Source organism: Streptomyces vinaceus, from assembly GCF_008704935.1.
GTDB lineage: Bacteria > Actinomycetota > Actinomycetes > Streptomycetales > Streptomycetaceae > Streptomyces > Streptomyces vinaceus.
Genome location: NZ_CP023692.1, coordinates 1 through 227,654 on the forward strand (window position 1 = coordinate 1; position 227,654 = coordinate 227,654).

General features: G+C 71.1%; 203 protein-coding genes, 1 tRNA gene and 15 pseudogenes (1 of these 219 running past the window's edge). 99 read left to right on the plus strand and 120 right to left on the minus strand.

What is annotated here, in order from left to right; translation table 11 throughout:
- Positions 1–108: 108 nt before the first annotated feature.
- The gene (locus CP980_RS00005; protein WP_229907506.1) at positions 109–426 is read right to left on the minus strand and encodes a hypothetical protein; all 318 of its coding nucleotides are present in this window, start codon (positions 424–426) and stop codon (positions 109–111) included.
- 533 nt (positions 427–959) lie between these two features.
- On the opposite strand from CP980_RS00005, the gene CP980_RS00010 reads away from it, so the two are divergent.
- The 5 genes from CP980_RS00010 to CP980_RS00030 all read left to right on the plus strand — a co-directional run bounded on the left by CP980_RS00010 (position 960) and on the right by CP980_RS00030 (position 8,173).
- The gene (locus CP980_RS00010) at positions 960–2,813 is read left to right on the plus strand and encodes an IPT/TIG domain-containing protein (protein WP_150492177.1); all 1,854 of its coding nucleotides are present in this window, start codon (positions 960–962) and stop codon (positions 2,811–2,813) included.
- Positions 2,814–3,426: 613 nt separating this feature from the next.
- On the plus strand, positions 3,427–4,980 hold the full coding sequence (locus CP980_RS00015; protein ID WP_167535750.1) for an RICIN domain-containing protein: 1,554 nt from the start codon (positions 3,427–3,429) through the stop codon (positions 4,978–4,980).
- A complete protein-coding gene (locus tag CP980_RS00020; RefSeq protein ID WP_150492179.1) occupies positions 4,935–5,381 on the plus strand; it encodes a hypothetical protein in 447 nt (148 codons plus the stop codon). Before CP980_RS00015 ends, CP980_RS00020 begins: the two co-directional genes overlap by 46 nt.
- 1,009 nt (positions 5,382–6,390) lie before the next feature.
- Positions 6,391–6,768 (plus strand): DUF6233 domain-containing protein, encoded by a 378-nt coding sequence (locus CP980_RS00025; RefSeq protein ID WP_150492180.1) that lies wholly within the window; start codon positions 6,391–6,393, stop codon positions 6,766–6,768.
- A 232-nt stretch (positions 6,769–7,000) separates the two neighbouring features.
- On the plus strand, positions 7,001–8,173 hold the full coding sequence (locus CP980_RS00030) for a UDP-N-acetylglucosamine--N-acetylmuramyl-(pentapeptide) pyrophosphoryl-undecaprenol N-acetylglucosamine transferase (RefSeq protein ID WP_150492181.1): 1,173 nt from the start codon (positions 7,001–7,003) through the stop codon (positions 8,171–8,173).
- A 1-nt stretch (position 8,174) separates the two neighbouring features.
- Here CP980_RS00030 and CP980_RS36630 read toward each other — a convergent pair.
- The 3 genes and pseudogenes from CP980_RS36630 to CP980_RS00045 all read right to left on the minus strand — a co-directional run.
- Positions 8,175–8,613: pseudogene (locus tag CP980_RS36630) on the minus strand (arsenate reductase/protein-tyrosine-phosphatase family protein).
- Positions 8,613–9,002 carry a DegT/DnrJ/EryC1/StrS family aminotransferase gene (locus tag CP980_RS00040; protein ID WP_150492182.1) on the minus strand — a complete coding sequence of 130 codons (390 nt, stop codon included), beginning with the start codon at positions 9,000–9,002 and terminating at the stop codon, positions 8,613–8,615. Before CP980_RS00040 ends, CP980_RS36630 begins: the two are co-directional and overlap by 1 nt.
- Positions 8,997–9,498: pseudogene (locus tag CP980_RS00045) on the minus strand (transposase family protein); the annotation flags it as partial. The pseudogene CP980_RS00045 and the gene CP980_RS00040, both read right to left, overlap by 6 nt.
- Positions 9,499–9,567: 69 nt before the next feature.
- Between CP980_RS00045 and CP980_RS00050 the strand changes: the two are divergent.
- The gene (locus tag CP980_RS00050; RefSeq protein WP_150492183.1) at positions 9,568–9,879 is read left to right on the plus strand and encodes a DUF6221 family protein; all 312 of its coding nucleotides are present in this window, start codon (positions 9,568–9,570) and stop codon (positions 9,877–9,879) included.
- Between the two features lie 135 nt (positions 9,880–10,014).
- Positions 10,015–10,785 carry a transposase family protein gene (locus CP980_RS00055; RefSeq protein ID WP_150492184.1) on the plus strand — a complete coding sequence of 257 codons (771 nt, stop codon included), beginning with the start codon at positions 10,015–10,017 and terminating at the stop codon, positions 10,783–10,785.
- Positions 10,786–11,183: 398 nt separating this feature from the next.
- Here CP980_RS00055 and htpG read toward each other — a convergent pair whose 3' ends face one another.
- Both htpG and CP980_RS00065 read right to left on the minus strand, forming a co-directional pair.
- On the minus strand, positions 11,184–13,103 hold the full coding sequence (htpG, locus tag CP980_RS00060) for a molecular chaperone HtpG (RefSeq protein ID WP_150492185.1): 1,920 nt from the start codon (positions 13,101–13,103) through the stop codon (positions 11,184–11,186).
- A gap of 114 nt (positions 13,104–13,217) precedes the next feature.
- A pseudogene (locus tag CP980_RS00065) lies at positions 13,218–13,861 on the minus strand (type III effector protein).
- Between the two features lie 220 nt (positions 13,862–14,081).
- On the opposite strand from CP980_RS00065, the gene CP980_RS00070 reads away from it, so the two are divergent.
- Together CP980_RS00070 and CP980_RS00075 are read left to right on the plus strand one after the other, a co-directional pair.
- Positions 14,082–14,315, plus strand: coding sequence for an RICIN domain-containing protein (locus tag CP980_RS00070; protein WP_268257487.1), 234 nt, complete (start codon positions 14,082–14,084; stop codon positions 14,313–14,315).
- Positions 14,316–14,791: 476 nt separating this feature from the next.
- Positions 14,792–15,802, plus strand: a complete 1,011-nt coding sequence (locus CP980_RS00075; RefSeq protein ID WP_229907505.1) for a S1 family peptidase — start codon at positions 14,792–14,794, stop codon at positions 15,800–15,802.
- Here CP980_RS00075 and CP980_RS00080 read toward each other — a convergent pair.
- Positions 15,799–16,287 carry a methyltransferase domain-containing protein gene (locus CP980_RS00080; RefSeq protein WP_341874179.1) on the minus strand — a complete coding sequence of 163 codons (489 nt, stop codon included), beginning with the start codon at positions 16,285–16,287 and terminating at the stop codon, positions 15,799–15,801. The genes CP980_RS00075 and CP980_RS00080 overlap by 4 nt on opposite strands.
- 499 nt (positions 16,288–16,786) lie before the next feature.
- Here CP980_RS00080 and CP980_RS00085 point away from each other — a divergent pair, with 499 nt between their 5' ends.
- From CP980_RS00085 to CP980_RS00095, 3 genes are all read left to right on the plus strand, one after another.
- Positions 16,787–17,719 (plus strand): DNRLRE domain-containing protein, encoded by a 933-nt coding sequence (locus CP980_RS00085; protein ID WP_150492187.1) that lies wholly within the window; start codon positions 16,787–16,789, stop codon positions 17,717–17,719.
- Positions 17,653–18,642 (plus strand): hypothetical protein, encoded by a 990-nt coding sequence (locus CP980_RS00090; protein ID WP_150492188.1) that lies wholly within the window; start codon positions 17,653–17,655, stop codon positions 18,640–18,642. Before CP980_RS00085 ends, CP980_RS00090 begins: the two co-directional genes overlap by 67 nt.
- 94 nt (positions 18,643–18,736) lie before the next feature.
- Complete coding sequence (locus CP980_RS00095) at positions 18,737–19,321, plus strand: hypothetical protein (RefSeq protein WP_150492189.1); 585 nt, start codon at positions 18,737–18,739, stop codon at positions 19,319–19,321.
- Between the two features lie 163 nt (positions 19,322–19,484).
- Here the strand turns inward: CP980_RS00095 and CP980_RS00100 are convergent, their stop codons facing one another.
- Positions 19,485–20,294, minus strand: a complete 810-nt coding sequence (locus CP980_RS00100) for a protein kinase family protein (RefSeq protein WP_150492190.1) — start codon at positions 20,292–20,294, stop codon at positions 19,485–19,487.
- Between the two features lie 323 nt (positions 20,295–20,617).
- On the opposite strand from CP980_RS00100, the gene CP980_RS00105 reads away from it, so the two are divergent.
- Positions 20,618–21,070, plus strand: coding sequence for an Imm7 family immunity protein (locus CP980_RS00105; RefSeq protein ID WP_150492191.1), 453 nt, complete (start codon positions 20,618–20,620; stop codon positions 21,068–21,070).
- Here CP980_RS00105 and CP980_RS00110 read toward each other — a convergent pair.
- Both CP980_RS00110 and CP980_RS36635 read right to left on the minus strand, forming a co-directional pair.
- Positions 21,003–21,897: pseudogene (locus CP980_RS00110) on the minus strand (IS5 family transposase). The gene CP980_RS00105 and the pseudogene CP980_RS00110 sit on opposite strands and share 68 nt — an antisense overlap.
- Before the next feature lie 79 nt (positions 21,898–21,976).
- Positions 21,977–22,261 (minus strand): annotated as a pseudogene (locus CP980_RS36635) (erythromycin esterase family protein); the annotation flags it as partial.
- A gap of 716 nt (positions 22,262–22,977) precedes the next feature.
- Between CP980_RS36635 and CP980_RS00120 the strand changes: the two are divergent.
- Complete coding sequence (locus CP980_RS00120) at positions 22,978–23,526, plus strand: putative immunity protein (RefSeq protein ID WP_132752834.1); 549 nt, start codon at positions 22,978–22,980, stop codon at positions 23,524–23,526.
- Positions 23,527–24,243: 717 nt separating this feature from the next.
- Here the strand turns inward: CP980_RS00120 and CP980_RS00135 are convergent.
- Positions 24,244–25,131: an AraC family transcriptional regulator gene (locus tag CP980_RS00135; RefSeq protein ID WP_150492192.1), complete on the minus strand. Its 888-nt coding sequence runs from the start codon at positions 25,129–25,131 to the stop codon at positions 24,244–24,246.
- Positions 25,132–25,205: 74 nt separating this feature from the next.
- Between CP980_RS00135 and CP980_RS00140 the strand changes: the two genes are divergently transcribed.
- The 3 genes from CP980_RS00140 to CP980_RS00150 all read left to right on the plus strand — a co-directional run bounded on the left by CP980_RS00140 (position 25,206) and on the right by CP980_RS00150 (position 27,923).
- A complete protein-coding gene (locus CP980_RS00140; protein ID WP_150492193.1) occupies positions 25,206–26,063 on the plus strand; it encodes an alpha/beta fold hydrolase in 858 nt (285 codons plus the stop codon).
- A 19-nt stretch (positions 26,064–26,082) separates the two neighbouring features.
- Entirely contained in the window at positions 26,083–27,315 is a 1,233-nt protein-coding gene (locus CP980_RS00145; RefSeq protein WP_150492194.1) for an FAD-dependent monooxygenase, read from the plus strand.
- 353 nt (positions 27,316–27,668) lie between these two features.
- Positions 27,669–27,923 (plus strand): hypothetical protein, encoded by a 255-nt coding sequence (locus CP980_RS00150; protein WP_189999301.1) that lies wholly within the window; start codon positions 27,669–27,671, stop codon positions 27,921–27,923.
- Here CP980_RS00150 and CP980_RS00155 read toward each other — a convergent pair.
- Together CP980_RS00155 and CP980_RS00160 are read right to left on the minus strand one after the other, a co-directional pair.
- Positions 27,920–28,180: a hypothetical protein gene (locus CP980_RS00155; RefSeq protein WP_150492195.1), complete on the minus strand. Its 261-nt coding sequence runs from the start codon at positions 28,178–28,180 to the stop codon at positions 27,920–27,922. The two genes, CP980_RS00150 and CP980_RS00155, sit on opposite strands and share 4 nt — an antisense overlap.
- Positions 28,180–28,410, minus strand: a complete 231-nt coding sequence (locus CP980_RS00160; protein ID WP_150492196.1) for a hypothetical protein — start codon at positions 28,408–28,410, stop codon at positions 28,180–28,182. Before CP980_RS00160 ends, CP980_RS00155 begins: the two co-directional genes overlap by 1 nt.
- Before the next feature lie 519 nt (positions 28,411–28,929).
- Between CP980_RS00160 and CP980_RS34930 the strand changes: the two genes are divergently transcribed.
- Complete coding sequence (locus CP980_RS34930; protein ID WP_167535752.1) at positions 28,930–29,088, plus strand: RICIN domain-containing protein; 159 nt, start codon at positions 28,930–28,932, stop codon at positions 29,086–29,088.
- 15 nt (positions 29,089–29,103) lie between these two features.
- Here the strand turns inward: CP980_RS34930 and CP980_RS00165 are convergent, their stop codons facing one another.
- From CP980_RS00165 to CP980_RS00185, 5 genes and pseudogenes are all read right to left on the minus strand, one after another.
- Entirely contained in the window at positions 29,104–29,637 is a 534-nt protein-coding gene (locus CP980_RS00165) for a hypothetical protein (RefSeq protein WP_150492197.1), read from the minus strand.
- Positions 29,638–29,671: 34 nt separating this feature from the next.
- Positions 29,672–30,550: pseudogene (locus tag CP980_RS00170) on the minus strand (IS5 family transposase).
- A 246-nt stretch (positions 30,551–30,796) separates the two neighbouring features.
- The gene (locus tag CP980_RS35645; protein WP_244328221.1) at positions 30,797–31,201 is read right to left on the minus strand and encodes an alpha/beta hydrolase; all 405 of its coding nucleotides are present in this window, start codon (positions 31,199–31,201) and stop codon (positions 30,797–30,799) included.
- A 724-nt stretch (positions 31,202–31,925) separates the two neighbouring features.
- On the minus strand, positions 31,926–32,738 hold the full coding sequence (locus tag CP980_RS00180) for a class I SAM-dependent methyltransferase (RefSeq protein WP_150492198.1): 813 nt from the start codon (positions 32,736–32,738) through the stop codon (positions 31,926–31,928).
- Positions 32,739–32,920: 182 nt separating this feature from the next.
- A complete protein-coding gene (locus CP980_RS00185; protein WP_150492199.1) occupies positions 32,921–33,127 on the minus strand; it encodes a hypothetical protein in 207 nt (68 codons plus the stop codon).
- Between the two features lie 834 nt (positions 33,128–33,961).
- Between CP980_RS00185 and CP980_RS00190 the strand changes: the two genes are divergently transcribed.
- The 11 genes from CP980_RS00190 (at position 33,962) to CP980_RS00215 (ending at position 46,579) form a co-directional block, all read left to right on the plus strand.
- Complete coding sequence (locus CP980_RS00190) at positions 33,962–36,883, plus strand: helix-turn-helix transcriptional regulator (protein ID WP_150492200.1); 2,922 nt, start codon at positions 33,962–33,964, stop codon at positions 36,881–36,883.
- 395 nt (positions 36,884–37,278) lie between these two features.
- On the plus strand, positions 37,279–40,137 hold the full coding sequence (lanL, locus tag CP980_RS00195) for a class IV lanthionine synthetase LanL (RefSeq protein WP_150492201.1): 2,859 nt from the start codon (positions 37,279–37,281) through the stop codon (positions 40,135–40,137).
- Positions 40,134–40,436 (plus strand): hypothetical protein, encoded by a 303-nt coding sequence (locus CP980_RS00200; protein ID WP_150492202.1) that lies wholly within the window; start codon positions 40,134–40,136, stop codon positions 40,434–40,436. The genes lanL and CP980_RS00200 overlap by 4 nt, the downstream gene beginning before the upstream one ends.
- 526 nt (positions 40,437–40,962) lie before the next feature.
- Positions 40,963–41,976, plus strand: coding sequence for an alpha/beta hydrolase family protein (locus tag CP980_RS00205; RefSeq protein ID WP_150492203.1), 1,014 nt, complete (start codon positions 40,963–40,965; stop codon positions 41,974–41,976).
- Positions 41,976–42,089 (plus strand): ALQxL family class IV lanthipeptide, encoded by a 114-nt coding sequence (locus CP980_RS35430; RefSeq protein ID WP_189999297.1) that lies wholly within the window; start codon positions 41,976–41,978, stop codon positions 42,087–42,089. Before CP980_RS00205 ends, CP980_RS35430 begins: the two co-directional genes overlap by 1 nt.
- Positions 42,090–42,163: 74 nt before the next feature.
- The gene (locus CP980_RS35435) at positions 42,164–42,280 is read left to right on the plus strand and encodes an ALQxL family class IV lanthipeptide (RefSeq protein ID WP_189999296.1); all 117 of its coding nucleotides are present in this window, start codon (positions 42,164–42,166) and stop codon (positions 42,278–42,280) included.
- Between the two features lie 65 nt (positions 42,281–42,345).
- Positions 42,346–42,462 carry an ALQxL family class IV lanthipeptide gene (locus CP980_RS35440; protein WP_189999293.1) on the plus strand — a complete coding sequence of 39 codons (117 nt, stop codon included), beginning with the start codon at positions 42,346–42,348 and terminating at the stop codon, positions 42,460–42,462.
- Between the two features lie 63 nt (positions 42,463–42,525).
- A complete protein-coding gene (locus tag CP980_RS35445; protein WP_189999292.1) occupies positions 42,526–42,642 on the plus strand; it encodes an ALQxL family class IV lanthipeptide in 117 nt (38 codons plus the stop codon).
- A 175-nt stretch (positions 42,643–42,817) separates the two neighbouring features.
- Positions 42,818–42,934, plus strand: coding sequence for an ALQxL family class IV lanthipeptide (locus tag CP980_RS35450; protein ID WP_189999289.1), 117 nt, complete (start codon positions 42,818–42,820; stop codon positions 42,932–42,934).
- Positions 42,927–44,732 carry an ABC transporter ATP-binding protein gene (locus CP980_RS00210; RefSeq protein ID WP_150492204.1) on the plus strand — a complete coding sequence of 602 codons (1,806 nt, stop codon included), beginning with the start codon at positions 42,927–42,929 and terminating at the stop codon, positions 44,730–44,732. The genes CP980_RS35450 and CP980_RS00210 overlap by 8 nt, the downstream gene beginning before the upstream one ends.
- The gene (locus tag CP980_RS00215; RefSeq protein WP_150492205.1) at positions 44,711–46,579 is read left to right on the plus strand and encodes an ATP-binding cassette domain-containing protein; all 1,869 of its coding nucleotides are present in this window, start codon (positions 44,711–44,713) and stop codon (positions 46,577–46,579) included. The genes CP980_RS00210 and CP980_RS00215 overlap by 22 nt, the downstream gene beginning before the upstream one ends.
- A 481-nt stretch (positions 46,580–47,060) precedes the next feature.
- On the opposite strand, the gene CP980_RS00220 is transcribed toward CP980_RS00215, so the two are convergent.
- Together CP980_RS00220 and CP980_RS00225 are read right to left on the minus strand one after the other, a co-directional pair.
- Positions 47,061–47,249: a hypothetical protein gene (locus CP980_RS00220; RefSeq protein ID WP_167535753.1), complete on the minus strand. Its 189-nt coding sequence runs from the start codon at positions 47,247–47,249 to the stop codon at positions 47,061–47,063.
- Between the two features lie 111 nt (positions 47,250–47,360).
- Complete coding sequence (locus tag CP980_RS00225; RefSeq protein WP_150492207.1) at positions 47,361–48,242, minus strand: NAD(P)-dependent oxidoreductase; 882 nt, start codon at positions 48,240–48,242, stop codon at positions 47,361–47,363.
- Between the two features lie 96 nt (positions 48,243–48,338).
- Between CP980_RS00225 and CP980_RS00230 the strand changes: the two genes are divergently transcribed.
- The gene (locus tag CP980_RS00230) at positions 48,339–48,713 is read left to right on the plus strand and encodes a winged helix-turn-helix transcriptional regulator (RefSeq protein WP_150492208.1); all 375 of its coding nucleotides are present in this window, start codon (positions 48,339–48,341) and stop codon (positions 48,711–48,713) included.
- Positions 48,714–48,902: 189 nt separating this feature from the next.
- Here the strand turns inward: CP980_RS00230 and CP980_RS34935 are convergent, their stop codons facing one another.
- Complete coding sequence (locus CP980_RS34935) at positions 48,903–49,061, minus strand: hypothetical protein (protein WP_167535754.1); 159 nt, start codon at positions 49,059–49,061, stop codon at positions 48,903–48,905.
- Between the two features lie 676 nt (positions 49,062–49,737).
- On the opposite strand from CP980_RS34935, the gene CP980_RS34940 reads away from it, so the two are divergent.
- Complete coding sequence (locus CP980_RS34940) at positions 49,738–49,899, plus strand: hypothetical protein (RefSeq protein ID WP_167535755.1); 162 nt, start codon at positions 49,738–49,740, stop codon at positions 49,897–49,899.
- A gap of 274 nt (positions 49,900–50,173) precedes the next feature.
- Here the strand turns inward: CP980_RS34940 and CP980_RS00235 are convergent, their stop codons facing one another.
- The gene (locus CP980_RS00235) at positions 50,174–50,509 is read right to left on the minus strand and encodes a hypothetical protein (RefSeq protein WP_150492209.1); all 336 of its coding nucleotides are present in this window, start codon (positions 50,507–50,509) and stop codon (positions 50,174–50,176) included.
- A 97-nt stretch (positions 50,510–50,606) separates the two neighbouring features.
- A complete protein-coding gene (locus CP980_RS00240) occupies positions 50,607–50,843 on the minus strand; it encodes a hypervirulence associated TUDOR domain-containing protein (RefSeq protein WP_150492210.1) in 237 nt (78 codons plus the stop codon).
- A gap of 325 nt (positions 50,844–51,168) precedes the next feature.
- Here CP980_RS00240 and CP980_RS00245 point away from each other — a divergent pair, with 325 nt between their 5' ends.
- The 3 genes from CP980_RS00245 (at position 51,169) to CP980_RS00255 (ending at position 53,346) form a co-directional block, all read left to right on the plus strand.
- On the plus strand, positions 51,169–51,594 hold the full coding sequence (locus tag CP980_RS00245; protein WP_150492211.1) for a DUF6003 family protein: 426 nt from the start codon (positions 51,169–51,171) through the stop codon (positions 51,592–51,594).
- A gap of 260 nt (positions 51,595–51,854) precedes the next feature.
- Entirely contained in the window at positions 51,855–52,877 is a 1,023-nt protein-coding gene (locus tag CP980_RS00250) for an alcohol dehydrogenase (RefSeq protein WP_150492212.1), read from the plus strand.
- Between the two features lie 58 nt (positions 52,878–52,935).
- Positions 52,936–53,346 carry a RidA family protein gene (locus CP980_RS00255; RefSeq protein WP_132752873.1) on the plus strand — a complete coding sequence of 137 codons (411 nt, stop codon included), beginning with the start codon at positions 52,936–52,938 and terminating at the stop codon, positions 53,344–53,346.
- Between the two features lie 379 nt (positions 53,347–53,725).
- Here CP980_RS00255 and CP980_RS00260 read toward each other — a convergent pair whose 3' ends face one another.
- Positions 53,726–54,361 (minus strand): response regulator, encoded by a 636-nt coding sequence (locus tag CP980_RS00260; protein ID WP_150492213.1) that lies wholly within the window; start codon positions 54,359–54,361, stop codon positions 53,726–53,728.
- Complete coding sequence (locus CP980_RS00265) at positions 54,349–55,500, minus strand: sensor histidine kinase (RefSeq protein ID WP_167535756.1); 1,152 nt, start codon at positions 55,498–55,500, stop codon at positions 54,349–54,351. The genes CP980_RS00260 and CP980_RS00265 overlap by 13 nt, the downstream gene beginning before the upstream one ends.
- 225 nt (positions 55,501–55,725) lie before the next feature.
- Here CP980_RS00265 and CP980_RS00270 point away from each other — a divergent pair, with 225 nt between their 5' ends.
- Entirely contained in the window at positions 55,726–56,313 is a 588-nt protein-coding gene (locus CP980_RS00270) for an RICIN domain-containing protein (protein WP_132752879.1), read from the plus strand.
- Between the two features lie 133 nt (positions 56,314–56,446).
- Here the strand turns inward: CP980_RS00270 and CP980_RS00275 are convergent, their stop codons facing one another.
- Positions 56,447–56,974 (minus strand): NUDIX hydrolase family protein, encoded by a 528-nt coding sequence (locus CP980_RS00275; protein WP_167535935.1) that lies wholly within the window; start codon positions 56,972–56,974, stop codon positions 56,447–56,449.
- 132 nt (positions 56,975–57,106) lie between these two features.
- On the opposite strand from CP980_RS00275, the gene puuE reads away from it, so the two are divergent.
- The gene (puuE, locus tag CP980_RS00280; RefSeq protein WP_150492217.1) at positions 57,107–58,015 is read left to right on the plus strand and encodes an allantoinase PuuE; all 909 of its coding nucleotides are present in this window, start codon (positions 57,107–57,109) and stop codon (positions 58,013–58,015) included.
- 197 nt (positions 58,016–58,212) lie between these two features.
- On the plus strand, positions 58,213–58,692 hold the full coding sequence (locus CP980_RS00285; RefSeq protein WP_150492218.1) for a ubiquitin-conjugating enzyme E2: 480 nt from the start codon (positions 58,213–58,215) through the stop codon (positions 58,690–58,692).
- Between the two features lie 15 nt (positions 58,693–58,707).
- On the opposite strand, the pseudogene CP980_RS00290 reads toward CP980_RS00285, so the two are convergent.
- A pseudogene (locus CP980_RS00290) lies at positions 58,708–59,220 on the minus strand (zinc-binding dehydrogenase); the annotation flags it as partial.
- Between the two features lie 163 nt (positions 59,221–59,383).
- On the opposite strand from CP980_RS00290, the pseudogene CP980_RS00295 reads away from it, so the two are divergent.
- Positions 59,384–60,600 (plus strand): annotated as a pseudogene (locus tag CP980_RS00295) (spore photoproduct lyase family protein).
- Positions 60,601–60,769: 169 nt separating this feature from the next.
- Here CP980_RS00295 and CP980_RS00300 read toward each other — a convergent pair.
- Complete coding sequence (locus CP980_RS00300; protein WP_132752889.1) at positions 60,770–61,237, minus strand: MSMEG_6728 family protein; 468 nt, start codon at positions 61,235–61,237, stop codon at positions 60,770–60,772.
- A 238-nt stretch (positions 61,238–61,475) separates the two neighbouring features.
- On the opposite strand from CP980_RS00300, the gene CP980_RS00305 reads away from it, so the two are divergent.
- A complete protein-coding gene (locus CP980_RS00305) occupies positions 61,476–61,949 on the plus strand; it encodes a site-specific integrase (RefSeq protein ID WP_229907502.1) in 474 nt (157 codons plus the stop codon).
- Here the strand turns inward: CP980_RS00305 and CP980_RS00310 are convergent.
- Positions 61,910–62,410 (minus strand): metallophosphoesterase family protein, encoded by a 501-nt coding sequence (locus CP980_RS00310; protein WP_150492219.1) that lies wholly within the window; start codon positions 62,408–62,410, stop codon positions 61,910–61,912. The two genes, CP980_RS00305 and CP980_RS00310, sit on opposite strands and share 40 nt — an antisense overlap.
- 367 nt (positions 62,411–62,777) lie before the next feature.
- Between CP980_RS00310 and CP980_RS00315 the strand changes: the two genes are divergently transcribed.
- A complete protein-coding gene (locus tag CP980_RS00315) occupies positions 62,778–63,476 on the plus strand; it encodes a peptidase dimerization domain-containing protein (protein WP_150492220.1) in 699 nt (232 codons plus the stop codon).
- 165 nt (positions 63,477–63,641) lie between these two features.
- On the opposite strand, the gene CP980_RS00320 is transcribed toward CP980_RS00315, so the two are convergent.
- Positions 63,642–64,355: a DUF6766 family protein gene (locus tag CP980_RS00320; protein WP_132752895.1), complete on the minus strand. Its 714-nt coding sequence runs from the start codon at positions 64,353–64,355 to the stop codon at positions 63,642–63,644.
- Positions 64,356–64,437: 82 nt separating this feature from the next.
- Complete coding sequence (locus tag CP980_RS00325; RefSeq protein WP_229907501.1) at positions 64,438–64,860, minus strand: hypothetical protein; 423 nt, start codon at positions 64,858–64,860, stop codon at positions 64,438–64,440.
- A gap of 229 nt (positions 64,861–65,089) precedes the next feature.
- On the opposite strand from CP980_RS00325, the gene CP980_RS00330 reads away from it, so the two are divergent.
- The gene (locus CP980_RS00330) at positions 65,090–65,539 is read left to right on the plus strand and encodes an SRPBCC family protein (protein ID WP_099895013.1); all 450 of its coding nucleotides are present in this window, start codon (positions 65,090–65,092) and stop codon (positions 65,537–65,539) included.
- A gap of 533 nt (positions 65,540–66,072) precedes the next feature.
- Here CP980_RS00330 and CP980_RS35650 read toward each other — a convergent pair.
- Positions 66,073–66,282 (minus strand): annotated as a pseudogene (locus CP980_RS35650) (hypothetical protein); the annotation flags it as partial.
- A 323-nt stretch (positions 66,283–66,605) separates the two neighbouring features.
- On the opposite strand from CP980_RS35650, the gene CP980_RS36485 reads away from it, so the two are divergent.
- Positions 66,606–66,698: a DUF6207 family protein gene (locus tag CP980_RS36485; protein WP_341874180.1), complete on the plus strand. Its 93-nt coding sequence runs from the start codon at positions 66,606–66,608 to the stop codon at positions 66,696–66,698.
- A gap of 182 nt (positions 66,699–66,880) precedes the next feature.
- Here the strand turns inward: CP980_RS36485 and CP980_RS00340 are convergent, their stop codons facing one another.
- A complete protein-coding gene (locus tag CP980_RS00340) occupies positions 66,881–67,870 on the minus strand; it encodes an NAD(P)-dependent alcohol dehydrogenase (protein ID WP_229907261.1) in 990 nt (329 codons plus the stop codon).
- 89 nt (positions 67,871–67,959) lie between these two features.
- Between CP980_RS00340 and CP980_RS00345 the strand changes: the two genes are divergently transcribed.
- Positions 67,960–68,616, plus strand: a complete 657-nt coding sequence (locus CP980_RS00345; protein ID WP_150492221.1) for a TetR/AcrR family transcriptional regulator — start codon at positions 67,960–67,962, stop codon at positions 68,614–68,616.
- Between the two features lie 301 nt (positions 68,617–68,917).
- On the opposite strand, the gene fxsT is transcribed toward CP980_RS00345, so the two are convergent.
- The 3 genes from fxsT to CP980_RS00360 form a co-directional block, all read right to left on the minus strand.
- Positions 68,918–71,131, minus strand: coding sequence for an FxSxx-COOH system tetratricopeptide repeat protein (gene fxsT / locus CP980_RS00350; protein ID WP_167535758.1), 2,214 nt, complete (start codon positions 71,129–71,131; stop codon positions 68,918–68,920).
- A gap of 801 nt (positions 71,132–71,932) precedes the next feature.
- A complete protein-coding gene (locus CP980_RS00355; RefSeq protein ID WP_150492223.1) occupies positions 71,933–72,220 on the minus strand; it encodes a hypothetical protein in 288 nt (95 codons plus the stop codon).
- Positions 72,221–72,604: 384 nt separating this feature from the next.
- A complete protein-coding gene (locus CP980_RS00360; RefSeq protein WP_150492224.1) occupies positions 72,605–72,868 on the minus strand; it encodes a chitin binding peritrophin-A domain-containing protein in 264 nt (87 codons plus the stop codon).
- 476 nt (positions 72,869–73,344) lie between these two features.
- Between CP980_RS00360 and CP980_RS36840 the strand changes: the two are divergent.
- Positions 73,345–73,485, plus strand: a pseudogene (locus CP980_RS36840) (IS21-like element helper ATPase IstB); the annotation flags it as partial.
- A 119-nt stretch (positions 73,486–73,604) separates the two neighbouring features.
- Here the strand turns inward: CP980_RS36840 and CP980_RS00370 are convergent.
- The 4 genes and pseudogenes from CP980_RS00370 to CP980_RS35460 form a co-directional block, all read right to left on the minus strand.
- On the minus strand, positions 73,605–73,943 hold the full coding sequence (locus CP980_RS00370) for an STAS domain-containing protein (RefSeq protein ID WP_150492225.1): 339 nt from the start codon (positions 73,941–73,943) through the stop codon (positions 73,605–73,607).
- Positions 73,940–75,215, minus strand: a pseudogene (locus CP980_RS00375) (PP2C family protein-serine/threonine phosphatase). The gene CP980_RS00370 and the pseudogene CP980_RS00375 overlap by 4 nt, the downstream one beginning before the upstream one ends.
- The gene (locus tag CP980_RS00380) at positions 75,215–76,018 is read right to left on the minus strand and encodes an alpha/beta fold hydrolase (RefSeq protein WP_132752911.1); all 804 of its coding nucleotides are present in this window, start codon (positions 76,016–76,018) and stop codon (positions 75,215–75,217) included. The pseudogene CP980_RS00375 and the gene CP980_RS00380 overlap by 1 nt, the downstream one beginning before the upstream one ends.
- A gap of 169 nt (positions 76,019–76,187) precedes the next feature.
- A pseudogene (locus tag CP980_RS35460) lies at positions 76,188–76,312 on the minus strand (IS5/IS1182 family transposase); the annotation flags it as partial.
- 768 nt (positions 76,313–77,080) lie between these two features.
- Between CP980_RS35460 and CP980_RS00390 the strand changes: the two are divergent.
- On the plus strand, positions 77,081–77,557 hold the full coding sequence (locus tag CP980_RS00390; RefSeq protein WP_150492226.1) for a LuxR family transcriptional regulator: 477 nt from the start codon (positions 77,081–77,083) through the stop codon (positions 77,555–77,557).
- A gap of 1,461 nt (positions 77,558–79,018) precedes the next feature.
- Positions 79,019–79,432, plus strand: a complete 414-nt coding sequence (locus CP980_RS00395; RefSeq protein ID WP_167535759.1) for a hypothetical protein — start codon at positions 79,019–79,021, stop codon at positions 79,430–79,432.
- Positions 79,433–79,716: 284 nt separating this feature from the next.
- Here CP980_RS00395 and CP980_RS00400 read toward each other — a convergent pair whose 3' ends face one another.
- The 7 genes from CP980_RS00400 to CP980_RS35660 all read right to left on the minus strand — a co-directional run bounded on the left by CP980_RS00400 (position 79,717) and on the right by CP980_RS35660 (position 86,523).
- Positions 79,717–80,187: a hypothetical protein gene (locus CP980_RS00400; protein ID WP_150492227.1), complete on the minus strand. Its 471-nt coding sequence runs from the start codon at positions 80,185–80,187 to the stop codon at positions 79,717–79,719.
- Positions 80,188–80,423: 236 nt separating this feature from the next.
- Positions 80,424–81,482, minus strand: coding sequence for an HTTM domain-containing protein (locus tag CP980_RS00405; RefSeq protein ID WP_244328222.1), 1,059 nt, complete (start codon positions 81,480–81,482; stop codon positions 80,424–80,426).
- Between the two features lie 135 nt (positions 81,483–81,617).
- Positions 81,618–82,358 (minus strand): DUF5819 family protein, encoded by a 741-nt coding sequence (locus CP980_RS00410; RefSeq protein ID WP_150492228.1) that lies wholly within the window; start codon positions 82,356–82,358, stop codon positions 81,618–81,620.
- Positions 82,359–82,470: 112 nt separating this feature from the next.
- Positions 82,471–83,715, minus strand: coding sequence for an ice-binding family protein (locus tag CP980_RS00415; RefSeq protein WP_150492229.1), 1,245 nt, complete (start codon positions 83,713–83,715; stop codon positions 82,471–82,473).
- 987 nt (positions 83,716–84,702) lie between these two features.
- Positions 84,703–85,347: a LysE family translocator gene (locus CP980_RS00420; protein ID WP_150492230.1), complete on the minus strand. Its 645-nt coding sequence runs from the start codon at positions 85,345–85,347 to the stop codon at positions 84,703–84,705.
- A 513-nt stretch (positions 85,348–85,860) separates the two neighbouring features.
- Entirely contained in the window at positions 85,861–86,286 is a 426-nt protein-coding gene (locus CP980_RS00425) for a DUF6766 family protein (protein WP_308439403.1), read from the minus strand.
- Between the two features lie 81 nt (positions 86,287–86,367).
- A complete protein-coding gene (locus tag CP980_RS35660) occupies positions 86,368–86,523 on the minus strand; it encodes a hypothetical protein (protein ID WP_229907262.1) in 156 nt (51 codons plus the stop codon).
- Between the two features lie 643 nt (positions 86,524–87,166).
- Between CP980_RS35660 and CP980_RS00435 the strand changes: the two genes are divergently transcribed.
- Together CP980_RS00435 and CP980_RS00440 are read left to right on the plus strand one after the other, a co-directional pair.
- Positions 87,167–87,511: a transposase gene (locus CP980_RS00435; RefSeq protein WP_165937167.1), complete on the plus strand. Its 345-nt coding sequence runs from the start codon at positions 87,167–87,169 to the stop codon at positions 87,509–87,511.
- A 159-nt stretch (positions 87,512–87,670) separates the two neighbouring features.
- Positions 87,671–88,312, plus strand: coding sequence for a carbonic anhydrase (locus CP980_RS00440; protein ID WP_132752925.1), 642 nt, complete (start codon positions 87,671–87,673; stop codon positions 88,310–88,312).
- Between the two features lie 601 nt (positions 88,313–88,913).
- On the opposite strand, the gene CP980_RS00445 is transcribed toward CP980_RS00440, so the two are convergent.
- The 4 genes from CP980_RS00445 to CP980_RS00460 form a co-directional block, all read right to left on the minus strand.
- Positions 88,914–89,873: a sensor histidine kinase gene (locus CP980_RS00445; RefSeq protein ID WP_150492231.1), complete on the minus strand. Its 960-nt coding sequence runs from the start codon at positions 89,871–89,873 to the stop codon at positions 88,914–88,916.
- Positions 89,870–90,676 carry an MEDS domain-containing protein gene (locus CP980_RS00450; RefSeq protein WP_132752929.1) on the minus strand — a complete coding sequence of 269 codons (807 nt, stop codon included), beginning with the start codon at positions 90,674–90,676 and terminating at the stop codon, positions 89,870–89,872. The genes CP980_RS00445 and CP980_RS00450 overlap by 4 nt, the downstream gene beginning before the upstream one ends.
- A gap of 671 nt (positions 90,677–91,347) precedes the next feature.
- Positions 91,348–91,674 (minus strand): PRC-barrel domain containing protein, encoded by a 327-nt coding sequence (locus tag CP980_RS00455; protein WP_229907264.1) that lies wholly within the window; start codon positions 91,672–91,674, stop codon positions 91,348–91,350.
- 538 nt (positions 91,675–92,212) lie between these two features.
- A complete protein-coding gene (locus CP980_RS00460) occupies positions 92,213–92,413 on the minus strand; it encodes a hypothetical protein (RefSeq protein ID WP_150492233.1) in 201 nt (66 codons plus the stop codon).
- Positions 92,414–93,071: 658 nt separating this feature from the next.
- On the opposite strand from CP980_RS00460, the gene CP980_RS00465 reads away from it, so the two are divergent.
- Positions 93,072–93,476 carry an ATP-binding protein gene (locus CP980_RS00465; protein ID WP_150492234.1) on the plus strand — a complete coding sequence of 135 codons (405 nt, stop codon included), beginning with the start codon at positions 93,072–93,074 and terminating at the stop codon, positions 93,474–93,476.
- A 12-nt stretch (positions 93,477–93,488) separates the two neighbouring features.
- Here CP980_RS00465 and CP980_RS00470 read toward each other — a convergent pair whose 3' ends face one another.
- Complete coding sequence (locus tag CP980_RS00470; protein WP_165937169.1) at positions 93,489–93,794, minus strand: STAS domain-containing protein; 306 nt, start codon at positions 93,792–93,794, stop codon at positions 93,489–93,491.
- A 1,367-nt stretch (positions 93,795–95,161) separates the two neighbouring features.
- On the opposite strand from CP980_RS00470, the gene CP980_RS00475 reads away from it, so the two are divergent.
- Entirely contained in the window at positions 95,162–95,551 is a 390-nt protein-coding gene (locus tag CP980_RS00475) for an ATP-binding protein (protein ID WP_150492235.1), read from the plus strand.
- Between the two features lie 186 nt (positions 95,552–95,737).
- Complete coding sequence (locus CP980_RS00480; protein ID WP_150492236.1) at positions 95,738–95,911, plus strand: CsbD family protein; 174 nt, start codon at positions 95,738–95,740, stop codon at positions 95,909–95,911.
- A 176-nt stretch (positions 95,912–96,087) separates the two neighbouring features.
- Here CP980_RS00480 and CP980_RS00485 read toward each other — a convergent pair whose 3' ends face one another.
- The 4 genes from CP980_RS00485 to CP980_RS00500 form a co-directional block, all read right to left on the minus strand.
- Positions 96,088–97,008 (minus strand): SigB/SigF/SigG family RNA polymerase sigma factor, encoded by a 921-nt coding sequence (locus tag CP980_RS00485; protein WP_150492237.1) that lies wholly within the window; start codon positions 97,006–97,008, stop codon positions 96,088–96,090.
- A gap of 176 nt (positions 97,009–97,184) precedes the next feature.
- Positions 97,185–97,634 (minus strand): DUF2267 domain-containing protein, encoded by a 450-nt coding sequence (locus CP980_RS00490; RefSeq protein WP_150492238.1) that lies wholly within the window; start codon positions 97,632–97,634, stop codon positions 97,185–97,187.
- Positions 97,635–97,702: 68 nt separating this feature from the next.
- The gene (locus tag CP980_RS00495; RefSeq protein WP_132752944.1) at positions 97,703–98,098 is read right to left on the minus strand and encodes a DUF2267 domain-containing protein; all 396 of its coding nucleotides are present in this window, start codon (positions 98,096–98,098) and stop codon (positions 97,703–97,705) included.
- Between the two features lie 100 nt (positions 98,099–98,198).
- Positions 98,199–98,633: an Hsp20/alpha crystallin family protein gene (locus CP980_RS00500; protein WP_150492239.1), complete on the minus strand. Its 435-nt coding sequence runs from the start codon at positions 98,631–98,633 to the stop codon at positions 98,199–98,201.
- 128 nt (positions 98,634–98,761) lie between these two features.
- On the opposite strand from CP980_RS00500, the gene CP980_RS00505 reads away from it, so the two are divergent.
- The 3 genes from CP980_RS00505 (at position 98,762) to CP980_RS00515 (ending at position 101,171) form a co-directional block, all read left to right on the plus strand.
- Positions 98,762–99,424: an HSP18 transcriptional regulator gene (locus CP980_RS00505; RefSeq protein WP_150492240.1), complete on the plus strand. Its 663-nt coding sequence runs from the start codon at positions 98,762–98,764 to the stop codon at positions 99,422–99,424.
- A gap of 74 nt (positions 99,425–99,498) precedes the next feature.
- Positions 99,499–99,984: a hypothetical protein gene (locus CP980_RS00510; RefSeq protein WP_229907266.1), complete on the plus strand. Its 486-nt coding sequence runs from the start codon at positions 99,499–99,501 to the stop codon at positions 99,982–99,984.
- A gap of 191 nt (positions 99,985–100,175) precedes the next feature.
- Positions 100,176–101,171: a magnesium and cobalt transport protein CorA gene (locus CP980_RS00515; RefSeq protein WP_165937170.1), complete on the plus strand. Its 996-nt coding sequence runs from the start codon at positions 100,176–100,178 to the stop codon at positions 101,169–101,171.
- A 701-nt stretch (positions 101,172–101,872) separates the two neighbouring features.
- Here CP980_RS00515 and CP980_RS36495 read toward each other — a convergent pair.
- Positions 101,873–102,772: an endonuclease/exonuclease/phosphatase family protein gene (locus CP980_RS36495; RefSeq protein WP_341874181.1), complete on the minus strand. Its 900-nt coding sequence runs from the start codon at positions 102,770–102,772 to the stop codon at positions 101,873–101,875.
- 642 nt (positions 102,773–103,414) lie between these two features.
- Here CP980_RS36495 and CP980_RS00525 point away from each other — a divergent pair.
- A complete protein-coding gene (locus tag CP980_RS00525) occupies positions 103,415–104,125 on the plus strand; it encodes a hypothetical protein (protein ID WP_150492241.1) in 711 nt (236 codons plus the stop codon).
- A 405-nt stretch (positions 104,126–104,530) separates the two neighbouring features.
- On the opposite strand, the gene CP980_RS00530 is transcribed toward CP980_RS00525, so the two are convergent.
- Complete coding sequence (locus CP980_RS00530; RefSeq protein WP_150492242.1) at positions 104,531–104,779, minus strand: hypothetical protein; 249 nt, start codon at positions 104,777–104,779, stop codon at positions 104,531–104,533.
- A 367-nt stretch (positions 104,780–105,146) separates the two neighbouring features.
- Between CP980_RS00530 and CP980_RS00535 the strand changes: the two genes are divergently transcribed.
- The 7 genes from CP980_RS00535 to CP980_RS00570 all read left to right on the plus strand — a co-directional run bounded on the left by CP980_RS00535 (position 105,147) and on the right by CP980_RS00570 (position 117,939).
- The gene (locus CP980_RS00535; protein WP_150492243.1) at positions 105,147–106,718 is read left to right on the plus strand and encodes an alpha/beta hydrolase; all 1,572 of its coding nucleotides are present in this window, start codon (positions 105,147–105,149) and stop codon (positions 106,716–106,718) included.
- A 349-nt stretch (positions 106,719–107,067) separates the two neighbouring features.
- The gene (locus tag CP980_RS35680; protein ID WP_229907268.1) at positions 107,068–110,088 is read left to right on the plus strand and encodes an NHL repeat-containing protein; all 3,021 of its coding nucleotides are present in this window, start codon (positions 107,068–107,070) and stop codon (positions 110,086–110,088) included.
- Between the two features lie 298 nt (positions 110,089–110,386).
- Positions 110,387–110,887 (plus strand): peptidylprolyl isomerase, encoded by a 501-nt coding sequence (locus CP980_RS00550; protein ID WP_150492244.1) that lies wholly within the window; start codon positions 110,387–110,389, stop codon positions 110,885–110,887.
- A 249-nt stretch (positions 110,888–111,136) separates the two neighbouring features.
- Positions 111,137–113,164, plus strand: a complete 2,028-nt coding sequence (locus tag CP980_RS00555; protein ID WP_167535761.1) for a protein kinase domain-containing protein — start codon at positions 111,137–111,139, stop codon at positions 113,162–113,164.
- Between the two features lie 38 nt (positions 113,165–113,202).
- Positions 113,203–114,453 (plus strand): protein kinase family protein, encoded by a 1,251-nt coding sequence (locus tag CP980_RS00560; protein WP_150492246.1) that lies wholly within the window; start codon positions 113,203–113,205, stop codon positions 114,451–114,453.
- A 128-nt stretch (positions 114,454–114,581) separates the two neighbouring features.
- Positions 114,582–115,640 carry an outer membrane protein assembly factor BamB family protein gene (locus tag CP980_RS00565; protein WP_244328245.1) on the plus strand — a complete coding sequence of 353 codons (1,059 nt, stop codon included), beginning with the start codon at positions 114,582–114,584 and terminating at the stop codon, positions 115,638–115,640.
- A 121-nt stretch (positions 115,641–115,761) separates the two neighbouring features.
- Positions 115,762–117,939, plus strand: a complete 2,178-nt coding sequence (locus CP980_RS00570; protein ID WP_150492248.1) for a protein kinase domain-containing protein — start codon at positions 115,762–115,764, stop codon at positions 117,937–117,939.
- 143 nt (positions 117,940–118,082) lie between these two features.
- On the opposite strand, the gene CP980_RS00575 is transcribed toward CP980_RS00570, so the two are convergent.
- Positions 118,083–120,107 (minus strand): transcriptional regulator, encoded by a 2,025-nt coding sequence (locus CP980_RS00575; protein WP_229907269.1) that lies wholly within the window; start codon positions 120,105–120,107, stop codon positions 118,083–118,085.
- A gap of 106 nt (positions 120,108–120,213) precedes the next feature.
- On the opposite strand from CP980_RS00575, the gene CP980_RS00580 reads away from it, so the two are divergent.
- The 4 genes from CP980_RS00580 to CP980_RS00595 all read left to right on the plus strand — a co-directional run bounded on the left by CP980_RS00580 (position 120,214) and on the right by CP980_RS00595 (position 124,355).
- Complete coding sequence (locus CP980_RS00580; protein WP_150492249.1) at positions 120,214–121,032, plus strand: alpha/beta fold hydrolase; 819 nt, start codon at positions 120,214–120,216, stop codon at positions 121,030–121,032.
- A gap of 427 nt (positions 121,033–121,459) precedes the next feature.
- A complete protein-coding gene (locus CP980_RS00585) occupies positions 121,460–121,915 on the plus strand; it encodes a hypothetical protein (RefSeq protein WP_132752970.1) in 456 nt (151 codons plus the stop codon).
- 559 nt (positions 121,916–122,474) lie between these two features.
- Positions 122,475–123,215: a nucleotidyltransferase domain-containing protein gene (locus CP980_RS00590; RefSeq protein ID WP_150492250.1), complete on the plus strand. Its 741-nt coding sequence runs from the start codon at positions 122,475–122,477 to the stop codon at positions 123,213–123,215.
- Positions 123,216–123,446: 231 nt separating this feature from the next.
- Positions 123,447–124,355: an alpha/beta hydrolase gene (locus CP980_RS00595; protein WP_208834745.1), complete on the plus strand. Its 909-nt coding sequence runs from the start codon at positions 123,447–123,449 to the stop codon at positions 124,353–124,355.
- 578 nt (positions 124,356–124,933) lie between these two features.
- Here CP980_RS00595 and CP980_RS35465 read toward each other — a convergent pair.
- From CP980_RS35465 to CP980_RS00615, 5 genes are all read right to left on the minus strand, one after another.
- A complete protein-coding gene (locus CP980_RS35465) occupies positions 124,934–125,329 on the minus strand; it encodes a hypothetical protein (protein WP_208834747.1) in 396 nt (131 codons plus the stop codon).
- A 35-nt stretch (positions 125,330–125,364) separates the two neighbouring features.
- Positions 125,365–126,471, minus strand: coding sequence for a hypothetical protein (locus CP980_RS00600; protein ID WP_208834748.1), 1,107 nt, complete (start codon positions 126,469–126,471; stop codon positions 125,365–125,367).
- 89 nt (positions 126,472–126,560) lie between these two features.
- Positions 126,561–127,724, minus strand: a complete 1,164-nt coding sequence (locus tag CP980_RS00605) for an FAD-dependent monooxygenase (protein ID WP_150492251.1) — start codon at positions 127,722–127,724, stop codon at positions 126,561–126,563.
- 353 nt (positions 127,725–128,077) lie between these two features.
- Positions 128,078–128,536, minus strand: coding sequence for a cupin domain-containing protein (locus CP980_RS00610; protein ID WP_150492252.1), 459 nt, complete (start codon positions 128,534–128,536; stop codon positions 128,078–128,080).
- 190 nt (positions 128,537–128,726) lie between these two features.
- Positions 128,727–129,137 (minus strand): VOC family protein, encoded by a 411-nt coding sequence (locus tag CP980_RS00615; protein ID WP_132752978.1) that lies wholly within the window; start codon positions 129,135–129,137, stop codon positions 128,727–128,729.
- A gap of 90 nt (positions 129,138–129,227) precedes the next feature.
- Between CP980_RS00615 and CP980_RS00620 the strand changes: the two genes are divergently transcribed.
- Positions 129,228–130,202, plus strand: coding sequence for a sigma-70 family RNA polymerase sigma factor (locus CP980_RS00620; protein ID WP_150492253.1), 975 nt, complete (start codon positions 129,228–129,230; stop codon positions 130,200–130,202).
- A 175-nt stretch (positions 130,203–130,377) separates the two neighbouring features.
- Here the strand turns inward: CP980_RS00620 and CP980_RS00625 are convergent, their stop codons facing one another.
- Together CP980_RS00625 and CP980_RS36295 are read right to left on the minus strand one after the other, a co-directional pair.
- Positions 130,378–130,791, minus strand: a complete 414-nt coding sequence (locus CP980_RS00625; RefSeq protein WP_150530061.1) for an ATP-binding protein — start codon at positions 130,789–130,791, stop codon at positions 130,378–130,380.
- A 103-nt stretch (positions 130,792–130,894) separates the two neighbouring features.
- Positions 130,895–131,317: an STAS domain-containing protein gene (locus CP980_RS36295; protein WP_150492254.1), complete on the minus strand. Its 423-nt coding sequence runs from the start codon at positions 131,315–131,317 to the stop codon at positions 130,895–130,897.
- Positions 131,318–131,787: 470 nt separating this feature from the next.
- On the opposite strand from CP980_RS36295, the gene CP980_RS00635 reads away from it, so the two are divergent.
- The gene (locus CP980_RS00635) at positions 131,788–134,487 is read left to right on the plus strand and encodes a helix-turn-helix transcriptional regulator (protein WP_167535763.1); all 2,700 of its coding nucleotides are present in this window, start codon (positions 131,788–131,790) and stop codon (positions 134,485–134,487) included.
- 101 nt (positions 134,488–134,588) lie between these two features.
- On the plus strand, positions 134,589–135,590 hold the full coding sequence (locus tag CP980_RS00640; protein ID WP_150492256.1) for a helix-turn-helix domain-containing protein: 1,002 nt from the start codon (positions 134,589–134,591) through the stop codon (positions 135,588–135,590).
- Between the two features lie 408 nt (positions 135,591–135,998).
- Here CP980_RS00640 and CP980_RS00645 read toward each other — a convergent pair whose 3' ends face one another.
- From CP980_RS00645 to CP980_RS36645, 12 genes and pseudogenes are all read right to left on the minus strand, one after another.
- Positions 135,999–136,742, minus strand: a complete 744-nt coding sequence (locus CP980_RS00645) for a GPR1/FUN34/YaaH family transporter (RefSeq protein WP_150530062.1) — start codon at positions 136,740–136,742, stop codon at positions 135,999–136,001.
- A 17-nt stretch (positions 136,743–136,759) separates the two neighbouring features.
- On the minus strand, positions 136,760–138,649 hold the full coding sequence (locus CP980_RS00650) for an amidohydrolase (protein WP_373312954.1): 1,890 nt from the start codon (positions 138,647–138,649) through the stop codon (positions 136,760–136,762).
- Complete coding sequence (locus CP980_RS00655; protein WP_132752990.1) at positions 138,646–139,599, minus strand: alpha/beta hydrolase; 954 nt, start codon at positions 139,597–139,599, stop codon at positions 138,646–138,648. Before CP980_RS00655 ends, CP980_RS00650 begins: the two co-directional genes overlap by 4 nt.
- Before the next feature lie 113 nt (positions 139,600–139,712).
- Positions 139,713–140,543, minus strand: a complete 831-nt coding sequence (locus CP980_RS00660; protein WP_150492257.1) for an alpha/beta fold hydrolase — start codon at positions 140,541–140,543, stop codon at positions 139,713–139,715.
- A 48-nt stretch (positions 140,544–140,591) separates the two neighbouring features.
- Positions 140,592–140,789: pseudogene (locus tag CP980_RS35690) on the minus strand (pyridine nucleotide-disulfide oxidoreductase); the annotation flags it as partial.
- Positions 140,738–141,016, minus strand: a complete 279-nt coding sequence (locus CP980_RS35695) for a hypothetical protein (protein ID WP_167535764.1) — start codon at positions 141,014–141,016, stop codon at positions 140,738–140,740. The gene CP980_RS35695 and the pseudogene CP980_RS35690, both read right to left, overlap by 52 nt.
- 113 nt (positions 141,017–141,129) lie before the next feature.
- Positions 141,130–141,699: a Dps family protein gene (locus tag CP980_RS00670; protein ID WP_150492258.1), complete on the minus strand. Its 570-nt coding sequence runs from the start codon at positions 141,697–141,699 to the stop codon at positions 141,130–141,132.
- Between the two features lie 88 nt (positions 141,700–141,787).
- On the minus strand, positions 141,788–142,279 hold the full coding sequence (locus tag CP980_RS00675) for a DoxX family membrane protein (protein WP_150492259.1): 492 nt from the start codon (positions 142,277–142,279) through the stop codon (positions 141,788–141,790).
- Between the two features lie 2 nt (positions 142,280–142,281).
- Positions 142,282–142,944 (minus strand): hydrolase, encoded by a 663-nt coding sequence (locus CP980_RS00680; RefSeq protein WP_132752996.1) that lies wholly within the window; start codon positions 142,942–142,944, stop codon positions 142,282–142,284.
- 330 nt (positions 142,945–143,274) lie between these two features.
- Positions 143,275–143,625, minus strand: coding sequence for a hypothetical protein (locus CP980_RS00685; RefSeq protein WP_143686675.1), 351 nt, complete (start codon positions 143,623–143,625; stop codon positions 143,275–143,277).
- A gap of 170 nt (positions 143,626–143,795) precedes the next feature.
- A complete protein-coding gene (locus tag CP980_RS36640; RefSeq protein WP_425281777.1) occupies positions 143,796–144,626 on the minus strand; it encodes a WD40 repeat domain-containing protein in 831 nt (276 codons plus the stop codon).
- Positions 144,627–144,685: 59 nt separating this feature from the next.
- A pseudogene (locus CP980_RS36645) lies at positions 144,686–147,877 on the minus strand (nSTAND1 domain-containing NTPase).
- A gap of 198 nt (positions 147,878–148,075) precedes the next feature.
- Here CP980_RS36645 and CP980_RS00700 point away from each other — a divergent pair.
- Positions 148,076–148,723: a sortase domain-containing protein gene (locus CP980_RS00700; RefSeq protein ID WP_150492262.1), complete on the plus strand. Its 648-nt coding sequence runs from the start codon at positions 148,076–148,078 to the stop codon at positions 148,721–148,723.
- Between the two features lie 153 nt (positions 148,724–148,876).
- Here CP980_RS00700 and CP980_RS00705 read toward each other — a convergent pair whose 3' ends face one another.
- Complete coding sequence (locus CP980_RS00705) at positions 148,877–149,413, minus strand: potassium channel family protein (RefSeq protein ID WP_150492263.1); 537 nt, start codon at positions 149,411–149,413, stop codon at positions 148,877–148,879.
- A gap of 354 nt (positions 149,414–149,767) precedes the next feature.
- Complete coding sequence (locus CP980_RS00710; protein ID WP_150492264.1) at positions 149,768–152,119, minus strand: arylsulfatase; 2,352 nt, start codon at positions 152,117–152,119, stop codon at positions 149,768–149,770.
- Positions 152,120–152,628: 509 nt separating this feature from the next.
- Here CP980_RS00710 and CP980_RS00715 point away from each other — a divergent pair.
- The 3 genes from CP980_RS00715 to CP980_RS00725 all read left to right on the plus strand — a co-directional run bounded on the left by CP980_RS00715 (position 152,629) and on the right by CP980_RS00725 (position 154,631).
- Entirely contained in the window at positions 152,629–153,555 is a 927-nt protein-coding gene (locus CP980_RS00715) for an acetoacetate decarboxylase family protein (RefSeq protein WP_150492265.1), read from the plus strand.
- Positions 153,556–153,615: 60 nt separating this feature from the next.
- Positions 153,616–154,104 carry an SRPBCC family protein gene (locus tag CP980_RS00720; protein ID WP_150492266.1) on the plus strand — a complete coding sequence of 163 codons (489 nt, stop codon included), beginning with the start codon at positions 153,616–153,618 and terminating at the stop codon, positions 154,102–154,104.
- Between the two features lie 200 nt (positions 154,105–154,304).
- Entirely contained in the window at positions 154,305–154,631 is a 327-nt protein-coding gene (locus tag CP980_RS00725) for a hypothetical protein (RefSeq protein WP_150492267.1), read from the plus strand.
- Between the two features lie 21 nt (positions 154,632–154,652).
- On the opposite strand, the gene CP980_RS00730 is transcribed toward CP980_RS00725, so the two are convergent.
- Complete coding sequence (locus tag CP980_RS00730) at positions 154,653–156,008, minus strand: hypothetical protein (RefSeq protein WP_150492268.1); 1,356 nt, start codon at positions 156,006–156,008, stop codon at positions 154,653–154,655.
- 366 nt (positions 156,009–156,374) lie between these two features.
- On the opposite strand from CP980_RS00730, the gene CP980_RS00735 reads away from it, so the two are divergent.
- On the plus strand, positions 156,375–156,821 hold the full coding sequence (locus CP980_RS00735) for a DUF6325 family protein (protein WP_208834749.1): 447 nt from the start codon (positions 156,375–156,377) through the stop codon (positions 156,819–156,821).
- A 445-nt stretch (positions 156,822–157,266) separates the two neighbouring features.
- On the opposite strand, the gene CP980_RS00745 is transcribed toward CP980_RS00735, so the two are convergent.
- Positions 157,267–157,806 (minus strand): EF-hand domain-containing protein, encoded by a 540-nt coding sequence (locus CP980_RS00745; protein ID WP_150492271.1) that lies wholly within the window; start codon positions 157,804–157,806, stop codon positions 157,267–157,269.
- 307 nt (positions 157,807–158,113) lie between these two features.
- Positions 158,114–159,094 (minus strand): helix-turn-helix domain-containing protein, encoded by a 981-nt coding sequence (locus CP980_RS00750; protein WP_165937176.1) that lies wholly within the window; start codon positions 159,092–159,094, stop codon positions 158,114–158,116.
- Between the two features lie 222 nt (positions 159,095–159,316).
- Between CP980_RS00750 and CP980_RS00755 the strand changes: the two genes are divergently transcribed.
- Positions 159,317–160,954 carry a carboxylesterase/lipase family protein gene (locus tag CP980_RS00755; protein WP_208834750.1) on the plus strand — a complete coding sequence of 546 codons (1,638 nt, stop codon included), beginning with the start codon at positions 159,317–159,319 and terminating at the stop codon, positions 160,952–160,954.
- A 165-nt stretch (positions 160,955–161,119) separates the two neighbouring features.
- Here the strand turns inward: CP980_RS00755 and CP980_RS00760 are convergent, their stop codons facing one another.
- Entirely contained in the window at positions 161,120–161,629 is a 510-nt protein-coding gene (locus CP980_RS00760) for a hypothetical protein (protein ID WP_132753018.1), read from the minus strand.
- A gap of 337 nt (positions 161,630–161,966) precedes the next feature.
- On the opposite strand from CP980_RS00760, the gene CP980_RS00765 reads away from it, so the two are divergent.
- The 6 genes from CP980_RS00765 (at position 161,967) to CP980_RS00790 (ending at position 168,706) form a co-directional block, all read left to right on the plus strand.
- Positions 161,967–163,712 (plus strand): PKD domain-containing protein, encoded by a 1,746-nt coding sequence (locus tag CP980_RS00765; protein WP_150492274.1) that lies wholly within the window; start codon positions 161,967–161,969, stop codon positions 163,710–163,712.
- Positions 163,713–164,128: 416 nt separating this feature from the next.
- The gene (locus CP980_RS00770; RefSeq protein ID WP_150492275.1) at positions 164,129–164,629 is read left to right on the plus strand and encodes a DUF4232 domain-containing protein; all 501 of its coding nucleotides are present in this window, start codon (positions 164,129–164,131) and stop codon (positions 164,627–164,629) included.
- Between the two features lie 120 nt (positions 164,630–164,749).
- Entirely contained in the window at positions 164,750–166,165 is a 1,416-nt protein-coding gene (locus CP980_RS00775) for an amidase (protein ID WP_150492276.1), read from the plus strand.
- Between the two features lie 266 nt (positions 166,166–166,431).
- Positions 166,432–167,883 (plus strand): cellulase family glycosylhydrolase, encoded by a 1,452-nt coding sequence (locus tag CP980_RS00780; RefSeq protein WP_150492277.1) that lies wholly within the window; start codon positions 166,432–166,434, stop codon positions 167,881–167,883.
- A 129-nt stretch (positions 167,884–168,012) separates the two neighbouring features.
- Positions 168,013–168,195, plus strand: a complete 183-nt coding sequence (locus tag CP980_RS00785) for a hypothetical protein (protein ID WP_150492278.1) — start codon at positions 168,013–168,015, stop codon at positions 168,193–168,195.
- Between the two features lie 202 nt (positions 168,196–168,397).
- Complete coding sequence (locus CP980_RS00790) at positions 168,398–168,706, plus strand: hypothetical protein (RefSeq protein WP_132753030.1); 309 nt, start codon at positions 168,398–168,400, stop codon at positions 168,704–168,706.
- Between the two features lie 90 nt (positions 168,707–168,796).
- Here CP980_RS00790 and CP980_RS00795 read toward each other — a convergent pair whose 3' ends face one another.
- The 4 genes from CP980_RS00795 to CP980_RS00815 form a co-directional block, all read right to left on the minus strand.
- Positions 168,797–169,807 carry an endonuclease/exonuclease/phosphatase family protein gene (locus CP980_RS00795; protein WP_150492279.1) on the minus strand — a complete coding sequence of 337 codons (1,011 nt, stop codon included), beginning with the start codon at positions 169,805–169,807 and terminating at the stop codon, positions 168,797–168,799.
- A 402-nt stretch (positions 169,808–170,209) separates the two neighbouring features.
- The gene (locus CP980_RS00805; protein WP_132753032.1) at positions 170,210–171,559 is read right to left on the minus strand and encodes an ABC transporter substrate-binding protein; all 1,350 of its coding nucleotides are present in this window, start codon (positions 171,557–171,559) and stop codon (positions 170,210–170,212) included.
- Positions 171,560–171,626: 67 nt separating this feature from the next.
- Complete coding sequence (locus CP980_RS00810) at positions 171,627–172,631, minus strand: carbohydrate ABC transporter permease (protein ID WP_229907273.1); 1,005 nt, start codon at positions 172,629–172,631, stop codon at positions 171,627–171,629.
- A gap of 4 nt (positions 172,632–172,635) precedes the next feature.
- A complete protein-coding gene (locus tag CP980_RS00815; protein ID WP_150492280.1) occupies positions 172,636–173,550 on the minus strand; it encodes a carbohydrate ABC transporter permease in 915 nt (304 codons plus the stop codon).
- Positions 173,551–174,051: 501 nt separating this feature from the next.
- Here CP980_RS00815 and CP980_RS00820 point away from each other — a divergent pair.
- Entirely contained in the window at positions 174,052–175,506 is a 1,455-nt protein-coding gene (locus tag CP980_RS00820; RefSeq protein ID WP_150492281.1) for an RICIN domain-containing protein, read from the plus strand.
- Positions 175,507–175,612: 106 nt separating this feature from the next.
- Here CP980_RS00820 and CP980_RS00825 read toward each other — a convergent pair whose 3' ends face one another.
- The 10 genes from CP980_RS00825 to CP980_RS00870 all read right to left on the minus strand — a co-directional run bounded on the left by CP980_RS00825 (position 175,613) and on the right by CP980_RS00870 (position 189,449).
- Positions 175,613–177,364, minus strand: a complete 1,752-nt coding sequence (locus tag CP980_RS00825) for a glycoside hydrolase family 35 protein (RefSeq protein WP_150492282.1) — start codon at positions 177,362–177,364, stop codon at positions 175,613–175,615.
- A 139-nt stretch (positions 177,365–177,503) separates the two neighbouring features.
- Positions 177,504–178,313, minus strand: a complete 810-nt coding sequence (locus CP980_RS00830; RefSeq protein ID WP_165937222.1) for a DeoR/GlpR family DNA-binding transcription regulator — start codon at positions 178,311–178,313, stop codon at positions 177,504–177,506.
- A 105-nt stretch (positions 178,314–178,418) separates the two neighbouring features.
- Positions 178,419–179,552: a galactokinase gene (galK, locus tag CP980_RS00835; RefSeq protein WP_150530064.1), complete on the minus strand. Its 1,134-nt coding sequence runs from the start codon at positions 179,550–179,552 to the stop codon at positions 178,419–178,421.
- 79 nt (positions 179,553–179,631) lie between these two features.
- Positions 179,632–180,681, minus strand: a complete 1,050-nt coding sequence (galT, locus tag CP980_RS00840; protein WP_132753042.1) for a galactose-1-phosphate uridylyltransferase — start codon at positions 180,679–180,681, stop codon at positions 179,632–179,634.
- Between the two features lie 98 nt (positions 180,682–180,779).
- A complete protein-coding gene (locus CP980_RS00845; RefSeq protein ID WP_167535765.1) occupies positions 180,780–181,889 on the minus strand; it encodes a heparin lyase I family protein in 1,110 nt (369 codons plus the stop codon).
- Positions 181,890–182,362: 473 nt separating this feature from the next.
- The gene (locus CP980_RS00850) at positions 182,363–183,172 is read right to left on the minus strand and encodes a DeoR/GlpR family DNA-binding transcription regulator (protein ID WP_132753046.1); all 810 of its coding nucleotides are present in this window, start codon (positions 183,170–183,172) and stop codon (positions 182,363–182,365) included.
- Between the two features lie 352 nt (positions 183,173–183,524).
- Positions 183,525–184,556, minus strand: a complete 1,032-nt coding sequence (locus CP980_RS00855; RefSeq protein ID WP_167535766.1) for an ABC transporter permease — start codon at positions 184,554–184,556, stop codon at positions 183,525–183,527.
- Positions 184,553–186,142, minus strand: coding sequence for a sugar ABC transporter ATP-binding protein (locus tag CP980_RS00860; RefSeq protein ID WP_132753049.1), 1,590 nt, complete (start codon positions 186,140–186,142; stop codon positions 184,553–184,555). The genes CP980_RS00855 and CP980_RS00860 overlap by 4 nt, the downstream gene beginning before the upstream one ends.
- A 132-nt stretch (positions 186,143–186,274) precedes the next feature.
- A complete protein-coding gene (locus CP980_RS00865) occupies positions 186,275–187,327 on the minus strand; it encodes a substrate-binding domain-containing protein (RefSeq protein WP_229907274.1) in 1,053 nt (350 codons plus the stop codon).
- 478 nt (positions 187,328–187,805) lie between these two features.
- Positions 187,806–189,449 (minus strand): RICIN domain-containing protein, encoded by a 1,644-nt coding sequence (locus CP980_RS00870; protein WP_150492284.1) that lies wholly within the window; start codon positions 189,447–189,449, stop codon positions 187,806–187,808.
- 852 nt (positions 189,450–190,301) lie between these two features.
- Here CP980_RS00870 and CP980_RS00875 point away from each other — a divergent pair.
- Positions 190,302–191,156, plus strand: a complete 855-nt coding sequence (locus CP980_RS00875) for a peptidoglycan-binding domain-containing protein (RefSeq protein WP_150492285.1) — start codon at positions 190,302–190,304, stop codon at positions 191,154–191,156.
- 34 nt (positions 191,157–191,190) lie between these two features.
- Here CP980_RS00875 and dgoD read toward each other — a convergent pair whose 3' ends face one another.
- The 5 genes from dgoD to CP980_RS00900 form a co-directional block, all read right to left on the minus strand.
- Complete coding sequence (dgoD, locus tag CP980_RS00880) at positions 191,191–192,336, minus strand: galactonate dehydratase (RefSeq protein WP_132753055.1); 1,146 nt, start codon at positions 192,334–192,336, stop codon at positions 191,191–191,193.
- A complete protein-coding gene (locus CP980_RS00885) occupies positions 192,333–193,085 on the minus strand; it encodes an SDR family NAD(P)-dependent oxidoreductase (RefSeq protein ID WP_150492286.1) in 753 nt (250 codons plus the stop codon). The genes dgoD and CP980_RS00885 overlap by 4 nt, the downstream gene beginning before the upstream one ends.
- 70 nt (positions 193,086–193,155) lie before the next feature.
- Entirely contained in the window at positions 193,156–194,097 is a 942-nt protein-coding gene (locus CP980_RS00890; protein WP_150492287.1) for a sugar kinase, read from the minus strand.
- Positions 194,094–194,723: a bifunctional 4-hydroxy-2-oxoglutarate aldolase/2-dehydro-3-deoxy-phosphogluconate aldolase gene (locus tag CP980_RS00895; RefSeq protein ID WP_132753061.1), complete on the minus strand. Its 630-nt coding sequence runs from the start codon at positions 194,721–194,723 to the stop codon at positions 194,094–194,096. Before CP980_RS00895 ends, CP980_RS00890 begins: the two co-directional genes overlap by 4 nt.
- On the minus strand, positions 194,720–195,682 hold the full coding sequence (locus tag CP980_RS00900; RefSeq protein WP_167535767.1) for an SMP-30/gluconolactonase/LRE family protein: 963 nt from the start codon (positions 195,680–195,682) through the stop codon (positions 194,720–194,722). Before CP980_RS00900 ends, CP980_RS00895 begins: the two co-directional genes overlap by 4 nt.
- Before the next feature lie 145 nt (positions 195,683–195,827).
- Here CP980_RS00900 and CP980_RS00905 point away from each other — a divergent pair, with 145 nt between their 5' ends.
- On the plus strand, positions 195,828–197,078 hold the full coding sequence (locus tag CP980_RS00905; RefSeq protein ID WP_150492288.1) for an ROK family transcriptional regulator: 1,251 nt from the start codon (positions 195,828–195,830) through the stop codon (positions 197,076–197,078).
- Positions 197,079–197,100: 22 nt separating this feature from the next.
- Here the strand turns inward: CP980_RS00905 and CP980_RS00910 are convergent, their stop codons facing one another.
- On the minus strand, positions 197,101–198,084 hold the full coding sequence (locus CP980_RS00910) for a LacI family DNA-binding transcriptional regulator (protein WP_150492289.1): 984 nt from the start codon (positions 198,082–198,084) through the stop codon (positions 197,101–197,103).
- A gap of 720 nt (positions 198,085–198,804) precedes the next feature.
- On the opposite strand from CP980_RS00910, the gene CP980_RS00920 reads away from it, so the two are divergent.
- The 3 genes from CP980_RS00920 to CP980_RS00930 all read left to right on the plus strand — a co-directional run bounded on the left by CP980_RS00920 (position 198,805) and on the right by CP980_RS00930 (position 201,665).
- Positions 198,805–199,779, plus strand: a complete 975-nt coding sequence (locus tag CP980_RS00920; RefSeq protein ID WP_150492290.1) for a DUF916 domain-containing protein — start codon at positions 198,805–198,807, stop codon at positions 199,777–199,779.
- A gap of 237 nt (positions 199,780–200,016) precedes the next feature.
- Positions 200,017–201,063, plus strand: a complete 1,047-nt coding sequence (locus CP980_RS00925) for a ThiF family adenylyltransferase (protein ID WP_229907275.1) — start codon at positions 200,017–200,019, stop codon at positions 201,061–201,063.
- Positions 201,060–201,665 (plus strand): GNAT family N-acetyltransferase, encoded by a 606-nt coding sequence (locus CP980_RS00930; RefSeq protein ID WP_150492291.1) that lies wholly within the window; start codon positions 201,060–201,062, stop codon positions 201,663–201,665. Before CP980_RS00925 ends, CP980_RS00930 begins: the two co-directional genes overlap by 4 nt.
- A 59-nt stretch (positions 201,666–201,724) precedes the next feature.
- On the opposite strand, the gene CP980_RS00935 is transcribed toward CP980_RS00930, so the two are convergent.
- Positions 201,725–202,108 carry a winged helix-turn-helix transcriptional regulator gene (locus CP980_RS00935; RefSeq protein ID WP_150492292.1) on the minus strand — a complete coding sequence of 128 codons (384 nt, stop codon included), beginning with the start codon at positions 202,106–202,108 and terminating at the stop codon, positions 201,725–201,727.
- Positions 202,109–202,199: 91 nt separating this feature from the next.
- On the opposite strand from CP980_RS00935, the gene CP980_RS00940 reads away from it, so the two are divergent.
- Positions 202,200–203,039 (plus strand): SDR family oxidoreductase, encoded by an 840-nt coding sequence (locus tag CP980_RS00940; protein WP_150492293.1) that lies wholly within the window; start codon positions 202,200–202,202, stop codon positions 203,037–203,039.
- Positions 203,040–203,206: 167 nt separating this feature from the next.
- Here the strand turns inward: CP980_RS00940 and CP980_RS00945 are convergent, their stop codons facing one another.
- Complete coding sequence (locus CP980_RS00945; RefSeq protein ID WP_132753077.1) at positions 203,207–203,566, minus strand: DoxX family protein; 360 nt, start codon at positions 203,564–203,566, stop codon at positions 203,207–203,209.
- Between the two features lie 128 nt (positions 203,567–203,694).
- Positions 203,695–203,904 (minus strand): annotated as a pseudogene (locus CP980_RS00950) (cupin domain-containing protein); the annotation flags it as partial.
- Positions 203,905–203,985: 81 nt separating this feature from the next.
- On the opposite strand from CP980_RS00950, the gene CP980_RS00955 reads away from it, so the two are divergent.
- Positions 203,986–204,837 carry a LysR family transcriptional regulator gene (locus CP980_RS00955; RefSeq protein WP_229907277.1) on the plus strand — a complete coding sequence of 284 codons (852 nt, stop codon included), beginning with the start codon at positions 203,986–203,988 and terminating at the stop codon, positions 204,835–204,837.
- A gap of 4 nt (positions 204,838–204,841) precedes the next feature.
- Here the strand turns inward: CP980_RS00955 and CP980_RS00960 are convergent, their stop codons facing one another.
- A complete protein-coding gene (locus CP980_RS00960; protein ID WP_150492294.1) occupies positions 204,842–205,618 on the minus strand; it encodes a thioesterase II family protein in 777 nt (258 codons plus the stop codon).
- Between the two features lie 855 nt (positions 205,619–206,473).
- Here CP980_RS00960 and CP980_RS00965 point away from each other — a divergent pair.
- On the plus strand, positions 206,474–207,907 hold the full coding sequence (locus tag CP980_RS00965) for an MFS transporter (RefSeq protein ID WP_268257450.1): 1,434 nt from the start codon (positions 206,474–206,476) through the stop codon (positions 207,905–207,907).
- A gap of 191 nt (positions 207,908–208,098) precedes the next feature.
- Here the strand turns inward: CP980_RS00965 and CP980_RS00970 are convergent, their stop codons facing one another.
- Both CP980_RS00970 and CP980_RS00975 read right to left on the minus strand, forming a co-directional pair.
- Positions 208,099–208,929, minus strand: a complete 831-nt coding sequence (locus CP980_RS00970) for an SGNH/GDSL hydrolase family protein (RefSeq protein ID WP_150492296.1) — start codon at positions 208,927–208,929, stop codon at positions 208,099–208,101.
- Between the two features lie 5 nt (positions 208,930–208,934).
- Positions 208,935–209,657, minus strand: a complete 723-nt coding sequence (locus CP980_RS00975; protein WP_229907278.1) for a hypothetical protein — start codon at positions 209,655–209,657, stop codon at positions 208,935–208,937.
- A 68-nt stretch (positions 209,658–209,725) separates the two neighbouring features.
- Here CP980_RS00975 and CP980_RS00980 point away from each other — a divergent pair, with 68 nt between their 5' ends.
- From CP980_RS00980 to CP980_RS00990, 3 genes are all read left to right on the plus strand, one after another.
- Positions 209,726–210,229 (plus strand): MarR family winged helix-turn-helix transcriptional regulator, encoded by a 504-nt coding sequence (locus CP980_RS00980; protein ID WP_150492297.1) that lies wholly within the window; start codon positions 209,726–209,728, stop codon positions 210,227–210,229.
- 195 nt (positions 210,230–210,424) lie between these two features.
- The gene (locus tag CP980_RS00985) at positions 210,425–210,880 is read left to right on the plus strand and encodes a VOC family protein (protein WP_150492298.1); all 456 of its coding nucleotides are present in this window, start codon (positions 210,425–210,427) and stop codon (positions 210,878–210,880) included.
- A 177-nt stretch (positions 210,881–211,057) separates the two neighbouring features.
- On the plus strand, positions 211,058–211,615 hold the full coding sequence (locus CP980_RS00990; protein ID WP_132753089.1) for a YceI family protein: 558 nt from the start codon (positions 211,058–211,060) through the stop codon (positions 211,613–211,615).
- 360 nt (positions 211,616–211,975) lie between these two features.
- Here CP980_RS00990 and CP980_RS00995 read toward each other — a convergent pair whose 3' ends face one another.
- Positions 211,976–213,376, minus strand: coding sequence for a hypothetical protein (locus CP980_RS00995; RefSeq protein WP_150492299.1), 1,401 nt, complete (start codon positions 213,374–213,376; stop codon positions 211,976–211,978).
- Between the two features lie 167 nt (positions 213,377–213,543).
- Between CP980_RS00995 and CP980_RS01000 the strand changes: the two genes are divergently transcribed.
- Positions 213,544–214,953, plus strand: coding sequence for a serine/threonine-protein kinase (locus CP980_RS01000; protein ID WP_268257451.1), 1,410 nt, complete (start codon positions 213,544–213,546; stop codon positions 214,951–214,953).
- Positions 214,954–215,389: 436 nt separating this feature from the next.
- Here the strand turns inward: CP980_RS01000 and CP980_RS01005 are convergent, their stop codons facing one another.
- Positions 215,390–216,067 (minus strand): hypothetical protein, encoded by a 678-nt coding sequence (locus CP980_RS01005; RefSeq protein WP_150492301.1) that lies wholly within the window; start codon positions 216,065–216,067, stop codon positions 215,390–215,392.
- 390 nt (positions 216,068–216,457) lie between these two features.
- Here CP980_RS01005 and CP980_RS01010 point away from each other — a divergent pair, with 390 nt between their 5' ends.
- Positions 216,458–216,802 carry a HopJ type III effector protein gene (locus tag CP980_RS01010; RefSeq protein ID WP_132753099.1) on the plus strand — a complete coding sequence of 115 codons (345 nt, stop codon included), beginning with the start codon at positions 216,458–216,460 and terminating at the stop codon, positions 216,800–216,802.
- Positions 216,803–216,832: 30 nt separating this feature from the next.
- On the opposite strand, the gene CP980_RS01015 is transcribed toward CP980_RS01010, so the two are convergent.
- From CP980_RS01015 to sigK, 3 genes are all read right to left on the minus strand, one after another.
- Positions 216,833–217,477 (minus strand): L-threonylcarbamoyladenylate synthase, encoded by a 645-nt coding sequence (locus CP980_RS01015; RefSeq protein WP_132753101.1) that lies wholly within the window; start codon positions 217,475–217,477, stop codon positions 216,833–216,835.
- 142 nt (positions 217,478–217,619) lie between these two features.
- Positions 217,620–218,369 (minus strand): anti-sigma factor, encoded by a 750-nt coding sequence (locus tag CP980_RS01020; protein WP_132753103.1) that lies wholly within the window; start codon positions 218,367–218,369, stop codon positions 217,620–217,622.
- Positions 218,366–218,953: an ECF RNA polymerase sigma factor SigK gene (gene sigK, locus CP980_RS01025; RefSeq protein WP_229907279.1), complete on the minus strand. Its 588-nt coding sequence runs from the start codon at positions 218,951–218,953 to the stop codon at positions 218,366–218,368. The genes CP980_RS01020 and sigK overlap by 4 nt, the downstream gene beginning before the upstream one ends.
- A 231-nt stretch (positions 218,954–219,184) precedes the next feature.
- Here sigK and CP980_RS01030 point away from each other — a divergent pair, with 231 nt between their 5' ends.
- Entirely contained in the window at positions 219,185–220,789 is a 1,605-nt protein-coding gene (locus CP980_RS01030; protein ID WP_150492302.1) for a molybdopterin-dependent oxidoreductase, read from the plus strand.
- Positions 220,790–220,907: 118 nt separating this feature from the next.
- Positions 220,908–221,564, plus strand: a complete 657-nt coding sequence (locus CP980_RS01035; protein WP_132753109.1) for a fasciclin domain-containing protein — start codon at positions 220,908–220,910, stop codon at positions 221,562–221,564.
- Positions 221,565–221,662: 98 nt separating this feature from the next.
- On the opposite strand, the gene CP980_RS01040 is transcribed toward CP980_RS01035, so the two are convergent.
- The 5 genes from CP980_RS01040 to CP980_RS01060 form a co-directional block, all read right to left on the minus strand.
- Entirely contained in the window at positions 221,663–222,637 is a 975-nt protein-coding gene (locus CP980_RS01040; RefSeq protein ID WP_150492303.1) for a MerR family transcriptional regulator, read from the minus strand.
- Positions 222,638–222,760: 123 nt separating this feature from the next.
- A complete protein-coding gene (locus CP980_RS01045) occupies positions 222,761–223,594 on the minus strand; it encodes a PIG-L family deacetylase (RefSeq protein ID WP_132753113.1) in 834 nt (277 codons plus the stop codon).
- Positions 223,595–223,898: 304 nt separating this feature from the next.
- Complete coding sequence (locus tag CP980_RS01050; protein WP_208834753.1) at positions 223,899–224,312, minus strand: hypothetical protein; 414 nt, start codon at positions 224,310–224,312, stop codon at positions 223,899–223,901.
- Between the two features lie 146 nt (positions 224,313–224,458).
- Positions 224,459–225,721 carry an MFS transporter gene (locus CP980_RS01055; protein ID WP_150492305.1) on the minus strand — a complete coding sequence of 421 codons (1,263 nt, stop codon included), beginning with the start codon at positions 225,719–225,721 and terminating at the stop codon, positions 224,459–224,461.
- Positions 225,718–226,257 carry an ArsR/SmtB family transcription factor gene (locus CP980_RS01060; RefSeq protein ID WP_150492306.1) on the minus strand — a complete coding sequence of 180 codons (540 nt, stop codon included), beginning with the start codon at positions 226,255–226,257 and terminating at the stop codon, positions 225,718–225,720. The genes CP980_RS01055 and CP980_RS01060 overlap by 4 nt, the downstream gene beginning before the upstream one ends.
- Before the next feature lie 178 nt (positions 226,258–226,435).
- Here CP980_RS01060 and CP980_RS01065 point away from each other — a divergent pair.
- Both CP980_RS01065 and CP980_RS01070 read left to right on the plus strand, forming a co-directional pair.
- Positions 226,436–226,512, plus strand: a tRNA-Met gene (locus CP980_RS01065).
- 142 nt (positions 226,513–226,654) lie between these two features.
- On the plus strand, positions 226,655–227,654 hold the 5' portion of the coding sequence (locus CP980_RS01070) for a C40 family peptidase (protein WP_150492307.1). The gene runs 107 nt beyond the window's last position; only the first 1,000 of its 1,107 coding nucleotides appear in the window; its start codon is at positions 226,655–226,657; its stop codon lies off the right edge, out of view.

The following is a 227,654-nucleotide window of genomic DNA, read 5'->3' on the forward strand; positions in this document are numbered from 1 at the left end:
GGGAGGCCGCTGGTGTTAGTGGACACGGTGCGGGGGTCCGAGAGAGGCTGACCACGACGGAGATTTCGAACTCCAACGGCTCACGCCCGACCTTTCCCGCGCACACGGTCAGAGGCGTGCCAGGACCCGCTGCAGATCCTCTCGGTTGAACGCGTGACCGGAGGCGAGGAGAGTTCGGGCGTAGGCGTCCAAAGCAGAGATCAGCTCCTCCGAGAACCCCACTGCCGCAGGAAGATCCCAGGCATTGGCAAGCGCCTTGTCGAGATCGCTCGGGTCCACCGGCGGCCGGTGGGCGTAGATCTCCCACGGCGGGACGACGTTCAACCTGCCTCGCTCGGAGCGTGGAACTTTGCGCTTTCCCGCTCGCTCCAGAGCTCGCAGCACCGCCAGTTCCGATGCGGCTGTCATATCCAGTGCCATCGCCATCCAGTCCGGTCCATCCACTCAGTGCCGTGACAGCGACCCTCCCGTCGGACGCCGCTGCCTGGTCTCCTACGGCACGAAGCTAAGCGCCGAACAGAAGGAGCCGGACAGGATATGCAGCACTTCAACTCCAACGAGTGGACACGCTCCGCGTCGTCTTTGCCAGCAGATCGCCAGCGAGGAACAACAGCGCTGCGGATTGTCCGACTTTCCGCTCCAGGCTCGAAACCATCAGCGGCGAGGGGCGACCCTCAGGGCAGCCCAGCTCCTCGGCCCCGAGCACAAGGCACCGGCCCGCTGGAGTTCGTTCGGCTCCGGCGCCTCCGCATCCCACTGGACCGCCTGCGGGTCACGCAGGCTGGGGCAGCGGGTTTACTCAGTCGGCCGCTCCGGGGCCCGGGATCGCAGCGGCCGCACGTGAGCAGAAGTGGTCATCATCGATCATTCGATGATGCGTCAGGTTTTGTGTACCTAGCGTTATCGGGCACAGTCCGGTCGGACGGTCGGACTGCTTCATCCCGCGAGAGGCGGAACGAATGACACTGGGCACTGACAGCACGGCGATACGTCCGGGACCGTTACGCCGTCTGCGCAGGCGGGCGGAGGCCGCGCTGGCCACCGCGGCCCTTGGTGCGGCCGTCGCGGTACTGCCGGCCGTACCAGCGCACGCGGCCGGGCCGGGGCAGCTGATCTACATCGCCAACCAGGGCGCGGACTCCGTCGCCGCCGTCGACTCGGCGTCCGGCGCGACGGTGGCCACCATCGCGGTCGGGGCCTCGCCCGCGAATGTGGCGCTCACCCCGGACGGCTCCCAGGCCTGGGTGACCAACAGGGGCAGCAGCTCCGTCTCGGTGATCGACACCGCGACCAACACGGTCGCCGCCACCGTACCGGTCGGTGGTTCTCCCCTGCCGGTGGCCGTCTCCGCGGACGGCACGCGGGTCTACGTGGCCCACACCGCCAACCCCGGCGGCGTCGAGGTGATCGACACCTCTTCCCTGACCATCGTCGCCACCATCGCGACCGGGAACTTTCCGTCCTCCCTGGGGCTGTCCCCGGACGGAAGTCGGCTCTACGTAGGCAATTTCTCCAGCCGTACCGTGTCGGTGATCGACACCGCCACACTGGCCGTCACCGCCACCATTGCAGCAGGAGACCCGAGCGGGCTCGCTGTCAGCCCCGATGGCTCGCATGTCTACGTCTCCAACTACAACGGCAGCAGCGTCTCGGTGATCGACACCGCCACCCACACCGTCACCGCGAGCGTCCCGGTCGGACAGCAGCCGCAGGGCATCGCCGTCACCCCGGACGGCACGAGCGTCTACGTCGGCAACCGGCTGGGCAACTCCGTATCGGTCCTGGACACCGCGACCAACACGGTGACCGCCACCATCGGTGTCGGCGCCGGGACCAACGCGGTCCTGGCGGACCCGGACGGCACCCGCGTCTACGCCACCAACTCCTTCTCCGACACCATGTCCGTGATCGACACCGCGACGCTCACCGTCACCGGCACCGTCGCCACCGGCTCCCGCCCGAACGGCCTGGCCATGGGCAAGGCCGCTCTCCCCACGGTGACCGCCATCGCCCCCGACCACGGCCCGACCACCGGCGGCACCACCGTCACCCTCACCGGCACCCATCTCAACGGCACCACATCCGTCACCTTCGACGGCACTTCCGCGAGCGGTGTCACGGTGGTGGACGACAACACCGTCACCGCCGTCCCCCCGCCGTACGCCGCGGGCGCCGTCGACGTCACGGTGACCGCCAAGGGCCGCACCGTTGACGCCGGTACCTACACCTACAGGGTCCCCGCGCCCGCTCTCTCCGGCATCACCCCCGCCACCGGCCCCGCCGCGGGCGGCACCACCGTCACCCTCACCGGCAGCAACCTCACAGGCGCCACCGCGGTCACCTTCGGTACCACGGCCGCAGCCTCCTTCCGTGTGGACAGCGACACCCAGATCACCGCGCCCGCCCCCGCCGCGGGCACGGCCGGACAGATCGACGTCACCGTCACCACCCCGGGCGGAACCAGCACCGCGGTGCCCGCCGGCCGCTACACCTACACCAAGGACACCACCAAAATCACCGCCGAGCCGCTGCTGGTGTCCATCGCGCCCGGCCAGCTCACCCTCTCCCTCAGCCTGTCGGCCACCCTCACAGACGCCACCACCGGCAAGCCCGTCCCCGGCGCCCCGATCAAGTTCACCGTCGGCGCCACCACCGTGTGCACCGCCACCACCAACACGGCCGGCACCGCCACCTGCACCGGCCCCTGCCCCGTCACCGCCGTCCTGCTCAACCTCGGCTACACCGCCACCTACACCGGCTCCGCGACCCTCGCACCCGCCACCGCCACCGCCGGCCTCATCCGCATCGGCTGACCCACGACCGCAAGTGAGGCCGCCGCCCGACATGCCTCGGCGGCAACCTCCCCCACATCGCCCGTCCGCGACCGCGAAACGCTGCCGACAGACCACAAGCGGGGCGGCCCCGGCCGACAACGCGAGCCCCACCCTCCGAAACTCCCATTCGGTTGCCCGGCCGGAGTGCCGGTGCCGCCGCAGAATGCGGCGGCACCGGCCTTATGTCACCAGTGGCGAGCCGCTCTTTCGGATCAGCACCGCCCGTCTCAGGCCCGAAGCATGGCTGGCAACCGTGCAACCGAACGCGAAACGAAGGGGAAGTCACTGGGCCCGGCATCTCGCACTGCCGCCCCGTGGTCGAACCCCTGTATCGCAGGCAGGGAAGTGCGGGTGAGGATCACGCTCACCCCCCTGCGCGCTGCAGTGCGCTCCCCTCGTGCGCCGTTGCGCGCCCTGCCGTGTGCTGGATGGCTTAGCGATCATGAGCCGACCGAAGTGGATCAGCAGCGAACGAGTCACGGCGGGCGGGCCTTCGCCGCATCGGCGTCGGCGCCTCAACCGCCCGGGCTACCGCTGCTGGCTCCCTCGCGGTTGTGAGTCTTATTTGTCGCCACTCTTGGGAGAGTTCCCCATGACCATCCGCCTGCGACGGCCCTCTCGGGTCATCGCCCTGGCCACGGCCCTGCTCTGCGGCCTGGCCGCCGTTCCCCTGACGGCGAGCGCCGCGAGTGCGGCGAGCCCTGTCTGCATCAGCGGCACGATCCAGTACGACTATCAGTCCGCCGAGGAGGGAACGGCCAAGCCCACCCGTACCAAGCCGCTGCGGAAGGCCCGCGTCGAACTGATCGGAGCCGAGAAGAGCACCGACACGCCGCATGCGCTCAACGCCGTGGGCCTGACCGACACCAGCGGCAACTACAACCTCTGCTACACACCCACTACGACCACCTCGCTGAGCAGCGTTTCGGTGAAGGTCTGGGCCTACAACAACCTGTGGCGGGTCGTCGACGAGAGCACCAACAAGTACATCGCCTGGCAGACCGCTGCGATCTCCGACGTCACCGGCAACAGGAACATCGGCGTCGTCAAGCCAGCCGCGTCCACCTCACGCCCCTTCCACATCTTCGACACCCTTTTCACGCTGTGGTCGAACCGCGCCAACCCGACGAGCGAGTGCTGGTCCGCCCAGGAGAGCGACAGCAGCGCCTGCAGCCCGCTCATGGTCTACTGGGGCGAATCCACCAGCCCTAACGCGTCCTACGACGGCTACGACAACAGGATGTACGTCTACGGTGCCGCGGCGGACACCGAGCACGCCATCCTGCACGAGGGAGGCCACTTCCTCATGAACCGCCTCTACGGCGGGAAATCCCCGCTCGTCCAGAACTGCCGGCAGCATTTCGTTCCGTGGGTCAGCTCCGAGACGTGCGCCTGGTCGGAGGGGTTCGCCGACGCCGTGGCCGCCTACCTGCTGGGCGATTCTCGCTACGTCCACCCCGACGGCACGAGTGAGAGGTTCACCTACGGCGCCTCATGGCAGGTCGGCGACCAGGTACAGGGCAACGTCGGCGGCTCCCTCCTCGACCTGTGGCGCGGCGTGGACAACGGCATGGCCAAGACCCTCACCGCCCTCACCACGCAGAGGCCGGACACCTTCTCCGGCTACTTCAACACCGTGCGCCCCAGCGCGAACCCGCCGCTGTCCACCGGTGCGGACGCCCTGAGCAAGCTGGCACCGCACACCATCGACTACGGGCCCGCCCTCGCCGGCAACGGCACGTACTACACCCTCACCGACGGCGGCGGCCTGGCAGTCGAGCTCACCAACTCCTGCACATCCGGCTCCACCGTCGTCCTCGCCGCCCGCGACACCAGCCGCGGCTCGCAGCGCTGGAAGTTCGACGCGAACCCGGACGCCACCGTGCGGATCACCAACGGCTGCGCCCAGCCCCTGACTCTCACGGCCGGCACCGACGTGGGCAACCCTGTCACCGCCCAGGCGTTCGGTTCCGCCAACGCCTACCAGAAGTGGACCGTCGCCAAGGCCAACGGCACGCTCAAACTCACCAACCCGCAGACCGGATTCGTCCTCGACATCAACGGCAAGACCATCTCCGCGGGCACAGCGGTCACCACCGTGTGGTCAGGCAACGCGAACTCCCAATCCTGGGCCGCACTCCCCTAAGCCGCCCCACACCCGGCGCCCCGTCACCACCTGGCGGGGCACCAGGCATCCGCGCCGCTGCGGCCCCGGGCCCCCCTGGAGAACGAAGCCGCAATGGAGGCCAAGCGCTGCGCGTCAGCCGGGACGGCGTCGAGCAGCGCATCGCGGCCCTGGAGGAGTATGCCGCGCAGGTCCGCGAGGCCGACCTGCGCTACCAGGAGCTGCAGCAGATCCAGCGCCTGGCCGAAGGCAACGACGAAGCGCTCGACCTCCTCGCCCGCACCGCGGCCGACGCTCTAGCCGTCGCGGAGATCGAGGCCATGGCCAAGGAGGCCGCCATCGTCGCGAAGACCTTCTCCACCGCCCTCGACCGGGCGTCCGCCGCCGCCGTCATCGCCCTGCCCACCCGGGCCACCGCCTGAGCGGGCAGACGGCTGCGTATTGACCCTGTGCCGCTGTTGGGGTCCGTCGTAGGCGGCAGGGACGGGCGTGCCTTCGGCGGTACCGCGTCCGGTGTGCGCGACAGTGATCATGTGAACCGCCGGACTCTCCCCCTGCTCCTCGCCGTCCTCCTGGCCACGGCGGGGTGCTTCTCCGTCGCCCCCGTCGATAACAAATCCCCGCAGGACCGCACGCAGTTCTCGGTCCCGGCCCCCGCCCCTGCGCGAGAGGCGGCTGAGGCGGCGCTGCCGCTGACGCCGCTGCCCGACATCCGGCCACCCGCTCCCGCCGTGGTAGTCGCGCCCGAGAACACCTCGTCGGCGTCGCGCACTCGCCGGGAGCAACCCCGCACCGCGAAGGACGACAGATCGGGCTCGGGAATTCGTACCGTACGAAAGCCTGAGCGGCTGCCAGCGAAGGCGAAGCGGCCTAGCCCCCAGCAGCACGCCCCGAAGCCGAAGGCCAAGCTGCGCAGAGTGGGGACGTCGAAGCCGGTGGTTCCCCAGCGCTCGCGCCCGGGTGCGGCAACGGTGCCGGGCCGCGTGTCCATGGCCGAGCTCTGCCGTTCCTCGCAGGGGGTCACGAGTCCGGCGATCAGCCAGCTCCGCCACGGCACATACCGGTAGTCCGCCCTTGGGCAGGCGCTTTCCGACGGGTTCAGGAAATCGGCGGGGCTGGGCACACAGCAGACGGCACGACTCGCACATACATTCGAACAGCTGGTTCAATGAGTAGATGCCGCACTTCCACTTCCCTGACGATCTCGTCGCCTCAAGCAAGACCAGATCCGGATCTGCCGCCGGCTCGCCCTCCAGCCCGCACTCGACACCGCCGTTCTGCGGCGCGAGCTGATCCGTCTCTCCTGCCTGATCAGTGCCCACCCGTTCTGGAGCAACGTGGTTGGAGTACCGCGGGCTGTGTGGAGCTGCAGCTGCCGGCGGAGGCCGGCCTGAATGCGGCGCGGGAGCCGGCCTGCGGTGCGCGGTCTTCGTGAGCGAGCTGGAGGTCCGTCTGCAGCGGTGGCGCGCTGTGCAGGCCTGGCTCGGCTGGCAGCAGCGCCAGGCCGATCAGGCCATCCGCGATCTGGAGGCGCAGCTGGCCGCTGCCTCCTTCCACCAGGCTGGACCGCGGCAGCCCGCGCCCCGTCGGCCCCCGCCGCCTGCCGTGGTGGTGGCCCGCCCGGAGTGGAAGGTGACGTCGATGCGGAGCGCTCGCGGCCCGAAGCCGCTGAACGTCCACGATGGCAGCTGCACCTTCGACGACTACGGGAAGGCGATCAGCCGTGATGAGGCCCGGAGGCTGATCACTGAAGGTGTGGAGCCGTGTCCGTTCTGCAGTCCCGAGAACGCGCTCGGCATGACCAGCTGAACCCTCAGTTCGAGGTCTGACTGCCCGGCAGTGACACTCAGCCCACCTTGCCGTCCTAGGCTGTCCCATTCGCGTAGGCGGGGTCTGCGGCGAGCACCGGCGCCGCCACTGTCAGTGCGTAGATCGTCTTTCGCATGCCAACTCAAACGAGCACGCGACGGGAAGATCACCAGGGTGCGCCGAGACGCGCCACCCGTCGTGCTCGTGTGCCAGCTAACAGTAGGGTTGGCGCGTGGACATTTCCTCGCTCTCGCGTCCCTTCCGGCTGCTCGTGACGGGCGGAGGAACCGGCGGTCACACATACCCCGCCCTGACGGCGGTCCGTACCCTGCAAGGCCGCCTCGCGGCTGTGGGTGGCACGCTGGATGTGCTGTGGATCGGGACGGCGGACGGGCTCGAAGCGCGTGTCGCCCCGGCGGAGGGGATCGCGTTCCAGACAGTGGCCACGGGGAAGATCCGACGTTCGTCGAATCCGCTCAAAATGCTGTCCGCCGCGAACGTGAAGGACATGGCCCGGGTGCCGCTCGGCGTGGCTCAGGCCCGGTCGATCGTGGCTGGCTTCCGGCCGGACGTGGTCTTGGCGACGGGCGGGTACGTCGCGGTCCCGGCCGGGCTGGCCGCGCGGCTGTGCCGCGTTCCACTGGTCCTGCACGAGCAGACCGTGCGGCTCGGGCTGGCCAACCGCAAGCTCGCGAGTTCGGCGACGCGGATCGCGGTGTCCTCGGAGTCCTCGCTGCCGCTGCTGCCCGCTGAGGTACGCGAGCGTGCGGTCGTCACCGGGAACCCAGTGCGGCTGGAAGTACTTGGCGGCCACGCGGACAAGGCGGTCGAGGCACTGGCCCTGTATGGGTTCGACCGGCGTCTGCCGACGGTCTACGTCACCGGCGGGGCCCAGGGGGCCCAGCAGATCAACGGTGTCGTTCGTGAAGTGCTGCCCTGGCTCCTGGGGCACGCGAACGTGATTCGCCAGTGCGGTCCGGGGAACGTGGACGAACTCCGGGCGGCTGCCGCCAGGCTGGACCCGGCCCTGGCCGGCCGCTACCACCTGACGGGGTTCCTCGGGGCGGAGCTGCCGGACGTGCTGGCGCTGGCCGACGTCGTGGTATCGCGGAGCGGGGCCGGGACGCTGGCGGAGCTGACCGCGCTCGGCAAGCCCGCGGTGTTCATCCCGCTCGCCACGTCGGCCGGGAACGAGCAGGCCCACAACGCCCAGCACCTGGCCGACGCGGGAGCGGCGCTCGCCCTGCTCGGCGAGGTCAACGGCCCCGCTCTGCAGAACGCGGTGGGCCCGCTCCTGACCGACCCCGCCCTGCGGGCGGCGATGGCTGAGCGGGCCCGGACGTACGGGCGGCCGGATGCGGCGGACAGGCTCGTGGACGTGGTGCTGTCCGCCGCATCCGCCTGAATCAGCCGGACTGTTGATGTCGGCGTCCGGTGTGCAGGGCTGTGCCCGCCTCGATCACCACGGCGCAGTCGTTGAACGTGCTCTCGTCCTGGCCGATCGGGTCGGGAACGTCGTGGCCTGGGAGGTAGAGGCTCAGCTTGTGGGCGTTGTGGCCGTCGTCGATCGCGCGGAGCGTGTCGAGGACGGCGGCATCCATCGCGAGGACGTCATCCGCCCACTCCAGGTCCTCCATGGTGATCTGGCGGCCGCGGTGGTGTGAGGTCGAGTCCGAGCCGCCGGGCTGCGTTGATCATGGAGGGGTTGGCGGGCTGGTCCTGCCATTTGCCGATCAGTCCGGCGGAGTGGACCGTTACCGCCGTCCCGCCCCTGCGGGTGAGCGCGACCTGGGCGAACGGGCTGCGGCAGTAGTTCCCCAGGCACACGGTCAGGAGTTTGCCCATCACGATCCTCCGGCGGTCTTGAGGGCCTGTTCGAGCGTGGTCACCACGAGGTTGATGTCCGTCTCGGTGAGGTGCGGGTGGAAGGGCAGGCTGAGGATCTCGCTGCCTGCCTGTTCGGTGGCCGGCAGGGAGCGGTGCCAGGTGGCGAACGCGGGCTGGGTGTGGTTGGGCGGGTAGTGGACCCCGACCCCGATGTCCTGACCTCGGAGGTTGGCGAATACCTCGTCGCGGTGGGGGACGCGGACCTGGCACAGGTGCGGTACGGCGTGGTCCACATCGACGTCGATGAGCGTCACGTCGTCCAGCGGGGCGAGGGCGTCGCGGTAGGTGCGCCACAGGTGGCGGCGGGTGTCCTCGGCGGTCTGGAAGCCGTCGAGCTGGAACGGCATTGGCACCGGATTCCTCCCATGCCTTGCAGTCGTTGCGGTTCCCGGCAAGCGGCCGGCCGACCACGACGACCAGTCGGGTGTCGGCGTCGATGACGACCTGGTGGTTGGTGGAGTACCTGTAGTTCTTCGACTGCGCGGCAATGGTGTGGTCCCGGGTGGGGACCAGGGTGCCGTCCACGATGAGCACGGTGTCCTTCGCGAACCGCTTGCGGGGTTGGAACGCGAGCATCGGCCCGAGGTGGTCGATGATCCGGTCTGCCGCAGACTTTGAGATTCCGAACAGCGGGGCGAGCTGCCGCATGGTGAGGTTCGTGCGCCAGTAAGCCGCGACCAGCAGGGCCCGGTTCTCCAGAGGGAGGCTCCACGGCCGGCCTTTGCGGACCGCGTCCGCACCCTGGCGCCGCAGCACCGTCACCAGCTTCCCGAAGGCACGGGGGCTGAGCCCGGTGAACGGGGTTATCCAGGACGGCTCCGACGCCGTGATCACACCAGCCACACCAAGATCATCCCGGGCCGATTAGGGTGCCTTCGTCGAGCGCGATCGGCATGGGGGATCATGCAGGGTATGACTGCCGAACTGATCACCTGGCTGCACGAGCAGATCGACGCCGACCAAGTGGCAGCCGCAGACCAGCCACCCATGTCATGGCTTCCCGAAGAGCTGTCCCCCGACAACCCGCTTGCCGCGCTCTACTCACCGGCCCGCACCATCGCCATGCGCCGTGACTTGCTCGCCGCCTGGCGCGATTCGGAACATGCCGGTACCCATGACCACGACAGCGTCGACTGGTCGCTGCGGGTCCTTGCAGCAACCGCCTACTCCGATCGCCAGGGATACCGCGAAGAGTGGGCCCCTGCCGACGACGAGCCGGCCTGACACCGTCGACTCCGCCAGCTGGACCCGAGGGCTGGCCCAAGCCGGTCAGGCTTCGTTGAGACGGGTCACGCAGCACAGTTACGGGACAGCCCTTAAAGGTGTTGCAGAAGGCTCAGTCCCGGGCATTTTCCCTGTATGGGTGGGGTGTTGCGGGCTGAGCCGGTGTGGGTGGAGACGTTCACGGGCTTGCGGATGGACCGGTTCGTGAAGCTGGTGAAGCTCGTGCGGGAGTGGGGCGGCAACGGGCCCGGTGGTGGCCGGCCGTGGTGCCTGCCGCTGACGGACCGGGTCCTGCTGGTGGCAGTGTACTACCGCACCAACCTCACGATGCGGCAGCTCGCCCCGCTGTTCGGCGTCTCCGCAGCGACGGTCTGCCGGGTCATCCAGCGCCTGCGTCCGCTCCTGGCACTCGAGCCGGCCCCACGGCCGGTGACGGACACCGACCGGTTGTGGATCGTGGACGGCACCCTCGTCCCCGTCCGCGACCGGAAAGTGGGCGCCTCGTCGAGGAACTACCGGTTCTCGGCGAACGTGCAGGTCATCATCGATGCCGACACCCGTCTCGTCGTCGCCTCAGCCCGCCCGGCGCCGGGAAACAAGGCCGATGCCCACGTCTGGCGCGAGTCGGACCTGCCGGCCGCGGCGGCCGGGACGACGGTGATAGCGGACGGCGCCTATCTCGGCACCGGGCTGACCGTCCCGCACCGCAGAAGGGCCGGCCGCCCTCTCCTGCGCGGGCAGGAGGAGGACAACGCCGAGCACCGGCGGGTACGTGCCCGGGTCGAGCACACCTTCGCCCGGATGAAGAACTGGAAGATCCTCCGCGACTGCCGACAGAAAGGCGACGGCCTCCACCACGCCGTCCAGGCCGTCGCCACCATGCACAACATCGCCATCACCGGCTGAATCAGCAGGCCAGACACCACTCAGGCCTGGCCGAGACAGACTTCTGCAACACCCTTTAAGGCCTGTCCCGTAACTGCTGGTCACGGGTAAGATGATCTTGGTGCGGCTGGTGTGATCGCGGCGTCTGAGCCGTCCCTTGGTAGCCCCGTTCACCGGGCTGAGCGCGCCACGCCGAAGGACCTGCTCCCGACCACCGGCAACTACCCGATGGAGATTGACCGGTACCGCTCCGATCCCGATGGTGCCCGTCCACCTTGGGGGAGGCCTCCGGGCGGTGACCGAGTGGCAGGTCGAGGCGGACCGCGTCCTTCCCGCGCCTGTCGCACGTCCGCCTGCTCCGACGCACCGTTCGGGGTGCCGGAGCAGGCGGGTTCCTCTGTGCCCGGTTGCTTCGGTGGCTACAGGGTGCGGGTCAGGTGGTCGGTGAGGAGCCGGGTGAAGCGGGCCGGGTCGGACAGGTCGCCTCCTTCGGCGAGCAGAGCGCTGCCGTAGATCAGCTCGGCGACCTCCGTCAAAGCGGGAGCCTCGGCGTCTGCGTGGTGTGCGGTACGAAGTGCGGTGATCAGGGGGTGTGTGGGGTTGAGTTCCAGGATCCGCTTGACGGTGGGCATCTGCTGGCCCATGGCCCGGTACATCTTTTCCAGGGTGGGGGTCACGTCGTGGGCGTCGCCGACGATGCATGCCGCCGAGGTGGTCAGGCGTGACGACAGGCGTACCTGCTTGACGTGGTCGGACAAGGTGGTGGTCAGCCATGGCAGCAGGGCGGCGAAGTCCTGTTCGCGCTGGGCCTTGTCGGCGTCGGTCTCCTTGTCGCCGTCGGCGGACTCATCAAGGTCGACCTGGCCCTTGGCGATGGACTGCAGACGATGGCCGTCGAAGGCTGGGACCTGGTCAACCCATACCTCGTCGATGGGGTCGGTGAGGATGAGCACCTCGTAGCCCTTGGCGGCGAAGGCTTCCATGTGCGGGGAGTTCTCTACCATGGCACGGGTCTCGCCGGTCAGGTAGTAGATGGTGTCCTGGCCGTCCTTCATGCGCTCGACGTACTCGCGCAGCGTGGTGGTCTTCTCCGGGTCGTGGGTGGAAGCGGCGGACACCAGCTCCAGCAGCAGCTCGGTGTTGTCCCTGTCCTCGAGCAGACCCTCCTTCAGTGCCCGGCCGAACTGGGCCCAGACCCTCGTGTAGCGCTCGGCGTCCTTGGCCTGCATGTCCTTGAGTGCGCCGAGGACCTTCTTGATCAGGCGCCGGCGTACGCCCTGGATCTGGCGGTCGTGCTGGAGGAGCTCGCGGGAAACATTGAGCGACAGGTCGTGGGCGTCCACGACACCCTTCACGAAGCGCAGGTAGTTGGGCATGAGCGCTTCGCAGTCGTCCATGATGAACACCCGCTTGACATAAAGCTGCACGCCCGACTTGGACTCGCGCGAGTACAGGTCGAAGGGGGCCTGTGAAGGAACGAACAGCAGCGCCTCGTATTCGAAGGTGCCTTCGGCGCGCATGTGGATCGTCTCGGCCGGGGGCAGCCAGTCGTGGCTGATCTGCTGGTAGAACTCGTTGTATTCGTCCTCGGTCACCTCGCTGCGGGGCCGGGCCCACAGCGCCTTCATCGAGTTGAGCGTGTCGAGGTCGGAGGTGGCTTCCCCGTCGGCATCGGTCCGGTCGGTGGCCATGCGGATCGGCCAGCGGATGAAGTCCGAGTAGCGCTTGACGATCTGTCGGATCTTCGATTCGGAAAGGTAGTCGGCGAGTCCGTCCTCACTGTCGGCCGGCTTGAGGTGCAGGGTGACCGAGGTGCCGACGGGGAGGCCGTCGGCGGCCTGGATGGTGTAGGAGCCCTCGCCGTCGGACTCCCACTGGGTACCGGAGTCTGTACCCGCCCGCCGGGTGCGCACGGTGACCTTGTCGGCGACCATGAACGCCGAGTAGAAGCCGACGCCGAACTGCCCGATCAAACTCTCCGTGGTTGCGGCGTCCTTGGACTCCTTGATCTTTTCCAGGAGGCTGGCTGTGCCGGACTTGGCGATCGTGCCGATCAGCTCAACGAGATCGTCGCGGGTCATGCCGATGCCGTTGTCGCGGATGGTCAAGGTGCGGGCGTCCTTGTCGACCTCCAGCGAGATGTGGAGGTCAGCGGAGCCGTACTCGGTGAGACCGGTATCGGTCAGTGATGCCAGCCTCAGCTTGTCCAGGGCGTCGGAGGCGTTCGAGATCAGCTCGCGCAGGAAGATGTCCTTGTTCGAGTAGATCGAGTGGATCACCAGCCGGAGCAACTGGCGTGTCTCGGCCTGGAATTCCAGCGTCTCAACGCTGCTGGGCATGCTGGGTCCTTTCAATGGAAGGTCGGATACGGATGGGATTCGGGCACGTGAGCCGGCGTGTGCGTGACGCGCCAGCGGGGCACCGCGTACGGATGATGGCTTTGGGTGTGCGGGTCAGTCTTCGTCAGAGGCTGTCGTCGTGCGGTGGGCTTGGAGGGCGTCCAGGGAATCGACGAGACCGGTGTGGCGGGCGTCGAGGTGGGGACGCATGTCGGCCAAGGGCGAGATGAGCTCGGCGGCGTCCCCGGCGCCGAGAGCGGCGTGCAGGGCGGCCTGTGCCGCGCGCGCTTCGGGCGTGAGGTGGGCGAGCGCGGTGATCTGTCCGGCGAGGCGACGCAGGTCGGCTGCGTTGGCGCGGGCCCAGGTGGCGGCGGTGCGGTCGGCGGCACGGCGTTGGCGGGTGACCTGCACACGCTGCTCTCCGGTGGTGCCGGCGGGGCCGGGCCGACCGCGCAGGTAACGGCGTTCAGCTGCTTGGCGGCTGGCGACACCGAGGGGGTGGCAAGGTCGGCCCAGCTGGCGCCCGCATCGCGGGCGGTTTCGATCAGACCGGTCTCCCAGCCGGCGAGTTGCTCGCGCACCTGCCGTAGCAGCATCAGGGAGGCCAAGGCCTGCTCGGGGCCAGGCCCGACGGCGTCGGAGGTCTCGTTCTGGGCGCCGCGCAACGCGTCGTCCATGGCCACCAGGGCTGCCGCGGCAGCCATGAAGGACGAAGGACTGTGGGTACTGGTCGCGGGCGGCTGGTGGGCTGCAGTCACGGGCACCTCCTAAGGCGTCATCTACTCGATGACTCCATATTTGTCATCCACTGGACGACATGCTACAACAGGGCCTGCGCGGTGCATTGGCAGGAACCGCTCGAACCTGTTGGAGGCAATTCACGCTGTTGATGCGCACCGCCCCCTTCAGTGACCTCGACCGGATGGCGCGGCAACTGACGGGCCCGGGTAGCGGATCACCAACGGCTGCACCCGGCCCCTGACCCTCACCCCCGGCACCGCCGTGGGCAACCCCGTCACCGCCCAGGCGTTCGACCCCGCCAACGCCTACCGGAAATGGACCATCGCTCAAACCAACGGCACCCTGAAGCTGACCAACCCGCAGACCGGACTCGTCGTCGACATCAACGGCAAGACCATCTCCGCGGGCACAGCGGTGACCACCGTGTGGTCAGGCAACGCGAACTCCCAATCCTGGGCCGCACTCCCCTAACCCGCTCCACACCTACTGCCCCGTTCACCACCTGCCGGGGCACCACGCAACCGCGCCCCCCAGGGGCCCGCCTCCCTGCGACACAGCACGAAGCCGGACGCTGCTCCACCAGCTCATCGCGGGCCCCCAAGGGCAGGGGCCCCTGGAGTACCTCAACAGCCATCGTCGAGGCGGCCGACGCGCTGACCCGTCTGGTCGTTTCGTTTTGATATCCGCATGAGCTGAATCCGACCGCGAGGATCCCTGTCCTTCCCGGAAGCTGCCGTGCCCTGGACGCGAGCCAGGCGTTGATCGTGGTGTTCTGTCACGCCTGTCTCCGGACTCTGAGTTCCGGCATGCCCCCGGGAGATGTTTTGCGATCGTCTGTTCCACTGCGACGGGCTTCCACCCTGGTCGCTACGGCTGTTGCCCTGCTGGGCGCTACGGCCCTGGTCCCGCACAGGTCGGATGCCCCAGAGGCCGGGGCAACTCGCACCATGAGCGCGGCCGCGGCCGGACAGCTCGCCGACTTCCTGATTCCACAGCTGGAGGGTGCACAGGCCGGCTCGTACTACGACGCTGCGGCACGGAAGCTGATCGTCAACGTCACGACCCCGACCGCGGCGGACACGGTCCGTGAGGCCGGTGCCGAGCCCCGGACCGTCCGCTTCGCGGCTGCACAGCTGGACGCCACCAAGGCGGCCCTGGACTCCAGCGCCCTGATCCCGGGGACGGCCTGGGGCATGGACCCGGTAGCCAACCGGGTCGTCGTCACCGCCGACCCCACGGTCACCGACGCGCGGCTGGAGATGCTCCACAAGGTCTTGAAGCCCTTCGGTGAGACGGTCGAGCTGCAGCGGACCGATCAGGAGTTACGGGCGTACTCCTCGGCCGGTGATGCGGTCTACGCCTCCGCGAAGTCCAGCTTCCGGGGGCGCTGCTCGCTCGGCTTCAACGTGAAGCGGGAAGGCAAGCCTGACGCCTTCCTCACGGCTGGGCACTGCGGCAACCCGATCAAGAGCTGGGCGGAGGCGGAGGGCGGCGCAGAGATCGCGCTCGTCCCCGAGAACGGGTCGAAGTTCCCCGGCGACGACTACGCGATCGCCGTGTACACCGACGCCTCCGTCGCCCGCCCGAGCCAGGTGCGGCGCTACGTCCTGCCCTCGCTGCCCGTCACCGGTGCCCGGGACGCGACCACCGCCGACAAAGTCAGCCGCAGCGGCGCCTCCACGGGGCTGCACGGCATTGACGCGGGCGAGCCCGGCGACGTCCAGGCCCTCAACCAGACGGTGAACTACGCAGAGGGACGGGTCACAGGTCTGACGAGGACCAACGTGTGCGCCGAGCCCAGTGAGAGCGGCAGCCCCTTCTGGATCACCAACGAGGACGGAACCGCCACCGCGGTGGGCATCTCCTCGGGCGGCTCCGGCGACTGCACCCACGGCGGTACCACCTTCTTCCAGCCGATCATGGAGGCCCTGCACGCCTTCGGCGCGACCATCCCCTAGCGCAGCGTGTCGGCGCTGTCAGGTGCGGGAGCGGCCGGGCTTTCGGCCCTGGATCGCCCATGCGCGGGCAGTGAGCGCGATCGACCCATCCGGCCGCGTCGGCACGGTATCGCGGAGCCTGTCACGCAACCGGTCCCGGGTGGGCTCGGTGAGGCCGGCGACGTAGCCGGGGGCGGGGCCCTGCCCGGCCGTGAACGGCTCCCACAGATCCGCGAAGCCGGAGCCCACACGTACGCCGCGACCAGCCCGCCCGGCCGCACGACGCGCGATGCCTCGGCCACCGCCGCTCCCGGCGCGGGAAGGAAGTTGAGCACCAGTCCGCTGACAGCCACGTCGCACCCCGCCTCGCGTACCGGCAGCGCCAGCCCGTCGGCCACGACGAAGCACGCCGGCGCGGGAGCGGCGGCGCGCCACGAACTCCTCCGCGACCAGACGGCTCCACCGGCCCGTGTACCACTCGTAGGCATCCCCAGCCGCCCAGACATCGAACCGCTGCTCCTTCATGCCACCACAATCACCGACCGGCCCCGGCAGAAGCCACAGACGCGCGGATACCCGCCCCACGCGCCGCCCGCCTACCGGCCGGCCCGGTGGAACGTGTCAGGTGCCGGCAAAGGTGTCACATGAAATGCGACTGCGGGACTCCAGGGCGGCCGACCGCTGGACCTGGCTCGTCCCGCGTAGTCGAGCTGTCGTTCGAGGCGGGCCGACAGGCGGCCACCGACCACCGTCGCCCGCAGGGCGACCCGTTCGGGCACCGGAGGCCCTTCTCATCGCGGGCCCGTGGCCTGCTCGTTCGGCGGCTACTGTGGGCCGAACCGGACCGGACGCCCGTTCGGACCGGTGGCCGAGGCCCCCGCGCGCGTGACCGGCGCGGGTGCCGCCAGGAGCGGAGCACCGGTGTCCCGACACCCCCTGAAGGACCGACATGCGAAACGCTGGGGACGGAGGACCCTGGGTCTGTCGAGCGGCCTGGCGCTGGCGATGTCGCTGCTACTGGCCCAAGGCCCCGCGCCGGACCCGGGTACCGCGCGGGCGGAGTCCGCGCCGGCGCGGTCCCTGCGGGCGGCGCCCGCGGCGGCGACCGCCGACACCGGCGCGGTCTCGCCGTTCGCGCAGAGCGGCCCCCGCAACCTGATCAAGCGCCTCCAGGACACGTACATCAGCAGCACCGACGACGCCGACCACTCGCAGGGGCACCTGCTGCACGTCGGCACGCCGGACGCGGGCGCGACGAAGTACCGCAGCTTCCTGCAGTTCGACGTCTCGCGGCTGACAGGCGCGAACATCAACCGGGCGTACCTGCGGATGTACAACTCCTTCGTGGCGGCCCCGGACTGCGGACAGAACTCCTGGTACGGCGTGTACCGGGTGACCGAGCCGTGGAACCAGTCCACGATCACCTGGGCGAACCAGCCCGCCGTCGGCGAGGGCATCGGCTCCTGGTTCGGCGTCGGGCACCCGAACGTCGCCGACTGTGAGGACCAGCCCGACAGGTACCTGCCGGACGAATCCAAGGGCATCGTCCGCGTCGACGTCACCGACATGGTGAAGGGCTGGACCCGGGCGGGCACGACCACGCCCAACTACGGCATCCGGCTGAGCGGGCGCGAGGGCGCGCCGGACGCGGCGACCGGTGTCACCGGCTACCACGACTTCTGCTCCATGCACCCGACGGGCGCCACGCAGGACCGCGCTTGCACCAAGTCGTACTTCACGCCGACGCTGGAGGTCGAGTTCAACGCCGGCTCGACGCCGCTGATCACGGGCAACGAGTACGGTCCGCCGTACGCGGGCGGCTACCCGCCGCCGAGGAGACCCTGGAGTTCCTGGACTCCGCGAACCCCTCGGTGTGGGAGGCGTCCAAGCCGTACCAGCGCTGGCTGCCGGACGCGTACCACTCCGTGGAGGACGTGACGCTGAAGGGCGCCAACTGGAAGGGCGGCACCTCGCACAAGCTGCGCCCCGGCGGGTCGTACGGCAGCGGGAAGGTGCTGGTCACCGGCGACGGCGGCAGCGGCTTCATCGGCGTCGTCCCCTATCCGGCCCTGTCCGGCTACCACTGGGCGATCAACGTCAAGGGGGCCAATGAGCCCGGCGACCTGCATGGCGTGGACCTGCTGCCCGACGGCAGCGTCGTCGCCGCCTTCGCGGGCGCGGACGGGGTGCCGGGCAAGGTCGAGCTGTACACCAAGGAGCAGGGCCAGCCGGGCGACTGGAGCGGCACGCCGGTGCAGACGATCCCGCTGAACAGCGCGCACGAGGTCGTCGCCGACGCGAACGGCAGGGACGTGTGGGTGCTCGGTGGTCTGGAGCTGCGCAAGCTTACGTACGACCCGGCCACCAAGCGCTTCGCGAACACGACCGGCACCTCGTACCCGCTGCCGAAGAACCCGAAGGGCGAGGGCGCCTGGGGTCACGACCTGACCCCGGTGTACGGGAACCCCGACCGCTTCTGGGTGGGCGCGAACGCGGGCGTCGTCCAGTTCTCCAAGAGCGGCGCCGCCGACTGCCACAGCGACACGTACGCCAAGTGGCCGACACTGGCGGCGGTACAGGAGATTCCGAACGGCGCCAACCGCTGGTGCACGGACTACGGCAACGGCCTCGCCAACTCGCGGATCATGCTGAACAGCGTGGGCAGCGACCCGGTGTCCCAGCGGGTGGCGACGACCTGCTCGAAGGATTGCGGTCTGGCCAACATCGGCTCGGATGGCAAGCCCACGTACACCACGAGCTGGATCGAGATCGCCGGCCGGACCGCAGGCAAGGAGCAGTACCGGTGGAGCGAGAACAGCAAGCACTACAAGGTGACATGGGCGGTCGCCGCCTATAACTGATCGTTTCAGAACGGGATTCGTAGACGGTGGAGGCGTACGTGGGGACTGGATGGTGGGCCGGCTCGATCGGGATGCGGGGTGGGGGTGGGTCGTGGTGGACAGGGTGCTGAAGGCGTTGGGGGCTGCGCATCAGGGGTCGGTCGGGGTGTTGCTGGCCGACGGCAGTGAGCCGGGCCCGGTCTACTTCGACGTGGGCAGCGGTCCGGACGTGCCCTCGTCGACCGAGTGGCACGCGTACGACGGCCGGCGTGGGCGGCCCCGGGCCTTGGTGTTGCGGGGCAGCTGCTCGTGCGGCTGGCGGGGCGCGGCCGAGTACCCCCTCGACTGGGCCCGGCTCGGAGGCGACCAGCCGCTGTATGAGGCGGACGTCGATCTGTCCGGGCCCATCGGCGACTACGAGGCCCACGTGTCGGTGGTCCGGGACGCCGCCGTCCCGCTCCCCGCCGAGCTCACCGCGCTGCTCACCGACCTCGTCCGGCAACTCGACGTCCTCGCTGTCGAGGAACCGCTGGTCGTATTGAAGGCCCTCGCCGACCTGCGGTACGTCATCGGCCAGGCCGGCCAGGACGCCGCGTACGAACTCGCCGCCCGCGACGTACCGCTCAAGGACGTGGCGACCGCGCTCGGCACGAGCGAAAGTGCCGCTCGCCGCTACCTCAACGACTACGTGCACCCCTGACCCGGTGGCAGGCCTCCAGCCTCCCAGGCCGCCGGCACGGTAGCGGGGCCGAACGTCTGGCCGGGACATGGTGGGGGCGGTGCGCGGACGCGCAGCCGCCGGGCCGCGGCCCCGTGAAGCGCGAGGTGTTCGTGAGGGTGAGTACCGGGGCTTGCGGTGGACGTCAGCGCCAGTGCGCGGCCCATGCGCGGGCGGCTGTGATCGTCTCGTCCAGCTCGGTCATTCCGTGCTCGCGCCAGTCCTCCCAGGACCGCGCCTCCGCCTCCGCAAGAACCCGCACCCCCTCGCGAGGGGCCGTCGCGAACGCGGGGATGGTCTGGGCCCAGCGCGCCGCGTCTTCGACGCTCTGCTTGCCGTCCAGGACGAGGCGGAAACCCCAGAGTGCGGCGTCGATCCAGGCGGGGCCGCGCATCGCCCACGCCCAGTCGATCATCCACACCCGGCCACTGCGTTCGACCATGAAGTTGGTGGCGGCCGGATCCGAATGCACCAGCCGGTCCCCCGTCAGGAGGCCTGCGTGGGTGGGGTCGCAGTACTCGCCCCACCGATCCCACGGCGTCAGCCGCACCCCGTCAGGCGCCGGAAGCAGACTCAGCTCGCGCAGGGCTGCGGCGACCGGCTCCAGATGGTCACCGTCCTCGCCGAAGTACGCCCATGCAGACGCGTTGGCGCCCTCGAAGCACAGCAGCAGCCACCCGCCGGCCTCTTCCTGCCACAGCAGCCTGGGGGCAATGGCGGGAACGAACGGGGCGACAGCTGCTTCGGCCCGGAGCTCACCGATCCGGGGGTGGTCCAGAGGCAGGCCCTTGACGAATACCATCTCCGGGCCCGACTCCGGCCAGAACAGCGACGCGAGCGCGGAACTGGTCCCCGACTCCACCTCCGCTCTGGGGCAGTCCTCCCCCACCCGGGCCGCGATCGTCTGCCGGGTTTCGTCGGGAAGCTCCTCGAACGGGAGCCGGTCAACGCGCATGACCGGTCAGCCTCCTGGCCGGGGCTGCTGCGGATTGTTCGGCGGGAACGGCGGGTTCTTGTCCGGACGGGTGGGCGGATCAGGAGACGGACGCCCCGGCGGAGGCTTAGACGTCGGCCCGGGAGACGACGGACGCCGGTCAAGCAGAGGAACGGTCATGGCGGCGAAACTACCCGCCACCATCCCACCGCCACCCGGCATTGGCGACATTGACCGTAACGCGCCGCCACCGCCCGGCCACGCACTCCCCGGCTAGGCACTGTCCGGCGGATCATGCCGGGAGGGGACGGCTGAGGCCCAGCTGGCCTCACTAGAATCGCGGCATGCTCGAATACCATGGCTGGATCACCGTCAGGGAGACCGCGGTTGATGACGACGATGACGTCCGACTGCGGCAGATCGTGGATGAGCTTCGGCTTCGCATCGCCCAGATGGCCAGTCCCTACCTCCTTGATCTCAGGTGGATGAACGGCGAGCCGTTCATCCACCTAGGAGGCCATCCCAATCACCGCTCGTCGCTCGATGTCGTCGATCTGTTCGAGCATGTCGCGAAGGTTGCTCCCGGCTCCTACGGCCTTCTGCACATCCGCGACGACGAGGACGCGGCCCATGAGAACGAGGTACGTGTACTGAGACTCGCCCGGGGATCGGTCACCGAACACACGGAGACGTTGCTGTCCCCATGCATCCCGACGCTCGAAGACCCCCTCACTGACCAGTCGGTCCCCTCTGGCGAATCACGGCCGCGAGCCATAGGCGGATCGCCGCGCCCGTGACGGTGCCGTGAAAGACGAAGGCCCTCTTGGCGTAGCGGGTTGCGATGGCCCGGGAGTTCTTGAGCCGGTTGATCGTTCGCTCGACCTCGTTGCGGCGTTTGTAGATCTCGCTGTCGAAACCGGTAGGCGGGCCGCCCTTGTTGCCGCGCCGTTTGCGGTTGGCCCGCTGGTCCTTCGGTTCGGGGATGGTGTGCTTGATCTGGCGTCTTCGCAGGTAGCGGCGGTTATGGTGTGAGCTGTATGCCTTGTCGGCACCGAGGTGGTCCGGTCGGGTGCGTGGCCGTCCGCCCTGCGGGCTGGGAACGCGGAGGCGTTCGAGGACCTCGATCACCTGCGGCGCGTCGCCCCACCGGCCGGGCGTGACCAGGAACGCCAGCGGACGGCATCCGCCTTCACCGGCGAGATGGAGCTTGCAGGTCAGAGCGCCCCGCGACCGTCCGAGCCCTTCGTCAGGGCGGTGGTGCCGGGGCGTCGATCTCTTTTCGGGACGCGTGGTTTCTTCTTGCGGACCCCGGCCGCGTGCTGATGGGTACGGCAGGACGTCGAGTCGACGCTCACCATGCTCCAGTCGACACGGCCCGCGAGGTCGGCATCAGCCTGGACGGCACGCAGGATCCGGTCCCACGTGCCATCCGTCGCCCAGCGCCAATGCCGTTCTTAGACGGTCTTCCAGCTGCCGAACGCTCGGGAAGGTCCCGCCAGGGTACGCCCGTCCGGACCCGGAACAGGACCCCGTTGATCACCTTGCGGTGATCGTTCCACCGGACGCCACGTCGTCCCGACGTCGGCAGGTGTGGCTCCAGCCGGACCCACTCGGCAATCGTCAGTCGCCTCCACGCTGGCGGGTACCGGTGCGGGGGCGTCCGTGGCGCTCTGGCGCATGCCTGGCAGGTGTGCCGGATCAGGCACGTTCTGCACGATTGTGCCGCCGCCGCTGGTCATCGCCGTCGAGACGTAGTCCTGTCCGAGCCGCCGGGCGAGGACGTGTCCCATGGGGACACGGGGCAGGGGCCGTGCCCTCGGGATTGACCGTCGTTGGATGTGGGCGTTGTACGCGACCAGCACGAGGCGCGTGTCGGGAGCGGATCGGTCGGGGAGGTTGAGCAGGCTGTCGGCGAGGTGGCGGTCACGGGCGGAGAGGTCAGCGGCATCGGGGTTCCGATCGAACAGCGCTTCCATCGCGCGCTGCATCTGGTCCGTGCGCCACGCTGCCCAGACGTCGTCGACCACGTCCTCGTACAGTGCCTACGCGGGGGGCGATGGCGGCGAGACGGGTGGCCATCAGTTCGAGGACCGGAGCCAGTGAACCGCCTGCGGCAGAGATGTGGAGTCCGACGACCTGGACGGGGTACGTCTCCGCGGCATTGTGGGCACGCAGCCAACGCAGGGTGTCGCGGCCTTCCGCCGACTGGGCCGGATAGCCCCCAGCGTTGGGGGTGAGCAAGACATCGAGGTCTGTGTCGGCACCTCGCGTTCCATGCGTCGAGGGCCCGACCGGAGACGGTCGCGAGTTCCGCCGCGTAGACGGTGAATCCGTGCTCCTGGGTGAGGAAGCGCAGCATTCGGTCGCGTAAGAGTCCGTACTCTCGTATCTGGTGGGAGCTCTCCCCCAGGGCTACCACGCGTGCGCTGCCGATTAGACGGCTCAGAGCCGACAGGTCATCAACGGGGGCATCGGCGCCGGAGGCGGCAAGAGGCGCTGCGTTGCGGGCGGTCCATTCGCCGAGCGGCATCGTGGCTTCGGGTTCCATGATCACGACACTCGCAACGGGTGCCTCCCCGCGAAGTGGGGACGCGGGTGTGGTGCCGGCACAGTCGCCGTCACCTTGAATCGGCAGGTCGCAGGGGCGCGCTACGGCTTTCGGGGGACTGGGTGCTTGTTCTGGGCAATGGGTGAGGATGGGGTCATGGCAGGGGAAGAGGGCGAGATCGCTCTGAGTAGGCAGGACCTTCGTGAGGTGACCGCGTTCGCTGCGGCGTGCGCGGAAACGGTGCTCGAGGTGTTCGAGGGCGATCAGCCGGATGACGCGCGGCCTCGGGACGCCATCGGGGCCGCTTGGGAGTTCGCTCGGGGTGGTGAGCGGGGGAAGGCTCTGCGCGACACTGCGTGGGCGGCTCTCAAGGCGGCCAAGAGCGCGGACACCACGGCCGCGCATGAGGCGGCCCGGGCAGCGATGTCCGCGGCAGGCGCCGCCTACCTGCATCCACTGGCCAAAGCCACGCAGGTCAAGCACATTCTCGGAGCTGGAGCCCACGCGGCCAGAGCGGCCGAACTCGTCGCCGACGACGATCGAAGCGTTGGCGTCGGCCATCTCGAGCGGATGGTTCGTCGAGCGACACCCACCCTCGTGGACGTCCTCAAACGCTTCCCGACGGCGCCGAGTGGCGGCGGACGGGTCGGTGAGCTGATCCGCATGCTGGATGCCGACCTTCGTTCACTCACCCACGCCGACTGACGTCTTCGTTTTCGGCCCTCGTCCGCGCCGCATCTTCCAGGTCGGGCCCACCCCGTTGGTTCCCAGGGTCAGCCGTGGTCAGGACGCAGTGGTGCACCGACGGCCAGGCGGCGGTCGCCGTCCTGGCCGGGTCGTTCGTGGGCCCGTGAGCGGGCGAGAAGGTGCTCGGGCGAGGTCGCTGGAGATCCAGTTCCAGCTGAGGGAGCCCGCGCTGTCCCAGCTCATGACCGGACCTGCGAAGGCAGTGCCGGTGGAGGTGAACTTCCACAGGCCGGTGCGGTTGGTGCCGTCGGTCTGGCGGCCGTAGTTGTAGAGGACGCCGATGTCGCTCTTGCCGTCGCCGTTGAAGTCGCCGGAGGTCAGCTTGGAGCAGTCCCAGCTCCACGAGTCGACCGCGGCGGTGTTGTCCGCACGGTCCGCCGCCAGATGGCCGCGCTGATGGAACGCCTGAACGCTCCAGCCGCTTCGAAGCGGGCGGCCAAGCGAGGCTGGCTGTAGCCCGCGCGGCGGCCGTCGAGCGGAGCGGACAACTTCCCTCGTCCTGGGTCGAGCGCTGCAGTCCTACGCGTCAGCCACCGCTCACCCATCCTGGTGCCCCTTCTCCCCGCCCGCGCCCTGATCGCCGGCCGCCGTGATCTACACCAAGCAAGATCCGGCAGGATCAACATCCAGTGCGACGGTGGACTTTGGCAACACGTCTGAGGTCCGGCCCTATGGTCACTCCCGCATCCGCCGACCGTGCCGCGGGCCCCGCGCCGGGCGGAGGGCGGCCGCCGGGTCCGGGGGCCAGGCCAGGCCGTCGACGGCGAGGAAGGGCTCACCGGCGACAGTCGTGGGTGTCGCGCCGGTGAAGGTCATGACGTCCCGGTGCAGGTGGGACTGGTCGGCGTACCCGGTGTCGGCCGCCACGCATGCCGCTCCTTCGCCCGCGACCAGGCGGTGGGCGGCGTGGTCGAAGCGGACCAGCTTCGCGGCGCGCTTGGGAGGCAGGCCGAGCTGTGCGCGGAAGCGGGACCACAGCTGCTTTCGGCTCCAGCCGACCTCGTCCGCCAGCGCGTCGACCCGGGCCACGCCGCGGCTAGCGACGATGCGGTGCCAGGCCCATGCCACTTCAGGGTCCGGCGTCGGCCCCGTCTCGAACCGGCGGGCCAGCAGCATGTCCGTCAGCGCGAAGCGGTCCTGCCATGACGGGGCGTCGGCGAGTTGCTCGCGGATCCGAGCCACCTCACAGCCCCAGAGGTCCTCCAGTGGTACGACGGCGCCCTCGAGTTCGGCGGGAGAGGAGCCCAGGACCGCGTGGGCGAGCACCGGGGACAGGCGGACCTGCACGCACACGACGTCCCTTCCCCGCGCCCGGACCGCTCCGCCTGACCCGAGGCCCATTCCTGCGGCAACGCTTCCCCGCTGCTGCCGCCCTGCAGCACAGTCGATGACGGACGTGCCCTCGCCGAACTCGACGAGCAGGGTCACGGCGGGGTGCGGGACGATCCGAAGCGCCGCCAGGTCCCGCACGTCGAACCCGGCCATGGACACACCCGGCACCCGGCTGGGTTTCCTCGGGCGCGCGACATGCCACTGAGCCGCACCGTGCGCGAACGTCTGCATCGATCCATGCTAAGACGAGTTCGGCGGGAACATTCGTCCAATCCACCGGCGCGCGCGATGGCGACAGTGGGGGCATGACTGCTTCTGAGCAAGACCCGCCCGTGCGCGGGCGCGGCGCGGCCGACGGGGATTCGATCGTGTCGCTGGACGACGGCGACATCCACGTACGTCAGGACGGTCCGCGCGGTGCGCCTGCCCTCCTACTCGTCCACGGGTCCGCGTCCTCGACGCGCTCGTGGGACGCGATGGCCCCGCTACTGACCGGGGCCCACCGCGTCATTCGGATCGACCTGCTGGGGCACGGCCGATCGGCGCAGCCGGCCAGGAGCGGCTACGCGGTCCCGGATCAGGCACGCCGCGCCGGCATGGTGCTGGACCGGCTCGGCGTCGAACACGCCGTGGCCGTCGGCCACTCCAGCGGTGGCGTCGTCGCCACCGCTCTCGCCGAACAACGCCCCGCTCTGGTCAGCGCGCTCGTTCTCATCAACACCGGCCCCGCCCTGGACGCCCTGCGCGCACCGGAGACCGGGGCTATGGACCTCACACAATGGCCGCCGACCGACGAGCAGCTCCGTGCGTTCGCCTCCACCGCCGTCAGCCGCCCGGGATACCAGATTCCGGAGGTCCTCCTCGACGACGTGCGCGGCATGACCCTCCACACGCTCGCCGCGACGACGCATGCCATCCGCTCCTACCTCCAGGAGCAGCCGCTGCCCAACCGGCTGACGGTCCTGGGCAAGCCCCTCCTGGTCCTCTTCGGCGAGGCCGACCGCCGATGGCGGTCCTCCTCCGCGGCCGACTACCTCAAGGTCCCGGGCGCCAAGGTCGAGTTGCTGCCCGGTCTCGGGCACTCGCCGCTGCTGGAGGATCCGCAGCGGACGGCCGGAAAGCTGCTGGCATTCACCGCGCCGCGCCCGGCGCGGACGGACTGAAGGAAAAGGAGGAAGGGTCATGCGGATCCTGGTCTCCGGCGCCGGCATCGCGGGTCCGGTTCTGGCCCACTGGCTCACCCGACACGGCTTCCGCGTCACCGTCGTAGAGCGCGCGCCGACCCCGCGCAGGACCGGCGGGCACGCGGTCGACCTGTTCCGGCCCGCCCTAGACGTCTCGCAGAGAATGGGCGCTCTGCCCCGGATCGAGGAGCGGGCCACCGGCACGAGCCGGATGGCCGTCTACCAGGAAGGGGCGCGGCGTCCCGTACGGGCGGACCTCACAAAGATCTTCAGCGCCGCCTCCGAGCGGCACGTCGAGATCATGCGCGACCACCTGAGCGAGATCTACTACGACCTGACAGCGGAGCATGTCGAGTACGTCTTCGGCGACTCGGTCATCAGCATCTCCCCCGACGGCCGGGTTCAGTTCGAGAACGCCCCGCCGCGGCGCTTCGACCTCGTCGTCGGCGCGGACGGACTCCACTCCACCGTGCGCCGCCTCGTCTTCGGCGACGAGTCCCGCTACACAGCCTTCCTCGGGGCCTACCTCGGCGTACTGGTCCTGCCGAACCGCGCCGGTCTCGACCGCGAGCTCGTCATGCACACAGGCGTGGGCCGCACGGCCGGCATGTACGGCGCCCGCCACCTGGGCGACGCACGAGCGCTGTTCCTCTTCCGAAGCGAGCACCAGCTCGACTACCACCACCACGACCTGGCCCGGCAAAAGCAGCTCCTGCACGCCGCATTCACCGGCATGCACCCCGACGTCGACTCCTGGCTGGACGGCCTCAACCGGACCCCAGGCTTCTACTTCAACTCGATAACCCAACTCCGCATGGACACCTGGTCCAGGGGGTGCGTGACGCTCGTGGGCGATGCCGGCTACTCCCCCGGCCCGGCCGTGGGCGGCAGCACAAGCCTCGCCGTTGTCGGGGCCTACGTCCTCGCCGGGGAACTGGCGCGCGCGGGCGGTGACCACGAGCGGGCCTTCCCCGCCTACGAGCGGGTAATGGCACAGCACGTGAGGGGCAGCCGGGCCGCCGCGCTCAGCGCGGCGAAGACCCTCATCCCCACCTCCCTCCTGGGCGTGCGCGCACTGGCGCACGGCGCCCGACTGATCTCCGCCTTGCCCGCAGGGCCCGGCCGCACACTGCTGCGGCTCACCACCAGAACCGCACGCCTGTACGACTCCATGTCCCTCCAGGACTACCTGGCGCCACCCGCCACCACCTCGCTTCGGTCCGAGCGGTGAACGTACGACGTTGCAGGGCCGACTCCGGGGTGCGTCGGACCCAGGACGAGTGCGCGGGCGCGGGGAAAGCAGGATGAGTGCGGGGTTTTGCAAGCTGGCCTGCCCCTACATGAGGAACCGTCATGCCTGAAACCAGCATCCTGCCACTCGGCCCCATGACCCGGAGGCGGCGACCGGCGCGTCCCCGGCCGCTCCACCATGATCCGCGACGAACTCCAGAAGGCACTCAGCCGGGACAGGACGCTGCAGAAGACCTGACCTGCCGGCCGCACCCACCCGCTGGATGCGGCGCCGCGCGTGCACTGGGCTGGGTAGCACGGTGACGGGCGCGCCGTCCGGGCGTTGTACCTGGCATGGACGACACACTGGACCTGCTGGACACCCTCCTCGACGGCGTCACCGAACCCCGCCCCAAACTCATCAGCGCGGACGAGGCACGAGCGGTGATAATGCTCCTGGGGCTCCTCGATGACACCGCCCAGAGCGAGGACATCCGCCGGGCAGCGGGCGAGATACGGTTCCGAATCGGCTCCCGCCTCACCTCGCTCTCACCCGCCGACCGCCCCGCTCTCAAGCCGGACTACAGCACGGCCGTTCGCCCGGCCTAGACCTCGATGTACGCGATCACCACCACGGTGCGCAGGGCGGTGACGAAGTACAGGACGCGGACGGCTTCGAGTTCGTCGGTGTACTGCCGCAGTTGGGGGCCGGTGGTGTCGCCGGGGATCGGTTCGCCGATCTCGGGGTCGACGGAGATGACCACCAGCGCGCGGTCCAGTGCGTGGACGTGCGCCTCGCTGGTGATGTTCTCCAGCTGTTTGGCGGCGGCGTCGGAGAAGGCGATGCGGGCGCGGCGTGCGGTCATCAGGCGACGGCCGGGCGCTGTGCGGCAAGGCGGGCCAGGTGGGCCTCGCGGAGCTCTTCCCAGGGGGTGCAGTCCTCCACCGCGGGCAGGCCGTTGGCGGCAATGTCCTCAAGGACGGCGGCGTAGTGGTCGGCGTTCGCGCGGGTCCTGGCCGCGTAGGCGCGTACGGCGTCCGCGGCGGCGGGCTCCAGCAGCTGCCGGGTGTCGGCGAGGGCCGGCTGTTCGCTCATCGAGGGCTCCAGGGGCACGGACTGGCAGGTTCCCCCCACCGTATCGGCCCGCCCGCACACCCGGGATCCCCTCAGACGAACCGGCTCGGGGACCCGGCAGCCGGGCCTACCCGATAGCGACACCGGAGGCCGCGTTTGAGGCCCGGCCTTACGCCCACGTCTGCGGTGAGCAGGGCCGTCTCCTTTGGATCTTGTCGGCCAGCCCGTATCCGCCGGCACCGCATGGGACGCCAGATGCCGGTGGTCGCCAACGGCCAGGCAGAATGCGCTGTGACCTGTGATGTCTGTGGCCATGGTGCGGAGTCAGCCGCGCGCCCGCAGGAGCGGCACGCAGCTCCGCAGGCGAAGAGCGGAGTGCCACCGGGGCCCCGGCGGAGGGGAAGCGGAGGGCGCCGTCGAACCCCCACGGCCGCGCCTCGCGGGCTCGGTCACGAAGCCGAAGCACAAGACCTGCACGGTCGGCATCTCCCGCCCACCGGCTCGCGGCCCGCCCCTGTCCCTGCTCCTGGCCGACTGGAGATGGCTGATCTGTGCCGGGCCTCCAAAGGGCTCAAACTCACCAACCCGCAGACCGGACTCGTGCTCGACATCAACGGCAAGACCATCTCCGCGGACACGAAGGTGACCACCGCGTGGTCAGGCAACGCGAACTCCCAATCCTGGGCAGCACTCCCCTAGGCAGTGTCCGGCGGATCAGGGACGGACCGGGAGGCGGTGGGCCGGGGATGAGCCGTCGGCGGGGATGCAGCCGCGCGTCGCCAGGATCTCGCCTGTGTCGGCGAACTCCCAGTGGGTCGCATGCTTCCCGTCCTTGAATGGCCATTCGACGCGGACGACAGGGCGGCACAACAGGCTCTCGAACCAGTCGGCGCACCGCTCCGCGAGCTCCTCGACCGTGCCGGAGGCCCGGAAGAAGCCATGCTCGGGCGACTCGTGAAGGTTGAAGAGCTGGTCGCAGACTTTCCCGGCCTTCACGTGTGTGCCGTAAAAGTGCACGGCCCACTCGGCGAGCACCAGTCGGCGCGCCTCGTCGAGAAGGCTGATATGGACGAGGAACGACGACTCGTCCTCGGGCCGTCCGACCTGGCTGGGAGCCCACGGCACCTGCCAATCAGCGGCCCGGGCTCGCAGGGCTGCCAGGAAGGCAAGTTCGGCCTCGTCGAAGTCCCAGGGCTCCTCGCCGTACTCCTCCGGGTCCTCGACCTCGAACCAGCTGTTGACGTCCACGGTGAGACTCTAGAACCACAGGGTGCCTCGTAGATCACGGGCGGAGCCATAGGCGGATTGCTGCGGTGGTGACGGTGCCGTGGAAGACGTAGGCCCGCTTGTCGTAGCGGGTGGCGACGGCGCGGGAGTTCTTGAGTCGATTGATGGTGCGCTCGACCTCGTTGCGGCGTTTGTAGATCTCGCTTTCGAAGCCGGTGGGCCGGCCACCCTTACTGCCGCGCCGTTTGCGGTTGGCCCGCTGGTCCTTCGGTTCGGGGATGGTGTGCTTGATCTGGCGTCTTCGCAGGTAGCGGCGGTTGCGGCGTGAGCTGTATGCCCTGTCGCCGCCTAGGTGGTCCGGCCGCGTGCGCGGCCGTCCGTCCTGAGGGCGGGAAGCCCGGATGCGTTCGAGGACTTCGATCATCTGCGGTGCGTCTCCCCACTGGCCGGGTGACCAGGAACGCCATGGGGCGGCAGCCGCCTTCACCGGCAACGTGGATCTTGCAGGTCATGCCGCCCCGGGACCGCCCGAGTCCTTCGTCGGAGCGGTGATGCCGGGGCGTTGTCCTTTTTCGGGATGCGGGGCCTCTTCTTTCGGCCCCCGGCCGCGTGCTGATGGGCCCGGCATGACGTCGAGTCGACGCTGACCACGCTCCAGTCGATCCGGCCCGCGAGGTCGGCGTCGGCCTGGACGGCACGCAGGATCCGGTCCCACGTGTCGTCCGCTGACCACCGTCGGTGCCGTTCATAGACCGTTTTCCAGCTGCCGAAACGCTCTGGAAGGTCCCGCCACGGTATACCTGTTCGCACCCGGAACAGGTATACCGTTGATCACCCTGCGGTGATCGTTCCACCGGCCGCCGCGCTGTCCCGACACCGGCAAGTGCGGCACCAGTCGGATCCACTCCGAATTCGTCAGATCACCCCGCCCCATGACGAAGACAACGAACCGGCAATCCGGCGGTCACATGATCCGCCGGACACTGCCTAACCCGCCCCACACCCGGTGCCCCGTCCACCACCCCGACGGGGGCACCAGGCATTGCCGCCCTGCGGCCCCGGGCCCCATGGAGAACGAAGCCGCAATGGAGGAAAGGGTAAAAGGAGCGGTCTGACGCAGCGCCACGGGCTGTTCGAGATAGGGACGGAGCCGGGGTCCCGGCGTGTGCACTGCGCGCGGTCAGCCAAGGTGCTGCAGGAAGAAGGTGGCCGCCTCCCTGCCAACCCGCACGCGGACGGTCGGGTCAGCAGGATCCGGCGCGAAGAAGTCGTCGTGGCGAACGTGGGGGCCGGCCGATCGGCCATTCGCCGTGGGAATGTGCTCCAGGTACGGCCTGGTATCGACTTCATAGGGGTTGACCGTGTCCGCCCCTCCCCAGCGAATCTCCACCGGCACCTGCACGGTTGCCAGACTCTCCGGGGTCACGAAACCGCCGACGCCTGGGGCCACCTGGAAGACCGCTCGCATCCGGGAATCCAAGAGGTCTGCTCCAGCGCCTTCCAGCACAAGCCGCGAAGACTCGTCTTCGGGATATTTCTTCCGCAGCGCCTCCACTACGCCGGGGAATTCGGGTATGTCAGGCAAGGGCAGCGCCCCCGACAGCACGGCCCACGCAATCTGCGGATCGACGCGGGCCCCGGCAAGTGCCGCCGCCGTATAAGCGCCGAGGGAGAATCCGCTGCGCCGACCGGACCGAGGGGCTGTTCCCGAGCGAGCGCATCGAGGGCGAAGGAGACGTCCCGGGGCCGTTCCCACACGTGGAGAAAACCCTCAGGCTCGTAACCGTCGACAAAGTTGTTGCCGTGGTGGTCAAGGGCCATCACCCGGAATCCCGCCTCACGCAGCGGACGCACCAGCCACTCCATGTCTCCGCCCGAGCCCCCGGTGCCGTGTGAGACGACGACCAGCGGGGCTGGTGCGGTCAGGGGATGCTCCGGCTCCCATAGGTAGAGGCGGACGGGACGCGGATGAGCCGGATCCCGCAGGTCATGGCGGGACTCGTCGTACAGAACGCGTATCAGCGGATGTTCCCGTCCAGAGATCGTCATGGCGACATCGTAGAGAAGCGGCCAGGCCCTGATACCGCTGGCCGACCCGGACCTGGCGTCGTGCAAGTACGAAAACGAAGAACGGGTTGAGGGTGAACCGCTGGGCCGGGCGGCCGTAGCAGCGGATTTGTACGAGTACCGCGCCATCGGCCGTGGGCGAGTTCCGGATGTCCAGGCGATTCCCGGAGTGGGCCACCGTGACGGTGGAGATGCCTCGAAAGGGAGCGGACTGGGGCTGGCCCGCGAGCGTGTCGGCGCTGTCAGGTGCGGGAGCGGCCGGGCTTTCGGCCCTGGATCGCCCATGCGCGGGCAGTGAGCGCGATCGACCCGTCCGGCCGCGTCGGCACGGTATCGCGGAGCCTGTCACGCAACCGGTCCCGGGTGGGCTCGGTGAGGCCGGCGACGTAGCCGGGGGCGGGGCCCTGCCCGGCCGTGAACGGCTCCCACAGATCCGCGAAGCCGGAGAAGACAGTGGCCACCTCGATCGGGGCGACGGTCACATCCACGAGCCCCGCCTCTGTCCACAGGGCCCGGAGCGGCTCCGGGCGGCACATCGGGAACCGGCGCCCCTCATCCACAGCTGCGGCCGCAGGGTCCACCGCACTCGCGGCCTCCCAGAAGTGACGCAGCAACGCCATGCCCCCGGCGTAGTCCCATACATACGATGCGACCAGCCCGCCCGGCCCCACGACGCGCGATGCCTCGGCCACCGCCGCACCCGGCGCGGGAAGGAAGTTGAGCACCAGTCCGCTGACAGCCACGTCGCACCCGGCGTCGCGTACCGGCAGGGCCATTCCGTCGGCCACGACGAAGCACGCCGGCGCGGGAGCGGAGGCACGCGCCGTGGCCACGAACGCTGCGGACCCGTCCAGCCCCACCACCGTCCGGGGCCGGCATCGCTCGGCCACCGTCGCGGTCAACGCGGCCGTACCGCAGCCCACATCCAGCCACCGCAGGCCGTCACCGCAGTCGAGCCACGCCACGAACTCCTCCGCGACCAGACGGCTCCACCGGCCCATGTACCGCTCGTAGGCATCCCCAGCCGCCCACACATCGAACCGCTGCTCCTTCATGCCACCACGATCCCCGACCGGCCCCGGCAGAAGCCACAGACGCGCGGATACCCGGCCTCGCATCCCCACATCACAGGGATCTGCAACGAGGATCAGGTTCCCGAGTTGTCGACGAACCCCACAATATCGAGGTATTCGATTGTGGGTGAGACGCCATAAATTCCCGTCACCTTGCCGATGAGCTACTCCGTGAAGAAGGCGCGGCCTTTCTCCTCGTCATCCCACAGGTAGAAGTTCCTTGCCCTACCACTGTCTTCGTCGAGCATGAAGCTCTTGAATCGAAGGCCGGCCATGCCTTCGAACGGTGCTCGGAGCTCGCCCGCGATCTTGGCGAGAGTTGCGTGATCGAACTTCTCGGTCTGCGTGAAAGTCACAAGCACGCCGATCATGGGGTCTCCTGTCGATCCACTGATGCCAAGGGCGGAGCCTAGGACACGCAGCCAGAAATTCTGGTCATTTAGGCCGCCAGTGGGAGGTGCGGTTCACTGCCACCATTCCGGCCGCAAGGGGGTCGGTGCCTGTTCGGTTCTGTCGCCGCCGTGGCCCTGCATCCCCCTGCGCGACGTCCACGGTGGGGGCCACGGCCTCGGCGGCGCCCCGCACCCCGGCGGATACCCCTCAACGAGGCCAGGGCTGTCGGTAACCGACGGCGTGGCCGATGTGAGTGGGGGCGTTGCCGCTCCACCCCGGCACGCAGCGGGGTCCTGTCTACACGACACCATCGACGCCTTCAGGAAGCTGCTGCGCGCGTACGGGCTCGGCAGTATGCCCGCCTCACACGACCGGTACATGCTGGCCAGCCAGCCCGAACGCCTGATCCGGTGGGAGGAGTCGCTGAAGGACGGCCGCGCGCCCGCCTCTCCGTCGCTGAAGTCCCTCCGTCCGTCCTAGTGGTGCGTGGAGCGGGGCGGCTTCGGGTGGGCGCTCGCGGGCGTACGAAAACTCGTGCACCTGCGGCCTCAGCGTCGCTGCTTCCGCTACGACGTGAGCGCTTGGTCGGCTGCCCGGTGAGGCCGCCCGGGCGGCAGGACCTTGCGGACACCCCTACGGCCCGCTCGTCGGCTGCGGGTGGCTGCGGGCGACTGCGGTGGGTTCTCCCCTCGACAGGAAAGGCGACGGACGCGATGATCGGCCTGGTTCGGGGGGACGTAAAGGCGTGACGTGAAGGTCTGGTGTCGGTCGTCGTGTCGGGCGGTCGGCACCGTGCCGCGACATCAGGGGAGATGCCGGTGTTTCGAGCGGTGACGGATGCGGGGACGGGTGGGTGCGCGTCGGCGGGGCCGCTGATCGGACGGGACAGCGAACTTGACCAGCTCGCGCGGCTGTTGACTGAAGAGCGTCGGACGAGCAAGGTCGCGGTGATCGAGGGGACGGCCGGCATCGGCAAGACCCGGTTACTGGGGGCGCTGGCCGAGCGGTCCGCGGCGGCGGGGCGCGAGGTGCTGCGGGGAGTGGCCACCCCGGCGGACACCGAGGTGCCGTACGGGCTGCTGATGCACGCCCTCTACCACACCCCGGCGCTGGACCTGCTGGAGGAGTTCGCCGACCGGCCGGCCCCGGAAGCCTCCCAGCTCCACCGCAGGCACCGCCGGCTGCGGGACACCCTGTTGGAGAACGCCGACCGCGCGCCGGTGCTCCTGGTCCTGGACGACCTCCAGTGGGCCGACGAGGAGTCCCTGCGCCTGCTCGAACACGTCCTGCGCGGGCCGGCCGACCAGCGCCTCGGCCTCGTGCTGGCGCACCGCTCGGGGGGCTGCCCGCCGTGGCTGGCGCGGGCCCTCGGGAACACCGCCGCGCTGCGGATCGCGCTCGGCCCGCTGGCCCCGGCCGACGCCGCCCTGCTGGTGCCGGGTGCCCCGCCCGCCCGGGAGCACCGGCTCGTCGCGGCGGGCCGCGGCAACCCCCGCCAGTTGCGCGCCCTCCACTCCCTGACGGCCGCTCTGCCGGCCGACCGGGCCGACGAGCTGGCGGACGAGCTGGCCTCGGGGGACCCCCGTCCGGCGGGCCTCCTCGACGGCTGGTACCCGGACCCCGGCCTGCTCGGCGAGTTCGACAGCCTGCCGGCCGGCACCCGGGCGGTGCTGCAGGCCGCCGCCGTCGCCGGTGCGGAGTTCGACACGGCGCTCGTCGCGGAGGTGGCCGTGCTGCCGCAGCGCCAGGTCGGCATCGCCCTCGACGAGCTGGCCGAGCACGGCTGCGTGGTCGGCAGTGCCGGGTGGTACCGGTTCGGCAGGCCGCTGCTGGGGTCCGTCGGCTACCGTCTGGCCGGCCCCACTTGGCGCGTCGAGGCACACCGCCGGGCCGCCGCCCATCTCGACCGGCGCGGCGCCTCGCCCGGCGCCTGGGCCGCGCACGTCGAGCACCTGGCCCATACGGCGTCCGGGGACGAGCTGGCCCGGCTCGTCGACATCGCCTGGGCGGAGCTGCACCAGGCGCCCGAGACCAGCATCCGTCGGCTGCGCACCGTACTGCGGGTGCTCGCCGACCGGGGCGAAAGTGTCCAGCTGCGGCGGGCCGCGCTGCTGTTGGGGCGGGCTCTCACGGTCACCGGCCGACTCGACGAAGCCGCCGAGGTACTGCGCCCACTGCTCTCCGCCTCAGGTGGGGGCTCGACGGCCGCGGCGGACCTCATCGCGTTGGGCGAGCGGCTGCGCGGCCGGGGCGAACGCGCCTACCGACTGCTGCGCGAGGCCGGCCTCTCCGACGACGCTCCGGCCGACCCGGGTGGGGACCCCGGCCCGTGGCCGCGTACGGCAGGCCCGGCGGCCCGCGCGCAAGAGGCTTCGGCCGGCCGGCCGGACGTCTCGGTGGAGACCGGGATCAGCCTGGCCAGACGCGAGATGATGAACGGTCAGTGGGCGCGATGTCTGGGCCGGCTCGACACCCTCGACATCCCGTCGGACCGCCCGGAGCTCGCGGCGGCCGCCGACGCCCTCAGAAGCCTCAGCCTGATCGTCCAGGGGGACGTGCCGGGTGCCGTCGACGCGCTCGACTCGGCCGAACGCAGTGCCGACTCCCTCACCGGGAGCGAGCGGCTGCGGCTCCTCGGCGGTCTGCCCGACCTGTGCTGGGCGGAGATCCTGCTGGAGCGGCCGAACCAGTGCGCCCGCCGCGTCGAGGAGGCCCTCGCGCTGGCGGAGACCCACCACCACCGCTACATGCTCCCGGAACTCCACGTCGTCCGCGCCTCGTTACTCACCGCGTCGGGACCGATGGAGGACGCCCTGGCGGCGGCGGAGACCGCACTGGAGCTGGGCCGGTCGCTCGGCACGACGGAGATGCTCGCGCCGGCCGCGGGCCTGCGACTGCGGGCGATCCTGTACGGAGCCGGCCCCGAGGCCGCCGGGCCGGCGCTGGCGCTCCTGGAAGGCTGCCCGGAGCCGGAGACGTGGATGTGGGCGGGGTTCATCCGGCACGTACGGGCCGAGGCCGGGCTGGCCCTGGGGCGTCCGCTGCCGCCGGCGGAGGCGGTCCGGCTGCTCGTCTCCCCGGACGGGAAGCGGTCCGATCCGATGTGCGTGCACGGCCACGATCTCGCGGCCGAGTTCTGGGCCCGGACGGGGGACGCCGAGGCGGTCGCCCGCCACGCCGAGCAGGCGAACCGCGTCCCGGTGCCCGGGCTCGCGGTCTGCGGCGCCATCGCGCAGCTCGCCGCCGCCCGGCTGGCGGCCGTCCGCGCCGAGCACGAGCGGGCCGCGGAGCTCGCGAACCGGGCGGGCGATCAGCTGGCCGCGGCGGGATGGCCCGTCAAGGCGGGGCTGGCGCACCTGGTCGCGGCACGCGCGGCCAGGAGCCTGGGGCGCGACGAGGCGTTCGCCCAAGCGGTCCGCGCCGCGCAGAAGCAGTTCGAGCGGGCCGGCGCACACGCGTTGCGCAGCAAGGCGGCGGAGCTGCACGACTCGCCCCCGCTCGCACCGTCCCCCTCGTGCTCCCCTCCCGCCCCGCCCTCCCCGTACCCGGACTCCGTCCTGTCCGCCCGGGAGCGAGAGATCGCGGACCTGGTCCTCGAAGGGCTCACCAACCAGAAGATCGCCGCCCGGCTGTTCGTCAGCGTCCGTACCGTGGAGACGCATCTGACACGCGTCTACGGCAAGTTGGGCATCGCCCGGCGCGGGGCGCTCGCCCGGGCGCTGGACTCCGTCTGACCCGCCACGGCCCTGGTACCGCCGCACAGGGAGCGGCAGTCCCAGGTCTGCCGTACAGGTGCGGCACGCACCCTCATCGGCCCCGGAGCCTTCCGCAACACTGCGGGATCGCCCCGGGGCCGACCGAATTCGCGGACCCCTCGCACGGACGTTGCCGAAGGACCCCGTACGTACGTGTCGTGGTTTCCCGCAGTCCCCCGCGGCCCGCCCAATACGGGTCCGCCCTGCGGGAATCCACGATCTGCGGCGCGCACCCGTCGCACTAGTTTCCTTCCAGTGCCCGGCGCTCGCCGGGGAACGCGGCCCCCACCCACCGACTGCCGGGGCGAGGCATGCCTCGCCGGCCGGCGAACGCGGTGGCGCGGCCGGCGGAGCACACGGACGGGAGGCAGCTGGTGCAGCAGGTCGCAGGGTCGGGCGAGAAGCGCGCGACGGCCGGCGCGGCGGACGGATTCCGTCTGCAGGGCCTGGCACGGTCGGTCCTCGCCGAGCACGGTGCACACGACTGGACGGTCACCGAGGACGAGGCCTGGTGCCGGGTGATGCCGCCCGAGCGGAACGAGCGGATCCAGGGCTGGAAGCTGCACCTGTCCGCGACCCGGCTGTCGGCGCCCGAGGTGGTGCACCGCGCGGCGACCGTCCTGGTCGCGGCCGGCTGCGGCTTCAAGTTCGCCAAGAGCATCGCCGTGGTCGAGGAGATGACCTCGGACCGCTACGACCGCGCCCAGTGCGGCAAGATCGTCACCTGCTATCCGGCGGACGACGAGCAGGCGCGCCGGCTCGCCGCCGCACTGGACGAGGCCACCGCGGGACTGCCCGGCCCGGCGATCCTCTCCGACCGCCGGCTGCGCCCGGGCAGCCTGGTGCACTACCGCTACGGTGTGTACGACGGGGTGCCGGTGCTGACCAACGACGGCAGCCACCAGCTGCGGGTCCAGGCGCCGGACGGCACCACCATGGAGGACCTGCGCAAGCCGTGGTTCTGCCCGCCGGTCTGGGCCGTATCGCCCTTCCCCGCGGAGCCCTCCGCGGAGCCGTCCGCGGCCCCGTCGACTCCCAGGACGCCGGGGCCGGTCCTGCTCGCCGGCCGGTTCGAGATCCGCGAGGCGATCCGGCACTCGGCCCGCGGCGGCATCTACCGGGCGCTCGACCACCGCACCGGCGCGGAAGTGGTGGTCAAGCAGGCCCGGGCACACGTCGGCACCCGGGTGACCGGCGAGGACGCCCGCGACGCGCTGCGCCAGGAGTCCGCCGCGCTGGCGGAGCTCGGCGGGATCGCCGCCGGGCACGTGGAGCTGTTCGACGTGGACGGTCACACCTTCCTCGTCCAGGAGTCCCTGCCCGGGAGCACCCTCACCCGATGGGTGCAGGACGAGCTGGACCGCGGCGACCGCACGGCGGGCCTGGAGCCGGCGCGCGTGGTGGAGACGGCCCGCCGGCTCGCCGCGCTGCTGGCCCGTGTCCAGGAGCGGGGAATGGTCTACCGGGACTTCACTCCGAACAACATCATCGTGGGGCCCGACGGCGGCCTGCGGCTGATCGACCCGGAGCTGGCGGTCCGGCCCGGCCAGTGGGCCACCCGCGGCTTCACCGACGGGTTCGCCGCGCCCGAGGTGGTCCGCGGGCCGCGGTTCGGCCCGGTGCCCGGCCTGGAGTCGGACCTCTACTCCCTCGGCGGGGTCCTCTTCTACCTCACCGTGGGCACCGCGCCCTCGTTCCCCAGGAGCCGGCCCGAGCCTTCCTCCCCCCGGCCGCAGCTCGCCGGGCTGCTCACGATGAGCGGGGTCCGCAACCGGGCCGCCCGCCTGATGGCACCGGCCGTGCTCGGCCTCACCCATGAGGAGCCGGGGAAGCGTTGGACCCTCGCCCGGCTGGGCGCGTTCCTGGACGGCCTCGACGTCGACGCCCCTACGGCACTCGTGGCCGAGGCCGGCTCCGGCGACGACCGGCTCCCCCGGACGGCCGGTTCACACGGTGGGGCCGGCGACCCGCGCCTGCCCGCCGACCGGCTCGGCCCCGAGCTCCAGCAGCGCCTGGCCGACGACGGTCTGGCCCATCTGCTGGCCACCCTCCCCGAGCCGGGCGACGACAGGCCGCGCCTGTGGCCCAGTACCGGATTCGGCAGCAGCTCCGACCCCTGCAACGTGCAGCACGGCGCCGCCGGCGTTCTCTTCCTGCTGACCCTCGCGGACACCCATGCCGGCTCCGCCGCAGACCGCGACGCGCTGCGCGCCGCCCTGTCGCAGGTGGCAGGCTGGCTCGACCGACGCCGCACCGACGTGCCGAAACCTCTGCCCGGGCTCTACTTCGGGCGCGCCGGCACCGCCTGGGCGCTGCACGACGCCGCCCGGCGCCTCGACGACCCGGAACTGGCCGACCACGCGGCCAAGCTGGCCCTCGCCCTCCCCGTCCGCTGGCCCAACCCTGACGTATGCCACGGCGCCGCGGGCAGCGCGCTCACCCAGCTCCACCTGTGGCACGCCACCGGGCGCGAGGAGTTCCGCGAGCGGGCGGCCGAGGCCGCCGACGGCCTGCTGGCCGCCGCCGAGTACGAAGGCGACCGGGTGTACTGGCCGGTCCCCAAGGACTTCGACTCGGCCCTCGCGGGCATCCGGCACCTCGGCTTCGCCCACGGCGTCGCGGGTGTCGGGTACGCCCTGCTGGCCGCCGCCCGGGCCACCGGCGAGCGGAAGTACCTGGACGCCGCCGTCGACGCCGGCAACACCCTCGTCGCCGAGGCGGAACGGGGCCCGTGGGGGGCCCGCTGGCGCACCGACCGCGACGACTCTCCCGGCAGCGGGATGTTGTACCACTGGTGCAGCGGGGCGTCCGGTGTGGGTACGTTCCTCGTCCGGCTCTGGCAGGACACCCGGGACCCGGCCCACCTGCGCGCCGCCGAGGAGGCCGCGGTCGCGGTCCGCGGCGCGCGGTGGACCTCGCCCACCGCGGCCTGCCACGGCCTGGCGGGCAACGGCGAGTTCCTGCTCGACCTCGCCGACGCCGTCGGCGGCCCGTACCGGGGCTGGGCTCAGGAGCTGGCGGCCACGCTGTACGCCCGCCGCGCCGTCCGGGACGGCCGCCTGCTCATCGCGGACGAGAGCGGGCTGGAGGTCACCGCCGACTGGAACGTCGGTCTGAGCGGCGCCGTCGGCTTCCTGCTCCGGCTGCGGCACGGCGGCCCGCGGCCGTGGATGGCCGACGGACCGGCGCTCCCCCAGGGCGGGCCGGCCGGCTGTACGCAGGTGCGGCGGTGAGCGCCCGTACCGCGGTCCAGCCGCAGGAGGTCCGCCAGGGCGCACCGGCCGATGCCGAGGTCACGGTCCGTACCGGCTTCCGGTTCTCCGCCGACGGCCTGCGGGCGGCGTGCACGGCGACCGGTACCGACGGGCGCCATTTCGCCGAGGGTTGGAGCCTGCACCCGTCCGGTCCCCGTCTGGACCTGCGGACCGACCTGGGCGGCGACCCGCCTGGACCCAGCTCCTCCCCCTCGACGGCACGAGCGTGCTGGCCTCCTGGTACGGGCGGGGCGGCGCGCAGTCGCTGGCCCGGCTGACCCCCGACGGGCACCGGGACACCGTCGCCGTGCCGGGCGGGCGGCCGCTGCGGCTGCTCCCGGCGCCCGAGGGTGCCGGCCTCCTGGCCCTCGGGGTGAGCGGGGGCGCGGCGTGCGACACCCTCGTCCTCGCGGTGAGCGGGGACGGGCCCCGGTTCGAGATGACGGCCCGCGTGCCCGGCACGCTGCTGGGCGGGATCGTGCTCGGCCACCGCGTCCTGTTCACCCGACTGCTCGACGACGTCCCGCGGCCTGTCGTGCTCGACCTGCGCGACGGCGGGCTCCGGGACCTGACGGCGCGGAGCGGTCCGGCCCACGTACTGGCCGCGGCCGCCGGAAGGGTCCTGCTCGCCCGGCTCACCCCCGAGGGCAGCCGGCTCGCGCTGGCGGACCTGGACGGCGACGCGCCCCTGCGCGCGGTCCGCGGCGACACCGGTCTCCCGGGCGCCGTCCACCCGCTCGCCCTGGACCCGGACGGCGACCGGCTGGCCCTGCTCACCACGTCGGGGCCAGGTCGTTCCTCACCGTGCTCGACCCCGTCTCGGGCACCGCCCGTCGGATCGGCATGCCGCCGGGGGACCTGCTGCCCTGCGCGGCGTGGACCGGGCACGGGCTGTGGCTGCCGCACTCCGACCCGGGCCGGCCGCGCACCCTCGGCTGGTTGCCGCCCGCCGGCGGCGCGCTCGAACTTCCCGAACCGGTCCGGCCCGGCCACCAGCCGGCCCGTGTGGAGACCTTTCCCGGCCCGGACGGCCCCGTCGAGGCCGTGCTGTACGGGCCCGACTGGCGCACCGCCCGGCAGGTCGTGCTGGCCCTGCACGGCGGCCCCAACAGCCGGTGGACCCTGGGCTTCGATCCGTTCCTGCAAGCGCTGGCGGCGGCAGGCCTGGCGGTGGTCGCGCCGAACCAGCGCGGTAGCACCGGCTACGGCGCCGCCCACACGCTGGCCATCAGCGGCACGTGGGGCGGTCCCGACCTGGCCGATGTCACCGCCGTCGGACGCTTCCTGACCCGCGAGCGCGGTACGGGCCGCGCACGGCCGGCCCTGTACGGGGTCAGCTACGGCGCCTTCCTGGCCCTGCTGGCAGCGGCGGCCGAACCCGACGGCTGGTCGGCCTGTGCGGCCGTGGCGCCGTTCCTGTCGGGCCCGCGACTGCACGCCGACGGCTCGGCGCAGGTCCGCTCCATGGTCGAGCGACTCGACGGTCTGACCCCCGTACGGGACGGGCTCGGTCCGCGGGACGTGGAGCGGCTGGCCCCCGCACTGGCGGCGCCGCTGCTGCTCGTCCACGGCGCCCTGGACGACTCGGTGCCGGTCGGCCACTCACGGGCGCTGGCGCAACGGCTGACGTCCCTCGGCCGTCGCCCCGGCACCGACTTCCACTACCTGGAGCTTCCCGACCGCGGCCATGCCGCGCTCGGGACCGGAACCGCCGATCCGGTCGTCGCATCGGTCGTGCGGTTCCTCACCGGGCAGGGCCACCCCGCCCCGCCCGGGCCCGTATCGGCGCCACCTGACACGAAGGGAGGTGATCACTGATGGAGCTCGACCTCGACGCCCTGCAGCAGCTGCCCACCGAGGAGCAGCAGGCCGGTATCTGCAGCTACACCTGCAAGGTGACCTGCCCGTACACCCAGCCCGACGGATCGTGACCGCGGTCCGGTGAGCCGGCCCTGCCTCGCGGCACCGCCGCGCCCCACTGAGCGCCGAAAGGAGGTGATCACCCATGGAACTCGACCTGGACGCCCTGCAGCAACTCCCCGCCGAGGAGGAGCAGACCACCATCTGCCGCCTCTCCTGCAAGGTCAGCTGCCAGTACACCTGCGCCGCCACCGGCGGGTAGTCCCGCCCCACCCCGGCGGCCGGCACATCTGCCGACCGCACCCACCCACAGGGAGGAACACCGTCATGGAACTCGACCTCGACGCCCTGCAGCAGCTGCCCGCCGAGGAGGAGCAGACCACCATCTGCCGACTCTCCTGCAAGGTCAGCTGCCAGTACACCTGCGCCGCCACCGGCGCGTAGTCCCGCACGAACCCGCGGTCGGCGACCTGCCGACCGCAACCAACTCCGGAGAGGAACATCGTCATGGAACTCGACCTCAACGCCCTGCAGCAGCTGCCCGCCGAAGAGGAGCAGGCAGGCGTCTGCGGCTACTCCTGCCAGGTCTCCTGCCCGAACACCTGCGCCGTCACCGGCCGGTAGCAGCCGGAGGGGAGCTCCGGCCGGAGCCGGTTGCCGGATCGGCGGCCACGACCGCCCCGGCCACCGAGTGCGGCACGCCGACCGGCCGGGCCTCCCCCACCGCGATCCTGCCACCGGGCTGCCCCGCACGCCGGGGCAGCCCGGTGGGCGTCAACACTTCGAAAGGACGACCACCATGGAGATCGACCCCGACGCCCTCCAGCTCCTGCCCACGCCGGAAACGTCGGCCCACGAGCGCTGCGCCCAGACCTGCCGCATCTCGTGCCCGGCCACGGCCGACTCCGGTGCCTGAGGTCGGCGACGGCGCCGCCGAACCGGCCGCCGGCCCCGGGGAGCGCACGTCCGCGGTCCGGCGGCCGGTCCGTACCGCACTGGCTCCCGTACGCCTGCGACTGGCCGTCCTGGGCATCCTCCTGACCGTGCGGATCTCGGTCGGCGTCGCCCTGCCGGCCCTCCTCGCCACCGCGGTCGGCGCCGTGCTCGACGGCACCGACGTCCGCGGCCCGGCCGCCCTCCTGGCGGCCGTGCTGGTGGTCGGCGCGCTCTGCGAGGCGGCCGCGGGGCCGCTGGCCACGTCCGCGAACGCCACCACAACCCACCGGCTGCGCATGCTGACGGTCCGCCACCTGCTGGCGCTGGGGCCCCGGTCCCCGCACGCCGTCGGCGACGCGGTCACCCAGGTCGTGCGGTCGGCGCCGATGGCCGCGAGCCTGCCCGCCTGGGCTGCCGAGAGCGCGATCTCGCTCCTGGGATCGGTGGCGGCCCTGGCCGCACTCTGGTGGACGAACTGGCAGGCCGGGCTGACCTTCACCTTGGCCATGCCGTTCACGGTGCTGATCGCCCGGCGCTTCATGAAGGAGGCGGGCCTGGCCCAGGAGAACTACCTCGGGGCCCAGTCCCTGATCGCCGACGGGCTGGTGGCCGCGCTCGCCGGCGTCCGCACCATCCGGGCCGCGGGCACCCTCGCCGCCGAGACCGACCGCGTCCTCGGGCCGCTGCCCGAACTCTCCGCCGCCGGACGGGCGATGTGGCACACCGAGCGGGACGTCGTGTGGCGTCTGGGGCTCCTGCTGCCCCTGACCGACGTGTTAGTCCTCGCGGTGGCGGGCCTCGCGGTGGCGGACGGCAGGCTCGGCCCGGCGGGCCTGCTGGCCGTCTCCGGATACCTGGCCCTGGCTTCGGGCATGGTCGACCAGATCGACGGCCTGCTCGGTATCGCCCAGGCCCGGGCCGGTGCCCGCCGGCTGGGCGAGGTGTTCGGGCACGAGCCGCCTGCCGGGGGCACGGGGGACACGGTGCCCGCGGACGGCTCGGTGCTCCTGCGGGGCGTCACCGTCCACCACGCCGGTGGGCCCGTGCTGGACCGGCTGGACCTGGAGCTGCCCGCCGGCGCCGCCGTCGCCCTGGTCGGCCGTACCGGCGCGGGCAAGAGCGTGCTGGCCGGCCTGCCCGGCCGGCTCACCGACCCCGACGAGGGCGAGGTCTCCATCGGGGGCGTCCCGGTGCGCGATCTGCCTCTGGACCGGCTCCGCACCCTGGTCGTACACGCCTTCGAACGGCCCGAGCTCTACGGGCGGACGGTCCACGAGGCGATCTCCATGGGCCGCCCCGGGGTCGACCGGGAGGAGGTGGTCCGGGCCGCCGTCGCCGCGCGGGCCGACCGGTTCGTCCGACGGCTTCCGGCCGGCTACGACACCCTGCTGGACGAGGCCCCGATGTCCGGCGGCGAACGCCAGCGACTGGGCCTCGCGAGGGCGTTGCTGCGTCCGGCGCTGGTGCACGTCCTGGACGACGCGACCTCGGGCCTGGACAGCGTGACCGAAGCCGAAGTCAGCCGCTCCGTCACCGAGCTGCTGGCCGGCCGTACCAGGCTCGTGGTGGCCCACCGCGCCGCCACCGCCGCCCGCTGCGACCGCGTCGCATGGCTGGACGGCGGCCGGATCCGCGCCTACGGCCCGCACCACGTGCTCTGGACGGATCCCGAGTACCGGGCGGTGTTCGGGCCGGCCGGTGCGACCGGGTCCCCCGCCGGCCCGGATCCCACGAAGAAGAAGGATGAGGAGGAGCGGTGCCGCGTCGAACACCGATGAGGGTCGGACTCGGACTCAGCGCCCCCGCAGCACGGCTGCTCGCCGACGGGCTGCGCGGCAGCGGGGCGCCGCTGCGCCGGATCGCCGGATGGTCCGTCCTGGAGGCAGCCCCCGCCCTGGCCTCCGGCTGGGTGACCGCGGCCGCCCTCGACGACGGGTTCCTGGCCGGCCGGCCGGGCGTCGGCCTGGCCTGGACAGCCCTGCTGGCCGGGCTGTTCTTCGCCCGGGCCGCAGCCGAGCGCGCCCTGTTCACCCCCTTGGCCGATGTGGTCGAGAACCTGCGGGACACCTTGGTACGCCGCGTGGTGCGCGGTGTGCTGGAGCGGGCCACCGCCAGCGGTCGCGGCGGCGGATCCGCGGCCGTCGCCCAGCTGAACGGCCAGGTGGACACCGTCCGCAACCTCACCGGAACGCTGCTGCGCACCGCCCGGCCGCTGGGCGTGTCACTGCTCGCCGCCGTGATCGGCCTGGCCACGCTCGACCCGCTGCTCGCCGCTCTCGTACTGGCGCCGCTGGTACCGGCGTTGACCGTGTTCCTCTGGTCGATGCGCCGGCTGACGGCGCGCCGCCGGCTGCTCGTCCTCGCCGAGGAGAAAGTCGCGGGCCACGCCGGGGCGGCGCTCGGCGCGTCCCGCGACATCACGGCGCTGGCGGCCGAGCCGCACGCCGCCTCGATCGTGGAGCAGGAGGTGGCCGGGGCCGCCAAGGCGCAGCTCGCCGTCGGACTGGCGGCCGCGCTGCGGGTCCCCGTGGTCCTGCTCGGTGGCCAACTGCCGCTGCTGCTGCTCCTGCTGGCCGGTCCCGGCCTGGTGGAGGACGGGTCGGTCAGCGCGGGGGCGGTGGTCGGCGCGGCCACCTATGTGGCGGCCCACCTCCTGCCGGCGCTGCAGATGCTGGCCGGCGCCGTGTCCGGGTACTGGAGTCAGCTGGGTGTGGTGCTCCACCGACTGGCGGAGGCGGCGACGGTGGCGGGGTCTCCCGCTCGGCAGGCCGCGGCGGACCAGTCTCCGGGGTCCTCCCGGACCTGCCGACCGTCGCAGGCGGTGCCGACGCCCCGGTGGCGCGGGGCGGCCCCGGACCTCTCGGTGCGGGAGCTCGACTTCGCTTACGGCCCGCGCGCCGAGCCGGTGCTGCGCCGGCTCAGCCTGGAGGTCCCGTTCGGCGACCACCTCGCCGTCGTCGGCCCGAGCGGCATCGGCAAGTCCACGCTCGCGGCGCTGCTCGCCGGGATCATCTCCCCGACCGCCGGTACGGTGAGCCTCGACGGCCACCGGGTGACGGACCTCGGCGAGGCGCTGCGCTGTCGGCTGTTCGCCCTCGTCCCGCAGGAGGCGTACGTCTTCCCGGGCACGGTCGCCGCCAACCTGGCCTATCTGGCTCCCGATGCCGGACCGGACCGGCTGGAGCGCTCCGCTGCGGCGATCGGGCTCACCGGGGTGCTCGACCGGCTCGGCGGGCTCGACGCCCGACTGCGCTCGCCCGCCACCGAGCTCTCCAGCGGTGAAAGGCAGCTGTTCGCGCTGGCCCGGGTCCACGCGTGCGCCGCCCCGGTGGTGGTCCTCGATGAGGCGACCTGCCACCTCGACCCGGTCGCCGAGGCACGCGCGGAGGCCGCCTTCGCCGAGCGCCCGGGCACCCTCATCGTCATCGCGCACCGGCTCGTCTCGGCCACCCGGGCCCGCCGGGTCCTGCTCCTCGACGGCGACCGGACGGCGTTGGGCACCCATGCCGGGCTTCTCGTACGCAGCCCTCACTACGCGGAGCTCGTCGGCCACTGGGCGGGCACGGCGGCTGCCGTCCTCGACGGCCGCGAGCGGTCCTCGGTGGTCCCGTCGTCGTACGAGTAGTCATCCGCGGTCAGGTGGCCAAATCTGTCATTCGTCACGGCTGGATTGGCGGCGACGCTTCTTCCATATCGCGCCACCCACCAAGCAAGCCACCAGGAGCACGAACAGCGCGAGAATTGCCGGACCGATGCCCATGTTCGCGAACACATCGTCTCCTTGACTTCACGGAGGCGGCCAGAGGCTGTCCCGCAATCCCCGGCGGGCGCACGGCCCGTCTACGGCACCTCGCCGCGTTGTCAGGGGCACCCGAATACGCCCCGTATGAGATTCCCCTCCGCTTTTCGATGCACCGCATCCGACGTCGCGCGCTGCCCTTCCGCGGATGCGGATTGCGGGGCGGTCTTCGGCCGGTCCGGGACATCGCCGAAGCGCTGCGCGCTCACCCGCGCCGCCCCGCGCACCCTGGCGGAGACCCGCGGTCGCCGGCCTGGCTCCGGCGACCGCGAATCCGTTGCGTCCACTCGTGGGTGTACTCCTGCGTCTACTCGTCCTTGAGGTAGCCGCCGACGAAGCCGCGGTAGTCGCCCCACACGCGCTCGCGCTTGTCCCAGGAGCTGCCCCAGCAGGAAGCGGTCCAGGTGGTCTCGCTCTGGGCGTTGTCGGCCGGCGGGGAGGAGATCCACTCCTTCGAGCAGGCCTCGCGGGCGGTCTGAGGTGGTCGCCAGGGCACATGCAGGCGCGTGCGCAGCACCGGCGGCCGGGGCGTGTTGTGAAAGTGCTGGTCAGCGTCTCGTTGAGGACTCTGACCAGCACGGTCGGATCGGTGGCGGCGCGTGGCTGGTCAGTGCACCAGCAGGTCGATCACGCCCGTCAGGTCCTCCTCACCGCTGCTCTCGGCAAGGCGGCGGCGCATCAGCTCGAAGTAGGGGCTGAGCAGTTCCGGGCTGACACCCTGCTGCTCGGCGGTGCTCAGGAAGGTCGGCGTACCGGCGACCTGCATGGCGAGATTGGAGACGACACCCTTGGTGTAGTCGCCGCTCCGCAGCTGGTCGGCAGTCTGGTGAACCGTCGGGGCCATCGCGGCGAGCCAGTCGGCGAGCAGCCGGGCGAGCGCCGCGGGATCGATGTCCTCGTTGCGGATCAGGGCGAAGGCGTGCGCGGCACCCGCGAACATCCCGTACATGGCGCTGAGCAGGGCCACGTCGTGCAGAGCCGCGAAGCCCGCGTCCTCGCCGACGTAGGTGGTGCCTGCCGGGACGGCCAGGGTCTCCTGGTGCTGCTCGAACAGCTCCTGCGAGCCGCTGTAGAAGACGTAGCCGCCGGCCTCCGGGACGCCGATCATGGGTGGGACGGCCATGATCCCGCCGTCCAGGTAGCGGGCGCCGCGCTCGCGGGCCCACTCGGCGCGGGCGCGGGCCTGGGCCGGGGTGCTGGTGGTCAGGTTGGCCACGTCCCGGCCGGCCAGGTCGGTGCCGGCGAGCGCCTCCTCGACCGAGGCGTCGTCCAACAGACAAACGATGACGAGGCGGTTTGCCGCGACCGCCTCAGCGGCGCTGTCCGCGACCTGCGCCCCCTCGGCGGCGAGTGCAATAGCGCGGGCAGGGGTGCGGTTCCAAACAGTGAGCGGGTGGCCGGCGGAAAGCCAGGTACGGGCCAGCGCGGTGCCCATCGCGCCGAGGCCCAGCAGTGTGACGGGGGTCTTCTCGACCAGGTTGTGTTCCATGCCGACTAGGCTGGTTCCAGTCACGGAAGTGATCAAGTACGCACTTCGGAGTGGGTGGTTACCCCGGGGTGAGTGAGCACGTCAGAGGGGTGGGGCATGACGACGCTTAACCGGCCGAGCGCACCAGACGGACACGTCTGCGGGATCGACACCGCGATGGAGGTGATCGGCGGCAAGTGGAAGGTGCTGATCCTCTGGGCACTCCACGAGCACCCCTACCGCCGCTTCGGCGAGCTGCGCCGGCTGATTCCCGGCATTACCGAGAAGGTGCTGGCCTCTCACCTACGGGAGCTGGAAGCGGACGGCGTCGCGCGCCGCGTCTCCTACGACGAGACGCCGCCCCGCGTCGAGTACTCGCTGACCGAGGACGGCATCCGCCTCAACGACGCACTCCAGCCGTTGGCCGCCTGGGGACGTGAGCGGCCGATCACTCGGGAGCTGGGAGAGAGGGCAGGCCGAGGTCTGGGGTGAACGTGCTGGTCACAGCGCCTCGTTGAGGGCCGCGACCAGGTCCATGATCGAGACCGCGACGACGCGGCCTGATCGGACGTCGCCAGGTCGTCACAGGTCAGACCCCAGGTGTCCGACTTGCCCTGAGCTTCTGGTTGAGGAGAGGCCGGCGCCGACGGCGTCCTGATCGTGGAGGAGTCCACGGGCGAACTACTGCAATGATGGCAGGTCGCCGTCATGAACCTGTTCGATCCAGTCGAAGATGCCCTGATCGCGCCGCTCGTGCATCAGGATGGTGAAGGTCCGGACGTGTTCGACGGCCGTGTCGAGCTCGGGACGGGCCGCCTGGACGGCCTTGAGGCCCAGCACTTCGTGGGGCCGCAGTGGTCGGGGTGCGTTGCCCGGAGGGCGCGGCCGGTAGAGCAGCTCCCCTGTAAGGCCCTTGGAGTGGCACCCGCAGGGCGTCCGCCGCAGCGGGCGCGGCAATGGCTCCTGTGCTCAGCCCAGAGCGTTCGGCCCTTGCAGCGTGCAGGGTTGGCCGCCGGTGGAGGAGCCGCTGGCCGGTGCCGAAGGCGGCGGCGGGAACCCCGCCCCCCACCACTGGAGCCGATCCGCCCATCAAGGCACGCGGAGCGACGACTTCCTCCCCATCGACCACGACCTCCTCCGCGAGGCCCTGCTCCACTACCGCCTGCGACAGGACCTCCGCGGGCCTCCTGCGCGCTTTGATCCTCACAAGGGGAGGTGCTGTTACCGAACCAGTCGACGGTGGAGATACGCTCGCCGGGCCATGGGGCACCGGCGCGGATGGGGAGCCACTGGACCGGGTTGCCGACGCAGCACTGCTGAGTCAGCGGGAGCGAGGCCACCGCGGCAAGCGGCCCGCCACCCGCGACGACGTCGGACGCATCCTCGCCACCGGCGAGTCCTACACCCGACCGGCACACCACAAGATCGGCATCAAACCCCGGAGAACTGGGCAACCCGGCAAGCTGAGCTGCCAGCCAACCGCATCGCCGCGACCCCGACGATGTTGGATAGCCGCATGGTGAGACGCAAGAAGGAGAAGAAGAAGCGGCCCGACTGGGGCATCCCGAAGGGAATCGTGCTGTTGGCGACGCCAGAGGGCTGGCGCCACAGCGTCCTCACCGTGGAAGGCAGCATGCTCTGCGGGCGTCTGGACGTGCCGCTCGACACCGACCCGTAGGACGCGCGGGCCGCGGCGGCCCCGATGGTGACGGAACTCGCACGCGACGTCCACGACACCGACGTCGAGGTGAGCTGGGAGCACCCTCAGGAGCTCTGGTCATGGACCGCTCAAGTCACCCTCGCCGCGGGAGCCGAACCTGCTCCGGCGGACACCGAAGGTGAAACGGCAAGCTCAGGATGAACCCCTCCTGCCGCGGCGCCGGCTTCAGACGGCCCTCACGTGCCTCCGCCACCGGTGGTGACGCTCCTCAGCCCGCCTGCGCATCCGGCGGTCAGCTGTGTCGGGCCGCAAAAGCCGCGGTGGAGGTGTCGTCCAGGTCCACGCAGCATCCGTAGCGGCAGTAGACGTAGTAGTGCGGGCTCGCGAGTTGACGCCGGCAGGTGGCACACACGACCTGCTGGTGAGGATTGGCGCGGATGACGGCCGTGTCCTTCAGGTCGAAGACCGCTCGGTTGGCGTCCGATCCGTGCTCTTCGATTGCCTGCTTCACGAATTCGAACGCGCCGTAGGGGTGTCCGTTGGGGCACTTGATCCGGTTGGAGTAGGCCGAGCCGTTCGCCTCGGTTCCGAGTGCGGTTCCGATCCGGGCCATTTCCTCGTCCGACACCGGCTGAGCCCCATGTGCTTCATCCGCTGAGGGGTCCAGTACCACGCGTTGACGGCCGAGAACGTCACTGCGGTATCCGGTCCGGCACGGCGCGCCCTTACCGCTTCTTCTTCAGCGCGTGAGGCTTGTGGACGGCCGTCCGGCCGGATCGTTCGCTGCGCACCTCGTACTGGGGCTCCTCCTTCGAGGCGTCGACGACACGGCCGGCAGACCGAGTCCGTTCGGTGATCTTCTTCTCCACGGTCCCCTCGGTCTCGGTACCGTGGCTGCGCCACGCCACCTGGTCACCTTTGGACAGTTTCTGCCCGCCCGATTCCTTCTTCGCCTTGGCCACGGTGATGTCCTTTCACGGACGCACGCGTCTGCGTGCCCATCCGATCCACCAGCCTGCGGTCATCGGCCGCGCCGCGCACCTGCTGCCGCCCCCGGCGGCCTTCGTGTCGTCAACGCCGAGTCCGAGCGAGCTGCCGCCGTACTCGAAGTCCGTTGCCTCGATCGAGCGCCGCGGACGCTCCCGGATGCGCCTCGTGCGCGCCGGGTACGCGGTGGCCGATCCTGCCCGAATGGGTCAGCTTGGCCCTGGTCGGAGGGGGTAAGAGCTCGGCGATCGTGTGCAGCCACGCTGCCGCAGCTACGGCGTTTCAGGAGAGTGACGTGCGATGACGGATGACGCCTACTTGTTCCTTGCCATGACCACGGGCGGCTGGCAGGGGACGCCACTGGCTCTCGTCGGAGAACTGGAGTGCCTGGACACCCCGGCCGTTCGGGCCTGGTTCACCGCCCAAGGCATGAACCCGGCGTCCCCGGCCGTCCGCGTGGTCCCCCCGGAGCAGAGCGGACTGATTCCGAAGGACGCCGAGCGCCTCCCGGTGCCGCTGAGCGAGGAGGAGCTGGAACGGGTCCGCCGCGCCGGGGCCACGGACTCCGTGGCGGGCATCGAGGAGGAACTGCTCGCGTTCCGCGACAGCGAGGACAACCGTGATGCCCTGCTGCGCCGGGCTCTCGCCGCCGGGGTACCGGCGCACCGGATCGTCGAACTCTCCGGGATCGACCCGACCACGCTGTCTTCGGCGTCCGCAGGCTGAACGTACCCGGCGCCGGGATGGCGTCGGCGATCTACCGGCCGGGGCAGCCCCCGGAAGACCTCGCGCCACGCGGCCACCACACATACGGGCGAATCGGCCTTCGGAGAAGTCGACCCTCGCGGCACGCGGGCGCCGCCGCGCGGCGGCCGGACAACGGCCAGGCCTCCGCATCCACCCGCATGGACCTTCGGCGCGCGCGTTCGGGCCTGAGCTGTTCTGCTCGAACACGGGGGCGCCGAGTCGTGTCTGAGAGAGGTCGGATGGGTACGTATCGAGTCGCACAGGTCACCTCCCCCGACGGACGGTTCGAGATCGTCGAGCGGGAGGTGCCGCAGCCGGGGCCCGGCCACGTGCGCATCGCCGTCGACGCCTGCGGGATCTGCCACAGCGACGCCGTGTTCGTGAGCGCCAAAGTGCCGGGCGTGCGGTTCCCGCTGGTCCCCGGCCATGAGGTCGCCGGCCGGATCGAAGCCTTGGGCGAAGGGGCGCAGGAGCGGGGCTGGAAGGTGGGTGACAGGGTCGCCGTCGGCTGGTTCGGCGGGAGCTGCGGCCATTGCACTGCTTGCAGGCAGGGCGACTTCATCGTCTGCGCGAACCTCAAGGTCCCGGGCTGGGCCTACGACGGGGGGTTCGCGGAGGCGGTGATCGCGCCGTCCGACGCCCTCGCCCGGATCCCCGACGCGCTGAGCGCAACCGATGCGGCGCCCATGGCCTGCGCGGGAGTGACCACGTACAACGGTCTGCGGCGCAGTTCCGCGCGGCCGGGCGACCTGGTCGCCGTACTCGGCATCGGCGGCCTCGGCCATCTCGCCGTGCAGTACGCGGTGGCGATGGGCTTCGAGACCGTGGCCATCGCCCGCCGGGCCGACAAGGCGGAGTTCGCCGAGCAGCTCGGCGCCCACCACTACGTCGACAGCACGGCGGGTACGGGCGTCGCGGACGCCCTGCGCTCCCTCGGGGGCGCCAAGGTCGTGCTGGCCACCGCCGCCAACTCCGCCGCCATCACCGCGACCGTGGACGGCCTGGCGCACCGGGGGGAGCTGGTGGTGATCGGCGCGGCCCCCGAGCCGCTCGAAATCAGCCCGATGCAGCTGCTCATGAGCGGACGCGTCGTGCGCGGCCACCCGTCCGGCACCTCGCAGGACGTCGAGGACACCATGGCCTTCAGCGCGCTGCACGGAATCCGCCCGCTCACCGAGACGGTTCCGCTGGGGCAGGCCGACGAGGCGTACCAGAAGATGCTCTCGGGTGCCGCGCGCTTCCGGATGGTCCTCACCGGCTGACCGGGTACGCCAGGCAAATTTCGGTGCGGGTCGGGGGCAGACTGGTCAGACTTGCCGCATGACAGCTCGGATCAGCCGTATCAACCCCGATCAGTTGCACGAGACGCCGGGCTACCACCACATCACCGTGGTGGAGGCCGGCCGGACGGCTTATTTGGCGGGACAGTGTCCCCTCGACCAGGGCGGCTCACTCGTCGGCGCGGGCTCCCTCGACGTGCAGGTCGACCAAGTCATCGTCAACGCACTCACTGCCCTCGCGGCGGTCGGTGGTCAGCCGCAGCACGTGGTGCGTTCGGTGATCTACGTGCGGAGCGACGACAGGGAGGACCTGGGCCTCGCCTGGCACCGACTCACCTCCTCTGCCCTGGGTCCGGCCTTCACCTCCGCCAGTACGCTCCTGGGGGTCGCGCAGCTGGGCTTCGCAGGGCAGCTGGTCGAGGTGGACCTCACCGTCGCGCTGCCCGACTGAGCGGTCCCCGCGCCTCGAACGGCCCCGCGCTGCGCTTCGCCCATGTGCCTGCTCACGTGTCCGGCTGGCCGAGCGAATTCGCCCGCGAGATCTGGACAGGGCGCCCGACCCCTGTGCGGCCCCGCCCAGGCGGCCTTCTGCGACGGATCACCGCCGGGGCCGACACTGTCACCGTCGAGGTCCGTGACCGCTCCACCGCCCCGCCCCTTCTCAAGCCCTGGGCCCGGGGTGAACCCAGCGGCTTCGGCTGGCCACTGGTCAACCAGCTCGCCTCCACCGACGTCCGCACGCATCACGATGGCAAGACCGTCACAGCGACGCTCACCACCGCCCCGACCGGCCGACCCTGACTCACGAGGTTGGTCACTCGGTCACTCGGTCAGTCGGTCAGGCCGTCTTCGCGGGCGCGCCGGGCCAGTTCGATCTTCGTGCAGGCCGGCCGCCCCACCTGCCGGTACTTCTCCTTCACCTGGTCCAAGTAGTGCTTGGCGGTGTTCATGGTGATCCCCGCCCGCCGGGCCGTCGCCTTGAGGGTCAGCCCGGACGCGTAGTCGCGCAGGACCTGCCGCTCCCGCGGCGCCAGCCGCGGCCGCTCGGGGCCGGTGTCGCCGACCCAGGCGAACGCCAGCTCCGGCGAGTGCGCCGTACCGCCCGCGGCCACCGTTTCCACGGCCTCGACCAGGGTCTCCAGGGCGTGGTCCTTGGTGAGGTAGCCGTCGGCCCCGGCCGCCACCGCTGCCACGACGCGGGACCGGTCGGCGGCCGTGCTGATCACCAGGACGCGGCTGCCGCTCTCACGCACCCGCCGTACGTTCGCCTCCGGCTGCGACCCGTCCCGCAGCATGAGGTCGAGCAGTACGACCCCGGCCGCCCGCCCCGGGCCGCCGAGCAGTTCCCCGACCGTGGGCGCGGTGGCGACCAGGCGCAGCCGGTCCTGGCCGGCGAGCCAGGACCGCATTCCCTCCAGGAGCATCCGGTCGTCGTCGACCACAGCGATGTCGATCAAGCCGGCCACCTCAGCTCGACCACGGTCCCCTCCCCCGGACTGCTGTCCACCCGCGACCAGCCGCCGATGCCGGCCAGCCTGCCGTGCACGGACCTCCGCAGCCCGGTGCCCGGGCCGTGGCGGCCCGTGGCGCGGCTGTCGAAGCCCGCGCCACGGTCGGCCACGGTCACCTCCACCGTGCCGCCTTCGGTGCCGGCGGTGGCCGTGAGGAAGGCCGTGCCGGTACCGGCGTGCCTGCGCACGTTGTTGAGCGCCTCACCGACGGCCGCGGCCAGGGCTCCCGCGACGTGCGGGGGCACGGCTGGTACGGCGTGGTACTGCGCCTCCACCCGCAAGCCGAGGCCTTCCGCCGCGCGGACGGCCTCCTCCAGAGCCGCGCCGACGTCCACGGCGCCGCCCGCCGCGTCCGGGGCCGGCTGCGGCTCCTGGTCGAACTGGACCAGGCGCCGTACGTACGCGGCCTCGCGGGCGCAGCGCTCGCGGAGGCCGGCCGCGTCGGCGTCCACGCGCCCGGCGGCGATCGCCGACAGCGTGGCCAGGACGGTGTCGTGGAGGGCGGCGTGGTGGGCCGTGCGCTCGGCCCGCCGGGCCCGGGCCGCTTCCGCGAGGACCGCCCGCCCCTGCGCGGCGTCGAGCACCATGCCCTGCCGCCGCAGGTACCACCAGCCGGCGGTGGTGAGGGCCACGCATTCCACGACGGCCCGGAGGTGCTCGGACAGCTCCGCCGCCTCGGGCGCGGGCACCGCCTGGTAGACCGTCAGGGAGGTGAGCAGCAGGAGCAGGACGGACAGGGCGGCGCCCCGCGATCCCAGCGCCACGATGGCGACGGCCACGGCCGACAGGGCCTGCACCATCAGCCAGCCGTGCGGTTCCACGGCCGGCCCCTCGCCCACGGTGGCCAGCGCCACCCACGGCAGCAGGCAGCCGGTCAGCAGGACGTCGCACCAGACCCACCAGGGGCGGAACCAACCCCTCAGCAGGGCCGACGAGTACAGGAGCACGGTGACGGCCACCACCCCGGCCCACAGGGCCACGGACCGCCCGTCCACCGGGTCCGCGGTCACGGCCTCGGCGCCGACGACGAGATGCGCGATCCGGAAGAGCCCCGTGGCCTTCACGGCGGTCCTGCGCGCACGCTGAAGCCCCACCCCGTACCCCCCCCATGCACCGCTTCCGCAGGTATCCCCCGTAAAGGAGGAATCCAGTGGATCTCGCCGCGATTCCCGGCGTCAAGCCCGCCGCAGGCCAACGCGGGGCGGATTCCCGCCGGGCCCCGCCGGGCACGCACCCCCCTGAACGGGCGGGTACCGGACGGCGGGCCCGCCTCGTTAGCTTCGTCGGGTCAAGGACGTACTCGTACAAGGAGAGAACGCGTGGCCCGAAAGTCAATCCGCTTAGGCCGGCACGCCCTCGCGGCCGCCCTGATGGCGCTGCTGGCCCTGCTGCTGCCGACGTCTGCGGCGCAGGCGGCGGAGAATCCCGCAATCATCTACACGACGAACTTCCACAACGCGGCGATCTACGAGCTGCGGGCCGCCGTCAGCTGGAAGTGCCTGGACATCCGCGGCGGCGGAGCGCCCCAGGACGGCGCGGTCATCCAGACCTTCGACTGCAAGGACGCGCTCCACCAGCGTTTCACCTTCCAGCGCACGGGCGGCGGCACCTTCACCGTCGGCGCCTTCGGGGTGTACTGCCTGGGCACCCAGGGCGGCACCGCGCCCGGCACCCCGCTGGTCCTGCGGAACGGCTGGGGCTGCGCCACGTTCACCTGGAACTACCGCGGTACGGAGGCCTATCCGAACCGCTGGGAGCTCGTCGAGGCGACCACGGGCCAGTGCATCCGGGACACCGGCCGGCGCTCCCCCGTGGTCCTGGGCGCCTGCGGAAGCACCACCACTCCCTGGCCCGAGGTCTGGGCGCCGCTGTACGACGGCCAGTTCGACTACGACCAGTTCGGCTGAGGGCCGGTGGCCGCCGCAACCCGTCGGCCCGGCGGGTTGCGGCGGCCTCGGCGCAGCACGCCCGAGCGTTCACGGCGCGGACCTCGCCCCTCCCAGGGCTGCGCCGGGCTCGGGCGAGGTACCGGCCGTCGCGTCAGTGGACGTGTCCGACGTGCGCGAGGGCCTGTTTCAGCAACACCGCGTGGCCGCCGGGCATCTCGCTCTGCACGGCCGGGGAGAGCGCCTCCTGCGGGCTGAACCAGACCAGGTCCAAGGCGTCCTGCCGGGGACGGCAGTCACCCGCCACCGGCACGACGTACGCGAGGGACACCGCGTGCTGGCGGGGGTCGTGGTAGGCGGTGATGCCGGCGGTGGGGAAGTACTCGGCGACCGTGAACGGCTGCAGGGAGGTGGGGACGCGGGGCAGGGCCACCGGGCCCAGGTCCTTTTCCAGGTGGCGCAGCAGCGCGTCGCGGACCCGCTCGTGATGCATGACGCGGCCCGACACCAGGGTGCGGCTGATCGTTCCTTCAGCGCCGATCCGCAGGAGGAGTCCGACGCTGGTGACTTCTCCGGCGTCGTCGACGCGTACGGGCACGGCTTCGACGTACAGGATGGGCATGCGCGCCCGGGCCGCGTCGAGCTCGTCCTGGGTCAGCCAGCCGGGCGTACTTTGGATCATGTCAGACATCGCCAGATCATACGTTCCGAGGGGGGCGAAACCCAGATCCCGGGACCTGCGTTCTTCCGGCCGTGGTGCGGCGGGCGGCCGCGTGAACGGCCGCCGCTTCGTGGCGGCGGTAGAGTCCGGCCCGTGTCCGAGCACCAGCGTGACCTCGTGGGATACGGCGCCGAACCACCGCATGCCGCCTGGCCCGGCGGCGCCCGGGTCGCCGTGAGCCTCGTGCTCAACTACGAGGAGGGCGGAGAGCGGAACGTCCTGGAGGGCGATCCGGCATCGGAGGGCTATCTGCACGAGATCGTGGGTGCGCCCGCGGTGGTGGGCGGGCGCGATCTGAACGCGGAGTCCCTGTTCGCCTACGGTGCACGCGCCGGTTTCTGGCGCGTCCAGCGCACCCTCGCGGCACACCGGGTGCCGCTCACCGTGTTCGCGGTGGCGCAGGCACTGGAACGCAACCCCGCTGCCGCGCGGGCGATGGCCGCCGCGGGGTGGGAGGTGGCGAGCCACGGCCGGCGCTGGATCGACTACCGGAACGTGCCCGAAGACGTGGAGCGCGCCGACATCGCGCACGCCACCGCGACGATCGAACGGCTCGTCGGACGCAGGCCGGTGGGTTGGTACACCGGCCGCACCAGCTTCCACACGCGGCCCCTCGTCGCCGCGGAGGGCGGCTTCCTCTACGACTCCGACGACTACTCCGACGACTTGCCCTTCTACGTGGAGAGCGCCGGCCGCCCGCACCTCGTGCTCCCGTACAGCCTCGACGCGAACGACTTCAAGTTCCTCATCGTGCACGGGTTCACGACGGCCGACGACATGCTCACGTACCTCGTGGACACCTTCGACACCCTTCACGCCGAGGGCGCCGACCATCCGCGCATGATGAGCGTCGGCCTCCACTGCCGGATCATCGGCCGGCCCGGTCGCATCCGCGCGCTGGACGGCTTCCTGCGGCACGTCGCGCAGCGCGGGGGTGCCTGGGTCACCACGCGCGAACGCATCGCACGGCACTGGCTCACAGCCCACCCGCCACGGCCCTGACCCGCACCCTCCCGGGCCTGCGTACGGGAAGTCGCAGTTCACACCCTGGCCACCGAGGGGTCTCGGCCCAAGCATCGGGAGGATCGGGTTTCGACATCGCCTGTGCTGGGACACGGCGAACAGGGCATACGCGGGATGCGCCCGGTCACGGACCCCCACAGCATCCGGGGCCGGCGGCCCATCGCCGCGTCGGAAGGATGGAACATCCCGTGGATTCCACTGCCGAGGTCAGGCTGACGACTGAAGCGACCCGATTGACACAGTCGCCTCCCCCCGTCGACGAGATACTGATCAACCCGTGCATAGACGGTGATCTGTTCCGGTGGAAAGCCGTTCTGCTGCCGGGCCCCTCCTCCCTGTTCGCCGGTCGGCACCTTCCCGTGGACATCGACGTACCGCCCACCTATCCCGCCGACCGGCCGCGGATGCGCTTCACCGCGCCCGTCTACCACCCCAACATCAGCAGTTGCGGCAACATCGACATGGACGCCGCCCTGAGCAGGAAGTACGGCCCGGAGCAGACCACCATCGAGACCCTGCTGCGCTCCGTGATGTCGCTCCTCGACGAACCCGACGTACACGACCCGGCCCGTCCGGAAGTGGCGGAACTCTACGTGCTGGCCCCGCAGGACTACCGGCGAAAGGTCCGCGACGGGGAGTACGGCTCCACGGCCTGAGCCGCCCAAGCGGGCGGCGCCTCCGCCGTGGACGCCGGAGCGGGAGTCGTCCTCCCGCGGCGTACGCGCTCGATGACCAGTTGCAGGGCGCCCAGCCGGTCCACTCCCGCCTTCTTGATCAGCGCGGCGGCCGCTGAGTGGTCGTGGCCGCGGCGCTGCCGTGGGCCTCCATGCCGACGGCGTCGATCACCGCGTCGGGGCCCCGGCCGCCGGTCGCGTCGCGTACCGCGTCGACGAGCTGGTCCCCGTACTCGGACAGATCGAACACCTGCGCGCCGTGACCGGCGGCGCGGGGCCAGCCGTTGGGGCACCAGGTCGATGCCGATCACCTTGCCGGCCCCGCGGTGGGCGGCGATGCGGGTGCACATGTCGCCGATGGGGCCGAGCCCCAGGACGGCAACACTGCCGCCGGGCGGTTCGTCGGCATAGGCGATGGCCTGCCAGGCGGTCGGCAGCACGTCCGTCCGGCGGCCCCTCGGGAACGTTGATTGGGAGGGCCTCGGCGAAGGGGACGCGCAGGAACTCGGACGCATCGGCCTACACCGGCGTCGCCCCGGAGGGCGCCGAAAAGAAGCGGAGCGGCTGACCGCGCCTCCGGGGGCGGTTGCCCCTCGCCGCGCGGTGCGGCCGGCGCCTTAGACTCGTGATCGCGGAGCGGGGATCCGCTCGGCACACGACCTGGGAGTGCATCATGGGCCAGTTCCCGCCCGCCGAGGCCCGCCGGCCGCCCCCGCCGGAGCCCTCCGGCCAGGCCGACGACGCCCTCTTCGGCTTGGAGGAGCTTCGCGACGGCCCCTGCGCGCCGGCGCGGCCCGGACCTCTGGTGGGGCCTTCCTTCCGCGACTCCCCCGCCGCCCGTCGGCTGCTCTCCGTACGCGAGATCCACGCGGAGCCCGCGGCAGCGGCCTCGCCCCGCGGACGGGAGGTACTCGAGCGCTTCCCCGACGCGCGCGTCATCGACGTCGACTCCCACTGGCGCATCCCGGACCTGCACGGCAACGAGGGCAGTCTCGAACGGTGGGTCCGTATCAAGAGCGAGGTGCTCGTACTCGGCGAGAAGAAGACGCTCACCACACGGCCCAACGGCAGATCGGCCGACTGGATCGCGCCGGGCGCCGCCAACGGCTGCGCCATGGCGTGCGCGTACTGCTACGTCCCGCGCCGCAAGGGTTACGCCAATCCCATCACCGTGTTCACCAACATCGAGCAGATCATCGCCCACCTGGGCCGACACGTGGCACGGCAGGGGCGCAAGCGGGAGCCCAACCAGTGCGACCCGACCGCCTGGGTCTACGACATCGGTGAGAACAACGACTGTTCGGTGGACGCCATCATCAGCGAGAACACCGCGGACCTGGTTCGGGCGTTCTCCCGATGGCCTACGGCCAAGGCCTCGTTCGCCACGAAGTTCGTCAACCCCGACCTGCTGTTGCTCGACCCGCGCGGACGCACCCGGGTGCGGTTCTCGGTCATGCCGCCGCAGGACTCCCGCCTCCTGGACATCCGCACCAGCCCGGTGGAACAGCGCATCGCCGCGGCCGCGGACTTCCTTGAGGCGGGCTACGAGGTGCACTTCAACCTGTCGCCGGTGGTCGTGCGGCCCGGCTGGGAGGAGGACTGGGGCCAGTTGCTGAGGCACATGGACGACGTCCTGGCCCCGGCCGTGAAAGAGCAGGCCGCGGCCGAGGTCATCATGCTCACGCACAACAAGGACCTGCACGAACTGAACCTCGCCTGGCACCCCCGGGCCGAGGAAGGTGGCGCCCCGGTCTCCAACAGGCCAAACGCTCCGAGAACGGCAGCCTCAACGTCCGCTACCGCAACCGCGAGAAGGCCGAGGCCGTCGACTGCGTGCGCCGCCTCGTGGCGTCGAACGCTCCCTGGCTGCGGATCCGGTACGCCTTCTGAAAGGCGGCCCCCGGGGCATGGGCGCGGGGCGGCAGCCGGCTCCGTTCGGGGCCTGCGGGCTGTCCCCGTCCCTCGGATGAAACGGACGCGATGCGCACCCACGCCGCCAGGTCGGCCCAACCGGCCTCGCTCATGGTCGGCGACTGCCCGTACGCGCCGGGGGAAACGGTCACGCCTCCCGATCGGACCGGGGCCAGACGTAGGGCAGGTCGTCCGGTACACCGGGGAAGCGCTCCCGGTAGAAGTCCGGGGCCTTGCGCACCAGTGCGGACTGGTGGCTCCTGTGGAAGTCCGGTGTCCCCAGCCACGGCGGCAGGTCGCCGTCGGCGGCCAGTTGCTCCTGCGTCCGCGGGGCTCCCGCCGGTGCTCCCGACCCGAGATCGCGGACCAGGGTGGCGGCGCAGGTATCGGCCCGCCCGGCGGCGGTCCACACCGCGCAGATCTCCAGCCCGTAGCGGACGAGGGCCTCCTCGTACCCCGCCCACATCCGCACGGCGGGGTGTCTGCGCCATCCGTAGCCCGGAACGATCAGGCCGCGCAGCACCTGTACCGCCTCGACCCGCTGCTTGCCCAGCCTCCGCAGGTCCAGGACGGCTGCCGAGACGGCGAACGAGGGGAACGGAAGGAACGTCTGCACGGGGTCTCCCTCCCGGGACGGGGCACGATGCGAGCCTGCCAGATGTCGCGGGGCGGGGCCTGTCGCGGGACCGGCCCCGCGCCCGGCACGGGCGGCACGGCGGATTCATGACGACGGCCCAAGGCACCTCCGCGGATCCCGTTGCCTGCCCGTCCCCCGCCCGCCCCCGGGGCAGCGGATGTCCCGGGTCCGGGCCGGTGACGGAGGGCCGGATCCCGGTCACCGCGTCGGAGCCGAGTTGCGCCTGCACTTCGCCGCCGAGTCGGGCAAGACCGTGACCCGTGCGCTGGTGAACGAGCAGGCGTACGCCGTCGTGCGGGCGCTGCTCGGACGCAAGGACCCGGGGCCGCGGCTGTTCGCCTACTGGGAGGGCAGGGCGTGGCACGAGGTCCGGGCCGAGGAGCTCAACGCCTGCCTGCGCGAGTGGAAGTGGTACGCGACTGTCCTGTCCGTGGTCGCCCCGGGGCGGTCGGACGGCACGTCGCGCGGCTCCCGCGCCCGGCGCGGCACCGTCGTCGCCCGCGCCGTGCGCGAAGTGAGCGGATACCTGGGGAACACTCCCGCGGTGTGCCGCGCCTCGTACATCGACCCGCGCGTCGTCGAGCTCTACGAGAACGGCAGGACCGTCGCCCCGGCCCTGGATCTCGCTGGGCGAGGACGGCCGTGTGGGGGTCAGCTCCTCGGGGGCAGCCGGTGCAGCGTCACGTCGTGAATCCGCCCGTCCGCGACCTCCACGGTCATGAAGGTGCAGAACGGCTGCCGCCTCCGGTCCGTGGGCGAGCCCGGATTGAGCAGGCGCAGGCCCCCCACCGCGGAATCCCACGGGATGTGGCTGTGGCCGAACACCAGCACGTCGGTTTCCGGGAACCGCTCGGAGCAGCGGCTCTCGCGCCCATTGGCCGCACCCGTTTCGTGCACCACCGCGAAGCGCACCCCGGCCAGCTCGGCGCGGGCGACCTCGGGGAGCCTGCGGCGCAGCGGGAGACCGTCGTTGTTGCCGTGGACGCCGAGCAGCCGGTGCGACCGGGATTCCAGCAGGTCGAGGGTTGCCTCGTCGACCCAGTCCCCCGCGTGGAGTACGGCGTCGGCGGTGTCGACGGCCGCCAGGAGGGGCGCCGGCAAAGCGCGGGCGCGGGTGGGGACGTGGGTGTCGGACATCAGCAGGAGCCGCATGGGGCCAACGGTATGACGGCGCGGCGGGGCGTGCGAGCCGCTGCGGGCCGCGGCCGCGCAACAGCCCGGGCGGCGAACGTGCCGAGCCCGCCGGGCCACGACGGGCCGGCGCGACCGGCGCGAGCCGGCTCCTCACCACCGTGCGCTGCCAGGCCGGGTTCGAGGTGGAGCGGGGGGCGGCCGGACTCGACACGGCCTTCGTGGCCCGTTCGACCGGCGGGCGGAGCCGGGGCCGGTGCGGGGCTCTGCTCCTCGGACACGACGCGTTGCCCGACCTCGGGCACGCCTGCGGCCACAACCTGATCGTGGCGGCCGGGCCGGGAGCCGCGCTCGCGCTGCACAGCTTTCTCGACGGATCGGGGGCACGGTGCTCGCGGTCGGCACCTCTGCCGAGGAGCGGGGCGGCGGCAAGGTCGCGCTGACCGACGCGGACGTGTTCGAAGGCGTGGACGCGGCGCTGATGTTCCATCCCGGCGTGCACGACTGGTCGTGGGCGCCTCTGACGGCTCAGACGCAGGTACGGGCGGGCTTCCCCGGCCGCGCCGCCCACCCGACCGGAGATCCGGTCGGCGGGATAAACGCCCTCGTCGCCCTCGTCCAGCTGTTCAACGTCATGGCAGTGTCGAGCAGACGCCTGCCCCCGGGCTCGTCCGTCAAGGGCATCGTGACGGACGGAGGCCGCGCCACCAACATCGTGCCGGCGTATGAGGAAGGGCTGTTCGGCCTGCGCGCAGCCACGGGCACGGAGCTCGACGTGCTGGTCGCCGCCGTCGGCACGTGGTCCGGGGGCGTGGCGGCCGCGACCGGCACCAGGGCAGAGGTGACACGGCTGGGCAACGGGTACGCGCATTTCAGGCCCAACGACGTCCTGTCCGAGCGGTTCAGCCGGCACGTCGCCGGGTCCGGCATCCACCTCACCGATCCGGCCGGCGGGGTGTTCCTCGGTTCCTCCGACGTCGGGGACGTGAGCAACCGGGGCCCCGCGATCCACCCTTTCGTCGCGATCCTGGGCGAGGAGGAGTCGGACCGCACCCCCGCGTTTTCCGCACGGGCCACGGCCTCGTAGCGGGGTCGACAGGTGATGCTGGCTGCCGCTGAGGCGCTCGCCCGTACGGCAGCCGACGTCCTCACCGATGCCGGGCTGTCGGCACGGGCGTGGGCCCGCCTGCGCGAGATGGCTGCGGCCGGGCTCTGACCCGGCCGGGGCGTCGTGCGCGTGCGGGCGACCGGGTCATCCCTCGACGCCGGTCGAGGTGTGGGCGGCACCGACCGGTTTGGACTCCGGTGAGCCCCGCTGGCGCAGGTAGACGGAGAGGATGACCATGGCGGCGACCGCCAGCAGCTCCGACTGCCAGTTCTGCAGGGTACGGCTCCAGAAGTCCGGCAGGACGAGGTACTCGGCCCAGCCGACGGGCGCTTGGAGCTGCCGCAGCTGCTGTTCGTCGTAGGCCGCCACGCCGGCGACCGACTGGGCCGACCAGGAGCCGAGGAACAGGCAGCCCATGACGATCCCCAGCGAGCGCGAGTAGACCCTCTGCCGCCAGTCCTTGGTCCCCGCCCAGCGGGGCGAGTCGCTGCGGGCGTGGTCACCCAGGCGCTGCTCGCGGTCGGACTCCGGGCCGGCCTTGTGGAGCTCCTTCGACTCGGGCGAGCCGCGCTGGAGGAGCCAGACGGTCCCGAAGATGTACAGGAAGAACTGGAGGAACTCCGACTGCCAGTTCTCGGTGACGTCCACCGCGAAGTCGGAGGTGGTCACGTACTCGCCCAGGCCGATCGTCTGGAGGCCGTCGACGGTCAGCGCCTCGTTGAACTCGGCGTGTCCGACGACCGCCTGGCAAGCCAGGACCACGAGGAACGCCGTGCCGAACACCAGGGTCAGGCTGTTGTCCCGCCAGAACCCGCCCCTGCGCCGCGCCCCGCGCCGCTCGCGCTCGTCGGCGCTCACCGGTGCATCGCCCCGATCGCCGTGAAGTACGCGAGGCCGCCCACCACCACGACCAGGCACAGCACGAACAGCACGCGCATCGTCAGCCGCCCTTCAGCACGCATTGGTAGGGACGGTCCCCCTGGGGCGTACAGCCCGCCGCAACGATTTTCCAGCCGTCGTCGAACTGAGACAGGAAGAGCGTGTCGCCGACCAGGCGGAGCATGGCCTGGCGCCCGTACACCTCGGTGGCGCGTACCGGCCCCGTCCGTGGCAGCTCCTGTGCCCCCAGGGCGTCAGGGCAAGCCTTCTCCTCCTCCTGCTCCAACTCTCCGCGCGTCCGGGGTGCGAGCAGACGGCACGCCGCCGCGCGGTCCCCGGCCGCCAGCGAGCGCTCGAATCCCTCCCCCGCCGTCCGCGCCCCGTCCACCCGCCCGGAGGGCGCCCCGCACCCTGTGAGGAGCGCCCCGGCCAGGCACGCGCAGAGACCGGACCGCGCGGCCCGCGCCACGGCCGGCCTCGTCATGCGCGACCATCCTCCGGGCTGCAGGACCACGCCTCATCTCCCTACGTCCGGCCGATCAGCTGCGTCTCCCGCCTTATGCCCGCTGCGCGCGACCGGATCCGCCCGGTCTCGCGCCCACCACCCGACCGGTCCAACGACTGGCGTTCGAATGCCATGGAACGGCCGAATGGGGGCACAGGCGCAGGTACGGCCGGGCCCCACCCGGCCGACGAAGAGGAAGGATGCTTCCATGTCGCAGGTCGAAGAGTCCGTCGAGGTCGACGTCCCCGTAGGTACCGCGTACAACCAGTGGACGCAGTTCGAGTCGTTCCCCCACTTCATGGATGGTGTGGAGCGGATCGACCAGCGCACGGACACCATGACGCACTGGGTGGCGAAGATCGGCGGTGTGAGGAAGGAATTCGAGGCCGAGATCACCGAGCAGATCCCGGACGAGCGCGTCGCCTGGACAGCGCTGGGGGGCGACGTGAAACAAGCCGGCGTGGTCACCTTCCACCGCCTGGACGACACCCGGTGCAAGGTGATGCTGCAGCTCGACTACGACCCGGACGGTTTCGCGGAGAACGTGGGCGACAAGCTGGGGTTCGTCAAACGGCAGGTCACCGGTGACCTGAAGCGGTTCAAGGAGTACATCGAGGACCGTGGGCGCGAGACGGGCGCCTGGCGCGGCGAAGTCTGACGGCGTGACCGGTTTCGTCCGCACAGCCGGGGACTCCCCGGACTCCGTCGGCGGCCCCCTGCGCGGTATGGCGCAGGGGGCCGCCGACGGAGGGGGAACGGCCCGCGTGAGCGGGCACCGCCCCGGAGCCGTCGTGACCGGGCCCGCATGCGGCGCAGCAGGTCGCGGGTCGTGCGCAGGCTCAGCGTGCTGAGCCAGGAGAGGCTCGGGTGGCGTGAGCGCAGGTGGGACAGCGCCCTCGTGCCCAGACCGGTATACAGGAAGCGATCGTCAATGCCGGTGCCCGTGACGACGAGGTCCGCGCAGTCGACGTACCGGCGGTAGTGCACCCGCCCGACGATCTTCCGCGCCCGGACCGGGGTCGCCGGGAATGTGCGTGGGCATGAACTCGATGTCCCGGTACGCGAGGAACCGCCGCCGCAGGCGGCTGACGACCCTTCCCCCGCGCCCGTGCCGAGCCCGGTGACGACGCGAGGGGGACCACCGGCCTCAGCCGAGCCGGACGGTAGACCCGCGGAACTCTCCTGATATCCGAACATGCCGAACAGTGCGCCGTTGTACGCCTCGACGATCTGGAACGTCCAATGGCCCGGGATGACGTTCCGTCCGAGGATCTCCCGCTCCACCAGGCGCGCTTGGGCTTCGTGGCCCGCCTCATGGAGCAGCCTGAAGGCATCGTGCGACTCGAAGTCCGCGGTGCCCGTCAACTGATCGAACCTGTACAGGTGGTCGGGACCGGCAATTGGACTGTGGCTCTTGGAACCACGCGGTTCGCGGACATCCTGGCCGATGTGGTCCCGTGGTTGGAGACCTTCTGCGAGCCCGTGGAGGCCAAGGCCAGCGGCGACGTGTATTTCTGGGTACGAGACCTTTCGGCCCTGCGCGTCCGGGCCTTCGACCCGGCCGATGTCGGCGTGTTCTTCCTGTCAGAGGACGAGGAGATGCCCGCTGGGGCCGCGACGGGGGCCGCACCCCGACACAGGCCCGCGACCTGAGCCAGCTTCCCTCGTGCGGGTGACCCGGGTCCGGCGGCGAACCGGGCCGGTTCCCCGCTATCGCAGTGCGCATGAAGCCGATCGACGAGCAGCACATCGCGGAGCCCGCCCTGGTGGCCCTGGAGGTCACCGGCGGCGACGAGGAACCGTCCGGGCCGTCATGACCACGCTGGACGAGCGCTGGGCCACCCAGGCATCGGCCCTGTGCGCAGGGATCCCGGCAAGCCCGGCGTCCGGACCCGGATCCACGCCGACGCCCCGACCCCAAAGGGGAACCCGGGGCGACACCCCCCACTCACCCGACCCCGGAAGCGGAGCCGGGGCCCCACCGCCCCCACCAGAGCCGTCAGACCGTAATGACGATCTTGCCCCGGGCAGCGCCCGCCATCAGCATCTCCAACGCCTGCGGGACCTGGTCGAGCGGGAAGGTCGCGGACACGACGGGGCCGACCTGGCCCGCGTCGACGAGCGAGGCCAGTTCGTTCAGGTCCGCGCGGTTCTGGCGGCTGGCCAGCATCGTCAGCCGCTGCCGGGTGAAGGGCGAGCGCACGACCGCGTGGAATTGGCGGCCCATGCCCACCCAGTCGCCGCAGTCCTCGCCGCCCACGATGACGAGCGTGCCGCGCGGCGCCAGTATCCGGCGTAGCCGAGCGAGCGGGGTGCCGCCCGCGATGTCCACCACCACGTCGTAGCCGACGCCCCCGGCGGTGACGTCCTCGCGCGTGTAGTCGAGCACGCGGTCCGCGCCCAGCGAGCGCACCAGGTCCGCCTTGGTCGGCCCGCACACCCCGGTGACCTCGGCCCCGAAGGCCTTGGCCAGCTGCACGACGTACGTGCCCACGCCGCCCGACGCCCCGGTGACCAGCACCCGTTGGCCGGCCCGGACCCGCCCGGCGCCGCGCAGCGCCTGGAGCGCGGTCAGGCCGGACACCGCGAGCCCGCCCGCCTCCGGGTACCCCAGCCGCTCGGGCTTGGGCGCCAGTCGGTCGGCGCGCGCCACCACGTACTCGGCGAACGCCCCGCGGGCGGTTCCGAACACCTCGTCGCCCACGGCGAACCCGGTCACCCCGGGGCCGAGCGCGGCCACCGTGCCCGCCACGTCCAGCCCGGTCATCGGGATACGGGGCCGTCTCAGCCCCAGGGCCGCGCGCACCGCGTAGGGGTAGCCGGCCATCAGGTGCCAGGTACCGCGGTCGACGCCGGCCGCCCGGACCCGCAGGAGCACCTGCCCGGCGCCGGGGGTCGGCCGTGCCACCTCCGTGAGGCGCAGCACCTCGGGAGTCCCGTAAGCGGTCTGAACGACCGCCCTCATCGTCGAGCTGTCCATCTGCGTCATCCCGTCCTACTCGCCCGGTCCGCTGCCGTACTTAGTACGGTACCGTGGACCGTCCGGTCAACCCAGTACGGAGCAGGACGGAGACAGAAGTGCCCGAGCACGAACCCCTCAGCCGCGACCGCGTCCTTCAGGCCGCCGTGGGCCTCGCCGACGAGGGAGGGGTCGCCGCCGTCACCATGAGGGCGGTGGCGGAGCGACTCGGGGTCAAACCGATGTCCCTCTACCACCACGTGCCCCACAAAGAGGCGATCCTCGACGGCATCGTCGACGCCGTCTTCGCCGACATCGAGCTCCCCCTCGACGAACCGGACTGGCGCGCCGCCCTGCGCCACCGCGCGCACAGCGCCCGGACGGTTCTCGGACGGCACTCCTGGGCCATCGCCCTCATGGAGTCGCGCACCCACCCCGGCCCGGCCACCCTGCACCACCACGACGCCGTCCTGGGGATCCTCAGCCGCGCCGGCTTCCCCTACGCGCTCGCGGGGCACGCCTACTCGCTCCTGGACAGCTATGTGTACGGCTTCGCCCTGACCGAGGCGGCCCTGCCCTTCGCCCCGCAGGACGTGGAGATCGCCGTCGGCGACTACCTCGCGGCCTTCCCGGTCGGGGCCTACCCGCACCTGGCCGAGTTCGCGGCCCAGCATGTGCTCCAGCCCGGCTACTCGTACGGGTCGGAGTTCGACTACGGCCTCGAACTGATCCTGGACACCCTCGCGGCCCGCCTCTCCGGGGCCGCCGGACCCTGAACCGCACGCGGACCCCACCGGCACCCCACCCCATACGGCCGGGACCGTCCGCTGTCATACCGCTCTGGCACCATGCAAGTCACTGGCGGTAGGCCCCCGAACTGCAGGTACTGGTAAAACGCCCGCACAAGGTCTTCACGAAAGCGCACCTGCGGCCCTGCAGCTGGCAGCAGTGCCGATCAGCGCCGGCGCCAATGATCGGCCGCGATCGCCGCCACGCGCACGCGTCCGCGTGCGTGGACCGCGCTGCCCCTGAGCGGAGGCGAGGGCAGCGCCGACGGGACGGATACGGACGCGGCTCCTAGCGTCGCGAGGGACGCAACCAGGTCTGTCGCCTTTGCGTAGCACGCCGGGCAGCCGAAGCTGTCTCCAAGTCGTCGCGGGTGCGCAGGGTATGCGGGTGCTCAGGGCCCAGCACACGGACGCGGTCAGCGAGGGTCTGTCGTAACAGGCGTACCGCCTCTTCCTGCTCCCCCGTCCTGGCCAGTGCGCTGGCGAGGTTGTGGCGGCTGGTGAGGGTATCGGGGTGGTTGCTGCCCAGTACGCGGATGCGGTCGTCAAGGGTCTGTCGGTGCAGGCGGACCGCCTCCGCGTGTTCGCCCATCGCGTCCAGGACGAGACCGAGACTGTCGCGGCTGGCCAGGGTGTGTGGATGCATGACGCCTAGGACACGGGCGTGGTCGTCAAGAGCTTGCTGCAGCAGCCGTTCCGCTTCCGCATGCTCGCCCTGCCTGGCCAGTGCGCTGGCGAGGTTGTGGCGGCTGAGCAGGGTGAGGTGGTGTTCGGGGCCCAGCACACGGATGCGGTCGTCAAGGGTCTGTCGGTGCAGCCGGACGGCCTCCGCATGTTCGCCCATCCCGTCCAGGGCGAGACCGAGGCTGTCACGACTGGCCAGGGTGTGCGGATGCACGACACCCAGCACACGGACACGGGCGGCGAGGGTCTGCCGCAGCAATGACACCGCTTCTGCATGCAGTCCCGTCCCGTCCAGGGCGCAGGCGAGGTCGTGACGGCTGATCAGGGTGTCAGGGTGCGCGGGGCCCAGGACACGGTTACGGTCCTCCAGGGTCTGCCGGAGCAGACGTATCGCCTCAGCCGGCTCGCCCATTCCGAACAAGGCGTTGGCCAGGTGGTTGCGGCTGGTCAGAGTGTCGGGGTGCCGGGGGCCCAGGGTGCGGCTCTCGAAGTCGAGGACGCGTTCAAGGAGCAGGCGGGCTGCACTGAAGGCGCCGGCGTGCTCCAGTACTTGCGCGAGCGTGCTGGGGGCGGTGCGGTGGTGTGTGGCGGAGCTTGGTTCCGGGAGGTCGAGCAGCACCGGTAGGTGAGGGGCGAGGAGTACGGCGGCAGGCCAGGCGGCGCGCCCCTGCTCCTCTACCTCGTGCACCGCTTCGGTCAGCCGCTCGGCAAGGGCTCGGTGCCAGGTGGCGAGATGGGGTGCCTCGGCCGCTAGAGCGACGGCGTTGATCTCTCGGATCAAAGGGTGGAGCACCACCTGCGCCGGGCTGCTGGTGTCCGGTGCCTGCCCGGCGTTGCCGGGAGAGTAGGGAAGGTCAAGCAGGCCATACCGGTGCAGACCTGCAAACGCAGCCTCCAACTCTGGGACGGTGACCTCGTCTCCGGTGACCGCAGACAGCAGGTCGGGGGTGATGAGGGACAGCGGGATGGGAGCTTCGGCCAGTATTGCTAGTAGTCGCAGCACGGGGCGGGCCAAAGCGATGCCTTCTCTGGCGAGTTGGTCCAAGGACACCTCCCAGGTGTGCCGCACCACGGTGCGGGCGAACCGGGTTTGAGAGGCGTCCGGGTGTTCGGCTCCCAGTAGGAAGGGCAGTTCATGCTCCAGGGCCTGGCGGTAGGTGGTGAAGGTGCGGTAGCGGCTGGTGGGCCCGGCCAGGTAGGTGCCGGCCGCATGCAGCGCCAGCGGGAGCCCTCCCAGCCGCATGGCCAGGTCCCGAGCCTGCTCGGCTGTGCCAGCTGCGGGAGCAGCATCGACCAGGACCTGACCTGCAGGCTGTGCGGGCAGCGGCTTCAAGGGCAGTAGCCGGGCACGCGGCCCCCATGTATGCGGGCTGCTGTCCCGGCTGGTCATCACGAGCAGGCCTCGGCCGTACGGGCGGATCCAACCGCGGTAGTCGGCCAACGGCTCCCCTGCCGGGCCGATCTCTTGCGGCACGTCGGCGTTGTCCAACACCAGCAGCCACCGCCGCGCCCGGCCCAACTGCCGCCACACCACATCGGGCAGACTCGCCCGCCCGGCCCGCGCGGACTCCAACTCTTCCTCGGGCAGCCCGCAGGCCAGTGCCGCCTGCACCATCTGCTGCGCCAGGTCGGCAGAATCGCGCCAGCGCACCCAGAACACCCGCCAGCCCGCCGCGGTGGCCTGCGAGGCGAACTCCGCGGCTACCGTTGTTTTGCCCATCCCGCCAGCCGCGCACAACACCGCGAACCGTCCCCGTGGCCGCCGCAGCATGCCTGCCAGCTCGGCCAGCTCGGCCTCACGTCCGCGCACGCGCTCCACATGCGGGGGGCGTAAGGAATCCTGCCGGCCCCGGGCCGGCCGGCCCACCGGACCCAGCGGCGCTGGCGGTCTTGCTGCAACATCCAACCGTCGGCTCCACAACACCAGCCCGACGCTGGTCGTCACCAGCCCGGCGAACACCGGCCAAATCACCCACCCGTGAGACGCCCATCCGGGCACGGTGGCACTGGCATAGTTGGTCACCGGCCCCAGCCCCGCCGCCACGACTGCCGCCGTCCCCGCCACGGCCGATCCAGCCCACGCACCCTGCCTACGCCGCATAGCTGCCACCCCCGGTCCGCCGCCGTCATCAGCATGCCCCAACCGAGACCACCTGCACGGGAGGTTGAAAGACCGGCAGTCAAGCTGGTGAGGCCCCCTCCATCACGACCAGCACACCCGTCCCGACGAGGGCCGGCAATCGGGCAGCCTCTGGCACCCGGCGGTATCGACCTTGCTGAGTACGTAGCCGGGTACCTGGCTGGGTGCTGTCACGCGAACGCCGACAGCTCGGGCCACTGTCCCCCCGCGCTCACGGGCAGACCAGCATGTATCACCGTGGGCGGTCACTGGCCACCCGTTTCGCCCTGAAAGCGTTCCCATCGCGATGCGCTGCCTCCCACCGACAACAGCACGGCCGCGGGGCGCTCCGGGGACGGCGCGCACGCCCCCGGGCCCATATCTTGCCGACCTGCTCGCCTCCCCTTCGAAGCCCCCGGCTAGCCAAGGGCTTCAAAGGAACCGCGCGAGAAACCACTACCCGCCGGCGGCGGGTCCTCTGTCAAGCGAGATCGGTGGCTGCTAGAGCAGGCCGCCGCTCATGGGAAGGGGTGCCACGACGGAGTGGCCGGCGGGGAGGAAATGGCCGCGGGCGTGGTTTTCGCCCCTGGCGTTGCCGAGGAGTTGGCCGCCGACGCCGAGGCCCAGGCCGTGCAGGATGTGGTTGAGATTGATCCCGAGAATCCCGTCAACCGGAACGGCCCTGCTGGGGCTGTTCGCTGTCGCAGCCGCGGCGTGAGCAGCTCCCGACATGGACAGGACGGCCCCCGAAAGAGCCAGGGCGACAAGTACTCGCTTGGTGTTGTTCATACAGGAATGAACGATCTTGGACCGAACTGGTCACCATCACTGAGGACGTGCCGGACACCCGGCGCTAGGCCACTTCCTTGAACGAGACAGCAGGCCGCGGGTGCAAACCGGGGCCCCAGGGGCAGGGCTCGCGAACCGAGCCAGCCAAGGTCAGGCAGTACGCAGGCGAGGGACCCGCACCGTGCACTGCGCGACGGCCAGGCGGCCAGGCGGCCAGGCGGCCATGGGTAATACGAAGACCTCGGGGAGCCACCGCGCCCGACGCCCGGCCATCGGCGAGCACGACCATGTGAGTCTCCGGCCCTCCACGCAGCGACAGTGCCCAGCTGTGCAGGTACGCCAGGAGCCGGCGCTCCCCCCTCGCCGGACTCCGGGCGCAGCGCGTTAGCGGGGGTAGTTGCAGGTGGTGATTTCCTCGTCCCACACGGTGCCTTCACCACATTCGAAGTGGTAGACAGTGAAATTCTGTCCCTTGCCCTCGAAGTCCACGCAGCGGACGAACTTCCGCGGGTCGTTCGGGTTGGGGAAGTAGCCCTCCTGGGTGCAGACGATCGGCACGTCCGCGGCGGCCTGCGCTGCGGCCGCAGGGCCGACCAGCCCAGCGGCCGCCAGAGCCACACAGGAAGCAAAACGAGCAAAACGCGACATCACGCACCTCCACTACTAAACGACTTGGTCCATAAGCCGAACGAGCCGCCACCGCCACAGACACGCACGAGCCGCGCCGACCAGGACTTCGCCACGGCGGCGGGCACGCCCACGGTGGCCCGCTCCCCGGGCCGGCGCCCCTTTGAGCCCGGCGCGGACACCGCCGACCACTGACCCGCCATCACCGGCCGAGCGCCACGGGTCCAGCCAGTCAGGGTGGACTGGAGTCGGTCAGCGTCGAGCCGTGCGCCAGCGATCTTCGGGTGGAAACACGGCGCCGAAAGGGCGTATGAGCCGAGGCCAGGTCAGTCTTCGTCAGGCTGCGGCTCATATTTTGTGACGGTCACATCCCGTCTGCTCCTGGTCTCACCTTGCCCACGTCGGCCGGCCCGCAGAAAGTCCCCTGCGGCGCGCCGAACTGCAGGTCGTGGATCACGACCTGCCGTCCTCGGACGACATCCAACCCATGCCGCCGGCTGATGGCCGAGTGTGACGACCGCTCGCGGCGTCATTCCGGCCGCCGGAGCAAAGTGGCCGGCCTCCCCCGGGACAAGTCCCTGCGGACCTTCGAGTTTGCGAACCTCAACATCGACGCGGCCACCGTTCACACTCTCGCCAGCCAAGGCGCTACGGCTTCCCAGGCCGCCTCGATCTGCCCCTGTGTGCTGTCACCTCGCGGAGGCCGGTGCATGTCCCTCGAAGGAGAGTTTGCTCGGCGAGGGTGCCGGCCTTGCGGTCAGGCTCCGATTGCGGACTCGGTGTCGGGATGGAGCGCGAACACCTGGTCCAGTCCCACGACGCGCAGGACGCGCAGGGTGTTGGCCGGGACTGCGGCGAGTGCGATGTCGGCTCCGGCCGACTGGGCGTGGTTGCGGGCGGCGATCAGGGCGCTGATGCCGCTGGAGTCGCAGAACTCCATGCGTGCCAGCTCCAGGACGAGGCGCTGGCCCCGCTCCAGGGGGAGCGTTTGGAGGAGGTCGCGCAGGGCTTCGGCGGTGTCGTAGTCGAGTTCCCCGATGACTTCCACGACTGGGCCATTCGGGGTGTCCCGGACGGTGAGGTCCAGTGGGTTCATGCCGGCTCCTCGGGGGCGGGGACGCCGAGCGCGAGGAGGGCGGTGTCGTCGTCCAGGCCGTCGCCGAAGCCGTCCAGCAGGCTGGTCATTGCCTCCATGACCGCATGCGGGGGGCGGCCGGCGTGGTGGGTGGCGAAGGCGCGCAGGGCTTCGTCTCCGTACAGGTCGGTGCGGCTTTCGCCAGTGCGGGCTTCGGTGAGGCCATCGGTGTAGAGCAGGAGAGTATCGCCCGGGGCCAGGGTGGTGGTGGCGGGGGTGAAGGGCGCGTCGGGCAGGATGCCGACGAGGAGGCCGCCGGGGGTGGGTAGGAAGTCGGCTGTGCCGTCGGCGCGCAGGACCAGGGCCGGCGGGTGGCCGCCGGAGGCCAGGTGGACCGTGATCTGCCCGGTCTGGGGGGTCGGGCTCCAGGGTGCCGACGATGGCGGTGCAGTAGCGGGGGTCGCCGCCGCTGTAGCGCTCGTGAAGGACTCTGTTCAAGGTTATGAGGGCGGAAACGGGGTCGGGGTCGTGCAAGGCCGCGGCCCGCAGGGTGTAGCGGGTGAGCGAGGTCACCGCCGCGGCCTGGGGGCCCTTGCCGCACACGTCGCCCAGAAAGAAGCCGAAACGCTTGCCGTCGACGGGGAAAATATCGTAGAAGTCGCCTCCGAGCCGGTCGGGAGAGGCGGTGCGGTAGTGCGCGGCACTCTCCATGCCGGGTATGGGCGCCAGGGTGTCGGGCAGCAGGGATGACTGGAGTGCGGCGAGGGCGTCCTGGAGGCGGGCGCGGTCGGCTTCGGCCTGCCGGTGTGCTTCCTCGGCGGCTCTGCGGGACCGCAGCAGTTCCTCTTCGTAGGCGCGGCGGTCGCGGGCGTCGAAGAGGGTGGTGCGGATGAGGAGCGGCTCGCTCGTGGCCCCGTGTTTGACCGTGGAGGAGACCAGCACCGGAATTCGGACCCCGTCGGCGTTCTTGATCTCCAGGGCGACGCCGCCGAGCTCGCCCTGCATGCGCAGCAGCGGCGCGAAGTGCGTCTCGTGGTACAGCCTGCCGCCCGCGGTCAGCAGGTCGGTGAACCGCATCCGGCCCACCACCGCCTCCCGGTTCAGGCCCAGCCAGTCCAGCAGCGTCGTGTTGATCTTCGCGACGGTGCCGTCCATCAGCGTGGACAGATACCCGCACGGTGCGCTCTCGTACAGTTCCTCCGCACTGTCCTCCAACAGCGCGGCGAACGCCGCATCCGAGGTCTTCTCCTCGCCGGCGTCGTGCGGGTCGCTGTGCTGATCGGTGCGGCACATCACCGCAGTCCGGCCAGGAAGCCGGTGATCGCCTGGTTGGTGGCTTCAGGCGCGGACATGTGCGGGCAGTGCCCGGTGGCGTCCAGGGTGACGAGTGTCGAGCCAGGAACCGTCTCGTGTACGAAGGCGCCGACCTCGCGCGGGGCGATGGCGTCCTGGGTGCACTCCAGCACCAGCGTCGGCACGCTCACCTTCTTGAGGTCCTCCCGCGAGTCGGAGAGGAAGGTGGTGCGGGCGAAGACGCGTGCCATCGCCGGATCAGTGGCGCAGAAGCTGTTGGTCAGCTCCTCACCGAGCTCGGGCCGCTCCGCGTTCCCCATGATCACCGGCGCCATGGCAGCCGACCACCCCAGGTAGTTCGACTCCAGCGAATCGAGCAGCTCCTCGATGTCCTCGGCGGAGAATCCGCCCCGGTAACCCTCGTCGTCGATGTAGCGGGGGGAGGGCGCCACCATCACCAGCGCCCCGATCCGCTCCGGAGCCATCTGGGCGGCCAGCACACCGATCATCGCGGAGACCGAGTGCCCCACGAACGCCGCGCCGCGCAAATCGAGCGCTTCGCACACGTCCACCACGTCCTGCGCGTAACCGCTCAGGGATGCGTAGCGGGTCTCGGAGAACGCGGAAAGCACGGAGCGGCCCGAGCCGACGTAGTCGAACAAAACCACCCGATAGTCCTTGACCAGCGCGGGGAGGGTGAGACGCCACATGTTCTGGTCGCAGCCGAACCCGTGCGCCAGAACCACCGTCGGGCCGTGGGGATTGCCGGTGACCGTGACATTGTTCCTGCGCTGGATATCCATACCCAGCAGTCTCTCAGGCCCCACCCACCACTCTCGCAAACCCCCGGGTCACCCCACACACCCCACCCCACACCTCCACATGAAGTCCGTACGCGCGTCTCTCGCCGCAGGTGAGAGCCGTGCCCAGGCCGTCGCCTGGCTCTCGCGCCGAGCCTGGGCTAGCAGGTGCCTTGCACGCGATGGCTTCCTGGGTTCGGTGGTGGTCGCCCACCGCCGAGCGCGGAGCGGATCAGCCGGGGTCAACGACTCGATCCGGTCACGCATCGCATCAGTGATCATTGACCGGACGGACACATCCGATTACCTGACCAACGGATCAAAGAGACACGCCCCTAGCGCGCCCGGACCATGCCGTTCGGGCGCGCCCCGTCGGCGCGCGCAGCGTGGTACTCAGGCGGGTGCGCAGGTGTAGGAGGGCGTTGAAGTCCGCGATCTGCGTGAACCGGGTCAGCAGGCGGTCGATGAGGAGGTCGTCGCCGGCTCCCACTGCTCGTACGATCGCCTCGACTGTCTCCCGCACGGCGGGAGATAGTCCCGTACGGCCAGCCGCGCCATCGTCGGCAGCCGCCCGGCTCTCTGCGGACAGCAGCCTCACCTCGTCACGCACGGGGTCGGTTCCACGAGCCGACAGGCACAATGGGGGGCTTTGCGTGCGGGCTGTGTGGTCATGGCCCGATTCTGCGCTGCCCCGAGGTCAGCCAAACGGTGGGCCGGTGACAAACCTGAGCCTGTGCGCCGCAGGGTTGGGCAAGCGGTCTCGGCTGTTCGGGCGTGTCCGGCCTCGGGCGCCTTCATGGCGGGTGGCCGGCGGAAGGGGTTACTCGCAGGCGACTCCGTCGACGTGGGGCACATGCGATCGCCGAGTACGCCGGCCTTCGGCCGGACCCGGCGGCAACGGATACCACGGCCACGGCCACGGGACGTCTGCTCGGCCTCGACGCCATCCAGGCCAGGCTGGAGGTCCTCGCGCGGGAGATGTCCAACGGGCGCCCCTCGGTGATGCCGGGCGGAGCCCAGAGCCAAGCCAGCCTCGACGCTTCGAGGCCGCTCGACGACACCGCCATGCGCAAGGGCATCGCCCTGCTGACGCTCTACCAGGACAGCGCACGCCACGACCCCGCGACGCTCCCGTACGCGCGGTGGATGCCGAGCAGGGGGCATGGTGCGCACCTGCCCCACGCTCCCTCACGGATGCTGATCTTCGACCGCAAGGCCGCCGTCGTCCCGATCGATCCGTCCGCGACGAAACGCGGCGCGCCGTGTGTCCGGGAGCCGGGGGTCGTCGCCTCGCTCAGGCTGCTCGCGTCCGGCCTCACGGACGAGGTCGCCGGGCCGGCGGCTCCGGATTTCGGCGCGCAGCGTGCGAAGGCAGATGGCAGATGGCAGATGGCAGGACTGATGGAACGCCTGGAGACGTCGAGCCGCTTCGAGGCGGGGCTCAAAGCGGCCCAACGCGGCTGGCTCCAGAAGCCGCGGCGCCGACGCCGCGCGGCCAAAGGGCACGTCGAGCCCTCCGCGGGGCACAGCGCGACGCCGTGACACCACGCGGCCGCGCCCCGGGACCCGTACCGCTCCTCCCCGATCCGCCAACGCCCGGCCCCGTCCACGTACCATTCCCGCGGCAGGACGTCATCCCAGAACACCACCGCCGGCCAGAACCAAGGCCCACACGTCACCGCCGATCCGCTCGCCGCCCGCTGACGTCGGCACCCGCACCGCCGAACGCCTCATCAGCAGAGCCCCCACGTACACCGCCTGAACCTCAAAGCCGTATGCAGACCGACCAGGTCGGGTGATGCGGAAACGGATCATCGCGGGGGGGTGCCGCCTTAGCGGCAGCGCAGAGCCGCGACAGCGACCAGGCGGGCGCCGGCAAGGGCCGATCCCCCAGGAAAGACAGCCCGCAAGATGCCAGCCCGCTGGTTGGTACCGGCTGCCGAGCAGCGTCGACCCGCCCTCAACGGCCGTGCGGCCACACGAGGGGTGAGCACGTACTCGTCGGCTGAGTCGAGGATCAACCCGTTCTTGCGGCGAAACGCGTAAATCAGTGGCCGTTCTCGCGAACAGGGCCATGCAGAAGGTGCACGGAGGCGCGGCCGCGTCAGCCAACGGGCGGCGCACCACAAGGCCGCGCCTCCGTACGACGGACCTCGGTCCGTGGGGTGGTGGGGCGGCCCGGTGTTACTGCCGCCAGAGCGCTCTGGTCACCGGGCCTCGCCCGCGCACGCCCTATCGACGCGGACTGCACCCGACCATAACCACGCCCGACCACCGCCCCGCGTCAGAAGCACAGCATTCGACATCCCGTGTGACAGGCGCAGGCGAGCGTTGACGCCGGTGCTGACGCCACCACCACCAAAGCCTTCCCCTACTCATCCGCGCCTTCCCACGTACGAGTAGCCCCAGCGTCGCGGCGACCAAGGATGAGGAGCCGCCTGCCGCGTACGCCGGGCCTTGGTGACGGCAGCTGAAGATCCGGTGACGGCCCGCGCAGCAGGCCCAGGGCCATGCCTGTCGTCGTCCGAAAGGGGCTCCGGTGGGCAGGGGGAGGCCGGTCGGGGCGGTCAAGGTGTGGGCGCGGGAAGGGTGGTCGCCTCGTGGCGGCGAGCCCTGGGGCTTCCGTCGAACGATCTTCCGCTCAGGCATCGATCGCCTGGGGACCCATCCCTTCCCACGCCCCCCCACATAAATGAAAGGTCAACCAATCTGAAAAGGTCCCCGCGCCGAAAAGCCCACGCCGGCCGCCTACACGACGAGCTGCGCCTGACGCTCACTCCGTCGAGGGACCCCGGCTCGCCATCAAACCCCGCCGGTGGAAGCCCCGCCCGACGCGCCCAAGGCGCGCTTCGGTCCGGGACGAGCACCTCCCACGCCCCCTCAAACGGTGGTTTGACCGCGTTAGGACCATGAAGGCCGCGGCGGCGCCCCTAACTTCGGGTGTGCCGACGGCCCGGGGAGGCCGCCTGCACCACCCCAGACGGGAAGAGACCGCACATGCCCATGAGCAAGAAGACCCGCGCAGCCGTGTGGACCAGCGTCGGCCTCGGACTCCTCGCCGGCGGAACTTGGGCGGGAACAGCGGTGGCCGCACCCCCCGGCTCCGCGAAGGTGACCGCCCCCTACGCGCAGGCAGCGGCCGTGGTCAACGCCAACGGCAGCGTCAACCGGTCCAAGGGCATCGAGGCCGTCACCAAGCCCGCAGCGGGCCACTACTGCGTCGAGCTGGAGGACAAGGACCTCGACGTCCGCAAGCTCGTCCCCACCGCCACCCTGCAGTACATCAGCTTCGAATACGACATCCGGATCTCGATGTGGCCACACCCCTCGTGCGGGACCCGCACCGACACCTTCCTCGTCATCACCGGAAAGCCCGGCGTCTACGAAGACGCCTCCTTCTCCATCGTCGTCCCCTAACCCCCTCTCCAGGACCGCGGACGGGCACGACAGGTTCCCCTGCCCAGCGCCGGTCCGCGGCCCCTCCCCGCATCGAAACCAAGGAAAGGGGCTGCAGCCAGCCGCCAGCACCCAACCCGTACCGCGGTCACTGGCCCGGTCGGCGCTGACCTCAGCGACTAGGAGCTGTCCGGCCGATCATGGGACTGCCGCCTGGCCGGACCCTTGTCCCGTGTACGAGGTGGGGAAAGCGGTGATTGTTCCTCGGCACCGTCGCAGCTGCAGCTGCGATCGTGTGGCTTCGTTCATGACCGGCCACTCGTGCTCAAGTCGAGTGCGGAAGCTCTGCCGACCGCGGCAAACAGGATGAGTGGCAACTCCTTGTCGGCCTGGCCGATCGCCAGCGCGAGCCAACAGCCTCTGTCGGGAAGCGGCCACACCTGCATTCTCACGACTTGTTGGCTGAGGTAGTCGAGTGGCTCTGGCACCGGCTCGCCCTCGCAACTGGCGCTGAGATACGGTCCGAGGTCCACGACGAACGCATTGCCCCACCGAGTCGTCAGGCGTGCGGCCAGGTCGTCGAGGCAGGTCTGCAGCTCTGCTTCGGCCGCGACCCGGGCCTGCCCGTCCTCGTCATCCCAGAAGTCCCGACTGATCATCAGTACGCGCACATGATGCTCTGGCCCGCCTTCCCCGGAGGTGTCGGCATAAGTCGCCGCCGGGAACGGCTGCACGGCCAACTCGTCAATTGTCGCGAAGTGCTCCTCGGTGCTCATGGGCGCAGCCTACGAGAGCGCGCAGACACCTCCCGCCGACCCGCACGCGAACCCGTGATCCCCCGGACAGTTCCTGGGCCGGGGTGGCCGAGTGTGGTGTCCAGGACCGACGCCGCCTCGCCGTGAAAGGTCCCACTGGCTGAGAGGTCTGGACGACGACATGTTTCACGATGCCCGGCGTGGGCCGCGCCACGGCGGGCACAGGTCGTGGAGTGCGCTACGGTTCGCGCGACTGCTCAGCGCTGCTTGGACGCGAACCCGGTGGCTGGCGGGGTGCCCGTCTGTGCAGGAACGGCGCCATGTTTGGAGCTGGGAGCGCCGGGCCTACCTTGCGGGGGTACGCTCCCGGGGCCTGCCGCTCGACTGGGTGCCGGCCACCACATCCCTGCGCGCCGGTACAGACGAGGCAGAAGGGCATAGAAGCGGTCGGGAAGGAACACGGCATCCGCAACGATCATCGCGCCGGAGAAGAGGGGCAGTCCCAAGAGGACGGCGATGCCGATGTGCATGCCCAGCAGCACGGTCAGCACGGGATACTTGAGCCTGCCGAAGAGCACGAACGGGAAGGCGACCTGCAAGAGCACCGTCACGTAGCTGGCGATCGCGATCACCATCGGGTACGCGTCCACGAGATGGGAGAGCGTGGGCCACGGCTGGAAGAGTTCGAGGTTCAGCGCGTAGTGGAGAGCCGTGCCGCTGCCCCAGGTCGGGCCCTGGATCTTGTACAAGCCGGCTGATCCGTAGAGGAAACAGACCTGTGCCGCGATGACGAGCATGCCGCAGTTGTGCACCACGGTGGTCAAGGTGTTTCGGGCATCGCGGAGTTGGAGTGTGCAGCTCCTCACCGAGTCCGGCGCGTTGCCTGCACCGGCTGTCCGCAGCCGGTTTCTGCGTGCGTCCAGGGACCAGCGTCGGCCGCAGGCGGTGAGGACGAGGTAGAGGGCCATCAGCAGGACCAGGTTGTCGCCCCCATCCGTCATGAAGATCGATCTGGCATGGAACGAGGTCACCACGACGGCGAAGAGGACGGACGTGGCGCGGGTCCGCCAACCCAGCATGAACAGCGCGGAAGTGAGGAGGGCCGTCACGTAGCAGAGTTCGAAGTAGGTGCGGCTGTCGGACAGGACCAGGATGCTGTTCCAGCCCGTCTGGTCGAAGAGCCGGCGTGCCAGCGTGGGCGTCCAAGGGGAGTTGGGGCCCCAGATTTCGTCACGGTGCGGGAACTCGCGCAGTAGGAAGATCAGGTAGAGCAGTCCGTAGCCGATGCGCATCACCGCCGCGGCGTACAGGGACACGGGCCGGTCAGTGAGAAGGGCCCACGACGCGGCGATCCGGTCGAGGGTCCGCTGGTGGGCCGCGCCGACGAGCGAGGTCTCCTGGGCCGCGGGTCGGTGCGTCGTGGCAGCCGTGGCAAGGGCTGAGAGATCTGCTCATTTCCCATGGGAGGTCACCTTCCACCAGGGCAGGAGCCGGTCCTCGGTGGGTGCCGGCGGGCGGTTCCCGGCTGCTGTGCCGGGCGCGGCGACGGGCACGGTGACGACCCGAAGCTGAATGAAGTCGAAGGCGCCGCCGTCGTTGTGGGCAGCGACGCGGTCCGCGGCGATGTTGCGCAGGTAGTTCTGCAACATGACGGCCCGTTCCGAGCGTGCCGTGTCGCTTCCTCCGTGAGTCTCGACATAAGAGGTCCAGGCGCGGCGCAGAAGGTTTTGCGACGTATGGCTTGGAAAAACATTGTGGTCGACTGCGGAATTATCCACAGCAGCCAGGTCGAGCCAGGGGGTTACCTTCACCGACCCATCGGAGTCAGCATGTGCGGTCCTCGCCAGGATTTTCCGGTTGAAAGAGTCGGGGTCCGGGGCGAAAAGCCGCCAGTTCTGTTCGAAGAGCGGGTAAACCCACCCGTTGACTTGTGAGCTGTAGCGCTTCGATACAGGGTTGGAGGGGGCTACATGAAGGAACACCAGGACGACATGGACCAGAGTCGTGAGCAGGCACAGGGCTACGGCAGTGTGGAGCCCTGCTTTCACCACCCCAGCACCCATGGGCCGCTCAATCGGCCTGACCCGTTCATCATGATGCTCTTGGGGGGCCGGACCGAAATCGGACTGATGAAGTTCCTTCACACCCGCAGATTCAATTCCGCTCGACACCGCCCACCCGGTCTTTCTCATGTCTGCCGTTCGCCTGAGGTATCCGCGACTCTGACCGACGGCGTGCGGCGGATTCGCTGAGGATTCCACCGCACGCCGTGATCCGATGCACGGGCTTCGTGCAGCCTGCTGCCTAGCCCTCGTGGCCGTTGGGACCCTCGTAGCCCGCGGGCTTGTTGCCATAGCCGTAGTGCTCGCCAGGCTTCCCGCCATGGTCGTCGCCGGACCCCGGCTTACCCTGCTCCTTGTCGTGACCCTTGCCCGGCCCGCCGCCGTGCGCGGGACCACCGGGCTTGCCGCCGTGCACTCCGCCGGTGATCGCCCCGCCGGTCGTGTTCCCGGCCGTGTTGCCCGCGGTGTTGCCGGAGGTGTTTCCGGCGATGTTCCCTGAGGTACCGCCGGAGACGAGGTCGACGATCGGTCCGCCCAGGAGGCCGCCACCAATCAGCCCCACGGTCGTGCCGGTCGTCGATCCGGGGGTCGGCGTTCCGGCGGTCGTGCCGGTCGTCGTACCGGTCGTCGTACCGGTCGTGGTCGTTCCGGTGGTGGTGCCGGTGGTGGTGCCGGTCGTGGTGCCGGTCGTGGTCGTTCCAGTCGTCGTACCCGTGGTCGTGCTGCCGGTGGCGCACCCGCCGAGGAAGATCCGGTTGTTGTCCATCGTCACTTCGCCGTTACGGGCCAGCGCCCGGCCCTCGACGTTCGTCCCCGTTCTCAGGAAGATCGAGGTCAGGGCCATGATGGTGCCCACGAAGGTGGTGTTGGTGTTGAGCTCGGCCGAACTCCCGATCTGCCAGAACACGTTGCACGGCGAGGCGCCGTTCGTGAGGAGGATCCGACTGGAGGTGGCCGTCGTCAGGGCTGCAGGAATCTGGAACACCCAGACCGCGTTGGGATTTCCTCCGGCATTCAGGACCAGGTCGCCCGTGAGTCCGACGCTGCCGGCGGGGTCTCTCGTGTAGACGCCCGGAATCAGCTCCGTGGGGCCGGACGTCCCGGACCCGATTGCCGCCGGAAGGTCGAAGTCCTCGGCCTGTCCAGCCGCGTTGTTGTACGCCACGATCAGATCGCTCTTGGCCTGGAGGGCAGCCGCGTCCGCAGGATGCACGGCACCGAGCACCAGCCCGGGCGGGAATCCTGTGATGGCCGGATTCGGGTGCGTCCCGAGGTCGTGATCGATCACCGTCGGGCCGGTGTTGGTCACACCCTGACCTGCCAGAACGGAGTAGCTGGCGGTGGTGCCCAGAGGCACGGGTGTCGCGATGGCCAGTGCCTGCGTCGGCAATCCGGCGACCATGACAGCGGCAACCGTTACGGCGACAGCCGAGGCCAGAAAGCCGGACAGAGTGCGGCGCTGAGCCGCTTGGTTTTTCAGCTTCATCAAGAGGCCATTTCTGTGTGGACCGTGGCGCACCGGGCCCTACCGTTCGCCCGAGAAGCCCTTGCATGTTGCCGCCGCATATTACACAGAAATTTTCGCGCGCCAACCGCGAGTAAGACACGGAGGGGGATTAATACAAACACATTCCCGCGGCTGATTTTCGATACAAATAATAAAACTCATATTGTCGATAACCCGACATTCCCCCCACATGGGCAGTACTCGATTGACCCACAAGAGGCAGCACCGCACACCTGCTTCAATAATCCCGGCCACCGCAGACGGAGATGTACTGCCAGTCAGGCGATCTCGCGAACCCTGCGTGACGGGCGTGGCGGCAGTACGTCGCCACTCCCCTGCCCTCTAGCCACTGACCTGTGCAAACGGAACTGAGCTGCGACGAGTCGCTACACGCTTCGCGCCACACGCCCCTGCCGGAGAGGGAGAAGGTGTCTGAGGAGGCCGACAAGGAGAGGGCCGAAACGCCGAGCAATGCCACCGGCGTCCGTCAGCCCCAGAGCGAGCGGCGATAAAGCGGCCGCCCCGGGCGTCAAACAGTCCGAGACGGCGGCTCCGGCGAAGAATCGGACGCATGCCGAGCCGGAGCGGGCGGAGTTGGAAGGGCGGGCCAAGGCCGACCTGTACGAAAAGGGCACACCGCGGCTGGGATACCCGGCCGCTCAACCAAGACCCGCGACGAATTCCAGCGGCCACTCACCTGGGCAGACGCGCCAGAAGGCCTGACCCGCCGGCTCCCGTGCCGGTTCCGGAGGCACGCGGATCGCTTCCGCCTTCCGAGCCAAGGCGAAGTGCCTGCCCGCTGGGGCGTTTCTGGTCCCGCAGGATCCCTGGCGGCCGGCAGCAGGACCCCGAACCCCGGTCCGCTGTCCGGCTTACAGCGCAGGTATCGCTCCTGATGGGGGCGTGACACTCTGACGACAGGCCCTTGGCCCGGTTCAGGCGGACTGAGATTCGCGCGAGCCTGGTTCAGGACGAGGCAGGAGCAGGGGACAGCGCGGTGTGCACCGCGAAGGCGCCGAGCAGGCCACCCGCCGTGAACCGCTGGGCAGTCATGGCGCGAGGCCGGGCGGTCAGGAATCCCGACACCCGCGCTGCGCCCAACATGATCAGAGCGTTCACCGAGATCCCCACGATGATCTGCACCCCACCGAGCTGGAGCAGTTGTCCCCATGCCGGACCTGCCTGCGGTTCCAGCAACTGGGGCAGCAGGGCGGCGTACATCAGAGCGATCTTGGGGTTGAGCAGGTTCGTCAGCAGCCCCATCGAAAACAGGCGAGCGTTAGAGACCGGAGTCAGGTCCTGGGCCGGGGCGAAGGGCGAGCTGCCCCCGGGCTTGAGCATGCCCCAAGCGAGGTAGGCCAGGTAGGCGGCGCCGGCGAGCTTGACCGCCATGAACGCCACCGGCACGGCAGCGAACAACGCCGACAGGCCCGCGGCCGCGGCCAGTAGGTAGCACACGAATCCGACAGCGGTTCCACTGAGGCTGACCAGGCCCGCCCTGCGACCCTGGGTGATCGCACGGGAGGCGAGATGGATCATGTTCGGCCCCGGAGTCAGGGCCATGCCCAGTTCGACCAGAGCCACACCTGCCACCGCGGTCAGAGTGATCACCGGTCATCCTCCTGGTCGTTCGTCAGCCACATGATGCGAAACGGGTGACCGCCTTACAAAGGACGGCTGCCGCGCATCAGCAGCACCTGTCATGCCTCAGCAGAGTACGGCCCCGCCGCTCGCTGCCTTCAGGCGCCCCCGGCGCCGTTTCCGGCCCGCCGACGAGAGCCCGCAGCTGAGCGCCGGCACGGTCGCGGCCCGCACAGCTTCAGGTTGACTCGCCGAGGAGTCCGGTCCAGGCGGAACCAGAAGGGCATCCTGGCGACGAACGCGACCGCGTCCGGCCGGGCCGGCGGGACGTGGAGTTCGCGGACGGTGTCGACCAGGTCGGGAAGCGGCCCTCCCGCCGGGCCTGGCAGCAGCGGACCGCCGCCGATACGTCGGCGGCGTGTGCGGCAGCACGCCGTGGAGACGGCCAGTACATCGCCTTTCGGGGCGTGACCTTCAGCAGCGCATCTCTGTCCGCGATCTGCCGCGCCCGGTCCACGACGACCGCCCGTGTACCGAATCCGTTCACAAGCCATACCCATACATGTACGCCGCCCGCTCCCGGACCCAGGCCAGCCCTCTTCCCCGGTGGGCCACTTGGCGGCCAGGAGGCGTCCTCTCCTGGTCACTTTTTCGAGTCCGGCCTTGTGGAGCTCCTTGGACTCGGGCGAGTCGCGCTTGGAGGAGCCAGACGGTGCCGAAGATGTAGAGGAAGAACTGCAGGTACTCCGACTGCCAGTTCTCGGATACGTCGACTGCGAAGACCGAGGACATCACGTACCCACCGAGCGTCAGCTGCTGCAATCCGTCGGCGGCCAGGTCTTCGTTGAATCCGGGTTGTCCCGCGAGCGCCTGCCCGGCCAGGACCAGGAGGAACGCGCCGCCGGAGGTGAGGGTGAGGCTGTTGTCCCACCAGAAGCTGCCTCCGGCGCCCTTGGGCCCCTCGCTCACCGGTGCATCGCCCCGATCGCGATGAAGTAGCCCAGCCCGCCCAGGATGACCACCAGGCAGGTGATGAACAACAATCGGACCTCAGCCGCCCTTCAACGAACATCGGTAGGGCATGTCCGCCTGCGGTTCGCAGCCTGCGCCCACGATCTTCCAGCCGTCGTTGAACTGCGACAGGAACAGCGTGTCCCGCGCCATGCGCAGCAGAGCCTGCCGTCCGTAGACCTGCGTGGCGCGCACCTGGCCGGCTGCGGGGGAGTTCCCCGCCGGCCAGGGCCGGACCGCAGGGCTTGGCAGCGTCCTCCGTGAGCTGCCGGCGGGTCCGCGGAGCAAGCAGCGTGCACGCGCCGGCGTAGTCGGAGCGCGCGAGGGCCGCCTCGAAGGTGGTTGCAGCCCGGCGCGCGCCGTCCAGGCGTGGTTCCGAGGCCCCGCAGGCGCACAGCACCAGCGCCGCTGCCACAACCAGCGCCACGGCCGGGGCTGGCGGGGTGGACTGCCGGCGCAGGACGGGGCGCCGAGGACGGAGCAGGTGGAGCTCCTCGCGCAGCAGCACGATCGCGTCCCTGTCGATTCCCTTCTCCTGGTAGTCGGAACGGCCGAAAGTCGGGGATCGGCGCCACCATCGCCCGCAGACCGGGCCGTCCGCTGCCTCGGCACACAACGCCACGACAGATCACCCAACCGGGCTAACCCCGGGAACACCGGCCAGCGCGGGCTGAGGGAACAGGGCATGGGGTCGCCACGCAGTTGGGTGAGGTCGCGCATGACCCGGGCCTGCTGCGGCCCTGCCCAGCGACGGAGCCAGTCGCGAGTGGGCGCAGCAGAAACGTCCACCCCCGCTGACGGGGGCGTGTCGGTCCGCAGGGAGAGCCGTTGTCATGGTGTGAGTGAATGTGACGACCTCAAGGACGGGGAGTGGGCCGTGATCCGCGCGCTGTTGCCGCGCTGCGGGCCTGGCGGGCCGGATTACCGGGCCATCGTCAACGGCATCCTGTGGCAGCAGCGCGGCGGACGGCGCTGGCACGACCTGCCCACCCGCTACGGACCCTGGCACCGCTGCGCCGAACGCCTGCGCCTGTGGCAGACGGACGGCACCTGGCACAACGTCCTCACCTACTTGGCCGCCAGCCGGCCGCTCCCCCGCCACACGGACCAGACCCGCGACACGGCGAAACCTTCCCTCACGCGGGAGGCGATCGATGACTGGAACAGCCCATGGCTTCCATAACCGCCGCCGTGATCAGGGATCTGTCTGCGCGCGCAGGGGCGAGCCCATTGAAGCAAGGAGCATTTTGGGTGGATTCGCCGCGCAGGGACCTCCCTCGGGCTGCACGATCAGGGGACCCCTGGGCGTGCCGTTCGGCGGGGCGTTTCGTACGCTGCCGCCATGGCTTTCACTCCTGTTTCTCCTGCTCAGGCACTCGACGCGCTGCTGTCCGGCAACCGCCGGTTCGTGATAGAAGCGCCTGCCCATCCCAACCAGGATGCCGCCCGGCGGGCGGAGCTGGCACCTGCCCAGAAGCCGTTCGCGGTCGTTCTGGGCTGTTCCGACTCGCGGCTGGCCGCCGAGATCATCTTCGATCAGGGCTTGGGCGACCTGTTCGTCGTCCGCACCGCCGGGCACGTCCTCGGTGCGGAAGTCCTCGGCAGCATCGAGTACGGCACCAGCGTGCTGGACTGCCGCCTGGTCGTGGTGCTGGGCCACGACTCCTGCGGCGCCGTCGCAGCAGCCCGCGCCGCCGTCGAGGACGGCCTGCCCGCCGCCGGCTACGTCCGCGACGTCGTCGAACGCGTCACCCCCAGCGTGCTCGCCGCCCGCGCCGCGGGATCGACCACGGACAGCGACTTCATCGACGCCCACATCCAGCACACCGTGGACCTGCTCCTGGAGCGCTCCCGCGTCCTGGCCGACCAGGTGGCCTCCGGCCGCACCGGGGTGGTGGGCCTCGCCTACCGGCTTGCCGAGGGCAACGCCCGGCTCGTCACCGCCCACGGCATCCCCACCACGACCGACACCCTGTCGGCCTGACCCGCCGGCCGGCACTCGCACTCCCGCCTCAAGCGAGGGGGCCGGGACCTCGCTAGTGGTCCCGGCCCGGTTCTCGCGTGCCATGCGCCGGGTTCGTCATCCAGCGGCGTCGGGCTGGCGCCGCTGGATGGCGGACCTCCGCTGTCGATTCACGTTCGATTTCGGGGAAGCCGGTCTGCTGTGCACGCGCCCGTTCGCGGGCGGCACCGGGTCAGTTGGGCGGCTGCGCCTTCTGCTCGAATGGCTCCGCAGGAGGCGCTGCCTGCACGAAAGCCCGTTACTGCGGGATCGCCTCAGTCGCCTTGGGCCCTGCGACCGGAACGGGATCGGCCGTGCGGGGTCAGCGTGAGGACGTGCTCCTGGAGGATCGGCAAGGCGGGCGCGGTCCGCGTCTGTCACGGGTTCGACACCTGGGCCGGCTGGGTCAGCCCTCTTCGCGTCTCTGACGAAGGGCGGGGCCGGTCAGGCGTCCATGTGGTCGGCGATCACGTTGGGCGTGGGCTCGGCGGAACTGAGGTCGGTGTTCGACCCGCGGGCCACCGAGCCCGGAGCGAGGGCGTGCCGTGCCGATGCGCCGTTGGTTTTCCGGCCGTGGGCGCTGCTATTGCGGGACGTCCATGTGGAGACGGACGGTGGTGCCCTGGTCGGGGGTAGAGCGGATTTCGACCAGATCGCAGAGTTGGTGCGCGAGCCACAGACCGCGGCCGCCGATCTGGTTCGCGTCCGGGCGGGTGCGGCCTGCCATCACGTCGGAGATGTAGCCGGCGTCACGGAACTCGGAGAGGAACGTGGAGTCCTGCACCCAGGTGCGCAGGGTTCCTCGGCCCCCGCCGTGGCGGATGCTGTTCGTGGCGATCTCTGTAACGGCCACGGCAAGCTTCGGTAGCCGGTCGTCCGGTACACCGGCGTCGGACGCGCACTGGGAGACCTTGGAGCGGATCGCCGCCAGGTCACCGTTCGTATAGCTCAGCTCCTGGTACGGATCGCACGGGTCGGCCAGGGCCTCGAAGGGGTATTCCTCCGCGGTGAGGTACTGCTCGTTGCGTACGTACCGGTGTTCCTGGCGGATCAGCGGATGGCAGCGGGAGAGTGACTGCAGGGCGTCTTGGTCCCCGTCGGCAGCGTCGTAGGGGCACAGCATCGACCAGGCTGGGCTTTGTGCGAAGGCGCGGTTCAGCAGCCATTCGTGGTAACGCATCTCGGAGAGATGAGCGGCGTTGCGCGCCTGACGCCAAGCGGTTTCGCCAATGCCTCGTACGGGCCTGTCCCCCTCGCCCCGCTCGCTCATCCAGGCCGTCCAGGCCGCGATCAGCCGGCCCGGACTGGGGCTGACCGTCGTGTCGACGAAGGTGACGGCCGGCTCGTCAGCCAGTTCATCCCGCAGCAGCGACGCCCTGTCCGATGGAACGGCGACGACCACCGCCTCTTCGGCTTCCAGTGCCTCACGGATGAAACCGAGCGTTCCGGTCAGAAACTGTGCTTCCCCACGATAGGGATAGAACTGGTGACGGAATCCGTTCATGTCCGGTTCGGAAGGGTGCGCGGGAACGGTCATGGTCATGCTGCCATCACCACCGGTACCTCGTCGGTTGCGTAGCCCGCGAGTTCCCAGCACAGGCGAACTGTTTCGCTCGCGCCTTCCACCACGATCCTGCGGCCAGGAAGGTGGCGGGCCGCATCGACGAGAGCGTGCATTCCGGCAGCGTCGATCATCTCAAGGGTGTCGAAGCGCAGTTTCATCACGGGTGGGCGTTGTATCGCTGCACGTACGGCAGCGTTGAATGCCGATGCGCATTCCGAATCGATCACTCCGTCAACGCTCCAGCTGTCGGCGCCCGTACTGAACATCCGGAAGGCCGGACGTTCAGCTCGTTTGCCCATCTCGTGCGGGTGCACACATACCACGTGTTCCAGCGTAGTCGCCTGCCACTGCGAGGGGTGAAAGGCGCATACGACGATGGCGCCGCTCTCCGAGGCGAACTCGTCCAGCTTCAGCTCCCGGGACAGCCAGTCCTCGGCGCTGTCGGACGCTGTCGCGGGGATCCCCTCGGCCAGCACACGTACCGATCGGTACCCCTCACGTGCTGCGGTCCGGGCCTCGCGGCGAACGGCGTCCAGAACGGAGTCGGGGTTTGTCGGGTGGGGAAAGTCCAGCATCACCGAAGTGGAGGGCACAGCGACCCGCGGGAGGCCGGAAGTGGCGCCGCCAGAGCCGACGACCACGATCTTGTCCCCGTACAGGGCTCCGTCCGCTACGTAAGCCCGCGCGTCGGCAGGGAATCGGGCAGCCTCGTCCATGAGCCAGCAGACGTGGTCCCCGAGCTCGACCTCGTCCAACGTCGACAACGCCCGCGTCGCTCTCACCTCGCCCCTTCCCGGCCTCCCGGCCCAGTCCTGCGAACCAGCACAATACTGCGTCCGGCGGAGTGATCGTTAAGCCCATCGCTCTCAAGCACAGAGCCACAGGACCACCGACCGCGCGGCACTCACCGCCCTCCCGCTGACGGCGCCGCAACAGGTGTCCGCTGGCCTCGATCCCTCTGCTCAAGGCAGCGGCATCATGGCCCGGGACAGCGTTCCCGCACCGGCTCAGCCGCTCGACCCCGCGCCCGTCGCGCTGCGGCCCAGCGTGGGTGCTGGCCTGACCGCCGCGATGGGCCAGGGCCCCGCCCGGGGGGCCGCTCCGTTGCCTCACGGCCCGACTGGAGGAGACGTTCCTCAGCAGTCTGCTGGGAATGGCCACAGCGGCCGTGGCAGGCCTGCTCGGCCGCCGCCGCCGGCCCTGACACCCGACGCCGTCATCGCCGCCCATGATGAGCCGTACAGCCGCTCGGGGCGGCGGGGTCGGAGCGCAGGCGCCCCCATGGGGCGGCCCGCCGAAGGCGCTCGGGTTTCCTGGCGGCGGGGTGTGCACCCCACCCAGTTAAACGATCCGGACACCGATCCGGTTTCAGGCCGGGCCGCGTTCCATGAGAGCCCGGGGTTGACTCCTGCCGCCGGTACGCGGTGGGGCGGGCCGCCGGCTCCGCTCAGCGTCACAGGGAGAGGTAGTAGTGGCCGACCGCGGACAGATAGCTGGGGTCAGCTGTCTCGCTGTCGGTGGTGAACCGTGGAGCGGCTTTGATCTGCTCCCGGCTCGGTGCGACCTTCACCGTCTGCGCTTCGGTGTCGATGCCGATGACGGCACCGGCCGGGATCAGCACGCTCCGGCCGAACACCCACGCTCCGGTGTCGACCACCAAGTGCTGCATGCCGGGCTGGTCCTGCTGGCGGTCCACATGCCCGACGGCGCCATCAGCGGCCTCCACGGTGAACCCCACCAGCGACTGCCCCGATGTATAGCCGCTGTCCTGCGCGTACATCCACACACTGCTCACAGAGCCGCCCCCGCACCCTCGGCAACCAAGGCCCCGGGGGGCCTCCTCGATCCATATCGTCCCCCGCATTCCCCTGCCTGCGCAGGACAATCGAAGGCTGCGGCCAATGAACCTCGGCCGGGACGCGGCCGATGGAGCCCGGCACTTGCGATGGCCAGGCGGCCGAGGAAGCCCGTGCCGGGCACTGTTGACGCGCCGCCCGGCGCGTCGGAGAGCAGGCCGCATGGCGTGTGGACGGCGCTCACCAGTGCGGAATCACGATCTCCCAGCCCCCCTGCCCTTTACACCCCGCGCGCACAGCTGAACAGAGGGTAGCCCCCCAGTACATCCGTTCGAGATCCAGGCGGTCGGTGGACACGTCAGCGCCCCCGCCGACCCGCGAGCAATCCCGGAGCGGCGATGAATCTTGCTGGTCAGCCGGTCAGTCGCGGTGGAACAGGAGTGCGCCGCCTCTTGTCCGGAGCCTGCCTTCTTCACGCGGACCTTTCACCGCCGGGACTCCGGGCGCGGGACGGCCGGGGGCTCAGGATCCGAAGACGCGCAGCACGCGCGGAGCGTTGGGCAGGTCTTCAGGGCGGGCGGCGGTGCCGGTCAGGGGCATCAGATGCCCGTTGGCGCAGTCGTCGAGCCGCTGATGGTCGATCTCCCAGTCCCAGCCGTCCGGGAGCGCTGGGGAACTGGTGGCGTAGAGCGGCTGGCGGCAGGACCGACACCAGTAGAACACCCGGCCCCTCACACTGATCCGCCGCGCCGGCACGGCACGCGGCCGCCGGGCGTGGGCGCCGGACTGCCACCGGGCAGGCTGAGCCCGTCAGGACGGGCAGGTGCCGGCCAGAAGAACCAGAAGAACCAGAAGAAACGGAATAGATCATTCACGTCAGCTGAAACGATCCGCCCGCCTCCACGTCACCGCTCCCGCCCGAGAACCGACCTTCTGATAGTCGAACCCACCGACGCGGCAGGTCTCGCGAAGACGACCGTGGCTTCCGGGCACGACCGGGACCAGATTGCAGACCACGCGACCGCGACTGCGAACAGTGCGGCGTCCGGGACCGGCCGGGGAGAAAGCCGGTGGGGCGGCACCCCGGCTTGCCGGGGGCGCGCCATCGTTCACGGACGACTGCGGGCAGCCGAAATCGAACACGGGGTGAGGCATCCGCAGGACCCAGCCTCGCCCTGCCATCGTCGCGAGTCCGTGAGCGAGCCGGCCGGTGACTCTCGGGCAATGGGGATGTGTCCTACCGACGCCGACCCGGCGGGGCTAGCCTTGCTGCTGCGGCTCGGCGACGGATCTTTTGCGCCACAGGCGGGCAGCGGGGGTGGGACGCCGGGAGACATCCACTCCGGCGGTTACCGGATGAAAGCGGGGGAAAGTGCGCGATATGGAACAGTCGACGGTGTCTGACCAGCTCCTGCCCGAGTCTCTGGGAGCGGGCCTCAGCTGCGCGGAGGCCCGCGATTCCGCACGCGAAGGCCTGGCCGGTCTGAACCTACCCCCCGCTGAAATGGACAACGTACTGACGGTGGTGACCGAGATGGTCTCCAACGCCAGCCGCCACGCCGGCGGCGCCACCGCGTTCCACGTCACCGCCGGGGCAGGCGCCGTCACCGTCGAGGTGTCCGACCGCTCAACCTCTGCGCCCCGGATCCAGCCCTGGGCACCGGATGAACCCGGCGGCTTCGGCTGGCGGCTGGTCAATCAGCTCGCCACCACCGACGTCCACATCCACCGCGACGGCAAGACCATCACGGCCACGCTCACCGCCGCCACGACCGGCCGACCCTGACCCCGTCGGCGCTCAGCCGATCTCCTCGCCGTCCTCACGCATCTCGAACAGGGCAAGCGTCCCGGTCATATCGAGCAGGCGGTGCAACTGGTCCGGCAGCGGCCCCGCCAAAGACAGCGAGCGAGTGTTGCGCAGGCGGATCAGAGTGTTGAGGAACGAAGAGTCCGCGAAGGTCACGTTCTTCACATCCAGCACCAACGGCTTCGCTCTGGTCGTCTCTCGCTCACAGGTGGCCTGCAGCAGGCCGACCGTGTCCTGATCGAACTCTCCGGAGCAGGCCACCACACATGCCCTGTCCGCCTCGGCACGAACCGTCACCCTCGGCGACCCCATACGACCCTCCGGTCCCGCTCTCCATCAACACAAACCGTCCTACACCGCACCGTACGGGGAACCCGACCGAAACGACACCACGCCTGAAGCCCCAGCCGCGAGCCCTTGACGAACCCTCTCCCCACAGACCTTCGCCCGCGCCCATGAGCGCGGCGCGCACAGCGGGCAGCCTGGCCTCCGACCGCACACTCCGGCGCCGGAGCCGACGCGGCCGTGCGGGCGCCGCGAACCACGGTGGACCGGGAGCCTGCACGGCGTTGTGCCCGGTATGAACGAGACATCGAACCTGCCGGACATCCTCCTCGACAGCGTCACCGAACCCCGTCTCAAACTCACCAGCGCGGACACGGCGCGCGCGTTGACGGTGCTCGGAGGAAGCCCTGGGTGGCGCCGAGCATTTCTGCGGATCGGCCCACGATGCAGGCGGGTTAGTCGTCTGAGGTAGGCAGGGTAGTCGTCGTCATCGAGACGGCCGAACGAGTTGCCTGCGGTCACTGCACCTCTCTGGGGACGCCGTGGAGGGGCCCGGGTGCCGTTGCGGCACCCGGGCCCCGAAGGAACTGCTACACCATCTGCCGGCCCTCGTACTGCGCCGGCCTCCTGTTTCCGCCGACCCGACCTGACTTCGGCCGGGAGTGCGGGGATCGCGGTTGCTTGACCGGAGACCACCTCACTATCGATGTCCTGCGGTACCCGGACCCAGAATTCCGCCCGGGCGATCCTGATGGCGCTCGGCTCCTCCGTTCTTCCCTCTGGATCGATCACTTACCAAACGGGAACTGCGAACTGCTGTTACTGCTTTTCCTACTGGTGGCCTCTCTCAGCGCCACTTCGGCAGCCAGCCCCGTCGCCCATCCTGCATCCGCTCTGGCTTAGAACCCCACTGCCGAACCTCCCGGTGCGCGCGCCCGCAGCCGACGCCTTCACCGAGGTACTTCTCACTGACATCACTGCTGGTACTGCGAACTGCACTTACTACGGGCACTGCCGCTGCGGTAACTGCGGCACTGCCTGCGGCGGCCCCTGATCACTGCGGGCCACCCGGTCCGGCTGTCAGTCCCGTCACCGTCCTGCAACCACTCTGGCTCCGGAACTCCACCGCCGCACCGTCCAAACGAACTGCAACTGCGGTACTGCTGCCCGGCAGTTCGTCTCTGCCGGGCCTTGCGGTCTCTCTGCGTTACGAGAGAAACCATAACCACGACACAGCCCAATGTCTACTCCCGCCGCCATAGATTTTCGCGCGCCCCGTGACGAGAAAATCGCAACCGACGAGGTTGGCCGGTCACGGACCAGGGCACAACTGGCGGGCAGGGATCCGGCATCGACGGTGAGAGGGCAGGGAGCACGTGATGGACACGCTGAGCATCGACGCCCCAGTCGCCCGTTCCGATGGCGCCGTCACCGAGGCCCGGGAGGCAGCCCGGGGCTTCCTCGGGGCTCTGCGGCCGGCCGTCGGTCCGGACTCCGCGGACACCGTGGTCCTGGTCGTCTCCGAACTCGTCACCAACGCCGTGCGCCACGGCGGCGGCACCTACGCCCTGCGCCTGAGAGCTCGTCCCGGCAGCATCGAAGTGGCCGTGGAGGATCTCAGCCCGCATCTGCCGCGCAAGCGCGTTCCCGACTTGCGCCATGGCACCGGAGGGTTCGGCTGGCGCATGGTCAACGACCTCTCCCTCGCCACCGCCGTCACCCCCACGCCCGAAGGCGGCAAGACCGTCCGCGCCCTCCTCCCCCGCTGACACCGAAGGAGACGGCCTGCTCCCGGTGGAGCATCGGCGTCGGCGTGCCCCGTACGCAGGGATCCCTCACGATCCCCTACCTGCGGGCCCGTCCCGCCAGTACTCCGAAGGAGCGCACGTTTGGAACGACATCCCGCGGCCAGACGGGCTTTGTAAGCCTTTCGACCGAAGAGGGAGTGATCAGCTGTGTCTGGTGAGCAGAAGGCCGAGGCTAAGGGCGAGCAGGCCAAGGGCAAGCTCAAGGAGACCGCCGGCCGCCTGACGGGCGACGAACGGCTGACCGCCGAGGGCCGTGCGGAGCAGGCCAAGGGCGATGCCCGCGAGGCCAAGGAGAAGGTCAAGGACACCTTCAAGCACTGACCCCCGAGCCTCCCGGGCGGCAGGGCCGGGACCGCACCAGCGGTCCCGGCCCTGCCGCGTGTCCGCTTAGGCAGACCTGGGGCTCGGGCCGGACGCGGCCTGCAGGATCTGGCAGCTGAGCTGGATGACCACGGCGGCCGGGGACATGCGGATGGCGGCCGCGGTGCCGGGCCTGCCTAGGCGGTCAGCATGCCGGTGCGCAGGTGGGTCAAGATGCGGGTGAGTAGGCGGGACACCTGCATTTGCGAGATGCCGAGCTCGGCGCCGATCTCGGACTGGGTCATCTCCTGGGCGAAGCGCATGCGGAGAATCTCGCGGTCGCGTTCGTCGAGCGAGCGCAGGAGGGGCGCGAGGGTGAGGAAGTCCTCGAAGAGAGCCATGGCCGGGTCGAGATCACCGACCGTGTCGCTCAGCGGCCGGGCCTCACGGCCTGCTGCTGTGCGCTCCGTGGCGCCGGTGGCCGAGTCGATGGAGTCGCTGCTGTAGCCGTTGGCCGCTACCAGCCCCTCGATGACGTCTTCCTCGGAGAGCCCGAGGTGCTCGGCGATCTCCTTGACGTTCGGTGCGCGTCCGAGAACCTCGGTGAGCGTCTCCTGGGACTTGGCGAGCTCGACGCGGAGTTCCTGCAGGCGGCGGGGGACGTGTACGGCCCAGGTGGTGTCGCGGAAGTACCGCTTGATCTCGCCCGTGATGTAGGGAAGGGCGAGGGTGGAGAACTCGACCTCGCGTTCGGGGTCGAATCGGTCGATGGCCTTGATCAGGCCGATCGTGCCGACCTGGATGAGGTCGTCGAGTTCGATGCCGGCGTTGATGCGGGCGGCGAACCGGCGGGCCGCGAAGCGGACGAGGGAGATGTTCATCTCGATCAGGGTGTTGCGCGCGTACTGGTACTCCCGCGTGCCTTCCTCCAGCTCTCTCAGACGTACGAGGAACACACGCGACAGCTCCCTGGCGTCCGTGGGCGCCACCTCGCGGGGGTTGTGGATCTGCGGCAGGGGCTCTGCGCGGTGCCCTGGGGCAGCTGCGGGTTCGGCGCGGGCGGAGGCGTCCGGGGCGGTCCCCTGGGCGGGAATGGTGGCTGTGGCGACGTGAGACATGAAATCCGTTCCTCCCCTGAACGTATGGCTTGCGCGGGCCTGTGCCCACGCAAGCAAAATCCCCATCGGACAGGCCCCAAGTGGTGGGTCCGGTCAGTGTCACGGGCCCGAGGCTTCAAGCGGGGCCGGGCAGCACTGCCTCTGGCCCCGCGATGCGTTCGGGCTGCGCCAGGCTGTCAGGCGGCCGGGGCCCGCAACTCGGCCTGGCGCAGTTCTGGCTGGCCGAAGAGGAGTGCGTAGCCGCCGGGGAGCCGGTGCAGGATCCGGGTGAGGAGGTCGGGCCCGGTGAGGCGCGCGAGGACAGCGAGCACGGCGCCGGCGTCCCAGCGGGCGACGGCCGGGCTCACGCCGGTGCGGGACGCCAGGTCCTTGACGAAGCCCCAGCCGGTGAGGTGTTCGTCGTCGGGGATCTGGGCGGTCAGGGTGAGGGCGGCCTCGACGGGCAGGCACTGTGCGAGGTCGACGCGTTCGTCGCCGGTGAGCTGTCGGCCGAGCGCGCCGAGGACGTGGTGGACGGCCTCTGCGGCGCGTTCGCGAGTGGGGTAGGCGCCTTCGTAGCGCACGCGTTCCAGCATCTGCTCGAACGTCATGGCGGGTGCCGGGTTCGGTCGAGGCTGGTCGTACATGGTGCGGTGGTTGCCTTTCTCTGCGGGGGACCTGCCCTCCGGCCGGTGGAGGTGACAGGTCCGGTCGGTCAGGTGGGCTGGGGGTGGCCGAAGAGGAGGTCGTAGCCGTGCGGGAGCTGGAGCAGAACCTCACGGGTGAGTACGTCGCCTGCGGCGGCAGCCACGGTGGACAGGACCGCACCGATGTCCCACAGGGCCGTCGTCTCCGTGGCGCCCTCGATCCAGGCCGCGGTCGCACGGACGAAGCGTTCAGGGGTGAGCGGTTCGGCGGCCTGCAGCGGGTTCAGGAGGATCAAGGCGTACGTCTCGGGAAGCCGGGCGGCGAGTTCGGCGCGTACGGTGCCGACCAGGTGGGCGCCCAGCAGGGCCAGAACGACGCGGGCCACGCGATCGGCCGCTTCCGGGGATTCGTATTCGCCGCGTTCTTGGACATGGGCCAGGAACGACTCGCTGCGCATCGACATCACGTCACCTCCGGTCATGGGGTGAAGGAGTGCGGAGGGCAGGTGCCGGATGGGGGAATCAGCTCTTCCCGCCCTCCGCCGCCAGCTGGTACCAGAGGGGTCAGCCGGAGATCTGCTTGCGGCCGCTCTCGCAGCCGATGCTGATCTTGCGGGGCTTGGCGCGTTCGGCGATCGGGATCCGCAGGGTCAGTACACCCGCGTCGTAGTCGGCCTTGATGCGCTCGGTGTCCAGGGTGTCGGCCAGGACGATCTGGCGGGAGAAGACTCCGAGGGGGCGCTCGGAGAGCTCCACCTTCACGGAGTCGGCCTTCGCGACCGGGCGGCGCTCCGCCTTCACGGTCAGCATGTTCCGCTCGACGTCGATGTCGATCGCCTCGGTGCTCACTCCGGGGAGGTCGAAAGCGATCACGTACTCCTCGCCCTCACGGTAGGCGTCCATCGGCATGACCGACGGCTTCGACCACGTCCCGGACGTCCCCGACAACTGCTGGACGATCCGGTCCATCTCACGGAACGGGTCAGTGCGCATCAACATCGCGAAACACCTCCAGTTGGTTCAGGCAGAAACTGCCAATGCGCTTCAACGTGCATCCGTTGTAACATGTCATCGAAACGATGACAAGCAAGGCGTCATCTGGAGGATGACACGGGAACGGAGAACCCATGACCGAGACCCCCGAGCCGACCGCGCCCGTCCCCTTTCTGGCCGCCGCGGCGGCCCTGGAGACCATCGACCAAGCCCTCAAGGGGGCACGGCAGCCCGCAGAATCCGCGGCCGAGGCCAGACCGGCACCGGAGTCAGGACCGCATCCGGCCCTCGCCGCACTGCTGATGCTCCGCGAAGTCCGCGAGGAGCTCGCCGGCTGGGAAAGCGGCCTGATCGAAACCGCCCGCGCCCAGGGCGCCAGCTGGGCCAACCTCGCAGGCCCTCTCGGAGTCGCCAGCCGCCAAGCCGCCGAACGGCGCTACCTCCGGCTGCGCCCCGGCAAGGCCGGAAGCACGGGAGAGGAGCGGGTCCAAGCCACCCGCGACCTCCGTGCCGCCGACCGCAACGTGAACGCCTGGGCCCGCGACAACGCGGCAGACCTGCGCCGCCTCGCAGGCCAGGTCACCTCCCTCAACAGCCTCCCGGCCGACGCCGAGAGCGCCCTCGGCGACCTGAACCTGGCCCTCGCCGACAACGACGCCGCCCGCCTCGTGCAACCCCTGGCAGACATCCAGGCCCATCTGCGGCCAGAGGACTCCGAACTTGCCGAACGCATCGACGCCCTCACCCAGCACACCGATCAGCTCCGCCAGAACACCCACGACCAGCGCAACACCTGACCCTCCCCAACCGGCCGCCCGGGGGCATTCCGCAGCGGGTGCATCAGGGCTGGCCGCCTGGGCACACGCGGTCCATGTCCGGAGACCACGCACGCCCCACGAGCGGCCTCTTCCGTTCGGCCCCCCAGACACCGCCGCACGCAACCCGGCACGGGCGCCGGGGAGGGTTCGGCAGACGACTGCGCCGCAGGCTCCTCGCATACCGCGACATCGAGTTCCTCTCCACCCACATCCCCGGCGAGCCCGGCCGCGGCCAGGAGTGCCTGCTCCTGGTCCACGTCCGCAAGGTCGTCGGTCAGATCCACTACCGGCTCTGCACCGCCTGCGGAGAAGGCGTGATCACCGGCGTCGACATCGACGAACACTTCCTGACCAGCGGACTTCCCACCCGCGCCCTGTCCCACCTGCGCTCGCGCCACCCCGGCATCACCTGGCGCAGCACCCTGGCCCTGCGCACCACCCGCGACCTGCTGCGCCGTATGCGCATCCCCACCACCTCCGCCGACACCGGGTGCGCACACGTCCCTGCCGTACCGGACACGCTGCAGCCGACCCGCTGACCATCCCCCCTCCTCGTGGCCGCTGCCAGCGCCGTGAAGGGGGGGCGACCGCCGGACGCAGAACGTCACCCGCCAGCTGGAACTCCAGTCCCGGTCGTGGCGAACCCGGATGGCTCCCGGCGCACGGCGGAAGCAGGACAGACACGGGCGGCGGAAGCATGAAAAGAAAGGTACTGAGGCATGCGCAGGAGATGGAATGCGTCATTTACGAGCAGGCCGCGGGCCGGTCGGAACACGTGGAGTGCGAGCTGCCGGACGACACCTGTCGCCTCATCCTCAAACGGTTGCGGAATTTGGGCGACGGGGAGTTCGCCTGGGTCCGCCTGACAGATCCCTCGGAGAGCGAACTGGCCCAGCTGGCCAGGGAACTCGCCCTGCACCCGCTGGCCGTCGAGGATGCGCTCCACGGACGACAGCGCCCCAAGCGCGAGCGCTTCGGCGATGTCCTGGCCGTGGCGCTGAAGCCTCTGCGCTACGTCGAAGAGGACACGGCGGTCGAGACCGGGGACGTCATGATCTTCATCGGCCCCCGCAGCATCCTCACGGTGAGCCACGGAACGATCGACCCCTGCGCCGAGGCCGTACGTCGTCTGGACGCCGATCCGCAGATGCTGCGCATGGGGCCCTGGGCCGTGCTCCACGCCGTGCTGGACGTCTGCGTCGATGCGTACAGCGAGGCAGCCCGGAAGGTACGCACCACGCTGGACCACCTTGAGGACGAGGTGTTCTCGACCTCCCGCGTCGACCACACCCAGAGCATCTACTCCCTCAAGCGGGAGGTCCGTGAATTCCGCGATGCCGTGCAGCCGCTCGTCCCGGTCTTCCAGGGCCTCTTGGACAGCCCGGGCGCACAGGACCACCTTTCGAAGATGGCCCCCTACATCCGTGACGTCGCCGATCACCTGCACCGCACCGACATAGAGGTCCGGACCCTGGACGAGCTCCTGGACTCCGTCCTCGGCGCCCAGCAGGCCCGCGTGGGCACCTGGCAGAACGACGACATGCGGCGTATCTCCGCCTGGGCTGCGATCTTCGCCATCCCCACGATGGTCGCCGGTGTGTACGGGATGAACTTCGAGCACATGCCCGAACTCGGCTGGACCTACGGCTACCCCCTGGCCGTGGCCCTCATGGCCCTCGCCTCGGGCGCCCTCTACCGCGCCTTCCGCCGCAACGGCTGGCTCTGAGAGGTCCTTGCAAAGGCGTTGGACGTGCCGGTGGGTGATCAGGCGGGTAGCAAGGCGGGGGAACGCCTCGTGGATGTCCTCGCGTCGTTCCCACCGGATCCGTAGCCCGCGGAAGCCGTGGCGCCGGGCGGTGCTCCGCTCCACAACTCACCGATGGACGCCGAGGCCGGAGCCGCACTGCGGTCGCCCGGACCCGGCGGCGGTACTTGCCATGGTCGGCCAGGAGCATGTCCGGGCGTCTGCGGGGCCGGCTGACGAGGCCAGCGCCCGGCGGGACCTTGTTCAGTCCAGCAGCCCTCATCGGCGGCTGGTCAGGGGAGGCTCTCCTGCGGTTGGTGCGGTGGGCGAACGCCCCGGGAATCGGGGGCCTGGCCGGTGCACAGCTCCGGCCCGGCTGTGTACGGGCGTCAGGCTTTCGAGCCCCGCCGGCTCGGGGGCCCCCGGCGGCAGCAGTCGGCGAGAGCCAGGAGAGGCGGGCAAGGGGAGTTCGGGACTCATCGACGTTGAGGGCGAGGTCGGCGGCCCCCGTCTCGGGGTCCTGGGCCCATGCTTCGTGGCGGGCCGGTGAGCCGTGCGCTACATCTCCTGGTGGCGGAACTGTTCCATCCGGCGGTCACGGCCCGACAAGGAGTCGAGCTGACGCGGTGGAACCCGCACAGCCAAGGGGCAGCACAGCTACCGCTGCGCTGGCCCTACCGCTCCTACAGGTTGAACTTCGCCACGACCGGCGAGTGGTCGGACGGCTTGTCGTGGGCCGCCGCCGGGTGGGCCTCCACCACGTTCGGCAGCTTCTCATTGCCGGTCGAAACCTCTTCGAACTTGGCCAGCAGCGAGTGGCTGATCATGATGTGGTCGATCAGCTCGCGCTGGCCCTCGAAGATACGCGAGAAGCCGCCCCGCTCCAGGATGTGCGGGGCCAGGTTCCACAGGCGGTTGGCATCGCCCGGGTTGTCGGGGTGGGTGAAGCCGCCGGTGCCGATCTGCGAGCCGGGCGGGCCGTACAGGATCTGGGTGGTGGCGGCCTGCCAATCGTCGTTGAAGTCACCGAGCACGATGACGTTGCGACTCTTGCCGTTGCCCTGGAGCAGGTCGTCCGCCATGCCGCGCATGGTGACGGCCTCGGCGGTGCGGCGGAACAGCGCGTATGCCTCGTACCGGGCGCGCAAGTGCTCGTCGTGGGTGTCGTGCTGCTTGTTGGGGAAGGTCAGCAGCTTCGACTTGAGGTGGCAGACGGCCACGTGGAGGCTCTGGCCGGGAGAGGGCTCGACCCGGACGGCAAGACCGCCGCGCCCCATCTCGCTGGTGAGGGCGTCGTCGCCCTGGTCCTCGACCTGGATGGGGCGGAGGTGGTTCGGGAAGTCCTTGCGCTGCTGGACGTCGAGCAGAGGGAAGCGGCTGATGACGCCGACCCGGATACCGCGGGGGTCGGGTGGTTCGAGAGGGCGGTGTGCCAGGTGCCCGGCAGCTTGGCCACCAGGTCGTCGAGCGCCTCCTGGCTGCCGACCTCCTGCACGCCGAGCAGGTCCGGTCCGATCTCGGTGATGACGCCGGCCAAGGCCTCGACCTTGGCGTCGTAGGTCGCTTGGTCCTTGGCGGCGCACCTGTTGGGGTCAGGGGGGCTGCCGGGTGGCAGCGGTCGGCAGAAGTTCTCTACGTTCCAGGTCCCGATGATCAAGCTCACAGCTGCTCCCGTCGTCGTTGACCAGGTCGCGACGTAGTCTTTCGAGCGCATCCGAACGGTTTCGAAAGCCCGGGTCGACTCGCCTGCATGTTCACTCATCGGCAGCACTTGTCGGACGAGCTGCGGGACCGTGACCGCGACCTCACCCCCGGAGCGTGGCCACGCTGAGGAGGCAGTACTACGGAGCCAGCCCGCACTGGCCCGCCCTCGCCCAGTCTCTGGAGCCGGTGGCGGCCTCGTTCGGTAGCGGCCGGACCGAGCTGCTGGTCCCCCGGCCGGTACGGTTGCCGTCTCCGCGTTTCCGCTCGCGGTCGGGGGCCCTGGCCCGGGAGCCCCGGCTGCTGGAGATCGAAGCCAACACGCGCGACCGCCTCCGGGAGCCCAGCGGATGCAGCGGCTCGGCGAGGTCGCCGGACTGCGGGAGAGCCTGCGGCACATCGCCGTCGAGGAGCAGCGGGCCGTACGCCCAAGAGCGCGAGCAGGGCAGGGAGAGAACGGAGCCGGCTCCGTCAGCTGAACAATCACCTTGACCCGCGCGGGTGGGACAGAGAAATGTAAGCCCATGACGGACAGCGCCTGGCTCAACCGCGATCATCAGCTCATCCCCGGCAAGGAGCTCTTTCGCAGCGAGCGCAGTTTCCACCTCTTGGCCTACACGGCGAGCCACAGCCAGCTCCTGATGCGGAGCGTCGGGCAACCCGACGAACCCGGCGAGCCCGAGACAACGATTGACCTGCTGTTCAAGCCTGCCGTCGTGCTGAAGATCAGTACCGGTTACTGCGGCTTGGCGATCAGATGCGCGACCGAGGCCGAGAGCGAGCAGGTCAAGGCCGACTACGCCAGCATGTCCTTCGGGCGGGACGATCGCGTCTTCGTTCTGGAGAGCCAAGGCGAGTCCGACTACGTCGTCGCCATGGCCGTCGGCTGGACAGAAGGGGTGCTCGGCCGCACTCAGCAGAGCTTCTTCAACAACTTCTACCCCGCCAGGCCGATCATCTGGCCCAGCCAGCCCCTCTCTGGTGTCGACCCCGGCCTCAACGTCGCCTCGGCCCAAGAACTCATCGACGCAATCCGGGCCGAAGAGAACGCCACGATCCGACGCGAGCGTCACCGCCACGTCTACGTCGTCATGACACGGATGATCCGCCCCGAGGGACCCCACGTCACCGGAGCGGGTGTCTTCCTGACCAGAGCCGACGCCGAGGACGCCCAGGCCGTGATCACCGCGACGTCACTCGACTGCTGGATCGAGGAGCTCCCGATCGCGATCTGACGGGGATCCGCTCAAGCACCCTCGGTGATGCAGAGAGGGATCGTCGCGTCGGCCGGGCAGGAGGCGTGCCTCGAAGGCCACGTCCACGCTGCTGGGCCCGTTGCCGGAGGAGCCGTTCGAGACAGGCCGACTCTTCACGCTTCGAGGACGGGGTCCTTCTCCTCGGCCACCACCTGCCCACGAACGCCTCGTCAGGGGCCTCGCGGCGGCCGAAGGCACGACGCGAACTGCGTGCCGTCATCGCACCCGTGGATGACCAGGTTCTCCGGCGCACGGTCAACAACCCCAAGCTCTGACCCACTTGGCCGACGGCCCTACCGCCGCCGAGTGCTGCTACGTCTCATCGACATTCGCTCTCCAGGCTCCAGGCTCAGGTTCTGGCACAGGTTCCGTGGTGGGCCGCTTTCAGCCGGAGGACTTGCTCGGGGGCTGCGCGGTGTCGTGGATCAGCTCGGCGAGCTGGAGCAGAAGCCCGTACGTAGCCATTCGGCCGTGGATACGGAGGAAGTAGGACCGGCTGGAGCACTTGAAGATCTCTCGGCGGTTCACCTTCCAGAGCTTGTGCTCGTACGTGCTCGCCGTCTCCAGAAGAATCGATTCGGCTTCCTCCGCACTGCCGTCGAATTGCGCGAGTGTTCGTGCGTTTCGATCCATCTCGCTGACACCGTCGACGGGTATGGCAAGCACAGTCCATCTGGGCACGCTGAGATCCGTTCTCCCCCGCACCGCCGGACGCGGAGCGCACCGCCCAATTGTGTCAGGCGCACTCTCACACCCACCCGGCACACCAGAAGTTGAGCAAGAGGACCCGCTTCGGCAGGCGTGTGGCCGGTACGGCCCTCAGCGCAGCCCCGCCTACGGTCTCCTCCCGGCGGAGGAGGCCGGACCGGGCCGCAGGTCCCGGACCAGGGGTGGACAAGGACCGGGGTCCTCGTGCCCTTGGGCGATGTGCCGTACCAGGGCGGGTTCCTAGCCTCGGGGCATGCGATCACACGAAGCGGACGATGCTCAAGGAGACCCCGTGACCACTGTCAGCCCCGCCGCACGCCGTGCCTTGGCCGTGGGCCTCACCCTCGCCGCCTGCCTCACGTCCTCCCCCGCCCTGGCCACGGCCGCCGAGACCCCCGCCCAGGACAGCTCCGGGGCCGGACTGGACCGGTACTACCGTCAGCACCTCGGCTGGGGCAGCTGCATCACGGGCCCCGACGACACCACGGGCCGCGATCTGGACCAGGCAGGCGTGCAGTGCGCGGACGTGACCGTGCCCCTGGACTACGCCGACCCCCGGGGGCGCACGATCACCGTGGCGATCTCCCGGCTCAAGGCCACCGACACCCGCCACCGCATCGGCGCGATCCTCCTCAACAACGGCGGTCCGGGCGGTCCCGCGCTCCAGTCCCCGCCACAGGCCCGTGCGTCGATGAAGGAGGTCGGCGCGCGCTACGACATCGTCGGCTTCGACCCCCGCTTCATCGGCCGCAGCACCGCGCTGGACTGCGGCTTGCCCGTCGGCATGACCTGGCTGTCCGCCGGCGCCGGCCGGGCGGGCTTCGACCGTCAGGTCGCCCTGCAGAAGAGCCTGGCCGACAAGTGCCGGGCCACCGACGCCGCGGTGCTCCCGCACATCACCACCCGCAACACGGCCCGCGACATGGACGTCATCCGCGGGACGCTCGGCGAGCGGAAGGTCTCCTTCCTGGGCTACTCGTACGGCACCTACCTGGGCACGGTCTACACGCAGATGTTCCCCGGCCGCCACGACCGGATGGTGCTGGACGGGGCGATCAACCCGAGCGACTACCGCCCCCGGCTGCTGAAGGGCACCGAGCGCGAGAACGAGAAGGCGCTGTCCGACTGGGCCGCCTGGGCCGCGGAGCACCACGACACCTACGGCCTCGGGCGCAGCCGCGCCGAGGTGCTCGCCGCCGTCGACCGCATCGTCGCGGCGGCCGCGCGCGGTCCGCTGACCATCGGCGCCGGCGCCGATGCCTTCCGGATCGACGACAGCCAGGTGCCGCTCCTCCTCTTCTCGGGCATCGCGGACGACACCACCCCGGCACGGGCCTCGTTCGGCGAGCTGGTTTCCGTACTGGCCAAAGCCGCGCAGGGCCGGCCGACGACGGTTCCGCCGACGCTCGTACCGGAGCTCCGGTACGTGCTGCGCGGTGAGGGCGAGCCCACCGGCGCGCAGTCCGCCGTCATCTGCGGGGACGTGGCCGCCGCGCGCGATCCCGAGCTCTACTGGCGGGACATCGAGAGCAACCGCACCGCGCACCCGCTGTTCGGCGCTCTGACCAACAACATCAACCCGTGCGCCTTCTGGGACTCGCCGCGCGAAGAGCCCACCCGGGTGCGGCGCGACGCCCCTGCGCTGATCGTCGCCGCGACCGGTGACCCGCGTACGACGTACAAGGGAAGCGTCGAGCTGCACAAGCAGCTGCCGAGCTCCAGGCTGGTCACCCTTGAGGGTGCCAACCGGCACGCCCTCTTCGGGCGCTACGGCAACACGTGCGTCGACGACCAGGTCAACCGGTACCTGGCCACCGGCAAGCTGCCGGCGAGGGACCGGACCTGCGTCAAGCAGGCGGGGTAGCGGCCCGCGGTTCACCATCGGAACCGCCGTGGCGATCCTCCTCGCCGCGGCAGACTCCAGGTGCACCGCCGTAAACAGACGCCTGCTGGCCGGTGGGTGGAGATTCATCATCGCGTACACCCTGATCCTGGCCACGGGCGCCCCAACAGGGGAAGTTCCGGGCGTGGTCACCCCGCCCACCAACCGCATTGATTCTGGCCAAGTTCGGCAAAGTGTGCCGCTGTTGTGATCGTTCTGTGTAGTTTCGAGTGATCCGAAAGGCGCCATCCGCTTTTGACCAGGCCTTTTTACGTGCTTGCGGCCGATGGCGCCTTCTCTTCCCTCACCTTCTTCACAGACGGGAACCGTGATGAGCACCCCGAGCTCCGGAACACCTGCCTCCACCACCCCGGCGAGTACGGCGCCCAAGTTCGAAGTGGACAAGGCGATGCTCGACGGCGCCACGCCGAAGGACCTGCTCCCGACCACCGGCAACTACCCGATGGAGATCGTCCGGTACCGCTCGGTGGTGCTCACCGACATCCCCGGAGCGAAGCCGACGCGCAAGCTGACCGGCGCCATCGACCTCGGCGAGGAGAACCTGCCGTTCTACGACCGCCCGGCCGAGGGCATGATCGTCACCACCGAGCAGAGCTGGTCGGCCCAAGGCGTCACGTTAGGCCGGCTGCTCCACAGCCTCGCGCTCGCGCCCGGCGAGAGTACCAAGGTCGCGGTCGTCGACTGGCAGCGCAGCACCAAGGCCACCGGGACCGAGACGACGGCCGAGGCCGACACGCTGTCCAGCACCACCGACCAGAACCGGTCGATCAGCGAGGTCGCGAACGCGATCGCCCGCGAAGAGCAGTACGGCACCTCCCAGGCGAACTATGCGAGCAGGTCGTCCAGCTCCGGCGGCAGCATCGGCGTATCGATCTTCGGCATGGGCGGCGGCGGCTCCTGGAGCGAGTCGTCGAACTCGGGCTTCGCTACCGCGGTGTCCCGCTCCAGCGGCGTGAAGTCGGTCGCGGACGAGGCGACGCAGCGCATCAGCGCGCGGACCCAGCAGCTGGCGACCGCGGCCCGCAGCCGGAACATGACGGTCGTGCGCGAGACGTCGCAGTCGGAGAAGGACCAGGTCGTCACCCGCGTCGTCACCAACTACAACCACATGCACGCGATGTCGGTGCAGTACTACGAGGTCGTCCAGGTGTACAGCGTGACGACCAAGCCGACGAAGCTGGAACGCTGTCTGTTCATCCCGCTGCAGGAACTCACCTTCACCTACTCCAGCCTCCAGCGGTACAAGGAGGTGCTCGCCGCGGTGGCGCCGACCGAATGGGCGGCGAAGATCCGGGCCGCGAACCCGTTCGACACCACCGTGCGCAAGCTCGACGCCTGCACCGCGCCGGAAACACCGCAGGGCCAGGCATTCGACGGGGTCGACCTGGTCGACATCGCCGCTTCGGCCATGGGCGTGTACGGGGTGCGCAAGTACGACGGCAGTCCGCTCCGCTTCGATCCGGCGGGCCGGCAGTGGAGCCCACTGCACACCACCGGACTCGACAACGACCTGCGCCGCATCGCTCCCGGCAAGGACACCGTCTGGGCCCTGAGGACCGACAACGTACTCATGATGTTCGACGGGACGACGTGGCGGACCGACCCGCAGTACCAAGACGGGCTGGCCCTCACCTGCGGCCCGGACGGCACGCTCTACCTCGTCGGCACCGACAACAAGCTCTGGCAGCGCGCGGTGAACGGCACGTGGACGGACCTGAACGTCGAGGCCGACGACGTCGCCGTCACCGGCAGGGACAAGGTGTGGTACACCCGGCAGGGAAAGCTCTACGAGCGCAGCGGCACCGGCTGGGTGGACCGGGGGGCGATGGGCGCGCAGCGGGTGTCCGCCGGGCCGGACGGCGCGCTCTGGCTCGTAGCCAAGGGCAGCAACGACACCATGGCCGTCGTGATGGAGGCCGGTGCGTCCAACTGGAGCCTTCCCACGAATGGCCTCAAGGGGCTGCCCGGGGTGGCGGAAGTCGTCTCGTCGCCGGGCGGGGACTGCTGGGCGCTGATGAACAACGGGACGCTGCTGCGGTTCATCGCCACAGTACGTGAGACGCCCATTCCCTTCGACGACCCGTCGAAGGCCGACTCCCCCTACGCGTCCAAGATCGACGTCTGGTACGACGAGGCCGGAATCCGCAGCATCCAGGCCGTCTTCCCGGGCCGCACCTTCCGCTGCGGCGACACCGGCGGCTCCGGCATCCAACGCCACGCGTCCCACACCTTCGGCGCCGCCGACAAGCTGATCTCCGTCGACGCCTGGTCCGGCACCGCGGCCCGCGGCAGCCTCGCCGGGCTGCGCCTGACGATGACCTCGGGCGTGGTCAACTTCGGTACCGCTGCCAGCACCACCCTCGCGCCGGACATGACCGAGGACGCCGGCGGTGCCGCGGCGATCTGCGGGCTGTTCGGTTCGACGGTGAAGTCCGGCAGCCGCACCTACATCGCCTCCCTCGGTTTCTACGTGCGCGGCGGGAACGTCCCGCAGGCGGTGCTGGACCATCTCAACGACAACCGCCGCCACTACAGCCAGGCCGTCTGGGCCAACGCCGACGAGCTGACGCTCAGCCGCATCCTCGCCAACTACTCCTACACCCCACCCGGCTCGACCGCCGCGCCGGTCCTGCTGGGCACGCTGCTGGATCCCAAGCCGATCGCCGCCACCGGCAACTACCTCGGCTTCCGGTGGAACTTCAGCAGCGACAAGGAACGCGACGACTGGACCAACTCCCGCAAGGCCGGGGACAACACCTTCGGGACGCCGGTGACCAACACGATCGCCATCGCCACCAAGGGCGTCTTCGCCGAGGCCGTCCTGGGCCGGGCCAACTCGGCCGAGAAGATCGACCTCACCCGCTTCTGGAACTGGAAGGACTCCCCCATACAGATCACGCCGGCCGACATCGCACCGGTGTCCACCGGAACGCGTGCGCAGAACCTCGACACCACGGTGGCCGCCCTGGGCGCCACCCAGGCCAAGTTCACGCCGGTGGCGGCCATGCCCGACCCCACCGCCCTGCAAGCGGCACAGGCCATCACCACCGCGAACCTGTTCCGCGACATGAGCGGCCTCAACACCATGAGCCAGGTACTCACCAAGGGCATCGAAGCCGCCGCGAGCAACGACAAGGCCGCCGGCGAGCGCGCCCAGGAAGCCCTGAAGACGGCCACCGAACACCTGCAGAAGATGGCCCAGATCGCCGTCGACGCCGCAGGCAAGGCCCTGCCCGCAGTCACCGGCGGCGCCGGCGGCGCCGGCAGCCTCAGCGCCCTCGGCGGCATGCTGAACCAAGGCGGCAAGACCGGCTCGGATACCAAGTCGTAGACACCGTCCCGCGGTAGATTCGCGGCAAGAGTTCACACGCCGCGCCACGCGGGGCCCGGCCGCCACCGGACCCCGCCCCGGCCACAGTGAGAGGCACCAGGGGGCTACGGCGCCCCGACGCCGGCCTTGTTCACACTTTGAGCAGCGTTGGCCATGACTTCGGGAGGCGTCGAGCCGTTGAGTAATGGCACGTCGACAACAGCGACGGGCTTCGGCCGGATGAGCGCCTCCGGCCTCCGGCGATGGTGCAGGCTGGCATCAGGATGATCCACATTCCTCGGCGACAGGAGACGCGCCCATGAGCGACAAGACCCCCCATGTCCTGCTGACCACGAGCTTCGGGGACATCGAGATCGAACTCAACGCGGAGAAGGCCCCCATCTCCGTGAAGAACTTCCTGGAGTACGCCGACAGCGGGTTCTACGACAACACGATCTTCCACCGGGTGATCCCAGGGTTCATGGTCCAGGGCGGCGGCTTCACCGAAGTCATGGAGCAGAAGCCCACCAGGGACCCGATCAGGAACGAAGCCGGCAACGGCCTGCTGAACACCCGTGGCACCCTGGCCATGGCCCGCACTTCGAACCCGGACTCGGCCACCTCGCAGTTCTTCGTCAACGTGGCCGACAACGACTTCCTCAACCCCGTCCGTGACCGCGGCTACGCCGTCTTCGGGAAGGTCACCCGGGGCATGGAGGTCGTCGACCAGATCGTGAACTCCCCCACCACGATCAAAAAGGGCATGCGTGACGTTCCCGCCGACCCGGTCTTCATCAAGTCCGCCAAGCGCCTCGACTGAGCACAACCGCGAGCCGTGAAGGGCGCCTTCGGCTATCGACCGGAGCCTGCGCCGGCGAGCTCGGGCGGGCGGAGCAGGCCTTGCCGGCGCCAAGCAGCCCGCTGACCCGTGGCCGGCCGCCCAGTGGGGTGATCCGCTGGGCAGCCGGCTCTCGAAACGATGCGCGAAACGCCGATGCCAGCCGGCCCACGTACGTCAACTTTGCTGATTCCGGAGATGGTTGACGACCTCACGCATACGATCAACGGCATGACACCAGTGATCGCCCCGTTGCCGGGCGGTACGCCCGCGCAGCTCGGAGGTCACCGGATCCTGGGGGTACTCGGGGCCGGCGGCATGGGGACGGTCTACCTCGCCCGCCGCCGGGGGCGTCCGGTCGCCCTGAAGACCATCCGCCCCGAACTCTTCCGCGACGCGGACCTGCGCGAGCGGTTCACCCGCGAAGCCGCCGCCGCGGCAGCGGTCCGCAGCCCGTTCGTCGCCAACGTGCTCGGCTCCTCGACCGTCGAACACATGCCTTGGATGGCCGCCGAGTTCGTCCCCGGTGTGACCCTCGCCGCCGCCGTACAACGGCACGGACCCCTGCCCCCGCCCGCCGTGCGCGTCCTCGGCGGGGCACTCGGCCGGGCCCTGACGGCCCTGGGCGCGGCCGGGGTCGTGCACCGCGATCTGAAGCCCTCGAACGTCATCCTGGGCGCCGACCGTCCCCGCGTCGTCGACTTCGGCATCGCCCGGGTGACCGGCGACGCCACCTTGACCGCGACCGGGCAGCGCCCCGGAACGCCCGGCTACATGTCGCCCGAGCAGGTGGTGAAGGGCCGCCTCGGACCGCCGAGTGACGTCTTCTGCCTCGGCGCGCTGCTCGTCTTCGCACTGACCGGCCGGCACGCCTTCTACGACGGGGACCCGGTCCGCTCGGACTTCCGCATCGCCTACGAGGCCCCCGACCTCACCGGCGTCCCGGCCGAGCTGACGCCCGTGATCCGCGGCTGCCTCGAAAAGCGGCCGGAAGAGCGCCCCGCCGCCGCGGAGGTGGCCGCGGAACTCGACCCGCAGGGCGCCGCCCTGCGCGCCGCCACCCGCTGGCTGCCACCCGCGGTGCTCGCCGACGCCGCCGAGATCGCGCGGGCCGCAGCCGCCCTGGGCGCCGGCCCGCGGATGGCGACCCGGCGCAGGGTGCTCACCGGAGCCGGCGCCGCCGTACTTCTCGCGGCGACCGGTGCCACCGCCCTGCGCGCGCTCCAGGAGGACGACGGTCCCGGCCGCACCCCCGCCCCCCGCTGGAGCGGCCCGCCCGGCACGGTACCGGCGCCGCTGTGGTCGTACGACGGCGCCGCGGCGCAGCCGGCCTTCGGGCCGGTCGACGTCGACGGCTGGGTGTGCTTCGCGGACGGCGGAGGCGAGCTCCTCCTCCACGACCCGGTCTCGGGCGAACGGCGCTGGCGCGGGCCGGTGGTGCGCGCCCTCGTCGGCGGCCGCCGACCGGTCGCCCTGGACCCGTACGGCGCCCTGCTGTTCCTGGACCCCGGCAGCGGTACGGTGCGCCACCGCGCGCGCGACGGGGTGACCGGGCTGCTCGCCGCCGACGACGACCAGGTGTACGTCCTCGACGCCGACGGCCGCGTGGCCGCGCTCAAGCTGGCGGACGGCGCGGTGCGCTGGCGCGTACCCGTCCCCGTGCCGGGCACGGTTCTCTCGGCAGCCGCCGGGTACGGGCGGCTGCTCCTGGCCTCCGCCGACGGCGGGGTGGTGGCCCTGTCCGCCGCCGACGGCGGCCCCGCGTGGCGGCGGCCCGCCGGCAGCGACGGCTCGCGGACGGCCCTGTCCGCCAGCGGAGTCCTGCTCGGCGGGGCCGGAGACCGGGCGCTGACCTGCCTGGACCGGGGGCGCGGCGAACAGCTGTGGACCCTGCCCGCGGACGACGGCGCGGGCTTCGGCGTGCCCACGTCGGCCGGCGACCACGTGTACGTCGCCGACGGCCGCCAGCTCCGGAGCATCGACGTGAAGACCGGATCCCCCGCCTGGACCGTACTGGCGCCCGAGGAACTGGCCCAGGACCAGGCTCCGTTGGTGGCGGGATCCGGGATCTTCGCGCCGCTGCGGAGGTCCGAGCTCGGCATCCTCGTGGTGCACGGCGGGCGGGCAGCCGAACAGTACGTGTTCGCACCGGCCCCGGCCGGAGAGGTCCGAGCCGACGTTCCCTGGCGGGGAGCGGTCGCCGGAGGCAGCGTCATCTGGCAGCGCGGCAGCGCGGTCCGCGCCCTGCCGGGCATGTGACCGGCCCCGGGCGGGGCCACGAGGTGAGGGGGGAACGCATGGGGGGCGGACGTCTGGGGGAAGGCTTGCGCCCCGAGGACCCGCGGTCGGCCGGACCGTACCGGCTGCTGGCCCGTTGGCCCGGCCCCCGGGCGGTGCCGCCGCGGGGCGGGATGTACGTGGGCCGCGACCGGGACCACGGGCACGCCGTGGTGTGCCTGCTGCCCCCGGCCGCGTACGAGGCGGCCGAGGCGCTGCACCGTGGGCCCGTGCCGGGAGTGCCGCACGTACTGGACCTGCGGACCGGGACCGAGCCCTCATGGGTGGCCCTTGCGCACACCCCGGCCGTGTCCCTCTCCGACGTGGGGCGGCGGTCCGGCGCCGAGGGCGGAGCCCTGCCGCTGGACCAGTCGGTGCGGCTCGCCGCGGAGATCGCCGGCACGCTGGCCGCCCTGCACGCCCGGGGCATCACTTACGGAGCCGTGGCACCCGACGGCGTCTGGCTCACCACGGGCCGCCCGCTGCTGATGGCGCTGCACTCCTGCCGCATGCCGTCCACGCCTCCCCGCGAACCGGGCCGGGGGCAGGGCCAGGGGCAGGGGCAGGGGCCGCGATCCGAGGCAGGGCCCGGGCAGCCCGTACCGCACAGCCGCGTGTCGACCGTGCCCGCCGCCTTCATGGCCCCGGAAGTGGCCGCGGGCCGGCCCTCCTCCACGGCCGCCGACGTGTACTCCCTGGCGGTGCTGCTGCTCCACACGGCCTCCGGGCGGCTGCCCTTCGGGGACGGGCCGCCGCCCGTGCTGGCCTACCGCGCCCTCCACGACCGGCCCGAACTCGGTGACTTTCCAGGGGCTTTGGGCGAGGTGGTGGCCGCGGCGCTGGCAGCCTCCCCGGCGGACCGCCCCACTGCCGAGGAGCTGTGCCAGACGCTGGCCCCCGGCGGCAGGGACTCGGAGCGGACACCGGACCCGCTGCCCGGCCGGGTCATCGCCGCACTGGCCGCACGCACGCAGGCGATCGCCGACCTGGAGATCGCCGACGGGGACGCGAACGGGGACGGGGACGCGAACCGGGTCGGGGACGGAGGCAGGGGCGGGGACGCAGGCGAGGGCGGGGTCGGGGGCGGGGCGGGGGCGGGGACAACGACGGGCATGCGGACGACCGGGCCCCGGCTGACGCCGATGCGCACGAGCTCCCGCACCCCGTCACCCTGGCGGCGACGCCCCCGTCCCCCGGCCCCGTTCCGGCTCCGGCCACCCCCGGCGTTCCGGCCGCGCCCACCCGCCGCCGGGTCCTGTCCGGCCTGCTGACCGGCGCGGCGGGAGCGGCCCTCGGGGTCTCCGGGACCCTCGCCTGGTCCGCCCTGAACCGCGCGGACGGCCGTACCGGGCCGTCCGCGGCGGGCGGCGGTTCCGGTACGAGACCCCGCGTGCCCGGCATGCCGCCGGCCGCCCTGTGGCGCCTGGACGACCCGACGGCCCGCACCCGGCTCCTCCCGGTGAGCAGCGCCGACCATTGCCTGATGACGCGTGGCGACGTCCTGTACGGGCACGACCTGCGCACCGGCAAGGAGGTGTGGCAGCTGCCCGCGGTCGGCAGCACCCCGCCCGTCCAAGTGCCCGGCGACCGCTTCCTGACGTCCACGCGCGAGGGACTGTCGCTGTGCTCGATGCGCGACGGCCGAACCCAGTGGCTCCAGCGCGACGACCAGCTCGCGAAGGTGCTCGCCGCCGACGGCGCCACCGCGTGGCTGCTCATGGCGGACGGGAGTCCGACGGGCGGATACCTGCTGGCGGCGTTCGACCTGGACCACCGCAAGGAGCTGTGGCGCACCCCGCTGCCGAGCGGATTCGGAAACGCGCAACTCGCCACCACCGTGGGACCCGAGACGGTCGTCGTGGAGGTACAGGTACCCCGGCAGATGTTCCGAGACGTCACGGCCGTCCGGACCCTCGCGATCGCGGGTTTCGAGCGGAGCAGCGGACGCATGCTCTGGAACCGCTCCTACCCCGGCGTACACGGCGGCCCCGCCTCCGTGGTGGACCCGGCGGGCGGCGGACGGCTGTTCCTGCTCTCCGGCGGTCGCGCCCACGCCTACGACCTGAAGAGCGGCACCCGGCTGTGGGAGTCGCAGGCCCTGGTCGCCGGGACCAACGCCCCGCCCTTCTTCAGCGGCCACACCCTGTACCTGGCCGACGACGGCACGGGGCCCATCGTCGCCGTCGACCCGGACACCGGCCGGACGCTGTGGGAGCAGACGCTCACCGAGAACCTGGAGTGGAACATGCTCGGGAGCATGACCGCGAGCACCTCCGGACGCACGCTCTACCTCGCGACGCTGCACCAGGTCACGGCGACGGGCATCCCCTCGGGCAAGCGGCTGTGGCAGACCGGGCTCGCGGGGGTGGAGGCCCGGGAACCGTTCCAACTCGCCGCGGTTCCCGGCACCCTGCTCGTCGCGCGGCCGGCCGCCGTCGTCGCCCTCCCGGCGGACTGAACCCGGGCCGGCGCTCCCCCACGCCCGCCGAAGCACGCACGTACAGGCACCCACGTACAGGCACGCACAGGTACGACCACACGCACAGGTACGACCGCCGCCCCGAAGGAGTCCACCGGTCATGTCCACGCTCCTGCCCCTGCTGCCCGACGATCCCGAGCGGCTCGGGGAGTACACCCTCCTCGGCCGGCTGGGCGGCGGCGGCATGGGGACCGTCTTCCTGGCCCGCACCGCCGGTGGCCGCCTCGCCGCGGTCAAGACCATCCGGTCCGACCTGCGCGACCAGCCCGGGTACCGCCAGCGGCTGATGCTGGAGGCCGAGGCCGCGCGGGCCCTGGGACCGGAGCACACCGCGGCCTTCCTCGGCGCCGACACCGACACGGCGCGGCCCTGGCTGGCCACGGCGTACCTCATCGGGCCCTCGCTGACCGAGGCGGTGGCAGCCGGGGGGCCGCTGCCCGAACCGGTCGTGCGCGGACTCGGCTCCGCGCTCGCCGCCGCCCTCGCCGCCCTGCACCGTGCCGGGCTCGTCCACCGGGACGTCAAGCCGTCGAACGTACTGATCACCGCGCAGGGCCCCCGCCTCATCGACTTCGGGCTCGCGCAGGCCCCGGGCAGTCCCCGCCTCACCGAAGCCGGGGGACTCGCGGGCACACCGGCGTACATGTCGCCGGAGCAGGCGCGCGGAGGACCGCCCGGCCCGGAAGGCGACGTGTTCGCCCTCGCGGCGGTCCTGGTGTTCGCCTCGACCGGCCACGGCCCCTACGACGCCCGCGGCCGACAGAGCACGCTCGAACTGCTGCGGCACGGGGCCGACCCCGACCTGACGGGCCTGCCCGACGGGCTGCGCGGGACGCTCACCGCCTGCCTGTCACCGGAGCCGGGAGACCGGCCCGCGCCCGGCCGACTGGGTGAGGAGTGGGGGCCGTTCGACCCCGGGGAGTTCGCCGACCTGCTGCCGCAGGCGCTCCTCGCCGACCTGTCCCGCCGGATCGGGGACGTCGCCACGGTGGCCCCCGCCCCGCTGCGCGCCCCCGCCCCGCGCCGCGTGCTCTCCCGCCGCGCCCTGATCGCGGGCGCGGCGGCGGGCGCGCTCACCGTCTCGGGCGGCGCCTCGGCGCTCTGGGCCACGGGCAACCTCCCCGGCTCGGGCTCGGGCTCGGGCTCGGGCTCGGGCTCGGGTGGCCGTACTGCGGCACCTGGCCCCGGGCGGTCCTCCCGGCCGCCCGGCACCCCTCCGGCCCCGCTGTGGTCGGTCCCGTCCCCGTTCTCCGCCGCCGCGGTCGTCGCTTCCGACGAGGTCTTGATCCACACGAGCGACGTCCTGCGCGGTATCTCGACCGCCGACGGCCGGATCCTGTGGGAGTCCCAGACCGCCAAGGTCGACGTGGCCGTGGCAGGCGACAAGCTCGTCGGCTTCGTCTTCGACGACGACGGCAACGCGAGTGCGGGATACCTGGACCCGCGCACCGGCCGGCTCGCCGCCGACGCGGCCAACCCGGCCGTCCTGGGCGATCTCACGCACACCACCCAGCTCTTGGCCGCGGATGCCGAATGCCTCTACTTCAAGGCGTACTTCAGATCCGGCGACCGGCAACAGCAGGAGCAGGCGTGGCTGCTCTCCTACGAACTGGGCGGCCGGAAACTGCGCTGGCGCACGCGCATCGAGGGAGCCGTCCTGGACTCGCTCGGCTCCCTCATGATGTCGTCGATCATCTCCGGAGGCCGCCTGATCTGCTCGGATCCCGCACGCGTCTTCGCCGTGGACCTGCGAGACGGCCGCGTGTTGTGGGCCTGCCGGGTCCGCACCGACCAGGAGGCCGCGTCGCCGAACCAGTCGGGAGGCATCAACCCTCCGGTCGCCTCGGACCGCCACGTCTTCGACTTCGAGGAACGGATCACGGCAGTGGACCTGGTGACGGGAGCGGTGGCCTGGAAGCTGGAGCCGGAGGGCACGAAACTGCTGAGCGCGCCCGTCTGCGTGAACGGCGCGGTGTACGTCGCGGACGGGGCGCTCCAGGCGTTCGACGAGTCGACCGGGAAGAAGGTGTGGAGCCACGATCCGGGAGCGTACGTCTCCATGCTGGCGGCTCCCGCCCCGTTCCGCGGGGAGCTCTACGCGGCGGTCGGCGGCGCCGGTCAGGCGGTCGTCGCGGTGGACGTCGCCGCCCGCCGGGTCGCATGGACGCTCGCGGCGGGGGCCGTGAACATGCCCGACGGTCCGACGATGATCGTCCAGCGCGGCAACCGGCTCTACCCCCAGACCGTGGACCGCCTCGCGGCCGTACCGCTCGATTGACCGCGGGCGGCGGCGCCGCGCGCGGGGGCGGCGGCCCGGCGCCGCAACGCCTCGAACGACAAGGCGCCGGCCTCGGGGTATCGGACCAGCAGTCCGCCGTCGAGAACCGAGCCGAGCGGGACCGGGGCGGGTTCCGCCCCTGGTCAGAGGGGCCAGGGGGAGGGAACGCGGGGGTCGGGGACGTAGGCGCAGTAGGTACCCGTACGGATCGTGCGGTCGAGGTGGTCGGCGAGCTCCGGAGCGGCTTCGCGGAGGCGGCCGATGGCCTTGCGCACGGCCTGGGTGACGGCTGCCCGGGCCCGCTCGGAGGCGGCGCCGGCGCGGCGGTCGCGTCCACCGAGGCCGACGGCGCGGGCGAGTTCACCCATCAGGAATTCACGTTCGAGCTTGGTCTGTTCGCGCCGGGCGATGTCGTTGTCGGCGCGGGCCTCCTCGATGTCCTCCTCGATCTCGGCGAGCCTTCGGCGGTACATCTCCTTGGCCCGGTCGTCCAGGAGGGGGCCGAGGTCGCCGGCCCGGGAGAGTCTCGTGGCCGCCTCGGGGTCTTCGCTGTCGGCGGCCGCGAGGTCGAGGACGTGGAACTCGCGGCCCGGCGCGGCGAGCAGCCGGGCCAGGTGGTGCATGCCCTTGCTGTCGCGGACGGTCACGCGCCGGTCGTCGAGAACGACCTTCCAGTAGTCGCCCTCCCGGACGAAGGCGTTCGGCTCGGGCGTGCCCCGAGGCTGCTCGTCGGCCGCCGGCGCGCGGGCGATCCGTTCCAGCTCGGCACGTGCCGTCGCCCGCTCCAGCGCCTCGGCCCGGAGGTTGCCGAGGACGCCGTGCGCGTCCGCGAGCCTCAGTCGACACTCGGCCGTCTCGTACGGGGCGCCGAGCTCGCTCCAGGCACGTACGGCGTCGGCGAACAGCTCCGACGCGGAGGTCGCGTCGCCCTCGGCGAGCAGGACTTCGCCCCGCGCCCGCACGGCCGCGGCGGCGAGCGCGCTGCTCTCGAAGCGGACGGCGACCTCCGCGAGCTCGCGGGCCGCGTCCCGCGCCGTCTTCACGTCGCCGCGGGCCAGGGCGATCCTCACCTGGGCGTCGAGCAGGGGTGCCCGGCGCAGACCGGTGGTGGGGGGCAGCTCCTTCGACGGCACGGGCAGCGGCCGCGCCAGTGCCTCCCGGATCGAGGCGTCCGCCGTGTCGATGTCGCCGGCGGCGAGCCGGACGAGCGAGAGCCCGGGTTCGGGATCCCATCCGAGGCGGTGCGCGGCGAGCAGCGCCTCCTCGGCACCGCTCGGGTCGCCGCGCCGCAGCCGGATCCGGCCCAGTTCGGTCAGCGGCCAGCCCAGCTCTCGCCGCAGGTAGGGGCGCAGCTCGTCGCAGGCCAGCAGCACCTGCTGCTCGGCGCCGGCGCACTGGCCGCGCAGGCGCAGGATCTCGGCCCGGTGCACCCGGCAGCGGCCGTGCAGGCTGCCGATCGCGTTCGTGCGCGCCCAGCGCTCCATCGCCTCGGTCCACTGCTCGGCCAGGTCGTACTGGGCCAGGCCCTGCAGGGCGCACACCAGCTCGCAGTAGACGACTCCGGTGGACAGCGCGTCGAGGTCCCCGGACATCGCGGCCGTCCCGGCGTCGTCGAGGAGCTCCAGACCCCGCTCGACGTCTCCGTCGAGGATCACCAGCCGGGCCTGCGCCACCCGCCCGAGCGCGGCTGCGGCCGGATCGGTGTGCGAGCCGGCCCCGATGGCCCGCTCGGCCCAGTCCCGGGCCGCGTCGAGGTCGCCGCTGAGGAACCGTTCGTAGGTGCGTACCGCCGCGAACCACGCGTGAGCGGGGGTCTGCGCGGCAGGGTCGAGGAAGCGTTCCGCACGCCGCAGCCACCCCCGTACCGGCGCCATGAGCGCGGTGTCGAACAGCAGGTGCATGGCCACCCGTACGGCGGCCCCGGCCGCTCCGTCGTCCTCGCCGAGTCCGGCCAGCTGCTCGTGGAGCCGCTCCCAGGTCTCGATCGTCACGTCGAGGTGCCCCGCGGCGTAGGCGACGCCCGCGAACTCGGCGAGCTCCGCCGGGCCCAGCCCGCCCGTCTCCCCCCGGGCCGCCAGATAGCCCTCGTAGGCCTCCGCCCAGGCGCCGTCCGCGGCGGCGTTCCGTGCCCGCTCCAGGGCGGTCCCGTCGCCGGAGGCATGAGTCATGGACGTCTTCCTTCGCCGTGCCGGTGGTCGCGGGGCGGCGGGGGTTACGGCGGTAACCGCCCCGCTTACGCCTCCATGGTGAGCCACAACCCCAGTGGAGGACATCATGGACACCATCACGGTGAACGGCATCCGGCTGGAACACGAGATCCGCGGGGACGGGGAGCCGGTCCTGCTGATCAGCCCGGTCCTCGCCGACGGGTTCGCCCCGCTCGTCGCCGAACCGGCACTGGCCGGGAGCCACCGGCTCATCCGCTATCACAAGCGGGGCTGGAGCGGCAGCACCCACACCCCCGGGCCGGTCTCCGTCGCCGATCACGTGGCCGACGCCCTCGCCCTGCTCGACGGCCTCGGTATCGAGCGCGCCCACGTGGCCGGACACTCCAGCGGCGCGGCGGTCGCCGCGCAGCTCGCCCAGGACCGGCCCGAGCGCGTCGCCACGGTCAGCCTGCTGGAGCTCTCGCTGCTGTCGGTGCCCGCGGGCGATGCGTTCTTCGCCCAGGCGGCACCGGCGTTCGAGGCGTACGCCGAGGGCGACGCCGAACGCGCCCTCGGACTGTTCATGTCCATGGTCAGCGGAATGGAACCGGAACGCTGCCGGGCACTGCTCGACGAGCGGATGCCGGGCAGCGTGGAGCAGGCGGTCAAGGACGCCGACACGTTCTTCGGGATCGAGCTGCCCGCCCTGGCCGAATGGCGGTTCGGGCCCGACGAAGCGGCGGCGATCCGCAGGCCGGTCCTGTCGGTGCTGGGGAGCGACACCCGGCCTCTGTGGGTCGAGGTCGCGGCGTTCCTCCGCTCGAACGTGCCCGACATCGAGGAGTGCGTCATCGACGGCGTGGGCCATCTGCTCCACATCGAACGGTCACGGCGCGTTGCCGAAGAGCTGGCCCGCTTCCTGGCCCGTCACCCCATCGGGTCCTGACCACCGCGCCCGGCAGGCGGCGTGCCTGCCGGGCGCCGGGCCGGGCGCCGCGGCCGGCTGCTGCCAGTCCCCCCACGGCGGCTCCTCGGCCGGGTCGAGGGGCTGCTCTTCGTCGACCCGCCCGACCGGGCCCGGCGGTGGCGGCAGCGGGGACAGGGGCGCCGGCAGGGTCCGAGGTCGCGTGGCGATCTCCCGCAGCGTCGCCTCGTGGAAGACGCCGTACTCGTACCCCGGTACGCCCGCCAGAACTTGGCGCCAGGACGAACGGCTCGGCCCCGGCCGGTTGCGCCGGAGAACTGTTCACCTCCGGACAGGAGGAGTTCAGGGCGCGATCACCTCGGCTTCTTGTGTGATGTGAAATATCACATCACACAAGGCGCGTTGAGAACCCTCACGCACCGACGAAGACAAGGAGAGCACCGTCCCCATGAACCGCTTAGCCCTTCTCGCGGTCGGCGTTGTCGGCCTGACCGTTCTGGCCGCCGGCCCGGCCGCCGCGGCTCCCGAGACCGCCGCCGACCAGACCGTGACCACCTGCGGGAACTCCGGGCTCCAGGCAGGCCTGCTCACCCGGCTGTGCGCGGAGGTCACCGGTAACGCGGTGCAGTTCTACGGCAGGGTCAGCCTCGCCGGGCCGCCCTCTCCCGGCAGCCCGGCGCCGGCCCCGAAGGAGCTGTCCACCACGCTGTCCGCCGAAGTCGTCGGCGCCGGCGCCCCGCCCCTCACGCAGGACAAGCCGGTCGTCTTCATCCCCACGACGCTTGAGGTGCGCGGCCCGGCGAGCACCGTCCCGTGCGGCGCGACGGTCCGCGGAACGTTCGGCGTGGCTTCCTTCCCCTGGTCGGCCCGGCCGGTCGTCCACGAGGTCACCCTCACCTGCTGACGCCTCGCCACCCTGCGGACCCGTCACCATCGGCCCGGTGCCCCGCCCGAGCGGGCCGCCGGGCCAGCCACCCACCCGTAAACCGCTTTGGGGGACGGGCGGTGGAGCGGAGGAACGCCACCTTGCGGTTGCCGCGGAGTGAGGGGCGTGATTGGTGAACAACTGCTTCAGGAGAGCGTTCTGGCGCCACGCAGTAGGCCAACCACGAGGCGGCTAGGGCACGGCAGGCGCCAGCGGCGCCCGGGGCTGCAACGCCTCGAACGACAACGGGCCCTTTCGATGGCCCAGACGACGAGTTCGCCATCGAGGACGACGTCGTACGGCAACTGCACGGCCGCCGCTGTCCGGTCCGGTCCGGAAACCGGTCCTGGGCCGGCGAGCCGCACCGGGTCTGCACCAGCACCCGGCCGGGCCGGACGCGGTGAAGATGAGCGCCCGGCGACCGTCCAACTTGTGTCATGCACTGGTGGACAGTCCGTCGATTCGGCATCGAGTCGCCCGAACCACGCCGAGCGGAATCGACTCGCCTCTGATCAAGGATCCTGGCACTCTGCCCCTCATGCATGCATACCCCACCGACCAGGCGCGACGCCTCGTCCGCAGCCGCTTTCCCGATGCGCTCTCCGCGGTCCTCGCAGGCTCCACGGCTACCGGACGCGCCACTGCCAGCAGCGACTTGGACATCGCGGTCCTCATCGACGACGGCGGCGTGACCTGCCGGGAAACAATCCGGTTCGAGGAACGGGTCGTTGAACTGTTCGTCCACACCCGTACCGGTCTCCTTGAGCTCTTCGCTGCGGACGTCGCGTCACGGCGGGCAGTCCTTCAGAACATGTATGCCTCCGGTCTCGTGCTGGTCGATTCCCATGGCGAGGCCGGGCGGGCTCGCGCTCTGGCCGAAGCGGACCTTCGTGAGGGTCCGCCTGCACTGGGACCGGAGACCGTCGAAGAAAAACGCTACGGTCTGACGGACGCCTTGGACGACCTCACTGACGCGAGTGACGCCATCGAGCGTCTGGCCGTGGCCGGGTACGTCGTCAATGCCGCGGCCGATCTGCTCTGCGACCACCATCACGCGTGGATCGGCGGCGGGAAGTGGCTGCCGCGCCGCCTGCTGGAAGCCGACCCACAGCGCGGAGCCGCCCTTCTCGAAGGACACCACCGCCTGTGCGGGTCGGGCGACCCCGCAGTACTGATCAGCGCAGCCTTGGAGGTGCTCGACCTCGTCGGCGGCCCTCTCCGCGAGGGGTACCGCAGGACCTGGCACGGCACCATCGACTCGGTTGCCGCGGCACGCTGACGCAGAACGCCGGCGCCGCAGCCGACGATCCGTTCCGAGCGGCAGCAACCGTCGCGGTGCGCGCTCCCGTGGACGGTGCGGCGGCACGGCTCCCCGGAGCGGCCTCCCATACGCCACTTTTGCCGCTTACGAGCTCTAAGGTGGTCGGCGCATGGCTTGGGCACCGGCGGCAGCAACCCCGCGCACGTGGGTGCTGCAAGGTGCTTTCCGTACGGGAGGAAGTGAGGCGCCGTGCCCCTGGACCCGACTCTGCAGAAACTGCTCGACGCCATGCCCGTCATCGACTTCGACGCGGTGTCGCCGCACGAGCTGCGGCACGCCAACACCGCGAACGCCCTCGCGCAGCCCCGCGTCGTCGAGTTGCCGCGCATCGAGGACCGCCACGTCGACGGCGTGGGCGTGCGCATCTACTGGCCCCGAGCCGAGAAGGCTCCGCTGCCGGTGGTCGTGTACTACCACGGCGGCGGGTTCTTCATGGGCAACCTCGACACCCACGACAACGTCGCCCGCACCATCGCCCACCGAACCGACGCGATCGTGATCTCCGTCGACTACCGGCTCGCCCCCGAACACCCGTACCCGGCGGCGGTGGAGGACGCGTTCACCGCGCTGCGCTGGTGCGCCGCCCGCGCCGGGGAACTCGGCGCCGACCCGGACCGCATCGCCGTGGCCGGCGACTCCGCCGGCGGGAACCTGGCCGCCCTCGCCGCCCTGCGCGCACGCGACACCGGCGGACCCGCGCTGCGCTTCCAGCTGATGTGGTACCCGTGCACCCACATCGACCCCACCCTCCCCTCGGAGACGGAGAACGCCGACGCGCCCGTCCTGCCCCGCCGCGCCGTCGAACTCAGCGTCGCCTGGTACCTCGGCGGCCGCGACCCCAAGACCTGCGGCGCGGCCCCCGCCTACGCCCGGAGCCATTCCGGCCTGCCACCCGCCTACATCGCCACCGTCCAAGGCGACGCCATCCGCGACGAAGGCATCCGCTACGCCGGGCTCCTGCGCGCAGCCGAGGTACCCGTCGAACACCACAACCACAACGACCTGGTCCACGGGTTCTGCGCCCTCGCCCCACACGTCCCCGCCGCGGCGAAAGCGCTCAACGACTCCCTCGCGGCGCTCAAAGCCGGCCTGGCCTGAGCTCTCGACGTCGAGCTTTCAGCAGCAGAGCCGTCCCTCGCGAGCGACCTGTTCCGCGGCCGGCGTCCGCGGTGACAGGGGCCGGGGCACCGGCCGGTGTCCTCGATCACCCGGTCCGGGACGGTCTGCGCGGACCAGGGTGGGAGGATCACCGGCGACTGCGACGGGCCGCTCCTGGCGCCGGGCCAGGACGACGGCCACCAGGATTCCGGCGACGGAGCGTCCCGCGCCCCACCACCACGGCTGCTGCCGGATGCGGGCGAGCGCGCCGGGCCAACGGTTCTCGGACGTGGCGGCGGTGCCCCGCTGGGAGGCCAGTACGGCCACTGCCGCCGCGATCCAGTGAGTGATGCGCCCTTGAGGCACCGCGCACGAGCCACCTCCCTGGCCCGACTGCCCTGACGATGGCCAGGGGGCGGCGGGGGCTCAGTTGGGGGCGGCGACTACCGGCCGGGGCGCCCGTGCCAGGGCTTGGTCGTAGCGGTGCAGGATCCGCCGGCGCAGAGATCCCCCGTGGAGATCGCCGCTGAGCGGGCGGTTGAATGCCGGGGCCAGCCGGAACCGCTGGTGATTGCCCGTCAGTCCCTCGGCCTCGCAGACGCCTTGGCGCAGAGGTAAGGCCGCGCGAGGAGTAGGCCGGTGGCGGTCGTGGCGATGCCGAAGTAGACCGGCGCGAGGTGAAGGAAGTCCGTGTAGTGGATCACGCTGTGCACCACGACAGTCGGCAGGAAGCCGGCGACCGCCGCTACGGCCAGGGTCCAGAACACCCAGGCCTCACCCCGCCGCCAGCCCCACGCGCTGAGCAGCATGATGGCCACCGCGGCGGCCATCAGGGCGCCGCCGAACCCGGCGCGGTCATGGGCGACGAACGGCACGAGCCGGGGATTGACGCCTTCCAGCATCTGCGGGCTGGTGTCCAGGAAGGCCAGGTCGGTCGGTACGAAGACGCCGGTCAGGCCGACCAGCGAGATCACCGCTCCCCCGACGAGCAGCCCCGCTCCCGTGACGATCAGCAGCAGCTGACCGACCAGAGCCCGTCGGCGCTCCGGCTCCGGGCCCTCGGGTGCCAGGCGCCACTGCGGTGCGTGCGGGGTCCGGCGGACCCCGGCACGAACATCGGGAACAGGACGACGGTGGTGGCCGTGTGCAGGGGTTCCACGAAGCCGGTGGCCAGGAAGTAGAAGAAGGTGGGGAAGGCGATCGCGCCCGAGAGCAGATACACCTCGCGGGCCCAGGGCCAGCCGCGTCTGATCCCGCCCACGGCGAGGCCGCCGTAGAGGGCGCCGATCGCCACCATCGTGCCGGCCATGGTGATCCGGTCGTGCTGGAGGAAGTGCACGAGGTGGTGGTTGGCGGCATGCAGTTCGTGCAGCGTCATGCCGAGGTAGTCGCGGTCGTACCAGAGCAGCACCGGCCCGAGCGTGATGGCCGCGGCTCCGAGTCCGGCTCCCGTCATGCCGAGCCCGACGAGCAGCGCCCACCACCAGGCGGGCCAGCGGCGCGGATCGCGGCCGACGTCCCGTAGCGCGGGGGCGGGTGTGGTGGGCGTGGCTGCCTCGGTGACCCGGGCGAACCAGCCCGGTCCGGCCGCGACGAGCACCCCGGGCCGGGCGAGCACGATGGCGCCCGGCTCCTTGAGCGCGGTGGCCGCGGCGGTGACCGACGGGTCGGACACGTGGACTACGTGCGGGTCATCGCTGCTGGTGAACCCGTCGACGTGGGGTTCGAGAGCGGCCTCGGCCTCCGGGTCGCAGGCGCGGACAACCAACGGGATCGAGCGGTCGGCGGCAGCCTCGCGTACGGTCTCCGCGTCGGCCGCCGAGACGGGTGCCACCTCGACGACACCGGCACCGAGCGAGGGCATGGCGCGTACCGCTTCGCGGGCGAGCGAGGGCGGGACGGATATGCCGAGGCGGACGGTCACGGGCACGCCGGCGATCTCGCCGGCGAGTTGTTCGGGTGGATGGCGGTGGCCGAACCCCATGGCGATCAGCCGCGCGCCGGCGGGGCGGGAGCCGACCGAGGCCAGCAGCCGCAGCGCGGTGCGCTGCGAACGGCGCCGGCCGAGGACGGCAGCGGCCAAGCCGCGCAGCGGGTGATACGTCCAGTCCGGCATCAGTGGCTCTCGTTCTCCGTCTCGGTCACCGGGTCACCGGGTCACCGGGTCACCGGGTCACCGGGTCACCGGGTCACCGGGTCACCGGGTCACCGGGTCACCGGGTCACCGGGCACGGTCCAGCCGAGCACCGGCGTCATGGCCCGCAGCGTCGCCCGTGTCGGCGTCAGCCGGGCTGCCGTGTCGCGCAGCAGCACCGCCGGCGGCCACGACAGCTGGCCGACTGCGCCGAGCCGGGCGGAGCGGCGTGCGATGGCCTGGGTCCGGGGGCGACGCAGGCCATCATACGAGCGCAGCGCGGCGGCCACGTCCGGGGTGGCGTCGAGGCAGTGGGCGAGGGTGACCGCGTCCTCCAGTGCCTGGCACGCGCCCTGGCCCAGATTGGGAGTCATGGCGTGAGCCGCGTCGCCCACCAGCGCGACCCGGCCGCGGACGAAGGAAGGCAGTGGCGGCAGGTCGTACAGGTCGTGCCGGAGTACAGCGGTGGCGGGCACGGCGGCCAGCAGGGCGGGAATGGGATCCGGCCAGGACCCGAACCTGCCCAGCAGTTCGGCGTGCTCGGACGTGCCGGAGGCTGCTCCAGCCGGCAGGGACGCGGTCGCGAAGCAGTACATCCGCCCGCCCGGCAGCGCCGTGTAGCCGAATCTCGCACCGCGGCCCCAGGTCGCCGCGCCCTCGCGGGGCGGCTCGGCGAGGGGCTCGGTGACCGTGCGCCAGGCGGTGTAGCCGGCGTACCGGGGGCCGGCCGCGGCGGGCCACAGGGCGCGACGGACCGCACTGCGCAGCCCGTCGGCGCCGACCACGAGATCGGGCCGGGTCTCGCCCTCGCGGTGTACGACGACCGAACGGTGGCCGTCCCCGCGGACCGTGACCACCTCGCTGCCCGACCGCAGACTTTCAGCGGGCAGCGCGTCGGTGAGCACCCGCAACAGGTCGGCGCGGTGCAAGACCACCAGAGGATGGCCGAAGCGGCGCGCCAGCTCCGCGTTGTCCGTACGGGAGAGCCAGCGCCCCCGGCGGTCGCGTACGCCGCCTGTGGCCTCGACGGTGCCGAGTGCCCGCACGGCGCCGGCCAGGCCCAGCGCGTCGAGCGCGCGCAGCGCGTTGGGCCACAGGGAGATGCCGGCGCCGATCTCGGTGAACTCCCGGGCCCGTTCGAGCACTTCGACTCGCCAGCCCCGGCGGTGCAGGGCGACGGCCGCCGCGAGACCACCGATCCCGCCGCCGACGATGGCCGCGGCGCGCTGCGTCATGGGTCCTCACTCTGGGTTCGAGGGCACAGTCCCCGGTCAAGAGGCCGGCGATCCCGTGCCCGAGCGGCATGCGACGCGACGCTGGTCCGGCCGAGCAGCGCCTCGTCGCAATACTGGCAGATGCCCGTCGACGGACCGGAGGGCGGACCGGCCGGGTTGCCCTCGGTCCATTTCCTGGTGAGAGCGCTCGCACGGAGACACGAACGGCGGACGCCACCGGGCGGGTTCCGAAGCCATCGGTGTGCCGGCCGCTGGGCGTGCGCCCGGCGACAACGACGGGCCGAGGCCTGGCGGCCGGGTCCGGGTGTCCATTGCCGTTCCCAGGTACGGGCCGGGCTGGTGAACTTGCTGCGTTACTCATCGTAGTGAATGCCATGGGGGGCGGCGATGGGGTTGAGCGTGGCTGGGGAGAAGGATCCGTCGGGGTTGGTGACCGGGCCGGCTTCGGTGAGGTCTTCCAGGTAACACTCCCAGCCGCCGGGTGAGGAGACCTGCAGGACGCGGGGCGGTGCGTCGGTGACGCGGCTCAGCGCGTGCGGAACTCCCTTGGGGAGCAGCACGAAGGAGCCGGAGGGCACGGTTTGGTCATCGCCGTCGAAGTGCACGCCGAGTTCACCCTCCAGGACGTAGATCATCTCGTCGGCGACGTGGTGGACGTGCCGCGGGATGTCGCGGACCAGGGTGACTTCCATCAGGGACAGGCGGCCTTCGGTGTCCTCGGTGCGGGCCTTGACCTGGAACGGCGGGGGCAGAGGGACGCGGCCGGGCCTGCGCTCGCCGGGCAGCAGCTTGATGAATCGCTCGCGTGACATGACGGTTCCTGTCTCTCGGGGCGGGAAGGAGGGCGAGTGCGGTGGTGGTTCGGCGGTCGGGGTCGGCTCTCGGCTTCAGGGCCGAGTTATGCGTACGCGCCCCGCGAGTGTGCCGCAGCGCCGCTCGGTGAAGGTTGGGGCGGGTTACGCCGGCACCACCCGGCGCCGGCCACGTCGAGTCTGCGGACGCTCAGCCATCGCTGCGGCTCTGCCAGTCTGCGCGCTGGCGCAGTGAGATCCGGTTGCCGTCCGGATCCACTGCCTCGATGCGGACCCCGTACCCGTAGTCCTCCGGTTCGGGCTGGTCGAACCGCACACCGCGGGCACGCAGCACCTTGAAATCTGCGCGCAGGTCGTCCGATTCGAGGAAGACCGGACCGGGAGTGGCACCCGGCCGCGGCTCGGCCGGCACTCCCGAGGCCTCGGCGTGCGGCCAGAGGATGATGTCGAGCGGGCTGCCCGGGACGCCCACGGTGAGGAAGCGTCCGTCAGGACCGGGGTAGTCCACGCGCTTGTCCAGGCCGAGCTGTTGCGTGTAGAACCTCAGCGAACGCTCCTGATCAGTGACGTAGAGCGTCACGTACATGATGTTGGTCAGCATGGTGTCGTCCTCCTGCTCCTTCAGCGGTTACCTGGGCCCGTCCGGGCCCGTCATCAGTCATGACGGAGCGGATTCGGGAAAGGTGACAACATGTTCGAGACCGGCTCGACGGACCCGGTGGTCCAGGCGTTCGAGTCCCAGCGCGACCGGCTGCGCGCGGTCGCCCATCGCGTGCTCGGGTCGCACGCCGACGCCGAGGACGTGGTCCAGGAAGCCTGGCTGCGGCTCTCCCGTCAGGACGCGACGGCCATCGAGAACCTCCCCGGCTGGCTCACCACCGTGGTCGGCCGGATCAGCCTCGACGTCCTGCGGTCACGCCAGGCCCGCCCCCAGGCACCCCTGGACGACCGTCTGCCGGAACTCCTGGTGACGCTCGACGACGCTCCCGCCCCGGACGACGACGCGGTGTTCGCCGACTCCGTCGGGCTCGCGCTCCTCGTCGTCCTCGATTCGCTGCGGCCGGGCGAGCGGCTGGCGTTCGTGCTGCACGACCTCTTCGCGGTGCCGTTCGACGAGATCGGCCGCATCCTCGGCAAGTCCACCGACGCGGCCAAGATGCTCGCCAGCCGCGCCCGCAGAAAGGTCCGGGCCGCCGAGCGGCCGACCGGCGGGGGCCGGGAACAGCGCCAGGTGGTCTCCGCCTTCCTGGCGGCAGCTCGCCGTGGCGAATTCGAGGATCTGCTGCGCGTACTCGACCCCGATGTGCGGCTCACCGTCGACACCCCGGGCGGCGTGGTCGTCACCCTCGGCGCCACCAAGGTCGCCGCCGGCGCGCGGCTGGCGGCCGGCGCTGCCGCCCTGGGCCGGGCGGCGTTCGTGGGGGGTCTTCCCGGAGTCATCTCCTGGCGCGAAGACGGCACCGCGCTCTCCGTCCTCGCCTTCACCGTCTTCGACGGCCGGATCACCACCATCACGGCCGTGGTCGACCCGGCCAAGCTCGCGCAGATGAACCTGCCGGACCCGGCACGGGTCGCGCAGGGGCCGCAGGACGCCGGCGGTCGGAGCGAAGGAGGCGAAGCCGTAGCGCCCGAGCACGTACAGGTTCCCGTGCGCTCTCGCCGGTGACGTCCCGGCGCAGCGGCTCGAATCGCAACGCCGCATGCCGTCGTGGATGCGAGTCGATCCGGCTGCGGCATGCCGGCCGGCCGCTCGTGCCGGGCGGCCCCCTCGGACTGAGCTGCACCAGTTCGTCGGACTCACCTCGGCGCACCAGGAAGAGCGCTGTAGCGGAGCTCTGCGATCACGCCATGGTGGCGGTGACGGAGAGGTATGCGGTGATCGTCTTACCCTCGGGGCCGACGCTGATCTCCGTGCGCGCGGCCATCGTGTTCACCAGGAGCCAGCCGAAACCGCCCGGCACCGTCACCGGGGTTCCCGCCGAGTGAGGCAGGAGCGGGGAGGCGTCCGACACCGCGACGGCCACCTCGCCGTGCATGTGCCGCACGTCGAAGGCGGTCACGCCGCCCGCATGCCGGATCGCGTTGGACACCAGTTCCCCGACCACCGTCAACACGTCGCCCAGGAGCCGCTCACTCACACGGTGCGGTGCCAGAACCTCCCGGGCGAGCCGCCGGGCGTCCGCGCCCCGAATACCAGCCGTGTGACGTGCGGTCTCAGGCATCGTCGCTCCTCTCACACCTCTCACCTTCCCCATCTCCTTCACGGCACCCAGCCGTCCGCGGTTCCAGCCTCCCGGGCCTGCCCGACCCCCGGGCGGAGGACCGCGCGACGGGGCCGCCGCCGCGCGGTCCGGGCGGTCAGAACGGCGGCGCCGGCTCGATGGTGAACAGGTCCGCGACACCCGTGATCTTCAGCAGGCGCGTGAACTGCTCCCGGGGCGCCGCGAGGTAGAGGTTCTGGCCGCTTTCGGTGGCGACGGTGCGCGCGGCCAGGAGGGCGTTGAGACCCGAGGAGTCGCAGAAGGACAAGTACTGCAGATCGACCACGACGTCGTGAGGGAGCCCTTCACCGGACAGGGCCGCGAAGAGTACTTGGCGGAAGTGCTCGGCTCGGCTGATGTCCATCTCACCGTGCGGGCGTACCACCGTCGCACTACCGTGGACTTCGACGTCGATGTCCCCGCTGCCCTCGCCGTGCACTTGCCTTCCCCTTTCACCGTTCCCAGGCCACCGTAGGGCCGCTGGGATGGGCAACCAGCACCACACCAGCGACGAGGGCATTGTCCAGCGACCGGGTCGCCCATTACCAGTCGGCCGCAGCGGGGCCTGACTCCGGCGAAACGAGCCAGGCCCTTGCGTTCCCTCGTCAAGCAGACCGGCCTGCAGCCGCGGCGTAACACCCTCGCCCCGCTCGTGTTCCTTTGACACGGCCTCGGCCCGTGCCACGCCAGGCACCCGCGCGGCTCGGCGGTGCGGACTCCCACTTGATCGCCGGGCCGTGGGGTGCGGGGTGCAGGGTGCGGCGGTGAAGGCGATTCGCCTCAGCGCGAAGCCCCCGTCGCCGACACACGATCGGTCGGCTGACCAGGCGCCGGGAAGTTCTCCTGCTTCCCCATCCGTCAGCCGCCGATCTTCGCGAATTCGCCATCAGGACGGCGGCGACTATGCTCCCGTCATTGTCCTCCGCCGGTCCGCTGGCCAGTTCGAGCGGGGGCCGCGTTTCCGCACGAAGAGGTTTCAGGAGTCCCGTGGTGATCGGACGTCAGGAAGAACGGGCGTTCATCGCCGAAGCACTCTCCCCTCGCGCCTCGTCGTCGGTGCTGCTCCTCGGGGAAGCGGGAGTGGGCAAGACCCTGCTTCTGGACACCTCCGTCGAGGAGGCCACCCATGCCGGCGCCCAGGTGCTGCGCGTGCGCGGGAACGCCGCGGAGTCGGAACTCGCCTTCGCCGGCCTGCACCAGCTGCTGTTCCCGGTACTGGACGCTACCGACGGCCTGCCGCCCCGTCAGCGGGCCGCGCTGCTCGCGGCCTTCGGCCTCGGAGACGATCCGACTCCGCCCGACCTGATGATGATGAGCCTGGCCGTGCTCACCCTCACTTCCCAGGTCGCCTCCACCGGCCGGCTGCTGCTGGCCGTCGACGACGCCCAGTGGCTCGACCGCGGCAGCTGCCAGGTGCTCGGCTTCCTCGCCCGCCGTTTGGACGGAGAATCCATCGGTCTGATCGTCGCCGCCCGCGGCAGCCGCCCCGACTGGCTCGACCCCGCCGTCCCGGAACTCGTAGTGCCTCCGCTCCCGCCCGCGGACGCGGAGAAGCTCCTCGCCGCGCAGCCGGACGCCCCCGTCGGCCCGGCGCGCCGCCACCTCCTCGACACCGCCGCCGGCAACCCGCTGGCCCTGGTCGAGCTGGCCCGTTCCTCCGCCCGCGACGGCCTGCTACCCGTCATCGGCCCCCTTCCGGTCACCGATCTGCTGGAGCGTACCTTCGCCGCCCAGCTCGGCGAACTGCCCGCCGCCACGCGCGCCGCGCTGGTGGTGGCCGCCGCCGCCGAGGGCGCCGCCCTCGCCGACGTCCTCGCAGCCCTCCCGTCCGGCCCCGACATGGACGTGTGGCTGCCCGCCGAGCACGCCGGACTGGTGCGGCTACAGCCCGACCGCATCAGCTTCCGCCATCCCCTGATCCGTTCCGCCGTCTACGGAGCCGCGCCGTTCGCCGAGCGGCGCCGCGCCCACCTGGCGCTCGCGGCCGTCCTCGGCGCAGATCCGGACCGACGGGCCTGGCAGCTGTCCGCCGCCGCGGTCGGCCCCGATCCGGCCGTCTCGGCGGAGCTGGAGACCACCGCCATGCGGGCCCTCGCCCGTGGCGCCGTCGCCGAGACCGTCGCCGGACTCGAACGCGCAGCCCAGCTGCACCCCGTGGCGACCGAACGGACACGGTTGCTGTCGACCGCGGCCTACGCGGCCGTCGTCGCCGGGGACACCGCCCAGGCCGAAACTCTCGCCGCCGATGCGTCCCGCCTCGAAGTCGGCCCGGAGGCCCTGCGCTGGATATCGGCGCTCAGCGGTCTCGTCGCCATGCTGACCTTGCGCATGGAACGCGCCTTCGCCCTGGTGGTGCCCGACGAACTGCCCGGCTCGGCGCAGATCGACGCGGGCGTCTCCACGATCGCCACCGGGATCGCGTACCACTCGGGCCTGCCGGCACAGCGGGATCGAGTGCGGCCCATGCTCGCGGCGCGCGCCGGCGACGACGGCATGGCCGCCCACCCGTTCCACCTGTGGGACACCGGGTGCACTGACCCGTTCGTCCACGGACCGGCGATCCGCGCCGTGCTGCCCGCCGTGACGGCCGCCCCCGGCCTGATCCCCACCGAGAGCCACACGCTGGGCGTCCTGTGCATGCTGCTCGACGAGACCGAGACGTCCGTCAGCCTTCTGGGCGAAGTGGTCAACCCGCAGTGGGAGGGCGCCGCGGACTTCCACGCCGGCACCGCCGCCGCCGACCTTGCCTTCGCCCACCTCGACTGCGGACGATGGGCCGACGCCCGCCTCGGCGTGGAGCGGCTGGCCGACCGGTTCCTCGCGGGCCGGCACACCCTGGGTCCCGCCCGTGCCCTGGCGGCCCTGGCCACGGTGTGCGCCCTGACCGGTGAGCCGGAGACGGCCCTGCGCCACGCCGCGGCCGTCCTCGCCGTCACCGAACCGGCCGGAGCGCTCGCCACCGTGGCCCGCGCCCACCGCGCCGCCGGCTTGGCGGCCACGGCCCTGGGGGACCACAACAGCGCCCACCGCCACCTGCGCGCCCTGTACGACGGAGCAGGGGCGCCGCTGCACTACCACCTTTCCTGCTACGGCGTCGCCGACCTCGCGGCCGCCGCCGTGCTCACCGGCCGGACCGAGGACGCCCGTACCGTTCTCGCCCACGTCCGCGCCGAAGTCGGCGACGGGGCCTCGGCCAGGCTGCGGCAGATCCTGCTGCGCGCGACGGCCCTGCTCGCCGCCCCGGCCGACAGCGGACCCTCCTTCCGGGAGGCCCTGGAGGACCCGGCGGGCCGGCGCTGGCCCTTCGAGCGGGGCCAGGTATGGCTGGAGTACGGCGAATGGCTGCGCAGGCAGCGGCAGATCGCCGACGCCCGCGCAGCCCTGACCAAGGCGCGCGAGGTCTTCGATGGCCTCGGCTGTGAAACCTGGGCGGCCCGCGCCGAGGCCGAACTGCGCGCGGCGGGCGTCGCCGTCGAATCGGCCCGGCACAGCGCCCTGCGCTCGCTGACCCCGCAGCGCCAGCGGATCGTCCGCCTCGCGGCCCAGGGGCTGACCAACCGAGAGATCGGCGAACGGCTGTTCCTCTCCCCGCGCACCGTCGGCACGCACCTCTACCAGGTCTTCCCCGTCCTGGGCGTGTCCGCGCGCGGCCAGCTGCGTGACGTGGTGGATCAGGAACCCGGGAACTGAGTCGCCCGCGCCTCCACGTCGTACGTCACGTGACGGATGGCCACGGGCTGCGGGGAACCGAGAGTGGGAGCAGAACGACCGCACCGCACTCGGAGCCCTTCATGTCCGTCGTAAAGTCCACTCTCACGCTGCCGCCCGCTGAACGCGCCGACTACTGGCACGAGCTGGTGTCCGGCACCTTCATCCCGCTCGACGTCCGGCTGGACGAGCCGGTGCCCTCGGCCGGGACGATCACCAGCAGGTGGCTCGGCCCGCTCCAGATCTCCGAGGTCGAGGCCGGACCCCAGACCGTGGCCCGCAGCGCACGCCGGATCACCGAGGGCGGCGAGGAATACCTGACCGTCACGCTCCAGCGCCGGGGAAGTGCGCGGCTCACCCAGGGCGACCGCCAGGCCATCGTGGTACCCGGCTCCTTCACCTGCTCGGACGCCGGGCGGCCCTACCTGCGCGAGCAGCCCGACACCTTCCGCTTCACGGCCTTCCGGGTGCCCAAGGCGAGCCTGGGTGTCTCGGACCGCGATCTCCGCGCTGCCACCGGCACCTTGTTCAACGGTGTGTCCGGGACGTCCGGCCTGGTGGCGGAATTCCTGGGCCGGCTCTCCGAGCAGGCCGCCGGCTTCGACCCGCACACCGCGCACCGGCTCGCCCTGTCCACCTTCGATCTGCTGGCCGTCCTGGTCCGCGAACGGAGCGGCCGGCTCGATCCGCAGGCCCCGGAGCATTCGCGCGGGATGCTGACCCGCGTGCAGGAGTACATCCTGCTCCACTTGGACGATCCCGCCCTGTGTCCGGAGCGGATCGCGGCTGCCCACCACATGTCGGTGCGGTACCTGCACAAGCTGTTCCACGCCGGGGGCACGACGGTGGGGCGCTGGGTCCTGCGCGAACGGCTGGAGCGCTGCCGGCGGGAACTGGCCCGGCCCGCCCGGTCCGTCTCCACCGTGGCGGCGGTCGCCCGGCGCTGGGGATTTGTCAGCCCGTCCCACTTCAGCCGCGCCTTCCGCGCCGCCTACGGCATGACGCCCCGCGAATGGCAGGCCGCCTCCCGTGTCCACCCGGCCGGGGCCCCCGGACACGGTGGAGCCGGCCAGGCCTGCGCCTGACCGGCCCGCATCACCCCCGGTCGGGGCTCCTCCGGCCTCAAGGGCGGGGTGCCCATCACCAGGTGGGCGAGTTCCGCGCCCGCCCTGACGACGCGGGTGGCCAGCCCGGCGGACGGGCCGGCGCCTCCCGCCGAACCCCGGTCCTCCGGCGCGGCGAAGACGACGGTCGGCGCCACCTGCGCCCGCAGGTGGCTGAAGAGCGGTCACCGTGTCGATGTCCTGTCCGAACCAGGGGTACACCGGGCCGGTGTTCCCGCGTCCCAGCATCAGGTCGACGCGTCCGTCGGCCAGGTGCTGGAGCACCCGTAGGGGGTCACGTCCCCACCGTGAAGATTCCGAACTGCACGGACTTCCTTTCGTCAGTGGGTGTGGTCCGCCGGGTGGCGGGTGAGGGGATGGGCGGCCCGCTCACAGGGTGCGGCGTACGCCTGCCTGGCGTTCGACGTTGCGCAGCTGAACGGCGAGGTCACCGTGGAGGGCGTGGTGCGCGGGTCCGCTGCGGCCGATGGGCAGGACTTCCTCGCTGCGCATGTCTTCGAGCATCAGGGCGAAGGCCGCGTACGTGGCGACGAGCGCGACCAGGATTCCCAGGGCTCCCGCTGTGTGCGTCAGCCACGGGGTGCCGGTGAGTCCGCCCAGACCGGTGGCCGCCCAACGGGGCAGGGACACCACGAGGACCAGCCACAGGGCCCGCTTGGGTCGGGTGACGGCAGCCATGAGCGCTCCGAAGCACAGGAACGCCAGGTTGAAGATGCCGAGTACGCGGGGCCCGCCGTACGCGCCGCTGCCCATGACGAGCGCGTACGCGAGCCAGCTGCCGGCGAAGGTGCCCATCAGCGTGGCGGCGATCACGTCGCGGGCTCCGAAGGCCAAGACGCTGACGAGGAGTTGCAGGGCGAAGGCGGGCAGGACGCACAGGGCTACCGCTCGGCGGTCCATGGGGCCCAGTACGCCCAGTTGCAGGCAGCCGGTCATCACGGACGCGATGGCCAGCGCGAAGAAGCCCAGCGGCATCGGTGAGGCGATGGGGCGCAGTGTGATCCGGGTCATCGCGCGCAGGTCCGGCTCGAAGTGGCGCCCTGACCCGGCACCGGGTCCGGGCTCCGCCGCGGCGCCGGATCCGGCGGGCCCGGCGGTGGCGTCGCTGCTCATCTGCTGGTCCTTCTCGTTCAGTGCGCCAGGCACGGGTCGACGGGGTAGGCCGGGCCGGGCACGGGGCCGGCACCGGTGCGGGCGGTCCGCCAGGCGCGGTGCCGTTCGGACTCGGCGACGAGCTCGGCCACCGTGTCGGCCTGCCCGGCGCCCGGGGCGTAGCCCCCGAAATGGGCCACGGGGCTCCACGCCGGGACGACCGGGGGAACGGTCTCCTCCAGGCCCGCGTACTCGGCGGTCGCGTGCACCACGCGCCCGCCGACCACCGTGAGGACCGACTCGATGTCGGGGATGACCTCCTCGGGCACGGTGAAGTAGTCGTGGGAGAGCACCGCGAGGTCTGCGTAGCAGCCTTCGCGCAGCATGCCCTTGACGTCCTCCTCGCCGGTCAGGCGAGCCCCGCCGCGGGTGTACAGGTCCAGTGCCTGCGGCCGGTCGAGGAGGTTGGCGGGCGGGTAGAGCGGCGTTCCGCCGACGGTGCGGCCGGTCACGAGCCAGTGCAGCGCGACCCACGGGTTGTAGGAGGAGACGCGGGTGGCGTCCGTGCCCGCGGCCACGGTCAGCCCGCGGTCGAGCATGGCGCGTACGGGTGGTGTGCGGGAGGCTGCCTCGGCGCCGTAGCGGTCGCGGAAGACGCTGCCCTGGAAGGACATCCGGTTCTGTACGGACAGTGCGCCGCCGAGGGCGGCGATCCGGTCGAGGCTGGCGTCGCAGACCGTCTCTGCGTGGTCGAACAGCCAGCGGTTCCCGGCGGGGAACAGTCCCTCGGCGGCCAGCTTCTCGAAGACCGCGAGATCACGGCGGATGGTCTCGTCGTAGGTGGCGTGCAGGCGAAAGCCCCAGCCGTTCTCCATCAGCAGCCGCACGGCCTGCTCGAACTCGGCCTCGTAGTCCGCGGCGAGGGAGGGTCGCGGTTCGGCGAAGTTCTCGAAGTCGGCCGCGGCCCAGGTCAGGTTCTCCCCCGCGCCGGCCAGCCGCAGCCACTCGTCACCGTCGCCGGGCCGGACCGTCTGCGTCCAGCGTCGCAGGTCGGCGAGCTCTTGGCCGGCGGTCTGCGGGAAGAGGTAGTAGGCGATGCGCAGGGTCAGTTCGCCCGAGCGGGCCAGGTCGACGACGGTGGCGTAGTCGTCGGGGAAGTTCTGGAATCCGCCGGCCGCGTCGAGCGCCGAGGTGAGACCGAACCGGTTGAGTTCTCGTAGGAAGTGGATGGTCGAGGTGCGCCGGCCGGCTTCGTCCAGCCGCGGGGCCCGGGCGAGGGTGGAGTACAGCACCAGCGCGCCGGGGGCGGCCAGCAGTACCCCGGTGGGCTCCCCGTCCCGGCCGCGGACGATCTGTCCCCCTCTCGGGTCGGGGGTGTCGCGGGTGAATCCGGCGGCCCGGACGGCTGCCCGGTTCATGAGCGCCGACTGGTACAGGTGCAGGACGAAGACCGGGGTGTCGGGGGCCGCCGCGTTCAGCTCGGCGACCGTCGGCATGCGGCGCTCGGCGAACTGCTCGGGGGTCCAGCCGCCGACGACGCGGATCCACTGCCCCTCGGGTGTGCGGCCGGCCTGCTCGCGCAGCATGGCCAGGGCGCGGCGCAGGCTGCGCACGCCGTCCCAGCGCAGTTCGAGTACGTAGTTCAGGCCACCTCGGATGACGTGCAGGTGCGAGTCGTTCAGTCCGGGGACCGCCCGGCGGCCGAGTGCGTCGACGATGCGGGTCGCGGGGCCGATGAGGCCGGCGAGGTCGTGGTCGTCGCCCAGGGCCAGGATCCGGCCGTCGCGGACGGCCACGGCGTCGGCCGTGGGCCGGGTGGGGTCCCCGGTGTACACCTTGGCGTTGCGGACGACGAGGTCTGCGGTGACGGTGTGCCGGCCCGGGGACGGGGTCACGCCGGCCACCGGCATGCTGGTGGGGGCGTTCATGCCAGGGCCTCCCTCAGGGTGTCGGCGGCCAGCCGCACGGCCGTGCGGGCGGCACGGGTGTCGCGCAGCGCGTCCAGCATCACGAAGTCGTGGATGGTGCCGAGGGCGCGCAGTGCCGTGACCGGGACGCCGGCCTCCCGCAGGCGGGCGGCGTACGCTTCGCCCTCGTCGCGCAGGACGTCGGCCTCGGCGGTGATGACCAGTGCGGGGGGCAGGCCGGTGAGCTCTTCGGTGGTGGCGCGCAGCGGTGAGGCCGTGATCCGGCCGCGCTCGGCCTCGTCGGCCGTGTACTGGTCCCAGAACCAGCGCATGGCGTCGCGGCGCAGGAAGTAGCCTTCGGCGAACTGCCCGTAGGAGGCGGTGTCGAAGGAGGCGTCGGTGACGGGGTAGAACAGCACTTGCGCGGCCAGTCGCACGTCGCCGCGTTCCTTGGCCATCAGGGTGAGTGCGGCGCTCATGTTGCCGCCGACGGAGTCACCGGCGACGGCGATCCGGGCGGGGTCGAGATTCCTCGCGGCGCCTTCCGTGGTGATCCACCGGGCGACCGCGTAGTTCTGTTCGATGGCGACGGGGTAGCGGGCCTCCGGCGAGCGGTCGTAGTCGGGGAAGACCACGGCGGCGTGCGCGCCGACGGCGAGTTCGCGCACCAGGCGGTCGTGGGTTCGGGCGTCGCCGAACACCCAGCCCGCGCCGTGGATGTAGAGGACCACGGGCAGTGTGCCGGTGGCGCCGCGGGGGCGAACGATCCGGGTGCGGACCTCGCCGGTCGGGCCGCCGGGCACGGCGATCCACTCTTCGTCCACGGGTGGCAGGGTGACGCCCTCGCCACTCTGGACGCCTTCGACGGCCTTGCGGCCCTCGGCGACGGGCATCTCGTAGAGGAAGGGCGGCTTCGCGGTGGCGTCGGCGAAGGCCTGGGCGGCGTCTTCCAGCACCGGGCGGTTGTTCATGGGGAGTCCTCCGTCAGTCGTCGTGGGGTGGGGCACGGGCCGGGGCCCGCGGGTGGTGCCGGTGGCCGCTCGTGGGCGGGAGACGGCCACCGGCACTCCGGGGTGGAGCCCGCTCAGTTCAGGAAGGTGAGCAGGGCGGAGTTCACTTCGGCGGCGTGCGTCCAGAGCAGGCCGTGCGGGCCGCCAGGTATGACCTTCAGCTCGGCGCCGTCGATCAGACGGGCCAGCGGGATCGCGGTGGAATCGATGGGCAGGGTGCGGTCGGCGTCGCCGTGGACGATCAGGGTGGGCACGTCGATGCGGGGCAGGTCTTCGCGGAAGTCGGTCAGCCAGGCCTGGACGCAGTCGAGGGTGCCCTTGGCGGAGGCGCCGACGGCGACGTTCCAGCTGGCCTGCACCGCCTGTTCGCTGATCCGCTCGCCGCCGAGGACGTCCACGTTGTAGAAGTCGGCGAGGAAGTCGGTCATGAACGCGAACCGGTCGGCGCGGATGGCGTCCTCGATTCCCTTGAAGACCTCGGCGTCGACGCCGGCCGGGTTGTCGTCGGTCCTGAGCAGGAAGGGCGGGACGACACCGATGAGGACGGCCTTGGAGATGCGCTCGGAACCGTAGGTGCCGAGGTAGCGGGTCACCTCGCCGGTGCCCATGGAGAAGCCGACCAGGACGGCGTCGCGCAGGTCGAGGGCGGTCAGTACCTCGTTCAGGTCGGAGGCGAAGGTGTCGTAGTCGTAGCCGTCGGCGGGCTGGTCGGAGCGGCCGAAACCGCGCCGGTCGTAGGTGATGACCCGGTTCCCGGCGGCGAGCAGGGCTGCGGTCTGCTTCTCCCAGGACGCGCCGTTGAGCGGCCAGCCGTGGATCAGCACGACGGGACGTCCTGCGCCGTGGTCCTCGTAGTAGAGCTCGACGGGCGCGGTGTTGCCTTCGGCGACCTTGATGTACGGCATGGGTGTACTCCTCGTGTGTGAAGGTGAGCGGAGTGGGTGGGGATGGCCTCAGAGGCCGTGGGCCTCAAGCAGCCGCAGCCAGATTTCGCCGACCGTGGGGAAGGCGGGGACTGCGTGCCAGAGGCGGTCGAGAGGGATTTCGCCCACGATGGCCACGGTGGCCGTGTGGATCAGTTCGGTCGCCATCGGGCCGGTCAGGGTGCAGCCGACGACCACGTTCCGGTCGGCGTCGACGACGAGTTTGGCGGCAGCCGTCTTGTGCCGGACGCGTCGTGCCGGGGGGCCAATGTCTCCAGGCCCAGGTCCGCGGTGCGCGGGCGGCGGCCTACAGCGACGAGCAGTTCGTCGCAGCGCAGAGCGGCGCCGTCGTCGGTTTCGACCGTCACCTCGGCCGTGTCGGCGTCACGGGCCACCGAGGCGGCCGTGACCCCGAATCGCACGCTGAAACCCAGGCCGGTCAGACCCCGGGCCACTTCCTCGCCCGCGCAGGGCCGCGGCCGCGCACCAGCGTAGGTCTGGACGGACGGTCCCTGGTGCGGTTGCGGTTCTTCGTGGGGGTCGTCGCGGGCCGTTGGTGCGGGACGTGTCACGCGCGCACCAAGGGGGTGTCGACGAGGTGTTCGGCGAGGAACCACACCTGGGCCTCGCCCGTGCGGACCACCTCGGAGATGAGCAGGTCGTTGCTGCCCTCGTCGCCCTCGGCGCCGATCCGGGCGGCGGCGTCCCGGGCGTCGACGAGGATCCGCTCGTGCGCGTCGAGCAGCCGCGAGAGCATGACCGGGACCGGCTCGACGCCGTCGGGCGGGCGGGGAACGGACGTCAGCTCCGCGACGTGGCGCGGATCGCCGACCGCGACCCCGCCCAGGCTCTGGATCCGCTCGGCCAGCGAGTCCACGAGGGCGAGCTGGGCGTCGGCATGACGGTCCAACAGCTCGTGCAGCATGTGGAAGGTCGCACCCCGGACCAGCCAGTGGTGCTTCTTGTACAGGGAGTGGAGTATCTGCGTGTCCGCGAGTACCTGGTTGAGGCGCTGGCAGGCGTACATGCGGGTGTCGTGGCCCAGGCCGAGCGGCAGCTGCTTGACCGTGCCGAAACGCTGGGTCTCGCGGCCCTTCTGGTGCAGCAGGGGCTGGCCGCCGCCGAGTGCGAGGTCCATGGGAACGGTTCTCCTTCGATGGTGCGCGGGTGTTCGGTGTCAGGGGCCGGCCGCCGGACTGACGGGGTGCGGGCCGGCGGCCGGGCCGTCAGGCGACGGGGGCGCGGTGCAGCACGAGCCGGGTGAGCAGTCCGCTGCCTATGCCTGCCACGAGTACGAGGGACGTCCACCACAGCGGGTAGGGCGTCAGTCCCAGCGTCCTGTCGAGGGACCAGGCACCGGGACCGGTGGCCGCGAGGGCGGCGGCTGCCCCGATCAGGACGAGGGGGTACTCGTAGCCGTCGTTCTGCACCCAGAGGCCGTTGGGCCATTTCACGGTGAGGGCTACGGTCATGACTCCGATGGCCCCGGTCGCGGCGAGCGGGGTCAGCAGTCCGGCGGCCAACAGCAGGCCTGAGCCGATCTGGCCTCCGCCTGCGGCGAGGGCGGTGAGGGCGCCACCGCGGAACCCGTCGGTCCGGAACTCGCGGACCCCGCCGTCCAGACCCTTGCCGCCGAGGTGCGTACTGATTTTCTGAACTCCGTGGCCGGTGATGAGCAGACCCACCAGCAGGCGCAGGATCAGCAAGCCCGTGTCCAAGATCAGCCGGCCGCGTGCGCGCCGATGACCGTCTGCGCGTACACCACGCCGAGGCCGTAGGCTCCGGCGTGCTCCTTGACGATCTCCATCACGGCGCCGTACGTGTCCTGGCGCGCCCAGTCGCGCTGGAGCTCCAGCAGAACCTGCACCCAGGTCACGGGGACCGCGCCGGCTGCGATCATCCGCTGAAGGGCGTGTTCGTGAGCGGCGGGGGTGACGCCGCCGGAGGCGTCGGTGACGACGTAGACCTCGTATCCCTGCTCCAGCGCGGACAGGGCGGGCAGGACCAGGCAGACCTCGGTCCACAGGCCGGACAGGATGATCTTCTTGCGGCCGGTGGCACGGACCGCCTCGACCAGGGCCTCGTCCTCCCAGGCGTTCATGCTGGTGCGGTCGATCGGCTTCTGGTCAGGGAACACCGCGGCGAGCTGCGGCAGGAGCGGGCCCGAGAAGGACTCGGCGGCGACCGTGGTGAGCACGGCCGGCACTCCGAAGGCGCGCGCCGCCTTCGCCAGGCCCGCGGTGCTGTTGATGATCGCGGTGCGGTCGCCGCTGCCGGTGCCGAAGAACATCTGCGGCTGATGGTCGACGAAGAGCATGACGGAGTTGTCGGGGGTGAGCAGATCCGCGCTGGGAGCGGCGTGTACCCGGGCGATGTCGAACACGATGAGAAGTCCTCTCGCGGGACGGACTGAAGGGACCGGAGTGGTCATGGCGCCGGCCGGCTCGCTGCGGTGACCGGCACTCGTTGAACGTAGATCCGTTCAGATCAGCCGGGTTGCCCGAGCGTGCCGCGCCCCTTGCCGTTGCGTGCACGCCCGGATCGCGGGTGAAGAAGTCCGCCTGGGGCCGTTCCTCGCGCCGAGCGCCGCACGCGTGTGCGCTCCCGTCGTGTCTCACGTATCGCCTGTTTCCGCCCGGTGGCGGCACGCCCCGGCCCCCGGCCCCGGCTGGGGGCCGGGGGCCGGGGGCCGGGGGCCGAGCCGGTGGGACCGTCAGCAGTGGCCGACGCTGGTCTGGCCGCCGACCAGGGACGAGTGGACGTAGCCGGTCCCCACGTAGCTGGAGACACGGAACCAGCGGTTCGAGGCGTAGTTCGAACTCGGCGGGTAGACCCACTGGCTGTCGGTCCAGCACAGCATCGTGACGCCGGTCCCGTTGGACAGGTAACCGAGCGAACCGCACCCGGTGTTGGCGCAGGTGCGCTCGTTCGCGCCGCCGCTGTTGGACGAGATGTAACTGCCGGCCGCGTCGGCGCCGCCGGCGCCGGCGAGCAGACCGGTCAGGGCGACGGCGGCCGCGGCGGCGGCCAGTCCGGCCCGGGACCGCAGGGTGGTGGTCGTCATGCGCATCGTCGTTCTCCTCGGGAGAGTCGCGGGTGGTGTGCTGCGCCCCGGCCGATCCGGCGGCGCTCCACCAGAGGGCCATCCCGACGGCGGCCGGCGGAAGGGAACGACCGCAGGTCGACCGGGCCCGTACGGGGGTCCGTACAACTCCGTACAGCCCGGCGGCCCGTTCACCGGCACGGCGGCGCGTACGGCAGCCCGGGCACGAGTTGGGCCCACTCCTGAGCGGTGATGACCGTCCCCGCGCGCTCGCACAGCCTCCGGGCGATCTCCTCCTCGTCGCGGGACCACAGCAGGGCGGCCGGCCCGGCGCCGCCGGCCGCGAGCGAGCGGCCGTCCGGGCTGTACGCGACGGCGTAGGCCTTGCCGCCGAGGCCGCTCAGTACGGCGCGGGGCCGCGTCCGCCGAGGAACACCGATGTCCCACAGCCACACGGTGCCGTCCGTACTGGCGGCAGCGAGCGTGCCGCCCTCGGGGGCGAACGACAGGGCGTACACGTAGCTGCTCGGCCCCGTCAGGGTCGGCCCGGCGGTGCGCGGGCGGTCCCCGCTCACGTCCCACAGCCACACGTCCCGGTCGGCGGTACCGGCCGCCAGGATCCGGCTGTCGGGGCTGAACGCGACGGACATGACGTAGCTGCCCGGCCCCCGCAGGGTCGACTCCAGCAGCGGCCTGCCGCCGGCCGGCGGGAGCCGCCACAGCAGCACCTGCTTGTCGACCGTGCCGGCGGCGAGCCGCCGCCCGTCCGGGCTGAACGCCACCGAATAGACGTAGTTCGTCGGCTCGGACAGTTCCGCCGAGAGCTGCGGGTGCGCCGGGTCCGCCGTGTTCCACACGCGTACCGTCCGCCCCTCGCTGCCCACGGCCAGGGTCCGGCCCGTCCGGTCGAAGGCGGCGGACTGGATCGTTCCGGTGCCGCCGGCCAGGGGTTCTCCGTAGGGCGTGGCGCGGTCGGGGCGGGAGAGGTCCCACAGCCACAGCTTGCCCTCGCGGCCCCCCACCGCGAGGGTGCGGCCGTCGGGGGTGAAGGAGACCGTCGCGGAGTACCCCGTGGGATTGGTCAGGGGCGGCCCGACCGGGCGCGGGATCCAGGGGTCGGAGACGTCCCACAGCTGTACGTCGCGCCCCGCGACGGCGAGCAGTTTCCCGTCCGGCGCGTAGCCGATCGCGTTGACCGTGCCCTGGAAGCCGCGCAGCGGGCGGGGAGGCAGCTGCCACAGACGCACGGTCCCGTCGGCGGCGGCCGTCACCAACTGCCGGCCGCCGGGATGGAACGAGAGCGAGGTGACCGGGCCCGGGTGCGGGAACACTCCGGCGAGGACGCGCGTCCGGGCGTCGTACAGACGCACCTGGTTGTCCGCGCTGCCGGTCGCCAGCCACTGCCCGTCAGGGCTGCAGGCAACGGCGTTGACGTAGCTGGCCGGGCCGTCGGGGGCGGCTGGGGCCCCGCCGATCACCGCGGGCGGGCCGGGGACGGAGCCGGGGGCGGGTACGTCCCACACCCGCGTGGAGCGGTCCTGGCTCCCGGCGACGAGCCGTGCGCCGTCGGGCGTGAAGGCCAGCCCGAATACCGGGCCAGCCGCTCCGGTCAACGGCTGCGCGTACGCGAGCGGATGTCCGGGATCGGCGAGGTCCCACAGGCGTACGGAGCCGTCCGCGCCCCCCGCGGCCAGCAGGGCCGCGCCCGGGCCGGAGTGGAACGCGACCGTGTGCACCGCCCCGGTGAAGCCGGTGAGGCGCGTCCCGGTGGCGGAGCTGCTTTCGGGGCTGCTTTCGGGACTGCTTCCGGAGTTGCTCGCAGAACTGCTCGCGGATGGGTCCGGGTCCGGGTCCGGGTCCGGGTCCGGCCACAGGTACACCCCGCCGTCGGCGCCCGCCGCGGCCAGCGTCTTGCCGTCCGGCGCGAAGGCCACCCCGTACACGGCCGAATCCGGCCCCTTGAACGACCTGGCCCCGGCCGCCGCCGGACCGGGGGCCGACGGCTCCCACACCCGTACGGTCCCGTCCCCCGACCCGGCGGCGAGCCGCCGGCCGTCCGGACTGAAGGCGAGCGCGTACACCGTGTCGGCGAACGTGACCGGCGCCGTCCCCAGCGGTCGCGGCCGCTGCGGATCGCGCAGGTCCCACAGCGCGACCTGGTGGTCCAGGCCGCCCGCGGCCAGGGTGTGCCCGTCCGGACTGAGGGCCACCGCCTGTACGACGCCACGGAACGCGAGGATCCGGGTCACTGCGGGCAGCGCCGAGGCGTCCATCAGCGCCTCCCGGGCCTCGGCCGTGGGCGCCGTGCGGTACGCCACCAGACCGAGTTGCGCGGAGAGGGCGAGGTCGCTGTTCCGCAGCCGTTCGGCGCGCGCCGCCACCAGCCGGGACAGCGCGACGGCCTGCTGTCTTTGCGCGTCCCGGCGCTGGACCACGGCGACACCGGTGAGCAGGCCGGAAAGGACGACCAGCAGCGAGAGCAGGACGAGGAGCCGGCGCAGCCGGCGGGCGCCGCGCCGCTCGCGCCCGACCCGGCCGTCCTCCGCCAGCCGGCTCGCGTCGAGAAACCCGCTTTCCCGTGCGTCGAGTTCCGGGGCGCGGCCGCTGTCCCGGGCCCAGGCGGAGGCCACAGCCAGGCGGGTGCCCCGGTAGAGCAGCGAGGGGTCGCGGCCGTGCGCGAGCCAGCGGTCGGCGTCACGCGTCAGGTCCTGCCAGACGATCTGTCCGGCCCGGTCGGTGTCGATCCAGCCGCGCAGCCTCGGCCACGCGGTGAGCAGTGCCTCGTGGGTGATCCTGGCGCCGTCGCCGTCGAGCGTGACCAGGCGGTGGTCGACGAAGCGCTCCAGGACCGCGTACACCTCGCCGGCCCGGTCGGAGTGTGCCGTGGGCGGGGCAGCGGCAGCAGCCTGCGCGCGTCGGGCACCCCGTCGCCCACCGCGACCATCCGCAGGAACAGCTGCCGCGCGCGTGCGCACTCGGCCTCCGACAGGCTCGCGTAGACCCCCTCCGCCGTCTCGGAGACGGCCGCGGACATCCCGCCGCCCGCGCGGTAGTCGGCGATGGTCAGGGCCGTGCCGCGGCCGCGTTCCCAGGTCGACAGCAGCGCGTGCGACAGGAGGGGCAGGGCTCCGGGGCCGCAGTCCCGCAGGTCGGCGAGGAGTACGTCGATGAACCCTTCGTCCAGGACGAGACCGGCCTTGGCGGCGGGGCCGCCGACCACGGCGCGGATCTCGTCCTCGCTGAGCGCGCCCACGACGGTCTGGCCCTTCTGCAGGGCTGCGGCGAGGGGACGCTGGTCGAGGGCCTGGCCGTAGAAGTCGGCGCGCAGACAGCCCGTGACGCGCACGTCGGGCGAGGGGAGGGCCGCGAGGCACCGCAGGAACCGCTCCCGTGCGGCGGGGTCGGGGCACGCGGTGAACACCTCCTCCAGCTGGTCGACCGCCACGACGATGCGTACGCCCTCCCGCCGGACCACCGCCTTTACCCGTGCGGCGAGTTCGAGGGGATCGCCCGCCAGGTCGGCCCACTGCGTGGACGGGGCGGACAGGACGGCCTCCGCGGACAGGGCGGACGCCAGGGCGCGCATCGGGTCGCGGCCGGGGGCGAACAGCAGCGGTGTGCAGCCGTGCTCACCGCGCAGTACGGGCAGTACACCGGCCCGCAGGAGCGAGGACTTTCCGGAACCGGAGGCTCCGACGAGGAGCTGGGGTACGTCGGCGCCCCCCTCGGCGAGGATCCGGTCCACGATGACCGCCCGCAGGCGCTCCCGGCCGAAGAACCAGTCGGCGTGGCGTTCCTCGAAGCCCGCGAGCCCCCGGTAGGGCGACGTGCCCGACGCGACGCGCAGGACCCGGGACCGTCGCAGCTCGGCGAGCCGTTCCAGCCAGCGCTCAATTTCGGCCGCGTCGGTCACCCCGCAGACGTGCAGCACCCGGCGGAACAGGGGCAGGGACCCCATCGACGGCAGGTTCTGGCCGGCGAACCAGCCGCCTATGGTGCTGTGGGCGCCCGGTGCGCCGACGCGGGCGGCGACGGCGCGGACGGTCAGGTCGGCCTTCTCGCGCAGCCGCGTCAGCTCGGACGCGAACTCCTCTCGGGATAAAGGGGGTTGGGGAGGAACGGGGTGGGGTCCATGGGGCCTCCGGGGTCCGGTTCCGCTGGGGCGGTGATGCGGTGGACCACCCTTCCCGCGCCCATCCGGCCGCGTGGCCGGAACACCACGATCCGGTCCCTTTCTACGCCGCCCCACCAGCCCTTTCCGGCCACTCACCACCGCCTCCGGGCCCCCACGCGCCCCGCCGCTCCCTGGGGTCCGCGGGCTCCCTGAACTCCTCGGGCTCCCTGCTTCCCGGCCGGGCGGAGCCGCCGCTCACGGCGCCGCACCGGGCTGCCGCCCGCACCTGCCTGTGTCAGGCTGGAAGGGCCGACCGGCCGGCAGGACCGAACGACTCCGGCAGATTTTGGACACCCCATGTCTCCACACCCCTTCCGCCCCGCACGCAGCGTGGCGGCGGCGTTCGCCAGTGTGTCCCTCGCCGTCCTGCTGACGGCCGCTCCCGGCGCCCTCGCACAGCAGCCGGCGTCGCGTGCGGCGCCGGCGGGCGCGGTGACCGGCATCCAGACCGCCACGCTGTCGATACCGGCCATCGGCCTGTCCGGCCTCCCCGTCATCCCGTACGAGGGCAGCCCCGACGACGCCCCGGGCACCGCGATCCAGGACCGGGGCCTGGCCGCGAGCCCGTACGGCCCCGGCGGCGGCGTCGGCCCCGGCGACGTGGGCAACTACATCGTCACGGGCCACCGCATCGCCGGCGGCGGCCCGCTCAACGCCCTGCCGTCACTGCCCCAGGGCGCCTCCGTGTACGTCACCGCGGGCGGCGTGACGTACGAGTACGTCATCGGCACCACTCGGACGACTTCCTTCCGGTCCCCGTCCTCCATGGCTGAGCAGCGCGCCGCGGTCCCCGGCTCCAGCGACGCGGAACCGAGCCGCGCGATGATCACCGTAAGCACCTGCCTCACCCCGGAGGACGACGCCGCGGGCAACACCTGGCGAGACGCCCAGAACAACCCCGAGCACCGGATCGACAAGGTCGGCGTCCTCGTAGGGACCAGCTAGAGCGGTGACGCGCCGGGCGAAGGCATCGAGAACGACCCCTGCCCACTGCTCGCCGGGCGCGGCGCGGCGTGGCGAGTGGGTGGCGTCCTCCCCTCGGGACCGGCCGGCAGTCGGGGTCGGATCCCTCAGGGCCATCGCGCCTCACCGGTGGGGCTATGAGCGTTGGCGTTGCTGCCCGATCTTGATTGCGCTGAAGACCAAGCGGATCACCAGCCCCAGGATGAGGAGATCCAGCATCATCTGGACGGTGACCGCGATTCGAGCGGTTTCGCTCTTCGCCGTGATGTCGCCGAATCCGACCGTCGTGAAGACCGTGACAGCGAAGTACATGGCGTCGACCCGGTCGAGCGGCTGGGAGAACGAGGCCGTTTGTGCGTTCCCCAGGAGGAAGTAGGCGGTGGCGAAAAGGAGAACGAAGAGCGGGATCGTGAAGCCGAGCGCTTCGAGTGCGCGCAGGCCGGGATACCTGGAGCGGACGATCCTGCGGAGCTGCCAGGTCAGGATCCCGCAGAAGGCCAGGATCTCAAGGGTCAGTCCTGTCACCGTCGCGACGTTCATGGCGTGCTCCATCGGGATCAGGAAGTAGATGGCCAGCACCGCAGCGACCCGGGCGATCGTGCCCAGGACGGATACGAGGATGACACGTCGGCCGGGCCGGCCGGGGAGGTCCTCCGGCGGAATCGTCACCACTTCCGTTCTCCTGCCTCGACGCCACGGCGTCGTCACGCCCGCGTCGCTGCACCTTGTGGCCGCGGCCCGCTCCTGAAGGATGCCCGCGAAAACAAGGGCTGAAGGGACGACACGCCCGCACTGCCTCGCCCGCCGGAACGGGGCGGACTGCGCGATCGACCGACCTGGCGTGACGCCGGCGTCGTGGAGTGATCGCCGACCTGGTTCTTGACCTTCTCCTGATCGGGTCTCGTACTGGACCGCGGCCGGGCCGGCATCTACCGGCTCGCCACTTGACGTGGAGTCAGGCCGGGACGGGAGGGTCGATGCGCAGCGCGCCGTCTCCCCTCCCGGAGTCGGAGTCGCGCCGCTCGTTCACTGTCGGGCCATGTGCATGCGCATCTCGCTGTCCGCGTCGGTGATGAGTTCGCCCGACAGGTCGATGGTCACGGTGTGCAGTTCGCCGGTGAACCGGAAGGGCGACTGGTAGTCGGGGGTCACCGGCTGGCCGGGGTTGGCCCCGCAGGTCATCCCACCGGGGTTGAACATGACGGGCGTCGTCACCGGGAACTCGGCCACCGCGACCAGCTGGTGATCGATGTAGAGCTCGGCCCGCCCGGGGGCGCCTTTGCCCGCGGCGAGATCGGGCTCGCCCGTCGGTTCGAACTCGAAGCGCAGTTCATGCCGGCCGTGAGGTACCGGATCCGTCGTGGACACCGTGTAGAGGGCCCGCGAGACGTAGTTGTGGACGTACGTCAGCTTGCCGTCCTTGATGTAGAAGCTCCAGCCGCCGGCCATCGAACCCTGGCTCATCAGTACGCCTTCGGCGCCGTCGGCGGGGATCTCCACATCGGCGGTGACGCTGTGCGGACGGTTGAGCACGCGTGGGGCGACGGAGGGCGGCAGGGACTGGGTGCCGGGCCGGAACGTGTAGCTGGTCCGTGCCTTGCTGATCTGCGGACGCTCCGTCGCCATCCGTGCCAGGGCGCTCCCGTCGACGGGCAGCACTCCGTACTTTCCGGCCTCCACGTACCACAGGGAGATCAACTCGATCGTCTTGGCGCGCTGCTCCGAGGAGAGATCGCGGGTCTCCGCGAAGTCCTCGTCGATGTGGTACAGCTCCCAGGCGGTGGCGTCCAGTTCGGACAGCTTCTCCGAGCTGATGGGCGTGCCGAACGGCTGCTGCGCCTCGGTGAACGACGGACCCGGCCAGGGACATACGGCGCGCCAGCCGTCATGGTCGATGGCACGGTGGCCGAGCATCTCGAAGTACTGGGTGCGGTGCAGGGAGGGCGCGGCGGGGTTGTCGAAGGTGTGGGCGAAGCTGACACCGTGCAGGGGGGACTGGGTGACGCCCTTGATGGTGTCGGGCGGCTCGATCCCCAGGATGTCGAGCACGGTGGGGACCATGTCCACGAGGTGGGCGTATTGGGTGCGTACTTCTCCGCGTGCCTTGATGCCGGCAGGCCAGTGGACGAGGAACGGGTCGCTGGCGCCGCCGCGGTAGGTCTCCCTCTTCCAGCGCCGGAACGGCGTGTTGCCCGCCCAGGTCCAGCCCCAGGGGTAGTGGTTGAACGTGGTCGGACCGCCGAGCTCGTCGATCGCCTTCAGGCTCTCCTCAAGCGGTTCGGGAGCGTTGTTGAAGAACTGCGCCTCGTTGGTCGTCCCGGTGACGCCTCCCTCGGCGCTCGCCCCGTTGTCGGAGACGACCATGATCAGCGTGTTGTCCAGTTCACCGATCTCCTGGAGGAAGTCCAGCAGTCGCCCGATTTCGTGGTCGGTGTGGGAGAGGAAGCCGGCGAAGACCTCCATCATGCGCGCTGCGAGGCGGCGGGCGTCCGGTGACAGGGACTCCCATTCGGGGACGTCCGGGTCGTGGCGCGAGAGGACGGCGTCGGCGGGCACGACACCGAGACGCTTCTGGTTGGCGAAGGTCACCTCCCGGTAGGCGTCCCAGCCGTCGTCGAACTGTCCCCGGTAGCGATCGGCCCACTCCCGCGGGACGTGGTGCGGCGCGTGGGTGGCGCCGGGGCAGAAGTGGAGGAAGAACGGCTTGTCGGGAGCGACCTGCTTGGCGTCGGAGATGAAGAGCTTGGCCTTGTCCGTCAGGTCCGGGGTGAAGTGGTAGCCCTGTTCCGGCGAGGCGGGGGGCTCGACCTGGTGGTTGTCGTACACGAGTTCCGGATACCACTGGTTGGTGTCGCCGCCGAGGAATCCGTAGAACCGCTCGAAACCGCGGCCGAGCGGCCAGCGGTTGTAGGGTCCGGCGGGTGACTCCTGGGCCGAGGGCATCAGGTGCCACTTGCCGAGCATGTACGTGTTGTATCCGTGCTCCAGCAGCATTTCGGACAGGAACCCGTTCTCGAACGGGATGTTGCCGTTGTAGCCGGGGTAGCCGGTCGCCAGCTCCGTGATCGCCGCCATCGCGTTGGAATGGTGGTTGCGACCGGTGATGATGCACGAACGCGACGGCGAGCACAGTGCTGTGGTGTGCATGTTGTTGTACAACAGTCCGCCCGCGGCCAGACCGTCGAGGCGAGGCGTCTGCATGGGACTCCCGTAGCAGCCCAGCTGGCCGTAGCCCGTGTCGTCGAGCACGATCGTCAGCACGTTGGGTGATCCCGGCACCGCCCCCGGCGGCTCGGGCCATGCCGGGCTGGAGACGTCCGTGGTTCGCCCGATCACTCCGGAGAAGGCGCTCCCCGGCTTGTATTCGTTCACTGGCATCGTGCCTGTCCTTCCTGCCGACCCGTGTAAAGGGATCCGCCGGCGGTGTCCACCACAGGGCGCTGTCACAGCAGGGTGAAACACGCCTTGTCGCCCACGCCTCGCGGCCGCCCGCGCCTCGCGCCGACGTGGGTCCCGCGACCGCGGCCACTCGCGGCACCTCACATACCGTCATGGGGCTCAGGAATCAGAATTTCGGTGGCTCGGAAAACGCGTGAGGGTGTGCTGGTTCGAGCCTGGGCCCCATGGAGGCCCAGTTGCTGGCCTGCCACGCTGGGAGCACCATAAATAGGGTAGGTCCATCAGAAGATGACTGCCAGTGGACCTCCCGAATATCATCAATTGCTGCGCAGGCACGGATTCCAGCGCCTGCCCAAAGGCCCACCGAGGCGAACCGGCAGCGCGGCATTCAGGGTTCGCAGGCACCGCCCGCCTTCCGTGGAAATCAGGTATTCCGACGAGGAATCTCACCTGCATAAAACGCCTTCCGCAATCCAAAGGAAAAGAGAATGACTACGCCTGTTATCGAGCCTGGCCTCGCGGGCACTCTGCCGCCGGATGAATATACGAAGAAAACGATGCCTCACTGGGGGCAGACTTACAACGGGGCAATGGCCGGCTACAAGGGCATGGACTACGTGTCGGTAGCCTTTGCGACCGACGCCGAAAAGGCAGCCGCGCTGATCCCGAAAGAGCTGACGCTCATCGCGATTCCGGCCTTGCCCGGGATGGCGTCGGCGAACCTCGTGTTCGCCAAGTATCGCGAATGCGATCTCGGCCCCTACATGGAGGTGATCATCTCGATCGCGGTCCTCCATCAGGGCCGTCCCTACGGGTACGTCCCCGCCATCTACGTGGACAACGACGCGGCCTTGCTGGCCGGGCGCGAACTGGGCGGCTACCCCAAGAAGATGGCCCGGATCACGATGCGCAACTACGGAAATCTCTTCCTGAGCCACATGTCTCGGGGCTCGATCCAGACGAAGACTGTGGACCCCAACTTCAATGATCTGGCCTCCTCCAGCGTGACCAAGGGGGACAAGCTGTTCTCGGTACCGCTGCCGGCCGACAGAACAGACGAACTGCCCTATCCCTACAATCTATTGCTGCCGCTGCCCCCGCCCACGGGGGAACCTCAGGACTACGTGCTGCCGACGGTGGCGTTGAAGCGCTTCCCGGGCGTCGGACCGGGACCGAACGGCCACGCCGGAGCCGAGGTGCTCCAGCTCGTAGGCACTCCCTGGCACATCACACAGGCCGACGTCTACGCCGGCGACGCCGCCAGCATGGAGATCTACCCGTCCGAAGAGGATCCGATCGGCCGACTCCTGCCGTGCAATGCCGTACTGGGCGCCTTCGTCCTGCAAGGCTCCATGTACACGAAATCCGACGAGTGGGTGGTCCTTGAAGACCTGAAGAAGAACAATTCTGCATGACCGAGCCCTCGCGATGACGGCGCCTGCCGCGATCCGGAGTGTCGGGGAAGGACGCACTTGATGGCCAGCCACTGGTACCCGGTCGTCGAAGCGGGAGACGACTTCCTCACCTCGGCGCCCTTCCGCTACGAACACTCGGTCGAGACAACAGCACCGGCCGAGCGGATATGGGACATCCTGACCGGCGAACAGCTGGTCGACTGGGTGTGGGCATTCACCGGCCTGAATTGGAACTCCTCACGCCCGTTCGGCGTCGGTACGGTGCGCGATGTCACCCTGCTGAAATTCTTCACCGCAAGGGAACGCTTCTTCCGTTGGGACGAGGGGCGCCGCTACAGCTTCAGCGTCTACGAGGCCTCGCGCCCCGGTCTGCGCCACGCGGCGGAGGACTGGACCGTCGAGCCCACGCCCTCCGGCTCACGTCTCACCTGGACGATGGCCATCCAGCCGACCTCCCTGGCCACCCCGCTGATCTGGGTGAGCAGCCCGGTCATCGGACTGATCCAACGCCATGCGCTGGGCGCGGTCCGCACGGCCGTCCGCGACTGAATTCCGGGGGCTCTCGCCTCAAGGCGCTCCGCTCACGCGACCACATGCCCCTCGCTGTGAGCGGCGACATAGCGGTTCGCCGGACCATCGGCGTACCCTCTGTCTGATTCACCCCCCTTTGATGCGATACAAAGGGACGGGTTTGCCGTGTCCGACGAAGAGGCCGTCGGCGGGAATCGCCCATACCGCGGAGGGCTCGAATGCTACGCCTGGCATCCCTGACGGATATCCGTGTCTGCGCGGTGACCGAAGTACTCAGCCCGTACGAATGGCGAAGGCACACCCCCGAAATGGTCAGCCGCCGCGCGCTCGCCGCGATCGACGACCCTGGAACGGCGAACCCGGTACCGGTGCCCCGCCATGACGAGCGGATCGACCTGCTGGTCGATTCACTGGTGCGCTGCCGGTGGCGCTCCCTCACGGCCGAGGCCGTCAGCCGCCGGATCGTGACGGTTCTGGACGCCTGCCATGCCGACAGCCAATGGCTCCAGATCGAACTGCACTGGCTGTCGGAGCGGCACCGCTGAGGGACAAGCCGACCGGTTCCCTCACCGGGGTGGCGGTTCGTGCACCCCTGCTTGCGCCGGGCTCCGGTCGTTCCCGTTCTCCTGGAGGAATTCGGCCACCGCCAGGGCGAACAGGAGGACGAGTGCGATGCAGATGATGACCAGGCCGGTCGGGTAGCTCCACAGGATGAAGGTCAGTACGGCAGCGGCGACGAGGATCCAGGTGATCCAGCCGCGGTGGCGGTGGACGAACGGGCCCACCGGGCCGGTACGCAGGCCCGCGCGGTCCGCCGTGGCGCGGACCGCGCCGATGCCCGAGTGCCAGCCCTGCCGTACGACGGTGGCCCAGCGGCCGGGGCCGGTCAGCCAGGCGGCCAGAGCGATCACCACGCCGAGCACCACGGCCATGCGGACCGTTGATCTCAAGTACTGCGTCAGCGCGTCGTAGATGCTTCCGGCCGCGGGCTGCGAGACGTTGTCCGGCAGCGCGTTCAAGTACGCGACGCGGAAGACGGCCAGACCGGCGCCGAGCATGAGCATGGCGAAGGCGAAGGCGAGTGCGGCGATCACGAGAACATGGCGGCGATGGCGCGACAGGAGCACGCCGACGGCGATCAGCAGGACCGACAGCACCGGAAGCCACATGCCGGCGATCTGCAGGAGCCGGAAATAGGTTTTGAACTTGCCGATGTTGTCCGCCCGCAGGACGGTGAAGTCGGTGTGTACCTTGGGGATCTTCGCGGCCGCCGTCATTCCTTCGTCGACGAGGCGCTGTTTCACCTGATCGACGACCGGTCCCAGATCAACGGTCACCGAGTCGTTGTTGATCTTCACGGCACCGCCGCCAGTGCCGGTGAGGGCTTTGTCCACTGCGGTGTGGATGCGGCGGTTGGCGTCGGTCCAGATCCGCTCGAAGGTCTCGGAGGCGATCACCTCCTGCGCTTTGTCGTGGACGAAGCTGCGGACGGCGCTCTCCAGTGCGCCGCCGAGCTTGCCGAGTCCCTTCTCCAGGAGTGGCCGGTCGGCGGGTGCAACGCCTTCCAGCAGCGTCGGGAGGTCGATGTGTTCCATCACCGCATTGGTGACCCGGTTGGCCGCCGCCGCCTGGATGTCCGGGTCGGATGCGAGCGGGGCGACCGTCTGCACGTAGCGGTCCGTGTCGCCGACCTGGCTGGACGCCCACGCGGCGACGGCCGCGAGGGGGGCGAGGACGCAACCGATGATGATGAGCACGGCGGCGAAGAACGACTTCCACCGGTGTCGGGGCTCCCGGGCCGCCTTTTCGGCCTCCAATGCCGTCACCCGTGCGTGCAGTTGCTCGACCTCGGAGCGCCCGCCGTCCGTACCCGGCTCGCGTGCGGGAACTCCGCTGGGGCCGGTGGCTCCCTCGTCCGTCATGGCACGACCTCTCCTGCCCGGGGGTTTCTCCACGAAGCCGACCATGCGGAACGGGCGGACGCGAGCGCTGCGCATCCGAGCGGGTGAACGACTCACCGGGGTCGTCACCGACTACATGCGCCGAGCGGTCGGGCACCTCGATCCAGTCGGCCTGCCCGGTACCCGTGGGAGTGGGGGTGCGACGGCCGCCAGGTCCGCGCCGGATGCGGGCCGTCAGCCACCGTGCGAGGCTGCGTTTCGGGGCCACCGTCCCTTCGCCGCCGCCACCCTCATCACGTGGGCGCTCCGCGCTCGGCCGGTGAGCCGGCCACCGAAGGAGCGCTCGGCCTCGAACCCGTATTGATCGAGTGAACGGAAATGGCAGACATGACATCACCTGACACCGAGGAACTGGGGCCGGTCGACTATCTGGTCGTCGAGTTCCCGCCGGCCACCTCGCACTTCACCGGCGAGATGGCCGAAGAGCTCGACAAGCTGGTCACCTCGGGGACCATCCGGGTCCTGGACCTGCTCATCCTGACGAAGGGCGCCGACGGCGAGCTCGACGTACTGGAGGTCGATGACCTCGAAGACGCCGGTGAATTGCGCGCCGCGGAGGCGAAGCTGGCCGGTCTGCTCGCAGAGGAGGACGTCGTCAACCTGGCCGCCGCGATGGAGCCCGGTACGACGGCCGGGGTGCTGGTCTGGGAAAACGTCTGGGCGGGGCCCTTCGCCGCGGCCGCACGCCGCTCAGGGGGCCAGCTCATCGCCAACGGACGTATTCCGATCCAGGCCATTTTGGCCTCGATCGAAGCCGACGAAGAAGGAGAATGAGATGCCCCTCGGACCGATGCGCAGAGGGCGACGTGGGGTCATCGGCGCTCCCGTCGCTCGTACAGCGGCCGTCGTCGGCACGGCAGCGGTCGTCGCCCACGGGGTCGGTCGCCGCAGCGACCGCCGGGAGGACCGCCGGGACGACCGTGAGGACCGCCGTGAGGACCGCCGGGACCGGCGCTGATCCGAGCCTCGCTGCCGGTCCGGGACAGCGCACGCTCCCTGCCGGCCCTCTCCGCGCGGGCCCCATCCCGTCGCTGCCTGGGCCGGGGCGCGCGGGCCAGGCACGCCGGGTGACGGTACGCGGCGTGAGGATGGTGTCCGCCGTCGTCCGTCACGCCGATGCGCGAACGCCCCAAGGTCCGCAGTCGACGCCGGCCGCCCCGGGGACGGCCGTAGGCTCAAGGTTCCTGATCAGGGCAGGCGAACGTTCATGGACGACGCACTAGTCCGCGAAGCGGCCGCACAGCCAGTTGCCCGGCTCAGCTGGATCGTCGCTGATCCAGAACTGGCGCCACAGCAGCGCGAACTCCTCACGACTGAGGTGCCCGTCCCCGTTGAGGTCGAGCAGCTCGAAGACCCCGTCCAGCGGTACCGGCCGCCCGTTCCAGGTCTCGACGAGCCTGCGGTGTTCGGCCGGGGAGATCACCCCGTCACCGTTCTCGTCCACCGCCTCGAAGACGGTTTCGGCGGTCGCCGTGACGGTCGCGACCATGGCGGGCAGTTCATCCACCAGCGCGAGCAGCTCGCCCATGTCCACTGCCCCGTCGCCGTTGGCGTCCCCTCGTTCCAACAGGGCCGCCCACCAACCCATCAGCAGTGACTCCAGCCGTGCCCGAAGCTCCGTCTCGGCCGCAACCCTCGGCAGGCGCTCCCACCGTGCGACGAGCGACCGGAAATCCGCCTCGCGCAGGAAACCGTCCCCGTCCGCGTCGAATGCGGCGAACATCTCCTGGAGCTTCCGCTCCTGGAACTCACTGGCCACAGCAACCTCCCCCACACCCCGGAACGAGCCCTGCCGGCTCGTCATCCTAGGACGCACCACCGCCCGGCCCCCACCGGCACATACGGCCGACGCCTCACCCGTTCGGGCCACGCACGGTCACTCGCCCACCTGTCGGCCGGCCGCTGCGCGATCTTCCTGCGGCGGATCGCGCCCACGTTGAACGCCACGGTGCAGGGCAGCGCGACCGCCCCTCCGGAGGCGCCCCCCTCCGCGCCGCGGCCCCCCTCATCGCGCCAGGTGTCGGCCCGGTGCAACTGGCGGGCCCGGCAGGGCGCCTTCGCCGACGTCACCCCTTCCTCTGGCCTTCATGGCCGGTCGCAGGCTTTCCGGAGCTCGGACCCTGCGAAGTCGAAGGGGCATGTCCTGCTATCGACATCGACAGTCCGTCGGTCAGCCATCGATGGGCCACCGTCATGTTCAGCACACGCCCACCGGTGGCGGTGCCGACCAGAGCCCAATAGCGTTCCAGGCGGGGGTCGAAGCCGGACGACCTCGACACCAGCCCGTGCAGGTACGCACGGAAGGCGGGCGTGTCCGACTCCCGCCGGGCTCGTGCGTGGGCGGAGACGAATGCGTTCACCGCGTCCCCGGGGCCCGGTGGCAGCCCCTGGGCCAGGGAGGCGACCGTCAGGGCCGCAGCCTCGTCGATCTCCGCGTAGAAGGCCGGACCGTCGTTCATCTCTTCGTCGTGGTCCTGGGTCCAGCGGGTGAAGCTGGGCGTGGAGATGAGCAAGTGCAGCTCGGCGTAGGCCAGGGCCGTGGCGGGCACGGGGTCCTGCGGCGGTTCGGGGGCCAGCATGGCGATCATGCTGTCGAGCCGGCGCTTGGGCAGGGCCGCGGACAACTCCCGGTACCAGTGGTCGGTGAGGGTGCGACGCGCCTGCGGAAGCCTCTGCACACGGGAGAGGACCTCCAGCCGCCGCAGCCGTTCCTCACTCGTGCACTCGTGCAGCGACTCAAGTGTGGCCTGGCGCCAGCGCAGTTCGACCAGTCGTTCCTGCACCGATTCGAGCTCGGTCGCCACGAGTTCACCGAGGGAGCACTCGCCGGTGACCACCTGCGTGATGGTCGCGATCGGCGTCTCCAGCGCCCGTAGGCGCCTGATGAGACGGATGCGCTCCCACGCCTCCGGACCGTAACGCCGATGACCACCCGTGCTGCGGCCGGCCACGGGCAGCAGACCGCTGTCCGAGTAGTAGCGGAGCGTCTTCACCGGTAGGCCGGTCCCGGCGGCGAGTTCTCCGATGGTCCAGGTGTCTTGCGTCACAGTCTCTTGAACCTCCAGTGCGGGGGAGCTCTTAGCGTATTGAGCACCGGCCGCGCAGGTCCGCCCAGGTCCGCGCAGGTCCGCCGCTCGCTCGGGGCCCCTTCCCGGCCCGACCCGCGGCGCGCGGCCCCGCGCCACGATGTCCCCGACCAAGAACGGTGGGTACGTATGTCCCCCAACTCGACGGCTCCGCGTCCACCCCGAAGGGACGGCCTCCGAGCGGTGCTCTTCCCCTTGCTGTGCGCGGTGGCGCTGCTCACGGCCACCGCGGTACCGGCGGCCGGTGCACCACCCGCTCCCCCGCCCTCCGCCGGGCAGAGCGCTACGGTCGTCCAGACCGACCACGGTCGGGTACGTGGTGTGTCCCACGGCTCGTACGCCACGTTCGTCGGCATTCCCTACGCCGCCCCGCCGACCGGACCGCTGCGCTGGCGCGAACCCGCCCCCGCCGCCGCGTGGCAGGGTGTCCGGGATGCGACGCAACCGGCCCCACGCTGTGTGCAGATGCCGGCCCCGGGCGCGAGCGCGGTCGTCGGATCGGAGGACTGCCTCTACCTCAACGTGACCGCGCCGACGCGGAATCCGGCCGGGAAGAAGCGGCCCGTGCTGGTGTGGATGCACGGCGGCGCGTTCCTGGGGGGTTCCGGCGCCGACTACAGCGCCGAACGGCTGGCGGTCCGCGGTGACACGGTCGTCGTCACGGTCAACTACCGCTTGGGAGTCTTCGGCTACTTCGGCCACCCGGGGTTGGGTTCCGCCCCGCCGTTCGGTCTGACGGACCAACAGGCCGCCCTGCGCTGGGTGCAGGAGAACGCGAAGGGGTTCGGCGGTGATCCACGCAACGTCACGCTGTTCGGCGAGTCCGCCGGCGCCCTCAGCATTTGTGCGCACCTCACCTCGCCGACGGCCGCCGGACTCTTCCAGCGAGCCGTACTGCAGAGCGGTTCCTGCCTCACCTCCTTCCCGCCCGGCGCTCTCGGGCCCGGAACACCCGCGTACGAGCCGTTCGCCGCGGAGGCCGATGTCCAGACGGCCGGCGCGGAAGCCGCCCGGCAACTGGGCTGCACGACGGGCGGCGGAGACGAGGTGCTGGCGTGCCTGCGCGGGCAGGGTACGGATCGTCTGGCGACCGCGCAGCTGATGCAGTCCTTCAACCGGCCCGCCTTCGGCAACGCCCTGCTGCCCGTGGCACCCGGGCAGGCCTTGGCGTCCGGGCGGTTCCACCGCCTGCCCGTCATCCTGGGCACCAACCACGACGAGATGCGGATGTTCGTCGGCCTGTCGCTCGCCGCGTTCCCGATCCGCACCGAGGACGACTACCGCGCCCGTCTGGTGGACGCCTTCGGGTCCGCCGCACCGGCCGTCGAGGCGCAGTATCCGGCGGAGGACCACCCCACGCCGGCTCTGGCCTGGGCCGCGGCGCTGACCGACCGGTCCTTCACCTGCACCACACTGGCCGCGGGCCGGGCCATCGCCGTGCGCGCCCCCGGGCTCCCCCTCTTCGGCTACGAGTTCAGCGATCCCGACGCTCCGGTCCTGGCCGGGCTGCCGGCGGACCCCGGCTTCCCCTACGGTGCGGCGCACGGCTTCGAGATGCCGTTCCTGTTCTCCTCGCTCCCCACCGAGCATCCCCTGACCGGCGCCCAGCTCGCCCTGTCGGACCGGATGGTCGACTACTGGACGGGCTTCGCGCGCACCGGCAACCCCAACGCCGCCGGCGCACCGTTCTGGCCCCTCCTGCACGCGTCGTCGTCCCTCCCCCGCGCGGTGCAGTCGCTGGCTCCCGGGCCGGGCGGAGTCCACGCCGTGGACGCATACTCCGCTCACCACTGCTCGTTCTGGGACCGCATGCCCCGGTGAGCCTCCGCGCGTACGGGGAGCCGGCTCGCGCCGTGCTCCCCGTACGCGCTGGGGTCGCCGGAGCAGCGATGTCGCTCGCTGCCGTCCCCAGCACGACCGCTCTCGCCGGTACCGCGTCCCCAGTGGTGAACGTGCGACCTGCTGGCCGGCCGACGATACGCAGCGTCAGCAGCCGCCGCAGTTGTAGAAGGTCACGTCCCAGTGGCTGCCTTCGTCGGCGTAGACGTTGCCGGCGCCGGACTTCCACTGCGGTGCGCCGTCCCCGCGCAGGCCGATGTAGCTGAACGTGTTCTTGATGTAGTTCCCGAGACAGGTGTACTTGCTGAAGTCGAGCTTGTAGCCGTTCCAGTGTGAGTAGGTGCCGCTCGCGTGACCCGCCTCGGTGCCGCCGGTGATGTTCAGCGCGCAGCCGCTGGCGCTCTTGAGGGTCTGGGCGCCTTGCGCGGTCGCGAGGTTGAGCTGCTCGAACGACGTGCAGGTCGAGTTGTTGCGGTCCGAACAGCCGCCGGACGACGACCACGTGATGGCGGAGTTGCGGAACATGGACGTCGCGGTGGCATGGCTGAGCTTGGTGGCCGCGTGCGCGGCGGTGGCCCCGCCGACGACGCCGACCCCGGGCGCGAGCAGCGCGCCGAGGACGAGGGCGAGCGCGGTGAGGACGGAACGGAGCTTCATCGGGATTGCCTCCTGCTGGTGGCCGTGACGGACGGGACGGCGGTGCGGGGAGAGCAGGGGTGTGCTGACGGAGCAGGGAAATAGTGTCGGAGCTCTACGCGCGTCCGCCAGAGGGCGGCACGTGCTTTCTCGCCGACGCGCCGGAGAGCCCACGGCGACCGCCGGCGACGGCCGACCCTCCTCCCCTCGATCGCAAACCGCACAGCCGGTAAAGCGGTCACCCCTATGGGGTGAATCGCGCCAGAACCCCGAGACCCTTGGCCGGAACCCTCCATACGGTTGCCCCTCTTCGCTCATCACCACAACTGGGGGGCCGGTGCGCAACCACCGACTCGTAATGACCGCCGCCTTCGTGGCAGCCGGTCTCGGCATCATTCCGGGCATCGCTCAGGCAGCGGATCCCGTACCTGTCGCGGCCGGCGTGGCCGACGCGATCGCCAAGGCATCCACGTCCGAGGGCTTCCACAGCCCCGCGGATCGCACGATCCGTACCACCCTGCCCACCGCCACCGGAAGAAGGGCCGAGGCGAACTCCAAAACCGCCGCACCACTGAAGGCACAGGCTGCGCCCACAGAGCCGGCCGCGCCCGCGCAGAGCGCGCAGAACGCGGAGGCCGCAGCGACCGAGCAGGCCGCCATCGACGCGGGGGCCAACCCGGCCCTCGCGGTCGACGTCAGCGGCACCAGCTACACCGCGCACGGGATCGAACTCACCGCCCTGGTCACGAGCGCCGACTTCGCGCTCGACATCGTCATCGACTGGGGCGACGGAAAGAAGGACACGGTCACCGCCCAGGGCAACTACGAGCTGCGCCACTCGCACACGTACGACAAGTCCGGCGAGTACCAGGTGCAGGTCACGGTGACCGACACGGCCAATGCCGTCCAGGCCACCAACGGCGGGGCGTTCCTCACCCCCGGCGCCGACTTCACCCCGCACACCCCGACCCGCCTCCTCGACACCCGCAACGGCACCGGAGCCGCGGTCGGCAAGGTCCCCGGGCAGGGCTCCGCGCGCGTCAAGGTGGCCGGCAACGCCTCCGTGCCGGCGGGGGTCACCGCCGTCGCCCTCAACGTCACCGTCACGGAGACCGTCGACAGCGGCCACGTGACCGTGTGGCCCGGGGCCGGCTACGAGCGTCCGAACACCTCGAACCTGAACTACACGGCAGGCCGGTCCGTCCCGAACCTGGTGATCGTGCCCGTCGGGGAGGACGGGTACGTGGAGCTCTTCAACGGCGGCTGGCAGCCCGTCGACCTGATCGCCGACGTCACCGGCTACTTCACCCGGGCCTCGGCGAGCGGCTATACGTCGATGACGCCCGCCCGGTTCGTCGACACCCGGGAGGGGGTCGGTACGGCCCGCGGAAAGCTCGCCGCGCGCAGCGCGTTCACCACCCGGATCGGCGGACTGCAGGGGGTGCCCCAGAACATCAAGGCCGTGGCGCTGAACGTCACGGTGACCGAGCCCGAGGGGCCCGGCCACATGACCGCCTATTCCGGCAGCGGGCCGGTGCCGACGGCGTCGAACCTGAACTTCGTACCCGGACAGACCGTGGCCAACGCCGTGATCGTGCCGGTGGCCGAGGACGGCACGATCAAGATCTTCAACGGGGCCTGGTCGCCGACCCACGTGGTCGTCGACGTCGTCGGCTACTACAGCCCGGACAGCAAGGCAGCCTTCCTGCCCTTCACCCCCTTCCGTACGCTCGACACCCGCGAGGAGGCGTACGGCTGGCCCGGCGGGAGGTTCCGGGCCCGGGAGTACATCACGCAGGGGTTCACGCCCGAGCCGGCGACGGGTGTCGAGGCCTACGTGCTGAACGCCACCGTCACCGAGACCCGCGGCACCGGATTCCTCTCGGTCGCCCCGAGCCCGTACGCCCTGCCGGCGGAGGGCGGCCCCGCCGCACCGACCGGACCGCGCCCCGTCTCCTCCACCCTCAACTGGACCACCGGCGACACGGTCCCCAACCTGGTCCAGGCGAGCGACGGCGACCACGGCGCCATCACCTTCTGGAACCAGGGCCACGAGGACGCCGACCTGGTGCTCGACGTCTTCGGGGTCTACCAGACGAAGTGACCCCCGGGGAGGGTGGCGTCGCGCCCGGTCGCGTGCCACCCTCGCCCGCCGCTGCGGCCGGGGGCACCAGGACTGTGCGCGGGGCGGTCCGGAGCCTGCGCTCTCCGCGCGGCTGCGCGAGATCGCGTACAGGCTCATGTCCGGGGAGCCGTTGTCGCCCCTTGTGGAGCCCGGCTTCCTCCGCCCCACCCGCAGCGGAACTCGACTCCACGCGACGCCCGGGGCTCACCACCATCGTCGGCACTCCACGCCGGCCTCGTGACCGCGTTCTCCCCGGACATCCGCCGTTCCGGCAGCCCGGTCCTTTTGTGACTGTTTGGGCACATTAGTGCAGCGCGCCGCGGGCAGGAATCCTTCGACCCCGTCCCGCCCGGAAAAGGCGGGCCGGCCAGCCGGAAGGGCGGAACCCACCAGCCATGCTCACCTGCCGCACATACGCCACCCTCATCGCCGCCGCCACCTCGGCGGCGATCGCCTGCGTCGGCACAGGACAGGCCGCAGCAGCGGGCGGTGCCGCCCCCTCGGCCTGCCGGCCGGCCAACCACCTCGCGAACATCCGCCCCGACCAGGCCGGTTCGGGACACCTGCACTACCGGGTCACGCTCACCACGCCGAAGGGGTACGCGGCGTGTCGATTGGCCGGTTCCCCGACCGTTCTGGGTCTCACCCATGCCGGCGTACCCCTCGGCGTGAAGGCCGGTCGGTACGGTGACCAGACCACCTCGGTGACGTTCGGACCGGGACACCCGGTCCACTTCGACATCCAAATCCCCAACCAGGGCCACCACCTCACGGCCGATCAGGTGTCCTTCACGCTCAGGGCCCCCGACGGCGAGATCCCCGGCACCTCCGTGGCCAGCGGCGCCCTCCGGCTCTCGGCCGGCACCGCTATCGGCCCCATCCGGTCCGGAGCCTGACGCCATGGCGTCGGCGGGCGTTCGCCAGATCACCTGCAGGCCCTGAGAAACCCTCGCGTGTTACCCGACGGTAAGGAATGATGGCGGCGACCATCCACGAATCCGGGGGCTGAGACAGCGGTGACGAGTTTCGACGAACAGACGGTCGTGCACGCCTTCTCGGACGACGCCCTGGGCGAGCACGACGCCGTCGGTCTCGCCGCGGCGATCCGGCGGGGCGAGGTCTCCGCCGCCGAGGCCGCCCGGGACGCCGTGGAGCGCGTACGGGCGGTCGAGGCACGGCTGGGCGCGGTCCAGACGAGCGTGGACCGCCCCGCGCCCGCTGCCGCGACGGACGGCGCCTTCGCCGGGGTGCCGACCTTCGTCAAGGACAACACCGACTACCTCGGCCTGCCGACCGGGCACGGCAGCGCGGCCTTCCGCCCGAGCCCGGCACGGCGGCACGCGCCGTTCACCCGGCAGTTCCTGAGCAGCGGTGTCACGGTGTTGGGCAAGACCCGGCTGCCCGAGTTCGGATTCAGCCCGACCACCGAGTACGAGAACGCCGAACCGGTCCGCAACCCGTGGCACACCGGCTACTCGGCAGGCGGTTCCTCGGGCGGCAGCGCGGCCCTCGTCGCCGCCGGAGCGGTGCCGATCGCGCATGCCAACGACGGCGGCGGCTCGATCCGGATACCGGCCGCCTGCTGCGGACTGGTCGGCCTCAAACCGACCCGGGGCCGGGTCGTCGCGAACGCCCAGAGCCGTCAGCTGCCCCTCGACCTGGTCTGCGACGGAATCGTGAGCCGGTCCGTGCGGGACGCCGCCGCGTTCCTCGCCGCCGCCGAGAAGTACCGGCCCGGCCCCGGCCTGCCGCCCCTGGGCCTGGTCGAAGGCCCTGCGGGGCAACGGCTGCGCATCGGGTTCCTGCTGGACTCACCGAACGGAGTCCGCTCCGACCCCGCGACGCGCGCGGCGGTGACGCGGACCGTGACCACGCTCGAACGGCTCGGCCACAGCGTGGAGCCCGTCGAGTTGGCCATCGATCCGAGTTTCACCGACGACTTCCTCGCGTACTGGGGGATGCTCTCCTTCCTCGTCGGCCTCACGGGCCGGAGCCTCGGGTCGGACTTCGACCGGCGCCGCATGGACGGCCTCAGCCGGGGACTGCGCGAGGAGTACCTGCGGAACTGGCGGCGCACCCCTGGAGTACTGCGCAGGCTGAAGCGCACGCGGGAGGCGTACGCGGCCTCGTTCCGCGGGATCGATGTCCTGCTCTCGCCCGTGCTCGCCCAGACCACGCCGTCGATCGGCCACCTCAGCCCGACCGTTCCGTACCCGACCCTGATCGAACGGATCCTCGCGTACGTGGCGTTCACGCCGGTCGACAACGTGGTCGGCACGCCCTCGATCTCCGTGCCGGCGGCCGGCGCCGCGGAGGGCGGGCTGCCCATCGGCGTCATGTTCTCCGGCCGCCCCGGCGATGAGCGGAAACTGCTGGAAGTCGCGTTCCAACTGGAGGCCGACCGGCCGTTCCGGCGCATCCAGGACCTCTGAGACCGCCGCGCCGGGCGGGTGAGCCGCCTGCAGGTCACAGGCGGCTTTCCGGCTCGTGTGGGTCCGAGTCCCGAGGGAGTGGAGGCGTGGCAGGCGCCCCCGGAGGGTGTGCACCGGGCGGGCAGCGGGAGGTGAGGTTTGGGGCGCCGCTCGCGGGGCTTCGCATCAACTCTCTTCCAGCGCTGGGAAGTTGACGCACTCGCCAGTAACATCCGACCGGCCATGAGCACGTCGTCCGAGCAGCCACCCTCGAAGGGGTCTCCTGCATGCGTCTGACCTCCCGCGTCGCCCCTGTCACCCTCGCCGTGGCCATGGCCGCCCTCCTGCTCGGCCTCCTCCCCGCGCAGGCCCAGGCCCACCCCGGCCGCGCCCCCGACCGGATCACGGTCGGTGACCGCACCTTCATCGCCGACGGTCAGGGCCGCGCGCTCCAGTGGCGCGGCTTCAACCTCGCCGACAAGAGCAGCCGAGGCGCCGACGCGTTCGCCGACATCCATGAGAGCGACCTCGAAGGCATGGCCGCCCGGGGCTTCAACCTAGCGCGCCTCGCCTTCTTCTGGGACGACCTCGAACCCAGCCCCGGTCACTACGACCGCGGCTACCTCTCCAAGATGCGACGCATCCTCGACTGGGCCGACCGGTACCACATCAAGGTCGTCCTCGACGCCCATCAGGACGTGTACGGGCCCCACTTCGGCTCTCGCGGCGTCCCCGACTGGGCCAGCCGTGACGAGGGGCTGCCCTTCACGCCGATACCGGAGGACTGGTTCTCCGAGTACTTCGAGCCCTCCGTACAGACCGCCTTCGACCACCTGTACAAGGACGCCGACCTGCGCGCCGCGCACGCCCACATGTGGATGACGGTCGCCTCCGCCCTGGGCAGTCACCCCGCGCTGCTCGGGTACGACCTGATGAACGAGCCGTTCGCGAAGTTCCTCGAAGGCGAGGACCTGCCCGCCGCCGCGGCCCGTTTCGAAGCCACCGAGCTCACCGAAATGTGGAACCGACTTGCCCGGGCGATCCGGTTGGTCGACCGTACGTCGTGGGTCTTCGTCGAACCCACCGTCATCGTCGGTCTCGGCGTCCCCACCCGCTTGGGTCACATCGACGACCCGCACGCGGGCTACGCGCCGCACTTCTACGAGACGGCGATGGAAACCGGCGCCGACTACGACCCCAACGGCACGTTCATCCCCGCGTACGAGGCCGCGATCAGCGACTACCCGACCCGCAACCGCATGCCTGTGATCGTCGGGGAGTGGGGCGGCAACCCCTACGTTCCGCACGCGAGCCGGTTCGTCACCGACATGACGGCCTCCCTGGACCGCTTCTCCAGCGGATGGACGTGGTGGCAGTGGTGCCGGGGCGGCGGCTACTGCTTCCTCGACCAGAGCGGCGCCGCGAAGCCCAACGCCCGCCTGCTCGTCCAGCCGTACGCACGGGCCGTGGCGGGCGACCCGCTGGCGTTCGCGTACGACCCGGCCACGCGCACCTACACGCTCACCTTCCGCACCCGCGACAACGCCGAGGGCCCCACCCAGATCACCGTACCCAGGGACACCTACCCGGGCGGCTACCGCGTCGACGTCCAGGGCGGAAGGGCCAGTTGGGACGGCCGCGCCCAGACCGTCACCGTGAGGACCCGCGGCGCGGCCGGAACCGTCTACAAGGTCACGATCAGCCCGAACCGCACTCCGGCGACGGAGCCGCGCCCGTAGGCGCGCGTTCCGGTCCCGGCCCCGGCGGAGTCCGCAGGAGGAGACCCGCCGGAAGGAGCCGGGCTTCGCACGCTCATGGCCCGGCCCGCACGGGGCACACGGTCGGCACCGACCGAAAGGAGCCCCTCCATGCTGGGCATCGCCGCCGCAGTCCTCTTCTTCATCGCGTTCCTCATCAACGCCGCCGACATCGCCACCAGCGACGTCCTGAGCTCGACCAACTTCATGCTGATCGGTCTCGCCGCACTCGCGCTGCACGTCGCCGGCATAGGCGGCACGCGGCCCGCCGGCCGATGGGGCCGCAGACGCTGACGGTCGCGCCGCGGTCAGAACGATCCGGGCAGGGACGGGAGCCTGACCCCTTCCCTGCCCGCCGGTGTACTCGGTCCGCCGCTTTTTCGCGCAGCGGCGGGCCTGCCTCCGACGCTCCGTTCCACCGCGCATGAGGAGGTTCGAAACACGGCACCGGGGCATCCGCACAACTCAGCCCTTGCCAGCCGACGGGAGACAGCAAGTGACCACCTACGTCATCACCGTACCCGGCACGTTCCTGACGGACGTCGACGACGCAGCACTGTCCGAGCTGGCCAGGAGGCTGGCCTCGCACCACACCGACCTGAGCGAGACCGAGGACGTGGAACTGCTGACGGTCCACGAGGGCGGTGCCTTCTCCGTTCGGCTTGAGGTCGAAGCCCCGGACCGGGCCTCGGCCGAGGACAAGGCCGTCCGCCTGCTGGCCGGGACGCTTGAGAAGCTGGGACGGCCGGAGAAGGACGCCCCCCTGGGCCCGCCGGCGGTCACCGGTGTCGACGGTGATTCCTGAGGCCTTGCCGACGCACGGCGCATGAGCGCCGCCGCAGGGCGGGACCCATCCCGCCCTGCGCTCCCAGCCTGCCCGGCCGTTCCGGGCGGCTCAGTACCGATAGGACGCCGCGACCGCGCGGTGGTCGCTGCCGTCTGCGGGCAGCACCCAGGAGTCGGTCGGGGTCAGCCGACCCTTGCTGAGGATGTGGTCGATCCGCACTGCCGGGAAGGCGGTCGGCCAGGTGAAGCCGAATCCGGAACCGGCGGCCTCGTGGGCGGACGTCATCTGTTCGGCGATCGGGGCGAAGGCCCGGTCCTCCAGGCTGCCGTTCAGGTCACCCATCAGCAGCACCCGTTCCAGCGGCTCGGCCCTGAGCGCCGCGCTCGTCGCGGCGATGCTGTAGCCCCGCAGCTCCGCGCCGAACCCCTTCCCGAAGGTGACCCGGACCGAGTCCAGATGCCCGACGTAGACCGCGATCTCTCCCTTCGGAGCGGCCACCACCGAGCGGAACACCGTTCCGTTGCCCTCTCCGGCCGGGCCCTTCGCTATCGCGCCTTCGCTGACCGGGTACTTCGACCAGAGCCCGTCGGCGCCGATGCCGGCCACGTGGTGCGGGTACGCGGCGGCCAGGCCCCGCTCGTACTCGGACTGCAACCCCGGGTCCAGCTCCTGGAGCGCGATGAGGTCGGCGCCTGAGTCGATCAGCATCTTCACCGTGCCCGCCACATCGGTGTTGGCAGCGGCCACGTTGTGCGTGACGACGGTGAGATCCCCCTTGCCGGTGCCCCGGTCGCCGAGCGTTCCGCCGAACATGGCCAGCCAGACGGCAGCGGGTACCAGCAGCGCGACCAGCGCGGTGGCCGAACGCCGCAACAGCGCGGGCACCAGCAGCACCGGGACGACCAGGCCGCACCAGGGCAGGAACGTCTCCACCAGCCCGGCCAGATTGCCGGGGTTGGGCAGCAGGCCGTGCAGCGCGAGGAGACCTGCTGCGAGTACCGCCAGCCCCGCGATGATCCGGCCGCGCCGCCAGGCCCCCTCCTGCCACGACTTCCGCCGTCTCCGGTCCGGCACCGTCTCCCCGACCGTCATCTGCCGTGCTTCGTCGGTTTGTACCATCAGTCCACCCCTACGCCGGTTGGCATGCTTACGGGGGGATAGATGCGGTCCCGTCGACAGAGGTTCCTCAAACGCGCGAACCACGACCTCATCCCTATGAGCCGTTGGCCCCGCTCACCCGTCGCGCCACTGCCGGCCTCATCGGGCAGCACCCACCGCTCCCGGCCGGGCCGGGAGCGAGCGGCGATCGAATAGCGGGCCTGGTGCAGCAGCACCGGTGTGCCCAGCTCCCGCAGGATCGCCACGGCCTGGCGGTGCTGCTCGGCCGGATAGTTGGAGATGCCGGCGTACAGCGGCAGGTACCTGGCGGCCGCCACCGTCCCCGTAGGGACCGGGCCGCATGTCGTAGCCGGCCTTGGTGGCGATGAACAGCTCATCCCGGTAGGCACGGATCCTGTTCGATCATGTCGTCCGCCCTCGCTGTTCGGCGACGGAGAACCCTTGGTCCTTTCCGTACTTGGCACTTGCGGCCCTCCAGGCCTCCAGACCCTGGGCCAGGCTCGTGGAGGAGACGTACGCCTTGCCCACGGTGTCGTTGAAGACGGAGTTCGCGTACACCTGGTACGGCAGGTAGGACCAGCCCGCGCCGACGTCACGGGCCGCGTCGGCCAGGATCCGGTTGGCCTGCTGCCCCCCGAAGTAGGGGAACGGGCTGTCCAGGAAGGCCTGCGATTCCAGATCGGCCCGCGTGGCGGGGAAGGCGCCCTCGGAGACGCGGGACGTGGCACCGGCTCCCGTGGTCGCGTACTCGATGAAGGCGTAGGCCAGCGCCTTGTTCTTCGACGCCTTCGGCACGGCGAGGGAGCTGCCTCCGTTCTCCGCACCCGCCTTGGCACCCTTGGTCCACTGCGGGAGGGGTGCCACGCGCCAGTCCCCCGACGCGGCGGGGGCGCCCGTGACGAGGTTGGCGGGCATCCAGGCGCCTGTGGACAGGGTGGCGATGCTGCCGTCCGACAGGCCCTTGTACCACTCGTCGCTCCAGGAGGTGACCGGTGCCAGCAGGCGCTCGTCGATCAGCTTCTGCCAGGTACGCGCGTACTGCGCCGTACCGGCGTCTGCGAAGTCGATCCCGATCTCGGTGCCTTCCACCCTGTACGGGCGTCCGCCCGCCTGCCAGATCAGGCTGGTCGTGGCGCCGGCGTCACCGGTGTCGTTCGTGATGTAGAGCTTCGGGTCGGCCTTGTGCAGGGCTCGCGCCGCTTCCACGTATTCGTCCCAGGTCGTGGGGACGGCGATGCCGTACCGGTCGAAGACCTTCTTGTTGTAGAACAGCGCCATGGGCCCGGAGTCCATGGGGAGGGCGTAGATCCCCTTGCCGTACTTCACCGCGCTCCAGGGACCGGTGGTGAAGGCCTGGTCATGGGCGGATGCGCCGTAAGGCGAGAGCTCCTGCAGGGACTTGCCGATGGCGAACTGACCGACCGCGTAGTACTCGACCTGGGCCACGTCCGGCGCTCCCGAGCCTGCGGCAATGGCGTTCTGGAGCGCGGTGTACTGCTTGTCGCCCGTGCCCGCGTTGACGAGCTCGACGTCCACCTTCGGGTACTTCTTCTCGAAGTCGGCGGCCACCTTCTTCAGTGTGGGCTCCCATGCCCACACCGTCACCTTGCCTCCGGCTTCGAGCGCTGACTCCACGTCCTTCGCGGATCCCTCGGCCCCCGGGTCCGGTGAACCGCAAGCGGTCGCGCCGAGGGTCAGGGCGCATGTCGCGGCCACGGCGGCGAAGATCCGGCGGCGGCTTCTCGTTCTCATCGGTGGTGCTCCTGATTCGGTGTGCGGATGAAGAGGGTCGGGAGGGGCCGAGCGCGGAGCCCGACGGTCACTCCTTCACGCTTCCGGCGGCCAGGCCCGACTGCCAGTGGCGCTGGAGCAGGAGGAAGACGATGACGATCGGGGCGATGGTGAGGAGGGATCCGGTGATGATGAGGTCGAAGACGGGCTCGCCGCCCGCGGTCCTGGCCTGGGCGCTCCACGCGTTGAGACCGAGGGTGAGCGGATACCAGTCCGGATCCTTGATCATGATCAGCGGGAGGAAGTAGTTGTTCCAGGTGGCGACCATGGAGAAGAGGAGCACCGTCACGGTTCCCGGCGCCAGTAGCGGCAGGGCGATGCGGAAGAAGATGCGCAGCTCGCCGGCGCCGTCGATGCGGGCGGCTTCGAGCAGTTCGGAAGGTACCGCTTGCGCGGTGAACACCCACATCAGGTAGAGCCCGAAGGGCGAGACCAGGGAGGGGATGATCACTGCCCACGGCGTGTTGGCCAGACCCATGCCGCTGAACATCAGGAACGTGGGGACGGCGAGGGCCGTGCCCGGGACGGCCACGGCCCCGATCACGACGGCGAAGACGGCTCGGCGGCCCGGGAACTCGTACACGGCCAGCGCGTATCCGCCGAGTACGGCGAGCACCGTCGCGCCGCCCGCGCCGGCGGCGACGTACAGCAGTGTGTTCAGCGTCCAGCGGACGAAGGCGCCGTCGTCATAGGTGAGCGTGCGGGAGATGTTGTCCCAGAGCTGGAAGTCCTTGCCGAGCCACAGACCGAAGGAATCGAGGAGGTCCTCCTGGTCCTTGGTCGCGTTGATGACCAGCCACACGAGGGGCAGGAGGGTGTATACGAGGACCAGCCCGGTCACCAGGGTCAGCGGGACGCTGGGCCCGGGGTCGAGCGGGGTGTGGGCCCGTCGGCGGCGACGCCGCGGCGCCGCGTGGGGCGGGCGGGCGACGGGGGGCCGGGGCGAACCGGCGGTGGCGCCACCCGGGTCCGTGCCGGAGTGGCCGGTGCGCTCCCTCGTATCGGCGGGGCGACCGGTGGGGTCCGTGATCATGTGCTCAGCCCTTCCGCATGCCGCGGAGCTGGACCGCGTAGGCGATGACCGCGGTGAAGACGCCCATCACGATGGCGATGGTCGCCGCGTAGTTGTGCTGCTGCCCGGAGAAGGCCAGCGAGTACGTGTAGAGGTTCGGGGTGTAGTCGGTCGTGATCGCGTTGGGAGCGAGGTTCTGCATGATGTTCGGCTCGTTGAACAGCTGGAAGCTGCCGATGATCGAGAAGATCGTCGCGATCACCACCGCGCTGCGGATGGCCGGCAGTTTGACCGCGGTGACGATGCGCCACTCCCCGGCCCCGTCGATGGCCGCCGCCTCGTAGAGGGAGCGCGGAACCACCTTGAGCGCGGCATAGAAGATCAAGGTGTTGTAGCCGACGAACTCCCAGGTCACGACGTTGCCGATGGAGGCGAGCACCAACGAGGGCGAGAGCGGATCCGGGAGCGCCAGGCCGAACGCCTCGTTCAGGTTGCCCACCAGGCCGAACCGGGTGCCGTAGATGAAACCCCACATGAGGCTGGCCACCACGGCCGGTACGGCATACGGCAGGAAGACGGCCACCCTGAAGAAGGCCTTGCCGTACAGCCGGCCGCTGTCGATGGCGAGGGCGACGAGCAACGCGATCCCCAGCATGACCGGCACCTGGACGAGCAGGAACAGCCCCACCCGGACCGATCCCTCCCAGAAGCGCGGATCGCTCAGTGCGCGGAGGTAGTTGTCCGCTCCGACGAAGGAGGTACCGCCGATGAGCCGGTCGCGCATCAGGCTGAGCTGGAACGCGTACCCGATGGGAGCCAGGAAGACGAGGGCGAACACCGCTGCGAAGGGTCCGGCGAACCCCCAGCCGACGAGGGCGCTCCGACGTGCGCGTGAACGGGATGGGGACACTGCTTTTGCCGGTGCCGGCAGGAGCGACATGGTGGGTCCTTGTGTCAGTGACCTACAGGTCCGCGACGGAGCGAAGAGATGACTGGTCTCCGGGCCGGATTCGGCCTCGTGCGGCAGGACCTGATGGGAAATGTTTACGTAACCATCGGCTCCGGCGATCGTGGCACTCCCGGTGGGGAGCGTCAAGCGTCTTGCACCCGCTGGCCGAAAAACGAGCCGCCGAGCGGCGACGCCCGCCCGCCATGGCGCCCCTTCACGCACCTACGGCCGCAGACGTTCTGACCAACCCCTCGTTTCTGAGCGGAAGTTGGTGGACGGGACGACGCCCGGGCCGGTTGCGATGATTCCCGTCCGGCTCCTTGACAGGCCCCGACGCGGCTCCCAAACTCGCAGCCAACCGCTGATTGTTTACGTAAACATTACGGAGGTGGGACACCGATTTCACCGGGGCCGGCTTCACCGCCGGGTCCGGAGCCATGGGCGCATCCGCCCCATGACGCCTCCCTGCCCGCCAGCCATCGCGAGGTACTCATGCGACGTCACCCCCCTTGTCCGGCAGCCCTGTTCGCCGTCCTGGCCACCCTCTTCGCGAGCCTCCTCGGCGGTCTCGGCCCCGCCGAGGCCTCCCCCTCCCCCGTCACCGTCGTCAACGCGACGCAGTTCACCGATCCCGCCGGCCTGCCCGTCCACGCCCATGGCGGAGGGGTCATCAAGGTGGACGAGTACTACTACTGGTTCGGTGAGGACCGGAACCCCGACAACAGCTTCCGGTACGTCTCCGCCTACCGCTCCGCCGACCTCAGGACGTGGGAGTTCCGCGGTCACGTCCTGTCCCAGGCCACCGACCCCGAGCTGGCCACCGCCAACATCGAGCGCCCCAAGGTGATGTACAACCGCGCCACCGGACAGTTCGTCATGTGGATGCACAAGGAGGGCAGCGCCACCGACTACGGCGAGGCCCGGGCCGCGGTGGCCGTCTCCTCCACGGTCGACGGCGACTATTCCTGGCGCGGGAGCTTCCGGCCGCTGGGGCACATGTCCCGGGACATCACCACCTTCGTGGACACCGACGGCACCGGCTACATGGTCTCCGCCGCCAACGAGAACGCGGACCTGCACGTCTACCGGCTCACCGCGGACTACACCGGCATCGAGGCCAGGGTGCAGAAACTGTGGGCCGGCCAGTCGCGCGAGGCTCCGGCCCTGTTCAAGCGCGACGGGGTCTACTTCCTCGTGACGTCCGGCGCCACCGGCTGGTCCCCGAACCAGCAGAAGTACGGCACGGCGGACAGCATCACCGGCACCTGGAGCCCCCTGCGCGACCTGGGCGACGGGAGGACCTACGGTTCCCAGACGGCCTTCGTGCTGCCCGTCGAGGGGACCTCCGGTGTCACCACCCACCTGTACATGGGCGACCGGTGGGGCAATTCGATGGGCGGCACGGTCAACGACTCGCAGTACATCTGGCTCCCGTTGAAGTTCCCGACCAGGACCACCCTGTCCATGGACTACTACCCGCAGATCATCATCTCCACGGAGAACGGGACCGTGCGGGGCATCGGGGACTGGAACACCCTGACGGCCGCGCACAGCGGCAAGTGCGCCGACGCCGCCGACTGGTCGGTGGCCGAAGGCGCGCCGCTGATCCAGTGGACCTGCGCGGCGGGCAGCGTCAACCAGCAGCTGTGGTTCCAGGGCGTCGGAGACGGCACGGTGCGGATCATGCTCCGCCACAGCGGCAAGTGCCTCGCGGTCCAGGACGCGTCCCCCGATGACGGCGCCGCCGTCGTCCAGACCACCTGCGGCGACGCGCCCGGACAGACATGGAAGTCGGCCCAGGCAGGCCCGACCGGCATGCGGCTCGTCGCCCAGCACAGCGGCAAGTGCCTCGACGTCGCCGACCGCTCCTGGTCCGACGGCGCGCGGCTCATCCAGTGGACGTGCAACGGCGGCGACAACCAGAAGTGGCGGCGCTCGGCGCTCTGACCCCGCCCCTCCACGACGGCACCGGTGGGGTCGTGTCCCACGCCGTGTGCACCACGGCGTGGGACACGGCCTGGGTGCACACGGCCCCACACGGCCGCCGGAGCCCTCAGTCCTCGACGGGGCCGAGGTCGGGCACGGCCCGGAAGGCCACCTCGCGTTCACGGCCGGGTGCGTGGAGTTCGAGTACGACGATTTCGTTGGCCCCCCTGCGCAGCACCGGGCCGGGGACGTACAGCGAGCGCTGGGGGCCCCGGGACCAGTAGCGGCCGAGGGCGAAGCCGTTGACCCAGACACTGCCCTTCCTCCAGCCGTCGAGGTGGAGAAAGGTGTCGGCCGGCCGGTCCGCGTCGAAGGTGCCCCGGTGGAAGGCCGGCCCGGTCGGCGTCGCCGCCCCGGTGCCGAACGCCAGGTCCTCCAGCGCCGTGAGCGGCAGCGGACGGCTGGTCCAGCCTTCGAGCGGGGAGCCGTTGAACAGAACGCGGCCCGGCAATCCCTTGCGGTCGTGGATGGCCTCGCCGTAGTTCACCCGCCCCTGGTTCTCGACGAGAACGGTCAGGACGGCGCCCGGCCTCGGGACGGCGAAAGTGAGGGCGTGCTCGTGGCCCTCCCGCTCCAGCACCCCTACGGGCTGGCCGTCGAGGAAGACCTGGGCGCGGTCGCGCACCTGTTCCGGTTCGAGCAGGGCGGGCCCGGCGTCCGGCAGCTCCGTCTCGTACAGCACGAAGCCGTAGTCCTGTCCCAGTTCCTCCATGGTCAGCGGGCGGCGCGCGGCGACGGCGTCCCCGAGGACCGGCGCGGCGTCCAGCAGACCGATGCTCTCGGTCAGCCGCACCGCCTCCAGGCTGAACTTCGGGGCACGGGCGGGCGGCAACTCCTCGGGGACCGGGGCGTACTTGGCGATGACCTCGCGGAAGGCGGCGAACTTCTCCGTCGGGTCCCCGGCCTCGTCGAGGGGGGCGTCGTAGTCGTAGGAGGTGACGGTCGGCCGGTAGGTGTGCTTGTCGTTGGCACCGTTCATGAAGCCGAAGTTGGTGCCGCCGTGGAACATGTAGAAGTTCACGGAGGCCCCTGTCGCGAGCAGCTCGTCGAGCTCCTGGGACGCCTGCTCCGCACCGCGCACGACGTGGTTCCCGCCCCACCGGTCGAACCAGCCGATCCAGAACTCCGTGCAGAGCAGCGGTCCGGCGGGCCGGGCCGTGCGCAGGGTGGCGAGGTGCGCGGCCGAGCGGCTGCCGAAGTTGGCGGTGGTGAGCACTCCCGGCAGCGCCCCTCGTTCCAGGTCGGCCGGCTGGTCGCAGGTGAAGAGCGGCACGTCGACGCCGTGACGGCGGAGGGAGTCGGCGAGGTGTTCCAGGTAGGCGGTGTCGTCTCCGTACGCGCCGTATTCGTTCTCCACCTGTACGGCCAGTACCGGCCCGCCCCGGGTGGCGAGCCGGTCGTGCAGCGGGGGCAGGAGCCGGCTGAAGTAGTCGTCGACCGCGGCGAGGAACCGCGGGTGGCGGCTGCGCAGCCGCATGGACGGGTCGGCCAGGAGCCACGAGGGCAGGCCACCCCCCTCCCATTCGGCGCAGATGTAGGGGCCGGGCCGCAGGAGTACGTGCAGTCCCTCGGCGGCGGCGAGGTCGAGGAACCGGCCCAGGTCGAGGCCGTCGTCCGTACGGAACTCGTCGGGCCGCGGCTGGTGGAGGTTCCACGGTACGTACGTCTCCACCGTGTTGAGCCCCATGAGGCGGGCCTTGTGCAGCCGGTCGGCCCACAGGTCGGGGTGGACCCGGAAATAGTGCAGTCCGCCCGAGAGGATGCGGAAGGGAACGCCGTCGAGCCGGAATCCGTCGTCTTCGATCTGGAGAAGGGGCATGGGCGTGCTCCTCAACTGAGCAGGGATGCGCGGATGGCGCGCGGACTCTCGTCGTCTGAATGTTTGCGTAAACATCGCGGCCATGGCAAGTCCGGCGCCGCGGTCGTGTGCGGCCCGTCGGTCCTGCCGGGGGTGGTGTTCAGGGGTGGGTGGTGCCCAGGAGCAGCTGTCCCACCGAATCCCTCAGGACGGCGCAGGCTTCGGGGTCGAGGCCGTCGTCGGAGACGAAGTAGTCGATCTCCGAGAGCGCGATGAACCGGCTGAGGCCGACGACGCCCCATTTGGTGTGGTCCGCGACCACGGCCACCTGAGTGGCGCAGTCGATGAGCGCGCGGTTGGTCTGGGCTTCCGCGAGGTTCGGAGTCGTCGCGCCGGCGCGTTCGGACACTCCGTGGGCGCCGATGATGAGCAGGTCCACCTGGAGGGAGCGGATCGCCTGGTCGGCGAGGGGTCCGACGAGCGAGGCCGACTTGGTGGGGGTACCGCCGGTCAGGAGCAGCGTGGGGCCCTCGGGTCCGGGCTCGGCCCCGGTGGGCCGCAGCAGTTGGGCGACCGGCAGGGAGTTGGTCACCACCGTCAGACCCGCGACGTCCCGGAGCCGGGCCGCCACGGCGTAGGAGGTCGTCCCGCCGGAGATGGCCACGACGCTGCCCGGTTTCACGAGGGCGGAGGCCGCCTCGGCCACCGCCGACTTCGCCCGCGACTCCAGAGCGGCTTTCGTCTCGAACGGCGGCTCGTCCCCCGTGGTCACGGAGGCGCTGATGGCGCCCCCGTGCACCTTCGAGAGGGAACCGGCGCGGGCGAGCACGTCGAGGTCGCGACGAATGGTCATGTCCGAGACGCCCAGCTGTTCCACGAGATCGGCCACCCGTACGGCACCGTCGCGGCGCACGATGTCGAGGATGACCGCCCTTCGCTGCGGTGCGAGGCGCGCTGACTCGGTCACGATCTCGTCCCCCGTTCCTCTGCCCGCCGTCCGTGCCGGCCGCCGAAGCACACGGCATCCCTCATAAACCAACAGTCTACGTCGCGGGGCCCGGCGATCACCTGCTTCTCATGCGATGCGCCGGGCACCCGCGGCCGGGGAGACCGGGAACAGGTGCGGAGCCTGGTATCCCGCCGCACGGAACGCGGCGGTGACGGCGGCTCCGATGGCCTCCACCCGGCCCTCCTGCGCCAGCACGATGACGGATCCCCCGAAACCGCCGCCGGTCATGCGCGCCCCGAGGGCTCCGTGCGCCAGGGCCGTGTCCACCGCGAGGTCGCTCTCCGTGCAGGAGATCCGGAAGTCGTCGCGCAGCGACGCGTGGCCGTCGGTGAGGATCGGCCCCAACGCCGCCAGGTGCCCTGCCCGAAGGTGTGAGACGGCGTCGGTGACCCGTGCGTTCTCCGTCACCACGTGCCGGACCAGGGGCACCAGGTGGGCGGGGAGCGCCGTGCCCGCCCGGGACAGGTCCGCGGGGGTGAGGTCGCGCAGTGCCGCCAGCCCGAGCAGCCGGGCGGCCTGCTCGCACCCGGCGCGCAGGGCCGCGTACGCCCCGTCGCCGAGGTCGTGCTTCACCCGGGTGTCGACGACCAGCAGGCTCATCCCCTGGGCCTGCGGGGCGAAGGGGATCTGCTGGTGGGCGCCGGCTCGGATGTCCAGGTGGAGGGCGGCCCCGGCGGTGCAACAGGCGGAGGCCAGCTGGTCCATGGCTCCGCACGGCACGCCGGCGAAGCCGTTCTCCGCGCGCTGGCCGATCAGCGCGAGGGCGGACGCGCTCAGGTCCAGCCCGTAGAGGTCGTTGTAGGCGAAGGCGACCGCGCATTCGAGCGCGGCGGACGACGATAGGCCGGCGCCGGCGGGCACCGTGCTGTCGACGTGGAGGTCGGCGCCCCCGACCGGGTGTCCGGCTTCGCGCAGCGCCCAGACGACCCCCGCCGGGTAGGCGCCCCAAGTGGTGACGGCGCCGGCGGTGAGTCGGTCGACGCGGAGGTCGATGACCGGCCCGTCCCCCTGGGCGCTGTGCAGCCGCAGTCGGCCGTCCTGGCGCCTGCGCGCCGCCACCAGGGTGTGCTGCGGGATGGCGATGGGCAGGGCGAAGCCGTCGTTGTAGTCGGTGTGCTCACCGATCAGGTTGACCCGGCCGGGCGCTGCCCAGACCCCCTCCGGGCCAGCGCCGAAGATGCGCAGGAAGGCCTCCGTCATGTGGTTCACCGCGTCACCACGCCGTCCGCAGGTGCCGTCGCGCGCGGGGTGCCGGCTCTCCCGGTCACGGAGTACCGGCTCATGACGCGACCTCGCGCAGCCGTGCGGCGGCGGCCTCCGGGGCCACGTCGTTGACGAAGGAGTCCATTCCGGATTCGACTCCGGCGAGGAATTTGAGCTTGCCCGCCGACCTGCGCACGGTGAACAGCTCCAGGTGCAGCGCCAGTTCCTGGCCGCCGGTCTTCGGTGCCTGGTGCCAGGCGGAGATGTAGGGGGTGGGGGCCGGCTGCGCGGGCTCCCCTTCTTGACGGAACAGGCGGTCGAACCTGCGCAGCAGCTCCAGGTACATCCCGGGGAATTCGGCGCGTTCGGCCTCCGTGAGGCGGGTGAGGTCGGGGACGCGGCGATGCGGGTAGAGGTGCACCTCGTACGGCCAGCGGGCGGCGTAGGGGACGAACGCCGTCCAGTACTCCCCCGCCAGGACCACGCGCGAGGTGGCGGCCCGCGCTTCGGCGAGCAGGTCTTCGAAGAGGTTCGCCCCGGTGACGGCCCGGTGCGTACCGGCGACGGCGATCATCTTGGCGGTCCGCGGCGGAACGAAGGGAAAGGCATAGACCTGCCCGTGCGGATGCGCGAGGGTGACGCCGATCTCCGCGCCGCGGTTCTCGAAGCAGTACACCTGCTCGATCCCGGCGAAGGACGACAGCCGCTCGGTGCGGTCCGTCCAGGCGTCGAGTACGAGCCGGGCCCGGTCCTCGCTCAGATCGGCGAAGCTCGCGCCGTGCTCCGGCGTGAAGCACACGACTTCGCAGCGCCCGAAGCGCCCCGCCAGCGAGGGGAAACGGTTCTCGAACACGGCCACCTCGTAGTCCGCCGCCGGTATTTCGCTGTGTCGACCGTTCCGTGAGGGGCACAGGGGACACGCGTCGGTCGGCGGATGGTGGACGCGTCCCTGGCGGTGCGAGGCGATCGTGACCCAGTCCCCCGTCGCCAGATCCAGGCGCAGCTCCGGGTGGCTGTCGACGGACTCCAGCGCACGCCGGTCGACCGTGTCGCGCTCGGCGCTCTCGTCGAGGTCGAAATAGATCAGCTCGCGGCCGTCAGCGAGCTTCGTCGAGGTTCTCTTCACGGAAACGTGCCCGTCTCTCGGAGTACGGTACGGCGCTGTCGCGAGCCATACATCGACAACAGTAAACAGAAAACAACTAAAGTCAACGCGTGAACGTGTCAGGCCCGTGCCCGGCGATGTGCGCTGCCGTACGAGCCCTTCGCGTGGCGCCGCCGCAGCAGGACGAAAGCCCCACCCGCCAGCGCCGCGGCGCCGCCCACGACGCCCCAGACCACGCCGATCCGGGCGGCGCTCCCGGGCGCGGTTGCGCCGGGCCGCGCCTCCTGTGCCGTCCCACCGGGAGCGGTGTCACCGCCCGCCGTCGCCTCGCCGGCCCGGGCGGACGGTGAGGTAGAGGGCGAGCCGGTGGGGACCGGGCTGGGCGACAGTGCCGGGGACTGCGAAGGTGAGGCGGCACCACCGGGTGCGGTCGCGCCGGCGTCGGGTCGGGAGCCGGCGGTCGTGCCGGTGATGGCGATGTCATCGAAGAAGAGGACCGCTTCGGATGCCCCGATCCGCTTCGACGGCCCCTTCTCGGGGCGCCAGTTGGGGCGATAGGCGCCGATCCTGAAGTGTGGCGGTTCGCCGCGGTGGTAGTTGTTGGCACCCTGGTGCGAGCCGACGGTGACGCCGTCCCGCGTGACGGCGATCGAGCCGGGCCTGCCCGCCGAGGACCACGTGATGTCGAAGGCCCACCGGTTCCAATGGCCCGGACGCGCAGCACCGAGCGGGATGACGGCCTCCTGTATCTCACCCTCGGTCATCCAGTGGACCTTCACTTGCCAGTCGGCGCCGTGGATCGAGAGTGCGACGACGGGCTTGATGCCCTCGCCGTCATCCTGCGTGCTGAACCACTGGGCGACGATGGTGTCGAGGTCCCGCTCCTGCCAGTCGCCGGGCAGGTAGTTGGCGAAGCTGAAGCGATGACTGCCCGCGTCAAGGCCCTTGATGACCAACTCGGACTTGAACGAACGCCCGTCGTTGGGAATGTTCACGCGCACGGCCTGCCCGGACTTCCCGCCCGGCGCGGGTCCGACGAGGACACGACCGAAGCCGTTGATCGCCGTGAACGGCAGCTTCTGGGAGGGCGACTCGAAGTCGTACGACACGGAATCGGCGGCCGCTGCCGGGGTGGCGGCACCCAGGCCCGCGACCAGCAGGGCGGTGGTGCAGACGGTGATGAGGCGGGCCGGCCGGCCGGTGGACGACGGTGGTACGGCGAGGGGCATGGGCGTGTGTCCTTGCGCGAGAGGTGACGAAGATTGCGGCCGACGGTCGGCGGCGGGCGGGAAGGTACGACGAAGCCGACGAGGCCTTCGGCAGAGACCGCCGGGTCGTGGCGAGAACGGGCGGCGGAGACCGGCCACGAGCCGTCCTGGTTTCCCGTACCGTCGCCGTTCGCCGCTTTCCTGCGGTTCGACCGGACGGCGGACCATGACGCCCCGTGGGATATTCGGCGAGGAGGTGTCGGAGAATCCATTGCACCGGCGCCCGCCGCCCCAAGCGGCGTGGAGCGCAATGCATTAAGGGTGTTTTCTTACCCGCCGCAATGACGTGACACCCGATGATGCGTGGCCGAATTCACGACACCCCATCACATGAGTGCAGAAATGCCACTTTGCTCGGAACGATTTTGAGGCGGCGGCATGCTGCAGCGCGTGCCCCGACCGGTTTCAGCACGCGTGGGTGTGCCGCTCGTCCTTCACGTCCCCTGCGTCTCCGCCAGGATCAGCCGGCCCACCTGGTCGCCGAGGACGGTGCGCGCCTGCTCGGCGAGTCCGTCGTCGGACACGAAGTAGTCGATATCGGACAGGTCGGCGAACCGGCTCAGTCCGACGACGCCCCATTTGCTGTGGTCGGCCACGACGGCCAGCCGGGTCGCGGCGGAGATCAGTGTGCGGTTGGTCTCCGCCTCCGCGAGGTTCGGGGTGGTCACCCCGGCCCGCTCGGAAACGCCGTGGGCGCCGACGATGACGAGGTCGACCTGCAGCGAGCGGATGGCCTGGTCCGCCAACGGCCCGACCAAGGAGGCGGACTTGGTAGGGGCTCCGCCCGTGACCAGCAGGGTCGGGGCCGAGGAGCCGTCCTCCGCCCCGAACGACCTCAGCAGCTCCGCGACGGGCAGGGAATTGGTCACCACGGTCAGGTTCGCGATGTCGCGCAGCCGGTGGGCGACGGCGAACGTCGTCGTCCCACCCGAGATCGCCACGACACTTCCGGGCTGGACCAACTGGGCGGCCGCTTCGGCGACCGCGGCCTTGGCCGCCGACTTGAGGGTGGACTTGGTCTCGAAACCGGGCTCGTCGCAGGTGGTGCCCGACGTACTCACGGCCCCGCCGTGCACCTTCTCGACCGATCCGGCCCTCGCGAGCACGTCCAGGTCTCGACGGATGGTCATGTCGGACACCCCGAGCTGCTCCACGAGCGCGGCGACGCGCACCGCCCCCTTGCGGCGCACGGTGTCGAGGATGACTTCTCGCCGCTGGGCCGCCAGCGGTGCCGACTCCGTCACAGTCCCACCCAGTTATCTCTAGCACATTCCAGACAGAGATCAATTGTACACGGCATCCAATAAGGGCGGGCAAGTGGTTCACGGGACCTTCTGCGAACCTGCTTACCGAGGGGCGGATTTGCCGGGTTGCGTATCGGATCGACCAGCGCCGGTCACCGTCACCGCTCTTTTGTCCGCACGAACACTTACGCCGAATAGCGGCGGTGCGTACCGAAAGGCGGTCCCGATCCCCCTGGCTCTCCGGGTGATTGACCGTGTTTCGGACCGGAGGATTCTCGTCGGTGAGGCCCGCCCCTCCTCGGGGGCGGCCCTCACCACGCCGACCGCCGTACCGCTGTCGTGCGCGCCCGCGTCAGTGGGGCAGGCCGACGGCCCGTTCGCCGCTGCGGCGCTGCTGGATGACGACGGCCGCGACGAGGAGGGCGCCCTGGGCGACGTTCTGCCAGAAGGTGTTGATGCCCTCGACGGTCAGGCCGTTCTCCAGCGCGCCGAGCAGCGCCACGGCCAGGAGCGTGCCGCCGATACCGCCCTTGCCGCCCTTGAGCGCGCAGCCGCCCAGCGCCGCCGCCGTGATGGCCTTGAGTTCGAGGCCCTCGCTGCCCGAGACGGGCTGCCCCGAGCCGGTCCGCGCGGTCAGCAGGATGCCCGCCACCGCCGCGACCACGCCGATGAGCGCGTAGACGGCCACCAGGTACTTGTTGATGTTGATGCCCGCCAGGCGCGCCGCGGTGTCGTTGCCGCCGATCGCGTAGACGTTCCGGCCGATGTCCGTGTACTTCAGCATGACGTGCACGGCCAGCGCCACGACCACCAGGATCCAGATCATCACCGGCACTCCGGCGATCTTGCCCCGGCCGAGGAAGACGAAGAGGGCGTCGTTCAGTACGTAGCCCTGCGCGCGGCCGTCGGAGACGAGCTGGGCCACGCCCTTGTAGGCGGCGAGGCCGGCGAGCGTCGCGATGGTGGGGTTGACCCGGCCGTAGACGATGGCGACGCCGTTGACCACACCGACGAGGACGCCGATGCCGATCGCGGCGGCCATCCCGAGGTAGGGGTTGGATCCGCCGGACGTGAAGACCATGGCGCTGACGACGGAGGCCAGGCCGGCCTGGGAGCCGACGGATATGTCGAGGCCGCCGCAGATGATCACGACCGTCTGGACGATGGCGAGCAGCCCCGTGATGGTCACCGCCTCACCGATGACCTGGATGTTGGCGAGGCTGAGGTAGTTGTCGTTGAGGAACCCGAACAGGGCCAGGACGAGGACGAGGGCGCCGATCAGGCTGAGGTTCTGCCCGCCGAGCGAGGTGAGCAGGCCCCCTGCGGTCTTCCGCGCCGGAGCGGGGAGGTTCTCGGTGGTGGCCGGCGTCTGGGTGGTGGTCATCGAGCGTCTCCATCGGCGGAGTCGGTGAGCGGTCGGTCGGCCGTGACGGGGGCGAGGTCGTCCGCCATGGCGAGGTTGAGGACGGCTTCCTCGGTGGCTTCCGCACGGTTCAGCTCGCCGGTGATGCGACCGTTCTGCATCACGACGATCCGGTCGGCGAGGCCCAGTACCTCGGGGAGTTCGGAGGAGATCACCAGCAGGGCGACCCCCTCCCGGGCCAGGTCGGCGATGATCCGGTAGATCTCGGCCTTGGCACCGATGTCGATCCCGCGGGTCGGCTCGTCCAGGATCAGGACCTTGGGCTTGCGCAGCAGCCAGCGGGCGAGCACGACCTTCTGCTGGTTGCCGCCCGACAGTTTGCGCACCTCGTGCTCGATCGAGGGGGTGCGGACCCGGAGCCTGTCGGAGAAGTCCTGGGCCACCGCCTTCTCCTGGCGGCTGCGGACGAAGCGCCAGCGGCGCAGCCGGTCCAGGCTCACCAGGGAGGTGTTGTCCCGGATCGAGCGGTGGAGGAACAGCGCCTGGGCCTTGCGCTCCTCGGGGGCGAGGCCGATGCTCGCGCGGATCGCGTCCCTGGGGCTGCGCAGACGCAGGGGGGTGCCGTTCACGCGGACGCGGCCCGATCGGATGGGCCGGTCGCCCGCGAGGGCGAGGGCCAGCTCGGACCGTCCGGCCCCCATGAGCCCGGCCAGGGCGACCACCTCTCCGGCACGGACATGGAGGTCGATGCCGCTGACGTCGTCCGTGGTCACGCCCTCCAGTTGCAGGACCACCTCGTCGCGGGCGACGTCCTGTCGTACGAACAGGGAGGACAGGTCGCGGCCCACCATGAGGCGTACGACCTCCCCCTCGTCGGTTTCACGGGCTTCCAGCACGCCTGCGACCGTTCCGTCGCGCAGGACGGCGATGCGGTCGGCGAGGCGAAAGATCTCCTTCATGCGGTGGGAGACGTAGATGACGGCGATGCCCTGGTCCCGGAGCCGGTCGATCAGGCCGAAGAGCGCTTCGACCTCGTTCTCGGAAAGGGAGGAAGTGGGCTCGTCGAAGGCGATGACCTTGGCCTCGCCGGTCAGCGCCCGCAGGATTTCCACCAACTGGCGCTGTGCGGGAGTGAGTTCGGATCCGAGCTGATCGGGGTGGATGACCTTTTCGAATCCGAGCCGGGCCAGGTCCGCGGTGATGCGGCGGCGCAGCTCCGCCCGGTCGAGGCGGCGCAGGGCGGTGCGCGGCAGGGCTCCCGCGTACACGTTCTCGGCGACCGACACGTGTGGGATGATCTCGGGCTCCTGCGGGATGATGCGGATCCCGGCCTTGTGGGCGTCGTGCGGCGACGACAGGCTCCTCGGGCGCCCGTTCCAGAGGATGCTCCCCTCCGTGGGCTGGTGGTCGCCGGTGAGGATCTTCAGCAGGGTCGACTTGCCCGCCCCGTTCTCCCCCATGAGGGCGGTCACCCGGCCCCGGGGGAAGGTGAGCGTGACGCCGCTGAGCGCCTGTACCGCACCGAACCGTTTGGTGATGTTCTCGACGGAGATCTCTTCGCCGGGATCCTGGGCGGGGGCAGGTGGCTCTGTACCGGCTGTGGTCATGGGGGCCTCGCAAGCTGGGGTTACGTGGGGCGTGCGTTCCAGCGACGCTGCTGGTCGGCGATGGTGGTCTGGGCGGGGCGGGTACGGCCGCCACTGCGGCGGGCCGTACCCGTCCTGGCCGCCGGCGCGGGCTCAGCTGCAGGTGACGCCCGCGTCCTTCCAGCTGGAGGCGTCGACCATCTTGGTCGGGGCGAAGGCTTCCTTGGGGAAGTCCTTGCCGTTCTTGAGCTTGTCGTACATCGTCTGCACCGCCAGGGCGCCGACGTCCCTGCCGTTGATGAAGAGCGCGGCCTTCATCCCGGACGGCTTGCCGGAGCTCCAGTTCTTGCAGGCGAGGTAGGCACCGAGACCGACGCCGATCACGTCGTCGGCCTTGAAGCCGGCGTTCTCCAGAGCGGTGACCCCGCCCTGGACGTTCTCGTCGTTGCAGCCCCAGACCACCCAGTGCTTCACGGCGGCGTTGGCGGTGATCGTCGCGGCGATCTTGTCCTGCGCGCCCGTCGGGGAGTTGTCCGTCGGCACGTCGATGTTCTGCACCGGTGCCCCCGCCGCCTCCGCGAACGCCTTCTTGGAGGCGTTCACACGGTCGGTGCACACGGTGACGTCCTGCTTCCAGGCCGATATCGTCCGCGTCTCCGCCGGGTTCCAGCCGGTCTTCTTGAATTCCTCGGCGGCCCGCTTGCCGACCTCGCCGCCCATCTGCTCGCCGCTGAACCCGATGCGGGGCACCAGGGCGTCGGCGCCGCAGGCGGAGGGGTCCGGACCGGTGCTGCAGATCTGGTCGTCCGACGTCAGGAGGGCCACCTTGCCGGTTTTCGCCAGCTGTACGACCTGCGGTCCCACGGCCGGGTCGGGAACGACCAGGATCAGCCCGTTGCTCTTCTGCGAGATGGCGGCCTGGGCCTCGCTCACCGTCTTGTTCGCGTCGTTGCCCAGGTTCACCACCTTCAGGTCGATCCCGAGCTCACTCGCCTTCGCCTTCGCGCCGGCGGCCTCGCCGATGAAGTACTCCTGGTCGCCCTGCTTCTGCAGATAGGTCAGGGAGATCTTCCCGCCGACCTTCCCGATGTCCGCGGCGGCGCCCGTCGTCTCCTGGCCACTGGAACACGCGGTGAGGACGAGCATCGTGGCCAGGCCCAGGACCGCGGCCGCTACCGGGCGGTGGTGGTGGGGGTGAGTGAGCATGTCGATCCCTTTGCTTGAACGGGTCGCACCGGGCGACCAGTAGGGCAGGTGCGATGGGGTGGGATGGGGTGGGGTTCGGTCCGGCGGCCGTGGTGAGCGCGGCCCGGGGGCTGGAGGTGCCTGGAGACTCTGGAGGAGGGATGTCCGGCCTCGGCCGACGATCCCCCGACGGACAGCCCCTCACGGGGGAATCCGTCACAGTCGGCCGGTTTCAAACTTGATGCAACAGAGAAAAGCGCCGTTTCCGTCATAAGTCAACAGTGTGAACCGAGGGTTTCGGATTGATGCGCCCTCGTGACCTCCAGGGGTGGCGCCGCACGGCAGGGCCGCCTCAGCAGCGACCACCGGGCGTGACCACCGAAGTTGCAGCGCGGCGGCCGGCCGTGACGGTGCCGTCGCAGACATGGATCGGGACAAGGCTCGCCCTGTTGCTTTCCATCGGAACGTGTCGAAATCTGTTTGAGTCCCGGTCTCGCCTCTACGGTGCTTGCCCGGCGGGCTCGTTCCAGCGCTGCTCTGCCGCGGGGCCCGTGCGACCGAAGGTGACGGGGGCTCCGGGCTCGCCGCTCCCGGACGTCACGGCGTAGCCGGGCGCGATACGAGGCTTGATGCGTCCCGTCGCATCGGTGGAGAACACCAGGTTGTTCCCCTCCGCCCGGCCGAACGCCGAGCACGACCAGATGCCCACGCCGTCCCCTGCGGAACCGCGTGCGTCCAGGCAGTAGCTCGGCTTGGCGGCATTGTGCAGGAGCCCGTTTTCATCCAGGCGCCACTGCTGGACGGGGGCTCCGGTACGGCAGGGTGCGGTGATCACGTCGACGCCATTGGCGAAGGTGCCGCCGCGGACGTCCAGACACAGACCGGTGGCGGAGTTGACGGCGGGAACGAACGACGCGGCCCGGAACGGGTGGACGGGATCGTTCGTCGCGGCCTGCGTGGTCGGTGTGGGGCTGGGCGTGGGCCCGTCACCGGGCGAGGGACCCGTCGCGGAAGGCGACGTACTGGGGGATCGTGCGGGTGTGGCGGATGCGGAGGAGCGCGACGTGCTCACCGACGGAGCCGGCGATCCCGCGCCGCCCGCCTCGGCGTGCGCCTGTGGTGGCTGCGCCCGGGCCGCCGCGCGCGGTTCGGGCCCCCCGGCCTCAGGGACGATGACGGCGAGTGCCGTCATGGTGATCAGGACTGCCGCGCCTCCGAGGAGGACCCGCCCGGTCGGCCTCCGTACGGAAGCGGACGGTTGCCGGTCGCCGGAAGCCGGCTCCGGCCCCCCTCCTGCCGCAGTCCTGACCGGCAGGGGCAGTGTGTCCTCGGTGTCCGGGTTCTTCTCGTCCGTGCGGGTCGCGGCGGAGAGGTAGAGAAGGCCGGCAGGGCCCAACAGGGAGCGGGCCAGCAGCGGACCAGGCGTGTCGCAGAGGGCGACCAGGCCGCGCAGAGCCGCCGCACATCCGGGGCAGCCGTCGACATGGTGCGTCAGGTCCGGGTTCCCCCGGACGTCCGCGCGGTCCGCGGCGGCGGCCAGCATGCGTGCGTACGCGGGGCAGTGCGGGGTGGGGCGAGCCTGCAGGTGGACACGGAGGAAGGCGTCACGACACGCGGCCAGCGTCCGGCGGGCCAGGTCCGGTATGGCGTCGGGCCGGTCACCTGTGATCGCCGCGACGCGCTCGTCCGGCTCCCGTTCGACCACGGAATGCCACAGGACGGCCTGAGTGCGGGGCGGAAGGGTGATGAACCCCTTGCGGACGAACGACTGGAGGCCCGGGCCCGGCGGAACGTCGGCGGAATCGGTCGACGCCCCGGAAGTGACCCCGGTCGGCCGTCCGGCCGATCCGTCCGGCTCCGCGCCCGCGGGCGCGGACCCTGCCCGCGATGTCGCCCCGGACACCAGCTCCAGCAATGACAGTCGAGGAGGGCGCTCCACGGCGTCGGTCTTCGCGGCCACCATGGCGAGGAACTGGTCCATCGCACGGTCCGCCGCGCGTTGGGCCGACACCGGGTCGCTGCCCGAGGCCGTTCGGACGAAGGCGGAAACGCTTGGGCCATGGCGTCGGCGCAGCTCGGTCGCGGCCGGCAGGGCGGCCGGGCCCGCGGTGCGGATGGCGTCGCACAGTTGCAGGTCGGTCATGTGGCCAACAGGGGGATGGTTCGTCGACACGTGGGACATCCTGGATGGGAGGGAAAGTCGCCCTATTGTTCAGGACACGACACATCCGTCAACAGCTCTTTCCAGCGTGAATTTCGAAAAACAACCTCGGAAAATTCGGACACATTCCATCCGGGCAAGGCGAGCCACCGGAATTCTCCGCACGCAGAGAAGTCCGGTCTCGATTTCACGCGTCGCTGGATGAATACCGGGCGCGGTTGCCGCCGGCAGAGAACCCCGTGTTTACGTCAGACCAGGGGCGACGCGGAATTGACGGCACAGGCCGGCGCGACTCGACGCGACCACCCTTGCATCGAACAGAATCAGACATACCCGCAAGGAAGTCAACACCGAAGACCTTGCTCGATCAGCCCCCGCTCCTCCCCACGTCCCAAGGATGAGCGGGAGAAGGTCGACCCGCCCTATTGACAGAAGTTCGAACAGTTCAGGACACAGGAAGTGCTCGCGTACCCCGGCGCGGCGAGCGACGGGACCCCTTCTCCGCGCGCCTCCCCGGAAAAGGCAGCTCCAAGAAGAGAGCCCAAGGGGGCACCGGCCCTACGTTTAGCCGATCGTTATCAACCAGGCCCCCACCGGGCTGGATTCAAGAGCTCCGCACACAGTAGATTCACCGTTCACTCCCTCCCTCACCACACGGTCGTCCCGTAGCGGGCAACCGTCAGAGCACCCGCGACGTACCGGCCCGATAATTCAAAAGCCGTACGACGTGGCGCGCCGAGGGCTCATTCCGTATTTCCCGGACCAGCCGACTGGAGTTTGGTGAGCACCCCCTTCTGCCCCCGATGCGGTGACTCCCCGCGCTGCGCCTGCGACATGTCGCACCACGACGCGAGCCCGGGGCGGGCCGCCGCCCCGGCGCAGTTCGACCGTGACTGGGTCAGGCCGTACATCGCCCCGCACCGACCCGCGCCGGGGGACGCGCCGAGCACCCTGGACACCGGCACGGCGTGGTGGGTCGCAGCGCAGGTCGCGCACGAGAGCGGTACGCCGTCCGGCGGCGACGTCCTCGGACAGCCGATGGTCATGAGCAGGCCGGCACACCACCGGGCGCGCCGGCCCACGAAGCGACGTCGACTGCGCGTCACCGCGGCCCTCGCGACCCTGATCGGCTCCGCGGCCGTCGCGGGTACGTACGCCTTCACCCGAAGCCAGGGGTCCGGCGAGGCGACGGCGCAGGCCCCCGCGATCCGGCTCGACGTACACGATGCGGAGGACGAACCGAGCGCGCCGCCCACGGTGTCCCGGTCCCCCGGCCCGCTCCCGGACCCTCCCCGGCGCACTCCGCCGACAGCCGGGAACGGCCCGGTGCGTGCACCGTCTTCCGCGCCCCCGTCCGCGTCCACCACGGACCCGCTCACCGGTACGAGCGCGGCGCCGACGGCCGGAGGCCGATCCGGCGGTGCGAGCACCGTGCCGCCCTCCCCCGCGTCACCGACCGCGCCCGCCGACGAGCCGACGCTGCGCCGGCACGACAGCGGACCCCAGGTCGTCGATCTGCAGCGGCGCCTCGCGCAGCTGGGGTTGTGGACCCTGCCCCAACGAGGCCGTTTCGACCAGCACCTCGACGAGGCGGTGCAGTGGTTCCAGGCGAAGTACGGCGTCCGTGGCGACCCGCCGGGGGTCTACGGTCCGGCCACTCGGCGGCGGCTGGAGTCCTTGACCTCCTGACGCCCGGCCAGCCGGCGCGCGGGGGCTCGACCCGTCACCATTCGGCGAGGGAGCCGTCGCCCCGTCGCCACACCGGGTTGCGCCAGCGGTGGCCCGTCTCGGCGGCGCGTTCGACGGCCTTCTCGTCGACCTCGATGCCCAGTCCCGGTGCGGTGAGCAGGGCGACGTGGCCGTTCTCGTAACGGAAGACGGACCGGTCGGTGAGGTAGTCCAGCAGGTCCGACCCGGCGTTGTAGTGGATCCCGAGGCTCTGCTCCTGGATCAGCAGGTTGGGTGTCGCGAAGCCGACCTGGAGGCAGGCGGCCAGTGCGATCGGGCCGAGCGGACAGTGCGGCGCCAGAGACACGTCATGGGCCTCGGCCATGGCCGCGATGCGCCGCACCTCCGAGATCCCGCCGGCGTGCGAGAGGTCGGGCTGGGCCACGGCGATCCCCTGCTGGAGCACGGGCTTGAAGTCCCAGCGGGAGTAGAGCCGTTCTCCGGTGGCGATGGGGATGCTGGTGGAGCGCACGACCTCCCCGATGTGGGCGCTCATCTCGGGAACCACCGGTTCCTCGACGAAGAACGGCAGGGAGGGCTCCAGGAGGGGCAGCACCCGTCGTGCCATGGGGAGGGTGAGGCGGCCGTGGAAGTCGACGGCGATGTCGAAGCCGTCGCCGACCTGCGTGCGGACGCTCTCCACCCGTTCGACGATGTCGTGGACGGCGCGGGGGGTGTCGATCAGTTCCAGCTGGGGCGAGGCGTTCATCTTGACGGCCGTGAAGCCCTCGGCCTTGCGGGCGGCGGCCTGCTGCGCGACGTCGGTCGGCCGGTCGCCGCCGATCCAGCTGTAGACCCGTGCCCGGTCCCGGACGTTGCCGCCGAGCAGCTGCCACACCGGCACGCCCAGCGCCTTGCCCGCGATGTCCCACAGTGCCTGGTCGATGCCCGCGACCGCGCTGGAAAGGACGGGGCCTCCGCGGTAGAAGCCGCCCTTGGTCAGGACCTGCCAGTGGTCCTCGATGCGCAGCGGGTCCTGGCCGACCAGGTAGTCGGACAGTTCCTCGACGGCGGCCGCGACGGTGTGCGCGCGGCCCTCGACGACCGGTTCGCCCCAGCCGGTGATGCCTTCGTCGGTGTCCACGCGCAGGAAGCACCAACGGGGGGCGACCAGGTAGGTCTTCAGGGAGGTGATCTTCACTTGGACTCCTTCTTCACGGCCCAGCCGCCGTCCACGGTCAGGTTCGTGCCGGTGATGTACGAGGCGTCGTCGGACGCGAGGAAGGCGACCGCGGCCGCTACTTCGTCGGGGTGGCCCAGCCGTCCCAGGGCGGTGGCACGGGCAGAGAGCAGGCGTCCCTCCTCGTCCACGTCCTGCCAGTTCTCCGTGAGGATCGGACCGGGCAGGACGGAGTTGAACCGCACCTGCGGCCCGTACTCGACCGCGAGCTGGCGGACGAGCGCGCACATGCCCCCCTTCGCCGCCGCGTAGGCCGGATAGCCCGGCAGACTGCACAGTGCGTGCACGCTGGACGTGGCCACGAAGGAGCCGCGGGCGGCGCGCAGGTCGTCAAGGAAGGTCCGTACGGCCAGGTAGGGCGCCTTGAGGTTGACGGCCATGTCACGGTCCCAGTCGTCGCCGGGCAGTTCGTGGGCGGGCGCGGGCGTGTGGGTGAAGGCGTTGCTGTGTACGACGGCCACCGGGCCGAACAGCGTGTGCGTGCGGTCCTTCAGGCTGCGCCAGTCGTGTTCGGACGAGACGTCGCACGGCACGAACTCCGCGCGGCCCCCGTCGTCGCGGATCTTCCGTGCGAGTGCGGTGCCCGCCGCCTCGTCGATGTCGGCGAGGACGACGGCGGCTCCTTCGGAGGCCAGACGTACGGCGCTGGCTGCGCCGATGCCGGACGAGGCGCCGGTGACGACGGCGGTTCGCCCTGTGAATCGGTTCATGGCTGGTCTTTCGTGGGTGGAGGGGAGGGGGGTGGCGTCGAGTGGTGGCGGGGTGGTCGGGACGCACCGGTCAGCGGGTGACGTCCGCTCCGTGGAGCAGGTCCAGCTCGGCGCGCCGGGGCAGGCCCTCCCAGTCGCCGGGGGCGGCCACCGCGAAGGCCCCGCACGTCGCGGCGAGCAGGAGCCGGCCCGGGAGGTCGGTGCCGTCGAGGTGGCCGGCGAGGTATCCGGCGACGAAGGCGTCGCCCGCGCCGATCGGATCCACCGGGGTGACCGGCACGATGTCCTGGACGGCCTCGCCGTCGTGCGTGACCGCGACGGCCCCCCGGGCGCCGAGCTTCAGGACCGCTTCGCGCGGCCCGAGGCCGAGCAGAGTGCGCGCCATGGTGGCGGGGTCGGCCTCGGGAACGACCAGCGAGGCCTCGTCCGGACCGGCGAAGACGATGTCGGCGCGGGCGACGAGGTGGTTCAGCTCGGCCGCGGCTTCCTGCCTGTTCCACAGCCTGGCCCGGTAGTTCAGGTCCAGGCTGACGGTGACGCCGGCGGCGCGGGCCAGGTCGACCGCCCGCCGTACGGCCGCCAGCGGCCCGTCGCCGAGGGCGGGGGTGATGCCGGTGACGTGCAGGACCCGGGCCCGGGCGACGAGTTCCGGGTCGATGTCCCCGGGGTCGAGGCGGGCGCCCGCGAGTCCGCGCCGGTAATAGGTGACGCGGGTGTGGTCGGGCGTACGGCGCTCGCGCAGCATGAGTCCGGTCGGTGCGGCGTCGTCGACGCGTGCGCGGGTGACGTCGACGGCCTCACCGCGCAGTCCGTCGAGGATCATCGTGCCGGCGCTGTCGGCCCCGACCCGCCCGATCCAGGACGCCGCGTGGCCGAGGCGGCTCACGCCGATGGCGACCGTGGCCTCGGCCCCCGCGAACCCCAGGCGCAGTGGAGTCCCGCAGGCGAGCGGACCGGGGCGCTCGGCCGCCAGGACGGCCATGGTTTCCCCGAGGGTGACGAGCGCGGTCATGAGCGGATGCCGTCCAGCAGCGTGGCGGCGCGTTCCCGGAGCGCCTCCAGGTCCCCGCCCTCGCAGGCGTCCCCGATCAGCGGGCTGCCCATGCCCAGGGCGCTCGCACCCGCGGCGAAGTAGGCGGGGGCCTGGTCGAGGTCGATCCCTCCCGTGGGGACGAGAGGGACGTGCGGCAGGGGGGCCCGGACGGCGCGCAGATACTCCGGGCCTCCGGCCGAGGCGGGGAAGAGCTTGACCATGGTGGCGCCCGCCCGCCACGCCGCCACTATCTCGCTCGGCGTCAGAGCGCCGGGGAGTACCGGTACGCCGAGGCGGCGGGCCTCCCCGATGACGTCGAGGCAGGTGGCCGGCGTGATGAGGTAGGTGGCGCCCGCTTCCACGGCGCGCATGGCATCGGCCGGGGTCATGACGGTGCCCGCGCCGAGGGCGGTACCGGCCGGCTTCGACTCGGCGTACTCGCGCAACGCGTGCAGGACGCCCGGTGTGGTCAGCGTGAACTCCATGGCCCGGATGCCCGCCTCGTGGAGGGCATCGGCGGTGGCGGCGAAGTGGCGGGGCGATCGGGAACGCAGGATCGCGATCACGGGTGCGACGGCGAGTGCGGGGGCCAGGTCGGTCGTCATGCGGAACCTCTGGGGTCGTATGGGGTGGTGGCGGGGCCGGGGAGCTGCGCCGGGTCGTCGGCGAAGGGTGGGACCGGCAGGCCGGTGGCACCGGGCCGGCAGATGAAGAGCCGGCCGGCATGCGGCTCCGCCGCGAGTTGCGCGGCCGTCAGTCCCTCGGCCGCGGTGGTGATGATCAGGAGATCCAGCTCCGGGCCCACGAACGCGCAGCTGGACACTTGCGAGGCGGCGACCGTGACGACGGCGTGGAGTGCGCCGTCGGGGGTGTATGCCCTGACCTGCCCCGCTCCCCACACCGCCACCCAGACCCGGCCCACGGTGTCGACGGCCAGGCCGTCCGGCATCCCGGCGGGGCTGGTGTCGGCGAAGGGGCGGCGCCCCGACAGGGCGCCGGTGACGGGATCGTGGTCGAAGACGTCGACACGGTGCGTCGGGCTGTCCGCGTAGTACAGCAGCCGGCCGTCGGGGCTCCACCCGAGGCCGTTGGAGATGGTGACCGGGCTCAGCACGGTCGTCAGGGTGCCGTCGGGGTCGAGGCGGTAGAGGGTGCCCGCGTCCGGGGTCGCGTCGTGGGCCATGGTTCCGGCCAGCAGCCGGCCGCTCGGGTCGCACTTGGCGTCGTTCATCCGTCGCGGCGTGCCGTCGTCGGGGACCACGGGCGCGGCGAACTCCGTGGCCACCCCGTCCTCGTCGACGCGCAGGAAGGAGGTTCCCGCGGCCGCGAGGAGCCCGCCCGACGCGCAGGGCGCGACCGCGCCGACGGGCCCGGCGAGGCTGACGGTCCTCCTGGGCCCGAGGTCCGGCAGGCCGCTGTCGTCGTCGCCGTCCACCAGACGGGCCCGGTGGATGAGGCCCGCGGGGATGTCCACCCACAGCAGGTCACCGCGTCCGGCGTGCCAGACGGGTCCCTCGGTCAGGCGGCCCGGCACGGGCGCGCACGGCAGTGCGGTCAGGTGCATGGTGTCGCTCCTCTCTTGTGCGAGGAAACTCTAGGAGTTCTTCTAACCCATGTAAATACACATCGTCCAACGCATGGAATAAGCTCGCTCCGTACCCGACGACGGCCCCTCCGCCACGACACGCACGACACGGAAGGACGCGCCCATGGCGAAACGCACCGCCCAGGACATCCGCCGCCGCAACCGGTTCGACGCGCTGCGGTGCGTCTTCGCGGCACCCGGCCCGGTGAGCCGGCAGGAGATCGCCACGGCGACCGGCCTGTCCTTCGCGACCGTGGCCAACCTCGTCGCGGAGCTGCTGGAGGCCGGAGTCCTGCGCGAGGCCGGCCACGAGGACTCCGGGGGCGGGCGCCCGCGGGCACGGCTCGCGGTCAACGCGGAGCGCGGTGCGCTGGTCGGGATCGACGTGGCGGAGACGTCCGTCCAGGTCGAGCTGTTCGACCTGGCACTGGAGGTGCTGCGCAGCGTACGGCTACCCCTGCCGCAGACCGATGTCCGGCCGCATGACGTGGTCGACGCCATCGTGACGGGGGTCGAGGGCCTGTCGGACGCCTCGGACGTGCCCCCGCGCATCCTCGGCGCGGGGGTCAGCGTCCCCGGTCTCGTGGAGCGCGAGGGCGGCGTGTCCGTCTTCTCGCCCTACTGGTCCTGGCGCGACGTCCCCCTGCGGTCCCTCCTCGCCGAGCGCCTCCCCATGCCCCTGTACCTCGACAACCCGCTCAAGGCCGGCACCGTCGCCGAGATGTGGTTCGGCGCCGGACGCGAGGTCGACGACCTCGTCGTACTGACCCTTCGGGCCGGCGTCGGCGCGGGCATCGCGGTCGACGGAGCGCTCTACCGGGGGGCGACCAACAGCGCCGGGGAATGGGGCCACACCTGCCTGGTCCGCGAAGGACGGGAGTGCAGGTGCGGCAGGCAGGGCTGCGTCGAGGCCTACGTCAGCACCCGCGGCATCGCCCGCACCGTGCGGGAACTGGACGGCGAAAGCCCTCTTCTGGACCCCGACGAGGACACCGTCACCACCAACGTCGCCCGCGCCGCGGCGGAGGGCGACGCCGTCGCGGCCGAGACCGTGGCGCGGACCGCCCGCTACCTCGGGGAGGCCGCGGCCGATCTCCTCAACCTGTTCAATCCTCAGGCCCTGGTACTGGGCGGCTGGGTGGCGGACCGGCTCGGCGAGCCGCTGCTGCGGCAGACCCGCGACGTCATCGCGGCGCACGCCCTCCCGGCGACGCTTCAGGCGCTCACCTTCCAGCTGAGCGCCGTCCCCGACAATCCGGTGAGCCTCGGAGCCGCCACCTTCGCCCTGGAGGGCTTCCTGGACGACCGCGAGACCTTCGGTACCGTGGCGGCGGGACGCCGCGCCGCCAAGGCGGCGAAAGCCCGGACCTCCTGAAGGCGGCCCGGTTTCCGCCCGCTCAGCCGGCCGGGGCCGCCGTACTCTCGCGCACCACCAGGACCGGCGCCACCGACGCCTGGCGCGGGCTGCCCGTCCCGCCGCCGATCTGGTCGAGGAGCAGCGTGACGCAGTGGCGGCCCACGGCGTCGAAGTCCTGCCGGACCGTGGTGAGGGGGGCGGGGTAGAACGCGGCCTCGGGCACGTCGTCGAACCCGGTCACGCTCACGTCCTGAGGCACGCGCCGGCCCGCTTCCTGCAGGGCCCGCATGACGCCCAGTGCCATCTGGTCGTTGGCGGCGAAGATCGCGGTCACTTCCGGGCGGCCCGCCAGGTCGCGTCCGGCGCGGTACCCCGAGGCCGCGGACCAGTCACCGTAGAGGAGCGGTGGTACGGCGGCGCCCGCGTCCTTGAGCGAGCGGTGCCACGCCTCTGCCCGGCGGCGCGCCGCGTAGGAGTCGCGGGGCCCGGCGACGTGCCAGACCGTCCGGTGGCCGAGGCTCAGCAGGTGGGCGACGACGCCGCGGGTGCCTTCGGCCTGGTCGATGTCGACGTTGGCGTAGCGGTGGCCGGTGTCCCCGTCGGCGAAGACCACGGGGACGGTGGACGGCAGCCGGAGTTCGGGGGTGTCCAGGATCTGCGACTCGATGAGGATGATGCCGTCGACGGACTGGAGCATCAGCTGCCGGAAGGCCTGGCGCACGGCGGCTTCGGTCTGCGCCCGCGCTCCCATGAAGTTCACGAACAGGTCGGCTTCGCGGGCGGCGTCGGAGATGGCGGCGAACGTCCTGGCGTTCCCGTAGGCGCTGATGTCGAAGCTGATGACGCCCAGCGTGCCGAACCGCCCGGTGACCAGCGCCCGGGCGGCCGTGTTGGGGCGGTACCCGAGCATCTTCATCGCGGCCAGCACCCGCTCGCGGGTGGACGCGTCCACGTTCTCCCGGTTGTTGGCCACGCGGGAGACGGTCTGCGACGAGACGCCCGCCATGGCGGCGACATCGGCCATGGAGGGCGACTGGCGCAGCGGACGGGACCTCGGTGATCTTGCTCCGACCTCGCGCGGCATGTGAACCGGACCTCCGAACCCCTACTCCGAGCGGAGTGCGTGTGCACCCGTACGGATGTTAGCGCTGCGGACCGCGAGGGCGGGCGGTCGTGCTACGCGCCGGCTCCCTTGACACGTCCACCCACCGCTTCGACACTCTCCCCACTCCTCGATGTTAACGCAAACATCCGCTGCGTCGTACGGACCCGCTCGCGCGCCCGGGGCTGCAACGGGCGACTCCCGACAGGAGACCAGCTGTGCTCGGCATCAGAAGAAGGCTCCCGGGCAACGCCCGGCGCCGCGTGCCCCCCGCCCTCGCGACCTCGCTCGCGGCCGTCGCCGCACTCCTCGTCAGCGGTGCGGCGTCACCTCCGGCCGCTGCCGGCACCGTACGGTCGGCCCCCGTCCCGGTCCGCCTCGACCCCGCGTACCAGCACGCGCCGTTCGAGGGGTGGGGCACCGCTCTCGCCTGGTTCGCCAACGTCACCGGCGGCTGGCCGGACGCCCAGCGCAATCGGCTCGCCGACGCCCTCTACGGCACCGGAGGGCTCGGCCTCACCATCGCCCGCTACAACATCGGCGGCGGTGACGGCACGGAAACCGCGCCCTACATGCGCGCCGGGGCGGCCGTGGGCCGGACGCCGCGCGTCCGGCCCACGACGCCCGGAAAGCTGACGAGTCATGCGCCCCGCCTACGTTGCCCTGTTCCTTCTCCTGCTGACGACCCTCTCCCCCACACCGGCCGGAGCGGCGGACAACGGCGAGTGGTCGGTCAGACCGGCGGACTCCGCCATCACGCCGCGGTCGGCCTCCGAACTGCCGGCACAGCCCGGCGCGACGCTCACCGACCGCGCGGTCGTCACCAACACCACCACCGCAGAACTGACGTTCCGCCTCTACGTCGCCGACGCCCACAACACGGAACGCGACGGCGGACTGGCCGTACGCGGAATCGAGGAGACCCAACGGGAGGTGGGAGCCTGGGGAAAGCCCGAGCTGGACACCGTCACGGTACCGGCCCGTTCGGCAGTGACGGTCGGTGTCACCCTCACCGTTCCGAGCGACGCCTCGCCGGGCGACCACGTGGGTGCCCTCGTCGCGGTCGACACGCGCGTGCAGCCCGCCGACGGCTCGCACCTCAGCGTCCAGCGCGGAGTCGGAGCCAGGATCTATCTGCGCGTCGAGGGGCCGCACCACCCCGGCCTGGCCGTGGAGGACGTACGGTTCACGGCGCTGAGCCCGCAGCTGCCGTGGACCGGCGCCCGCGAATCGACCGTCGCCTACACCCTGCACAACACGGGGAACGTCAAGCTCGCCCCTCAGGTCTCCCTCGGCGTGAGCGGTGTGGTGGTGGGAGGGCCCGGCGAACGGCGGCTCGCGAACGTGCCGGCCGAGCTGCTCCCGGGGCAGAAGGTCCGCCTCACCGAGACCTGGGCGGCTGCCCCCGTCGCGGGCTGGGGCCGGCTCACCGTCACGGCGGCCGCGGACGGCGTCCGCGGTTCGGGAACCGTCGGCTTCCTGAAGGTGCCGTGGCTCTTCGCGGGATGCCTGGCGCTCCTGTCGGCCACCTGGTTGCTGCTCCGCCGCAGGCGCCTGGCCGCCCGCGCGGCACCTCCGCACTCCGGCCCCGGGGGGCGCGCAGGGGGCGCGCTATAGGCGCATTCCCATCGAAGATCAATTCGATTGCGCCCCCACGGGTGAGGTGCGCCGTCTCAAGATCGCGGGTTTGGCTAGCGTCCTGGCGTGACCTTCTTCCCCTCTCGCGGCGCGGGCCCGGGGCAGTTCGCGCTGCCCTCGCCCCAGCAAGCCAGTGAATCGTTTCGTCCCCTTCTCCTCGACCCGGCCCTGCCTGACCACGCCGGTGCTCTGGCTGCCGTACGGGACTCGCCGCTGGTGAGAGAGGTGCACGACCGGATCGTGGAGCAGGTCGAAGAGCTCGTGCGATGCCTGGCGCCGGGCGAGTACCGCACGGCGGCCGCGCTCGCGCGGGCCGTCGCGGACACCACCGGCGGCCGCCCCGACGCGTACGGGACGTGGGCCTGGTACCCGTGGTCGGGACGCCTCGTCCACGTACTGCCCGAGGCGGACTTCCGCCTGGTGCGCAGCGACCGCAACCGCGACAAGATCACTCGCGCTCAGCAGCAGTCCCTGTTCGGGCGCCGGATCGGTGTCGTCGGGTTGTCCGTGGGCAGCAGCGCCGCGCTGACCTGCGCGATGGAGGGTGTGGGCGGCTCGTTCCGGCTCGCCGACTTCGACCGGCTGAGTCTGTCCAACCTGAACCGGCTGCGCGCAGGTGTCCACGAACTGGGTCTGGAGAAGACCGTGCTGTGCGCCCGGCGCATGTACGAGCTCGACCCGTACCTCGACATCGAGCTCCACCGCGGCGGCCTCACCGAGGACTCCATCGGAGACTTCTTCGCCGTCGAGGGCGGTGGTCTGGACATCCTGATCGAAGAATGCGACACGCCCTGGGTGAAGGTGGCCGCCCGGGAGCACGCCCGCCGCCTGGGGGTTCCGGTCCTCATGGACACGAACGACCGCGGGCTGCTCGACGTCGAGCGGTTCGACACCGAGCCCGCCCGTCCGCTCTTCCACGGCCTCATCGGTGACACAACGTCGGAGGAACTGCGCGAGCTCGACGGCGCCGGAACGATCCGCCTCCTGCTGCGCATGGTCGATGAGCAGCGTCTGAGCCCTGCGATGATCGACGCGCTGCCCCGGGTCGGCCGGACGCTGTCCAGCTGGCCCCAACTCGCCAGCGGCGTGATGCTCGGTGCGGCCCTCGCCACGGACACCGCCCGCCGCATCCTCCTGGGCGAACCGGTCCCCTCCGGGCGCTACTGCGTCGACCTCGACGTCCTCGTCCCGGCCGCCTCCGGTTCCCCGTCGGACCGCACGACCGCGCAGCCGGTGGGCGCACGACCCGGAGCCGCCGGGTGACGCGCGTACCCGAACTCCGCGGCAGGCGCCTCAAGCTGCGCGAACTACGGCCCTCCGACCATGAGCCCTTCACGCGCATCCTCACGCACCGCCTGCTCACCCGCTACCTCGGCATCGACCGGATGGAGGAGAGCGAGGCGCACGACGCGTTCGCCCGGAGCCTCCACCAGCCACATGCGCACCCGCGGCACCGGTACACCCTCGCCGTGTGCTGCCTCGACGACGACACCCTCACGGGCACGATGGGCCTGCTCGTCGAGGACTACGGGAGAAACGCCATGCTCACCAGCCTGGTGCTGCTCCCCGGTGCCCCCACATCCGGCCACGGACACGAAGCGGGCCGGCTGCTCATGGCCTACGGCTTCGGCCACCTCGGGCTGCACCGCATCTGGGCCGGCCACCGCAGCGACCACCACCGCATGGCGGACGTGATGCACGCGGCCGGCCTGCGGCGCGAGGCCACCCTGCGGCAGCTCTTCCGCACCCAGGGCTGCTGGCACGACGTCACCACCTACGCCGCACTCGCCCCTGAATGGAAACGCCAGGCCACGGAGGCAGAACTGGCCATCCTGGACGGCGGGTCCCGGCCCCGTACGTCCTGATCCCGGGGTCGGCTGTCGACGGTTGCGCCGTTCATGGACAAGAGTCCACCTGCGCGTCGTCAGCGGGTGCGCTGGGGAGTGGGGCGGGGTGGGAGGTGGCGGGTGATGCGGTCGAACAGGTCCGTCAGCGGCTCGCCGATGTCCTGGCCGAACTCGGTCAGTCCGTAGCTGACCTGGGGCGGCGTCGTCGGCTCGACCTTGCGCCAGACCAGGCCGTCCTGGACGAGCGCGCGCAGGGTCCGGGCGAGCATCTTCTCGCTGATGCCCCGGATGCTCTCGCGCAGCTCGTAGAAGCGAAGGTCGTTGCTCCGCAAGGAGATCAGCACCCAGATGCCCCATCTGCTGGTCACGTGGTCGACCACGTCGCGGGCAGGGCAGTCGGTGTGAAACACCTCATACCGCTGCTCCGCCTCGCCCCGTATGAGCTGCACGCCTTCCTCCATGGGAGGAGCTTACCCAGAGGTATGTCCTTACCAAAAGTAAGCCCGGCTCCTAGCGTCGGTGTCACAACAGGCATCGAACGAGGAGCAGTTCATGATCGTGGTGACCGGGGCTACCGGGAATGTGGGCCGGCCGTTGACGCGGGCGCTGGCCCAGGCGGGCCAGCAGGTGACGGCGGTGTCGCGGCACGCGGCGGCGGTGCCGGACGGCGTCCGTCACGTGGTGGCCGACATGGCTCGGCCGGAGGAACTCGCGCCCGCGCTGGACGGGGCGAAGGCGCTGTTCCTGTTGCTGTCGGGCGACATGCACGCCGTCGGGACACACCCGGCCGACATCATCGCCCAGGCAGCGGCCGGCGGAGTCCGCCGGGTCGTCCTGCTCTCCTCGCTGGGCGTGGCCACCAGGCCCTTCGGCGCGACGCGGATCGCGATGAAGGCGGTGGAGGACGCGCTGCGACACTCCGGCCTGGAGTGGACCGTCCTGCGGCCGGGCGGCTTCGCCTCCAACGCCCTGTGGTGGGCCGAGTCGGTCCGGACACGGCGGGTCGTCGCCGCGCCGTTCGGCGACGTCGGAGTGCCGATCATCGATCCCGCCGACATCGCCGAGGTCGCGGCGGCCTGCCTGCTGGACGGCCGGCACGCGGGCGGTGTGTACGAGTTGACCGGCCCGGAGGTGATCACCCCGCGCGGGCAGGCGGAGGCCATCGCCGCCGCGCTGGGTTCGCCCGTACGGTTCCACCACCTGACGCGCGAGGAGGCGAGGGCCGCCATGGCGCAGGGCATGCCGGTGGAACTCGCCGACGACACCCTGGACATCCTCGGCTCCCCGAACCCGGCCGAGCTGCGCGTCAGCCCGGACACGCAGCAGGTCCTCGGGCGCGCCCCGCGCCCCTTCGCCGACTGGGCGGCCCGGAACGTCGGCGCGTTCCGCTGAGACCGGGTACGCCGCTGAGCATGCGGTCCCCGCCCCCTTGAGGGGTGCCGGCCGCCGAGCAGGATGTGTGGAACTCCCTCCGAGGGCGATCCGTTGCCACCGAGCCGGACGATGTCCGGGAGCGACAGGTCACGGGTGAGGCGGTCGGCCCCGTACACGGCGGACCATCACAGCCCGGAAGCGAGCCAGACGGTCGCGGCCGCCGTGGTGGTGAGCCCGACGTTGAGGGCGATCCGGCGGTCGTCTCCGGTCAGGTGGACGGCGATCGCACCTGCCTGGAGGAGTACGAAACCGCCGGCCGCGGCCGGCGCCAGCGGGAGCGCGATGCCCGTCAGCGGCGGCAGGACCAGGCCGGCCGCGCCGAGTACTTCGACCGTCCCCAGAGCCCTGAGGGCGGGCAAGGGCACGCGGTCGACCCAGGCCATCATCGGCCGGAGCTCATCGCGGCTGCGGATCACCTTCAGCGTGCCCGCGTAGACGTAGAAGAGGGCGAGCGGTCCGGCGACGAGCCAGTAGGCGATGTTCATGCTTTCCCGTTCGTGGGTGATCGGTTCAGGAAGGTTGTCCCGGCTGCTTCAGTCGAGGGCCGCGGCCGGCTCGGTCGCGTAGCGGCTCATCGCGTCGATGTCGGCCCGGGGCGTCAACGGCCTGCCACCTCGTGCTGGGCGTGGCGGTGTTGCGGCGGTCCCTGGGTGTGCGGGGCGAGGACGGACTCGGCGATCGCGAGGCGGTGTCCGGTGTGGCTGCCGTCCTCCAGGACGCGCATGCGCGTGCTGCCCAGGACGATCGTCTCGCCCGCGCCCGGACCCACCACCGACAGGGCGGGTCCGGTCCGCGTCTCACTGTTGCGTGCTTCTTCGGTCATACCGACCAGTGCACCGGCCGGGCTGCTCCCGTGTCCAAGACCTGTTCCGCGACGCCGATACCCGATGGGTATCGTTGCAGCGTGGAGTTGAGGACCTTGCGCTATTTCGTGGCCGTCGCCGAAGAACTCCACTTCGGCCGAGCCGCCAGACGACTGCACATCAGCCAGCCGCCGCTGAGTCGGGCGATCAAGCAGTTGGAGGCCGATGTCGGAGCCCTGCTGTTCACCCGCTCACCCACCGGCGTCACGCTCACGGCGGTGGGCGCGGTACTGCTCGACGAGGCGCGGGCCCTGCTCGACCATGCCGACCGCGTCCGTGTACGCGTCGGCGCGGCCGCCGGCGCCGCGACCCTCACCGTCGGCATCCTGGGCGACGGCACCGACCCGGGAGTGTCCCGGCTGGCCGCGGCCTTCCGCCGGACCCACCCCGGCATCGACATCCGCATCCGCGACACCGACCTGACCGACCCGACGTGCGGGCTGCGCACCGGGCTGGTCGACGTCGCCCTGACCCGGGCGCCGTTCGACGAGACGGCCCTGACGGTGCGTACGCTGCGCGCCGATCCGGTCGGCGTGGTCGTGCGCGCCGACGATCCGCTGTCCCGCTACGACCGGCTGCGGCTGGCCGAACTGGACGACCGCCGCTGGTTCCAGTTCCCGCAGGGCACCGACCCGGTCTGGCAGTCGTACTGGAACGGCGGCGCACCGCGCGAGGGGCCGGTGGTGCGCGCCGTCCAGGAGTGCCTGCACGCCGTGCTGTGGAACGGCACGGTCGGCATGGCCCCGCTCGGACACGACCTGCCCGCGGAGCTGGCCGTGGTGCCGCTGGTCGACATGGCGCCGAGCCGTGTGGTGGCGGTGTGCAACGAGGGTGACACCAACCCGCTGATCCGGTCCTTCATCGAGATCGCGGCAGCTGCCTACCGTCGCTGACGGGTTATGCCGACCGGCCGGTACCGGCGTCCGTGAGTGCCGCCGCCATCAGCAGGTTCAGCTCCCCCACCAGGTCGTCCTGGTGCTCGTCCAGGAAGAAGTGCCCGCCCGGGAAGTGCCGCAGGCGGAAGTCGCCCGCGGTGTGCTGCTCCCAGACGGCGGCCTCGGCCTCGTCGACCACGGGGTCGCGGTCCCCGGCAAGGGCCGTTATGGGGCAGGCGACGCGGGCGTCCGGGGCACCGCGGTAGCGCGCCACCGCTCGGTAGTCGGCGCGCAGCACCGGCAGGATGACGTCCATGAGCGCCGCGTTGGCGAGGAGTTGCTCGTCCGTGCCGTTCAGCTCCCGCAAGTCCGCGATGAGTTCCTCGTCCGAGGTGGCGCTGTCGGTCCTGCGGCTCGGCAAGGACGCGCCGCGGCTGGCGGAGACCATCAGGGCGCGCGGAGCCGCGGGGCTCCCGCTCAGCGCGATCGCGGTCTCGAAGGCCACGAGCGCCCCCATACTATGGCCGAAAAAGACCGTCGGCGGTCCGACTGGAACCAGTGCCTCCGCTACTCCCGCCGCGAGATCCCGCACGCTCTCCATACAACCCTCGCCCATGCGGTCCTGGCGTCCGGGGTACTGCACGGCGATCACCTCCACTTGCGGCTGCAACCGTTGGGACAGGCCGAAGAAGTAGGAGGCGGAGCCGCCGGCGAACGGGAAGCACACCAAACGCGGGGCGCCCGGTGCGCTGTCGTGGTACCGGCGGAGCCAGGTACTGTCCTCGATCTTCGTTGCCATGCTCTGTTCCTCCGGTGACGGGACGGTCGGTCGTGTCTGATAGGCATCGTGCCGCGCGAGGTGCACGCGGGAAGGAAAAACCGCTGGTTGAAGCGTTGTACCCCGAAACGCGCCCCCAACAAAAGACACTTGACGCGGCCCGATCGAGCATATGTACTGGCGCCGAGCCGCGGGGGAACGGCGGTGCGTGCTCCCTCGGGTGATCGCGCGTAGATCTTGTGCCGTACAGGGCGCGGGACAGTACACCGTCCAGGCCTTCGACCGGCCGCAGGCGGTCGGGGGTTGCGCAATGCGCCGTCGGGAAGTCGTCGACCACGCCTTCCCACACGTCTTCTCTGCTCCCGCTTGTCCGACGCCCTGCGAAGAGTGCCCGACCCTGCGGTCGGGCCGGGGGATTTCGAGGCGCGTCCAGCCGGGATCCGGCCGGACGTGTCCGTACGAGAGGACAAGCATGACCGAAGTGCCGAGCGTTGCCCGAGGGGATGGGGTACGGCCGCTCGCTGCGGGGGACGTTGTCGTTTCGCGGTACAGCCGCTGGGTCCGTGTGACTCCGGACGCGGTTGCCGTCTGCCTCGACCGGCCGGCCGCGCCGGTGGCCATCGGCGTGGCCTTGGCCCGGCCCGACGCGCTGCCCGACGTGACCACGCGGGTGCACAACGCGTACGGTCCGGCCGAGGCCACGCGCACCGTCACCTCCGCGCTCCTCGGCGAGGCAGACCGTACGTCCCCGCCGATCGGCGGCCCCGTCCCGCCCGTGAGACGGAGCTCGCCCGGCTCGTCGCCCAGCGCGTCGACGAGTCCCTGCCCGGCTCCATGCGCGGCCACCGGCTGCGGCCCTGCCGGCGGGTCCCGCCCATGCCCATCGGTAAGGCGCACTTCCGGGCCCTCGCCGACCTGCCCTGGGCCGCAAAGACCGGCCCGCCAGCGCCGGGCACGACGCGACGCAACGAAAACAGGAAGTGCGAAGTGAAGACCTTCGAAGCGTTCAAAGCCATGAGGTCGGGCCCCGTGGCCCGGCTGGTGCTGGGCTCATCGGCCAGCCGGCTGGCCACCTTCGGCTTCAACGCCGCGATGGCGGTGTACCTGCTCGACCTCACGGGGCGAGCGACCGACCTCGGCCTCGCGCTGCTGGTCGGCACCCTCCCCTTCTTCGCGCTCAGCCTGGTCACCGGCGTCGTCTGCGACCGGTTCAACCGGAAGAACATCATCCTGGTGTGCGACGCCCTACGCGTCCTCGTCGCCGTTGCGTTCCTGCTGGCGGCCTGGCTCCTGGACACCGACGCCACCGTCGCGCTCGTCTACGCCACCGTCTTCTGCTTCTCCGTCTGCGAGTCCTTCGTCACCACCAGCTTCTCCAGCATCGTCCCCGACGTCATCGACGAAGAGGACATCCTGGACACCAACAACCTCCTCTTCGGCATCGGCGACGCCGTCCGCATGATCGGTCCCGTCGTGGGTGTGCTGCTCTATTCCACCGCGGGGTTCGCGACCACCGCGATCAGCACCGCCACGCTGTTCTCCGCAGCCTTCCTGTTCCAGCGGGGAGTCGCCTACACCCAGTCCAAGGCTTCCGGCGAAGGAGCCCAGGGCGTGGCCGCCGTCGCCCGCGAGGAACTGGGCATGTTCCGCAAGCTCGTCACCGCGGACATCCGCCTGACCTCCCTGATGGCCAACGGGTTCACCACCCACCTGTTCCTCTACCCCTTCATCACGGTGGGCCTGCCGTACGTCATCACGCAGGTCTTCCGGGCCGGATCCGTCGAGTTCGGCTACCTGGAGGCGGTCTGCGCCGCCGGCGGCATCCTCTCCCTGCTGGTCGTGCCCCACACCAAGCGCCTGGGTACGTCGAACAGCCTGGCCGCCAGCATGGCGGGCATGATCATCGGCGCCGCCCTCTTCCTGGTCCTCCTCGTCGGACCCGCCGTGGACCTCATGACGGACCAGACCGTGGCCCGTCTGGGCATCCTCACCCTGGGCTGCTTCCTCGTCTTCCTCGCCTTCGGCGTCTACGGCACCTACTTCGTCAGCTTCATGCACACGAACGTGCCCAGCGAGATGCTCGGCAAGGGCCAGAGCCTGGTCATGATGTTCAACGCCCTCGGCCGGATGCTCGGCTTCTCCCTCTTCGGCCTCCTCTTCGACCACTCGCTGCAGGCCGCGGTCATCGTCTTCGTCGGCGGAATGAGCCTGAAGGTCCTGGTGCACCTCCCCTTCGTCAAGGCCGACCGCCGCCTGCGCGCCGCCACGGCCGCCGACGCACCCGCTCTCGAACCGGCGGCGGAACGGTGACCTCCGACGAACGCGTCGCCATCGTCGGCATGCGCCCCTTCGGCACCGAGCCGGGAGCTAGTACCGGCTGCGCCTCTCCTTCAGCCTGGTCACCGGGGAGCTGATCGCCGAGGACCTGCGCCGGACGGCCGGTCTCCTCATGCGATCCATGACGACCTGGGACGTGACCTTCGCGGGGCCGGAAAGGGCCGTCAGTTTTCCGATGGCCGGGCCGGGGCGGGCGGCGGGGCCAGGGCGTCGAGGACGGCTGACACGACCCGGCGTTGGCCGGCGGGGGTGAGGTGGAGGCCGTCCTCCTCGACGTGGCCGTGGCCCGCGGTCCGGGTGTCGACCGTGACCTCGGGCTCCGCGAGCAGGAATTCGGCCAGGGCGTCGAGGTCGGTACCGGCCCAGCCGAGGCCCGCCCGCCGGAAGTGCTGGTACCGCGCCACGCGCTCGACGTCGACGCCGGTCGGGGTGAGCCAGATCCACCGGGCCCCGGTCCGGCTGACCGTCAGGTCGCGCAGGGCCTGCAGGGCGCGGCGGGTCTCGGCGGCGGCGACCAGCGGGACCCCGTCCAGCCGTTGCACGTCGTTGGCCCCCAGCATGCACAGCACCCAGTCGGGCCGCTGGGCCGTGAGGAGGGGGAGGTTCGCCAGGGCCTGGGTGGTCGTACTGCCGGAGACGGCCAGGTTGGTGCAGCCGACCGTCGGCGGGAGCAGGTGGCGCAGGATCTCGAACCAGGAGAGCCGGTCCGCGGTGGTGCTCTCCCCCACGGCGACGACGTGCTCGCCCGGCCGGAACGGCAGCGCGGCCAGGCGTGCGGCCGCCCCCGGTAAGGCGGCGAGGGCGGCGGCGGCCTCCCGGTTGCGCGCCTCCAGCCGGCTCAGGCGCGTACGGTAGTCGGCCGCATCGAGCCCGAACAGCGGCGCGAGCACGGCGTCGTCGGGGGCGGGGCCGAGGTGGCGCAGGACCTTCTCGGGCTGCTGGAAGCGCAGCGTCCGTTCCGCCGGGTCGGGGTTCGCGTCGGTGGTGCTCGTCATGGCGGTCAGCCCTCCGTACGGACGCGGCGGCGCGGGAGCAGGAACCCGGCCGCGATCAGCCACAGCAGGCCGGCGAACCGGGCGATCGGCAGCAGCGGGGCGGCGGCGTCGGCCAGCAGGACCAGCGTGGACAGTTCGGCGACCGCCGCGATGGCCAGGCCCGTCACGGCGAGGGCGCGCGGGAGCAGGCCGGCGAGCAGGCCGGGTACGGCGATCCCGGCGACCAGCAGCCCGAGGAGGACGACGTGGGCGGGGCCGCCGAGACCGAAGGCCAGGTACTGCAGGGCCCGTACCAGTTCGACGTGGGCGGCCGTCTCGGGGCGGGACAGCAGCCAGGTGACCAGTCCGGAGCCGGTGAGGAAGGCGGCGGCGAGGACGCCTCCGGCCAGGGCGATCGTCGCGCCGGGGGCGCGGACCCCGAGCTTGTGCAGGCGCGCCGAGACGGTCGCGGCATAGACGGCGAGCGGTACCGAGGCGGCGAACTGCAGGGCTCCGGAGACGCGGACGGCACCGGAGTGGTCGCGGAAGTAGGCGGCCGCCGTTTCGGCGGGGCCGAAGGGAGAGGGGAAGGTGTCGCCGCCCGCGAGCAGGGTGCTGAGCACGAGCCCGGCGAGGAAGAGGGCGGTGAAGACCACGGCCAGGATCCCGGGCGGAGGTCCGGCCTGCGGGTCGCGGCGGGAGGGGGTCGGTGCCGGGGTGGGCAGGGGTGTGGGCATGGGTACGGTCACGACAGATTCCGTTCTTTGAGAGAATCATTCACCGGGGTGAATCGTTGCGCTTGGCTTACGATAGGCCGGTGAACAGTTCCCGGCAACCAGCAGATGCGACGGGCCCGGTCCCGGCCACCGCCCCGCGCGGGGCCGCGTTCCTCCTCGCCCAGATCGGCGCGCACGCCGCCGGACGCTTCGCCGAGCGGGTGGCCCACCTGGGGCTGACCCCGGCGGACGTCGGCCTGTTGCGCATGGTCGCCGGGCAGCCGGGACGCAGCCAGCGGGCGCTCGCGGAGGACCTGGGCGTCGTCCCGAGCCGCGTCGTGAAACTCATCGACGTGCTGGAGGGCAAAGGGCTCGTCGAGCGGCGACGCAGCGAGGAGGACCGCCGCAACTACGAGCTCCACCTCACGGCAGAGGGCCGGAGCACGCTCGGCGCGGTCTCCCGCGCGGCCGCCGCCCACGAGGACGCCCTGCTGGCCGCCCTCGACTCGGAGCAGCGCGGCCACCTGCTCGGTCTGCTCCAACGCATCGCAGCCGAGCAGGACTTGACCCCCGGCGTCCACCCCGGCTACCGCGCCCGCGGCTGAGGCCGAGGTCAGCGGAGCTACCGGAAAGGGCCGACAGTAGGTCGGCCGCCGGCCCCGGCGGCGCGCCGTTCCACTCGGCGCTCCAGGCGGCAGACCAGGAGGTCTCCGAGTCGGAGATCGCCCCCCCTGCGCCGCGACCCGCCGGAGGCGGAGCCATAGGCTGCCACTCAACCTTCCCCAAGGAGTGCACTCCCCGTGTCTGACGACCTCGCCGCGCCCGTCCCCGGAACCCTCCACCACGTCGAGATCTGGGTCCCCGACCTCGCCCGCGCGATCGCCGACTGGGCCTGGCTCCTCGAAGACCTCGGCTACACCCCCCACCAGAGCTGGGAACACGGCCGCAGCTGGAAACTCGGCTCCACCTACCTCGTCTTCGAGCAGTCCCCCGCCCTCACGGCCACCCGTCACGACCGCTGCGCACCGGGCCTGAACCACCTCGCCTTCCACATCGAAAGCCCGGCACGGGTCGATCTCCTCACGGCCAGGGCCCGCGAGAACGGCTGGAACCTCCTCTTCCCCGACCGCCACCCCCACGCCGGCGGCACCCACCAACACGCCGCGTACCTCGAATCCACCGACGGCTTCGAAATCGAACTCATCGCCTCCGGCACGTCGCAGGAAAGCTCCCAGGGCGGACCGCCGGCAACGTGACCGCGGGCACGACGGCCCATACGCAGGGCATCGATGAGGGCTGCGAGGTCAGCGATCAGGTGGACTCCGCAGCCGACCCCCGTGCGTCTGGCCGGGCGGGAGCCGGTCACGGCCTAGCGTGGCCGGGACGATTCCGGCGGACCGCCGCCGGGACCACCCAGGACCTACGGAGGCACGTTGACCACGACGCCCGCCCTCACCGACCTCACCGGGGACTACGTCCTCGACCCCGCCCACACCAGGATCGGCTTCATCGCCCGCCACGCCATGGTCACCAAGGTCCGCGGCGCGTTCCACCAGTTCGAGGGCACCGCCCACCTGGACGGCGCCGATCCGGCCCGCTCCACCGCCCAGGTGGTGATCAAGACCGAGAGCATCGACACCGGCGTCGAGCAGCGCGACCAACACCTGCGCACCAATGACTTCCTGGACGCTCCCGAGTACCCCGACATCACTTTCCGCACCACCTCTGTCGAGCCTCAGTCCGACACGGAGTACCGCGTCACCGGCGACCTGACCATCAAGGACACCACGCGCCCGGTCACGATCGACTTCGAGTACACCGGCAACGCGGTCGACCCCTACGGCAACCTGCGGGTCGGCCTGGAAGGATCGGTGACCATCTCCCGCAAGGAGTACGGGGTGACCTGGAACGCGGCCCTGGAGGGCGGCGGAGTCCTGGTCGGCGACAAAGTCGTCCTGGAATTCGACATCTCCGCGATCAAGCAGAAGTAGGCGGGCTCAGCTCCGGTCGGTGGCGCTGTCCGCTCCGAGGGGAGCCGGCGCTCGGCGGCGCTGGAACGCCATGTCGCGGACGGCGTCCAGGGCGGTGACGAGGGCCCCCATGAGGACGGCGTCCTCGGCCAGCGCGCCGGGGACCCGGGCCCGGGCGGCGTCGAAGGGTACCCGGGAGCCGCCTGGCTGAACGACACGCCCGGGGGCAGCAGGGCGGTCGTGGTGGGGCAGCCCGGATGGCCGACACCGCCTGCAGGGCGGCAGCCACGGAACCATGGCGGTGGAGGCATGTCCGCCAATGCCGGCCGGCCCTCGCCGGCCGCCGCCCAGGTGTTGGCGGCGGCCGCGGTGGTGGGTGGGTTACGGCCGGGCCAGGATGTCCGTCACGCGGTGGGCGTAGATCACCCGGCCGCAGGGGGAACCCGGGTCCGTACAGGTCGGGTCCGTGGTGTCCATGCGGTGTTCGGTCAGCGACCACAGGTACTGCGTACCGCCACCCGGCACGCCCTGCCCGTGCTCGAAGGACAGGTCCTCGGGACCGACCGCGTTGGTGATGTTGGCGCCGTAATCCACCAGACGGCCGCCCGAGACGGTCGCCCGGCGCAGGCTGCCGCTGTGGGTGGTCCAGCTGCGGTTGAAGTAGTACATGCCGTCGTAGCGTGCCGCGCCCTGGGTGAGATCGCGGGGCAGGTAGAACGCGCCCGTCGCGGCGACCACCCCGTTGGCCGACTTCAGGAGGCCCGTGGCGTCGTCGACCGGCAGTGCGCCGACCCGCCCCTTCTCGGGGTGCGTGTCGTCGGAGTCGCAGTACTCGCCCACGATCAGAGCCGGAGCGGCCGAGTTGCTGCGGTCGACGGAGACGTAGGACGCCTTCGGGGCTCCGGTGGCCACGCAGGTCGCCGCGGAGGTATTGCCCTGCGCGCTGACGAACTTGTACGAGGCCACCTGCGGCATCACGTACCGGTACGTGTGGCTGTAGTAGACGTTGTTCTGCCGGCCGATCTGGGTCTCGTCGCGGACGTTGCTCTTCAGGCCGTCCAGCGTGGTGTCGTCCACCGATACGTTCTGGTCCGGGTTCAGGTCCAGGATGGAACGCATGTCGAAGACCCGCAGGCCGTTGAGGGTGTCCGCGACGTAGAGGTAGTACTTGTACCAGGCGATGCCGCCCGCGTGGACGTCGACCGCCTTGTAGGAGACGTGGCCGTAGCTGTTGTAGTACGGCTCCACCAGTAGCACATGGCGGTAGCGCCGGCCGTCGGGGTCGCCCGGTATCGCGGTCTGCGGGTCGAGGAAGGACAGCCGCACGCCCTTGCCGCCGGCCTTGTCGTACCAGGCGGTGACCAGTGGCTTGCGCGAGCCCCACAGCTCGTCGCTCTGGGCGTCGGAGACACCGGTCACGCCCTGGGGGATCCATTCCTCGGTGGCGGAGTCGCCGGGATCCCAGCAGAGCTTCTTGGCGGGAGCGAGCACCTTCCCGTCGTCGCCCGAGCCGAAGGGGTCCGTGGTGCAGGAAGCGCCCGTCTTCGCGACCCGGTTGCCCTGGTCGAGCAGGTCCTGGACGCCCTGCGTGGGCAGGGCCGCCCTCAGGTCGGCCACCTGGCCGCTCAGGTCGGGTCCGGGCTTGAGATTGAAGGAGGACGCGGTCGCCGGGTCTCCCGGAGCCGCGTGGGCGGGGGAACCGATCGCCGGAACCAGAAGGACCGCCGCGACCGCGGCGGCGACCCAACCGGCATACGTACCAGGGGATTTATGGCGTGGCATCGCTGATTCTTCGACCTTCACTGGGGAGAAAGCGAAGATCATACGTATGGCCGCCGGAGGCCCGCGCACCGGGGAGCCCGCAGTCACGGATTCGGTCGATGGCCCCACGCGCCCCGCTGGCATTCCGTACGCTGCGTGCGCAGGGGTGGGACCGGGTGAGGGGGAGCATGACCGGTGCAGAAGAGGCAGGACCTTTCGGGCCGGCAGGGCCCGTACTCGGGGGCCGATACCGACTCGTGCGCCCGATGGGTACCGGCGGATCCGGGCGGACCTGGCAGGCGCACGACGAGCTCCTCGGAATCCGCGTGGTGGCCAAGGAGTTACGGGCGCCGTGGACCTTGACGGACGCCGAGCGCGGGAACTGGCTGCGGTGGGCGGAGCGGCAAGTCCGCTGGACGGCGCGACTGCCCCGGCATCCCAGTCTGGTGGCCGTCCACGACCTGGTAACCGACGGTCCCGTCCTGTGGACCGTCATGGAGTTCGTCGAAGGGCAATCGCTGGCCGCCCGCCTCGAAGAGCGGGGCCCGCTCAGCACGGCGGAAGCCACCCGCCTCGCCACCGCTCTGCTGGTCGCACTTCAGGCAGCGCACGAAGCGAAATTCGTGCACGGCGCGGTACGTCCCGACAACGTGATGGTGGACGGCGACCGTATCGCTCTGCTCATCGACCCCGAGACCGCCACCCGCGTCGGGGACCGGGGGAACGACGAACCGGCGGCGCTCAGTGGGCTCGTACGCCGGCTGGACCACCTCTCGCCGGAGCGGATCCAGGGGCTCGGCCCATGGCCGGCGAGCGACTTGTACGGCCTGGGGCTCACGCTGTACGAGGCCGTCGAGGGGGTCTCGCCGTACCGCGGTCCCACTCCCGCGGTCATCCTGGCCGCCATCCTGAACGAGCGGCCGCGGCCGATGGGGCGCGCCCGGTCACTGGAGCCGCTGATCGAGGGGCTCCTGCGGAAGGACCCCGCGGCCCGCCTCACGATCCCCCAGGCGTGGGGGATCCTGAATTCCTCCGCACGCATCAGCCAAGACGCCCCGTCACAGTCCACGCCATGGGGCCGGGCCCCGGCCCAAGCCCCGGCCCCGGCCCCGGCCTGGGCACCCGATCGCGAGGAGGCCCACGCTTATCCGCCGGCCCTGCCTGCGTCCATGCCGCCCCCCGGGGCCACGCCCCCTCCCCCCGTCACGGCAGCCGGTGGCAACGGCGCCCTGATTCTGACGGCCTTGCTCCTGCTGGCCCTGGTCTCGGTGTGCGTTCTGCTGGCCCGCCCGGTGCTGGCGTACGCCGGCTCCCTGGCGGCGGCTCCCTTCTGGCCGGCCGTGCTGTCGTGGGCGGCGTTCGCGCTCGGGCTGCTCGTACTCGGGTACCAAGTGCGGGCCACCGTACGGCTGGAGGGCTCGCCGCACCCCGTACGGTCGCGGCTGTCGCTGGTACCGCCGCCGCGGTGGTCGCCGGAGGAGCTCTCCGCCCGCCGCCAGGCGGCCGAGCGGGCCGTGGACGAGTCCTTGCTGCGGGTCGACCAGCGGCTGGCAGCCGCCTCCCCCCGCCCGAACCGGAACGGGGGCGCCGATGCCTGAGCAGGATCCCGCCGCCCCGTTGGCGGAAACGGTCGCTGCCCCGGCCTCGCCCGCAGCGGCGGCCGCGAGCGCCATACCCTCCTTCCCGCACGCGGACGAGGCGTCGAAGTGGAAGGAGATCGAACCGGACCACCTTGCGTGGCGCCGCACGCTGGTGGAGCGCCAGTTGCGGCAGGAGCGCCTGGACCAGTGGACGGGCTACGGCTTCCGGCTGCTGGAGTACGCGATCGTGGTGGGGTTCGGCGTGGCCTTCGTCTGGCTCGGCTTCTACGCAGTGGACCACAAGGCCTCGGGGCAGGCCGCGCCGCTGATCGGGGTGGGATGGCCGGGCTGGTCAGCGCGGTGCTGGCGGTACGGAACCGGCGGAACTGAAAGCGCACGCACCGGGTACGGTCGCCGTCCCGCGTGTGCGCCTGCTTGCGCGCGTGCCCGACCGTCATGTGCCGGGGGGCCTGGTGCGTTGCTGGTGGTGCAGCCAGGCTGTCAATGCCGCCTGAAGGTCGGCGGCTTCCCGAGGGTCGAGAGTTCTCTTCGTACCGCCGGCGTGCAGGCGTATGCCGCCAGCGGTGACGGTCCAGCCGGGGCTGCGCTGCGGGCCGGAGGTCAGAGCCTGCCCGTCGGTCAGGGTGCGGAGTGCTGCCCGGACCCGCCGGGGCACGGCGGCGGTGCCGGGCGGGAACGGGGTGCGGGGCCGGGGCGTGATCCCGATCGCCGTGTAGAACGCCGCCAGCGCGTCGTCGAGGGAGCCGGGCCCCGCGGGGGCGGCGCCGGTGAAATCCGCGATGAGTTCCGGGTGCGGGCGCGGGGCGTGGGATCCGTACGGCTGTGCGTGCAGGGCGTGCTCGACGGTATCCAGGCGCACGCACGCGGGTGGGATGAGTTCGCGGGTGTAGCCGCGGTTGATCAGGGCCGCGTAGACCTTGCGTAACTCGGCGGCCTGGCGCGGCACGGGGTGGCGGTCGGGGGCGATCGGCGCGTGGGGTCTCGCGGGGCGTGGCTCCATCCCGAGCAGTCCCGCGCTCTGGTGCAGCACTCCGGCCTCCGTCAGCACCAGCGTCGCCTGCCGGCCCTTCGCGTCGGAGCCGAGCCGGAAGCCCACCACCACGGTGCCCATCCCCACTGCCCTCCTCACGGCCACGGCCCACCGCGGCCCCGCTCCGCCACGCTAACGAGACCGCGCCTGCCGAGGAGGAAGTTGGCGATGTTTGACCGACACCGGTCCGGAGTCCGAAGTCTGGTGACCCGAGTCAGAAGTCTTCTGACAGGTCCCTGGTCACACGGAACCGGGCCGGCGGAATTCGTGCACCGAGTGCTTGCGATCGCCGGGGCCCGGCACCCGCTACCCGTCCTCTCGACGGGATACCGCGGTCGCACATCGTGGCCTGCGCAGATGCCGCCGTTCCACCGTGTGGACCGCTACCGACCGAGCCGGTCGTGCGGGGGTATCGTCGTCCGGTCACGGACGGCAATCGGAGCGTCCGTTCAACCCAGGGGAACCACCATCATGACTGATCTGAAGTCGCTGCGAGCGAGCCTTGCTTCCGGTGAGCACGAGTTCGCCGACACCCTGGCCTTCATTGCCGCGCACTACGAGTACCAGCCGCAGGCGTTCCGCAACGGGGACCTGGAGAACGCCGCGGGTGAGAACGAGGGTTCCTGCAAGACGCTGGGACTGGCCCTGCTGGAAGGGCTGAGCGACGAAGAGGCGCTGCTGGCGTTCGGTGAGCACTACCGCAGCGTGCTGGCGACGCCGAACGACACCGATCACGGCAACATTCGCAACCTCATGGCCCATGGCCTGGCGGGCGTGAGCTTCGCCGGGCAGCAGCCGTTGGCCCGCAAGGGCTGACGCGGCGCGGCGATGCCACGCCGCGCCGGATCACCTCTCCAGCAGGTCGGGGACGACGCCGCGCAACACGTCGGCGCTGATGGCGCCGGCCCGCTTGAGGACCGGTACCGGGCCGGTGAGGTCCACGATCGAGGAGGCGACGGCGGCCTCGGTGGGCCCGCCGTCCAGATAGACGGCGACGGAATCGCCCAGCATGTCCTGGGCGGCGTCGCAGTCCTGCGGGGACGGCCGGCCGGTCAGGTTGGCACTGGAGACCGCCATGGGGCCGGTCTCGGCGAGCAGTTCCAGGGCGACGGGGTGGGACGGCATCCGGACCGCGACCGTGCCGTGGGTCTCCCCGAGATCCCAGGTCAGCGATGGCAGGTGGCGGGCGACCAAGGTCAGTCCGCCCGGCCAGAACGCCTCCACCAGGGCCCACCCCTGCGCGGGGAAATCGGCGACCAGCTCGTTCAGGGCGTCCGGGGAGGCGACCAGTACCGGCGAGGGCATCGCACGGTCCCGGCCCTTGGCTCCCAGCAGTCCGTCCACCGCGTCGGGGTTGAAGGCGTCCGCACCGATGCCGTAGACGGTGTCGGTCGGGAGCACCACGAGCTCGCCCCGGCGCACCGCCTTGGCCGCCATGCCCAGTCCGTCGGTCCGGCCCGAGGCCGTGCCGCAGTCGTATCGAAGGGCCATCGTCGATCTCCGTTCTACCGGGCGCCCGGCCCGTTCCTGCCTCCGTACCCCGGCAGGTTACCGGCACGGGCGGGACCTCCCGTGCCGGTCGTACGCCTTTCCCGCGTACGGAGGACAGAGCCGGGCCGGCGGCCCCTCGCGCTCAGGCGGGGAGGGTCATCAGGAGCAGGGGGGCCGTGGTGGGCCGGGGGGATCCCCCGGCGGGCTCGACGGTGAGGCCGACGGCGGCCGCGTCGGCGGGGTCGCCCTCCAACAGGACCGTGCCGTCCTGCCGGATGAACCCGGCCGGCCGCATGGTGCCGTCATGGGCGAGCCACAGCTGGTACGTGCTGCCCGCGGCCGGGGCGGGCAGGCCGGTGGCGGTGAACACGGCCCTGTTCTGCCGGTCGGAGGCGACGACGGAGGCCAGGGCGCCGTTGCTCGCCCGGCCGTGGACCGTACGGGCGTCCGGCGCGGCCAGGACTCCGCTGACGGCGTCCAGACGCGTCTCGCTCTGCCGGGCTCGCTGCTCCAGCTGCCGGTTCTGCTGGTTCTGCCAGGCCGCCAAGCCGGCGAACGAGGCCGCTGCGGCGAGGCTCGCGGCCAAGGCGACCGGGAGCGCCTTGCGCCGCAGCGCGCCGCGCAGGGAGACCGTGGTGGCCGAGGGGACGCGGGGCGGGAGCTGCCGTACGTGATCGACGGCCGCCAGGGTCCGCTGCTTCATCGGGGCGGGCGCGGGCTGAGCCGCGAAGGATGCCAGCCGCGCCGCGGTGGCCTGGAAGTCGGCCACGTCCTGCCGACAGGCGTCGCACCCGGTCAGGTGGGCGGCGAACTCCTCGCGCTCGGCCGGGTCGAGGGCGTCCAGCGCGTACGCGCCGGCCAGGACGTGGATATCGGACGCCTGGTGATTCACGTGGTCACCCCCATGCAGTCGCGAAGCCGGATCAGCCCGTCGCGCATGCGTGTCTTGATGGTCGGAAGCGGTGTGCGAAGCGTCTGGGCGACTTCACGGTAGGTCAGGCCTCCGTAGTAGGCCAGGGTCACGGCCTGGCGTTGGAGCTCGGTCAGGCCGCGCAGGCAGCGGCGTACCTGCTCGCTGTCGAGCCGGGTCTCGACCTGCTCGGCGACCTCGTCGAACGCCGTGTGGTGCTCGCGTGCGGCCTGAGCCTGCTCGCGGTCCGCGGCGGCTTGTACGGTGCGGACGCGGTCGACCGCCCTACGGTGGGCAAGGGTCGCCGTCCAGGTGGTCACGCTGCCGGCGTCGGGCCGGTAGCGGGCGGCCTGCCGCCACAGGTCGAGCATGACCTCCTGGGCGACCTCCTCCGACTGGGCACGGTCGCGCACGACCTTCACCACGATCCCGAAGACCATGGGCGCGAGAGCGTCGTACAGCGTCGAGAAGGCCTGCTTGTCGCCGCGGGCGACCTGCTCCATGACCTCGGCGAGGTCGGCGGGGCCGGGGCGGCCGGGGGAACGGAACGGGAGGGGCTGGTTCACAGGGCCGGCTCCGGCTGTGGCGACGGGGCGGAAGGACGGCAGGGGCCGGCCTCCCGGGGGCGGGGTGTCCATCGCATGGCGGTCCTCTGTCGCAGGGCGGTGCAGGTGTTTCGTGTCCGTACTTCTGCCCGTACTTCGTAGCGGAGGCGCGTGCGGATGGGGTGCCGCCTTCGGGACGGCTTCTTTCACTCGTACGGGTGAGGTGGCAATCCGCCGGGCGGCCGGGGACGAATCCCGGGTGTGAGCAGCTTCCGCACCTCCTTCTCCCGGACCGCCCGCGTCTCCCGGACCGCCCGCGGCGCCCTGGCCGGTCTTCTGGCCGGGTTCACCGCGCTGGCCGTGGCCGAGCTGGCCGCCGGCCTCGTCCGGCCGGCCGCCGGGCCGGTGACGGTGGTCGGCGGTGCGGTCATCGACCGGACTCCGGCCCCGGTGAAGGACTTCGCGATCCGGACGTTCGGCGAGAACGACAAGACCGTCCTGCAGCTCGGGATCCTGCTCGTGCTGGCTCTGTTCGCGGCCGTCCTGGGTGTTCTGGCCCTGCGGTTCCGGCGGGCGGGGGCGGCCGGGGTCCTGGTGTTCGGGATGTTCGGCTCCGCCGCGGCCCTGAGCCGGCCCGACGCCCAGGGTGCCGGTGACGTGCTGCCTTCGCTCGTCGGCGCCCTGGCCGGTGCTGCCGTCTTGTACGTACTGGCGGGCAAGGCGGGCCCCGCGGACTCCGCAGCGGGTGTCGGGGCCGCCGCCGGCGGCTGGAGCCGGCGGGGGTTCCTCACGGCTGCGAGCGTGACCGCCGCGGGCGCTGTCGGCGCCGGGGCGCTGGGGCGGGCCCTGTCGGGGCGACGCGGCCGAGGCGCCATCGCCTCCCGCGACGCTCTCGTGCTGCCTGCCCCCGCCTCACCGGCTCCCGTGATTGCGGCCGGCGCGCAGTCGAGGGTTCCGGGGGTCAGCGCGTTCACCACGCCGAACCGGGACTTCTACCGCGTCGACACCGCCCTGGTCGTCCCCAAGGTCGACGCCGCGGCCTGGCGGCTGCGGATCCGCGGCAAGGGGGTGACCTCGTCCCGCTCCTACTCCCTCGCCCAGCTCCTCGCCCGTCCGCTGATCGAACGCGACATCACTCTGACGTGCGTCTCCAACGAGGTCGGCGGCCCCTACGTCGGCAACGCCCGCTGGCTGGGTGTTCCCCTGGCCGGCCTGCTGGCCGAGTGCGGGGTCGAGCCGCCGTCGAAGGGCGGCACGGCGGACCAGCTGGTGGCCCGTTCCGTGGACGGCATGACCCTGGGCTCCCCGGTCGAAGAGGTCATGGACGGCCGTGACGCGATGCTCGCGGTCGGCATGAACGGCGAGCCGCTCCCGTTCGAGCACGGCTTTCCCGTCCGCATGCTCGTCCCGGGCCTGTACGGCTACGTCTCCGCGTGCAAGTGGATCGAGGACATCGAGCTCACCACCTTCGACGCCTACGACCCGTACTGGGTCAAACGCAGCTGGGCCCGGCGCGCGCCGATCAAGACACAGTCCCGGATCGACACCCCCAAGCCCTTTGCCCGCCCCGCCGCCGGCACCGTCATGGTCGCCGGAGTCGCCTGGGCGCAGCACCGCGGCATCGCCCGCGTCGAGATCCGCGTGGATGAGGGCCCTTGGCAGGACGCCGACCTCGCCGCCCAGGACACGGCGGACACCTGGCGCCAGTGGTCCTACCGCTGGCAGGCCGCTCCGGGCGGCCACACGGTCACGGTCCGCGCCACCGACGGCGCCGGGGCGGTGCAGACCGAGCAACGCGCCCGGACCATCCCCGACGGGGCGAGCGGCTGGCACAGCGTCTTCGTCACCGTCCCCTGAGACCACCGGACCCGGCCTCACCTCGGCGCGCGGTCCGGCCGGCACCACCACGAGATGCGAACCGTCTCGTCAACTCCCAAGCCCTCAAGCCCTCACACTCTCCAAGGAGAAATTGATCATGAACAGCATGCAGATCCGCCGTACCGGGATCGCCGTTGCGGCAGCCGTCCTGCTCCCCTTCTCGCTGGCCGCCTGCTCCGGTGCCTCCGGCGACACCGGGGCCGCCCCCGGCGCGACCGCGACCGCGGGCGGCTCGGCCGGTACGGACGCGAGCAGCCCTGCCGGAGACGCGATGACGATGGACCAGCCGTTCGGCCCGGCCTGTGCCGGCGTCCCGAAGGAGGGCGCCGGCTCGTTCGACGGTATGGCCAAGGACCCGGTGGCCACCGCCGCCTCCAACAACCCCGCGCTGTCCACCCTGGTGTCCGCGGTCAAGCAGGCCGGTCTCGTGGACACCCTGAACAACGCGAAGGACATCACCGTCTTCGCCCCGACCAACGCCGCCTTCGCCAAGATCCCGAAGGCCGACCTGGACAAGGTCCTCGCCAACAAGGAGCTGCTCACCAAGATCCTCACCTACCACGTCGTCGGCGAGAGGCTGACGCCCAAGCAGCTGGAGAACGGCTCCTTCGAAACCCTCCAGAAGGGCATGGTCACCACGAAGGGCTCCGGCGAGGCGTACAAGGTCAACGACACCGCCGCCGTGGTGTGCGGCAACGTCAAGACCGCCAACGCCGACGTCTACATCATCGACACCGTGCTGATGCCGAAGTAGCAGGCGGCGGCGTCCGCACCGACGGACAGCGGTCCGGCCCCGCCTCGGGGAACGAGGCGGGGCCGGGCCGGACCGGAGACCGTGCCGGGAGGCGACGGCTATGCGTCGCGGTCGTGCCGCAGGGCCTGGACCAGCCAGGGGTGGACCGGGCTCAGGCCCGGCACCACCTGCCAGCCGTTGACGATCCACACCAGCCGCCAGTACCGGTCCACGCGGGGGTCGTACGCTTCCTCGAACCGCCGGGCCAGCCAGTCCCGGAACTCCGGATCAGGGGTGCGCGCGAGCACCTCGGCAAAGCGGTGCACGAGGTCGTCGACGACGCGTGCACCGCTGTCGCCGAGTGGATCGATGCCCGCCTCCATGGCCCGGGCCACCTTCTGACGGGTGAGGTCCATCAGTTCCGCGCCCACCTCGTCCTCGATGCCGAGCGGGCGTCCGGCGGCCTGGATCCCGGCCGTACGGCGCATCCGGACCCGGAACTCCTCGTCGCCCACCAGCTCGGCGAGCTCGACCCACGCGGCGACCTGCTCGCCGGACGGATCGTCGGGGAGGTCGGGAGTGGCGGCGCGCACCATGGCCGCCGCGGCCGGATCGGCACCGGCGGCACCGGGGGTACCGGGGGTACCGGGGGCACCGGACGCGCCGAAGGTGCCCTCCACGAAATCGTCGATCAACCGTCGGCGTTCCTCGCCGGACAACTGCGTGAGCCTGTGCATGCGCTGTGTCTCCTCGGGACTGGACCCGCCTCTGGCCACGGCTCGCAGAACGCTCCGACGCAGTTGCAGCACCCGGATCTCGACGTCCAAGGCGTCGGCGTGCGCCGCGGCGACTTCCGCCACCGACAGCTCACGGTCCAGCACACGTCGGACGGTGGGCAGGTCCACGCCCAGCTCACGCAGTGTGCGCAGGAGTTCCAGACGAAGCAGTGCGTCGAAGTCGTAGAGCCGGTAGCCGGCGGGACTTCGTGTGGTCGGCGCCACGACCCCCGAATCGGAGTAGAACCGGATGGTCCTCACGGACAGGCCGGTCCGCCGGGAGAGCTCCCCGATCGAGTAAAGGGTCGTCGCGTTCATGTCCCGCACTCTGCTGTCTCCAGTCACTGGAGACTCAAGGCTATTCCCCGGCCGGACTCCGGCCGAGGGGCCGGCACGGGAAGACGCCCCGGCCTCTGCCGGGCATGAGGAGGGGTGGACGGGTCAGCGCAGTCCGGCGAAGAGATCGTTCTCGGGTACGGACGCGCCGGTGGTGTCCTTGACCCGTACGAAGGTCTCCATCCCCATCAACGCGCCGAACCTCTCCTTGCCCATCCTGAGGAAGAAGATGTTCTCGCCCTGACTGGCGTGCGCGGCCAGCGCATCGAACTTCTGGCCGCTGAAGGGGGTGGTGTCCACCCACGTGGTGATCTCGTCGTCGGGGAGGCCGATCTCGGCCAGCGCGGCGGCCTCGGCGGGATCCGGCTCCGGCATGTCCTCGGCGAACTCCCGCATGATCTCCCCGAACCGCCTCATCGCCGAGCGGGGCATCGTCGTCCAGTACACCTTCGGTGCCAGGTCGGTCATCTCCAGCGCCGCCATCGTGATGCGGTGGGCCTGGATGTGGTCGGGGTGGCCGTAGAAGCCGTTCTCGTCGTAGGTGACGACGACGTCGGGCCGGTAGTGCCGCATGAGCTCCGCGAGGCGGGCCGCGCCTTCCGCCACCGGAGTCTGCCAGAAGGAACCGGGGGCGTCGTTGCTCGGCCAGCCCATCATTCCGGAATCGGCGTAGTCCAGCGTCTCCAGGTGGCTGATCTTGAGGACGTCACAGCTCGCCTCAAGTTCTTGACGGCGCATCAGGGCGACGGCCTCGGGATCGTGCCCGGGATCCCCCGGCTTGGAGCCCCCCGGTCCGTCACCGCAACGGCCGTCGGTACACGTCACGAGAACCGTGCGCATGCCTTCCGCCGCGTACCGGGCGAGGACCCCTCCGGTTCCGGTGGCCTCGTCGTCGGGGTGGGCGTGCACTGCCATGAGCGTCAAAGGTCGGTCGGTCATGAAACGGTCCTCCTGCAGAAGTACTTCGTCGTATGAGTGCGTGGCGGGCGTACCGCGGTCCCGGGGCCCGGATCCCGGCGGGGCGGACGACCTCGCGGCCCCCGTGTTCCCGCCCGTACGGCGCCGGTCCTCCGTCGATGCAACCGCGTCGGCCGGCCCGGCTGTTCCCAGCACGACCTCTACGACCCCAACCGCATCATCGACGGACCGGAAGACGGCTTCATCATAAAGATCGACTGACGCAGACGTTCAACAACGTTCGACAGCGGCGGCCCGAAGCCCGCGCGGGAGTGTGCCGGGTGTTTCACGCCAGGCGGGCGGCGATGAGCTCTTCCCAGGAGCGGATGAAGGCCGGGTACCCGGCGGCGAACTCGTCGAGAGCCTCGGCCGCGTCCGGGGTGAGGGGCGTCATGTCGTAGGTGACCGTCACCTCGCTGCCCGCCCCGGTCGCTGCCAGCGTGACGGCGACCGTACCGGCCCGGACGCCCGGGGTGATCCGGGCGTAGGAGACCGACCTCGGGAAGTCTCGGGAGGCGACCAGCCAGGTCGTCTCCTCTTCGCTCGACGCGGTGAGCCAGACGGTTCCCGGAGCGGTGTCGTCCGGCGTCTCGACCGGGAACACGGGTTCCCAGCCCGGCACCCAGTCGCGCTCGCCCCGGGCGGTGAAGAGCCGGAAGGCCGCTTCGGGCGGCAGCGGGAGGTTCAGCGTAGCGCTCACGATACGACGGTTCATCGAGTCTCCGGTCCGTGGGTGTCGGCGGCGGCCGCGCATGCCCTGCAGGGCGCCACGCGCAACTCTGCCAGCGCGCTCGCGCCGTCGCCGGGCAAGGACCACGGGTCCCGGCCCGCCGATCTCGCGGAGCCCTACACGGCACTCTCCTGAGCGCGGTCACCGGCCGGGGCCACGGCACTGAGCGCCGCCTCGACCCGACGGTTGCCGGTCATGGTCGCGGTGATGGCCGTCATGGCGAGGAGGAGGCCGGCGGCGACGTAGAGCGGGGTGCGTACGTCGTAGACGGTGGCCAGCCAGCCGCCCAGGAAGGCGCCGAACGGGGCTGCGCACATGGCGAGCATGCGGGAGGTGGACGCGACCCGGCCCATCAGGTGGGCGGGGACGATCGCCTGCCGGAGGGAGGGCGCGAGCACCATCGTGGCGCCCATGCCCGCTCCGCAGACGGCGAGCGCGAGGCCGGCGACGTACGGGTTCGGGGCGGCGGCGAGGCCCAGCACGGCGAGTCCCTCGACTGCGGCCGTGCAGGTGAGCGCCGTTCCGGTGCCCAGCCGGCGGCCGAGGAAGGAGGCGATGCCCGCGCCGAGCAGCCCGCCGGTGGCCTCCGCCGTGAGGAGCAGGCCGAAGCCGAAGGTGCCGATGCCGAGCCGCTCGTGCGCGAAGAGGGCGAGTACGGTCTCCACGGCGACGAAGGCGACGTTCCCGACGGCCGGACGCAGCGCGAGTCCGAGCAGGAGCTGATCCCGGAACACGTACGAGGCCCCGGCCCGCGCCTGCCGCAGCAGCGACTCCCGGGCCTGCGGTACGGGCCGGGCCGTGGCGGGCAGCGACCGTACGAGCAGCGCGGAGAGCGCGAACGACACCGCGTCGGCGAGCAGCGGAACCGCCCTGCCGAGCGCGAGCAGGGCGCTGCCCGCGGGCGGCCCCGCGAAGCCCGACGCGGCGGTCTGGGTGCCGCGCAGGCGGGAGTTGGCGCGCTCCAGGAGCGCGGGGTCTCGGCCGAGCAGGTCCGGCAGGTAGGCCGTGGCGGCCGTGTCGAAGAAGAGTCCGCCGAGGCCGAGCAGGAAGGCGAGGGCCGCGAGCAGGGGAATGCTCAGCACGTCGAGCACGGCCGCCGCCGCGGGTATCGCGAGCAACACCGCGCGTGCCGCGTCCGTGACCCACATCGTGCGCCGGCGGTCCCAGCGGTCGACCAGCGCACCGCCGAGCACCCCGAAGAGCAGCCACGGGAGCGTTCCCGCGGCCGTGACGACGGCGAGCGCCATCGGGTCCCGCGTCAACGTCAAGGCGAGCAGCGGCAGCGCGGCATGCGAGACCCCGTCGCCGAGCGAGGACACGGTCTGGGCCGTCCACAGCCGTCCGAACCCGGCCGGAAGCTTTCGAACGTCTGAAGTCACTTGGCGTCCCTTTCGGCCTGCGCGCGCGATGACGGGTGGAACAGTGCGAACACGAGCGACGCGTCCGGCAGCGACGGATCGGACAGTTCCCGGTACTCGTCCGCCAGGGCCTGAAGCCTCGCGCCCAGCTCCGCGAACTGCTCGTCGGTGAGCCGCAGATGGGCCATCCGTACGTGCCGCTCACCGTCCGCCGGCGCCGCCTCCAGGTCCGCCACCGCGTGCCGCATCAGCACGTCCGGGCCTCCCTCGCCCGGATCCGGCAGCTCGATCGACCGCGCGGCCATCGCGTAGTACCGCTCGGTGACCCCCCGGACCTTCCGCGTCCGCACCACCTTCACCAGGCCGGCCCGCTCCAACAGCCGTACGTGGTAGCTGGAACTCCCCTTCGCGAGGCCGACTCGCTCGGCGATCTGCGTGATCGTCGCGGGCTCGAAGCGGAGCACGGCCATGATCCGGTGACGCGTGAGGTTCGAAACGGCGCGCAACTGCTCGTCCGTGGTGACGTGGAACGTCTCGGGAAGCTCGTCGGTAGGCATGGGTCTAATGGTCAACACTTCTTGACCATTGCGCAAGAGGTTTGCGCTCGGAGTTCACAGGACGGCTACGGACGCCCCGGCGCTCCGACGCCGACGCCCTGACGTCCCAACGCCGACGCCCCGACGGGAGCCTCGGTCAGAGGACGGCCCGGCAGTGCCGTATGGTGGGGTTTACCGACGCGGGGTGGAGCAGCTCGGTAGCTCGCTGGGCTCATAACCCAGAGGTCGCAGGTTCAAATCCTGTCCCCGCTACCACATCGGAAGGGCCCGGATCCTCATATGGATCCGGGCCCTTCTGTCGTGCCGGGGCAGCGACCACGCCGGTGGGTAGGGGTCCGCAGGGGTTCGCAAGGGTTCGTAGGGGCGCCGACCTGGACAGGATCGACGCATGTATTCCGTGAAGAAAGTTCTGACGGCCACCGCCGCGGCGCTCCTCGCCCTCGCCACTCCGGCGGTCGCCGTCCCCGCGACGTCCACCGCCGATGCCCACCCCTCCTCGTCCGCCGCGTCACCGCGCCCCTGCAACGGCGCCGCTACCTGCTACGTCGACGTGACGGTCGCTCAGGTCTGGGTGAGTCCCGAACAGGTCCGGCCCGTGGACGCTCCGGCGACCACCAATCCGGCGGACGTCCGCGGCTGGTTGGCCACCATGTCCCTGGACGAGCGGCGTGACGTCGCCGGGGAGACGCAGGCTCTCCACGGCGTACGGGTGACCGTCGACCGGACCGAGTGGCAGGGCGGTCTGCTCTGGGACCACGTATGGGTCCACGACCAGCCCACACCCAGGGACCAGGCGGGCCGGGGCGCCTACCCGGGCTGGATCCCCGACCGGCAGCTGACCTCGGAGCACCGGCGTCCGCCCGGCGGTACGCACGAGGAGCGCGTTGCGCGGCCCACGGCCCGGGGCTTCGCCACCGCCCGGGCCGCGCTCTCCGGCCGCCCGTCCGGGCAGGTGGCCGAGTACTCGTACAACACCTCCTTCCCGGTGAAGGCCGGTCCGGTGCCCGGGGTCGTCTCCGCCTACTCCCCCAGCGGTGGCCGGCTGTTCTTCAGGGCCGATGATCTGGCGAGGGTGCCGGCCGCCCCGAGCGGCGCGGACGTGGTCGCCGCCGCGCGCGCCTTCCTGGGTCTGCCGTACTTGTGGTCGGGAACCTCCGGATTCGGCTACGACTGCTCCGGTCTCACGGGCCAGGTGTACTCCGCTCTCGGCGTGACGATCCCCCGGGACGCACAGCCGCAGTTCGACGCGGGCGGCGGGCAGGTTCCCGCCGGCTCGGCAGCGGGGGTGCGGATCACCGGTACGGAGGACCTCAGGCCCGGCGACATCGTCGCCTTCCGCCCCGCGACCGGAACCGAGGTCACCCACGTCGGCATCTATACGGGGACGAGGAACGGCG

Coding starts and splice junctions, on each gene's coding strand:
- CP980_RS00005 (WP_229907506.1), bottom strand. CDS start 426: ATGGCGATGGCACTGGATATGACAGCCGCATCGGAACTGGCGGTGCTG.
- CP980_RS00010 (WP_150492177.1), top strand. CDS start 960: ATGACACTGGGCACTGACAGCACGGCGATACGTCCGGGACCGTTACGC.
- CP980_RS00015 (WP_167535750.1), top strand. CDS start 3,427: ATGACCATCCGCCTGCGACGGCCCTCTCGGGTCATCGCCCTGGCCACG.
- CP980_RS00040 (WP_150492182.1), bottom strand. CDS start 9,002: ATGCCGTTCCAGCTCGACGGCTTCCAGACCGCCGAGGACACCCGCCGC.
- CP980_RS00050 (WP_150492183.1), top strand. CDS start 9,568: ATGACTGCCGAACTGATCACCTGGCTGCACGAGCAGATCGACGCCGAC.
- CP980_RS00055 (WP_150492184.1), top strand. CDS start 10,015: ATGGGTGGGGTGTTGCGGGCTGAGCCGGTGTGGGTGGAGACGTTCACG.
- htpG (WP_150492185.1), bottom strand. CDS start 13,103: ATGCCCAGCAGCGTTGAGACGCTGGAATTCCAGGCCGAGACACGCCAG.
- CP980_RS00075 (WP_229907505.1), top strand. CDS start 14,792: ATGAGCGCGGCCGCGGCCGGACAGCTCGCCGACTTCCTGATTCCACAG.
- CP980_RS00080 (WP_341874179.1), bottom strand. CDS start 16,287: ATGTCTGGGCGGCTGGGGATGCCTACGAGTGGTACACGGGCCGGTGGA.
- CP980_RS00085 (WP_150492187.1), top strand. CDS start 16,787: ATGTCGCTGCTACTGGCCCAAGGCCCCGCGCCGGACCCGGGTACCGCG.
- CP980_RS00100 (WP_150492190.1), bottom strand. CDS start 20,294: ATGCGCGTTGACCGGCTCCCGTTCGAGGAGCTTCCCGACGAAACCCGG.
- CP980_RS00105 (WP_150492191.1), top strand. CDS start 20,618: ATGCTCGAATACCATGGCTGGATCACCGTCAGGGAGACCGCGGTTGAT.
- CP980_RS00120 (WP_132752834.1), top strand. CDS start 22,978: ATGGCAGGGGAAGAGGGCGAGATCGCTCTGAGTAGGCAGGACCTTCGT.
- CP980_RS00135 (WP_150492192.1), bottom strand. CDS start 25,131: ATGCAGACGTTCGCGCACGGTGCGGCTCAGTGGCATGTCGCGCGCCCG.
- CP980_RS00140 (WP_150492193.1), top strand. CDS start 25,206: ATGACTGCTTCTGAGCAAGACCCGCCCGTGCGCGGGCGCGGCGCGGCC.
- CP980_RS00145 (WP_150492194.1), top strand. CDS start 26,083: ATGCGGATCCTGGTCTCCGGCGCCGGCATCGCGGGTCCGGTTCTGGCC.
- CP980_RS00150 (WP_189999301.1), top strand. CDS start 27,669: ATGGACGACACACTGGACCTGCTGGACACCCTCCTCGACGGCGTCACC.
- CP980_RS00155 (WP_150492195.1), bottom strand. CDS start 28,180: ATGACCGCACGCCGCGCCCGCATCGCCTTCTCCGACGCCGCCGCCAAA.
- CP980_RS00160 (WP_150492196.1), bottom strand. CDS start 28,410: ATGAGCGAACAGCCGGCCCTCGCCGACACCCGGCAGCTGCTGGAGCCC.
- CP980_RS34930 (WP_167535752.1), top strand. CDS start 28,930: ATGGCTGATCTGTGCCGGGCCTCCAAAGGGCTCAAACTCACCAACCCG.
- CP980_RS00180 (WP_150492198.1), bottom strand. CDS start 32,738: ATGAAGGAGCAGCGGTTCGATGTGTGGGCGGCTGGGGATGCCTACGAG.
- CP980_RS00185 (WP_150492199.1), bottom strand. CDS start 33,127: ATGATCGGCGTGCTTGTGACTTTCACGCAGACCGAGAAGTTCGATCAC.
- CP980_RS00190 (WP_150492200.1), top strand. CDS start 33,962: ATGCCGGTGTTTCGAGCGGTGACGGATGCGGGGACGGGTGGGTGCGCG.
- CP980_RS35430 (WP_189999297.1), top strand. CDS start 41,976: ATGGAGCTCGACCTCGACGCCCTGCAGCAGCTGCCCACCGAGGAGCAG.
- CP980_RS35435 (WP_189999296.1), top strand. CDS start 42,164: ATGGAACTCGACCTGGACGCCCTGCAGCAACTCCCCGCCGAGGAGGAG.
- CP980_RS35440 (WP_189999293.1), top strand. CDS start 42,346: ATGGAACTCGACCTCGACGCCCTGCAGCAGCTGCCCGCCGAGGAGGAG.
- CP980_RS35445 (WP_189999292.1), top strand. CDS start 42,526: ATGGAACTCGACCTCAACGCCCTGCAGCAGCTGCCCGCCGAAGAGGAG.
- CP980_RS35450 (WP_189999289.1), top strand. CDS start 42,818: ATGGAGATCGACCCCGACGCCCTCCAGCTCCTGCCCACGCCGGAAACG.
- CP980_RS00225 (WP_150492207.1), bottom strand. CDS start 48,242: ATGGAACACAACCTGGTCGAGAAGACCCCCGTCACACTGCTGGGCCTC.
- CP980_RS00230 (WP_150492208.1), top strand. CDS start 48,339: ATGACGACGCTTAACCGGCCGAGCGCACCAGACGGACACGTCTGCGGG.
- CP980_RS34940 (WP_167535755.1), top strand. CDS start 49,738: ATGGTGAGACGCAAGAAGGAGAAGAAGAAGCGGCCCGACTGGGGCATC.
- CP980_RS00245 (WP_150492211.1), top strand. CDS start 51,169: ATGACGGATGACGCCTACTTGTTCCTTGCCATGACCACGGGCGGCTGG.
- CP980_RS00250 (WP_150492212.1), top strand. CDS start 51,855: ATGGGTACGTATCGAGTCGCACAGGTCACCTCCCCCGACGGACGGTTC.
- CP980_RS00255 (WP_132752873.1), top strand. CDS start 52,936: ATGACAGCTCGGATCAGCCGTATCAACCCCGATCAGTTGCACGAGACG.
- CP980_RS00275 (WP_167535935.1), bottom strand. CDS start 56,974: ATGATCCAAAGTACGCCCGGCTGGCTGACCCAGGACGAGCTCGACGCG.
- CP980_RS00285 (WP_150492218.1), top strand. CDS start 58,213: ATGGAACATCCCGTGGATTCCACTGCCGAGGTCAGGCTGACGACTGAA.
- CP980_RS00310 (WP_150492219.1), bottom strand. CDS start 62,410: ATGCGGCTCCTGCTGATGTCCGACACCCACGTCCCCACCCGCGCCCGC.
- CP980_RS00325 (WP_229907501.1), bottom strand. CDS start 64,860: ATGACGAGGCCGGCCGTGGCGCGGGCCGCGCGGTCCGGTCTCTGCGCG.
- CP980_RS00330 (WP_099895013.1), top strand. CDS start 65,090: ATGTCGCAGGTCGAAGAGTCCGTCGAGGTCGACGTCCCCGTAGGTACC.
- CP980_RS36485 (WP_341874180.1), top strand. CDS start 66,606: ATGAAGCCGATCGACGAGCAGCACATCGCGGAGCCCGCCCTGGTGGCC.
- CP980_RS00340 (WP_229907261.1), bottom strand. CDS start 67,870: ATGACGCAGATGGACAGCTCGACGATGAGGGCGGTCGTTCAGACCGCT.
- CP980_RS00355 (WP_150492223.1), bottom strand. CDS start 72,220: ATGAACAACACCAAGCGAGTACTTGTCGCCCTGGCTCTTTCGGGGGCC.
- CP980_RS00360 (WP_150492224.1), bottom strand. CDS start 72,868: ATGTCGCGTTTTGCTCGTTTTGCTTCCTGTGTGGCTCTGGCGGCCGCT.
- CP980_RS00370 (WP_150492225.1), bottom strand. CDS start 73,943: ATGAACCCACTGGACCTCACCGTCCGGGACACCCCGAATGGCCCAGTC.
- CP980_RS00380 (WP_132752911.1), bottom strand. CDS start 76,018: ATGGATATCCAGCGCAGGAACAATGTCACGGTCACCGGCAATCCCCAC.
- CP980_RS00390 (WP_150492226.1), top strand. CDS start 77,081: ATGCGCAAGGGCATCGCCCTGCTGACGCTCTACCAGGACAGCGCACGC.
- CP980_RS00395 (WP_167535759.1), top strand. CDS start 79,019: ATGAGCAAGAAGACCCGCGCAGCCGTGTGGACCAGCGTCGGCCTCGGA.
- CP980_RS00400 (WP_150492227.1), bottom strand. CDS start 80,187: ATGAGCACCGAGGAGCACTTCGCGACAATTGACGAGTTGGCCGTGCAG.
- CP980_RS00410 (WP_150492228.1), bottom strand. CDS start 82,358: ATGAGAAAGACCGGGTGGGCGGTGTCGAGCGGAATTGAATCTGCGGGT.
- CP980_RS00415 (WP_150492229.1), bottom strand. CDS start 83,715: ATGAAGCTGAAAAACCAAGCGGCTCAGCGCCGCACTCTGTCCGGCTTT.
- CP980_RS00440 (WP_132752925.1), top strand. CDS start 87,671: ATGGCTTTCACTCCTGTTTCTCCTGCTCAGGCACTCGACGCGCTGCTG.
- CP980_RS00445 (WP_150492231.1), bottom strand. CDS start 89,873: ATGACCATGACCGTTCCCGCGCACCCTTCCGAACCGGACATGAACGGA.
- CP980_RS00455 (WP_229907264.1), bottom strand. CDS start 91,674: ATGTACGCGCAGGACAGCGGCTATACATCGGGGCAGTCGCTGGTGGGG.
- CP980_RS00465 (WP_150492234.1), top strand. CDS start 93,072: ATGGAACAGTCGACGGTGTCTGACCAGCTCCTGCCCGAGTCTCTGGGA.
- CP980_RS00475 (WP_150492235.1), top strand. CDS start 95,162: ATGGACACGCTGAGCATCGACGCCCCAGTCGCCCGTTCCGATGGCGCC.
- CP980_RS00485 (WP_150492237.1), bottom strand. CDS start 97,008: ATGTCTCACGTCGCCACAGCCACCATTCCCGCCCAGGGGACCGCCCCG.
- CP980_RS00490 (WP_150492238.1), bottom strand. CDS start 97,634: ATGTACGACCAGCCTCGACCGAACCCGGCACCCGCCATGACGTTCGAG.
- CP980_RS00495 (WP_132752944.1), bottom strand. CDS start 98,098: ATGTCGATGCGCAGCGAGTCGTTCCTGGCCCATGTCCAAGAACGCGGC.
- CP980_RS00500 (WP_150492239.1), bottom strand. CDS start 98,633: ATGTTGATGCGCACTGACCCGTTCCGTGAGATGGACCGGATCGTCCAG.
- CP980_RS00505 (WP_150492240.1), top strand. CDS start 98,762: ATGACCGAGACCCCCGAGCCGACCGCGCCCGTCCCCTTTCTGGCCGCC.
- CP980_RS00510 (WP_229907266.1), top strand. CDS start 99,499: ATGTCCGGAGACCACGCACGCCCCACGAGCGGCCTCTTCCGTTCGGCC.
- CP980_RS00515 (WP_165937170.1), top strand. CDS start 100,176: ATGGAATGCGTCATTTACGAGCAGGCCGCGGGCCGGTCGGAACACGTG.
- CP980_RS00525 (WP_150492241.1), top strand. CDS start 103,415: ATGACGGACAGCGCCTGGCTCAACCGCGATCATCAGCTCATCCCCGGC.
- CP980_RS00530 (WP_150492242.1), bottom strand. CDS start 104,779: ATGGATCGAAACGCACGAACACTCGCGCAATTCGACGGCAGTGCGGAG.
- CP980_RS35680 (WP_229907268.1), top strand. CDS start 107,068: ATGAGCACCCCGAGCTCCGGAACACCTGCCTCCACCACCCCGGCGAGT.
- CP980_RS00550 (WP_150492244.1), top strand. CDS start 110,387: ATGAGCGACAAGACCCCCCATGTCCTGCTGACCACGAGCTTCGGGGAC.
- CP980_RS00555 (WP_167535761.1), top strand. CDS start 111,137: ATGACACCAGTGATCGCCCCGTTGCCGGGCGGTACGCCCGCGCAGCTC.
- CP980_RS00560 (WP_150492246.1), top strand. CDS start 113,203: ATGGGGGGCGGACGTCTGGGGGAAGGCTTGCGCCCCGAGGACCCGCGG.
- CP980_RS00565 (WP_244328245.1), top strand. CDS start 114,582: ATGCCGCCGGCCGCCCTGTGGCGCCTGGACGACCCGACGGCCCGCACC.
- CP980_RS00570 (WP_150492248.1), top strand. CDS start 115,762: ATGTCCACGCTCCTGCCCCTGCTGCCCGACGATCCCGAGCGGCTCGGG.
- CP980_RS00575 (WP_229907269.1), bottom strand. CDS start 120,107: ATGACTCATGCCTCCGGCGACGGGACCGCCCTGGAGCGGGCACGGAAC.
- CP980_RS00580 (WP_150492249.1), top strand. CDS start 120,214: ATGGACACCATCACGGTGAACGGCATCCGGCTGGAACACGAGATCCGC.
- CP980_RS00585 (WP_132752970.1), top strand. CDS start 121,460: ATGAACCGCTTAGCCCTTCTCGCGGTCGGCGTTGTCGGCCTGACCGTT.
- CP980_RS00590 (WP_150492250.1), top strand. CDS start 122,475: ATGCATGCATACCCCACCGACCAGGCGCGACGCCTCGTCCGCAGCCGC.
- CP980_RS00600 (WP_208834748.1), bottom strand. CDS start 126,471: ATGCCGGACTGGACGTATCACCCGCTGCGCGGCTTGGCCGCTGCCGTC.
- CP980_RS00605 (WP_150492251.1), bottom strand. CDS start 127,724: ATGACGCAGCGCGCCGCGGCCATCGTCGGCGGCGGGATCGGTGGTCTC.
- CP980_RS00610 (WP_150492252.1), bottom strand. CDS start 128,536: ATGTCACGCGAGCGATTCATCAAGCTGCTGCCCGGCGAGCGCAGGCCC.
- CP980_RS00615 (WP_132752978.1), bottom strand. CDS start 129,137: ATGCTGACCAACATCATGTACGTGACGCTCTACGTCACTGATCAGGAG.
- CP980_RS00620 (WP_150492253.1), top strand. CDS start 129,228: ATGTTCGAGACCGGCTCGACGGACCCGGTGGTCCAGGCGTTCGAGTCC.
- CP980_RS00625 (WP_150530061.1), bottom strand. CDS start 130,791: ATGGGGAAGGTGAGAGGTGTGAGAGGAGCGACGATGCCTGAGACCGCA.
- CP980_RS36295 (WP_150492254.1), bottom strand. CDS start 131,317: ATGCCCTCGTCGCTGGTGTGGTGCTGGTTGCCCATCCCAGCGGCCCTA.
- CP980_RS00640 (WP_150492256.1), top strand. CDS start 134,589: ATGTCCGTCGTAAAGTCCACTCTCACGCTGCCGCCCGCTGAACGCGCC.
- CP980_RS00645 (WP_150530062.1), bottom strand. CDS start 136,742: ATGAGCAGCGACGCCACCGCCGGGCCCGCCGGATCCGGCGCCGCGGCG.
- CP980_RS00650 (WP_373312954.1), bottom strand. CDS start 138,649: ATGAACGCCCCCACCAGCATGCCGGTGGCCGGCGTGACCCCGTCCCCG.
- CP980_RS00655 (WP_132752990.1), bottom strand. CDS start 139,599: ATGAACAACCGCCCGGTGCTGGAAGACGCCGCCCAGGCCTTCGCCGAC.
- CP980_RS00660 (WP_150492257.1), bottom strand. CDS start 140,543: ATGCCGTACATCAAGGTCGCCGAAGGCAACACCGCGCCCGTCGAGCTC.
- CP980_RS00670 (WP_150492258.1), bottom strand. CDS start 141,699: ATGGACCTCGCACTCGGCGGCGGCCAGCCCCTGCTGCACCAGAAGGGC.
- CP980_RS00685 (WP_143686675.1), bottom strand. CDS start 143,625: ATGACGACCACCACCCTGCGGTCCCGGGCCGGACTGGCCGCCGCCGCG.
- CP980_RS00700 (WP_150492262.1), top strand. CDS start 148,076: ATGTCTCCACACCCCTTCCGCCCCGCACGCAGCGTGGCGGCGGCGTTC.
- CP980_RS00710 (WP_150492264.1), bottom strand. CDS start 152,119: ATGCCAGTGAACGAATACAAGCCGGGGAGCGCCTTCTCCGGAGTGATC.
- CP980_RS00715 (WP_150492265.1), top strand. CDS start 152,629: ATGACTACGCCTGTTATCGAGCCTGGCCTCGCGGGCACTCTGCCGCCG.
- CP980_RS00720 (WP_150492266.1), top strand. CDS start 153,616: ATGGCCAGCCACTGGTACCCGGTCGTCGAAGCGGGAGACGACTTCCTC.
- CP980_RS00725 (WP_150492267.1), top strand. CDS start 154,305: ATGCTACGCCTGGCATCCCTGACGGATATCCGTGTCTGCGCGGTGACC.
- CP980_RS00730 (WP_150492268.1), bottom strand. CDS start 156,008: ATGACGGACGAGGGAGCCACCGGCCCCAGCGGAGTTCCCGCACGCGAG.
- CP980_RS00735 (WP_208834749.1), top strand. CDS start 156,375: ATGACATCACCTGACACCGAGGAACTGGGGCCGGTCGACTATCTGGTC.
- CP980_RS00760 (WP_132753018.1), bottom strand. CDS start 161,629: ATGAAGCTCCGTTCCGTCCTCACCGCGCTCGCCCTCGTCCTCGGCGCG.
- CP980_RS00765 (WP_150492274.1), top strand. CDS start 161,967: ATGACCGCCGCCTTCGTGGCAGCCGGTCTCGGCATCATTCCGGGCATC.
- CP980_RS00770 (WP_150492275.1), top strand. CDS start 164,129: ATGCTCACCTGCCGCACATACGCCACCCTCATCGCCGCCGCCACCTCG.
- CP980_RS00780 (WP_150492277.1), top strand. CDS start 166,432: ATGCGTCTGACCTCCCGCGTCGCCCCTGTCACCCTCGCCGTGGCCATG.
- CP980_RS00785 (WP_150492278.1), top strand. CDS start 168,013: ATGCTGGGCATCGCCGCCGCAGTCCTCTTCTTCATCGCGTTCCTCATC.
- CP980_RS00795 (WP_150492279.1), bottom strand. CDS start 169,807: ATGGTACAAACCGACGAAGCACGGCAGATGACGGTCGGGGAGACGGTG.
- CP980_RS00805 (WP_132753032.1), bottom strand. CDS start 171,559: ATGAGAACGAGAAGCCGCCGCCGGATCTTCGCCGCCGTGGCCGCGACA.
- CP980_RS00810 (WP_229907273.1), bottom strand. CDS start 172,631: ATGATCACGGACCCCACCGGTCGCCCCGCCGATACGAGGGAGCGCACC.
- CP980_RS00815 (WP_150492280.1), bottom strand. CDS start 173,550: ATGTCGCTCCTGCCGGCACCGGCAAAAGCAGTGTCCCCATCCCGTTCA.
- CP980_RS00820 (WP_150492281.1), top strand. CDS start 174,052: ATGCGACGTCACCCCCCTTGTCCGGCAGCCCTGTTCGCCGTCCTGGCC.
- CP980_RS00825 (WP_150492282.1), bottom strand. CDS start 177,364: ATGCCCCTTCTCCAGATCGAAGACGACGGATTCCGGCTCGACGGCGTT.
- galK (WP_150530064.1), bottom strand. CDS start 179,552: ATGACGGAGGCCTTCCTGCGCATCTTCGGCGCTGGCCCGGAGGGGGTC.
- CP980_RS00845 (WP_167535765.1), bottom strand. CDS start 181,889: ATGCCCCTCGCCGTACCACCGTCGTCCACCGGCCGGCCGGCCCGCCTC.
- CP980_RS00855 (WP_167535766.1), bottom strand. CDS start 184,556: ATGACCACCACCCAGACGCCGGCCACCACCGAGAACCTCCCCGCTCCG.
- CP980_RS00860 (WP_132753049.1), bottom strand. CDS start 186,142: ATGACCACAGCCGGTACAGAGCCACCTGCCCCCGCCCAGGATCCCGGC.
- CP980_RS00865 (WP_229907274.1), bottom strand. CDS start 187,327: ATGCTCACTCACCCCCACCACCACCGCCCGGTAGCGGCCGCGGTCCTG.
- CP980_RS00870 (WP_150492284.1), bottom strand. CDS start 189,449: ATGACCGACCTGCAACTGTGCGACGCCATCCGCACCGCGGGCCCGGCC.
- CP980_RS00875 (WP_150492285.1), top strand. CDS start 190,302: ATGTCGCACCACGACGCGAGCCCGGGGCGGGCCGCCGCCCCGGCGCAG.
- CP980_RS00885 (WP_150492286.1), bottom strand. CDS start 193,085: ATGAACCGATTCACAGGGCGAACCGCCGTCGTCACCGGCGCCTCGTCC.
- CP980_RS00890 (WP_150492287.1), bottom strand. CDS start 194,097: ATGACCGCGCTCGTCACCCTCGGGGAAACCATGGCCGTCCTGGCGGCC.
- CP980_RS00895 (WP_132753061.1), bottom strand. CDS start 194,723: ATGACGACCGACCTGGCCCCCGCACTCGCCGTCGCACCCGTGATCGCG.
- CP980_RS00900 (WP_167535767.1), bottom strand. CDS start 195,682: ATGCACCTGACCGCACTGCCGTGCGCGCCCGTGCCGGGCCGCCTGACC.
- CP980_RS00905 (WP_150492288.1), top strand. CDS start 195,828: ATGGCGAAACGCACCGCCCAGGACATCCGCCGCCGCAACCGGTTCGAC.
- CP980_RS00910 (WP_150492289.1), bottom strand. CDS start 198,084: ATGGCCGATGTCGCCGCCATGGCGGGCGTCTCGTCGCAGACCGTCTCC.
- CP980_RS00920 (WP_150492290.1), top strand. CDS start 198,805: ATGCGCCCCGCCTACGTTGCCCTGTTCCTTCTCCTGCTGACGACCCTC.
- CP980_RS00935 (WP_150492292.1), bottom strand. CDS start 202,108: ATGGAGGAAGGCGTGCAGCTCATACGGGGCGAGGCGGAGCAGCGGTAT.
- CP980_RS00940 (WP_150492293.1), top strand. CDS start 202,200: ATGATCGTGGTGACCGGGGCTACCGGGAATGTGGGCCGGCCGTTGACG.
- CP980_RS00945 (WP_132753077.1), bottom strand. CDS start 203,566: ATGAACATCGCCTACTGGCTCGTCGCCGGACCGCTCGCCCTCTTCTAC.
- CP980_RS00960 (WP_150492294.1), bottom strand. CDS start 205,618: ATGGCAACGAAGATCGAGGACAGTACCTGGCTCCGCCGGTACCACGAC.
- CP980_RS00965 (WP_268257450.1), top strand. CDS start 206,474: ATGCCCATCGGTAAGGCGCACTTCCGGGCCCTCGCCGACCTGCCCTGG.
- CP980_RS00970 (WP_150492296.1), bottom strand. CDS start 208,929: ATGACGAGCACCACCGACGCGAACCCCGACCCGGCGGAACGGACGCTG.
- CP980_RS00995 (WP_150492299.1), bottom strand. CDS start 213,376: ATGCCACGCCATAAATCCCCTGGTACGTATGCCGGTTGGGTCGCCGCC.
- CP980_RS01000 (WP_268257451.1), top strand. CDS start 213,544: ATGACCGGTGCAGAAGAGGCAGGACCTTTCGGGCCGGCAGGGCCCGTA.
- CP980_RS01005 (WP_150492301.1), bottom strand. CDS start 216,067: ATGGGCACCGTGGTGGTGGGCTTCCGGCTCGGCTCCGACGCGAAGGGC.
- CP980_RS01010 (WP_132753099.1), top strand. CDS start 216,458: ATGACTGATCTGAAGTCGCTGCGAGCGAGCCTTGCTTCCGGTGAGCAC.
- CP980_RS01015 (WP_132753101.1), bottom strand. CDS start 217,477: ATGGCCCTTCGATACGACTGCGGCACGGCCTCGGGCCGGACCGACGGA.
- CP980_RS01035 (WP_132753109.1), top strand. CDS start 220,908: ATGAACAGCATGCAGATCCGCCGTACCGGGATCGCCGTTGCGGCAGCC.
- CP980_RS01040 (WP_150492303.1), bottom strand. CDS start 222,637: ATGAACGCGACGACCCTTTACTCGATCGGGGAGCTCTCCCGGCGGACC.
- CP980_RS01045 (WP_132753113.1), bottom strand. CDS start 223,594: ATGACCGACCGACCTTTGACGCTCATGGCAGTGCACGCCCACCCCGAC.
- CP980_RS01060 (WP_150492306.1), bottom strand. CDS start 226,257: ATGCCTACCGACGAGCTTCCCGAGACGTTCCACGTCACCACGGACGAG.